This is a genomic window from Natronoarchaeum rubrum (assembly GCF_024494695.1).
In genome coordinates this window covers 1-221,558 of record NZ_JANHDP010000007.1, presented here as the reverse complement: position 1 = coordinate 221,558, position 221,558 = coordinate 1, and the positions used below count along the sequence as shown (strand labels likewise).

Here is a 221,558-nt window from a genome sequence, read left to right as displayed (position 1 = left end):
CCCACGTAACACGGTCGTATGTCCGGGTTTTCACGCCTCGTGATGTCGAGCATCCGCGCGCCTGTCCGAACTGTGATGACCTGACGCGTAGCGGATCAGAGGTTCGAGCGGCACGGTCGTCGAGCAGTTGATGGTCAGACTGAGTAGGCTGAGCACCTCTATAACCATATCCCACATCAAAGTGTGGTTCGCGTAGGATAGCCAAGGAATGGCTTTCAGCGTGTATTTATCTAGTTCTTTGAGATGGATCCGCTCTGATCCCATCCAGTGAGAGGATACCGCTGTTCAAGCGCACACCTACAGGTGCGCCTCCATCGTCTCCAGTTTGGTGACCATGGAGATACTGAACTCCAATATTCTTCGCTGCATTGTAGTCGGCATGATTCTCATATCCACATTCTATACACCGAAACGTCGACTGCGACCGATTCTGATCGTCCGTGTGACCACACGTAGAACAACGTTGTGAGGTATACGTTGGCGAAACCAGATCAACTGATATTCCGTAGGCCTCTGCTTTGTAGGTCACGTACTCGCGGAGTCGTCGAAATGCCCAGATATGGTGCCAACTTGCCTGTGAGAGACGGTCTCTGATATTGACCAGGTTCTCAAATACGATAACACGACATCCATACGTTCGAGCTTCGTTGACAAGCTCGTTGGCAAGCGTATGAAGATACTGGGCAAGGTGATTTGTCTCAGTACTACTGACTGATTTCATCGCCTGATTGGCCCATCGAGTACCACATTGTTGCAATGATTTACGTCGTCGTTCGTACTCACGACGCCAATGGTGAAGCTCAGCTCCTGACCAGAAGCTACCAGTCGAAGTCACAGCGAGATTGTTCACACCAAGATCGACACCGAGGACTGTTCTGTGCTCGGACGAACTCGGTTGTGAAGATGGCTTTTGCATCGTCGCATGAAGATACCAATCAGACCCCCGCTGATGCAGAGTGCTCGTTCTAAACTCAAAGTCAGAGTTCAACAGATAGCGTTGGTGGGGTGATTCTGGGTCATCAGGAAGAACGTACGCACACTCGATGCGCCCCTCAATCGTCGAGAGGGAGACACGGTCTCGGTAGAACGTCGCCGCGCGCTTATCATAGACGATACTATTCGAGTTGAACCTCGGCTTTGAGGTCCGCTGGGAATTGCTTTTACGAGCGACTCCAGAACGAACAGCTTCAATCCCACGTCCAATCGCTTTCTGGACGAGATTTGCGTGCAGGCCAGTATTCGATTTGAGGGAGTCGTACAGTTCCTGATTGGCCGCTTTGATGCTGGTCACACAGGAGCCAGAGTCGTCCCAGGCCCAGTCGCTTGTCTGATTTGCACAGTAACGAAACCGAGAGGCAGTCTCTTCGAGTACAGACACGGCACTAGCTGGGACACTGAGTTTGACTTTGACTGTACGTGTGACCGTCATCGCAGTCCAGTATCGGTCCGTTTTCGGTTATAAACCTCAGCACCCAGACGCCGAAGTCCCTGTGCCGACGCGTGCCCAGCTCGTGCTCGTCGCCGGCGCCGTGATCGCCGTCGGTCTCGCGCCGATCGCGCTGGCCTACGTACAACTCGGCGCCACGCCGGACGCCGGTATCGGAACGTCCGACCGGCCCGGCGAAGACGTCACCCGGGCGCTCGATCGGGCCGTCTTCGAAGCGGCGTCGGGTGTCCCCGGCAATCACTCGTGGAGCGATCGGGAGGCCGCCGTCGCGACGGTCGAGAATCGGCTCGGTCCGCGTCTGGCGACGTTGCGAACGTCGGGACTCCGCGAGGGCGTCGTCCACGAGATCGAGTACAACGAGACAGCCGCGCAGGCGTGGGCTGCAGAGGACTGTCCCGGCGGCCCGGACCGGCAGTTCGGCGACTGCGAGGCGATCGGCGGCGTCGTGGTGCAGGATCGGGGCGGGCGGACGCACGTGCTGGGCGTCGCCGTCGATCTGCGGGTGACGGCGGACCGCCGATCCGCGCGCTCGACGCGACGCATCCACGTCTGAGCGAGCTATCGTCACCGAGCCGTGACGCTCGCATCGGGTGTGCCCCGTGGCGCTATTCGTCGACCGGCCCGTCGAGCGCGAACGTCGCGGGATCGGTCGACCGGCACACCTCGCCGCTGGGATGCCGAGCGACGGCGACCGACCCCGCGTCGTGAGCACGCGCGAACCGACGGACCGGCGTCGCGTCGGCGAACGCGTCCGGGGCGTCGACGTTGATTCGATCCGTCATCCCGTCGGCCTGCAGACACACCCAGCCCGACAGCGCGAGCGCGACCTTCGGGTCCCGATCGTCCCGCTTGGGCGCGACCGCCGACCGGAGGCGCTCGTGCATGCCCGAGGGGACGACGTACGCCGTCCCGTCGGGCGCGACGGCGACCTGCCGGGCGTCGAGGTCGCCCTCGGCCGGCGGGAACGGGACGGACACGATCTCAGTCCAGACTGACGTTGATCGACTTGGTCTGGGTGTAGTGGTCGACTGCTTCCTGAGCGGTCTCGCGGCCGATGCCCGACTGCTTGTAGCCGCCGAAGGGCTGGCCGGCCGGGAAGTCGTTGTAGGTGTTGACCCAGATCTGGCCGGCCTCGATGTCCTTGGCGCACTGGTGGGCCTTCGTGAGGTCCTCGGTGAGGATGCCGGCGGCGAGGCCGTAGTCGACGTCGTTCGCGAGTTCGATCATCTCGTCGTAGTCGCTCCAGGTGAACACCTCCTGGACGGGGCCGAAGATCTCCTCCTGGACCGCCCGGTTGTCGTGGTCGATCTGGTCGATCAGCGTCGGGGCGACGAAACAGCCATCTTCGAGCGCCTCGTCGTCGGGCTGACTCCCGCCGGTGACGAACGCCGCGCCGGCTTCCTCGGCTTCTTCGATGTACCCCATCGTTCGCTCGACCTGCTCAGCGGTCACCTTGGGGCCGAGATCCGTCGATTCGAGCAGCGGATCGTCGACCGTCATCTCCTCGGCCGCCGCGGCGAGCTCGTCGAGGAACTCGTCTTTGATATCCTCGTGGACGAACAGCCGCGAGCCCGCACAGCAACACTCGCCGGTGTTGAAGAAGATCGCGGTGATGGTGGTCTGGACCGCCCGCTCCAGATCGGCGTCGGGGAAGACGACGAGGGGGCTCTTGCCGCCGAGTTCCAGCGTGATGTCGGTGATGTTGTCGGCCGCGCTCTTCATCACCTTACTTCCGATCTCGGTCGAGCCGGTGAAGGCGAGCTTCCGGATGTCGCCGTGATTCGAGAGAGGTTCGCCCGCGTCGGGGCCGAACCCGGTGACGACGTTGACGACGCCGTCGGGGATCACGTCGCCGGCCTCCTCCATCAGTTTGAGGATCGACAGCGGCGTCTCTTCGGCCGGCTTGAGGACGACCGCGTTGCCGGCCGCCAGCGCGGGACCGAGCTTCCAGGCGGCCATCAACAGCGGGAAGTTCCACGGGATGATCTGGCCGACGACGCCGTAGGGCTCCCGGATCGTCTGGAGGTGGCGGCTGTCGTCGGTGTCGACGGTCCGTCCCTCGTGGGCGCGGGCGATCCCCGCGAAGTACCGGAAGTGGTCGGCGACCAGCCCCATGTCGATGCGAGCTTCGGTGATCGGCTTCCCGTTGTCGAGCGATTCGAGTCGCGCGAACTCCTCTTTCTTGTCTTCGACGCGGTCCGCGATGGCGTCGAGCATCGCCTGTCGCTCGGCGTCGGAATACTCGCTGTAGGTCTCGTCGTAGGCCGTCCACGCCGCGTCGACTGCCCGGTCGATATCCTCGGCGTTGCCGGCCGCTACCGCCGCGAGCGTCTCGCCCGTCGTCGGATCGGTCGTCTCGAACGTCTCCCCCGAGGCGCTCTGGACCCACTCACCCCCGATATACAGCTCTCGCCGATCCGGCAGCACTTCGTTCGCAGCCTGCTCGTGTCGCTGGTTGATCGCCGATTTGCGCTCCGCCGGTGCCTGTGTATCGTCATCGACTGACATACGTTAGTTGCTAGTGTAGAATTAGTAATAAACACCGTGTGCGTCGGCTAGACCTCTGCGCTGGTCGAGGGTCGATCACAGCGCCAGACCCCGTCGCAGTCTGTGATTTTTGGCCCCGTCGCAGCTCAGTCGGCGGGGTAGCCGCCCTCCGCACCGTCGTCGACCACGTAGGCGTTGCCCTCGACGACGACGTGCTCGCGCGGGTCGTCGTAGAACGCCGGCACCGCGGTCGAGCCGCGGTGGAGCACGCTCGACCGGATCGCGTCGGCTTTCACCAGCAGGAAGCCGCCGAGGATCAGGCCGAACCCGGCGACCGTGAACGCGGTGATCTGCTCGTCCAGCAGCGCCCAGCCCGCGACGGCGGCGACGACCGGCGTCGCGTAGTTGACCAGACTCGTCTCGCTCGGCCCCACGGCGTCCATCAGCTGGAAGTAGACGAGGAAGCCGATCGCGCTGGCGAACGCGCCGAGGTAGACGAGCGCGAGCAGGCCCGAGTGAGTCCACTCGACGGCGGTGAGGGACTCGCCCGCGAGGCCCGCGCTGATCGCGTGGAGGACGCCGGCGCCGACAAGCAACATCCACGCCTGGATCGACGCCAGCGGGAGCGCGGGCGTGTAGCGTTCGGTCCAGACGGAGCCGATCGCGAAGCTGGCCGCCGAGGCGAGCAGCAGGCCGACGCCGACGAGCTGGTCGCCGAGCGAGCTGGGCGAGGGGTTCGCGACGACCAGCACGCCCAGAAAGCCGAGCACGATCCCGGCGACGCCGTGGATGCGCATTCGCTCGGCGGGCAGCGCGACGACCGCAAAGAGCGCGGTGAGCATCGGCGTCAGCGAGAGCAAGATCGCGCCCAGCGCGCTCGGGACGTACTGCTGGCCGACGAACAGCAGCGCGAAGTGGCCGCCGACCATCAGCGTGCCGCCGATCGCGATCAGTTCCAGATCCGCCCGCGTCCGCGGGAGCCAGCGGCGGCTGCTCGCCGCGACGTACCCCAGCAGGAGCAGGCTGGCGAGGTCGTGACGCAGAGCGGCGAACAGGATCGGCGGGAACGAATCGAGGCCGGCCTTGATCGCCACGAAGGAGGTCCCCCAGACGACGGTCAGCAGGCCGAACAGCGAGAGCGTAGTGCGCGTAGAGGGCATCGTAGAGAGTGACATCGGTAGGGGTCGGTCGCCCTTGAGGCTTCTCCGAATCGTGGGAACACGACCCGTTAGGAACCACGACGAACCGCAGGAGCGCAGTGATCGGTGGACTGGGCCGGCGTACTGATCGCCAGTCCGGGCCGGGGTATAACACTCGCTTCGTCGTAGTTCGCACGTGGCCAGCGACGGTCCGTTCCCGATCGAAGTCGCGGAGCTGACGAAGTACTACGGCGACGTGCGCGGCGTCGAGGACGTCACGTTCACCGTGGCGTCCGGCGAGATCTTCGGCTTTCTCGGGCCGAACGGCGCGGGGAAGTCGACGGCGATCCGCGTGCTACTGGGGCTGCTCAAGCCCACCGACGGCGAGGCACGCGTGCTGGGGCGGGACGTCACCGACCGAGCGGCGCTGCGCGAGGCCAAGCGGTCGGTGGGCTACCTCCCGAGCGACGTGCGCTTCTACGATCGCGTGACCGGGGCCGACGTGCTCGACTACTTCGGGCGGCTGCGCGGCGATCGGCGCCGGGCGGAACTCCTCGATCGCTTCCCCGTCCCGCTCGATCGCAACGTCCGCGCGTACTCCAGCGGGAACCGGCAGAAACTCGCCATCGTCGCGGCGTTCATGCACGATCCTGAGCTGGCGATCATGGACGAGCCGACCGCGGGGCTGGACCCGCTCGTTCAGAACGAGTTCTACGAGCTACTGGAGGAACGCCGCAAGCGCGGCCTGACGAGCTTCTTCTCCTCGCACGTCCTGAGCGAGGTGCGGCGCGTCTGCGACCGCGTCGGGATCATCCGGAAGGGCCACCTGATCGAACTCGACACCGTCGAGAACATCCTCGCGGAGGGCGGTACCGTCGTCACGGCCCGCCTCGCGGAGGAGCCACCGCCCGCCGCGCTGGAGTTCCCGGGCACGTCGAGCGTCGAGCGACGCGACGGGACCTACAGCCTCGTGCTCTCGCGCGAGTTCGACGCCCTGATCGATCGGCTCCACGAGTACACCGTGCTCGACCTGGAGGTTCGCGACGCCTCGATCGAGGACGTGTTCATGCACTTCTACGGGGAGGACGAAGACGCCGGACCCGACGAGGACGCCGAACCGTCCCAGAGGGAGTCTAGCCCCTGAGAGACGAGATCGTCGTCCGCTTCGACCAGTAGAGGTCGCATTTCCGATTCGGGGCTCGACTGCCGTCCGTCTGCCCCGAAACGGGTCGGTAGAGCTATGATTCCGTGCGAGACATGAACTCGGATGAGCAACGACGAGGGAAGCGACGAGATCGACGGGCAGATGATGGGAGTGGGTGTCGCGCTCGGTGCCGGCGTCGGCGCCGCCCTCGGGGTCGCGATGGACGATATCGCGCTGGGGCTCTCGATCGGGATGGGCGCCGGGATCGCGATCGGTGCGGCGCTGGCCAGCCGGTGAGCGGACGGGATCAGCGCCGCCGGAACCACCAGACCGTCGCGATCGCCAGCACGAGCGCGACCGCGACGAACGGTGCGACGGAATCCACGTCCGTCTCATCGTCGGCGTCGGCGACGTCGACCGGGACCGAAACGGGGTCCGCGCTCGCCCGATCTCCGGCGTCGGTCTCCCAGCCGACCGCGATCGACGCGCTCGCGGTGGTCTCGATCGCGTCCGAGGACGACTCCAGCGCGAACCGGACCGTCGCCGACGCGTCGGGTTCGAGCGTCCCGACGTAGGCGGTCGGCGACTCGCTGGTCAGCGGCGGGCCGGTCGCGAGCGTCGCGACGACGCCGGTCGCCGTCTCGTTGCCCTCGTTGGTGATCCGGACGCTGTAGACCCCCGACCCGTCGACGGGGATCTCGCTCTCGACGGGCGTCACGTCGAACGAAACCGCGTCGGTGACCGGGACGCCGAGCACGGCCGGCCCGCTCGGTCCGACAATCTCGGTCTCGTCGTCGTTGTCCCCGTCGTCGCCGTCATCATCGTCGTCGGTGTCGTTGCCGATCCCGTCGTCGTCATCGTCGTCGACGTCGACGGCGTACTGGACCGACGCGAACAGCGGATAGGTGCCCGGCTCGACGGCGGCTGCGCCGACGTCGAGGTCGACCGTCTCGGTCCTGCCGGGCTGGAGTTCCTCGACGTAGACCGATCGGGTCGCCTGCGGCGCGTCCAGCGATCCGAGAATCAGCGCGTCGCCGGGCGTCTGCAGCGTCACGACGAGATCCCTCACCCTACCGTCGCCGTCGTTTTCGACCTCCAGGGAGAGCGTCGTCGACGCCCCCGCGGGGACGGACTGGTTCTCGACGACGGCGACGGTGACGTTCTCGTCGGGCTCGGCGATCGGCGGCGGCCCGGCCGTCGTGGAGTCGTCCGCGGCCGGCGCTCCGGCGTCAGTCCCGGGCTGTGCGTCCGAGTCGTTCTGCGGTGGCGTGCCGTCCTGCTGGTCGGTCGTCGCTCCCGCCGTCGTGTCGTTGGTGGCGCTCTCGTTGTTCGGCGTGCCGTCCTGGAGCGCCGCGTTCGGGGCGTCGGACGGGAGTGCCGCGGCGGCTCCGGCGCCGACCCAGACCACCGCCGCGACCAGCAACAGCCCGGCGACGATCGAACGACGCCGGGGACCGGGTAGCCGGTCGGTCACGGTCGCTCCGCCCCGTTGTCGAGACGACTGGTAGCCACACGTCCAAATCCATGGCGCGATACAAATACGCACGACCCACGCTTACCACCGCGCTCCGCGTCACAGGCTGCTGAGGGGGACGCTCAATGTTCGAGATCACGTCTTTCGAGGCCGGCCGTCGACTTCGGGGATCGGTGCTGCTCGCGATCGCGTTGGTCGCCCTGATCGCACTGACCGTCGGGCTGTTCCCGTCGATCCAGGAGACGGGCGCCGACTTCGACGCCTATCTGGAGTCGCTCCCGCCGGAAGCGCGGCGCGCGTTCGTCGGCAACGTGACGACGCTGACGACCATCGAAGGGTATCTCGTCTCGCAGCTCTACCAGTTCGGCTGGGTGCTGTTGCTCGCGATCTACTACGCCTACGCCGCGGCGGGGACGGTCGCGGGCGAGGTCGAGCGCGGCACCGTCGGCCTGACGCTCTCGCTGCCCGTCTCGCGGACGCGCGTCGTCGTCGGCAAGTACCTCTCGCTCGTTCCGGGGCTGCTCGTCGTCAACGCGATCACGTTTCTCGCGGTCTACCTCGGCGTCGCGCTCGTCGGCGAATCGATCGACGTCGTCGACCTGCTGGCCGTCCACGTCGTCTCGATCCCCTACCTGCTCGCGTGTGCGGGCGTCGGGTTGCTGGCGTCGGTGGCGTTCGACGCGACGCGGCGCGCCCAGACCGCCGGCGCCGGCGCGGTGTTCGGACTGTTCTTGCTCGATACGTTCACGTTCGACACCGACTACGAGTGGCTCGGCGACGTGGCGTTCTCGCGGTACTTCGACCCCGGCGCCATCCTCGTCGACGGCGAAATCTCGGCGGCCGATCTCTCGGTGCTGCTCGTCGCCGTCGTCGTCCTCGTCGTCGCGAGCAGCGAGTACTTCGAACGTCGCGACCTCTCTGGGTGAGCCGAGCGGCGGGCGCCGCGGTCCGTTCGGCGTCGGGCCCACTCGGGTCAGGCGTCCGGACCGCCGTCGGCGACCGCGGCGTCGGGGAGCGTCGTCCGCGAGGCTCGTCGTCGACGGAAACGCCGGAAGAGCGACGCCGGAACGAGTCCGACCGCGAGGTTTCGGAGTCGCGCGCCGAGCGACGACTGGACCGTCCCGAGCCGACCGAGCCGGCGCGACTCGGCGCGGACGCCGTCCGCCCGCGGCTTGCGCTCGGCTTCGTAGGTCTCGAACGCGGCCGCCGGATCGCCGTGCCGGTCGACGGCGTCGGCCAGCGCGAGTCCATCCTCGATCGACTGGGCCGCGCCCTGCCCGGCGAACGGCAACATTCCGTGGGCCGCGTCGCCGGCGAGGACGACCGACCCGCGGGACCACCGGTCGAGCGCCGGCACGTCCTCGAGTTCGGTCGCGAAGACGTCGTCGGGATCGAGCGCGTCGACGACGGCGGGGATCGGTTCTGGGAACGTGCCGAATCGTTCCCGCAGCGCGGCGACGACCTCGCGCGAACCGTCCAGTTCCGCGGCCGTCGACTCGGAGACCGTCGCGAACCAGTAGAACCGGTCGTCGTCGAGCGGAGCGCCGCCGGTGTAGCTCCCCTCGCCCCACACTTCGAGGCCGCGGTCACGGTGCCGTTCGGGCAGATCGACGTCGACGACCGCGCGGTAGCAGACGCCGTCGAGCGATCGCGGCTCGACGTTCGGGACGACGGCGTCGCGCACGGCGGAGTGGATCCCGTCGGCGCCCACGACGACGTCCGGGCTGACCCGCGTCCCGTCCGCGAACCGGACGGTCGGCCGGTCGGCGTCGGTCACCGCAGTACACTCCATCCCGGTCCGGACGGTCGCGTCGAGTTCGTCGAGGAGGATCTTCTGGAGGTCGGCGCGGTGGATCGCGACGAAGCCGTGGCCGAACTCGGCGCGCTCGATTCGATTCAGGTCGAACCGCTTGAGCGCCCGGCCGTCCGGGGCTCGGATCGCGCTGTCGCCGAGCGGGACGCCGGTCTCCCTGACCCGATCGGCGACGCCAAGGCGCTCTAGCACGAGCAGCGCGTTCGTCTGCAAGAGGAGCCCGGCGCCGATCGGCCGGTACTCGGCGGCGGCCTCGTACACCGTCGGCTCCCGGCCCCGTCGTTCGAGCGCGATTGCCGCGGTGAGTCCGCAGATGCCGCCGCCGACGATCGCGACGTCGGTCGCCGCGTCGACCCGCCCGTTCGATCGGGTGCGTCTCATACCTGTTCGTTGGCGGCCGATCGGCAAGCGCCGACTGCAGCGCATCCACGCCTCTTTATGAGGACGGACCGAGCACCCCTCCGTATGCGATACCTTACCGCCCGCGTCGAGCCCGCCGCGGACGCGTTTCACCCGCTCGGGCGAGAGCTCTCGGCGGAGCCGTCGATCGAGCGGGAGGCGATCCACCACGTCGAGTTGCTCGACGACGAGACGGTGCTTCTGTTCGCCGAGGGCAGCGGCGACCGTGACCGGTACGAGGAGATCATGCGCGACTCCGAGTACGTCGCCGACTACCTCGTGTCGGGCGAGGAGCGCTGGACGGCCGTGAGCCAGTTCGAGCCGACGCCGCTGGCTCGCCGGACGCTCGAACTGCAGCGCGACGCCGAACTCGTCGTCGAGACGCCGATCCGCTTCGACGCCGACGGGGCGCTCCGCGTGACCTACCTCGGTAGCGACGCCGCGTTCCGCGAGCTCTACGAGACGGTCGGCGAGGACGCCGACGTCGCCTTCGAGGTGCTCGAAACGGGCGAGTACGACCCGAGCGAGGCGCCACTGACGAGGCTGCTGACGGTCCGCCAGCGGGAGGTTCTGGAGGTGGCGGTCGAGACGGGCTACTACCGGACGCCGCGGGAGGCGACGCTCGAAGACGTCGCCGAGCGGGTCGACGTCGCCCCGACGACCGCCGGGGAGCACCTCCGAAAGATCGAAGAGCGGGTGTTCGGCGCGCTCGTCGCCTGACGAGCGCATACGCTGGGGGAGAACAGTACGCGACGTAGCGTCGGACAAGCCGAAAGCGCACCGCATTGTGCATCGGTAGCTATCGACAAGGTTTAACAGCCGCCGCTCCGACGCACTCGTCCATGACCACGATCCGTGCGACCGTCCGCGGCATGGCCGACCGGGCGAACCCGGCGTTCGCGGTCGGCGCCGTCGCGATCCCGGTCGCCGCGTTCGCGTACGTCCTGCAGTTCGGCACGCTGATCCAGCACACGTTCGTCCACGTGATGGCCGGGATCCTCTGGACCGGCATCGACCTGTTCATGGCGCTCGTGCTCGGCCCGGTGCTGGGCGGGCTGGCCGTCGAGGAGCGCGCGAGCGTGTTCGAGCGATTCACCCCGAAGATGACGTTCCTGATGCCGTCGCTCGCGCTCGTGACGATCGGCGGCGGCGTGACGCTGGCGGTCCGCATCGCGTTCTACGAGAATCTCCAGCCGTGGATCGCGATCCTCACCGCGGCGTCGCTGCTCCCGGCGCTCGCGCTGATCGGTCGGCAGTTCGACGCCTTCGGCGACCGGCGCTGGCAGGCCGCGTTCGGGGTGGCGCTGGTCGGTAGCGGCACCTACCTCGCGGCGACGCTGCCCGAGTTCGCGATGACCGAACCCGCGATCGTCGTCGCCATCGCGATCGTGATCGTCCTCAGCGTGCTCGGCTTCGGCGTCTTGCTGCCCGGCGAGGTGCGAATGTACCGTCAGATGGTCTCGGCGAACCCCGATCCGGACGTGATCAGTTCGATCGGGATGCGAAACGCCCGGCTCAGCGGCGTTCAGGGCGCCTTTCAGCTCGCAATCGTCGTCGTGATGGTGTACCTGCGCTACGGCGGCTTCTGAATCGGACGCGCGAACGTATCAGAACCCCGTACGTCAGCGAAACGAGCCGTTCGTGCCTTTATGGGGAGGTTCGTGGTACGGCACGCATGAGCACGATCGCGGAGATCCGCATTCCCACCGACGAGTTCGTCCTCCGCGAAACCCTGGACGCCGTCCCCGACGCCGAGTTCGAGGTGATGCGGGTCGCCGCCCACGGCAGCAACGACGTGATCCCGTTCCTGACGGCGCGCGCGCCGGCACAGGACGAGTTGGAGAGCGCGCTCGACGACGACGGCTCGATCGCGAACGTCACACGGCTGGCCGACAGCGACGAGGAGTGGCTCTACCAGATGGAATGGGTCGAGGACATCCGCTTCATCCTGCACGTACTGACCGAGGAAGAGGGGACGATCCTCTCGGCGTACGGCAACGGCGACGGCTGGCATCTCCGGATCCTCTTTACCGACCGGGAATCGCTGTCGGCGACGTTCGAGTTTTGCGACCAGCAGGGGCTCTCGCTGGACATCGAGCGCATCTACGAACTCGAAGACGCCACCCGACGGGGGCAGTACGGACTGACCGCCGAACAGCTGGATACCCTGGAGACGGCCTACGATCGAGGGTTCTACGACATCCCGCGCGAGCAGCCGATGAACGCGCTGGCCGACGAGCTGGGTATCTCCCATCAGGCGCTCTCCGAGCGGCTTCGGCGAGGGCATCGAAACCTGATCGAGAACACGCTCGTGATCGGCGAGGCGGACGGGCCGACGGAGCGGTGAGACTCAGTCGGCGTCGTCCCGAGCGGTGAGCGTGTCGCCCGATCGTTCGTCCGCCCGGCCGTCGCCCGATTGTTCGTCCTCCCGGCCGACGTGCGACCGGTCGTCGTGGTTCGGCAGCTCGCTCGTCGCGTCGGCCGCATCCTGCTGTTCGTCCGACCGTTCGTCGCCGTCGACCAACTCGTCGGCCAGCCCCCACTCCCGGGCGCGCTGTTCGGCCTCCTCCCGTGCTTGCTCGCGGATGGCGTCGATCTTCTCGCCGTTCTCCAGAAACGTCGCGACGGGATCGTCCCGATCCTCGGCCGCACCGGGCGCGTCGGCGTCAGCGCCCGCGGCGTCGTCCAGACCGAGCGCGCGGGCCCGCTCCCGCGTCCGATCCGCGAGGTCCGGATCGCCGGCGACGCGCTCGGCGGGTATGCCCGGGGGAACCGTCAGTTCGGGCGTGTCGTGCAGGTCGGCCACGTCGGCGGCAGAAAGCTCGAACACGTCGACGCTGTAGGGGCCGGGCACGGCGATATCGGCCAGCGCCTCGACGCCGCCGCGGTCGGTTCCGGTGTGGTAGGCCAGCACCGGGACGCCGTCCTCGAACGTCAGGACGCCGCGCTCGTCGGCGTCAAGCAGCAGGGCGTCCTGCGGTTCCAGCAGCGCGTAGCCGGTGAGCCCGCGATCGAGCATCGTCGCCATCGCCGTGCCCGGGGTCGACACGACCCGCGAGCGGACCAGCTGCCCGCGGGGGAGCTTCATGGCCGTTCGGGGACGACGGCGCTGCGAAAGCGGTCGGCGACCGCGCCGGAGTCGCCGTCGTCGACGGTCAGTTCGTCGGCGGCCGCGCGAAACGCCGTCGCGGCGGGCGAGTCGGGGGCGTACGCGAGCAGCGGTTCGCCCGCGGCGCGGGCGTCGTCGGCGGCGGTCGATTCGGGGACCTGCCCGAGGATCGGCCCGTCGAAGTACTCCCGCGTCCGGTCGGCGACGGCGTCGACCCGCGATCGCTCGCGGACGCGGTTGAACACCACGCCCGCCGACCCCGTGCCGTAGGAGCGGGCGTACTCCTGGACCTTGAGCCCGTCGCTGAGCGCGGGGATCGTCGGCTGCAGCACCGCGATCGTCCGGTCGGCGAGCACGATCGGCAGGACGGCGCTCTTCGAGCCCAGCGCGGCCGGCGAGTCCAGCAACAACACGTCGGTGTCGGCCGCCAGCGTCGCGACGACCTCGCGGAGCCGTTCGGGATCGGCCGCCTCGAACCCCGCGAGGCTCGTCCCGCAGGGCACGACGCGCAGTCCGTGGCGTTCGTAGGTCGCCGCCGCGACCGGCACGTCGGCGTCCCCGACGAGCAGATCGTGTAGCGTCGTCTCGACGTCGGACAGGCCGGCGTGGAACAGGAGGTTCGCCATCCCCGTGTCCGTGTCGACGACCGTCACGTCGTGCTCCTCGGCCAGCGCCATTCCGAGCGCCAGCGTGGCGGTGGTCTTGCCCGTGCCGCCCTTGCCGCTCGCGACCGCGAACGCCTCGACCATTGCCGGAGGTGTTCTCCCACCGACCAATAAATTTTCGCATGTGAGTATGAATATAACCAAACAGACGACGCCGACCGCGGTATTCAAGTAGACTTGCACTAATCCGTCGACAGTGGCAGTCTCGTTCGATCTATTCGGGACGCTGGTCGCCGCCGAACGACCGGCGTCGCCGGCGCGCGCCGTGGCTCGCGAACTCGCAGAGCGCGGCGGCTCGGTGCCCGACGACTGGCCGGCCGCCTACGCGGAACCGCACGTCGACGCGCCGGAGGGCGCCGAAATCGCCCTGCCGGAGCACGTCCGCGCCGCACTGGCGAGTCGCGGCGTCGACGCCACCGAGGATGTCGTCGTCCGCGAGGCGGTCGTAGCGGCGTTCGACCGCCCGGTCCGGACGCGCTCGGGCGCGGTCGCAGCGGTCGACGCGGCGGCCGAGCGCGGCCCGGTCGGCGTGCTCTCGAACTGCAGCGTCCCGGGGCTGGTCGAGCGCGCCCTCGACCGCTCGGCCCTCGACCCGGCCGTGTTCGACGCCGTCGTCGCCAGCGTCGACTGCGGGTGGCGAAAGCCCGATCGGCGAGCGTTCGCGGCGATCGCCGACGAACTGGACGTCGGCGTCGAGGCGCTCGTCCACGTCGGCGACGATTCGCGAACCGACGGCGGGATCGAGCGGCTCGGCGGGACGGCGATCCCGCTCGACGACGTTCCGCTGTCGGCGGTGCCGGAGCGGCTCGACGCCGAGGCAGGGCGGCGTGACGCCGAGACTGAGCGGTCGGACCCCGAGGAGGGATCGCCGTGTCGCTGATCGCCGCCGGCGCGATCGCGCTCGCGGCCGCGCTGGACTGGCTCGTCCGCGAGCCGCCCGCGAGCCTGCATCCGGTCGCGCTGTTCGGCCGCCTGATCGAGCCGCTGGATCGGGACTGGACGCTCCCGCGGTCGGTGAGCTTCTGGATCGCACTGCTGTGTCCGCTCGCGGCCGGACTGGCAGTCGGCGGCGTCGTCGCGCTCGGCTCGCTCGTGCATCCCGTCGCCGGCGGCGTCCTGGCGGGGCTCGCGCTGTTCGCGACGACGAGCCTGCGGATGCTGCTCGACGAGGCCGCGGGCGTCGTCGCGGCGAGCGATACCGACGTCGAAGCCGCTCGCGAGCGGCTGCCCGCGCTGGCGGGACGGGATGCGACCGACCTCTCGGCGGGCCACCTGCGGAGCGCCGCGGTCGAGAGCGCAGCGGAGAACCTCGCGGACGGGCTGGTCGCCCCGCTGGGCGCGTTCGCCCTGCTCGCGCCGGAGTCGCTCGCCCTCGCCGCGGGCGCGGCGGCGTGGGTCAAGGCCGTCAACACGCTCGACTCGATGCTCGGCTACCCCTCGAAACCCCACGGCTGGCTCTCCGCGCGACTCGACGACGCCGTGATGTGGCTTCCCGCCCGCCTGAGCGCGCTGTTGCTGACGATCGTCGCGCGCTCGCCCGACCCGATGCTGGCCGCGCGCCGGTGGGCCGACGCGCCGCCCTCGCCGAACTCCGGCTGGCCGATGGGCACCGTCGCCAGCGCGCTGCAAGTCAAGTTAGAGAAGCCCGGCAGCTACACGCTCAACGGCGTCGCCTCGCTCCCGACGGTCGACGACGCCGAGCGCGCGATCTCGCTGGTCGGCTCCGCCGGGCTAGCGGCGTACGGCGTCGCGATCCTCTGGGAGGTGCTCGTCTGGGCATGAGCCGGTTCCCAGCGCTCTCGGGCGCCATCGGCTTTCTCACCCGGCTGCCGGCCGGCCGGGACGCCGACGCGTGGGACGCCTTCGCCGCGACGCCGGCGGCGTTTCTCCCGGTAGGTTACCTCGTCGGCGGCGTGGCCGCGCTCGCGCTGGCCGTCCCCGCGCCCGACCCGGCGAGGGCCTTCCTCTACGTCGTTGCGATCTACGGCGTGACCGGAATCAACCACGTCGACGGCGTCGCGGATCTGGGCGACGCCGCGGTCGTCCACGGCGACCCCGAGCGCCGCCGCGAGGTGCTGAAAGACACGACCGTCGGTGTCGGCGCCGTCCTCGCGGTCGCGCTGGTCGTCGCCGGCCTCGCGCTGGCGGCGCTCGCGCTCGCAGGGCTGTCCTGGTCGATCGCCGCCGGAATCGTCGTCGCCGCCGAGGTCGGCGCGAAGCTCGGGATGGCTGCGCTGGCCTGTCTGGGCGACGCGCCCCACGACGGACTGGGCTCGACGTTCACGGCCATCAACAGTCCTCGCTCGCTCGTCGTTCCCGCGCTGCTCACCGCGCCCGCCGTCGCGCTGACGTGGCCGAGTCCCGCCGCGACTGGAGCGCTCGCCGGGGCGCTCGTCGCGACTGCCGCCGTCCTGCGCTGGTCGAACCGCGCGCTCGGCGGGGTCGGCGGCGACGCGTTCGGCGCGACCAACGAACTCGGACGGCTGGCGGGGCTGTACGGCGGCCTGATCGCGTGGTCGATCCTCCCGGAGGTGCTCCCGTGGACGCTCTCGTGATGTGCGGCGGCGAGGGGCGCCGCCTCGCGGCGTCGGTCGATCGGGAGACGCCCGAGGACCGCATCGAGAAGCCGCTGTTCGAAGTCGGCGGACGGCCGATGATCGACCGGGTGCTGGCCGCGCTCGACGCCGGCGCGGTCGACGCCGTTCACGCCGCGGTGTCGCCCGCCGCACCCGAGACGCGCGAACATCTCGACGGCCGCGTCGATCTGATCGAGACGCCGGGCGAGGGGTACGTCGCGGATCTCGGGAGTGCGCTCGACGAGATCGGCGCGCCCGTTCTCACGGTCGCGGCCGACCTCCCGCTGCTGGGCGCCGACCTCGTCGACGCCGCGCTCGCGGCCCACGACGGCGGCGCGCTGACCGTCTGCGTCCCCGCGGAACTCAAGCGTCGGCTCGGCGTCGGCGTCGACGCGGCGTTCGATCCCGCGGAGTTGGACGCTGACGTGGCGGGAGCTAGTTCTCCACGCCCCGCCGAGTTCGCCCCGACCGGGCTCAACGTCGCGACCGACGACGAGACAACTTGCACTGACACCATGTTTCTGAGCTACGACGCGCGGCTGGCTGTGAACGTGAACCGGAAGCGAGACGCCGAAATCGCGGAGGCGCTGCTGTGAGGCTCGTCCTCGCGGCGGGATCGACCCGCACGGCCGGGATCGAGGGGATCAGCGCGGCCGGCGCGACGCGGGAGCTGATGGCCCACACGCCCGCGATCGACGCCGAGATCGTCGCCTACGGCCGGCCGATCACCGGCAACCACGTCCCCGTGAGCCCGACCGGCTGCCCGACGCCCGCGGTCCTGACGCGAGCGGTCCGCGAGGCAGTCGGCTTCGATCTCACGGTCGTCGACGCCGGGCTGGCCGCCGAGACTGGCGCGCCGACGGTCGGCGTCGACGCCCGACCGGGACGGGACGTCCGCGACCCGGTCGCGGTGCCGGACGCCGGCGAGACCGTCGATGCGGCCCGCAAGTTCGGGGGCGCGCTCCCCGACGACGAGCTGCTGATCGGCGAGACGATCCCCGGCGGCACGACGACGGCGCTCGGCGTCCTGACGGCGCTGGGCGAGTCGGTCGGCGTTTCCTCGTCGCTCGCAGAGAACCCCACCGATCTCAAGCGCCGGGTCGTCGACGACGCGCTGGCAGAGAGCGGCGTCGAGCCGGGCGACCTCGCGGGCGATCCAGTGGAGGCGATCCGACGCGTCGGCGATCCGGTGCTGGCGTCCGTCGCGGGGCTGGCGATCGGCGCCGCGGCGTCGGGCACGGCGGTCACGCTGGCCGGCGGCACCCAGCTCGTCGCCGCCGCCGCGCTGGTGCGCCACGCCGGGGTCGAGGTGCCGCTCTCGCTCGCGACGACGTCGTTCGTCGACGACGACCCGAACGTCGATCTGGACGCCGCCGCCCGGGAGTTCGACCTCGACCTCACCGTCACCGACCCCGGCTTCGACCGGTCGGACCACGTCGCGATGGCCCGGTACGTCGCCGGCGAAGCCAAGGAGGGCGTCGGAACGGGCGGTGCGCTGGCGCTCGCCGATCGATCCGACGCGTCGATGGCGGCGGTGCGCGACCGGATCGCGGCGGTGTACGATCGGCTGGACGTCGACGCGGCCGCGTCGGTGTCCGACGACGCCGAGGATTCGGCGTCCGGCGGCATCGGCGATTCGTCGTTCGGAGGTGACGGCGGTGGAGCCTGACGCCGTCCGACGCGGCGAGCGCGTCCACCACGGCGGGGAGCCGGACCCGAACGTGCTCGACTTCAGCGCGAACGTCAACACCCGGACGCCCGACGGCGTCGAGGCGGTCTACCGCGAGGCGCTTTCGCGCTCGCGCCGGTACCCCGACGACGAGTATCCCGATTTCCGCGCCGCCGCGGCCGAGTACGTCGACTGTGCTCCCGAACAGGTCATCCCGACGCCCGGCGGGCTGGCGGCGATCAGGCTCGCGATCGAGGTCACGCTGGAAGCGGGCGATCGTGCGCTCGTTCCGGCGCCGAGCTTCGCCGAGTACGCCCGCGAGGTGCGCCTGCAGGGCGCCGAGCCGGAGTTCGTCGCCCACGACCGGCTGCTCGATGCCGACCCCGCTGAGTACGATCTCGCGATCGTCTGCAATCCCAACAACCCGACGGGCGACGCGTACGACTCCGGCGCCCTCCACGAGTTCGCGGACGGCTGCGCGGCCGCCGGGACGCCGCTGCTGGTCGACGAAGCGTTTCTCGGCTTCACCGACCGCCCCTCGCTTGCGGGCCACGAGGGCGCGATCGTCGCCCGCTCGCTGACCAAGCTGTTCGGCCTGCCCGGGCTCCGCGCGGGGTTCGCGGTGGCGACCGGCGAGCGCCGCGACGACCTCGCGACGGCCCGGCGAGCCTGGAACCTTGGGACGCCCGCCGCCGCGGTCGGCGCGCACTGCCTGCGCGACGACGCGTTCGTCGCCGAGACGCGCGATCGCGTCGCCGCCGAGCGCGCCCGACTGGAGGAGGCGCTCGACGACCGGTTCGACGTCCACACGTCCGACGCGCCGTTCCTCCTGCTGGACTGCGGCGACCGGGACGTTGATACCCTGCTCGATCGCGCCCGCGACGCCGGCATCGCCCTGCGGGACGCCCGGACGTTCCGCGGGCTGGATTCTCATATTCGAGTGGCCGTCAAAGACGAAGCTGCCAACGACCGGCTGCTGGAGGTGCTCGCAGATGGCTGAGGACGGGTCGATCTCCGATCGGGACGCCGCGCCGACGCCGGAGATCGACGTGCGCGACGGCGTCCTCCGGCTTCGAGCGCCCGGCGCGACGTGGCTCTCGACGGGCTGGCGCGGCGGCCGCCGGGACGCCGACGCGGCGTACAATATCTCGGTGCCAACCGGCTGGGACCGGACCGACCTCGACGCCTACGTCGACGAGCGGCTGGACGCCGCGGCGTTCGACGCCGACGAACGGAGTTCGTCGAGCCCCGATTCGGCTTCGCCTCATCGGGACGCCGACGAGCGAGACTCGTCGAGCCCTGACTCGCAGACTCGTCAGGACGCCGCTGGACGGGAGTCCAGCGAGCCCTCGGTCGCTGGCGCTCCCGAGGACGCCGACGGCCCGGCGCTGCTGACCGGCGTCGCGATGGAGCACGCCCGGGCAGCGCGCCTCGACGCCGATCCGGACGCCGACGCGAACGCGTCGGTGCTGGCGGTCGCCACCGCCGGCGTCTCGAATCCGGCCGCGCTGTTTCCGGACGAGCGCGAGGACGCCGACGCGGCGTCGAGCCGAGCGAGCGACCGCTCCCCGGACGAGCACGGGCCGGGGACGGTCAACGTTCTGTTGTACGCCGACCGGACGCTGACCGAGGGCGCGCTCGCGAACCTCGTCGCGGTGGTCGCCGAGGCGAAGGCCGCCGCGCTGGTGCGCGAGGCGGGGTTCCCGGGGACCACGACCGACGCGGTGATCGTGGGCTGTCCGGCGGTTGCGGAACCCGGCAGCGGCGCGGACAGTGAGAACAGCGTCGCCCGCTTCTCCGGCAGCGGGACGCCGATCGGCGCCGCGGCGCGGGCCTGCGTCCGAGACGCAGTGCTCGCGAGCCTGCGATCGCGCTACGCCGACCGCGAGATTCCTGCGACCGTCGCCGACGCGGAGTACGGCGTCGCGACGACCCGTTCGGCCGAGGTGTTCGAGCCGGCGGCAGCGGCGTCGAGCGAGGCGAGTGCGACGACCGACCGATCTTTCGATACCCATGAGTGACGATCAGACCACCGACGACGGGAGCCGAGGCGAACAGAGCAACGGGAGCGCCGGCGACGCCGACGCCGAGCGCGGCCCTCAGGGTCGAGCGCTGGCAGCCGAGCCGATCGAACCGAGCGACCCTGAGGAGTTCGGGCTGGTGCAGGCCTGGTGGGGCGGCGGCAAGGGCAAGACGACCGCCGCGATGGGGATGGGGATGCGGGCGGCCGGTCACGGCTACCGCGTCCACATGCTCCAGTTCATGAAGGGCGGGACGAACACCGTCGAGGACGTCCGCGGGGAGTACAACGCCATCGAGCACGTTCCCGGCTTCACGTACGAGAACGCCGGCCACTACGGCTGGCACGGCTTCGGCGCCGCGAGCGACGACGAGGATCACGAAGCCGAAGCCGAGGCCGGGCTGGAGCGTGCTTGCGAGCTGATCGACGGCGAGGGGCTCGACGAGGACGACGACACTGACCACGATCGGCTCCACATGCTGATCCTCGACGAGGTGCTGTACGCCGCCGACCGCGGGCTGGTCGAGCCCGACGACGTGCTCGGGCTGATCGAGGACAAGCCCGACGACCTCGAACTCGTGCTGACGGGGAGCCACGAGGAGCCGACCTATCTGCTCGACGCTGCGGATCTCGTGACCGAAGTGCGCAAGCACAAGCACCCGATCGACGCGGGCCAGCCGGCCCGGAAGGGGATCGAGTTCTGAGATGACGCCGCCGTCGGACCCGGAATCCCCTCCCGATACGTCCACGCTGCTGGTCGGCGGCACCGCGAGCCACGTCGGCAAGAGCACCGTCGCGGCCGGCCTCTGCCGGTACTTCGCGGATCGGGGTCTCGACGTGGCACCGTTCAAGGGCCAGAACATGAGCAACAACGCTCGCGCGGTGCCGAAGGCCGAAGGGGCGTCTGACGAAGACGGGCGGGCGGACGCCTTCGGCGAGATCGGCGTCTCCCAGTACGTCCAGTCCCGCGCGGCCCGACGACCGGCCTCGACCGACTGCAACCCCGTTCTTCTGAAACCCCGCGGCGAGGGCGAGAGCCAGCTCGTCGTCGACGGCGAGGCGGTCGGCCACTTCGCCGCCGGGCGCTACTACGACGAGCACTGGGCGGACGCCCGCCGCGCTGCCAGGGACGCCCACCGCCGGCTGGCCGCGGACGCCGACATCGTGATCGCCGAGGGCGCCGGCGGGATGGGCGAGATAAATCTCCACGACCGGGATCTGGCGAACGTCGAGACGGCCCGGTTCGCCGACGCCGCGATCCTGCTCGTAACCGATATCGACCGCGGCGGCGCGTTCGCAAGCCTCGTCGGCACCCTCGAACTGTTGCCCGAGGACCTGCGCGAGCGCGTCGTCGGCGCCGTGATCACCAAGTTCCGCGGCGATCGCTCGCTCGTCGAGCCGGGCGTCGAGGCGTTCGCGGAGCGGACCGGCGTGCCGGTGTTCGGCGTCCTACCTTACGACGATCCCGGCCTGCCCGAGGAGGACAGCGTCTCGCTACCCGACGAAGACGGGCGAGCGGATCGGGGCGCCGGGGACGGCGTCGACGACGCCGACGCGGTGACGGTCGCCGTCCCGCGACTCCCGCGCGTCTCGAACGTCACGGACCTCGCGCCGCTCGAACGCGTTCCGGGCGTCCGGGTGTCCTACCGGCCGCTCGACGCCGACCTCGGGGACGCCGACGCGGCGGTCGTCCCGGGGACCAAGAACACGGTCGACGACCTGCTCGCGCTCCGCGAGGCGGGACTGGACGCCGAACTCCGGGCGTTCGATGGCCCGATCGTGGGGCTCTGCGGCGGCTACCAGCTGCTCGGCGAGCGGATCGTCGGCGCCGATATCGAGGGGACCGGGGATCGATCGGTCGTCGAGGGCGTCGGGCTGCTCCCCGTCGAAACCGAGTTCTCGCCCGAGAAGCGCGTCGAGTCGGTCGATCGGGAGCTGCGCGGGGTCGGCCCGCTGTCCGGTGCGACCGGGACGGTGTCGGGATACGAAATCCACGCCGGAGAGACGACGCCGCTCGACGCCGTCGACCGGCCGTTCGAGGGCCGCGGTGCGGCGGTCGGCGACGTGCTCGGGACCTACCTCCACGGGCTGTTCGAGAACCGCATCGCCCGCGAGGCGTTCGTCGACGCCGCGTTCGCCGTCGCTGGACGGGACCGGCCGTCAGCGCCCGACGACGACGGGAGCCCGAGGACGACCGCGGACCCGTACGCGAGCGCCGCCGCGCTGATCGACGAGCACGTCGACGCCTCGGCGCTCGTTCGTTCGATCGACGGACTCGCTGCAAACGACGCCGAATGCCGGAAGTTTTAGGAGGACCCGTACGCATCCAAGCGTGTGGTCGTGCGACGCGGCTGCGACCGCCGACGGCCACGCTCCGTGGTTCGCCAGTTTCCCCATCCCCGCGGCGAGCGTCCTCCCCGCTCGCCGCGATTTTCCGACGCTACGGCCGCGACAGCGGCAGCTGTCGGCTCCAGCCGCGTCGCTCCGACGGCAGCGTGCCGCGATCCGAGCGACAGCCGCCTAAAGAATTTGGAACAGATGTGATGGCCGACCCGGGTCACTCTACGAACACCAGATGACCGACACACGATCTACCGGCGGCATCCCCGAATCGGCCGACGAGTCCCCGTCCGACGACGATCACCGCGACTTGCTGGCTCGTCTGCAGGACGCCGAACGGACCGAAGGAGGACTCGACGAGCTGTTCGACGCGCTGTCGTCGCCGCGGCGGCGACACGTCGCGGCGTACGTCGACGAGCACGGACGCGCGTCGCTGGAGGAACTCGCGGAGCACGTCGCCGAGTGCGAGTCTCCCGATCGCCCCAGCATCAACAGCGTACAGCTGGCGCTGCACCACGCCGATGTCCCGCGGCTGGTCGACGCCGGACTGCTCGCGTACGGCGACGACAACCACCACGTCGAGCGGGGCGACCGCCTGACGGCGGTCGCATCGCTGGAGTGAGATCGGCGTCGAAACGAAAAAGCGGTCGAAACCGGGACGCCGCGCTCAGTTCGCGATGCGGGCGAACGCCAGCGTGCCGCTGATGTTCTCGATGTAGATCTGGACCACGTCGCCCTCGTTGGCGCCGGGGACGAAGATCGTGTACTTGCCCTTCTCGGCGACGCCGTCGCCCTTGCGGCCGGTGCCGGTGATCTTGACCTCGTAGGTCTTGCCCTCTTCGACGGCCTCGGCGCTCTGTTGCTGGGTGGCCTGACTGCGCTTCTGGACGGGTCGGAACGCGCCGCAGGCGTCACAGCGCAGCATCTGCGTCCGGTTCTCGGTGACGATCCGCGTGTCCGGCAGTCCACACTCCGTACAGAGGACGTACTCGTCGACGTACTTCGAGATCGCGGCGTCCAGCTCGCCGTTCGTGAAGTCGCCGTTGTACCGGCCGCGACCCTCCTCGAACGTGCCGCTGGTCCCGAGTTCTCGCTGGACGAATCGGTGGATGTGCTCGGGCTCTCGCGAGAGTTGGTCGGCGATCTCGGAGAGGTTCGTGAATCGTGTGAACGCGCCGTCCTTCTGGGCGGCGGCGTCCGGGAGCGAAAGACGCTCGTCGCTGCCCTCGATCTCCGGCATATCGTCGATCGCTCTCTGTAGATTTGATTCGTAGTCCATAACCGTGTCCAGGCGATCCGCACCTAAAGCGCGTTCGGAACGGTCGGTACCACGCCACGCGATGGCACACACAGCGGCGTCGTCGCCGTCGCGAATCGATATCTCAAACTTTTACTACGTGCTGAAAGAAGGGGGCCCATGGGTGTGAACTACGAGGATCTTCACGATCCGAACGCGGAGTACACGATGCGGGAACTCTCCTCGGAAACGATGGGCGTCACCAACGAGCGCGGCGGCGGCCGCGACGTCGAGATCACGGACGTCCAGACGACGATGGTCGACGGGAACTTCCCGTGGACGCTCGTCCGAATCTACACTGACGCGGGCATCGTCGGTACCGGCGAAGCCTACTGGGGCGCCGGCGTCCCCGAACTGATCGAGCGCATGAAGCCGTTCGTCATCGGAGAGAATCCGCTGGACATCGACCGGCTCTACGAGCACCTCGTTCAGAAGATGTCCGGCGAGGGGAGCGTCGAGGGCGTCACGATCACCGCCATCGCCGGCATCGAGGTCGCGCTCCACGACCTCGCCGGCAAGATTCTGGAAGTCCCCGCCTACCAGCTGCTGGGCGGCAAGTACCGCGACGAGATGCGCGTCTACTGTGATTGTCACACCGAGGAGGAGGCCGACCCCGAGGCCTGCGCCGAGGAAGCGCGCCGCGTCGTCGACGAACTGGGCTACGACGCCCTGAAGTTCGACCTCGACGTCCCTTCCGGGCTGGAGAAAGACCGCGCGAACCGCCACCTGCGCCCCGGCGAGATCCGCCACAAGGCCGAGATCGTCGAGAAAGTCACCGAGGAAGTCAAAGACGAGGCCGACGTGGCCTTCGACTGCCACTGGACGTTCTCGGGCGGCTCGGCAAAGCGCCTCGCGGACGCCATCGAGGACTACGACGTCTGGTGGCTCGAAGACCCCGTCCCGCCGGAGAACCTCGACGTGCAGGAGGAAGTCACCAAGTCCACGACGACGCCGATCACCGTCGGCGAGAACCGCTACCGCGTCACCGAGGAGCGACGCCTGATCGAGAATCAGGCCGTCGACATGATCGCGCCCGACATGCCCAAGGTCGGCGGCATGCGCGAGACGCGCAAGATCGCCGACGTCGCGAACCAGTACTACATCCCCGTCGCGATGCACAACGTCTCCTCGCCGATCGCGACGATGGCAAGCGCCCACGTCGGCGCGTCGATTCCGAACTCGCTCGCCGTCGAGTACCACTCCTACGAACTCGGCTGGTGGGAGGACCTCGTCGAGGAGGACGTCATCGAGAACGGTTACATCGAGATCCCCGAGGAGCCCGGTCTCGGCCTGACGCTCGACATGGACGCCGTCGAGGAGCACATGGTCGAGGGCGAAACCCTCTTCGACGAAGCCTGAAACCCTTCGGACTGGCAGCGTAGCGGTTCGGGTCGCTCGCGCCAGAAATTTTTTATCGGATAGCGAACACGTAGCGGTATGTCGCTCCTCTACGACCTCCTGACGAGCGTTTTCGTCGACCCGTTCGTGGAGTACTTCTTCCACGACCTGACGCTCGGACGGATCGTCGCGCGACTGGTCGCGAGCGTCGCGCTGCTGGCCGGAATGTATCTCGCACTTCTCCAGCCAGCCCCGCTGTCGTACGCCGGATGGGCGATCGTAGTTCCGGCGGGCATCTACACGGCCTACGACGCGCTGACGGTCAACCGCGACACGCGCAGTTAGCGCTCGGCACCGACGTAGGACACCTCGAAGCTGCGGGCGAGGCGAGAGACGACGAACAGTCCGGCGACCACGCCGAACGCCTCGAACAGGATCGCGAAGAGCTGTTTGCTCGCCTGGGGCGGACGCTGGCCGTTCTGGTAGACGCGGTAGTATCGACCGTTGTCGAGTTGGATCGGCGTCTGTGGAACCTCGAGTTCGTCGTGGACGGTCACCGATCCCTCGCGCGCGACTTCGGCGACGGTCTCCGAGACGCCGGAGTGCTCGCCCGTGGCGTCGAGCGAGACTCGCTCGAGAACGTCGGGTGCCGACGCCGGGTCGAGCGCGAGTTCGACTCTGTGTAACCCGCCGTGTGCGGTGGCGGACTCGTTGACGACGTACGTTGTTGCATAGACGGAGCCGTTTATCTGGACGTAGCGGTACTGTCCGGGCGTGATCTGGGGCGTGGCACCGGTCGTGTACCGCTCCGTCGGGACGGTTTCGTTCCCGACGAGCAACTCCTCGAAGGCGCACGCTCGGGGTTGTCGATACAGCGCGCTACTACAAGCAATCTCGTTGCTGACCGGACCGACCGGCTCTCGCGCCGCGTCGCCGGCGTAGGTGATGCCGTACCGGTCGTCGATGACGACGCCGCGCCGGTCGTACGTGTGCGTCTCGTCGCCGAAATCGTCCAGCGGGGCCCAGAGCGGCGTGGCGAGCAGGCCGATCGCGAGCAGCACGAGGAGGGCATCCCGACGCAGCGGCGTCAGGAGACTTCGAGAGGACACGCCAAGCAGTTCGACATCCAACAAGTAAATATTGCTGACTGTTGCCGTGCGAAACTCGCCGACACGCGAAATAATCGCGCAACCAAAGCTCGAAATTCCGCAGATACGTTTACTACGTCAGCGTCGCTCGGCTACGACCGGTCGACGCGTGCAGCGTCGATCCCGTGGGCATGTTCAGGGTACCGACGCGCCTGGCCGCCGGCACCTCCCCGGCGGCGCTGGCACGGGTTCGGTCGCGTCGACCGCTCGCCTGCGGACCCCTCTCTCCCCGGTCCCTGCGGCCATCTGACGTTCTCTCGATGCGGCTCCGGCCGTCGCGGTCGGCCGGAGCGGCGTCTCTCGCAGTCTGCTCTCGACCGTCCGGCTGCTCCCCCTCGCGGCCGACCGAAAACGCGTGCTCTCCGACCCCGCGCTGACGCCGATCCGGCCGCGACGTCACTCCTCGGCCGCCTCGTCCATCGCCTCCCGTACCTCGTCCGGCGGCTCCTCGTCGCCTTTTTCCCACTCGTCGCGCTGTTGTTCGTTCGGCATCTCCTGTTGGTCCTCTGGCGCCGCGCCCTCCGAGTCGCTCTCGTCCTCGTCGACCCGTTCGAGTTCCTGTTCGGCCTCTTTCTCCCGTTCCGCCTCGTACTCCCGTGCTCTGTCCTGATTGTCTTCTGCCATCGTGTCTCCCCCGGTTGGCACTCGTCGGGCCGCGCACTTGGGACGTGTCCCCAATCGTTTAGCCCCGATCAGGGAGCGAACGTTCCCGCGAGCTGCGTCCGGGCGAGCACCGACCCCTCCATCGCGGCGCCGAGTTCGCCCTTCGTGGCGCCGGGGGTCAGGCCGAGCTCCTCGTCGAGCGCGTACAGCTTGAACCGGTAGGTGTGCTCGCCGTCGGGCGGCGACGGGCCGCCGTAACCGACCTCGCCGAAGTCGTTGATCCCTTCGGCGGCGTCCGCGTCCCAGTCCTCGGGGATCGACTCGCGGCCGGGATCGAGATTCCAGACGAGCCAGTGGGTCCACACTTTCCCGGCGGGCGCCCTGGCGTCCGGGTCGTCGACGACCAGCGCGAGCGAGACGGTGGCCTCGGGAACCCCCGCAATCGACAGCGGCGGGTTGACGTCCCGTCCGTCCCGGCTGTACCGTTCCGGAATCGACTCGCCGTTCTCGAACGCCGGACTGGTCAGCGTCAGCTCTCCGGTCGGATCGGCGTCGCCGTGAGCCGGCGTGTCAGACATGATCACACCCAATTCGAACGTCGGGAGCGATAGACCAAAAGCCCGGCCCCGAGAGCGTCGGCGGCGTCGCCGCGCTCAGCACAGCGACTTCGGCTCGACGCCGAGCTCCGAGAGCGCGTCGACGTAGTCGTCGTAGGCCACCTGGATCACGTAGCCGGCGACCATCTCGGCGCGCTCCCAGTCCTCGTCGCCGTCGCACAGTTCGTCGAGGAGTTCAAGTCCGGCGTCGAGCGTCCCCCGCGTGTCGGTCTTGAGGTCGCGAAACAGGTCGGCACGGGCCTCGTCAGCCTCGTTGACGAAGAAGCTGATCACCTGCGTGTGCGCGCGGACGCTCACCATCGAGCGCCCGACCATCCCCGCCGCGACGCGCTCGATCGTCTCCTCGCGCCCGCGGAGATAGGCGTGCATCGGGCCGCCGTCGCCCGGATCGTACTCGCCCTCGATCTCGTCGGCGACGAGGTCGAGGTGGCGTCGCTCCTGGTCGGCGGCGTCGGCGAACGCCTCGCGAGCGGCGTCGTGCGACTCGTCGTCGGCCCACTCCGAGAACGTCGTCAGGGCCGAGCGCTCGCTGTCGGCGGCCGATTCGAGCACCGGCCGCTCGTCGAGGTCGCCGTCGGTCAGCGCGATCAAGAGCTTCGACGACCCGAGCCGGTCAAGCTGGCTGGCCTTCTCGGACTCGACGGACTCGCGGAACTCGGCTGCGTTCATGCTCCAACTGTCGGGCGCCCCGGAGTTCAAGCTTGCTGCGCGCGCAGCGACCACCGGACACCGCCCGGCGGTCGGCGCCGCCGACTGCGCTGACGAGGACGCCGCTGGGCGGGAATGACTTACCGGTCGCGGCCGTAGACTCGGATATGAGCGCAGACGACGCGATCTCGCCCGAGCAGCTCCACGAGCGCATCCGGGGCGGCGAATCGGTGAGCGTGCTGGACCTGCGGGACCGCGACGAGTTCGAGACCTGGCGGATCGACGGTCCCGGCGTCGACGCCGCCCAGATCCCGGAGATGCGGTTCGTCCAGGCCGAGATCAACGGCACTACGGCCGAGCTGGTCGAGGACCTCGGGGAGCCGATCGTCGCCGTCTGCGCGCGCGGCGCCGCCAGCGACGAGATCGCGGAACAGCTACGCGATGCCGGCGTCGACGCCGTCAACCTCGCCGAGGGAATGAACGGCTGGGCGCGCGTGTACGTCCGGGAAGCGTTCGGGGCGGACGCCGGAGACGCCGACGTGTACCAGTACCGGCGCCCCGCCAGCGGCTGCCTGAGCTACATGGTCGTGAGCGGCGGCGAGGCCGCGGTGATCGATCCGCTGCGGGCGTTTGCCGACCGGTACGTCGAGGACGCCCGCGACCTCGGCGCCGACCTCGTCGCGGCCGTCGACACGCACGTCCACGCCGACCACGTCAGCGGTGCCCGGGCGCTGGCCGACGCCGCGGACGCCGAAGTGTGGCTTCCGGCCGGCGCGAAGGAGCGGGGGCTGGCGTTCGACGCGACCCTGTACGACGACGGCGAACGAATCGCGGTCGGCGACGCCGCTCTCGAAGCGATCCACGCGCCGGGCCACACCAGCGAGCTGTGTGTCCTGCAGCTCGATGCGGTGCTGTTTTCGGGCGACGCGCTGTTCCTCGGCGGCGTCGGGCGACCCGACCTGGAAAGCGCGGCGCCGCGCGCCGCGGAAGGCCGAGCGGCAGCGCCGCGAGGCAAGGGCGCAGACGGTGCGCGCGGCCTCGCCGCCGATCTCTACGACACGCTCCACGAGCGCGTGCTCGGACTCCCCGAAACCACTCTGGTCGCGCCGGGCCACTACGGCGACGCCGACGAGGCGGGCGAGGACGGCACGTTCGCGGCGCGGCTCGGCGATCTGGCGGATCGGCTCGACGCGCTGTCGCTGGACCGCGAGGCGTTCGTCGAGTTCACGGTCGAAAACCTGCCGCCGCGGCCGGCCAACCACGAGCGGATCGTCGCGACGAATCTCGGGCGCGACGAACTGGCCGACGACGAGGCGTTCGAGGTCGAACTCGGCCCGAACAACTGCGCCGTGGCGGACGCCGACTGACGGCGCTACCTGTCGAAAATGAGAGACGGTGAGACCGGAGAGCGGCGGCCGCAGCGGTCGCGGCGGCGTCAGTCGTCCGCCGCAGCGGTCGCGTCGTGATCGCCCGCGGCTTCGACGTCGCCCTCGATACTCGGCGGGTACTTCCCGCGGTCGAGCTTGAGGTCCGACTGCGGGCGAGCCATGCAGGTCAGCGCGTAGTTTTCGGCTTCCTCCTCGGTGAGGCCGCGCGCGGCGGGCTGGGTGACCTCACCCTCCTCGATCTTCGCGGAGCAGGCGAGACACATCCCGACGCGGCAGGAGTACTCCTGGGCGATCCCCGCCTCGATGCAGCGGCTCAGGATGGTCTCCTTGTCGGACACCGTGATCTCCTCGCCGGTGCCGACGAACTCGACGGTGTAGTCGGTCATACTCCGTGGCTACGCAAGACCTCCCTAAAACTCTTTATCACCAATCTGTCCTGTCGAAATCAACGGAATTGCGCGGCGTCGTCGCAGCGATCACTCGGCGTCGATCCGGTGCGCTTCCAGCGCGTCCCGCCACTCCTCGGGCAGGGGCGTCGGGCGACCGTCCTCGTCGACGATCACCTGCGTCGTTCGGCCCGACGCCGCGGGCTCGCCGTTCGCGCGGATGTCGTAGGCGAGCGTGAGGCTCGTCTCACCGACGTCGACGACGCCGACGCCGACCTCCACGCTGTCGGGCAGCTGGATCGGGTGCTCGTAGTCGAGTTCGAGGTTGGCGATCACCGTGTCGATCCGGAGCTGGCCGACGACGTCCCGGAAGAACCGCATCCGTGCTTCCTCCATGTAGGTCACGTGAACCGCGTGGTTGACGTGCTCGTAGGTGTCGATGTCGCGGTAGCGCGGTTCGATCGTCGCGCTGTATCCGTACTCGGTCACGTCCGTTCGGACGCCGCTGTCGAACTAATGTCTTCCGCGCCGCGGCGGCGTCGGCGCCGCCCGCGCTGGAGGGGCGTCTGCACGACGGCCGCACTGAGGGACGTCTGCACGACGGCCGCGTCGGCGTCCGCGAAGAGGTGCGACGGGCGAACTCGGATTCCGGCATCAGCGCGGCGACAGAAAAAAGGTTTTCACGGTGGGGGGCCGACCAGATTGCATGACCACAACGCAGTACGACTTCGTCGTCGTCGGCGCCGGGACCGCCGGCTGTTACGCCGCGGCGACGGCCGCCCGCGCCGGCCACGACGCCGTCGTCGTCGAGCGCAAGGACGCCGAAGAGGCGGGTCACATCGCCTGCGGCGACGCGCTCAAGGGCGCCTCGGCGTTCCCCGACGCCATCCCCAAGTCGCAGATCGAATCCGCGTTCACTAACACCGGCGTCGACCACGGGCGCTTCGAGATTCCGCAGGAAGACACGGTTCTGGAGATCCCCGTGCCGGGCGAGCTCGCCGTCATCGACCGCTGGGAGTACGGCCGCCTGATCATCGAGGGCGCCGAGGACGCCGGCGCCGAGTTCCACTACGACACGGTCGTTCAGGACGTCAACCAGGACGACGACGGCCGCGTCACCGGCGTCGACGCGATCCGGAAGGGCGACCCCGTCACCTACGAGGCCGAGATCGTCGTCGACGCCGCCGGGGCGCTGTCGATCCTGCAGGACAAGGCCGATCTGGAAGGCGCGACGTTCGACACGAACGTCGACTACTCGCAGTTCTGCTCGGCGTACCGCGAGATCGTCCACGTCGACGAGCCCGTCGAGTGGGACGACGCGCTGGTGTTCAAGCCCACCGAGCGCGCCGCGGGCTACCTCTGGTACTTCCCGCGGACCGACACCGAAATCAACGCCGGACTCGGCTTCCAGATGACCGAGGAGCCGATGCAGCTCGTCGACGATCTGAAGGGCGACCTGCGCGAGCGCGAGGAGTTCGAGGGCGCCGAGGTCGAGGACAAGCTCGGCGCCGCGCTGCCCACCCGGCGCCCCTACGATTCCGCGGTGGCGCCCGGCTTCGTCGCCGTCGGCGACGCAGCGGGGCACGTCAACCCCACCACGGGCGGCGGCATCGCCGGTGCAGCATACGCGGGCCAGTACGCCGCCGAAACTGCGATCGACGCGCTCGCCAACGGCGGCCCCACCGAAGAAGCGCTCTGGGAGTACAACGAGCGCGTGATGGACCACTTCGGCGCCAGATACGCCGCGCTGGACGTGTACAACATCCTCTCGACGGCGGTCGACACCGACGAGATGATGGGGCTGCTTGCGGCGCTCCCAGGTGAAAAGATCGCCGAGTCGCTGTACGCCGGCTCGACGTCGGTCCCCCTCTCGCTGAAGCTCAAGACGGCGATCAAGAGCTTCGGCTACTGGGGCGACATCTACAACCTCTACCAGACGAAACAGCGCGCCGACGCCATCCTCGATCACTACGAGTCCTACCCCTCCAGCCCCGAGGGGTTCCCGGCCTGGCAGTCCCGCCGCGACGACCTGATGGACCGCGTCTACGAGACGACCGGCGCCGAGCCGAAGTACTGAGCGGCGGCGTCCGGCGACCGCGGCGTCCCCTACGGACGCGATACTTTTTGTGACGGGCGCGCCAACCGGCGTGCAGATGCATCGCAGCCCCACTCGTCGCCGACTGCTGGCCGCGGCGGGATCGGCCGGCACGCTGGCGCTCGCCGGCTGTTCGGGCGGCGCGGACGACGCCGACGGACCCGCGGAAAACGGGACCGCCCCTGCGAACGAGTCCGCGGACGACGCCGAAAACGCGATCGGCGACGGAAACGCAACTGACGCCGACGACGGCAACTCGACCGGGGCCGACGAGACGCCGACGATGCCCGAGCCCGTCGACTGGACTGGCGAGGAACGGGGCACGATCGTGGTCGGCCCGGACGGCGATCGGATCTTCGAGCCCGACGCGGTGCGGATCACACCCGGAACGCTCGTCAGGTGGCTCTGGGACTCCGACGGCCACAGCGTCACGCCGATCGACCAGCCCGCCGGTGCCGACTGGTCCGGCGACGCCGACGCCCGCGACGAGGGCCACGGCTACGAGTTCACCTTCGAGACGCCCGGAACCTACGAGTACGTGTGTGAGCCTCACGAAGGCGCCGGGATGCGAGGATACGTCGTCGTGACCGACGATCGGCAGTGAATCGTTGCGGTTTGACCTATCTCACGCCCGAGCGACCAGAACCGAGGTCGTCGTCGATTCGAGAACGTCCTCGGTCGTGCTACCGAACAGTTGTTCGGTGAGGGTCGAATCCTCGCTTTCCCCCACCACGATAAGGTCGATCTCGTTGTCGGCGCTGTACTGGTGGATTGCGTCTTCCGGAAACCCTTCGAGGACGGCCTGTTCGGTCGTGACACCGGCTTCGTCGGCCATCGTTTCGGCCTGATCGAGCGCCGCTTTCGCTTCCTCGTCGAGCGTTTCGGTGAGGTCGTCCGCGATCTCACCGGCACCGGCCGCGGACATCTCCGTCCCGACGTCGACGACGTGGAGGATATGCACCGTAGCCCCCACACTCGATGCGATCTCCGTTCCGTGGTCCAGCGCTGTCAGGCTCGCATCGGACCCGTCCGTAGGGATCAGGATGTCGTGGTACACGTCGATGTGCTACTCAATGAGCGGCAAAAAGCGTAGTTCGACCCGATGTGACAGATAGCCTCGAGTAGAGGATCGAACTCGGGGTGCCCGCCGGACGGAGTATCCGTGCTGACTGACGATGCCACAGTCCCGACTACCGCTGCGGATCGGACTCCGCGATCCGATCGACGGCGTCGGCCAGCACGTCGACGCCGATTCTCAGACTCGCCTCGTCGACGTCGAACGTCGCGGTGTGGTGGCCGCCCGGATGGTCCGTGCCGACGCCGACGTACGCCGCCAGCCCGCCGTTGTCCTGCACTTCGCGCATCAGGAACGTGGCGTCCTCGCTGCCGCCCAGCGGCGCCCGTTCGACGACGTGCTCGACGCCGGCGACGCCCGGGGCGACCGCGGCGACGGCGTCGACGAGCGCCTGATCGCTCTCGGCGCTGGGCGCGCTCGGTCCGACGTCGACGGTCGATTCGCAGTCGTGCATCGCGGCGGCGTTCTCGACCACCCCCTCCGCTTTCTCCAGCATGTAGTCCCGCAACTCGGAGGTCTCGCCGCGCACCTCGCCCTCGATGGTCGCGTGCTCCGCGATGATATTCGAAGCGCTGCCGCCCTCGATCCGGCCGGCGTTCACTCTGGTCCCGCCGTCGGCGTGGCGCGGGATGGCGTAGAGATTCTGGATGGCCGTCGCGAGCGCCTGGTTGGCGTTCCGGCCTTCGTTGGGGGCCGCTCCGGCGTGTGCCGACTCGCCGCGGAACTCGGCGGTCAGGTGCGAGACGGCGAGGAAGTCGTCGATCCCGGCGACGATCTCGCCGGTCGGATGATCGAGGCCGATGTGCATCGCCAGCAGGTAGTCGACGTCGTCGAGGTGGCCGCTCTTCGCCATCGCTCTGCCGCCGCCGATCACCTCCTCGGCGGGCTGGACGAACAGCTTGAACGTGCCCGAAAAGTCGCTGTCGGCGATCCGTTCGAGGACGCCGAGGCCGATCGTGGCGTGGGCGTCGTGGCCGCAGGCGTGCATCGCGTCGTGGATCGATCGGAACCCCTCAGCAGCCGGATGGTGGTCCTCGTCGTCGGCTTCCTCGCGAGGCAGAGCGTCGATATCGACCCGGAGGCCGATCGTCGGCCCCTCGCCGCGCTCCAGGACGGCGACGGCGCCGGTCGTCCCGCCGCGCAGCCGTTCGAGGATGGCGGGGTCGCTGCCTTCGCGCTCGGCCAGCGCGTCCTCGGCCTGCGCGTACCAGCGGTCGAGTTCGGCGTCGTCGGGCACTGCGCTGCGGTGCTCGGGCGCGATGGCGTCGGGGCCGACGTGGAGTTCGTCGACGCCGATCCGTTCGATCTCCTCGACGATGCGGGCCGTCGTGTAGAACTCGCACCACGCGGGCTCCGGGCGGCGGTGGAGGTCGCGTCGCAGTGCCACTAGCGGGTCGCTCTCGGCGCTCTGGCTCATATCGACGCCGTGGCGCGGCGCGTACTTAACAGCACCCCCGAGGGAGGAATGGGAGAGACGGGGAAGCGGGAGAGGAGTGTGGCGAGACGAGGAAGCGGGAGAGCAGAGTGGGGCGAGACGGGGAGAGAAGCGAGCGAGAGGAGTAGAAAGAAGGGGTGACGACGGCTTACGCGCCGGAGCCGACGGGGGTGATCTGCTCGACTTCGACCTCGACGTGGATCGGTTCGGGGAACTCGCGGGCCGCGAGCCGGCGCGCGAGGTCGTCGTGACCGACGATCTCGACTTCGCGGCTGTAGACGGTGTAGTCCCACGAGCCGAGGCGGCCGCCGCCGGTCGTGTCCTTCGACAGCGGCACCTGCATGCGCTGTGTGGTCTTGGAGTGCGGGCCTTTGAGTTCGGCGCCCTTTCGCTCGGCCGTGTCCTTGATGTCCTCGACTTCGCTGTCGAGTACGGCGCGGTCCCCGCTCTGGAGTCGGAGCTTCGTGACGAAGGTCATGGTGGACTACTCTTCGATGCTCCGGGACTAAAAATCCGCCTATCGCCCGCGAGACGCCTGAGAGCGGTTCGCACGGCGTCCGAACCTCCGGACGGCACGCGGATCGTTCGGGATCGTGACCGGGCGGGCCGCATCTTCGGCTGGACGCCGATCGGCCGGACCGGGACCCGTCCTGTCGGGGAGCTGTATTTTGTGCCGTCCTGTCACGGGGCTCCGGTGCCACCGGCGTCGACCGCCCGTGCGCCGCGGTGGCGCGGACCGCGACACACGATCGGTCGACCGGTCCGCCGTCCGATATTCACTTAACGGATGGCCGATTACGTACGGGCAATGACGGTTGAAGCGACGAGCGCGGGCGCGATCCTCTACCGGGACACGCGCGGCCGCCGGGAGTACCTCCTCCTCAAGAGTCGCCCCGGGGACTGGGAGTTCCCCAAGGGCGGCGTCGAGGGCGAAGAGGAACTCCAGCAGACGGCCATCCGAGAGGTCAAAGAGGAAGCGGGAATCTCCGATTTCCGGCTCCTCGACGGCTTCCGCAAGGACTACGACTACGTGTTCGAGGCGAACGGCGAGACGATCCACAAGACGGTCCACCTGTTCGTGGCCCGGTCGTTCGAGGCCAGCGCGGAGCTGTCCCACGAACACCGGGATCTGCAGTGGCGAGACTACGAACAGGCGATCAACACGATCACTCAGGACGGCCCCCGTGAGATCCTCGAGGACGCCCACGTGTTCCTCGACGAACGCGACGACGACGAGGACTGACGCCCCGCGCTCACCGCGTTGCCAGCCCCGGTACGGCGTCCGCCGGACGCGACCGGCGACCGTGTGCCGTTAGCTATCGCTCTCTTCGGAATCGAACTCCAGCGCCGCGGAGTTGATGCAGTAGCGCTTCCCCGTCGGCTCCGGGCCGTCCGAGAACACGTGGCCGAGGTGGCCGCCGCAGCGCGAGCAGATCACTTCCGTACGATCCATCCCGTGGCTGTCGTCGTGACGCGTCTCGACGCTATCTTCGTCGGCGACGTCGTAGAAGCTCGGCCAGCCGCTGTTCGAATTGAACTTGGTGTCCGAGTCGAACAGCACCTGTCCGCAGCCGGCACACTCGAAGCTGCCGTCGTCTTTGACCTCCAGCAGGTCGCCGCTGAACTTCGGCTCCGTGCCGGCTTCGCGCAGGATGCGGTACTCCTCGTCGTCGAGCCGCTCGCGCCACTCCTCGTCGTCCTCGGGCAGGTCATCTGCAGTCTCCTGTGACATTGTCGTGCCCGAGTTTGGGCGCGCGCGAGGAAAGTACTGTCGCTGGTCGGCGCGGTGCGCTCGGTCGCCGCGTAACGTGTTTAGCCCCGGTCACTTTTTTGCCCTCCGTTGACGGTTCTCGTGTGTCGAGCGCACCGACCCCGTCCGAGATCTTCGAAAGATCGGCCGAGGAAGGGAAGCGGCGCCTCGATCAGTCGATGCTGGAGCTGGTATCGACCAGCTTCATCGCGGGGTTCACGATCGTCTTTGGCTTCGCCGCGCTCGGCATCGTCGAGGCGATCGTCAAGCCGCAGTTCGGTGCCCTCGCGACGATCGCCGGCGCGCTCGCGTTCGGCATCGGCTTCACGTTCCTGATCGTCGGCCGTGCGGAACTGTTCAGCGAGAACTTCTTCGATCCGGCCGCGGCGGCGGTCGAGAACGACGATTCGTGGATGGTCGGAGCCCTCGTTCGCCTCTGGAGCGTCACCTTCGTGCTCAACCTCGCCGGCGGCGTCCCGTTCGTGTGGCTGCTGTCGGTCGAGGGCGCGCTGCCCCACGGAGCGCCGGAGGCGCTGACAGTCGTCGCCGAGGATATCGTCCACCGATCCGCGGCCGCCGAGTTCGTGAAGGCGTTCACCGGCGGCGCGCTCGTCACGCTGCTATCCTTTATGCTCGCGGCGGTCGACAGCACCGGGAGCCGCATCCTGATTGCGTACTTCGTCGGCTTTTTGCTGACGCTCGGACCGTTCAGCCACGTCATCGTCAGTATACTGCACGTCATGTTCGGCATCGCGTTCGGCGCACCGATCGGCCTCGCCGAGCTGGCCAGGACGACGGTCGTCGTCACCGCCGGGAACCTCGTCGGCGGGCTCGGGCTGGTGACGATGACCCACGTCACGCAGGCCATGGGCGCCCGCGAGGACGACGACTGACGTCGGGACCGAACTCGTTTTTGCCGCCCGTCGGGTACACCACGCGCATGGACAGGAGCGAGGCCCTCGACCGCGCCACCGAGATCGTCGACGCCGTCGAGACCGAGCGGATGCCGGTCCCCGTCAGGGAGGTGTGGGTGTACGGCGACGTGGCGCTCGGGTTAGATCCGATCGACCGACTGGACGTGTATCTCACCAAGGACGTGCTGTTCGGCGGCGAAGCGGATCGCGAACAGGAGTTCGTCGACTCCCACGGGATCGAGGGCGTCGGCAAGAGCGTGCGGGCAGACTGGGCCGACGAGCATCCGGAGTATCTCCGCGCGAACGCGAACGGCCACGCCGCGCCCGAGAAGTGCCTCGCGGCGCACCTGCTGGAGGACGACGAACCGATCCACCTGGAGGTCTGCAACGCCAGCTTCGAGGACAACGTCACTCGCCGGCTCGAAGGCGCGAAGGCTCGAAGCTCCTGGGAACAACTGCTCGATCCCCGGGCGGCCTGCCTCTGGGCCGAGGGGACCCGCAGCGACGAGGCGATGCGGAAGCTCCGCGAGAGCGAGCTACCGTTCCCGACGCTCTCGGAGTCGCTGGAGATGCTCGGCCTCGACGAAGGCGAAGCCGAAGACGCCGCGAAGGCGCTCCACGAGTGGCGCGCAGACCAGGAGGGCGCAACCGTCCGCGGCGACGTCGTCTGACTCGTCGAGGCTGTTCTCACCACCATCCGATGATCACCGCTCTCGTTCGGGCGATCGTCGGTTCCGGCGAGCGCGTTCCGCTCAGTTTCCGATCCCGAACATCCCGCCATCGTCGTCGTCCGCGTCGCCGTCGACAGCCTCGTCGCCGTCGTCGCTGTCCTCGTTCTCGCGCTGCTCGCGGACGTTGTCCATCGTCGCCTTGAACGCGGCTTCGATCTCGTCCTCATCGTCCTCGTCAGCGACAGCCCCGTCGTCCTCGCCAGCGGCGTTCTCGTGCTCGTGGTCGACTGCGTCGACCTCGTCGTCGAGCGCGTCGGTCTCGACGCCGTCACTCGGGTCGTCAGCAACGCCGGCCGTCGCCTCGCGTTCCCCGTTCTGCTCGTCGGTCACGTCGGCCGTCTCGGCATCCACCGGGGCGCCCATCGCACGGGCACCGTCGTCAGCAGTCCCGAAATCGGCGTCTTCGTCGTCGGTCGGCGCGTCTTCGTCGTCGTTCAGGGCGCTTCCGTCGTCGTCTGGGACGCCCTCGTCGCCATCGTCGTCCGACGAGTCCGCTGCCGACGAATCGCCGTCGGCCGAGTCCTCGTCCCACGAAAACTCGTTTCTCGACGTTCGTTCGGACGGCTGCGCTGCGGCGTCGTCGGCAGCGGACTCGCCGTCGTCCGCAGCCACCGTTTCGGCGGGCGTGCCGTCTGACGCCGCGGCGTCGGCTGGCTGCGCTCGCGGGTCGGCGTCGTCCTGTGCCTGCGAGGGCTGGTCCGGCGCGCGGGGTTCGCCAGTCGCTTCGGCGTCCTGCCGAGACGAAGTCGAGGCAGGGCTCGAAGCGCGTTGCGCTTCGGCGTCCCGACGAGGCGACGCCGAGTCGGGGTTCGCGGAACTCTGTTCCGCGGCGTCCTGCCGAGACGAAGTCGAGGCAGGGCTCGAAGCGCGTTGCGCTTCGGCGTCCCGACGAGGCGACGCCGAGTCGGGGTTCGCGGAACTCTGTTCCGCGGCGTCCTGCCGAGACGACGTCGAGGCAGGGCTCGAAGCGCGTTGCGCTTCGGCGTCCCGACGAGGCGACGCCGAGTCGGGGCTCGACGAGTTGTGCTCGTCGGCGTTCTGCTGAGCCTGCGAAGCGGGGCTCGAAGCGCGTTGCGCTTCGGTGTCCTGCTCGGCTGCTGTAGCGCTCGATCGCTCGTCCGTCCCACCGATGGGTTGCTCGTGAACGACCGGGTCGTCGCCCAAATCCCCGGCGGCGAGCCGGCTCGCGAGTTCCCAGTACACCATCGCCGCCGAGCTGTCGGGGTCGTGGCGGAGTAGCGAGGTTCCCGTCTCGGCGCTCTCGGCGACGGCGTCGTCCTCGGGAACCATCGCGAGCACGTCGGTACCGATGGCTTCGGCCGCGGCTTCGTGGTCGACCTCGGCCCCCTCGGAGATTGTGGTGAACACAGTTCCGAGCACGTCGGCGCCGTGGTAGCGCGTGACCGTCGCCGCGTCCGCAACCCCCGCGATAGCGTCGTCCTGGGGCGTTGCTGTGAGGAGTGCGCCGTCCGCGCGCTCCAGGGCGATCGCGGCGGGAGTGCCGCCCGCGGCGCCGAGATCGACGAGGACGTCGTCGAAGCGCTCGCGGACGCGGTCGGCGGCACGGACCAGCGCGTGCGAGCGCACGTCCGTCGGCGCGGGTGCCGCGTCGCCGCTCGGGAGCACCCGGAGGCCGTGGGCCGTCTCGACCAGCGCGTCGTCGAGATCGGCGTCGCCCCGCAGGACGTCCCGGAGCGTCAGGTCGGGCTCGCCCAGATCGAGCGCCGCGCCGACGCCCTCATCTTCGAAGTCCGCGTCGATCACGGCGACGCGGCGGGACTGCTCGGCCAGCGAGCTCCCGAGCGCGACGGCCGTCGTCGTCGCCCCGACGCCGTCCCGGCCCCCGACGATCGCGTAGACGTTTCCGGTCATCGCTGTTTGCATCTCGGGCGCCCGTAATAAATTGTGGTGCGCATCCTGGCGGTTCGTGCACCGTGGCGGGCGAGCATTTATCTGGGATCGGGAAGCAGACGAAGCTATGCCGTCGACGTCAACCCTCCCGCCCGCAGCGGAGCGGGGCGACGAAGTCGCGATCCTCTCGCCGTCGGCCGGGCTGGCAGCCGAGTACCCCCACGTGTACGAACTCGGCCTCGAACGCCTGCGCGACGTGTTCGACCTCGAACCGGTGGAGTTCCCGACCGCCCGGAAGTCCACGGAGTACCTGCAGGACCACCCCGAGGAGCGCGCCGAGGACGTGATGGACGCGTTCCGGGATTCCGATATTTCGGCGGTGATCGCCACGATCGGCGGGTTCGAGCAGGTGCGGATCCTCGATCACCTCGATCCCGCCGTGCTGCGCGAGCACCCGACTCGGTTTTTCGGGTCCAGCGACAACGCGAACCTCGCGGCGTATCTCTGGCGCGAGGGGATCGCCTCGTTCTACGGCGGCGATCTCATGACGACGTTCGCGATGCAGGGGTCGATGCACGAGTACGCGGTCGAGTACCTCGAACGCGCGCTGTTCGAGGACGCCCTCGGGGAACTACGCCCGGCCGAGGAGTTCACAGACGACGACCTCGACTGGGGCGATCCGGACACTCTGGATCGCCGCAGGGAGCACGAGCCCAACCCGGGCTGGGCGTGGCACGGCCCCGAGACGCGCGTTGAGGGCGTCACCTGGGGCGGCTCGTTCGAGATCGTCGACCTGCAGCTCTCGGTCGACCGGTTCCTGCCGGATCCCGCGCGACTGGACGGCGGCGTCCTGCTGCTAGAGACCTCCGAGGAGCTACCCGAACCGTGGTACCTTCGCCAGGCCCTGCTCGGACTGGGCGAGCGCGGACTGCTCGAACGGTTCGACGCCGTGCTCGTCGGCCGCATCAGGGCCCGATCGCCGACGGTCGAGCGCGACGCCGACGAGCGGGCGGCCTACCGCGAGCGCGTCCGCGAGGCGATGCTCGACGAGATCCGGCGGCACGCCCCGGACGCGCCGGTCGTGTTCGGCGTCGACTTCGGGCACACCGCGCCGACAGCGCCCGTCCCGATCGGCAGGGACGCCGTCGTCGACGCCGAACACGAGCGCATCGCGTTCGAGTAGCCGGAGAGGGGGCGATCGGCCGCGACGCTTCAGTCGTCGCCGTCGACCGCTCCGGCGGTGACGAAGAAGGGGACCGTCTCACGGCGCCGATACTCGCCGTCGGCCATCTGCCCGACGACCTCGCGGCCCATCTCGCGCCACTCGCTCCGGAGGTCGTCGTACTCCGCTTCGGTGAGGTCGCCGGCGAGCATCGTCGGCAGGTCGTCGGCGAGACCGTCGCCCGTCGCCTTGCGCTTGGCGGCGTCGACGTCCCGCTCGGAGTAGGGCGGTTCGACGACGCGCACGTGGTCGTACCGGCGCGTCGTCGGGTCGTCGATCCCGGCCCGCTCGAACGCCTCGCGGGTGCCGGCCGCGCCGAGCGTCACGTCCGTGCCGACGCCGCCGAGGTAGGCGCGGCGCGCCCGGTCGGCGAGCGCGGCTTCGGCGTCGACGCTGGACTCGACGGAGACGGCGCCGTTGTCGGGCTCGATCGCGGCGACGCGGTGGCGGGCCACGCGAGCGAACTCCCGAACTGCGGCGGCGGGATCGGGCAGGTTGATCAGCAGCGCCTGGCAGACAACCAGATCGAACGAGTCGTCGGCGAAGGGGAGCCGCGTCGCGTCGCCGGCCACCGTCGGGACGCGCTCGCGGGCCACAGCGAGCAGCGACGGGTCGGCGTCGACGCCGACCACCTCGCCGTCGGTCTCCTCGGCGAGCACCGCAGAGAGTTCACCGGTGCCACAGCCGACGTCGAGCACCGAGTCCCACCGGTCGAGTTCCAGCGGCGCCAGCGCCGCTCGGGAGTCGTCCCACATCCCCTCGCGGGTGTCGCTGAGGTAGTCGGCCGAGAACTCGCGCACGCAAGACGGTGGCACCGGCTGGCAGTTAAGCGGGGCGGTTCACGGCGTCCCGGGGAGACGCCGCCGGACGCCTCGTCGACGGTCGGGTGTCGATCAGCGCTCGCGCAAGTTCCGCTCGACGTACAGCGAGGCAGCCTCCAGCGTCCCCGCGCTGAGTTCGGTCGTGTGACGCCAGCGGTCGATCCCGTCGACCCCGTCGTGGCGGTAGAACGCCGCGCGGTCGCGACAGCCGCTCCCCGGCCAGGTCGTCTCGCCGATCAGGCCTTGCCCGCCGGCGTAGGATGTCGCCATCGGCGTCACCTCGGCGACGCCGTCGCCGACGCGGCGCACGGTTCCGAGGTTGTGCGAGCAGTCGTTTTCGATCACCGTCTCGGCGGCCGCGTCGTCGAGAAACGGGTGCAAGGCCTCGTGAATCGCCATGTTCTTCGTGACGCCGCGGCCGTCCCAGCGCTCGGTCGCGCCGACGTTGACGACCGCGTATGCGGCGTCCACGTCGCCGACGTAACCGGTCGCCAGGCCGTAGCCGACCTCGTAGTTGAGCGGTTCGGACCACAGCAGGAGGTGACAGACGTCACCGCCGCCGGCGCCGCGCTCGCGGATCGTCTCGCGGAACCCCTCGACCAGCGTCCGGGCGTCCGTGCCGCCCTGCAGGGCGACCCCGGCGCCTGCGTCGAGCTGCCAGTCGACCCGGTCGAGCCCGTCGCGTTCGGCCCCGGCGTAGGTCGCGACGGCGTCGAGGGCGTCGCCGACCGCGCCGTGGGCCGACAGCGTGGGGACCGACCAGCCGCTCCAGCGGTCCGCGGAGTGTTCCAGCCGGGGGTAGGTCCGGACCCGGAGCGTGGCGTCGGGCCCGGTGGTCGCGCCGGGCGTCTCGGGTGCGGTCGCGGCGCTGGGCCGGTGCTCGTCGGAAATCTTCCCCACGTCGCCGAGCGTCGGCCCGAGCGCGGCGGCGCCCAGCGCCGCCAGCATCTCCCGCCGTCCGACGAATCGGCCGTCGCCGTCCGACACACCGACCCGATTCGACGCCGGAGGGTATGAATATGCGGGGGCAAACGGCGGGAGTAGCCGCGCCGGAGATGGCGGTCGCCGGGTACGGTTGCCGTTCGGTCGGAGAAAGCGAGTCGTTCGATTACGCGTCGGTTCCGTGTCGGCTTCGCGTCGCTGCGATTACTCTCGAAGCTCGCGGACGCGCTCGACGTTCCACTCGAAGCCCTTCCCGTCCTCGGAGGGCGTCTCCAGCACGAGCGGCACGTCCGCCAGCTCCTCGTGGTTGATGATTCGTTCCATCCCCTCCTCCCCGATCAGGCCTTCGCCGATGTGGGCGTGCTCGTCCTTGTTCGTGCCACACTCGTGTTTGGAGTCGTTGAGGTGGATGCACTGCAGGTGGTCGAGTCCGACGACTTCGTCGAACTCGGCGACGGCGTCGTCGACGCCCTCGGCCGTCGAGAGGTCGTAGCCCGCCGCGAACGCGTGGGCGGTGTCGACGCAGACGTCGATGTCGAGGTCGGCGCGGTCGATCACGGCCGCGAGGTGCTCGAAGTCGCCGCCGAGCTTGGTGCCGCTGCCGGCGTCGCTCTCGACGAGCACGGTGACGCCGTCGGGCACGTCGAGTTCGTCGAGCGCGCTGGCGGCGTTGTCGAGGCCCTGCTCGACGCCGGCGCCAGTGTGGGCGCCCAGGTGGACGTTGACGTACTCGATGTCGAGCGCGTCGGCGGCGTCGACCTCGGCCTGCATGCTGGCGATCGACTTCTCGCGGAGGTCGTCTTTCGGCGTACAGAGGTTGACGAGGTACGAGGAGTGGATCACCCACGGCCCGTCGAGTTGTTCGAGCGTGCCGTCGCGGAACTGCTCGGCTTCCTCGTCGGCGATATCGGGATCCTGCCAGACCTGCGGCGAGGTCGTGAAGATCTGCCCGCAGTTGCCGCCGACGTCCAACTGTCGTTCGACGGCGTTGTCCACGCCGCCCGCGATCGATACGTGCGCGCCGACTCGGAGGTCGTTCATGTCGCCCCCCAGGCATCCGATCGGCAAAGTTACTTCGGAAGGCGTCGGTACGGCGCGGCGTCGGGACGCGGTCGACTACTCGACGGCGTCCGGAGCGGCCCGCCGGCGCGTCCAGTCGTCGGTCGCGTACTTTTGATCGGCGAGGTCGCGTGCGCGTTCGAGTTCGTCCTCGCTCCAGTCGCCTTCGTCGGCGTCGCACCAGTCGGCCAGCGCGCCCTCCAGCGCGCGCACCGCTTCCTCGCGCGAGATGTCGACGTGCTCGCGGATCGACGTGACGCGCTCGCGGAACGCCTCGGTCGTCGTTTCGGGATCGGCGAAGACGCCGAGATGATTCTCGGGAGCGAGATCGAACGACAGCGAGCCGTGCTGGATCACGGCGTCGCGCTGGCGGTACTGGGCGTTCCCGCTGATCTTCTTCCCACCGGCGAGAATATCGTGGGCCGGATGGATCGCTCGCAGGTAACAACAGGGTTGGTGGACGGCCGGCAGTTCCTCGTCGGCGAACGACGCCGGGACGCCCATGCGCTCGAAGGCGTCGAGTATCGGCTCGCAGAGCAGATCGTAGCTCTCCATCAGGTCGCCCGGCAGCTCGTCGGCCGGCGCGACGACGCTGTAGGAGATGTCGGCGCGCCGATCGTGGTAGATGCCGCCACCGCCGGTCTGGCGCCGCGTGACGCCGATCCCCTCGCGCTCGCAGTACTCCCAGTCGACCGTGTCGGGGTCCTGCCGGTAGCCCAGCGAGAGCGTCGAGGGCTCCCACGAGTACACCCGAACGGTTCGAACGCCCTCCTCGACGGCCGTTCGGGCGGCGACCTCGTCTAACGCCATCGTCGTCGGGCCGTCGCGGGCGCGCTCGGGGAGCAGGCGCCACTCGCGATCCGAAAGCGCGGTCATGGATTCGGCTACGCCGGCACTCGCAAAGTCGGTTGCGACCCGACGGCCGGCGTAGATCCCGACCGGTGGCGTCGTGCGGGTTCCGCGGACTTATGCGACGGTAGCCCCTCGTTCGCGCCAAGAAGATGAAACTCGGACGTTTCCGGCACCCGCAGTTTCGGTTTGCCGACGTCGCCCAGCAGATCGTCGGCGGGTTCCTGCTGGCCGGCCCGTTCGTCGTCACCGAGGAGGTCTGGGGGCTCGCGAGCAACATGAGCCACATTCAGGCGTTCCTGGTCGTCTGCGTCACCGCCGGGATCGGCTACGCGGCGCTGTACGAGGCCGACACCGGCCGCGATCCCGACGCCGAGCAGGAGGTCGTCGGCGTTCCGCTGCGATTCCTCTCGCTGATGCTCGTCTCCTTCGGCTCGGTGGCGCTGCTGGCGATGCTGGTGGACGCCCCGGATACGTTCGTCGAGACGTATCCGAACGGGAGCATGCTCAGGACGATCGAGGTGACGGCCAAGGCAGTCAGCATCGGTTCGGTGTTCTCGGTCGTCGGCGCCGCGACGGCGGACAGCCTGCTGTGAGAACGGCCGGCCGTCACACGACGCCGAAACCGAACTGCGCGTAGGGCCAGAAGAGGTGGACGCCGATCCCGACGACCAGCGCGGGGATCGTCGTGTAGATCGTCGCGACGACAGCCGCCTTCATGTCGATCGCCATCAGGGGGAACAGCGCGTCACCGTCCTGACTGACGGCGTTGGCCGTCAGCGCCGAGAATGGAATCTCGCCGTTGGCGTACACCGACGCGAACACGATCTGGGGCGCGCAGCCGGGGATCAGCCCGAGCGCGGCGCCCGCAATCGGCGCGAGCAGGCCGGCCGCGGCCGCGAGCGCGCCGATATCGATCGCGAAGAGCACCACGGAGTACTCGTAGAGGAGGTAGGCGACGATCACCCAGACGGTGACCATGCTGGTCTCCATCGCGGCGTGCTGGAACGTCTCGTAGGTGCTGCCGAAGGTATCGCGAGCCCGACCGGACGCCCCGTCACCGATCACTCCTCGCCCGACGAAGTACAGGTACGCCGACAGGGTCGTCCCGACCAGCCCGGCGACCGTGAACAGCCCGAAGAACGTGGGCCCGATCTCCATGGCAACCTCCGGAGCGCCCCGCCGGAGGTACTCGACGCCCGCGACGAGGCCGGCGGCCGCGACGATCCACCACGCGACGTGGACCGCGTGGCTGAGCGTGGCGAGCCACTCGCGGTCGGTGTCGGTGCTACTGTCGACGCTGCAACTCGCGTCGGCGCCGCCAGGCACGCTGGGAGCGCCGGTGGCGACGCCGGTCGTCGCGAACCCGCCGTCGGTCATCGGCCGGCCGATCCGTCCGACCGCGCGATCGACGCGGCCGACGCCCAACCCCCAGGCGTCGACGGCGTAGCCGAAGCCGACGCCGGCGACCAGCGCCAGCCCGTAGGCGTAGATCGCCGCCTCGGGCGCCAGCGCGAGGATGACGAACGCCGAGTCGCCCGCCGTCGCCGCCAGCGCCGCGACGACGGTGCCGAAGCTGACGCTGCCCCGGACGTACAGCGGCATCGCGACGATCGCGCCGCCACAGCCCGGCGTCAGGCCGAGCAGCCCGCCCGCCAGCGGCTGGAGCCGCTCGTTGTCTTCGAGATAGCGGACCAGTTTGCCGTCCGTCCGATACTGGACGTAGCTGAACAGCACGACCGTGATCGCGACGAACGCGCTGACCTGCACGAACCCGTCGCGGACGGAGTACACGAAGATCTCCGCCGCCTCGTCGACGCCGATCATCGGGACCACCGCCGACCCGTTCGACCGGGTGAAGTTCTTCTGCCTAATCCAATCTTTAGACGCATCTAATTCTAGCTCCGCGTCGGACGGCTTAGTAGTTTCGCACCGAGACAAACGACCGGTCAGGCGGTTCGATCCACGGAAAACAGCGCAAAGACCCCGATAGCGGCCGAATTCATCCACTGTTGTCGACGAAGAAAAAGACGCTCACGGGAACCGGGGACCGGGAGAGCGAGCGCCGTCAGGCGTCGTCGTCGCTCTCGCCGCGTCGGCGTCGCGCCGCGAGCGCGCCGCCGGCGGCGCCCGCGAGTCCCGCGCCGACGCCGAAGCCGGGCAGGCCGCTGTCCTCTTCGGATTCGTCGTCCGATCCGTCGGTCGAGTCATCGTTCGACCCGCCGTCGGAGTCACCGGCCGATCCATCGTCGGAACCGGAGCCGTCGCTCGAACCGCCGCTCTCGGAGCTATCGTCGCCGGTTCCGTCGTCACCGGTCCCGTCTTGGCCGTCGTCGTCGTCGCTCCCGCCGTCGCCGGAATCGCTGTCGTCGCCCGAATCGCCCTCCGAGTCATCGTCCGGCGCGCCGTCGGTCGCCGGGTCGAACACCCAGACGCCGTCGTTGGGGTAGGTGCGGTTGTACTGCGAGGCGTCCTCGCACAGCAGGACGCGGCCGTCGTCCATCACGAGCACGTTGTCGATGTTGATCGGCGCGTCGTCGATCACGGGCTCGGGATCGGAGGCGTCGGCGCCGACGACGACCGGCTCCAGCGTCGAGATGCCATAGTCGTCGTCGAGCTTCGCGCGGTAGACGACGCCGCCGTCGACGCGTTGCAGTCGGATGTCGCCCGCGTCGTCGCTCATGCCGGCGTTGAGTTCGGAGATCCCGAGATAGACGTAGTCGCCGGGCTCGGCGCCCTCGACGCTGTCGACGCCCTCGGCCTTCCGGAACTCGACGGTCGCGCCGATCTCCTTGGCGGCGGCGCGGGTTTCGAGGAACGGGACTTTGCGCAGGTCCTCGTCGACGCCGTCGGGGCCGTCTTTCTCGTACTGCTTGGCCCACGCGGCGATCTCCTCGTCGGTGACGTAGTCGCGGTTCCCGTCGCGGGCGACCGCCTCGTCGGCTTCCCGCAGCGCGGCGTCGAGATCGTCCTGCCAGTCGGTGTCGGCGTGGGTTTCGAGGTAATCCTCCTGGGTGATGCCGTCGTACGCCTCGATCCAGGTCTCGACCTCGCCGTTGCTTGCGTGACCCAGCTCGACCCACTCGATCTCCAGATCGACCGCGGCGGGCGGGCGCTCGTTGGCGGCTTTTTCGTTGGTCACCGTGGCGACGTGGAGCGTTCCCGCGACGTTCGCCGGGTCGTCGTAGCTCGGGAACGGCTCGTCGGCGACGAACTTGTAGATCCCCTTGTTCTCGCCGTCGGAGGTGAGATACACCGTCTTCTCGTCCTCCTGAAAGTCGGGCGCCTCGAACGCGGCTCGGCCCATGCACCAGTGTTTGACGGGCGTCGGATCGTCGACCGGGTCGCGGATCTCGACGATGTAGCCGTACCGGTAGGGGTTGGGGTAGCCCTCGCCGATCGGCGTGCGGTCGTTGCCGCCGTCGTCGGTCTGATCGACCGGGTCGGCGCCGAGGTAGTACGCCAGCAGTTCGACGCCGGTGAGCGCCCAGCTCCCCTGCAGGTACCACGAGTCGTCGCCGAAAATCTCGTCGACGGCGTCCTGCACGGTCGAGGGGTCCGGGCGGTTCCAGAACGCGGCAGCGCCGCGAAGCCCGACGCCGCTGTCCGCGTCGACGATGTCGCCGGTCGTCGCGGCGGGGGCGAGCCGCGGGTGGGCGTAGTTCTCCTCGGCGGACATCGGCGTGTCCCAGGGACTCAGGTCGCCGTAGCAGTTGATCCGCGTCCCGCCGAGTTCGCGGAACGCCTCGGCGTTGACGAGATTCGTGGTGTTCTCCAGATCGGCGCTCCACGAGCCGTTCTCATCGCGGCTGATCGGCATCCGCGTGATGCTGCCGGGGCTGGTCTCGACGTTCGTGAAGAGATACCCCTCCGACCCCTCGTCGTTCGTCGCGACGAACTGGTTCATGTCCGGGTTGTAGCCGAAGTTGCCGTACCGGGTGCCGGCGAACGTCGCGATGTCCTTCCCCTCGGGGGTCTGGGGATGCCCGAACTTCTCGGCGCCGCCGTTGATCGGGTCGCCCTCGCGAGCGAGGTGCTTGAACTCGCCGTCGGCGACGCGGACCTTGCTCTGCTCCTCGTCGGTCTGGGGTTTGGCCAGTTCCTCGAAATCGTCGCTGTCCCCGTCGAGGTCGAACTGGAACCCCTCGACGACGCCGACGCCGGCCTTCTGGAAGGGACCGGGATTGTCGCGGCTGGGGTGCTGGTTCGAGAAGATCAGTTCGTTCGTCCCGGTGACGAAGGGGCCGGTGAACTCCGCGCCGAAGGCGACGTGAGCGAACCGCTTGAGTTCGCCGTCGGACCACGGCGCGTCGGGCGTGTCGCTGTCGTCTTGCGCGCTGGCCAGTCCCATCGCGGAGGCGCCGAGCGCGGCGGCGACCGAGCTCGCCATCAGGTTGCGGCGGTTGAGTTGGACCATCCGGGTGGACCGTCTCGGGACCCTACGAAAGCGTTTTATAATATCTGTAAGTCTGTCTAAAATTATATCGAACTGATCGGTGACGGTCCGTCCCCGTCAGTACCGGTTCGTACGCGACGGCGCGCCCGCTCGGTGCCACGGCCTCTCGGCGACGCCGCCGCTGGGCTGGCAGTCGCGACGGCGGCGTCGACGCGGTCGCAAAAACGAACGTCGAGGGTTACTCCATCCCGCGCTCGCGGGCACGCTCTCGGATGGTCTCGGCGCGCTCGCCGACCCACGAGACGTAGCGCTCGGCCTTCGCGCGGTCGACGCCGAGGAACGACGCGACCCAGTTGACGTCGATGCCGGGCCGGGTCAGCAGGTACGCCGCGAGCGTGTCCTTGCCGCCCTGGAAGATCGCGGGCGGCACGCCGTGCTCGCCCGTCCCCTCCTCGCGGAACCCGTTGACGTCGAAGAACACGTCCGCGTACAGGCGCGCCGTCTCGAGGTCGTCGAACTGGACGTCGACGTGGGCCGGCGCTTCGAACCGGTAGCGCTGCTCGTCGTCCGGGCCGGCGCGCTCGACGATCCTGACGTTCAGGACGTAGCTCTCGACGGTCGTCTCCTCGGGATCGGTCGCACGCGCCGCGTCCGAGCGTGACATACGAGAGTCGAGCGCGGCGAGTAACTTGAGGGTCAGTAATTGTGGGTCGTACGGCTCCATACCGACCGGGAGCGGTCGATAGCCGTAGCGAATTCGGATCGGCGTCGCGGCCGATCCTTCGCGGGTCGGCGTCGCGACGGCGTCGTCGTTGCTCAGGTGCGGTCGGCGTCGGGACGGCGTCGATGCCGACGCTCACTCAGGCGCGCTTGGCGTCGACGACCTCGTAGCCGATGTTCTGGTCGCGAAGCTTGTCCGTGTGGGCCGACAGCTCCGCCGTCGAAGCGAGCAACAGCACGTCCAGCCCCTTCGTCGCGGCCTCCTGGACGGCCGGCGCGGTGCCAAAGCGGACGTCCGGATCGAGGTCGGCCGCGTCGGCAGCCGCGAGCGCCTCGGTGCCGGCGGTGGCGATCAGATCGTGGTCGTCGGCCAGATCGGCCACCGTTTCGGCGTCGACCGCGGAACTGCCGCCGTCCCGCACTCTGGGGACGGCGACGGCCGTCACCGTGCCGAGATCGTAGTCGACCACGCCCTCGAAGTTCGTCACGCCGACGTCCCGATCGGGCTCGGCGTCGGTCACCGCGACCGCGGTCGCGCTCCCGGTCCCGCCGGCCATCGCGCGCAGGACGCCGTCCTGCATCGTCAACGAGACGGTCTCGCCCTCCTCGATCTCGGTGGTGGCGATGGCGGTCTCGATCTCGACCTCGCCGATGACGTCCTCGGAGACGTGCTGGACGAACGAGCGCAACTCGTCGGTCTGTGAGATGAGCCAGTCGACGCCCTCCTTGGTGACCTCGTAGCGCCCGCGGCCCTGCTTGTCGACCTGGCCCTGCTCGATCAGGTCCTGCAGGTAGTCGCTGACGGCCTGGGACGTGACGCCGATGGCGTCGGCGATCTCCTGCTGGCTCACCGCCGGCTGGCGCTCCGCGATCTCGACCAGGATCTGATACCTGGTCGCGTTCCGCTTGCTCTGGAGAACGCCCGACCCGTCGGCGTCCCCCGCATCCCGTGACATGGTGGGCACTGCGGGACGACAGCACAAGTATGTTTGGAGTATCTCCGACAGAATTGCCTTGAGAGACGATCTACCGCCGTTTTAGAAATTCAGTTTGTCTTAATACAACCAAAATTGTTTTACGGCCTACTATCGTTGTACTGCGTGATGTCGCGCGTATCGCTGCCTCACGACGCGAAGGCCGGGCCGACTAAGCCGGAGGTCCGGGCCGTCCTGCTCGCCAAGCTCGACCTGGCGCCGTCCGACCACTTCGTCGAGGTGGGCTCCTGTACAGGAGCCGTCACCGTCGAAGCGTCGCGGCGCGCCGGTCGCGTCACCGCGCTCGAACGCAAGCCCGAGCGGCTGGCGACCACACGCAAGAACCTCGTCGCGAACGACGCCGAAGACGGCGTCGACCTCCGCGAAGCCGAGGCCCCCGAGGGGCTGCCCGAGGACGCCGACGCGCTGTTTCTCGGCGGCAGCCGCAACTACGAGGCGGTGCTCGACCACGCCGCCGAGACCGGCGTCGACCGGGTGGTAATGAACGTCTCCCGACTGGAGGTTGCCGGCGCGGCGACCGAGGCGTTCCGCGAGCGAGACCTGCTGGACGACGTCGTTCAGTTTCAGGTGAGCCGCGGCTACGAGCTCGCCGGCGCGACGAGCTTCGACGCGGACAACCCGGTGTACATGCTGGTCGGCGGGGTCGATGCGGCTGACACTGACGACGAACTCGCGGCCGACGGAGGGCGGCAATGACGCTGTACGGCGTCGGACTCGGCCCCGGCGAGGCCGACCTGGTCACCGTGCGCGGGCAGCGCGTCCTCGAAGACGCCGACGTGGTGTACTCGCCGGGCCGGCTGTCTCGATCGGTCGCGACCCAGCACGTCCCCGAAGAGCGCATCGGCGATCTGGAGTTCCCGATGACCCGCGACGAGGACGAGCTCCGCCGCGCGTGGAAAGATGCCGCCGCCGAGATCGCGCCGCGAGCGCGCGATGGCGACGCCGCGTTCGTCACGCTGGGCGACCCGAACGTCTACTCGACGTTCGGCCACCTCCGGCGGACGCTGGCGGCGTTCCACCCCGAGGTCGAGCTGACGGTCGTCCCCGGCGTCAGCGCCGTCACCGCGTTCGCGACGGCTCTGGGCGTCGAGATCACGGCAGGGGCGAATCTCGCGCTTCGGGAAGCCGCCGGCGGCGCCGCGCCGACAGGGCCGGACCGTCTGCTCCTGTTCAAGGTGACCGACGCGCCCGCGACCCACGAGGGGCTCGTCGAGGCGGGCTACGAGGTGACCTACGGCCGCCGGCTGTTCATGGAACAGGGCGAGACCGTCGTCACCGACGACCCGACCGAGCTCGACGAGCGAGACTACTACACGCTGGCCTACGCCGCGAATCCCGAGCGTCGCGTCGAGCAGGCCACCGACGCCTTCCTCGAAGCGGCCGACGACGCGGGCGTCGTCACCGACGGCGGTGCGCAGGATCTCGCCCGACAGGAGCGCTCCGAGGGCGCGCTCTGCGGCGACGACGCGGAGGTGCACCGATGAGCGACGAGACCGACCCGCAGGTCGCCATCGACGCCGCGGCCGGCGATCGCGACGATCGCGTCTACGAGTACAGCGCCGGCGACGAGCAGGACGGAATCCCTTTCGTCGGGGCCGGGCCGGGCGATCCGCGGCTGCTGACCGTCGCGGGGCGCGAACTGCTGGCCGACGCCGACCTGGTCGTTCACGCCGGCTCGCTGGTCAACAGCGAGCTGCTGGCGGAGTACTGCGCGGACGCCGAGACGGTCTCCTCGATCGGCAAGGACTTGGAGGAGCTGATTCCGCTGATGCGGGACGCCTACGAGGGCGGCGACGCCGTCGTCCGACTCCACAGCGGCGACCCGGCGATCTACGGCGCGGCGCTGGAACAGATGGACGCGCTGGAACACGAGGGGGTCCCGTCGTACATCGTCCCCGGCGTCACCTCGGCCTTCGCCGCGAGCGCGACGCTGCGGACTCAGCTGACGCTGAACGAGGTCGCCAACCACGTCGCGTTCACCCGCCCGCAGGGGAAGACCCTCGACGAGGACGAGGATCACATCTCCGAGTTCGTCGGGATGGGCGACGTGACGACCTGCATCTACCTGGGGACCCACGCCGTCGGCGACGCGATGGAGCGCCTGCTCGACGACGGTCACGATCCCGAGACGCCCGTGGCGGTCGTGTACCACGCCTCGTGGCCCGACGAGGACGTCATCGAGGGGACGATCGCGACGATCGGCGAGAAGGTCGAGGACGCCGGCTACCGGGCGTCGGCGATGGTCGTCGTCGGCGACGCGGTCGGCGGCGAGGACTACGAGCGATCCTTCCTCTACGGCGACTGGGCCGACCGGGGAAGCGATTCACAGGAGGCTGACGACTGAGATGTCATGGAGATCCTGCAATGAGCGACGAAGTTCACGAGAACGACCTGAAAGCCCCCGGTCGCTACGCTCCCGCGGACGCGCCTGCGCTCCTCGGCGACGCCTGCGGTGCTTGGCGGTCCGGGGTTCGCGTAGCGACCGGCCCCTTTCGTTCCACCCTACCGCGGGCCTCGTCCTCCCCAGCCGATTCGCTCGCTGTCGCTCGCTCATCCCTCGCACAGTGTCGTCGCGCCACAGAGGGCGCGACAGCGCGCGCCATTCGGGAACTGCATCGGACGCGAAACAGCGGACTGACTGATTCATGAGCACGGACACAAACGACGACACGACAACGAACGATTCCGACAGTTGCAACGTGCCCGACTCGGACGGCGAGGTGGCCGAGGAGATCGCCATCGTCGCCTTCGAGCGGAAGATCGAGACCGCCGAGGAGATCGTGGCGGGGATCGGCGACCGCTACGAGTCGATCGAGATCCTCGAATACCACGGCGACGTGTTCGAGGCCAACTGGGGCGAGTACGACTGCTTCGTCGGCCTGATGGCCAGCGGCATCGCGATGCGCAAGACCGCCCACCTGCTCGACGACAAGTGGGACGACCCCGCGATCGTCGTCGTCGACGAGGATCTGACGTGGGCGATCCCGATCACCGGCGGCCACCACGGCGCCAACCAGGTGGCCGGCGACCTCGCCGAACTCGGCGCGGTGCCGGCGACGACGACCGCCAGTGAGGCGGCGGGCAAGCAGGGCGTCGAGAGCAAGGCGAAGGCACTCGACACCCACGTCGTCAACGGCGACTCGACGGTGGCGACGAATCTCGCCGTTCTCAACGAGGAGCTCGGTCCCGTCGCGCGCCTCGACGGCCCCCGAGCAGTGCTCGTCGGCGACGACGTGACCGTCCTCAAGCGCAACAAAGAGGAGGGCGTCGTGCTCGGGACGGGCACCGTCTCGGGCGTCGACGCGGAGCAGGTCCTCGACGCCTGGGAAGCCGCCCTCCAAGCCCTCGGCCTGACGTTCGCAGATGTCGACTTCGCGGCCAGCGGCACCCGGAAGGACGGTGAGGAAGGGCTGTACGAAGCGGCGCAGGACGCCGATATCGGCCTCGTGTTCTTCGAGAAGGAAACCTTAGAGGAGTACGAAGGGCCCTCGTCCTCGCGCTCGAAGGAGCTGATCGGCTGGCCCGGCATCGCCGAGGCGAGCGCGATCGCCGGCGGGCGCGAGCACGACCTCGAACGCGAGAAGGAGCGGTTCGACGACGCGGTGACCGTCGCGGTGGGGCGATAAGCGTGCCCGGAACCGCGACCCCGACCGACGCCGACGACGCCGCGGCGTCCGGCACGCTCTACGTCGTCGGCATCGGCCCGGGACTGCCCCACGCGATGACCCAGCGCGCGAAAGACGTCGTCGAGACGGCCGACTGCGTCATCGCCTCGAACCTCTACCAGGAGTTCCTCCGTCGCGACGGAACGCTCCCGTCAGAAGATGCCGAAGTCGAGACAGCCACCGACGGCGGCACGGGCGCGACGGCGGACGCCGCAACTGAGGAAGGCACCGTCCTCGAACGCCCGGACGGCACGCGCCAGACGCTGGTCCGGTCCTCGATGGGCCGCCAGATCGAACTCGCGCGCGAGGCGTTCGAGCGCGTCCGCAACGGGCAGGACGTCGCCCACGTCTCCGGCGGCGATCCGAACGTGTACGGCAAGAGCGATCTGCTGTACCTGATGGCCGAGGAGGAGGGCGCCGAGGACGTGCCGATCGAGATCGTCCCCGGCGTCACCGCGGCGCTGGGCGGCGCGGCCAACCTCGGCGCGCCGCTGTCGAACGACTTCTGCACGATCTCGCTGTCGGACAAGTGGCGCGGCTGGGACGAAATCGAGGAGAAGCTGCGCGCGGCGGCGATCTCCGGGTTCGTCGTCGTGCTGTACAACTGCTGGCGCGACTACGAGCGCGCGATCGGCGTCCTGCGCGAGGAGCGAGCGGGCGACGTGCCGGTCGCGATCTTCAACGACGCCGGCCGGGGCGCCGCCGGGCGCAACCTGGAGGACGAGACGCACACGATCACGACGCTGGGTGACGCCGACGCGCACGACGAGAAGGTCGGCGGGATGGGCACGTCCATCCTCGTCGGCACGGCCGAGACCCACGTCTGGGAGAACGACCACGGAAAACACCTCGTCACCCCGCGCGGCGGGCGTGACGTCGACGACTTCTAACCTATGAGCACGGACGACACCACCGACGAGAGTACAGCAACCGAGAACGCGGAACGCGAGAGCGAGTGCGGCGCCGCGGACGCCGAGGCGACCGCTGGGACCGAACGCACGTGCGGCGCGGGCGAGGCGCGTAGCGCCTCGAAAGCGAGCGGCGAAGCCGCGAGCTCGGCGAGCGAGACGACGAGCGACGACTCCGAGTCGAAGTGCGGCGCGTCGGCCGGTTCGTCGTCGGCGTCGACCGGCAGCTCATCGTCAACCTGTGGCGCCTCGACGGACGAGACGACCGACGAGAAGGTCGGCTCGACGGTCGAGGACTTCGATGCCGATCCCGGCAGCCTCACCGCCGTCGGACTCGGCCCCGGCCAGCCCGAGGGGATGACCGCCCGCGCCCGCGAGGCGCTGCTCGACGCCGAACACGTCGTCGGCTACACGACCTACACCGAACTGCTGCCCGACGAGATCACCGCGGCGGCCGACGAGGTGTACGACACTCCGATGTGCGGCGAGGTCTCTCGAACGGAGGAAGCCATCGACCGCGCGCTGGCGGGCAACGACGTCGCGATCATCGGCAGCGGCGATCCGAACGTCTACGCGCTGGCGGGGCTCGCCCTGGAGATCGCCGAGTCGAAGGGCGCGACGGCGTCGATGCTCGACTTCGACGTCGTGCCGGGCGTTCCGGCCGCCCAGTCCTGCGCGGCGCGAATCGGCGCACCCCTCGTGAACGACACCGTCTCGATCTCGCTGTCGGACCACCTCACCGACATGCCGACGATCGAGTCGCGACTCCACGCCGCCGCCAAGGAGGGGTTCACCATCGCGGTCTACAACCCCTGGTCGCGCAAGCGCCGCGACAACTACGAGAAGTGCTGCGAGATCCTCTTAGAGCATCGTGCGCCGGACACCCCGGTGGGCGTCGTCCGCGGCGCCGGCCGCGAGGACGAGCGCGTCGAGATCGTCGAGCTCCGGGAACTCCCCGAACTGGGCGAAACCGATCTTGTCGACATGACGACGACGCTGCTCGTGGGCAACGAGGACACCTACGTCTGGGACGAGCGGATGGTGACGCCGCGGGGCTACGAGTCCAAGTATGACTACTGAGTACCGGATCAGTCTCGACCAAGACGCCTGCGAGGGGATCTTCGCCTGCCTCGTCCGCGACGAGCGGTTCGTCGAAGCAGACGACGGGCTGGCGTCGATCGAGGGCGCCGACGCGGTGGCCGAAGGGGGCGCCGCCGACCAGCCCCTCGTCGCCGCCTTCGACGACGAACGAATCGACGACGCGCGGCAGGCGGCCGCCGCCTGTCCGGTCGACGCCATCGAGGTGACCGAACTGTGAGCGACGCCGACCGCGAAACGGCGTCTGGCGGCGACGGCGAACCGACGCCGAATTCCTCGCCGGACCTGCTCGGCGCAAGCCCCGAGACCGCGTACTTTTGGGGCCGGGTCGCCGGCGACGGCGAGTTAGAGAGCGACTGCGTGACGGTAAGGGTCGGCGACGAGACCGCGGCCGACGCGCTGGCGACGATCGCCGGCGTCGACCGGCGGAATCGTAGCGTCGAAGCCCGCGAATCGGCCCACGACGCCTCGATCGTCCGGTTCGAGGAGGAGTACGAACTACAGGTGTTCGGCGCGCTCGCCGACCGGGCCGGCGCCGCGCTCGGGCTCCCGCTTGCCGGACAGCCCGGCGGCTACCGCTTCGACGCGCTGGCGGAGCACCGCGCCGCGCTGCTCCGCGGGCTGCTGGAAGCCTGCGGCACGATCTGCTTCCGCGAATCCTCGAACTCGGTCGGGATATCGTTCGTCCACGACGACGAGCGACTGCTGGAGACGATCCGAACCCTCCTGGCGGACGCCGAGCCCGACGTTCGAGGCGACGACCTCTCGGAGACCTCCTCCGGCGGGTACTGGTTCGGGCTGGCGGACGACGCCGACGCGGCCGGGTTCGCACGGTGGCTCTACGCCGGGACGGACGAAACCGGACTGTACTCGGCCGAACGACGACAGAAGCTCCGGCGAAGCGTCGAGCGAGCGACCGGCGGCGACGTGGGTGAGCTGTCGTGACGGCCGACGCCGCGAGCGCGCCGGCCGCGCTCGACGACGAGGCCGTGCTGCTGGTCGGGCACGGCTCCCGGCGCGAGAAGTCCAACGAGCAGGTCCGCGACCTGGCGGCCGATCTGGAGGGTCGGCTCGGCGTCCCGGTCGACGCCGGGTTTCTCGAACTTGCCGAGCCCTCGATCGCCGACGCCGTCGCCGCGCTCGCGCCGACGGTCGGTCGGATCACGGTCGTCCAGTTGTCGCTGTTCGCCGCGAGCCACGTCAAGAACGACGTCCCGCTCGTGATCCAGCGAGCCCGAGCGGCACACGACGATCTCACGATCCACAGCGGCGCCCATCTCGGCGTCCACCCGGCGATCGTCGATCTGCTCGACGACCGCGCCGCGGCGGTCGAGGCGTCGCTGGGCGTCGACCGCGCGGTCGACGACGTGGCGGTCGTGCTCTGTGCCCGCGGGTCCAGCGATCCCGACGCCAACGGCGACGCGCACAAACTCGCCAGACTGCTGTACGAGGGCCGCGCGTTCTCGCGCGTCGAAACTGCCTTCGTCGGCGTCACCGAGCCCCGTCTGTCGGACGCGCTCCACAGCGTCGCGAAGCGCCGCCCCGACGCCGTCGTCGTGCTACCCTACATGCTCGGCGACGGCGTCCTCACGCAGCGCGTCCAGGATCGAACTGCGGAGTTCGACGCCGAGTACCCCTACGTCGACGCGCTGGCGGGCGACCCGCTCGGGACCGACCCGCGTCTGCTCGACGTGCTGGGCGACCGCTGGCAGGCGGCCCGCACCGACAGCGTCGAGATGTCCTGCGACACCTGCAAGTACAAGGTCGAACTCGACGGGTACGAGGAGGACGTCGGCGGCGCCCGGGCGATGCTGCGCGCGCTCAACCATCAGGCCGCCCACGAGAACCGCGAGGACGTCGACGACGAGCCCCACGCCCACGGCGCACCCGATAAGCGCGTCTCGGTCTGCACGAACCAGACCTGCGCGGCCGACGGCGCGCCCGCTGTTCTCGAACGCCTGCGCCAAGAAGCCCGCGACTCCGACCAGTGCGACGTGCGCATCACGCGCTCGTCGTGTCTCGGCCGCTGCGGCGAGGGGCCGATGGTGACCGTCTCGCCCGACGGCGTCTGGTACGGCGGCGTCGACGCCGACGACGCCGAGCGCATCGTCGCCGACCACCTCGATCGGGACCGGATCGTCTCGGAGCTGGTCGATCAGACGCTATGACGGGAACGCTTTTGCCCCGCGGAGAACGACTCGGAAAAAATGGATCTGGAGTCGGAACCGAAGCGATCGCTCGTCGTCCTCCTCTACGGGTTCGTATTGTTCAGTACGAGTACGACGGTCGCGCCCGATCCGACCGGCGTGTTGTCGCTGCTGAACTTGGGGCCCGGACTGGCGGTGCTTGTGCACGCCTCCTGGCGGAACCGCCTGTGGGAGCTGGGGTACGCCATCTGCGGTTACGTCGCGACCGGGATCGGTCTGATCGGCGCGGCGATCGGTCTCGGCTACGCCGGCATCGACCTCGGCATTCCGACGGAGCTTGCGATGGCGGTGTTCCTCACCGCCGCGCTGATCGTGCTGTACGCGGCATCTCTCCGCTATTTCGATGCTGCTCAGCCCGCTGCAGCGTGAGGGACGACTCGCGACGACGAACACGCTCGAACCACTATTCGATACCATGACCTGTCACGAACTCGAAGCGCTACGACTCGGACTGATGAACGTCCTCGGTACCGAGGACCGAAGCGCCCGCGACCACGCGGAGCAAGAACTGGAGGGGGAGCTCTCGGGCCCGATCGAGGGACTGGCGAACGCCGAGACGCTCTCTGAGATCGAGCGACACCTCGACGCCGCGCTCGTCGACCTCGAAGAGAAGGTCGCGGGCGCCGACGAAGAATCGGCGGAGTACGACTACCTGCGCGGCCGCCTCGTCGCGGTGCGGGACGCCGAGCGCGCGGTCGGTCGGCTGACCGATCAGGGCGAAGACGTCCTCTCGGGGCTGGGCGACGCCCACGACGTTCTCCACGAGACGTTCCCGGCGGACGAGTAGCGGCCCCGAGGCGGAACGCGGCGAGAAATCGATCGACCGGCGAGAGCGGCGGCGTCCTCTCAGGCCGCGTCGACCAGTTCTTCTGCGAGCAGTTCCGGAACGTCCTCCGGCCGCACGTCCGCGTACCACTCGTCGCGGGGCTGGAACCCCACGGCGGCGCCGTCTTCGCTACAGAGTCCGAGACAGGACGTCTCGACGACGGCCGCTTCGGTCCAGAAGAGGTCCCGCTCGCGGAGCCAGTCGGTCGCCGCGTCGACGATGGCATCACCCCCGGCCTCGGCGCAGGCGGCGTGCTCGCCGTCCCGCGCGTTCGTGCAGACCAGAACCCACGTCAGACCCCGGTCGCGCTGGGCGTCGGTGCAGCGCCGCACCGCTCAGCTCCCCGCCGTGGTTCGACTGTCCTCGAATGCGTCGAGCGTCGCGTCGGGATCGGCACGACGCCGAAGATGGGCGAACGCCCCCGCCAGAAGCGCCCAGAGGCCGATCTGTCCGACGACGACCAGCCAGCGGAACGCTGTCGCGAGCGCCGCGGGCGGACCGCCCGCGGTGCCACTGGGAACCGCGAGCGACGCCAGCGCGCACAGCGCGAGCGGCGCCGCGGCGGCGGTTGCAGCGACGACCCTGCTCCGATCCGCTCGGACGCGCCGGTACGCGAGCACGGAGAGCGTGCACGCCGCGGCGCCGACCAGCATCGCGCCGGCGTAGATGGCCAGCCGCGTTCCGGTGTCGAGCGCGTGTTCCGCGCCCGGCGCGACCGGCGGCAGCGCAAGCCACGGGACGCCCGACACGGTCAGGAAGCCGGCCGCGGCGAGGAGGTACGGCTTCGCGGCGTCCGCGCCGGGGAGCGCCGGCTCCAGCAGGTAGAAGGCGACGCCGAATCCGGCGCCCAGCAGCAGGCCCCAGAGGACGCCGCCGCCGACGCTCGCGGCCGCCGTCGTCGCGGCCGAGACGGCCGGTTCGCCAGCGTGAGCGTGGCCGTGGTCGTGTCCCGCGCGCTCGACGTGGCTCACGAGGGGATTCACGACGAGCGCGAGGAGCGCGCCGTAGGTGCCCCCGGCGATCGCTCCGGCGCCGACGCCGCGGCGCAGCGAGTCCAGCAGCATCAGTGGCAGGTGATACCGGCGGCGTGCCGGAAGTTGTGCAGCGAGTCGTGCGCAAGCGGTTCCTGCAGGAACAGGAGCGCGAATCCGAGCGCGAGCGCCAGTCCCAGCGCCAGCGCGGCGCTCGTCGGCGTCACGTCGGTTCTCGCACGAGCGATTCGAGAGCGAACGGTGTCGGTCTGCGACATTGAAACTCTATTTGCTAATAATCAAACTAAGTTGTAAAACTTGCGTCGTCGGCCGACACGAGGTCAATGGTGGTTGTGCGCCCGCGCGACGACGTCCTCGACGCGCTCGGGCGTCAGCTCGTCCAGCGGGACGCGGTCGCCCCCGCAGATCCGGGCGACGTCGGCGGTCAGCGCCGAGCGGTCCGAGAGGTCGCCGGCGTCGACGACGACCGCGCGATCGCCGCGCTCGGCGAGACGGCGAGCAGCCTCGCGCGTCGCCGCGGTCGGGCTCTCCCCGACCGCGTTTGCGCGGCCATCGGTGACCAGGACGACGACGCCGACCGCGGGGTCGGCCCGCTCCAGCACGTCGACCGCGGCGTCGAGGCCGGCCGGCAGCGGCGTCCGGTCGGCGGTCGGCAGCTCCTTGAGGTGGCGGGCGGCCGCGCTCACTCTGTCGGTCGGCGGCAGCAACACGTCGGCGTCCTCGCCCGCGAACGCCACTACGGCGACCTCGTCGCGCTGCTCGTAGGCGTCCCGCAGGAGTTCCATCACGACGCCCTTGGCCGCTCGCATCGGCCCGCGCATCGACGCGCTGGCGTCCAGCGCGAACACCACCAGCGCCGACTCGCTCGCGCTGCGCACGGAGCGTCGGAGGTCGCGCGACTCGACCGCGTCGGCGCCGCGGGCCGCCGCCGCGCGCACGGACGCCGCGGCGTCGACGGCGTCCTCGGCCGAGGCGCGTTCGGTCCTGATCCGGGCGCCCTCGCCGCTCGCCGTCACGGCGCCGCGGCGCGGTCCGGCGCCACCGGCGCTCTGGTTCAATCGGTCGTCATCGGGCTCGGCTTCGGCGTCGACCGACGGCGCTCTCGCGTCGCCGATCCCGGCGCGTTCCTGACCGGGGAGCAGCGGCGTCGCGGTCTCGTCGGCGTCGTCCGGGTCGTTGTCGCCCGATCGGTCGCCGGACTTCTCGCTCGACTCGGCTCCGGCGTCGCCGCCGGCGCTCGACCCGCTTTCGTCGCTGTCCGATGAAGCGCCCACCTCGCTGCCGCCGCGGCCGCGGTCGTCGGAACCGGCCGGGCCGGGCTCGTCATCACCGTTCGCGCCGTCGTCCGAACGCTCGGGTTCGGCGTCGGCCGAATCGGCGCCCTCGTCCGGCGATTCTTCCGCATCCCCGGACTCGGCCGTCTCGTCGTCCGCGCCGTCTTCTCGGTCTGACTCGTCGCTTCCATCCTCGCCGGACCCGGCATCCGCTTCTCTCCCGTCCCCGTCTTCGGCGTCCTCGAAGTGGTCGTCGAGCACGTCCTCGGGATCCGGCGCGTCCTCGAACGGCCGGGACCGGAGTCGGTGCGGCAGAGAGAGTTCGGCGGCCCGGCGCACGTCGGATTCGAGGACGCGCGGGCGGTCGTCGAGCGCCGCCAGCGCCCGGGCCGCTCGCGCGGTCGCCACGTCGGCGCGGTGTCCCTCGACGCCGGCGTCCCGGCAGAGCTCGGCGATCCGGCGCTTGAACTCCGCGGGCAGGGCGACCTCGGGGAGCTGCTCGCGCGCGGCGAGCAGGCGGTCGCGGTGGCGACTCGTGGTCTCGTTCTCGTCTTCGTCGGCATCCTCGCCCAGCGCGCGGTCGATGATCGCCACCCGCTCGTCGAGGTCCTCGCTGCCGGTGACCGTCGCCTGCAGCGCGAACCGGTCGCGCAGCTGCGGCCGCAGATCGCCCTCCTCGGGGTTCATCGTGCCGATCAGGGTGAACTCGGCGGGGTGAGTGAGAGAAACGCCGTCGCGCTCGACGCGATTGACGCCGCTCGCGGCGGCGTCGAGCAGCACGTCGACGAGGTGGTCGTCGAGCAGGTTCACCTCGTCGACGTAGAGAATCCCGCGGTGAGCCCGCGCGAGCAGGCCGGGGTCGAACTCGGGATCGCCCTCCAACGCGTCGGCGACCGAGAGCGTCCCGACGACGCGCTCGCGCGTCGCCCCCAGCGGGAGCGTCACCAGCGGTACGGGGCGAGTTTCGACGGGCGGATCGTCGCGCTCGCGACAGTCGGCACACTGCGCGCCGGGCGCCGCCGGGTCGTCGTCGGGCGGACAGCCGAACGGGCAGTCCGCGACGGCGCGCTGGTCGGGCAGCAGATCGACCAGCCCCCGGACCGCTGTGGACTTGGCGGCCCCCTTCTCGCCCTGCACCAGCAGCCCGTCGAGTCCGTCGGCCGCGGCGACCGCCAGCAGCGCCTCCTTGAGCTCGTCCTGACCGACAATCTCGTCGAACCGGAGCCGGTCAGAGCTGCCCGGCGACAGCTTTTTGCCGCGCGATAAACCAACCATAGTTGTACTAACCACAACGGAGGTTTAACAACGTTATGCCACAGGTAGCCGTCTACACCGCGACCGAGAACGAACTGGGGGCCATCCAGCGCGCCGCGGGCGAGGTCGACGCCGACCTCGCGGTGCGCTCGGAGGGAGATCTGGACGAGCTGGAAGACGTCGACGCGTTCGTCGACGAGATCGTCGGGACCGAAGCAGAAAGCGCCGACGCCGCCGTGTTCTGGCTCCACGGCGCCGAAGACAGCATGCCGGGGTACGACCACGCCGTCGAGCGCGTGCGCAAGGCCGGCGTCCCGCTGGTCGTCAAGGCGACCGGCGACGCGTTCGCCGTCGAGGACACCAGCGTCGACGCCGACGCTCGGGCGACCGCCTGCGAGTATCTGGAGCGGGGGGGCGCGGCGAACGTGGCGAACCTCGTTCGGTACCTCGTCGACGCGTTCGGCGACGAAGACCGGGCGTACGACGACCCCGTCGCGCTGCCGACCGAAGGCGTCTACCACCCGGACCATCCGGGCGCCGGCTACGAGGAACTGCGGACGACGCTCGACGACGACAGCCCGACCGTCGGCGTCTGGTTCTACGAGTCTCACTGGACCCACGAGAACGTCCGGTACGTCGACGCGCTGGTGCGGGCGATCGAGGCGCAGGGCGCAGACGCCTTGCCGATCTTCTGCAATCCGGCAACCGATACGGAGGAACAGCAAGACGCCGAGTGGGTCACCGACGAGTGGCTGGTCGACGGCGAAGGCGAGCAGGCTGAACCGATCGTCGACGCCGTGCTCTCCTCGTTCATGTTCTCGCTGTCGATGGACGAGCGCGGCCGCTCGGCCGGCGACGAGGGGGACTCGGCCGAGGACGTGTTCCTCGACCGCCTTGGCGTGCCCGTGCTCCAGACGATCACGACGATGCGCTCCCGGTCGCGCTACGAGGCCTCGGACACGGGCGTGATGGGGTTCGAGCTCGCCCTCTCGGTCGCGCTGCCGGAGTTCGACGGCAACGTGATCACCCACCCGATCTCGGGCAAGGAGCGCACGGACGACGACAGCGGCATCGGCACCGTCCCGAAACAGCACTTCCCGATCGACGACCGGGTCGATCACGCCGTCCGGCTCGCAGTGAACTGGGCCGAACTGCGTCACACGCCCAACGAGGACAAGCGGGTCGCCGTCGTCCTGCACAACTACCCGCCGAGCGACGACGGCATCGGGACGGCGTTCGGGCTCGACAGTCCGGAAAGCACCGTCAATCTGCTGGAGGAACTCGGGAATCGAGGGTACGACCTGGACGGAAGGACGCCCAAGAGCGGCCAACAGCTCGTCGATACGCTTACCTCGCAGCTCACGCTGGACGACCGGTGGGTCGCGCCGGAGGACGTCCGCGAGCGGTCGGTCGACGTCGTCTCGCCCGACCAGTACGCGGACTGGTTCCAGGACACCGATGAGCGGAGCTCATCGAGCCCTGCCTCGGCTTCGCCTTGGCAGGACGCCGACGAACGGTTCCGCGAAAACGTGATCGAAGAGTGGGGCGACCCACCAGAACGGCCGTTCGCCATCCCGGGCGTCGAGTTCGGCAACGTGCTCGTGACGGTCCAGCCCCCGCGCGGGTTCGGGATGGACCCCTCCAAGGTGTACCACGACTCGAATCTCCAGCCGCCACACGACTACGTCGCCTTCTACGCGTGGCTCCGCGACGAGTTCGACGCCGACGGCGTGGTCCACCTCGGTACGCACGGCTCGCTCGAGTGGTTGCCGGGCAAGACGGTCGGCCTGAACGGCGAGAGCGCGCCCGACCAGCTGATCGGCGACCTGCCGAACATCTACCCCTACATCGTCAACAACCCCGGCGAGGGGACCCAAGCCAAGCGCCGATCGTACGCCGCGGTCGTCGACTACCTGACGCCGGTGATGGCCAACGCCGGGACGTACGACGAGATCGCCGAACTCGAAGAGCTCGCGAGCCAGTACCGCGAGGCCGGGATGGAGGACGCCCGATCGGACGACGGCGAGCACCTCGAAGAGCTCATTCGAGCGAAGGCCGACGACCTGGACCTCGCCGTCGAACTCGGGATCGAGGGCGAGATTTCGGAGAAAGCCGACGTGAGAGGCCCCGACGAAGGCGGCTCGACGCTCGCAGAGGGCGATGTAGCGGGTGACGCCATCGGCGATGATCTCTCGATCGAGGACCTCGTCGAGCGGATCCACGAGTACGTCACTGACGTGAAGACGACCCAGATCAGGCTGGGCCTGCACACGATGAGCGAACCGCCCGAGAGCGACAGGCTCGTCGAGTACCTCGTCGCGCTGACGCGCCTCGAAAATCCGGGCGCACCGAGCCTGCGCGAGAGCGTCGCGGGCGCGCTGGGCGTCGACTACGAGCGGATGCTCGACGCGCCGGGCGAGTACGACGAGGCCCTCGGGATGACCTACGCCGAGGCCGCCGACGAGGTCCACGAGACGAGCAAGAACCTCGTCGAGACGCTCGCCGAGCACGACTTCGACCTTCCGGCGTCGGAAGCCGAGGCCGGCCCCGACGACGAGGTCAATATGAACCTGCTCGTCGTCGATATCGACACGATCGGGGACGGTCGCGCGATGTCGGGCGCCCACGACGATCTGCGCGAGGCGCTGGCGTTCATCTGTGAGGAGGCCGCGCCGCGCGTGCGGGGCGCCGAAGACGAGATTCCCAGAACGGCGGACGCGCTGGCCGGCGAGTACGTCCCGCCGGGCGGGTCGGGCGCGCCGACTCGGGGCGGCGTCGACCTGCTGCCCACGGGACGAAACTTCTACACGCTCGATCCCCGGAAGGTGCCCGCCAAGAACGCCTGGACGGTTGGGAAAGAGGTCGCCGAGGGCGTCGCGGAGCGCCACCGGGACGCCGAGGGCGAGTATCCCGAGGAGATCGGCGTCGTCGCGTGGGGGACCCCAACGGTCCGCACCCGCGGCGAGACGATCGCCCAGGTGCTCGCGCTGCTGGGCGTCGAACCGCAGTGGACCGACGCCGGCCGCGTCGACGGCGTCGAGCCGATCCCGCTCGACGAACTCGGCAGACCGCGGATCGACGTCACGACGCGGGTCTCCGGGCTGTTTCGGGACGCCTTCCCCGCGGCGGCGGGCGTGATTCACGACGCCGTCGACGCCGTCGCGGAGCTCGACGAACCTCACGAGATGAACTACGTCAAGAAGCACGTCGAGGAGGACGCCGAGCAGCTGCTCGCGGAAGCCGATGGTGAGGCGGGCGACGCCGACGACGCCGAGGCGCTCGACGCCGAAGCCGCACGGAGCGCGGCCAAGCAGCGCGTGTTCACCACGCGCCCCGGCGGCTACGGCGCCGGGACGAACAAAGCGGTGGACGAAGGCAACTGGGACGACCGATCGGACCTCGCCGAGGTGTACGTCCAGTGGGGCGGCTACGCGATGGGCTCGCGCGGGACGGTCTCGGAGGCCCACGACGCTTTCGAGCGCCGCCTCGGCAACGTCGACGCCACCGTGAAGATCGAGGACACGATGGAGCAAGACGAGTTCGACTCATCGGACTGGTACGCGTTCCACGGCGGCTTTATCACCGCAGTCTCGGAGGTCTCGGGCGAGGAGCCGGCGTCGTACGTCGGCGACTCCTCGGACCCCGACAACGTCGACGTGTACACCAACGAGGAGAAAGTTCGCAAGGCGATGCGCGCTCGCGTGCTGAATCCCGAGTGGCTCGATTCGATGGAGGAACACGGCTACAAGGGCGCGGGCGACCTCTCCCAGACTGTCGACGTCGCGCTCGGCTGGGACGCCACGACGGGCGTCGTCTCGGACCGGCTGTGGGCGGATGTCGCCGAGAAGTTCGCGTTCGACGACGAGCGTCAAGACTGGATGCGCGAGGTCAACCCCTGGGCGCTGGACTCGATCACCGACACGCTGCTGGAGGCGATCGACCGCGGCCTCTGGGACGCCGACGCCGAAACCAGGGATCGGCTGCGCGATCTGAATCTCGACGTCGACGGGGATCTGGAGAGCCGAGCAACGCGAGGCTCTCCGAACGGGCGAGCGGGGAGCGAAGCGACCGCGGAAGACGACGAGGAGGTGACGAGCGATGACGACTGACGCCGAAGCCGACCCTAACGACGACCGCCGGGAGTACGCCGATCTCGGCGCCACGACCCAGAACGCGATGGAGATCGCCGAGACGAGCATGGAGATCGTGCGCCAGTTCGTCCCGGACGAGACGCTGGCCGATCGAGTCCGCCAGAAGTCGGTCCACTCGATGGGTGACATCGAGTTCCAGCACCTGCTGCGGTTCACGGGGGAAAACGAGGACGAGCCGGTCCAGGCGGGCGCCCGCGCCGTGCTCGCCGAGGCGACGATCGTCACCGACATCACGATGGCGAAGGCGGGCGTCACGTCGCGCGGCCACTCCTGCGAGAAGCGCAAGGCGATCGGATCGGGCGCCGAACTGGCGAAAGAGACCGGGATGACCCGCACCGCGGCGTCGATGCTCGAACTCGACAGGGAGGGCGCGTTCGAGAACGCGATCGTCACGGTCGGCAACGCGCCGACCGCGGCGCTGGCGCTGGCCGACTGCATCGAGCAGGGCACCCGGCCCGCCGTCGTCGTCGCGACGCCGGTCGGCTTCGTGAAGGCCGAGGAGAGTCGGAAGCGAATTCGGGAAGTCTGTACCGAGCGCGGCGTCCCCGCGATCACGAACGTCGGGAAGCGCGGCGGCAGCGGCCTCGCGGCGGCGCTGACCAACGAGCTGATCCACGTCGCGAGCGACGCCCGGGAGGGTAAACTCTCGATCGAGGCCGGGGCAGACTGATGGGTGAGGGCTACGACCTCGATTCGGGGCCCGATCCCGCCGAACGCGCCGCGGCGGCGCCCGAGCGAGACGCCGAAGGGCAGGCTGCCGATCCGGTGTACGCGGTCGGCATCGGTCCCGGGAACCCGGAGTATCTCACGCCGCGGGGCGAGCGCGCGATCCGCGAGGCCGACGTGGTCGTCGGCTTCGAGACGGTCGTCGAGTTCGTCGCCGACCGGACGGACGCCGATCTGCTGACGTGTGGCTACCGCGACGAGGCCGAAACCCTCGAACGATTCGCCGAGCGCGTCGCGGCCGGCGACGCCGGGACGGCCGTGCTGATGGGCGATCCGAACCACTCGGGCTACCAGTTCGTCGGCAAGGTCGAGCGCGCGATCGGCGCGGCTCGTCCCGTCCGCATGATCCCCGGCATCTCCTCGCTGCAGGTCGCCGCCAGTCGGGCGCGGACGCCGATGGAGCGGACCACGTTCGTCACGCTCCACCGGAGCGGCGACCTCTCGGAGGACCTCGCACGACTGCGCCGGGACGCCGGCGATCGCCACCTCTTGGTGCTCCCGCGACCGTACGACTGGATGCCCGGCGACCTTGCCGCGGACCTCCTCGACGCGGGCGCTTCGGCGTCGCTCGACGCGCTCGTGCTCGAACGGCTGACCCACGACGATGAGAAGATCACCTGGACGACGCTGGGCGAGCTAGCGACCCACGCCGGCGGTTCGGACGCCGAAGCGACGCCGTTCTCCGATCTCTCCGTGCTGGCGATTCGGGCGAACTGAGCGCGACCGGCCCCGGCGACCAAAACATATTTTGTGGCCGGCACCGAGCATTTTAGCAAAGGAACTTGGGTTAGTTAAACTCAACTTTACTAACCCGCCGGATACGACTCATGACATCCGAAACACTGCTGCTCGTCGGCCGCGATACGGGGTACAGCCGCGACGTCTTCGAGACGCACGCCGAACGACTCGCCGAGCGAACCGCGGTCGACGAGGTCGAGGTGGCGACCTACGAGAGCGAGCCGGTCCGCGAGTTGCGGGATCGACTGTGTGCGGTGTCCAGCGACCGGGTGTACGCCATCCCGCTCTGCGCCGCCCACGCTCACGAGACCATCGACGGCGTCCCGGCCGCGCTGTCGTACGTCCCCGGCGAGGTCCGCTACTGCGAACCGCTCGGTCGGAGTCCCGCGGTCACCGACGTTCTCTTGGAGCGCGGCGACGACCTGGTCGGCGCCGACGAGGACGCCACGCTCGTGCTGGTGGGCTTTGGCAGCAGCTCGAAGCCGTACCACCGCCAGACCGCCGAGTACCACGCCAGCCGCCTCCGCGAGCGGTCGGCGTACGGCGAGGTGCTGACGTGCTATCTCCTCCAGAATCCCGCCGTCGAGTGCGTCCGGTACAACGTCTCGACCCCGCAAGCCGTCGCTGTGCCGCTGTTCGCGACCCGGTGCGAGGCGACCGAGCGCCGCGTCCCCGAAGAACTCGAACTCGACCGCGGCGGCATCGAGTACGCCGAACCGCTCGGGGAGCATCCCCGGATCACCGACGCGCTGCACGCCGAACTCGAAAAGCAGCGCGCGCTGGCGGCCGGCGAGGATTCGGCAGGGGGGTCCTTCGAGGCGGAGCTGCTGCAAACGCGGCGTCCGGTCGCGACCGACGGGGAGGGACCGACGTGAGCCGGGCGATGGAGGGGATCGTTCTCGGGGGGACGCGATCGGGTGTCGGCAAGACCGTCGCGACACTCGCGGTCCTGCGCGCGCTCGACGACACCGGACGCGCGGTCCAGCCCGCGAAGGCCGGGCCGGACTTCATCGACCCGAGCCACCACGAGCGCGTCGCCGGTCGTCCCTCGCGCACGCTCGACCGCTGGCTGCAGGGCGAGGAGGGCCTGCGGCGGAACTACCGCCGCGGCGAGGGCGACGTCTGCGTCGTCGAGGGCGTCATGGGGTTGTACGACGGCGACGCCTCCAGCACGGCGATGGTCGCCGAGGCGCTCGATCTCCCGATCGTTCTCGTCGTCGACGCCAAGGCCGGCATGGAGAGCGTCGCCGCGACGGCGCTGGGGTTCCGGGAGTTCGCCGCCCGCACCGGGCGCGATGTCGACGTTGTCGGCGTGATCGCCCAGCGCGCCCACGGCGGCCGTCACGAGGCGGGGATCCGCGACGCCCTGCCCGAAGAACTGACGTACTTCGGCCGGATCCCGCCGACCGACGAGCTGGAAATCTCCGATCGCCACCTCGGGCTCCACATGGGCGATGAATCGCCGATCGAGGACGACGCGCTGGACGCCGCCGCCAAGCATCTTCGGGTGAACCGGCTGCTCGACCTCGCGCGGACGCCGCCAGTGCCGGACGCCGCGTCCGCAGCAGTCTCTCCGTCGGCGTCCGGACGCGAACGAACCGAAAAACGAGTCGCGGTCGCCCGCGACGACGCCTTCTGCTTCTACTACCCGGCGACGATCGAGCGGCTCCGAGAGCGCGCCGAGGTCGTCACGTTCGCGCCGACCGACGGCGACGAACTCCCGGACTGCGACGGCGTCTACCTCCCCGGCGGGTATCCGGAACTACGCGCTCCGGCGCTGGCCGAGAGTTCCGCGCTCGACCAGCTCGCCGACCGCAGCGCGGATGGGCTCCCGATCCTCGGGGAGTGCGGCGGTCTGATCGCACTGTCCGAATCGCTGACGACGACCGACGGCGAACGCCACGAGATGGTCGGCGCGCTCCCGGCGGACGTCACGATGCACGATCGATACCGGGCGCTGGATCACGTCGAACTGGAAGCGAAGACCGACGCGCTCACCGCTTCGGGCGGATCGACGGTGCGAGGTCACGAGTTCCACTACTCCAGCGCCGAGGTCGGGTCGGACGCGCGGTTCGCCTTCGACGTCGTCCGCGGCGACGGCATCGACGACGGGCGGGACGGTCTCACCGAGCACCGGACACTGGGGACGTACTGCCACGTCCACCCCGAGAGCGGCGCGTTCGACGCGTTCGTCGAGTCGCTCTGAGCCGGCGTCGCCGCGACGAGCGCTGCTTTTCGAACTGCAACACACCGAATCGGCAGCCTCGCGGCCACTCGACGCAGTTTCGATCGATACAGGCCTGACGCCGCAGTACGGATTCAATATAGCGTGATACAATTTATCTCGAATGCGAGCCGGAGCTTCTCACCAGCGATAACGGACGCCTATGGCCGTCTCAGCCGCGAACGAAGACTCAGCGGCAGCGAACGACGCGAACTCACGGCGACGCCGATGGTCCGGCGAGCCGAGGCGATGGCCGCAGTCCAGCCGTTCGAACGACGAAGCCAGAAAGTCGAGACTGCCCCGATGTCGACGGCTCCCGAGCGAACCGGACTGTACGACCGCACGCGCGGGGCTTTTACCGCCGCGCGCGCTACGGTGACGATATGGTGCAGAACGTCGCCGGGGTGTTGCCCGAGCTCGAGCCCGAGGACTTCCACCTCCTGTCGGGGATCGAGCAGGGAATGCGCTTCTCGGAGTGGGTCGCCAAGGAGAAGATCCCGAAGTTCTCCCGGCTGACGGCCGAGGAGGTCGACTACCGGATCGACCGATGTCTGGACAGAGACTTGATCGAGCGCAAGACGATCCAGTACGAGGGCTACACGCTGAAGTTCGAGGGGTACGACGCGCTGGCGCTCCACAGCTTCGCCGAACGGGACACGATTTCGGGTTTCGGGGCGTCGCTGGGCGTCGGCAAGGAGAGCGACGTCTACGAGGTCCAGTCCTACGAGCCGATGGCGCTGAAGTACCACCGCGAGGGGTACACCAACTTCCGCGAGGTGATGAAAGAGCGGGACTACACCTCGGATCGCGAGCACGTGTCGTGGCTCTACACCGCGCGGAAGGCCGCCGAGCGCGAGTTCGAGGCTCTGGAGGCGCTGTACCCCCAGGTGTCGGTGCCCCGTCCGATCGATCAGAACCGCCACGCCATCGTGATGGAGAAGATCGACGGCGTCGAGCTCTCGCGGACGAAACTGGAGGACGACCAGGTTCGGCCGGTGCTGGGACTGCTCCTCAGAGAGATGCGCGACGCGTACGCCGAGGGACGGGTTCACGCCGACATGAGCGAGTACAACGTGTTCGTCTCCGAGGAGGGGATCACGATCTTCGACTGGCCCCAGGCGATCCCGACCGACCACGAGAACGCCGAGGAGTTCTTGGAGCGAGACGTCGAGAACGTGGTCGGCTACTTCCGTCGGAAGTACCCCCAGCTCGTCGGTGGCGCCGACGCCGAAGCGCTGGCCGCAGCGCTCGCCGACGGATCGTACGACTCCGTCGACGAGTTCGTCGAGAAGTAGCCCGACAGCACGATAGCCGCTGTTTTTCACGCGAATCTGTGGGCGCACAGCCTGCTGTCTTGGGGCATCGACAAACCACATACCGCTATAGCAAATGAGGCTGTAGCCGCGACGCAGAGCGGTGAGTCGAGTCGCCGCCGTGTGCGAAAAACCGGCCGAGAGCGACCAAAGCGGCGAAATACCGCAGTTCCATCCTGTGCCAACCTGTTGTCCCAAAAGCATATATCGGCTCCGCGGGAGCATGTCCGTATGTCCCTCCTCGACCGACCCGCGAGCGCTCCGGTCGCCGGCAGGCCGGGCGGCATCGACCACACCCCGCGACCGTCGGAGGTGCGTGATCCGTGAATTCGATCGAGCACGTCGAGCCGGACGACGTCTTCGAGTGCCTCGCCGACGGAAACCGCCGCGCGGTCGTCGCGGAACTGCGGGATCGAGGCGACTCGTCACTTCGCGACCTTGCGAGGTGTCTCACCGATGCCGGCGACCGAACAGAGCGGATCCAACAGGAGCTTCACCACCGACACCTGCCGAAGCTGGCGGACGCGGGGCTCGTCGAGTACGATCCGAAGGAACGCGCGATCGCGCCGACCGAGCGGACTGCGGCGGCCGACATCGTCGCACGGACGGTAGAACAGTGTGGCGTCCTCTGTCCCGACGCCGAAGCGGCGTCGAGCGAACGCGCTCGTCTCGAGTGACCGGACGCCGAGTCGCTGATCGTTACTCTTCGAGCGCGTCCTCGGCGGACTGACCCTCGTAGACGACCTTTTCGAGCGCGTCGAGGATCGCGGTGGGGTCGTCGCGCTGCCAGACGTTCCGGCCGACCGCGAGTCCGCTCGCGCCGGCGTCCATCGCCGTCTCCACGGTCGAAAGGAACTCGTAGTCGCTGGTCTTCGAGCCGCCGCTGAGGACGACGTTCGTGTTGCCCGCGGCGTCGACGGCCCACTCCATGGCGTCGCCGCTGCGGGGATATTTCACCTTCACCAGATCGGCGCCGAGTTCGAGGCCGATCCGCGTCGCGTACGCGATCGTCTCGGGCTTGCGGTGCTCCTTGATCGCCTGCCCGCGGGGGTACGACCACATCGCGACCGGGAGCCCCTCCTCGCGGGCCTCCTCCTGGACCTCCTGGAAGTCCTCGAACATCTGCGGCTCGGTGTTCGTCCCGGGGTAGACGGTGTAGCCGATGGCGTCGGCGCCCATCTCGGCGGCGTACTCGACCGACCACGTCTGGGGCGAGTACGGTTCGCCCATCCAGAGGCTGCTGGAGCCGTTACACTTGGCCAGCAGGTTCACCTGATCGTCGTAGGAGGGGTAGTACTGCTCGGCCAGTCCCTTCTGGACCGCGAACGCCGTCACCGCGTCGTGGGTCGCCATGTCGAACACCGTCGTCGGATCGAGGCGGTCCTCGACGCCCGAAAAGGCCGCGGGGCCGTGTTCCAGCCCGTGGTCGTGTGCGAGGATGATCGACTTGCCGTCCCGGACGATCGGGGAATCGCTGGGTACGCTCATAGACAGTCATAACTAACGACAGCCGATCACTAAATACTACTGAACGTGATTGTTTCGTACCGTTTAGACGGTGGAATAGAGTTGTTCGTTCGAAGCCACAGCGTCGCGAGACGGATCGACGCCCGGCCCGATCAGGAGAACAGCTTCTTGAGGCGGGCGACGAGGCCGCCGTCCGACGAGGATCGATCGGCGGACCGCGATCCGGCATCTGCGGTCGGCTCGTCGTCGGCGTCGTCGGAGGTCCCGGCGGCGGTCGTCTCCGTGGCAGCCGACTCGTCGGCGTCAGCGTCCGACTCGTCCTCGGCGCCGGCCGCTGTGCTCTCGCTGGACGCCGCAGCGGCGTCGCCATCGGCACGCTCGATCGCCTCGTCGATCAGCCCGTCGGGGTCGTTGACGCCGTCCTTGACCGACCCCTTGACGACGACCTCGCCCTCGAAGCGGTCGGTCGGGACCGAGGTGTCGGCGGCGATGATCACGGCGTCGGCCTCGGCGATCGCGTCGGCCGGGATCTCGTTTTCGGTCCCCATGGCGCCCTGGACCTCGACGTGGATCTCGTGACCTCGCTCCTCTGCGGTGGTTTCGAGGTTCTCGGCGGCCATCTGGCTGTGTGCGATACCGGTCGGACAGGCGGTAACTGCTACAAACTTCATGATTCTTGGGTAATAATACGGCGGACGTCCTCTTTAGTGCTTGCCGCGAGCGCCCGATCCGCGACCTCGCGGGCGTCGGCAGTGTCTGTCTCCTCGATCTGAGCTTTGACGTCCGGAATCGTCACGGCGCTCATGCTCAGCTCGTCGAGGCCGAGCCCGACGAGCAGTTCGGTCAGCTCGGGATTGCCGGCCATTTCGCCGCACATCCCGATCCAGGCGTCGTTGTCGTGGGCGGCCTCGACGGCCCGGTCGATCGCCCGCAGCACGGGCGGGTGGCGCGGGTCGTGGAGGTGGGCCACGGCGTCGTTCTCGCGCGCGGCGGCCATCACGTACTGGGCGAGATCGTTCGTCCCGATGCTGAGGAAATCGACGCGTGCGGCGAACTCGTCTGCCATCAGCGCGGCCGCGGGCGTCTCGACCATGACGCCGAGTTCGGGCACCGCGTAGTCGACGCCCTCGTCGTCGAGATCGCTCGCTATCTCGTCGATGCGTTCGAGCGCGGCGTCGAGCTCCTCGACGGCCGCGACGAGCGGGAACATCACCGACAGCGTGCCCGCGCCCTCGGCAGCGGCCCGGAGCAGCGCGCGCAGTTGCGTCTCGAACAGGTCGCCGTCGTCGCCCAGCGACCGCCGGATGCCGCGGTTGCCCAGGAACGGGTTCTCCTCCTCGGGTAGATCGAGGTAGGGAACCGGCTTGTCGCCGCCGACGTCGAGCGTCCGGACGACGACCCGGCCGTCGGGGAAGGCGTCGAGCGCCTCGGCGTACGTCTCGACCTGCTCCTCTTCGTCCGGCGGCGACTCCCGATCGAGGAAGAGGAACTCGGTCCGGTAGAGGCCGACGCCGTCGGCGCCCTGTGCGTCGGCGCCCTCCAGTTCGGCGGAGGTGCCGAGGTTGGCTGCGACCTCGACCTCGCGGCCGTCCGCGGTTTCGACGCGGTCGGCCCTGACGTCGACCTCGCGCGACGCCGAAACGCGCTCGCGCGTCTCCTCGTCGGGATCGACGATCACGGCGTCGTGTTCGGCGTCGACCGCCACGTCGGCGCCGTCCTCGATCTCCGCGAGGGCGTCGCCGACGCCGACGACCGCCGGGATGCCCAGCGAGCGCGCGAAGATCGCCGCGTGGGACGTGCGCCCGCCGGTCATCGTCGCGAAGCCGGCGCAGGCGTCGGGGTCGAGCTGGGCGGTGTCGCTGGGGGTGAGCCGCTCGGCCAGCAGCACGGTGCCCTCGGGCAGTTCCGCGAGGTCGATCCGCTCGCCGCCCGAGAGGATTCTGAGCAGTCGGTCGCGGATGTCGCGCATGTCGTCGGCGCGCTCGGCCATCATCCCCTCCATCCCCTCGAACTGCTCGATGGCGGCGTCGAACGACCGGGCGACGCCGGCTTCGGCCGCGGCGCCGTCGTCGATCGCGTCCTCGACGCCGTCGGTGATCTGGGGGTCGTCGAGGAACTGCAGGTGGGCGTCGAACACGGCGGCCTCCTCCTCGCCGACGCGTTCGGCGGTGCGCTCGCGCTCGGCTTCGAGTTCCTCGCGTGCTGTCGCGCGCGCCTCGTCGAACCGCTCGCGTTCGGTTTCGGGGTCCGCGGCGTCGACGTCCTCCGGGTCGGGGTGATCACCGGGGCGGTACCAGCGCACCGTCCCGAGTCCCGACAGCGGGGTGACGCCGACGCCGTCCAGGGTCTGGCTCATCTGCTCACTCCTCCGGCGTGGTGAGGACGTCTTCGAGCGCCTCGATCGCGGCCTCCTCGTCGGGACCCTCAGCGGTGAGCACGACGTCCTCGCCGGATTTGACGCCGAGGCCGGTGACCGCGAGCATGCTCGCGGCGTTGACCGGCTCGTCGCCGTTCGCGGCGACGGTGATCTCGCTGTCGTACTCGTTGGCCGTCTCGACGAACTTCGAGGCCGGGCGGGCGTGCAGGCCGTCCTCGGGGACGACCGTGACGGTGCGCTCGATCATTGTTCGACCGCCTCCAGCACGATATCCTGGACGCGCTCCTTGGAGTCGGCGTCGTGGAGATCGTCGCGCGTCTCCTCGTGCATCAGCGATCGGGAGAGCGAGCTGAGCATCTGGAGGTGTTCCTCGCCGCCCTCCTCGGGGACAAGCAGCATGAAGATCAGCGTCGCCGGCTCGTCGTCCATCGCGTCGAAGTCGATCCCCTCGGGGACGCGCGTGAACGCGATCGTCGGCGAGTTGACCGCCGCGCTCTTGGCGTGGGGGATGCCGATGCCCATGCCGACGCCCGTGGTGGCTTCCTCCTCGCGTTCGAGCAGGTCGTCGAGCGCCTGCTCGCGGTCGGCGACGCGGTCGGCCTCGACCGCGAGGTCGAGCAGGAATTCGATGACGCCGCGCTTGTCCGCGGGCGCCCCGTCGAGGGCGATCAGATCCGTCGTGAGTGGTGTGTGTTCCGAGTCGGAGTTCATACGTGTATAGTGGGTTTGAGGTGGTAAATACGACCGTGGTAAGCGGTCGAGTCGATCAGGCCGTCGCGCCGGCCTCCGGTTCGTCGGCGGTCGCTTCTTCGTGGTCGGGCTTGAGCAGGATGACTGCGCCGGCAGCCACGAGCGTGCCGATCACGATCGCCGCGACGAAGCCGAGGATGTTGTCCGCGAGCGGGAGCACGAAGATGCCGCCGTGGGGTGCGGGCATCGCAACGTCCAGGGCCATCGCGGTGCCGCCGGCGACTGCGCTTCCTGCCATGATGCTCGGGATCACGCGGAGCGGGTCCGAGGCGGCGTACGGAATCGCTCCTTCAGTGATAAACGAGAGCCCCATCGGCACTGCGGCGACGGCGTTTTCTTTCATCTCGGGTGCGAACTTGTGCGGCGCGATGAAGTTCGCCAGTCCAAGGCCGAGCGGTGGCACCATGCCGCCGATCATCACGGCGGCCATCGGACCGGTGACGCCCGCGCCGATCAGCCCGACGGCGAACACGTACGCGACCTTGTTGACCGGACCGCCCATGTCGAACGCCATCATCCCGCCGAGAATCACGCCGAGCAACACGGCGTTTGCTCCCTGCATTCCGGTGAGCGTCTCGGTGAGCGCCGAGTCGACGAGTGCGATCGGAACTCCCAGCACGAAGATGACGACGGGGGCCAAAAATGCCGTGAGGACAACCGGGATGATGAGCACCGGCATCATCGGCTTGACGAACGAGGGCACCGACCAGCCCTTCATCCAGTCGGCGGCGTAGCCGACGACCAGCCCGACGGCGATCGCCCCGAGGAAGCCGGCGACGCCCCCCTCGGAGTTGATCCCCAGAGTTTGACCGGCCTGGTTGATGATCTGTGGCTGTTGGATCGCGTACGAAAGGATAAACCCCGGTGCGAGGCCCGGTTTGTCAGCGATCGCGTACGCGATGTACGCCCCGAGGACCGGCACCATGATCGTGAGGCCGAGTCCGCCGATTTCAACGAAGTACCACGCCAGCGAACCGGACGCGAACGCGTCCGCGGTTTCGACGTTGCTCGCGACGAGGCCGAAGCGCGATTCCACGAGGAACGCCAGCGCGGTGAAGATCCCGCCGATCGTGACGAACGGGATCATGAAGGAGACCCCGGTCATGAGGTCCTCCTTTACCGAAGTGACGTGTGAACGCATCCTGTTTTCTGCCTGGTCTTTGGTTGCCATTGTCGCTCTGGAAGCTAGTACTTCTACATATGCAAAAGTATTTTCGGACGTGATTGTTTTCTACCGTTTTTCCCCGGGAGCGGCGCGGTATCGCTCACGGGAGTGAACAACGATTCCCGAGAGCAGCGTTCGGAGCCGTTCTACGGCACGAGCGGTAATATTTTCGATGCCGTGTGACGGCATCTCGTATCATGGTCTGCAGAATCAATCATCCTCTCGCTCGTTATTGGCACATTACCCCGATATACTGCCAGTACAAACGCCTCGATCGCGATCCATCGTATATTCCAATCACGTACGATCGAAAGAGGTGATAAACAGTTAATGCGGTGGGTCCCAACGTGTCGAACGAACGGACGACTCATGCTACCGGAAGCACGCCAGCGAAAGATCGTCGAGCTCGTCTCCGAGCGGGACGGCTGTTCGGTCGAGGAGCTCGCCGCCGAGATGGACTGTTCGAAGGCGACGATCCGCCGGGACCTCAACGAACTCGCGGATCGCCAGCTGATCGAGCGCTCCCACGGCGGCGCCGTGCCGGCGACCTCGGTCGGCCAGGAGCAGACCTATCGCCAGAAGGAGGTCCAGAACCTCGACGGCAAGGTCGCAATCGCGGAACGCGCGGTCGAGGAGGTCCACGACAACCAGGTCGTGTTCTTCGACGCCGGCTCGACGACGATGCAGGTCGCGAAGCAACTGCCCGCCAACGACACCGTGCTGGCGGTCACGAACTCCCCGCTGCAGGCGATGGAACTCGACGACGACGGCACCGAGGTGAAGCTCACGGGCGGCTCGCTGCGCCGCCCGACGCGCGCACTGGTCGGCCCGAGCGCAGAGCGATTCATGGAGCGGATGACGTTCGACGTGCTATTTTTAGGGACGAACGCGATCGCCGCCGACGGCGGGCTGATGACGCCCAACGAAGACGAGGCGCGGATCAAGGAGCTGATGATCGAGAAGTCCCACCGGGTCGTGCTGGTCGCCGACGGGTCGAAGATCGGCGAACAGAGCTTCATCAGCTTCGCGGACCTCGCCGACGTCGACGTGTTCGTCACCGACGCCGACGTCCCGACCGACCTCGCCGAACAGTTCGAGACCGACGACGTCACCCTGGCGGAGGTACGATGATCGTTACCGTGACGTTCAACCCGGCAGTCGACCACACGATTCAGGTCGACGCCATGCCGGCGTCGGGCGAGGTCGCGCGCACCGACGAGGCGAAGTTCGACGCCGGCGGCAAGGGGATCAACGTCTCGCAGTACCTGACCGGACTCGGCGCCGACACCGTCGCGACGGGGCTGGTCGGCGACTTCCTCGGCGAGTACATCCGAACCGAACTCGACGAGGCGTCGATCCCGGCCGACCTCGTCGAGATCGAGGGACACACCCGACTGAACACGACGATCCTCTCCGACGACGGCGAGTTCAAGATCAACCACGACGGGCCGGGCGTCGACGCCGGCGTCGTCGACGACGCGATCGACGCCATCGCTCGGCACGACCCGGAGATGGTGCTCGTCGCCGGCAGCCTGCCGCCGGGGCTGGGTACGGACGCCATCGATCGGATCGCGCGCGCCGGCGAGTGGGACGCCGTCGTCGACGTCGGCGGCGCGACGCTGCAGGAACTCGACGCCGAGTACGCGCTGTGCAAGCCCAACAGGGAGGAACTCGCCGCCGCCACCGACAGGCCGGTCGAGACCGTCGAACACTGTCTGGCCGCCGCGGACGCGCTCCGCGATCGGGGATTCGACCGCGTCGTCGCCTCGCTGGGCGGCGACGGCGCTCTGCTGGCGAGTCCGGACGCGCTCGTCCACGCCGCCGCGCTGGACGTCGACGTCGCCGACACGGTCGGCGCGGGCGACGCGATGCTGGCGGGCGTGCTCTCGGAACTCGTCGACGAGGAGGACGAGCGGGCGGCGCTGCGCCGCGGCGTCGCCGTCGCCTCGCGCGTCGTCGCGAACGCCGGAACGACGGTCCCCTCGTTCGCGGACCTGGACGACGCCGTCGCCCGGGTCGAACTGACCGATCGCTCCTCGGTGCGCGAGTGATCGGGCGTCGATTCGCCCGGAACGACCGCTTACTTCTCGAGCCGCTCTTCTAGTTCCTCGATCATCGCCGGCGAGCCGAAAAAGGTCGGGAGCCGCTGGTGGAGCCCGTCGGGCTCGACGTCGAGGATGCGCTCGTGGCCGGTCGAAGCCGCGCCGCCGGCCGACTCGACGACGTAGGCCACCGGGTTCGACTCGTACTGCAGTCGGAGCACGCCGTCGGGCCGCGAGTGCTGGGCCGGGTAGCCGACGATGCCGCCCTTCGCCAGCAGGTGCTGGACGTCGGCGACCATCGCGCCGGTGTACCGGAGCTTCGTGCGGTGGTACAGGTCGTCCGCGAACGCGGTGACGGGGTCGAACCACTCGTCGGGCCCGCCGGCGAATCCCCAGATCGCGTTCTCGCCGGCCAGCGTGACGGGCGAGGAGTCGACGATCTCCCCGTCCGCGAGCACGTACTCGGTGGCCTCGCCGTCGACCGCGACGGTCAGCGTCGTCGTCGGGCCGAACACCAGCACCATCCCCGCGAGCAGGTCCTCGCCGGTGGCCGGCAGGTCGGCGTCGTACACCGCCAGGATCGCCCCGACGGTCGTGTTCGACGCCAGATTCGAGGAGCCATCGAGCGGGTCGGTCGCCAAACTGAGCCCGCCGCCGACGTCGACGATCTCCTCGCGTTCCTCGCTGGCGAACGCGCCGACGCCGTCGATCGGCGTCAGCGCCTCGTAGAGCAACTCGTCGAGTTTCCTGTCGGCGAGCGACTGCTCGTCGCCGCTCGGATTCGTCCCGCCCTTCGCGCCGCGGTGGTCGGCCAGCGCCGCCCGCAGTTCGGGCGCGACCGCGACGACGGCATCGACGACCTCCTCGACGACGTCGCTCATCGCGTCTCCGCGCCGCACAGTTCGAGTTCGGATCGCTGTTCGCTCATGGGAGAAGCAACTTCGCGCGCTCACAAACAGTTTGGGGACGTGACCGTTTGCGTTCGGACGCCGCGGGAATGCTGGTCGTTCCGACACGACCGATCGGGATCGCCACGAGCGCTCGGCGACTACAGCAACAGCGAGATGATCGCCAGCACGAGGAAGATCAGCACGAACACGCGAGCGATATCCATCGAGACGCCCGCGACCCCGCGAGCGCCGACCGCCGCCGCGATGATCGCCAGCACGAAAAACAGGATCGCCCACTGCAGGAACTCCCCCGTGAGCTGGGCCGGAAGCGCCGCCGCCGTCAGGTCGAGGCTCACGCGCGATCACCCCCGTTTCGGGGACGCTGCGGTGTCCACGAGTCGAACCCTCGCCGGGGCGGATCGCGTGTCAGCGACATACTGGCAGGTTCGCCGAGAGCGGACTTTGTAACAGTCCGGTTATCGCCGGAAGCCCGGGCTTACCCCCTCGACGCCGCCGTGCCGTGAGCGAAACAGCGCTGGGGCGGTCGAGGCGCCGCTGTAAGGCGGGCGGAACGCCGCTCCGAAGCGGAACGAGCGGCGTCGAACGTGGTGAGATCGGCCGTCCTCGGGCCGCACTTCGAAGCCCTTATGCGCCGAACCGGACAAGATTCGGCCACTCGCTGGACGACACGGGCACCAGCGGGCACCTGCCGTACGCGCGACAGGACGGGATGTGGCCGGACTGCCGGCTGAACCACGCAACGCCCGTGGTGATAATCCATGGCACGAAGTTTCTATTCGCACATCAAGGACGCCTGGAAGGATCCGGGCGACGGACAGCTCGCAGAACTGCAGTGGCAGCGCAAGCAGGAGTGGCGCGACCAGGGCGCCATCGAGCGCGTCGAGCGCCCCACCCGCCTGGACAAGGCCCGCGAACTGGGCTACAAGGCAAAGCAGGGCGTCGTCGTCGCCCGCGTCAGCGTCCGCAAGGGCTCGGCGCGCAAGGTCCGGCACAAGGCCGGCCGCAGAACGAAGCGCCAGGGGGTCAACCGCATCACGCGGCGCAAGAACCTCCAGCGCATCGCCGAGGAGCGCGCCAGCCGCAAGTACCGCAACCTGCGCGTGCTGAACAGCTACTGGGTCGGCGAGGACGGCAGCCAGAAGTGGCACGAAGTCATCCTCATCGATCCGAACCACCCCGCGATCGAGAACGACGACGAACTCAACTGGATCTGCGACGACACCCATCAGGGTCGCGCGTTCCGCGGCAAGACCAGCGCCGGTCAGCGCGGCCGAGGTCAGCAGAACCGCGGCAAGGGGACCGAGCACACCAAGCCCTCGATCAACGGCGATCGCAACCGCGGCAAGTAGACGCCGCTTTCGCTTTTCAGTATTTTTCTCCGACCGAGAGCCTCAGCGCCGCCGTGTGACAGTCGTCAGAACCGCACGTCAGGGCTCGGTCGCCGCTTCGGGCACGCGCCAGTCCACGTCGATCAGTCCGTCGGCGTCGCCGCGCAGCCCCTCCCGGCTCACCACCTCGAACGTCTCGTTGCGGGCGTCGGGCGTGAACGGCGCGGCGACCATCAGGCGCGCGACGTCGGCCCGCGGAATCGATCCCGCGACGGTGTCGCCGCCCCGTCCGACGAGTACGTCGCCGGTCGCCCGGTCGTCGGTCAGACGCCCCGGCCTGACGATCGTGTACGTCAGTCCCGACGCCCGGAGCGCGTTCTCCGAGGCGTCTTTCGCGGCGAGCGTCGCTCGGATCGCCAGCCGGAAGGGCAACGGCATCCCCGGCGCCGAGTTTCCGACGCCGATCGCGCTCTCGTAGACGAACCGATCGACGCCCTCGGCGACGGCGGCCGTCAGCAGGTTCGCCACGCCGGTGCGGTCGACGAGGTCGCCGCCCAGCAGGTGACGCGGGCTCGGTCCCGTTCCGACCGCACAGAACACGGCGTCACAATCCTCGACCGCCCGGACCGCGTCGGCCGGCTCCAGCAGATCGCCGACGACCACCTCGTCGGCGCCGCGGCGCTTCAGTTCGAGTTCCGTTTCGGCCGAGCGCGTCATCGCGCGCACGAGGACGCCCGCGTTGCGCAGTTGTGTGAGAATCTCGCGGCCGGTGCCGCCGCTCGCGCCCGCGACGAGCGCACGCTCGATCGGTGCTGACATACGCCGCGTACCACGGCCGCCGGAATAAGCGTGGGCACGTGAGAACGGTTGGTCGGCAAACAGGTTCAAGCGTGATGACGACCAACGCCAGCCATGGGCACGGACGAACTACCGCCGGAGACGCGGATGGGACGGGTGACCCTCCGGGTGAACGACGTCGACCGACAGGCCGGGTTCTACCGGCGCGTCGTCGGCGTCCCGACGATCGATCGCGGAGACGAGCGAGCGACGCTTCGCGCAGGCGAAACGACGCTTCTCGAACTGATCGAGACGCCCGACGCACCGGAGCGACCGCGGACGGCGACGGGGCTGTTCCACGTCGCGATTCGGGTACCGGACCGGGACGCGCTCGCCGATGCACTGGCGCGCGTTCGCTCGAAGGGCAGTCTGGAGGGGGCCGCCGACCACGACGCCAGCGAGGCGCTCTACCTGACCGACCCCGAGGGCAACGGGATCGAACTGTACTGCGACCGGCCGCGCGAGGTGTGGCCTCGCGTCGACGACGGGCGGGTCGACATCGGCACCGCGCCGCTGGATCTGGCGTCGCTGTCGGGAGGCGACCCGGACGCCGCGCTGCCCGCTGGGACCGACGTGGGCCACGTCCACCTCGAAGTGTCGACGCTCGCGCCGTCGCGCTCGTTCTACGTCGACGCGCTGGGCCTCGGCGTCTCGGGGACGTACGACGACGGTGCGGCGTTTCTCGCGGCCGGCGACTACCACCACCACCTCGCGATCAACACCTGGAACGGCCGGACCGAGCCCGCCGGCGAGCACCGCGGGCTGGTTCGGTTCGAGGTGGTCGTTCCCGACGCCGACGCGCTGATGGCGACGCAGCGGCGTCTGGAGCGCCACAGCGTCGTCGCCGAACGCTGCGGCGAGACGCTCCGCGTCGAGGACCCCGACGGAATCGGCATTCGCGTGGTCACGGCGTAGATTCGGCCGCGACGGTGCGATCGGAGCTGAGCGACCGAGTTTCGGGCGCTACGGGACGGGTGGGCGCGGGGCGCTCACGATCGCCTCCCCCTTTTCCGATTGGCGCCGCTATCGGGTCGTATGAGCCAACAGACGACCGAGCAGATCACGGTGTTCGCCGACTACGTCTGCCCGTTCTGTTATCTCGGGCGGGAGTCACTCGATCAGTACCAGGCCGAACGCGACGAGGAACTGGAGATCGACTGGCACCCCTTCGACCTGCGGTCGGGCAAGCGCGGGCCCGACGGCGAGATCGACCACTCCGTCGACGACGGGAAAGACGAGTCGTACTTCGAGCAGGCGAAAGAGAACGTCCGCCGGCTTCAGGACGAGTACGACGTCGAGATGGAGTTAGAGCTCTCCAGAGAGATCGACTCGCTGAACGCGCAGGTGGCGTCGTACCACGTCAAACAGCACTACGACTACGATCAGTGGCTCGACTTCGACGAAGCCATCTACGCCGCGCTGTGGCAGGAGGGTCAGGACATCGGCGACCCGGACGTGCTGGCCGACCTGGCCGCCGAGGTCGACCTCGACGCCACGGAGATCCGCGACGCGATCGACGACGACGGGCTGCGCGAGGAACTCACCCAGCAGTTCAGCGTCGCCCAGCAGCAGGGCGTCACGGGCGTGCCGACGTTCGCCTACGAGGGGTACGCGGCCCGCGGCGCCGTCCCGCCCGAGCAGCTTCGGCGGCTGGTCGAAGGCGAGTAGCGGCGTCGACGCGAGGACGCCGAGTCAGAGGAACGCCTGTCCGCTGAGGACGAACAGCGCGGTCGAGATCAGCGCGAAGAGGCTGGCGACGAATAGCTTGAGGGTGTGGGTGTCGAGCCTCGCCGCGACGTGTGGCGCAAGCTGGCCGCCGATGACCGTCGCCGGCACGGTGAACACGACCATGTTCCACGGCGTCGACGCGAGGTTCATCGTGCCGTGGCCGACCAGCCCGCCGCCGAACACGTGGGTGAGCGACGCGACGATCGCGGTGGTTGCGACGACGATGTGGTTCGTGCCGATGGCGACCCGGACCGGGATCGACGAGGTGAGCATCGAGACGATGCCGATCTCGCCGATGCCGAAGCCGGCGACGCCCTGGAACACGCCGCCGAAACCGTAGGTTCCGAAGCGACGCAGGTAGCCCGATCGGTCGTAGCGATACTCGTTGCCCTCCTTGTCGACGCGCGTCACGTTCCCGTCGTCGACCGAGACGCCCGCGACGCCGAGCTTGTCGGCGTCGTCGGGGAGTACGCCCTCCGTACCGCCGTCGGCCGCCGCGGCGGGGGTGTCGGCGTCCTCGGCGCCGGGCTCCTCGTGGTCCAGATCGAGTCGGAACAGGAGGTAGGCCGAGGCGGTGAGGACGCCGCCCAGCAGCAGCTGGAACACCGGTTCGGGCAGGAAGAACGACAGGAGCGCGCCGCCGATCACCAGCGGCAGCGCGCCGGCGACGATCGCGAGCGAGAGCCGGCGATCGACCAGCCCGTAGGAGATAAACGCCAGCGCGGAACTGGAGAGGCCGAACGACTCACTGATCAGGCCGACTTTCACCAGCGTCTGGGAGGAAAGCGGCTCCGCGAACAGCGGGAAGATGAAGATCAGGAACGGGACGAACAGCGCGGCGCCGCTGATGCCGACCGTGTTCACGATAGTCGCGCCCAGCAGGAAAAACGGGAACAGCCACCAGAACTCGAGCCAGTAGCTCGCGCCGGCGTCGGCGGGCGTCGGGGCTGCGAAGAACACGAGGCCGACGAAGGCGACGGGTGCGAGGAACACCAGCACGTGTTGATACCGCAGGAATGCGGCGACGATTCGGTCGAACGACGACGATGGGAGTGTCACGGCCAGTGGCCATCTCTGAACGGATCGATCGGAAAAAAGGCGGCGCTCTTACCTGATTGTAATCATCTTCGGGTCGGAATGCGGAGCCCCCGCCGATCGCGCCGCGTATCAGGCGTAGCCGTCCGGCGCGAGTTCGGGCTTGGACACGTCGCCGAGCCCCTGAACGACCTCCATCGCGGTGACCAGGTCGGACTGCGAGATCGTCCCGACAACGTCCTCTCCATCCACGACGACGACGCGGTCGGTGCGCGACTCGGCGAACAGCTGCAGGGCGTCGAACGCGTCGGCGTCGATGTCGACCGTCGGCGGGTCGGCGCGCATCACGTCGGACACGCGGCTGGCGTCGCGCTCGGCCGGCGGGACCGACCGAACCTCGTCGAACGTCACCAGCCCGACCAGGCGCCCGCCGTCGACGACGGGGTAGCCCGTCGAGCGCTCGGCGACGAGCCGTTCGAGCAACGTCTGAACCGATTCGTCGGCGTCGACCGCCTCGCCCCGGTCCGAGAGCAGGTCGCGGACGGTGATGCCCCGGAACAGGTCACGGAGCGCCGTGGTGCGGGACTCGGCCGTCGCCGCGACGTAGACGAACATCGCGATCAGCACGAGCATCGGCGCGAAGCTGAGGATGCCGAGGATCGCCATCACGATGGCGAACCCCCGGCCGACCGCCGCGGCGGTCTGGGTCGCCGCGACGTACGGACGCGACCGGGCGAGCAGCGCCCGGAGGATCCGGCCCCCGTCCATCGGAAAGGCGGGCACCATGTTGAAAATCGCCAGCGAGACGTTGGCGACCGCCAGCCAGCCGACGACGAAGATCGCCAGCGGCGCCGACGCGGGAACGATCTGGAGGGCGGCACCGAAGCCGAGGGCCAGCAGCAGGCTGGTGACCGGTCCGGCGACGGCGATCCAGAACTCCACGTTCCAGTCCTCGGGGAGCTCGTCCATGTGGGCCATCCCGCCGAAGATCCACAGCGTGATCGACGCGATGCCGACCTCGAAGTAGCGGGCGGTCCAGGAGTGACCGAGTTCGTGGATCAGCACGCTGACGAACAGGCCGACGGCCGCCGCGCTTCCGAGCACCAGCGGCGTCTGCCCGGCTTCGATGGCGGCGTCGTCGATCCCGTGCGGCGAGAGCGCCTCGATCACGCCGGCGTAAACGCCGATCTGGTCGGGACGACTGAGCAGCCACGCCAGCGCCGGCAGGAACACAAGCAGCGTGACGTTGACCCGGATCGGGATCCCGGTCACCGATCCGATCGTGTAGTTGCGCATGCTACGACGGTTGGCGCGGTCGGCGGTTATAGCTGCCCATGGTGGTCCGAACCCCCGGCGGTTCCGTCGTTGAGGGCGTCAACCGTGCTGACCCACGCCAAGTCAAATCCCGATCGCTCGCGGTCGAATTCTCGGGTTTCTGTCACCACGACTAAATACCGTGCGAGAATACCCTACTGCATGAGTGATCTGGGCAAGATCGATCGCGACTTTTTCGACGAGTACGTGTACCCGAACCTCGGCGCCGAGCGCGACGACGTGACGCTCGGCCCGCAACACGGCGTCGACTTCGGCGTGGTCGATCTCGGTGAACAGGTCGCCGCGATGGCGACCGATCCGGTGTTCGTGATGCCGTCGCTGGGCTTCGAGCGGGCGGCGTGGTTCGCGATCCACATCCTGCTGAGCGACGTCGCCGTCTCCGGACTGGCGCCGACGCACCTCAGCGTCGACCTGAACATGCCCGCCGAGATCACCGACGAGCAGTTCGCGACGCTGTGGGAGACGTTCGACCGCGAGGCCACCGAGTTCGGCGTCAGCATCGTCACGGGCCACACCGGCCGGTACGCCGGCTGCAACTACCCGATGATCGGCGGCGGGACGGCGATCTCGGTCGGCGACGCCGAGGACCTGGTACGCCCCAACGGCGCGCGACCCGGCGACAAGGTCATCGTCACGAAGGGGCCCGCGATCGAGGCGACCGGCCTCATGTCGATCCAGTTCGAGTCGCTCATGCGCGGTGATCTCGACGACGGCGTCATCGCAGACGCGAAAGACCGGTTCTACGACATGAGCCCGATCAGGGACGCGCTGACCGCCGCGGCGGCCGGTCCCGTCAGCGCGATGCACGACGCGACCGAGGGCGGCGTCCACGGCGGCCTCTTCGAGATGGCCCGCGCCGCGGGCGTCGGCATCGAGATCGAGCGTGACCGCGTGCCGGTCCAGCCCGGCGTGCTGGAGGCCTGCGAGTACTTCGGCATCGACCCGTGGATCTCGATCAGCGAGGGGACGCTGCTGGCCGCCGTCGCGCCGGCGGGCGTCGACGACGTGCTGGCGGCCCTGGAGTCCGAGGGGATTCCCGCCGCCGAAGTCGGCGAGGTCACCGACGGCTCCGGCCTCACCGTCGACCGCGAGCCCGTCGATCACCCCGGTCGCGATCCGTTCTGGGGCGCCTTCGAGGAGTACATGGGGAAACTGCAGGCCGAGGAGTGAGTCCGGGTCAGCGCTCGTAGCTGACGTCCCGATCGGGGGAGTCGGCGGCCTCGTTCGGGAGGGTGTCGCGCTCGCCGGGCGCCGATTCGCTTTCAGTTTCCAGAAGCCGCTCGACGCGCCGCTCGAACTCGGCTTCGGTAAGCTCGCCGCGCGCGTAGCGTTCGCGGAGGATCGCGAGCGGTTCGTTCTCGTCGTGCTCCTCGACGTCCTCGGCGAACAGGGCCGCCGCGACCTGATCGCCGAAGAACATCAGTAGCGGCGTCACGAGGAACCAGCCGACGATCATCACGATCCCGGCAAGCGCCTCGATCCCCAGCGCGCCCGCGAGCATCATCAGCGGCAGCGTGGCGACGCCCACGACGAGCCACAGCTCCTCGGCGACGAACTCCTCCGTCCAGAACTGTTCGAGCAGTCGATCGAGGGCGCCCATTTGTGTTCATAATCGCCTCACGTGGACTTTACTGCCACGGTCCCCGGATCGGCCCGTGAGCCGGAGGAAGTCGCCGCACCGACTCCATCACCAATTTGTATTCTCCGATAATACTAACGCGTATGAGACGACCTGCACCCGACGAGCGGCCCGTCGCGCTGACGATCGCCGGCAGCGACTCGGGCGGCGGCGCGGGGATCCAGGCCGACCTGAAGACGATGGAAGCCAACGGCGTCTTCGGGACGAGCGCGATCACCGCCGCGACCGCCCAGAACACGACCGGCGTGTACGGCTCGCACGTTCTTCCCATCGAAGAGATCGAGGCCCAGATCGACGCCGTCGTCGAGGACTTCGACGTCGGGGCGATCAAGACCGGAATGTTGGCGACCGCCCCGGTGATCGACCTCGTCGCGGAGAACGTGGCAGCGAACGACGCGCCGGCGGTCGTCGATCCGGTGATGGTCGCGACCTCTGGCGATCGATTGCTCGACGCCGACGCCGAGGACGCCTACGAGACGCTGATCGCCGAGAGCGCCGTCGTGACGCCGAACGCCGACGAGGCGGCAGTGCTGACCGGCAGGTCCCTCGAAACGATCGCGGACGCACGGACGGCCGGCGAGGCGCTCGTGGAACTGGGCGCCGACGCCGCGCTCGTCAAGGGCGGCCACCTCGACGCGGAGGGCGACGCCGTCGTCGACGTACTGGTCACCGCCGACGGCGCCGAGCGCTTCGAGCACCCGCGGATCGACACCGACGCGACCCACGGCTCGGGCTGCACGCTCTCCAGCGCGATCGCCGCCCGGCTGGCACGAGGCGAGCCGCTCCGGGACGCCGTCGCCGGCGGCGTTCGGTTCATGGAGCGGGCGGTCCGGTACCACTACGACGTCGGCGAGGGCCCGGGCGCCGTCAACCACGGCGCCGCCCGTCAGGAACTGGCCGACCGCGCCGAGACTTCCGAGGCGATCGAGTCAGTCCTCGACCGGCTCGCGGCCGCCGACGCGCGGGCGCTGGCGGGCGGCGGCGGACTCGAACTCGTCGGCGCGACGCCGTACGCGGAACGGCCTGCAGAAGTGGCCGCCATTGAGGGCGGCGTCGGCGCGGCGCAGTCCGGACTGCGGGCGAACCGCGGCGTCCGCTTCGACGTCGCGCCGCGACCGACCGACGTGTTGCTCGGCGCGCGCGAGGTCGATCCCGAGGTGCGGTTCGCGGCGACCGTTCGGACGGCGGGCGCCGACGCCGCGGTGAACTCTCTGGACTGGACGACGGCCAGGTACAGTTCGCCGGCAGACCGAGCGGAGGGCGGCGATCAGCTGCGCGACGCGGTCGAAGACGCACTGGCTGCGGCCGACGAGACGCCGTGCGCGCTCGTCGACGAGCGCGACCGTTCGGTCACCGTACTGTCTATCGATCACGACCGACTCGTCGATCGAACGCTCGCGCTGGCCGAGGAGATCGAGCGCCGCGACTGATCGCGGTCGACAACCGAACGTCGTCTAAAAAAGCGTCGCGAGCCGCGCCGTCAGTTTTCGTCGTCGTCGTCGCGGTTCTCGGGGTCGGACTGGACGAACGAGAACATGTCGTTGTCCGACTCGTCCTCCTCGTCGGCGTCCGCGGGTTCGTCGGTTTCGTCGGCCGACTCGTCGTCTTCGGCGTCGGTCGACTCGTCGCCGGCGTCCTCGGATGCGCCGATCGTTATCGAGTCAGATCCGTCGTCGCCGGATTCCTGATCGGCGAGCGGGTCCGGCGTGTCGTCGGCGGCGTCGTCCGCGAGCGGGTCGGGCGCCGCGTCGTCGGCTGCATCGTCCGCGAGCGGATCCGGCGCCGCGTCGTCAGCGGTGTCGTCCGCGAGCGGGTCGGGCGAGGTTTCGTCGGTCGTGTCGTCGGCGAGCGCGTCCTCGACCTGTTCGTCCGAGGTCGTCGTGTCGTCTGCGGAACTGCCGAGCGGCCCCTCGTCGTCGAACATCTCGTCGGGATCGACGCTGTCGTCGGCCGCAGCGGCCGCGGCGGCAGTCGAATCGGACTCGCTCGACGACTCGGCGTCGCTCGCGGGCGATCCGCCGAGTGCGGTCGCATCGGGCTGGTCCTCGTCGGGCGCGCTCGTGACCGCCTGTTCGTCCTGCTCCGTGCGGTTGAGCGTCGCGGGACCGGAGTCGCCGGCGTCGACCGGCGCTGCGTCGGCGTCGCTCGAACCGGCGTCCGCGGCGTCGGCGTCCGCCTTCAGCGCATCGGCGTCCAGCGTATCGTCGTCCTCGGCGTCACCGAGCGGATCGTCCTCGTCGGCCGGACCGCTCGGAGCGGCGTCGTGTGACGGCGACGCCGCGTCGGTTGTCGACGAGTCGCCGTCGTCCGCGTCGTTCGCGAGCGGGTCGTCGAAGCCGGTCGCTGTGTCGGCGGATTCGTCGGCAGCGTCAGTCGTCGGGCCGTCGTCGACCGGCAGGCCACCGGTATCGTCAGTCTGGTCGCGCACGTCCGCGGCGAGTTCTTCGGCCGACGGGAGCGCGCTATCCTGTTCGTCGGGGAGCTCCGAGGAGCCGGACTCGCGGTTGGCGTCGGTGTCGAACCGATCGAGCGCCTCGGAGAGCTGGGAGGCCTGGTTGGCCAGATCGGAGGCCGACCGGGAGACCTCGGTGAGTGCGGTGGTCTGTTCCTCGGCGGCGGCGGCGACGTTCTCGGCTTCGGCGGTGGTCTCCTCGCTGATCGTGGCGGCCTCGTCGACCATCGCGACGACCTGCTGGGTCGAGGCGGCCTGCTGTTCGGTCGCCGCGCTGATCTCCTGAACGCCGGTGTTGGTCTCCTGAGCGTAGCCGGCGATCTCTTCGAGCGCGTCGGCGGCCTCGCGCACCGAGTCGGTGTGCTGGGAGACCTCGTTGGAGGTCTTGCGGACCTCCTCGGCGGTGGTGTCGGTCTGGGCCTTGATCTGTTCGAGCCGATCCTCGATGTCCTCTGCGGCGTCTTTGGTGTCGGCGGCCAGTTCCTTGACCTCCTCGGCGACGACGGCGAACCCTTCGCCGGACTCGCCGGAGCGGGAGGCCTCGATGTTGGCGTTGAGCGCGAGCATGTTGGTCTGCTCGGCGACCTCGGTGATGAACTCCAGCAGGTCGTCGATCTGGGCGACTTCCTCCTGCAGCTGTTCGATCTCGGCGACGGCCTCCTCGCTCTCGGCCTCGATCGAGTTCATCCCCTCGATCGCCTGCTGGGCGGCCTCACGACCTTCCCGCCCGGTGTTCGCGGTCTGCTCGGCGATGTCGGCGACCTCGTTCGACGAGGAGGCGATCTCCTCGATCGTCGTCGAGAGGCCGGACATCTCCTGGCTGACCGACTGGAGCGAGTCGTTCTGGCGCTCGGCGCCGTCCGAAATCTCCTGAATCGACTCGGTCACCTGCTCGCTGGCCGAGCGCACCTCCTCGCTGGAGGCGGTCACTTGCTCGCTGGCGGTCGCGACCTCCGCGGCGAAGTTCTTGAGCTGCTCGGTGGTCGCCTCGATCTCGCCGAGCATCTCGTTGAACGTGCGACCGATCTGGGCCATGGACTCGTTCTCGCTCTCGGGGTCCATTCTGGCCGTGAGGTCGCCGTCCGCTGCCTCGTCCATGACCGTCTGGTAGTCGTCGGCCTTGGCTTCGAGGTGTTCGTTCATCTGCTCGGTCTCGGCGCGGGCCTGTTCGGCCTCCTCGCGGGCCTGCTGGGCCTCGCGAATCTGTTCGCGCAAGGCGTCGCGCATGTTCGCGAACCCGTCGTACAGCCGGCCGATGTTGTCGATGCGCTGGGTCTCGAAGTCGACGTCGAGGTTGCCCGACTCCATCTCCTCGGTCTTCGAGGTGAGCCGGTCGATCGCCACCGCGGTGTTCCGACCGAGCAAGGCGCCGAGGAGCCCGATCAGCAGTACGCCGCCGATCGTCGCGCCGACGCCGTACTGCCGGACCGAGGAGACGAATCCGAACGCCTCGCTCGTCGGCGTGTGGACCAACACGTACCAGTCCTTCCCGGACGTCCGGAGGTCGTCAGACGTCGCGGCGATGCCGACGATGTGGTTTTCCTCGAGGATGCCGGCCGTCGACTGAGACCGCAGCGAGACGGACTCCGAGTCGTCCTCGATATCCATCGCGGCCTGGAACGCATCGCTACTCGTCGGGTACGACTCCCCGACCAGGCTGCCGGCGTTCTGGTCGTGCATGACGACTTCCCCGTCAGCGTTGACGACGGTGCTGAAACTGCTGTCGTAGGAGGCGCTCGAAAGGAGCGTCTCGCCGACCAGATTCGCGTTGTACGACATCACGACGAGGAGGCCGTCCTGGTTCTGGACGGGTTTGACGAAGGAGATGATCTGATTGCCGTCAGAGCCGGTGTCGTACTGAGACTCGTAGGCGCCGGTGATGTTGACGCCTCTGGTGTCGAACTGGGGATCGTTGAGCCACGGGTAGTTATCCGGTGACAGCGTTTCGCCCCGGTGTACGCCGCTCGAGGAGTTGCGGACGTACCCCGTGTCACGCTCGACGACGTGAATCGAGGTCAGATACGTCGTTTGGCCCGTCTGTTGGCCCGTATAGTCGGTGAGGTAGGCGTTGACGTCGGCAGTACCGGAGGTCCCCGCGGAGAGGATATCCTGTCGCGAGAGAACGCTGATACTGTTGACCTTATCGTTTTGCCATTTGTAGACGTTGTCGGCGCCGGCCAGCGCCGTCGTCTCGTGGTCGCTACCGACGCTCTGTTCGATGTCTTCGGAGATCAGGGCGGTCGCCACGCCGCCGATGAGACCGATCGAGAGTCCGATTATGATCACGACGATGGCGAACTTCGCCGCGTAACTCCGGCGGATCCTATTAGGAACCAGCCGCTTTAGAGGATCGAGCATACAGCAACTGCAATCCCTGAAGTAATATAAATTCATGCATTGGTAAACGATCGAACAGTACACGGGAGGAAGATTCCGTAGAAGTATCCAAGTATAATGTGAGCTAATTATACGCGCAACAACGTGGTACGCCAGTGAAGCCGCCGTTCGAGCCGTATCGGGACGCCGACGAGTAGCGACCGATCCCTCGGGCCGAGCTGGTGCCGCCGGCGAGGGAGCGGCCGGTCGGATGCAGACGACCGGCCGCGTCCGGACGAGCGGGCGCCCCGCGGTCGGCGATCAGCAGGATTTTATTCGGACGGCGACGTGGACCGACCATGACCGAGGCCGAGGGGATCGTCGGCGAGTTCAAGTCGCTCAAGCGATCGAGCGACGCGGACCTGCTGGCGATGCAGGTCGGCGATTTCTACGAGTTTTTCGACGAGGACGCCGAAATCGTCGGCGAGGAGCTGGATCTGAAGACCTCCAAGAAGTCCTCCGGGGGAACGAAGTATCCGATGGCGGGCGTGCCGGTCGCAGAGCTGACGCCGTATCTCAAGGCGCTGGTCGAGCGCGGCTACCGCGTCGCCGTCGCGAATCAGCGCGAAACCGACTCGGGCCACGTCCGCGAGATCGAGCGCGTCGCGACGCCCGGAACGTTGCTGGAAACCAGCGACGCCGACGCGCGCTACGTCGCCGCGGTCGTCGACGGCGCCGGGACGCGGTCCCGCGACGACGACGCCTACGGGCTGGCCTTCGCGGACGTGACGACCGGGCGATTCTACGTCACCGGCGTCGACGGCGACGACCCGCGGGGGTCGGCGCTGACCGAACTGTACCGGTTCGATCCGGTCGAGGTGCTACCGGGGCCGTCCGTGCGCGAGGACGACGAGCTGGTCGGGACGATCCGCGACCGGACCGGCGCGACGCCGACGCTGTTCGACGCCGACGCGTTCGCGCCGGGCGCAGCCGAGCGAGCGCTCCGCGAGCAGTTCGGCGCCGAGACCGTCGACAGCGTCGGCGTCGAGTCCGACGCCGCGATCCGGGCGGCCGGCGCCGTCGTCGCGTACGTCGAGGAGACCGGAACCGGCGTGCTGGCGTCGATGACGCGCCTGCAGCGCTACCGCGACGCCGATCACGTCGAGCTCGACGCGACGACCCAGCGCAATCTCGAACTGACCGAGACGATGCAGGGCGACCGCTCGGGGTCGCTGTACGACACGATCGACCACACCGTCACCAGCCCGGGCGGGCGCCTGCTCAAGGAGTGGCTCCAGCGCCCGCGCCGCTCGCGGGACGTGCTGGAGCGGCGCCAGACGAGCGTCGACGCCCTGACGGCGGCGGCGCTGGCTCGCGAGGAACTCCGCGAGACGCTGGGCGACGCCTACGACCTCGAACGGCTGGCGAGCAAGGCGACCCACGGCAGCGCCGACGCCCGAGACCTGCTCGCCGTGGCTGACACGCTCGGTCTGCTGCCCGAACTGGAAGCCGCGATCGACGCCGCGCCCAAACTGGACGACTCGCCGCTGGCCGAGATCGTCGACACGCCCGACCGCGAGGCCGCCGCCGACCTGCGTGAACGGCTCGACGCCGCGCTGGCCGAGGACCCGCCCTCGACCGTTCGCGAGGGCGGGATGCTCACGCGCGGGTTCGACGAGGAGCTCGACGAGATCATCGAGCGTCACGAGGAGCTAGAGGAGTGGTTCGACACGCTGGCCGAGCGCGAGCGCCGCCAGCACGGGCTGGCCCACGTCAGCGTCGGCCGAAACAAGACCGACGGCTACTACATCCAGGTCGGCAAGTCGGCCGCCGACGGCGCGCCGGACCACTACGAGAACGTCAAGACGCTCAAAAACTCCGAGCGGTTCGTCACCGACGAGTTAGAGGAGAAAGAGCGGGAGATCATGCGCTTAGAGGAGCGACGCGGCGACCTGGAGTACGAGCTGTTCTGCGAGCTGCGCGACGCCGTCGCCGCGACCGCAGAGACGCTTCAGGACGTCGGGCGGGCGATCGCGAAGGTCGACGCGCTGGCGAGCCTGGCGGTCCACGCCGTCGGCAACGACTGGACCCGCCCCGAACTCGCCGAGCCCGGCGCCGACGTCGAGATCGAGCAGGGGCGCCACCCGGTCGTCGAGCAGACGACCGACTTCGTGCCCAACGACGCGAGCCTGACCGACGATCGCCGGTTCCTGATCGTCACCGGCCCGAACATGGCCGGGAAGTCGACGTACATGCGCCAGACCGCGCTGATCGTGCTGCTGGCCCAGATCGGCAGCTTCGTCCCCGCCCGCTCGGCGTCGGTCGGGCTGGTCGACGGCATCTACACGCGCGTGGGCGCGCTCGACGAACTCGCGCAGGGCCGCTCGACGTTCATGGTCGAGATGCAGGAGCTCTCGAAGATCCTCCACTCGGCGACCGACGAGTCGCTCGTCATCCTCGACGAGGTGGGCCGCGGGACGGCGACGTACGACGGCATCTCGATCGCCTGGGCCGCCACCGAGTATCTCGTCAACGAGATCGGCGCCCGGACGCTCTTTGCGACCCACTACCACGAACTGACCGCGCTGGGCGATCACTTCGACACGGTCGCGAACGTCCACATCGCGGCCGACGAGACCGACGGCAACGTCACCTTCCTCCGAACTGTCCGCGACGGGCCGACCGACCGGTCCTACGGCATCCACGTCGCCGACCTCGCGGGCGTGCCCGACCCGGTCGTCGACCGCTCGCAGGACGTGCTCGGCCGGCTGCGCGACGACAAGGCCATCGACATCCGGGGCAGCGGCGGGAGCGGCGGCGAGACGAAGCAGGTCGTCTTCGACGTCCAGAGCGGACAGATGAAGACGGCAACCGCCGATGGCGGAGCGGCGTCGGCGTCCGGCGGCGAGGCCGACGGAGCGCCGGCCGAGGACGGGGGCGACGACGACGGAGTGCCGTCCGAGAGCGGCAGCGAAGACGCCGCCGATATCGACGAGAGCGCCGCCGCGGTGCTCGACGAACTGGCCGACGTGGACATCAACGACACGCCGCCGGTCGAGCTGATGGCGAAAGTCCAGGAGTGGCAGGCCGAACTCGACGAGGAGTGATCCTGCCGGGGCAGCCCGGACCACATCCGCTCCGAACCGCGCGTTTTAGTGGGACGACCGCCCACGGTGGAGCATGAATCGAGCGACGCCGCAGCGCAGACGCCGCAGTGGGGTGAGCGCGCCGTGACCGACGCGTCCGAGTCGGGCGGCGCGGACACCGATGGGACGGCGACAGAGATCCGAAAACTCGACGAGCGCACGGTCCAGCGTATCGCGGCCGGCGAGGTCGTCGAGCGGCCCGCCTCCGCGGTCAAAGAGCTGGTCGAGAACAGCCTCGACGCCGACGCCTCGCGCATCGAGGTCGCTGTCGAGCGCGGCGGCGTCGAGTCGATCCGCGTGCGCGATGACGGCGTCGGAATGAGCGAGGCCGACGTCCGCGCCGCGGTGCGGGAACATACGACGAGCAAGATCGAGGACGTCGACGACCTCGAATCCGGCGTCGCGACGCTCGGGTTCCGGGGCGAGGCGCTCCACACCATCGGCGCTGTCTCGCGAACAGAGATCACGACGAAGCCCCGCGACGGCGACGGCGCCGGAACCGAGTTGACCTACGTCGGCGGCGATGTCGAGTCAGTCGAACCGGCGGGCTGTCCCGACGGCACGACGGTCGAGGTCACGGAACTGTTCTTCAACACGCCCGCGCGCAAGAAGTACCTCAAGACCGAGGCCACCGAGTTCGCCCACGTCAACCGGGTCGTGACCCAGTACGCGCTGGCCAACCCCGAGGTCGCCGTCTCGCTGGAGCACGACGGGCGCGAGGTGTTCGCAACCACCGGGCAGGGCGATCTGCAGTCGACGCTGCTCTCGGTCTATGGGAAAGACGTCGCCGCGTCGATGATCGGCGTCGACGCCGCACCCGACGTGGGGAGCGAGTTCCCCGAGGGGCCGCTGGAGGGGATCTCGGGCTACGTCAGCCACCCCGAGACGACCCGATCGAGCAGGGAGTACGTTTCGACGTTCGTCAACGGTCGGTACGTCCGCTCGCCCGCGGTGCGCGAGGCGATCCTCGAAGCGTACGGCGGCCAGCTCGCCAGCGATCGGTACCCGTTTGTCGTGCTCTTTCTGGAGGTGCCCGCCGAAACGGTCGACGTGAACGTCCACCCCCGCAAGATGGAGATCCGATGGGGCGACGAGGCGGGCGTGCGCCGACAGGTCCGGGCCGCAGTCGAGGACGCGCTGCTCGACCACGGGCTCGTACGCTCGTCGGCGCCCCGCGGACGGTCTGCGCCCGAGGAGGCGTCGATCGCGCCGGACGCCGACGAGCACAGCTCGTCGAGCCCTGCCTCGACTTCGTCTCGGCAGGACGCCGAGGACGAGCCGGCCGACGATGACGACGGGCCGACCGCGGACGACGAGTTCGACAGCGTCGATAGCGAAGGAAGCGCCGCGACCGACGCTCCCGCGGCGCCGGAGACGAGCGACTCGCCGACGGCCGGCGGAGACGCCGCATCGGCGTCCGGCGCGAGCGAGGAGTCGGCCGGGGTCGATACGGAGCCCGCGAGCGCTGCCGATCAGAGCACCGAATCGGCGAGCGGCGAATCGGCGTCCAGCACGACGGACGAGTCGACGTCGAGTCCCGACGACGTCGCCGGCCGCGACGCCGACGCAGCGTCCACCGAGCGCAGCGAGCCCCTCGAATCAGCCACCGGAACGCCGGACGCCGACGACGCCGCCGCGGCCGACGGCGATGCCACCGCGACCGACGCCGACACGACGTGGACGGTGGACGACGAGAAGTTCACCGGCCCCCACGACCAGCGGACGCTTGGCGGCGACGTGGTCGACGACGAACGCCGGTTCGACAGCCTCCCCCGGCTCCGCGTCATGGGGCAGCTACAGGACACCTACGTCGTCGCCGAGACCGACGAGGGACTGGCGTTGATCGACCAGCACGCCGCCGACGAGCGGGTCAACTACGAGCGCCTGAAAGCCGAGTTCGAGGGCGACACCACGGCGCAGGCGCTGGCGAACCCCGTGGAACTGGAGCTCACGGCGGGTGAAGCCGCGCTGTTCGACGAGTACCGCGAGGCGCTCGCGAAGCTCGGCTTCTACGCCGAGCGCGACGGCCGGCGGGCCTCGGTCTCGACGGTGCCCGCGGTGCTCGACGAGACGCTGGCGCCCGAGCGCCTGCGAGACGTGCTGACATCCTTCATCGAAGGAGAGGCCGACGACGGCGGGGAAGCCGCCGTCGAGTCGCTGGCCGACGAGTTCATCGCCGATCTGGCCTGTTATCCCTCGATCACGGGCAACACGTCGCTGCGCGAGGGGTCGGTGGTAGAGCTGCTGGACGAACTCGACGACTGCGAGAACCCGTGGGCCTGCCCGCACGGCCGCCCGGTCGTCATCGAGATCGACGCCGAGGAGTTGGACGATCGGTTCGAGCGGGACTACCCCGGCCACGGCGGCCGGCGGGACTGACAGGTGACGAAGCGGCGGCAAGACGGCCGCGGCGCAGACGCCGCGCCGGAGGTCTCGAAACGATGGAACTTATATCGCGGCCGTCCGATTGCCGAACCATGATTCCGAGTAGTTCGCGATCGGACGCCCCGACGGCGTTCGACGGCCGGGAGGGGAACCGATGAGCGACGACCTCGTCACCTTCGGCGAGACGATGCTGCGCCTGTCGCCGCCGAAGGGCGAGCGCCTCGAAACCGCCACCGACCTGGAGTTCCGGGCGGCCGGCGCCGAGAGCAACGTCGCGACCGCGGCCCAGCGCCTGGGCGCGAAGTCGACGTGGCTCTCGAAGCTGCCGAACTCGCCGCTGGGTCGGAAAGTCGTCTCCGACCTGCGCAAGCACGGCGTCAACGTCGACGTCGCCTGGACGAACGAGGGCCGACAGGGCACCTACTATCTGGAGCACGGCGGCAAGCCCCGCGGGACGAACGTGATCTACGACCGGGACGACGCCGCAGTTCAGTCGGCCCGCGCCGAGGATCTCAACCTCCAGCGCATCCGCGACGCCGGCGCGTTCCACACCACCGGGATCACGCCGGCGCTGTCGAACCAGCTCGCCGAGACGACGGCGAAGCTGCTGAAAGTCGCCAAGGACGCCGGCACGACGACGTCGTTCGACGTCAACTACCGGTCGAAGCTGTGGTCCCCCGAGGAGGCAAAGCAGACGCTGCTGCGATTGTTCCCGGCGGTCGACGTGCTGGTGTTCGCCTACAAGGACGCCCAGCGCATCCTCAACTGGGACGGCGAAGCCCGCCAGTTAGCCCACCATCTCACGTCCGAGTTCGACTTGCAGACCGCCATCGTCACGCACGGCGAGCGCGGTTCGCTGGCCTGTCACGACAACAAGGTCCACGAGCAAGGGATCTACGAGGCCGACACGTTCGACGCCATCGGCACCGGCGACGCCTTCGTCGGCGCCTTCCTCGCGCGCCGCCTCGCCGGCGACGGCGTCCCGCGGGCGATGGACTACGCGGCGGCGACGGCGTCGCTCAAGCGCACGATCGCCGGCGACGTCGCGACGATCACCCGGAAGGAGGTCGAGTCGGTGATGGACGAGGAGTTCGACGACGTGTCGCGGTAGCGTCGGACGCCGGCCGGACGTGTATCACTTTCTTCCAGATTGGTTGTCGCGCGAGCGATCGCACCGCCGAATCACCCCCAGAACGGCGGGTGAGAGAGCGTCTACCACTGGGCAGATCCGATCGTCGATAACCAACCCTGTCCACGATTTTCGGCCGAACGTCTAGAGCGTCGTATACGAAGCCAGAAAATATATCCGGTACTCTCGGCCACCGTCCGGAGGCATGAAACGGATAGTCGCAGCTACGATGGCAGTGTTGCTGGTGACGGCCGCGGCCGTCCCCGCCGCGACGGCGACGACGGGGACGACGGCCGCGACCGACGCCTCGAACCAGAGCGCCGAGGCGTTCGCCGGCGCGCACGTGAGCTTCCAGACGGACGGGTCGGCGATCACGAACTACTCGGTCGACGGCGCCACGATCGCCGAGAACGTGACCGTCGAGTCCCGAAGCACGTACGTGAGTCGCCTCGGACTCGGCGCCGACGTGCGCCTCTCGGCCGTGACGAATCTGGTCGGGGCCTCGACGTCGCTGAGCGCCGAGACGGAGACGAGCGCGACCGTCGCGACCGGCGGCTCGGCCGAGCTACGGGCACACGACAGTGACCACGGCCAGCTCGTCGTGGACGCCGGCGGCGAGTCCCAGTACGTCCAGGCGAACCTCACCGAGGGCGCCGAGACCGAACAGCACGGCGAGTCGCGCCTGACGGTCGAAACCGCCGACGGCAGCGAGGCGACGTTCATCGTCGCCGGCGACGGCGAGGTGACCGCCAACGAGGACGGCGACGTCGCCGCCTCGCTGTCCGAGGACGCACAGCTCGTCGTGCGGAGCTACGACGAGTCCCGAGACGAGAACGACGAGCAGATCGAACAGTACGTCGCCAACGGCACAGCGACCGCCGAGGCGTACGTGACCGAGCGGAGCGGCGAGATCGTCAACTCGACGATCGCGTACGGTCAGGAGACGACCGTCGAGGCGAGCCAGACCGCCGAAAGCGAGGTGACGTTCACCGTCGATCGCACCGAGAGCGAGGGCAAGATCCTCGTGACGAGCGTCAGCGAGGCGGCCGTCGGTAGCGTCGAAGACCTGAACGTCACGGTCGACGGCGAGGCCGCCGCCGAGGTCGAGAGCTACTCCGAACTGGAGGGCGCGATCGGCGAGGAACCGCGCTACATGGTCGTCAGCGAGGGCAGCGCCGACGCCGACGCGACGGTACTCGTCGGGATCGACCACTTCTCGGAGCGCGAAGTGACGATGAGCGGCGACGACAGCGGATCGGACGACGGACTGCCCGGCTTCGGCGTCCTCGCGGGCCTGACCGCGCTGCTGGGCGCGGCCGGCATCGCGCGACGCCGATAGTCGAGCGGCCGATCGCGGGTTCGTTCTTTGCGCGGACGACGGTCATCGCATCGTCGCTCGCCGAGACGCACCGGACGCACGACCGCAGTAACTTCTAAACGGATCGCCCCGCACTGTCCGCCATGACACACGTCGCTATCGTCGGCGCGTACGGGAGCGCCGGCGTCGCCGCCGCGCGGCAACTGGCCGACCGCGAGGAGATCGAGCTGACGCTGATCGACGACGGCGAGCCGGGCGGCGGCCTCTGCATCCTGCGGGGCTGTATGCCCTCGAAAGAGGTGCTGTCGGCCGGACAGCACCGCTTTCAGGCTCGTCACGACGACCGAGTCCGGGGGACGCCCGAGGTCGACCTCGAACGGGTGATCGACACCAAGGACCGCCACGTCGAGAGCTTCGCCGAGCACCGCCGATCGTCGGTCCACGAGTTGGCCGAGCGCGAGAACGTGGAGTTCGTCCGCGACACCGCGCGATTCGTCGACGACCGGCGTCTCGCCGTCGGGGACCGGACTATCGAGGCGGACTACGTCGTGATCGCGACCGGTTCGACAGTAAACGTGCCCGACCTCCCGGGAATCGCCGACGTCGATCCGACGACCAGCGCGGAGGTGCTCGACGCCGATTCGCTCCCCAACTCCGGCGTCGTGATGGGGCTGGGCTACGTCGGGCTGGAGCTGGTGCCGTATCTCGCGGAGGCCGCCGGGATGGACCTGACCGTGATCGAGCACGACGCCCGCCCGCTCGACGAAGCCGACGGCGAGTTCGGCGAGCGAATCCTCGATCTCTACCGCGAGCAGTTCGGCATCGAGGTGCTGACCCATACTCACGAGCGGTCCGTCGAACCGACGGGCGACGGCGGCGTCCGCCTGCACGTCGAGCGCGATCCGCCGGAGGGCGAAGCGAGCGAGCGCGCCGTCGAGGCCGAGGAGCTGTTTCTGTTCACCGGGCGGCGGCCCGCGCTCGAAAAGTTGAACCTGGAGACCACCTCGCTCGACCCGGGCCCCGGATGGGTCGACGCCACCATGCAAGCCGAGAGCGACCCCCGGACGTTCGTCGTCGGCGACGCCAACGGTCGCGAGCCGATCCTCCACGTCGCCAAGGAGCAGGGGATCACGGCGGCCCGGAACGTGCTCGCGCTCGAACGCGGTGACGAACCCGAGCGCTACGAGAACGTCCACCACCACGTGATCTTCTCGGGACTCGGCGTCTACCCCTACGCCCGCGTGGGCCACTCGGAGGACTCGGCGCGGGCGGCCGACCTCGACTACGTCGCGGTTCACCGCGAGGCGAGCAGCGACGGCGTGTTCAAGACCAAGGCGGTCCCGGAAGGCACGGCGACGCTGATCGCGGACGCCGACGACGGGACGGTGCTTGGCTATCAAGGACTGCACTACCACGCCGACGTGATGGCCAAGACGATGCAACTCGCCGTGGAGATGGAACTCGACGTCCGCGAGATCCCCGACCGCGCGTACCACCCGACGACGCCGGAGATCGTCGACGGTCTGCTGCGGGAAGCCGCGGACGCCGTTGCGGGGCCCGACGAGAGTTGAGGCTCCCATCGCGGCGTCCGGACGCCGGAGCGACCGCGCTAGTGCGCACCCCGGGCACGACCGCAGGGGGCTTTTGATGCGTGCCCGCATATAAAGGAGCGCATGACTGATCGAGAGGTTCTGTCGGAGTGTCCGCCGAGCGCCAAACTCGTGTACAAGGTGCTGGAACACGACGGAGAACTGACCCAGCAGCAACTCGCCGAAGCGACGATGCTGTCGCCCCGGACAGTCAGACACGCGCTGTCGGATCTCGACGAGGAAGGGCTGATCGACCAGCGCGTCTATCTCGCCGACGCTCGCCAGAAGATCTACTCCCTGCAGAACGTCGACGCCGAGGCCGACGTGGACGCCGCCGCGGTCTGACGCAGTCCCGACCCACCGAATCGCCGTCACTCCGAACTGTTCTCCCGCGTCCTTCGCCCACATAGCGCACCAAAGCCTAAGCGCCCGCTCGCGGACTGCTACGTATGGGGAGCGGGGAGCGAAGCGAAGACGGGGAGCGAGACGCACTGCGGCGTCGCGACGCCCTGAGACTGGCGGCGACGAGCGGCGCCGGAGCGCTCCTCGCGGGCTGTTTCGGCGAGGACGGGGGGAACGACGGGGACGGTGGGGGCAGCGGCCCCGGTGGAAGCAGCGATCCGGCCGACGACGGTGGCCCCCGCGAACTCGTCGTCGGCACCGCGGCCGAGTTTCCGCCGTTCGAGCAGGTGGCGGCGGCCTCGCTCGTCGGCTTCGACGTCGACCTCGCGACGGCAGCGATCGACGCCGCAGAGGGATACGAACTCGCCGAGTGGCGCTACGATGGACTGTTCTCGTCGCTGCCGGGCGCGCTCGCGGAGGGCGGCGTCGACGTGCTGGCGGCCGCGCTGTCGATCACCGAGCCGCGTCAGGAGGATCTCGCGTTCACCGAACCGTACTTCGCGACGCGCCAGGCGGTGCTCGTCGCCGACGGCGACTCGACGCCCGCGGCGATCGAGGACCTGGCCGGCGCGACGCTCGGCGCACAGACCGCGACGACCGGCGAGGCGCTGATCGAGACGGAACTCGTCGAGCCGGGGCTGGTCGAGCCGAGCGAGTACGCATCGTGGGACACCTATCCGGGGGCCGTCGCCGCTCTGGAGCAAGGGACGGTCGACGCCGTCGTCGTGGACGCGCCCGCCGCGCGGTCGTTCGCGGCGGACGGTCGGTCCTCGGTCGCGTTCCTCGCCGAGACCGTCGAGCGCTACGGCATCGGCGTCCGCGGCGACGACGAGACGCTCCGGGACGCGCTCGACGAGGGGTTGCGAGCCGTCCGCGAGAGCGGCCGATACGACGAGATCGCCGCCGAGTGGCTGGCGGGTAGCGACGGCGCTATCGACGGCGACGAGTCCGGAGAGTCGAACGAGAGCGAGAACGGATCCGGCGACGCCTGACGGTCCGTCGGTGTCTGACAGTCCGTCGGCGTCTGACAGTCCGTCGGCGTCTGCACCGGGCCCGACTACAGTACGGCGACGACGCCCGCGGCGACGCCGGCGGCGAGCACGCACAGACAGAGCGTCCCGAGCGCGTAGAGAGCGGCGCGGAGCCGGTCGCCGTCCTCCCACAGCCCGACGGACTGAACCGAAAACGACGAGTACGTCGTGAACGACCCGCAGGCGCCCGTCCCGACGAGGAGCGCGACCTCGTTGCCGACGCTGGCGAAGACGACCAATCCGAGCACGAAGCTCCCGGCGACGTTCACCGCGAGCGTCGAGAACGGAAACCGATCGTGCGCGAGCAACTGGCCGACCGCGTAGCGCAACACCGCGCCGATCGCACCGCCCGTCCCGACGAGGTGGGCCGGTTCCATCAGTCGCCCACCTCCGGTGCGGGCAGTAGCGCAGTTGTCGCCCAGCGAGCGGCTTCGCGACCGGCGAGAACGGCGCCGAAGCCGAGCGCGTAACTGCCGGCGACGTAGCCGAGCGCGGTCAGCGGCGCGGTCGTGATCGCGTCGACGACGAACGTGCTGTAGGTCGTGAACGAGGCGACGAACCCGGTCGCCATGAGGGTCCGGCTGGTTCCGGAGATCGTCCCGGCGAACCGATTCTCGTAGACGAGAAAGCCGAGCGCGAAACAGCCGAGTACGTTGACCGTCGCTGTCGCTACCAGCGAGTTGGCAACGAACAGCTCGACGGCGTACCGGAGGTTCGAACCGGCGAACCCGCCGATCCCGACGACCAGAACCGCTTCCAGATGTTCGAGAGGGTGTGTCCGTGGCATGGCTGAGAGCAGGAGTCATCAGCCGTGACGGCGGTTGGGGCGGGCGGACTCCATCGCCCGAACGACCCCGCGAGGGACGTTGCTCTCGATTGTTTCCGGTAGCTACCTTAACATTGTGATCGCAGCGATCGCTCGATGACGGACGCTTGCAGCGTGCCGATCGGTAGCGGCGTCGCTCGTAGGCTAGTTACGCTAAAATGCTGAAAGTAGTAAGCGAACCCGCGTCAGACCGCCTTAGAGGCGCTCGACGTTGGTCGCCCGGGGGCCCTTGGGGGCCTGTTCGATGTCGAACTCGATCTCGGTGCCTTCCTCGAGGTCCGGGCCGCCAACGTCTTCCATGTGGAAGAACACGTCGTCGTCCGCGTCGTCCGTCGAGATGAAACCGTAACCGCCTGTGTCGTTGAAGAAGTCGACTTCGCCTTTCGCCATTGCAATCTACCGGAGGCACACCACAGGGATAAGGCCTTCGTAACAGATTTTGCCGGGAGACGCGCTGGCACGGTGCGCGAAGTTGCGTTCGGGCGGACGCCGTAACTCAGTCCGAGGGACTCCACCGCGCGTCCGCAAGCGTGCGCTGGACGACGTCCTGCCCGACGGCTTCGGCCAGCGTCTCGAAGGCCGCCCGCTCCGAGCGATCGTCGGCGCCGGCGACCAGCCGCGAGACTATGAACTCCGGCGTCGACCGGCCGACAGTGCCGAAGCGGGGCTGGTAGTCGACGAGTAGTTCGAGGTCGGGCGAGAGCCCCTCGGCGAAGATGCCGTCAACCCGAGCGGTCTCGGGCAGCGGTTCGAGGTCGTCGGCGAGGTGCGTGACAAAGGCCCCGAGCGCAGCGCGCTCGACGGTCAGCGTGACCAAGCCGTGGAGCAGGTCGGCGGCGCTGCCGGGTTCGGTGATCGCCTCGAACTCGTCGACGAGCATCAGGGTGCGCTCGCCCGCCGAAACGGGCGGAACGATCGAGCGCAGCGTCGATTCGAGGACGCCGGCGTTGAAACTGGCGTGGCGGCGGTGGAACACGACGGCGTCGAACACCGACACCTCGACGCGCTCAGCCGGGACGGGCAGCCCCATCTGGGCGAGCAGGACGATCTGGCACAGCGTCTCCAGGAGCGTCGTCTTCCCGCCGCTGTTCGCGCCGGTGACGACCGCGACCCGGTCGTCGTCGGGCGGCGTCGGATTCTCGCGCCCGCCCGGACCGGCGGTCGGGTCGATCTCGCCGAGGTCGTGCTCGCCGACCGCGTACGTGACGGGCTGGACGCGCTCCTCGTCGCCGGCGAGCAAGGAGAGATTGCGCGCCGCGACCGCCGCGACGACGTCCCGCTCGCCCTCGACGTACGTCGGCCGGGCGAGGTCGTGGGCGTCGGCGAAGCGGGCCAGCGAGAGGTAGAAGGCGACGTCGTCGACCGCGGCGACCGCGGCGTCGACGTCCTCGCGCGCCTCGGCGACCGTCCCCCGGAGGTCGCTGGCGACCAGCTCCTCGCGCGTCGAGACGGCCTTGCGCAGGTCGTTCGAGAGTTCGCGCAGCGTCGTCCCGGCGAAGTCGGTCGCGTCGACGGCGTCGCCCGGCATCGCGTCCCGGACGCGGTCGACGGTGACGCCGGCCTCCGAGCGGACGTGTTCGAGGAAGGCGTCGCGGAACCCGTCGCCGTCCCGGACGCCGCCCTCGCGGAGCTGCTCGATGACGTCCAGCGCGTTCGCCTCCAGCCGGTCGGCCGCGGCCAACGACTCGCGCAGCTCGTCAAGTTCCTCGTCGACGCCCTCGGCGACGCGACCGCCCTGCAATCCACCGAGCGCCTCGGCGGCCTCGGCCACGGCGTCCCGATCGAGGGCTGCCAGCGGGGCGAAGGGCGAGTCGGTATCGCGGTCCGCGGACTCCACGACGCCGGCGTCCAGCAGCGCGAGCGCGGCCTCGACGGCCGGGCGTTCGCCGGCGCCGGCCTCGTCGTAGCGCTCGAACGCGTCGAGCACCCGCTCGCGCTCGGCGTCGTCCAGCGCGGTCCAGACCGCGCGGACCGCCTCGACGTCGTCGAGGCGTTCGTTCATCGGATCGGTGTCGAGCAGCGGCGTCATCACGCGGATCCGGTCGGCAGCCTGCCGGGTGACCGCGTGGGCCTGGATCAGGTCCAGCAGCTCGCGGTAGACGTCGCGGGCGTCGCCGGTCGCGAGCACGTCCATCCCCTCGCCGCCGCTGGCCCGCCGCAGGATGCGCGTCGCGCGGCCCCGCGAGAGCCCGGCGTCGGTCAAGGCGCGGACGTCGCCGCCCTCGATCGCCGCCACCGCGTCCTCGACGCCGATCGACTCCGTCAGCCGCTCTCTGGTCTTCGGACCGACGCCCCAGTACTCCTCCAGTCGCATACCGTGTGAGTCCCACCCGCGGGCTATCAGTGCTGTGGTCCGGTCGCGTCGACGTCCTGCCGAGCCGCGATCGATCGGATCCGAGAGCGCGCCGGACCCCCGCGTTTACGGAGTCCGCTGTGGTACTCGGCCGCGATGGCGGAGGGGAGCGAGGCCGGAACGGACTTCACCGACTGGCTCACGCTGTACGGCAGCCGGTACGCCGTCGCGGCGCTGGTGCTGATCGTCGTCGCGGCCGTCGTCGCAACGCTCGTCGTCACGAGCGTCGTTCCGCCCGCGAACGCCGACGCGATGCTCTACCTGTTCAGCGCGTTCGTCGGCGGTAACTTCACCCTGATCACGGTCGTGCTCTCGATCAACCAGCTGGTGCTGTCCCAGCAGCTGCAGGCGCCGAACGAGATCCGCTCGGAGATCGAAGCGACGATCGAGTACCGGCGGAACGTCGAGGGCGTGACCGGGGTCGACGTCCTGCCGGTCGTGCCGAGAGCGTTCCTCCGCCGGCTCCTCGAGAGTACGCGCCAGCACGCCCAGGCCCTGGGCGGGCTGGTCGCGAGGACCGGGCGTCCCGACCTCGAACGCGACGTCGACGAGGTGGTCGAAGCGGTCACGGCGAGCGCGGATCGCGCCGACGTGTTGCTCACGGGCGACGGCGGTGACGAGGAGATCGAGAGCGACCGGCGCGGCGCCGACGATCCATCGGGAATGGGTATCTTCGCGGTGCTGGCGGTGCTGCTGAGCACGAACTACGCGGCCCAGCTCCGGGACGCCGCGCGCATCCGCGCCGACCACGGCGACGCGCTTCGGGAGGCCGAATCGGTCGCGCTCGACGAACTGACCGACGCGCTCCGGGGGCTCGACGTCGCGCGCCAGTACTTCCGGACGATCTACGTTCAGGAAGAGCTCGCCCGTCTCTCGCGACTGTTGCTGTACGTCGGCATCCCAGCGATCGTCGCGGCCGCACTGTTGCTGCCCGTCTACCGGACACCCGGGGTCCCGACCGTCCCGCGGTGGACGCTCGGCCCGCTGTTCACGCTCGGGGTCGTCGTCTCGCTCGCGCCGATCGCGGTGCTGTTCGCGTTCGTCCTCCGGCTCACGGTGGTCTCCCAGCGGACCGTCGCCGTGACGCCGTTCACGACGCCGCGCCAGGAACATCCCGGCGAGTCCGGCCAGGAGGGGTCCGACGGCGACGATCAGGACGCGGACGACGAGAGCGACGAAGGTGCCGAGAGTTCGCCTGGCGAGTCCGACTCCCCGGACCGACCCGAAGTGCCGGGCGAGGAGTGATCGCCGCAGCGGCGCGACGCCGCCCGATCTACGCCTCGGCGGCGTACGTGCGGTCGACGAACTCGACGATGTTGTCGGACTCGGCCATCGTGACGCCGCGGTCTTCGTCGATCAGCACCGGGACGCCCCGCTGGCCCGATACGCGCTTTACCTCGTTGCGATCGGAGTGCATCGCGTCGACCCAGATCGTCTCGTAATCGACGCCGACCTCGTCGAGTCGGTCGGCGACTTTCTCGCAGAACGGGCAGCCGTCGAGCTGGTACAGCGTGACGCTCATACGCCTCGGTTGGGGCCAGCGCCACTAATCCTTCACGGAGCGGGCAGGGTATCGAGCCGGCGCGTCGGCGTCGAGAGTGAGTGTGACGGCACCGTGGCTCAGTCGAGCGTGTAGTGCTGCACGCGATCCAGCGCGTACCGCGCCGACCCGGCCGCGAGCGCGAGCCAGGTCACCAGTACGACCGCGGCGACGGCCCGGACGGCCGGTCCGGACGCCACGCCCAGCGTGTCGGCGACCGATCCCGGCGCGCTCGCGGATGCGAGCAGCCAGCAGACCGGAACGAACGGGACGACGAGCAGCGAGTAGATCGCGAACGCGGATTTGCTGGGAACGGTCGCCTCGCGGTTGTTCGCCACCTGCACGGAGCCGAATCGCGGGAACGTGATGCCGATCCCCGTCGCGAGCAGCGTCGCGCCGACGACGCCGACGGCCGTGATCGCCGCGAGCGCGACGGTCTCGACGGGCGCGAGCGGACCGAGCGCGCCGACGATCGCCACGAGTCCGACCCCGGGGACGAGCGCGAGCAGCGTGCCCGCGGCTGCCGATCCCACCACGACGTGGCGTCCGCCGCCGGGCGCGCTCAGGACGGCGGGCATCGTCGCGCCCTGATCGCCGAGCACGTTCAGCGTGAACGCCGAGCCGGCGGCCCAGACGGCGAAGCCGGCCAGCAGCCAGGGAGTGTACGACGGGATCGCGCCGGTCCGGTACACGTCCTGTGCCAGCGGAAACGCGCCGAACAGCGGGTAGGCCAGATACAGCAGCCGAACCGGCGCCCGACGCGCTCGGAGGACGACCGTCCGGACGACGGACCGAGTCGGGCGGCCGACCCCGTCCGGCAGGAGGTCGGCGAGGCGCTCGCTCGTCGAGGCGCCCGCGCTGGTTTCGGCGTCGGCGTCGGACTCGTCGTCGCCCTCGATCACGCCGTCGGCGAGCCAGTGGGCTTCGGCGACCCGCGCGCTCGCGAGGACCAGCACCGGAACGACGCCGATCGTGATCGCGAGGGACGCGAGGACTCGCAGCGGAGCCCCCGCGAGCGTCGGGACGTCGAGGAGCAGCAGATCGGCGACCCAGCCCGGCGGCATCGCGGCCATGAACGGGAACACGGCCGAGAGGACCGCGCCGAACGCGTCCGTGATCAGCAGGCCGAAGTACACGACCGACGCGAGGATCGTGATCGCCGTCTTGTTGCGCGCGAGGGGTTCGACCGTCAGCAGGGCGTGGCGGACCGCGATACCGACGAGAAAGCCCAGCGGGACGGCCCAGGCGAGGACGATCGCCCCGACGACCGGGAGCGCGAGAACGGGGGCGACGGCGTGGGCGCCGGTGGCGAAGCCGCCGACCAGCACCGTCATCGGGATCGCGAGCCACCCTACCAGCACGATCGTCTCGGCCAGCAACAGCCCGACGACGGCGTCGAACGCCGAGACGGTCGTCAACAGGCCGGCCGGCGCGTCGGGGTCGCCGCGGTAGTTGACGGTTCGGATGGCGACGAACGCCGCGATCCCGAACCACGCCAGGGACACGAGGCTGCGGAGCTGTTCGACCGAGATGAATCCTGGGACGTCGGCGCCGGTTCTGAGATCCGTTCCCAGTCCGTGGAGAATGCTGACGAACAGCAACACCGGGAACGTCATCATGAGTCCGACGAACCCCAGCACTGCAAGCTGGGTCTTCCGCTCGCGCATCTTGCGCCAGCCCCGTCGGAGTTCAGTCCGTGCGATCAGCCGGTGGCGCCGGAACGCGATCCCGTCGATCACGGGGAACCACCGCCCGTGCGCCGAATATGTAATATCACGAACCTCTCTACGTCGGTTGTTCGGTGACTCCGCTTTTGAAGTATGCGATTTCGACGCGAAACGTTGTGCCGACGCGACATTCTGTGCGCGACATCCGATTAGGAAAGTAAATTCGTGCGTACGGGAATTTATTTGTACGTGCGGTGTAGAACGGTACGATATGGAGCGGGACGAGCGATCGGGTGGCGACGCGTACGTCGAGGCGCGGATCCCGGAGGCGCTGTACGAGCGGCTCGAGGCGCTGTTCCGGGAGTACCGCGGCTACGACCCGTCGTCGGTTCAGGAGTGTCTGAGCGTCGTCGCCGATCTCGCCGAGCAACCCGACCGGGAACCCACCTCGCAGACGGGCACGGGGCGTCGCGTCGAGCACGACGCGGCCGGAAGCACGAACGACGCGCCGAACGCGGCGACCACAGAGCCCACAAAATCATCGACGAGCGCGAGCGGCGAGGAGCCGCCCGCGGAGATCGTCGACGCGATCGACGCCGTGTTCCCGACCGACTGGTCGGCGACCGAGGCCTCCGAGCGGTTGCTCCCGCGAGTCGTGCGGCGGTACGTCGCCGCGTCCGACGCCGACACGCGAGCCGAGCGCGAGAACGCGGCCCTGTCCGCGGTCGCCGCCCGCGAAGGGACGACGTCCGAAGAACTCCGGGAGACGCTCGTCGACGACATCTACGGCGGCTCCGCGTTACCCGGCGACCTGGCGACCGAGTTCCTCAGCGAGGGGTTGGAGAAGGTCGAACGCCGCATCGACGACGCCGAACGCGAGGCGCTCTCGCCGAGCGACCTCGTCGAGGGCGACGCCGACGCGGACGCCGCCGACACGGACGACGGCATCGGTGCGGGCGCACCGCTCGACGACGAGCGCGACGTCGCCACGGACGCGCACCTCGACGCCGATGCGGAGTCGGACGAGGGCGACGAGTCCGGGATCGGACTCGATCTCGGCCCCGGGAGCGGTGATCTTCCCCAAGAACTGGCCGACGAGATGGCCAGCGACGGCGGATCGGTGCAGGGCGTCGACGAGCGGGTCGGCAACCTCTTTACCGGAGCGAACGGGCTGACCGAGATCGGGCTGGACTCGATGATCTCGGGCGCCCGGGCCGACTGCGAGATCTGCGGCGCCACCCGGTCGGTCCAGTCGCTGGAGACGACGACCGAGGCCAGCGACGACCGGCGGGTCGACCTCGTCTGCTCGGACTGCCTGTAGCGGGGTTCAAAAGCAAGCCTCAAAACCCCCCGGCACACACATCACCCGCATGGATCCGGTCCAAGGGACGGCGGTCGTGCTCCACACGATCTTCGCCGGCGTCTGGGTGGGTAGCGTCGTATTTATGACCGCATCGGTGCTCCCGATGGCGAAAGACGGGTTGCTCGACCCCGAGGCCGTCGAGCGCGCGTCCGGACAGTTGACGACGATCACGCGGCTGAGTTCGCTGCTGTTGCTCGCGACGGGGAGTCTCATGGCGTCGAACATCTACACGGCCGATTCGCTGTTCGGCTCCGGTCGCGGCCACCTCGTGCTGACGATGGTCGCGCTCTGGCTGGTGCTGACCGGGCTGCTGGAGATGACGACCCGGCGGCTCGAAGATGGGCTGCAGGCCCAGCGCGTCCGTGCGCCGGCCGCCGAAACCGAGACCTGGTTCCGCGCGGCGTCGGTCATCGGCCTCGCGCTGCTGACGGTCGGCGGCGTGATCTCCTCGGGCGTCTTCGTCTGAGCGCGTCGTTCGGTCCAAAATAGCGAGCCCCGTCGCCTTTTAGTCGATACGTCGTACTCGTCTGCATGGTCGAGCAACCACTGGACCGAGAGACGCTGCTCGACATCATAGTCAACGCCGTCCCGTTCGCGATTCTCGTGATATTCATTCTGCTGTTCACGATCGTGACGCCGTGGGGGCCCCGCTTCGGCGAGGAGAACACGCTTCCGACGCTGATCATGTACGGGCACCTGCTGTTCACGACGCTCGTACTCGTCGTGGTGACCTACGTCAGCGCGAAGTATATCTCGCGCGACGAGCCCTGAGACGGACCGTCGCGACGGCGTCGACGCACCGCGAGCGGTCGACCGGAAATTGAATACAACAGGTGGTGTTAGTAATTCGCAACGGTTTTTCCGACGACGCGCGCACAGAGAGTCATGGCAGAGTACGGACCAGAGTCGAACGTCGTCGAGAGGACGCCGCGCTGGACCCGCGCGCAGGCGTCGGAGATCGAGCGCGGGCCCGACGATGTCGCGCCCGTCGTCTACCCGCCGGCCGAGCAGGACGCCCCCGAGATCCACGTCTGGGACACCTGGTTCCTGCGGAATCGCGACGGGTCGATCGCGGAGATCGACGGGCACCGCGTGATCTTCTCGCTGACGGCGCCGGCCGAGCTGTTGCCGGGCAAGCGCCACGACGTCGCGACGGTCCGCTACTTTTACTCGGCGGACGGCGAGACCTGGCACTGCGGCGGCCCGGTGTTCGAGGACGGGACCGCGTTCGGCTCGCGCCAGTGGGCCGGGTCGGCGCTCTACGATCGCGATGGAACGGTCTACGTGTACTACACCGCCGCCGGGGAGCGCGGCGAGGACGAACTGAGTTACGCCCAGCGAATCGCCGTGGGCGCGGGCGGCCGCGTCGAGACGACCGCGGACGGCATCGCGATCGAGGGATCGTTCGACCACGAGGTGCTGCTGGAACCCGACGGCACTCGCTACGAGCGGGAAGCGCAGTCCAGCGGGATGATCTACACCTTTCGAGACCCGTGGTTCTTCGAGGACCCCGAGACCGGCGAGACGTGCCTGTTGTTCGAGGCGAACACCCCCGTTCCGGAAGGCAGCGACGCCGGCGACGGTGATGCCCACCACCAGGAGTTCAACGGCAGCGTCGGCGTCGCCGTCTCCGAGAACGGCGACCCCACGGAGTGGGCGTTGGACGACCCGCTGCTCGACGGCGTCTGTACCAACCAGGAGCTCGAACGGCCCCACGTCGTCGTTCGCGACGGTCGGTACTACCTGTTCGTCTCGAGTCACGAGCACACCTTCGCGCCGGGGATCGAGGGGTACGACGCGCTGTACGGCTTCGTCGCCGACTCGCTCCGGGGGAGCTACGAACCGCTCAACGGCAGCGGGCTGGTCGTCACGAACCCCGCCGGCGCGCCGTTTCAGACCTACTCGTGGGTAGCCTATCCCCACCGCGAGGAGTTGCTGGTGAGCAGCTTCTTCAACTACTACGACCTTCGCGGGCTGTCGCTGGACGACGTCGCGGCGCTACCGCCCGCGGAGCAACAGCGGCGGTTCGGCGGGACGCTCGCCCCGACGCTCCGGCTCGCCCTCGAGGGGACGGAGACGCGCGTGCTCGGCGCGCTGGAACACGGCCACCTGCCGCTCCCCGATGAAGAACTGCCGCCGCTGCTCTCGGAGTACCGGAGCGACGAGGCCGGACGGGGCGAGTACCGAGCGCCCGAGGAGTAGCGGTCGGCGTCGCGGCGTCGAGCCGCCGAAGCGCCGGTCATCGCGGCGTCCGGCCGCCGAAGCGCCGGTCATCGCGGCGTCCGGCCGCCGAAGCGCCGGTCATCGCGGCGTCCGGCCGCCGAAGCGCCGGCCATCGCGGCGTCCGGCCGCCCCGCCGGAACAGCTACTCTTCTGCCGGCTCGGCGGCCGACGCCGCGCGTTCGTCGGGCCCCCACGCCGAGCCGAGTTCCCAGACGTCGAGCGATTCGACGGCGGCGGTGCCGCCGGTCGCGGCCACCGACAGCCGGTCGGCGTCCGCGGCGGTCGGGTAGATGCGCGTCGTCAGGCAGTGGCGCTCGTTGACGAACAGCTCCAGTACCGAGCCGTCGAGATAGGCGGTCAGTTCCAGCGGGCCGTCGACCGGCGAAACGGGCATGCGCTCGGGCGCCTTCGTCGACCGGGGGTCGGCGCTCGATTCGGTGCGGTCGACTTCGACGTGGCTGTCTCGCGTGTACCGGATCGGCGTCCGCTCGGCGCAGTCGGGGGATTCGCAGACGACGATCGAGAACTCGTCGGCGTCCTCCAGCCGGACCTCGGCGCGGAGTTCGATCGCCCGGCCCCGACCGAGTTCGCGTCGCTCGTCGGTCAACTCGACGCCGCCCTCGTGCAGCCGACGCTCGCGCAGGGCGGCGAGTTCCGCCGCCGGCCGCTGTCGGAGCCGTCCCGCATCGTCGAGATCGACGCGCCGCGGGAGCGAGAGCGCGCCGGCCCAGCCGGCGTCCCACTGTGCGCTCTCGTCTCTGGCCTCCCAGCACCAGCCCCAGGTGAGCCAGCGGCCGTCGTCGGTCCGCATCGACTGGGGCGCGTAGAAGTCGCCGTGGTCGAGCAGCCCGGACGTCTCGACGTCGAACTCCCCGTCGGCGTACTCGCCCAGATAGTACCGGACCTCCTCGTAGTTAGAGATGTGTAGCAGGCGCTTGGTGCCCAGATCCAGCAGTTCGGGGCACTCCCACATCGCACCGTCGCGCTCGGGATCGCCAGTGAGGATCGGCCCCTCGTAGCGCCAGTCAGTCAGGTCGTCGCCGGCGGTGTACAGCAGCGCCGTGCCGCCGCCGCCCTCGACGCCCGACCCGATCAGCTGGTGCCAGCGCCCGTCCTCGCGCCAGACGTTGTGGTCGCGGAACTCGGCGACCCAGTCGTCGGTCGAGCGCAGCGGCGGCTCCGTCGGCGGCTCGGGAATCACGGGGTTGGCCGCCGACTTTGTCCACTCTCGCAGGGACGGATCGGCGGCAGTCGCCAGACAGGGCAGTTGCTCGTCGCCGCGGCCGCCGGTGTAGAGGAGCGTCGCTTCGCCGTCCGAATCGAAGGCGCAACCGGACCAGCAGCCGTCCCGGTCCGGTCCGTCGGGCGACGGCGTCAGCGCGACGGGTTCGTCGCGCCAGTTGACCAGATCGTCGCTGACGGCGTGGCCCCAGTGGATCGTGTCGTGGTACGGCCCGCCGGGATTGTACTGGTAGAAGACGTGGAACTGGCCGTCCCAGTGGATCAGCCCGTTCGGATCGTTGAGCCAGTTCGCGGGCGGCGAGACGTGGTACTGCGGGCGGTTCGGATCGGCTGACAGTCGCGATCGCATCGTCGAGAGCGCGTCGGCATCTTTCGGTCGGCCGTCGACGAACGACCGGGCGTCCGCGGCCAGCGCCGAGAGCAGATTCTCGAGGAGTCGCGCGCGATTTCGCTCGCACTCCTCGGTCGTGTCGCCGGCGAAGGTGAGCGCCGTTCCGAGCCCGGCGACGCCGCCGTCGCCCGCCGTCCAGCCGATCAGCGACGGCTGGTGGGCGACGTCTTCCCGGTCACGGATCGTACTCGCGAGCACGTCGCCCCGCTCGGGAAGCACGTCGTCGTACCGGGCGTACGGTTGCGGGCCGCCGACCGACCGCGTCGGGACGCGCAACCCACTGAAGCCCTCGAACGCGGGGTGATCGTCGTACAGGGACTTGCAGAGCAGGCCGATGGTCGTTTCCGGGTGATCCGCTCCGGTCGCGTCCGGTCCGACGGGATCGACGCCCAGCGCGGGCACGGCTTCCTGAGCGCGCAGCGACAGCAGCAGGCCGCCACCCGCGTCGACGTACGCCCGGATCGAGTCGGCAGCCCGTTCGAGCGTCGGGTCGTCCGCGACCGACTCGTCGGCGTGCCACCAGAGGACGTCGCAGTCGTCGAGGTCGGCGTCGCCCGCCGCGATCGCCGAGAGTCGCTTCCGCTCGACGCCGGTGCCGGCATCGGTGAGCCAATCGAATGCGGCGCGCTGCTCCGGCGTCGGTTCGTCGGCGACGAGAACGCCAACAGTCTCCGGCAGATCCGTCATCTACACAGAATCCGTCGGTGATCACTATTAGGCGTGCCGGGAGCGGCCGAAGAGGACTCCGCATTTTTGAGAACCATAGCAATAATGAGAAAGAAAGCGCACCGGTAGAAACGCCATGTACGCAGGGCTAATCGACGGCGCCGGACGAATCGTGGCGACGAATGCGGAGGGTGACGGACACCGTTTGCGGATCGATGCGAACGGACTCGTCGATCCCTCCATCGGTGACAGCGTGAGCGTTAGCGGCGTCTGCCTCACCGCGGATCGCGTCGGCGACGGCTGGTTCGAGGCGTTTCTCTCGGCCGAGACGGTCGAGCGGACGTACCTCGCGGAGTTGTCGGTCGATACTCCCGTGAACCTGGAGTCGCCGCTCGCGCTCGGCGAATCGATCGACGGCCACCTCGTGGGCGGAACGGTCGCTGCGACGAGCGAGGTCGTCGCCGTCGAAGACGACGGAGCGGGCTGGACCTACGAGTTCGCGATCCCCGACGGCTTCGCGCCGTACCTCGCCGACAAGGGTTCTGTGGCGGTCGACGGCGCGAGCCTGACCGTGGCCGAGCTGCAGGCGGACCGCTTCGCCGTCGCGGTGATCCCGGAGACGTGCGAACTGACGACGCTCTCGGCGAAAGAACCCGGCGATCCGGTCCACCTCGAACCCGATCTCGTGGCGACGTACGTCGAACGGCAGATTTCGACGACCTGAGCTGGTCGCCGATCTACTTCTCGTCGACGTGGCGCACCGAGGAAGCGATGCCGCGGGTGCTCTCGGCCATCTCCGGACCGGACATGGTCGCGCGGCCGACGCCGAACGCCTTCGGCCCCTCGATGACGATCTCGTCGCCGACGCGGATCTCCTCGTCCGCGTCGACGATGCCCGGCGCGAGCACGTCGCCGTGGGGGACGAAGGCGTCGATCTCGACGCGCTTGGTCGGGGCGGGGCTCTCGACCCACCGGCGAGCACCTTCCAAGGTGAAGGCGAGGACGCCGTAGTTAGGCACCATCGCGGCGAGCTGCTCGCCGTCCGCGTCGTGGACGCGGAGCTTGGGGTAGCGACTCTCCATCGAGATGTCGTCGAACAGCTCGTCGCCGGCGCCGGGTCCGAACTGGTAGTCCGCGATCGCGCGAACGGTGTTGTGCTCGCGCTCGCGCTTCGAGAACTTGAGCTCGCCCTGCATCGTGCTGGCGAGGTTCGCGAGCGACTCGTCGTCGGTGGGGTGGTCCGCGACGGTGTACTCGAAGTCGAGCCCGAGCTCGGCTTCGACGCGCTCGCAGATGTCGCGGTACCCCTCCTCGGGGACGTGCGCGACGACCCTCGGATACTCGTTGCGCCGGAGGTACGCCTCCAGCACGTCCGCGACGAACTGCTTTTCGTCCTCGGACCAGCGGCCCGTCACCACCGAATCGTAGTGCTGGGCCGGGTACGTGGTCTCCAGCTCCTGGGGGACGACGCCGATCGGGCTGGTCATCGAGACGGTGTGGCCGCGGAACTGGACGGCGTCGTGGAACTGGCCGTGGCTCTGGGACTCGCTGTAGGGCTTCTGTGCCGAACACGGCACCAGCACGAGCGGGTTGTCGAACCGATTCCTGTAGCGCGTCGTGACGCGCTCGGCGAACCGCTGGATCTCGACGCGCCGGATCGTATCTTCGGTCGCGGAGACGAGTTCTGACCCACGGAGCACCGGCGTGCGCTGTTCGAGGTACGACCACTGCTGGTCGAACTGGCGAAACGCGGCGGTGCACCACTGCTCGTGCCGGGCCTGCCCCTCGATGTAGTCCCGGAGGCGGCCGGCGCGGATGCGCTCGCGGACCGTCCCGAGCTCGGCGCGCAGCGCGTTGACGTTGTGCTCGACGCAGTCCTCGCGGTCGAACTCCTCGATCGACTGCTGGCAGGCCGGGCAGGCGCAGGGCAGTTCTTGAAGGTCCGAGAGGAAGTGCTCGCCCTCGCTGGTGAGGTACTTGCCCTGCGTGCCCTTCACCACGGCGCGGTCGGCGTCGAGCAGGTCGACGCCGGCGTAGACGAGCGTGGCGACGTTGGCCGGCGTCGCGACGCCCGAGAGATAGAGGCCGCTGTCGGCCGGGATCGCCTCGCGCGTCTCGACGACGGCGTCGCGGAACGCCCGCCCGTGGCCGATCACGTTCTGCGTGCCGGAGAAGACGTAGGCGTCGGCGCCGTAATCGTCGGCCGTCTCGGCGTCGACGACGACCGCGCTGGGGTAGTCGACGTTCGGATAGTCGACCGCGAACGACTCTTTGACTTCCCCGGCGGTACCCGAGGGGAATCCGCGGTGGGGCAGAATCGTGAGTTCGCTCTCCGATCCCTCGGGGAGTTCTCGGTCTTCGGGCCACAGACTGCCGGCGTCCTCCACGACGTCGTCGACGAGCGCCGGCGTCGTCAGCGGCTCGTCGAGGCGGAGCTGGGCGATCCGCGCGGCGGCGTCCCGCTCCAGCACCTCGAAGTAGTCGGTCATACCTCACAGGTGCCGCGGCGACCGAATGAGGCTGTCGGTCCCCGTCGGCGGGCGCTCTACCGTCCGACGACCGATGCCGAGCGGCGTGGATGTGCCGGTTCGCCACGGCGTCGACGCTCGATGCCGCGGCGGCGTCGAGACCGGCCGGGAAGTAGCGAACAGGCGGCACTCGAACGGGAGTCCACGCTCCCTGGATCGGATGTCGCGGGGCGGCGTGCCGCGCAATCGCAAACTGCCCCGCGGCGTCGGTCAGGTCACGACGGGGATGGCCGCTCGATCGGTGATAAAGGTGTGGCGCAGGAAGTAGTGATTGGGCGTCCGGAACAGAGGCGGTCTACCGGGACTGCTCAGAGAGGTTCCAGAGCGTCACTCGCTCGGGAATCCGGTCGAGTGCGGACTCGTGCCAGCCGCGGTGCCCGACGGTGAACTCGACGTCCGGGTTCAACTCGGCGAGCCGGGCGACGCCGTCGGCCGCGCGTTCGAGCGCGCGCCGATCCCTGCGGTCGGGGACTTCGGCTGTGAGCGGGTACGTCTCGGAAAGTTCGCGGGGGAACGGGCCAAAGGGCGGGACGACGCGCCAGGACTCGTCGAAGCTGTCGGACTTGTTGCCCTCGGTCAACAGCACCTCGCCCTCGGGATCGAGCCGGTCGAGGCGCTTGTGGTGACGAACGACTTCGGGGCGATCAGCGCTCTCGGCAGAGAGGTAGAAGAAGGCGTTCTTCGAGGCCGGATCGGCGCGTTCGAGCTGTTCGGCGTGATCGCACAGCGCGCGGTAGCCGTCGAGCATCGCGGGATGGGCGCGGGCGCGAGCCTCGACCAGCTCCAGCAGGTCGCCGTCGCGGATCGCCTGCTTGATCCGGCGGATCTCCTGGAACGTGACGTGGAGGTTGTGGGCGGCGAGTTCCTCCTCCTGGGAGCGGTCGTCGAGCGCGCGCAGTTCGTCGGGCGAGAACTCCGTACAGACCGGACACGAGCAGGGGAGATAGTCGAGTTCGTCGAGGTGCTCGGTGCCGCTGACGGTGAGATATCGACCGTCGCGGGCGTACAGCGCGTAGGCGGCCGAGTCGAACAGGTCACAGCCCATCGCGACCGCGAGCGCGAACATCATCGGGTGGCCGGCACCAAAGAGGTGGACCGGCGCGTCCTCGCCCAGCCCGCGCTTGGCGGCGGCGACGGCGTCGACCATGTCGCCGTACCGGTAGTCGTTCATCAGCGGGACGACAGCGCCGACCGGGAACACGTCGAGGTCGGTCGCGTCGGCGTGCGCGGCGGCGTCCTCCCGGAGATCCGGGTACGTCGACCCCTGGACCGGCGCGTTGACCAGCATCTCGCCGGTGTCGATCGCTTCGGCTTCGGCGAGGCGCTCTTTCGTGGTCGCGAGTTCGTCTTCGGCGCGCTCTCGGTCGACGTCCGGCGGCGTCGGAATGTCGACTGGCGTCCCGATGTCCGAGCCGATCTCGTGTTGAAATCGGAGGATCTCGTCGGTCGTGACGTCGATCTCGCCGTACTCCGAGAGCTGGAAGGAGCCGGAGTCGGTCATGATCGCGCCGGGGAAGTCGAGCATCTCGTGAAGACCGCGATCGAGGGCCTCCTCGCGGAGCTCGTCGTTGCCGTGGATGATGTAGGAGTTGGTGATGAGAATCTCGGCGCCGAACTCCTCGTGGAGTCGCTTCGGAGAGATCGTCTGGAGATTGGGGTTGACGACCGGCAGCAGCACCGGCGTCTCGACGGTGACGTCGGCGCGGGGGACCGTCAGCCGGCCGATCCGGCCGGCCGCGTCGGCGTCCCGGAGCTCGAAGTGCTCTCGCATTACCGGAGCGTGGACCGGCGCGAGGGTAAGGATTCCGTTCCGGCGTCAGTCCTCGACGAGTTCGTAGTAGAGCACGCCCAGCGCGGTCCGGCCGTCCCGAACGTCGTCCGCAGCGACGGCCGCGCGGAGCTCCTCGAACGAGGTGGTGTCCGTCCGGATGCTCTCGTTGTGGTCGAGGTCCTGTGCAGCCGTGGGTCGGCAGTCGCGGGCGACGAAGAAGTGCAGCACCGAGTCGGCGATGCCGTTGGCCGGTTCGACGGTCGTCATCTGGCTCACCGATTCGGCCTCGTAACCGGTCTCCTCGCGGAGTTCGCGGCGGGCCGCCGCCGCCAGCGACTCGTCGTCGGGCTCGACGCCGCCGACGGGCAGGCCGCGGTTGATCCGATCGACGGCCTGACGCCACTCCTCGATGACGACGACCTCCTCGTCGGGCGTGAACGGGAGGATCACGACCGCGGGCGGCTCGGAGAGGTAGTCGTACTCGTCCTCGGTGCCGTCAGGGAAGCGGACATCGTCGGTCACGACGTCGAATCCGGGACAGGAGTAGGCGGTCTGCGAGTCGAGCGTCTCCCATCGGAGATCGTCTTCGGCCATCGAGCGAGCGTTTCGGCGCCACCTCGAAAAGCCTCACGACAGCCGGTCGGCCAGTCGTGGTGGAAATGGTCGAAATTCTTACCAGTTATTTACTCGCACATTTCCGACGTTCGACTGGTTCTGCCACGTATAGTCCACAGATTGATAATAGTAGATACACTTTTCCGGCTCGCCGCGTCAGTAAGGCGTAGTTACTTCCGACCCATGCAACGCAACGCGACCGAACCGAAAACGCAGGCGGGCACCGACAGGGGGAACGTATTCTGGGCGTACCACGACGAGGACGGCCCCGCGAAGCTGAGCACGACCGTCGCCCACGCCCTCGCGGACGTCCTCGGAGCGGACGCCTCCGTGATGCGAGAGGAACTCCACGACTGCGTCGACCTTCGCGGGCTCGACCTGCTGTTTCGCGATCGGACCGACGGGACGCCGCGTGCCGGCGGCTATCTGAGTTTCAGGCTCTACGACCACCGGGTGACGGTCTACGCCAGCGGCGACGTCGCCATCGAGCCGCCGACGCCGTCCCGAGAATCGCCGCCGGCCGTCTGAAGCCGTCTCCCCGTAAACTCTTCTTACTCGTCTTTCTGCCCGCCGACGAGCGGTCGCTGCCCCAGTCGTGACGCTCGGCCAGCGCCCGCGACCGGCGTTCCCCCCGCGTCCCAGCCAAGGAGTACTTTCGGAGCGGGAGGCGACAGCTACGGGCTCGAAACCGTCTGAACGGTCGCTTCCGACTATACTCGTGGCTCCACGCAGCTAACCAGCCGGACGGCCGTCGGCGTCGCAGCGCCAGCCGCCGACGGCCGACGATATTCACCATGACAGACTCGAACCGACAGCCACGACCCGAAGCGAACCGCCAGCACGACGAGTCGAACCGACGGCGAGACGAGCGGGGGAGCGAAAACGAGCTGGGCGACTACCGGACCGCGATGGACGTCCAGGAGACCACGATGGACCAGGGCCAGCAGGCGATACGCCAGACGGCGGAGCTGCAGCGATCGTTCGCACAGGCTGCGCTCCGCGGAATCGAGAGCCAGCAGGCCGCCCAGCGGCAGGCCTTCGAGTTCACGAAGGCGGCGATCGGCAGCTACGTCGACACGATGAACTCGATGCTCCCAGCCATGGAGGACGCCCAGCAGCAGTTCGTCGAGGAGGCAGCGAGCGCGGGCGCCGAGATGACCGACCAGTTCCAGCAGACGAGCCGCGAGATGGACCAACAGACCGAGCAGATCTCGCAGGAGATGCGCCAGCAGCGCCAGCAGGCGGGGCCTCGACAGCAAACCGGTCAGCGCAGCCAGCAGTCGCGAGAGAGGAACCAGATGGCCGGACGCCGCCCGCGCGAACAGACCGCTCGGACCCGAAGCCAGGGGGACAGCGGGACCCGAAGCCAAGGAGGCGGCGAGTTTCAGCGTGCGGACGCGCCGCACGAGCGCGGCATCCAGCCGCCGACGGGCGGGCAGCGTCGCAGCGGGTACCAGCCGTCACAGCAGTCCGGCACGCAGTCGGAAGCCACCGGTCGGCAGCGCGGACAGCCAGAGTCGCGACCGCCGGGGACGAAGGGGCAGTCCGGCGGACAGACAGATCGTCGACAGGGGGGCAGGTCGCCGGACCGCAGACAGTCAGGCCGCGGGGGCTCGGGCGGTCGGACCGGCCCGTCGGAGCAGCCCGGCCGCCGAAGCGATCCGAACAACCGGCAGCGTCAGGAGCCGCCCCAGACGCGGCCGCCGGGCGAGAGTTCCGAGCGGCGCGAAATCCCGATCGAATCCGCGAGCGGGTCGAGCCGCAGTTCGTCGTCGGAGCGCGGCGAGTACGGGAGCCGGGGACCCACGGGCATCGAGTCGAGCGAGGAGCCGACCGAGTAACGTGATGACTCTCAGCGACGCAGTCGGATCGGTCGTCCTCGACGCCGCCGGGGACCGCGTCGGCGTCGTCACCGACAGCGACGGCGACCGGCTGTTCGTCCGCCCGGAGCCGGGCGCCCTCGACGCGGTGGCGAGCAAGCTCGGCTGGATGGAGGGACAGCGCGACGCGTACCCGCTGGCGCCGGAGCACGTCGCCACCGCCGGCGGCGGGACCGTACGGCTCAGAGACTGACGACTCGTTTTTCGCTGTTGCGACGCGACGGTAGCTGTCGCTGGGGAGACTAAGAGGTCAGAAAGTAGGTCGGCGTGAATTTGAACTTGCCGGGACGGTCGCTCACGAGAACGCGGTTACGGCCACCCGAAGGCTATCGCTACGAAGAACGAAAGTGGGGGAAAAGTGGGCCGGCGCGAATTCGAACTGGGCAAGACGGTCGCGCTCACTTCGTTCGCGCGCTGCGACTTGCTGGCTCGAATTCGCTCGGGTGAACGACTTCCCGCATTCAGAGTTCCTCGCACACGCTACGCGGTGCTCGGGAAGATAGAATGCGGGAAAGGTAGTGGGCCGGCGCGAATTCGAATCGCGGTTACGGCCACCCGAAGGCCGAAGGATACCAAGCTACCCCACCGGCCCGCAATAGAACCAAAGCCGGGGTCATTTTTAACGGTTGCGGAACGGCGTCCGGCGATCAGTAGGTCTCGAACCCGTCGGTGTCGAGGTAGTTGTGCGCGACCGTGATCGCGTGGTCGGCGTGCAGGCGCTCGGGACCCAGCCGCACGCGCCGGTCGGCGGCATCGGCGAGCAGTTCGGCTTCGCCGTCGGTGAAGTCGTTGTGGTCCGAGAGCACGAAGATCGGATTCTCGGGCGGCTCGACCTCGACGACCGGATCGCCGTCCTCGTGGAGCTGGACGACGGTCCCCTCGACCGACTGCAGCAGCGGCTCGAAGCCGCGTCGGGTCAGCGAGACGCCGGGAGAGGTCTCGACCGGAACGTGACCGATCGCCTCCTCGCGCTCGTCGAGGGCGTTGCGGACGAGCGCGGCCGTCGAGCGCTCGTCGGGGTTGAGTCGTCTGAGGTCCGACCCCTCGAACGTGACGGTGAACTCGTCGCCCAAGACGAGGTGGGCGCGGACGTCCTCCCGAATCGCGTGCGAGAGGAAAAAGGCGGAGTTGACACACCGGCAGAGCACGTCGAGGCGGCCGGCACCGCCCGCGATGTCGTCGAGCGAGAAGTCGGGCTCCGTGGGGACGTCGTGCCCGAGCACGATGAACTGGCGCATGCGACCGACTCGGACGCCGGCGGGCATAGTGGCGTCGGATCGGTCGCGGCGACCGCACAGTGAGTGGTCGGCCGCGCGACGCCGCTGGGCGGGCGCCGATACAGCCCCCACACCGCAAGGCAATTGACCCCGCCGCGACTGTTCTCGGCCATGAACCTCACCGAGCGGGCCCGGGCGCTGCTGGAGTCGGGGCCGATCTGCGACGCCTGCCTCGGCCGGCCCTTTGCCGACCGGAGCTTCGGGCTGACGAACGCCCAGCGCGGGCGCGCCCTGCGGACGACCGTCGCGCTGGAAGATGACGACCCCTACGAGTCGACCGACCCCGAGGAGTGCTGGGTCTGTGAAGGCCACTGCGGCCGGTACGACGAGTGGGCCGAACACGTCGCCGAGGCCGCCGAGGGCGTCGCGTTCGACACCTATCAGGTCGGGACGCGCGTGCCGCCGCTGATCGAGGAAAACGACGTGTTGCTGCGCGAGGAGGCCGGCATGGACGAGGACGCCGGCGAGCTGTTCAAGTCGGCGTTCAACCGCGAGGTCGGCAAGCGCGTCGGCCGGCTGACCGACAGCGAGGTCGATTTCGACCGGCCCGACGTGCTGGCTCTGCTCAATCTCGAACGCGAGGGCGACGTCGAGTTCCAGGTCAACCCCGCGTTCGTCTACGGCCGGTACCGAAAGCTGGAGCGGGACATCCCCCAGACCGAGTGGCCCTGTCGGGAGTGTGGCGGCAGCGGGAAGCAACTGGCCCCCGACGGCGAGGAGGACTGCGATCACTGCGGCGGCAGCGGGTACCTCTACGACGACAGCGTCGAGGGGTACGTCGCGCCCCACGTCGAGGACGCGATGGACGGCGACGAAGCCGTCTTCCACGGCGCCGGCCGCGAGGACGTCGACGCGCTGATGTTGGGCACCGGCCGCCCGTTCGTCGCCGAGGTCAAGGAACCGCGACGCCGCGAGCCGGACGCCGAAGCGCTGGAAGCCGAGATCAACGACGCCGCCGACGGCGCCGTCGAGGTAGAGGGGCTGCGACTCGCAACCCACGAGATGGTCGAGCGCGTGAAGGAACACGACGCGAGCAAGACCTACCGGATGGACGTCGAGTTCGACGAGCCGGTCGCGGACGCCGCGCTCGCCGAGGCGCTCGACGAACTCGAGGGGACGACGGTCGACCAGCACACGCCCCAGCGCGTCGACCACCGGCGAGCCAGCCTGACCCGAACGCGCGACGTCTACGAGATCGAGGGCGATCTCGACGACGACCGCCACGGCACGCTCGAACTCCACGGCGAGGGCGGCCTGTACGTCAAGGAACTGGTCAGCGGCGACGACGGCCGGACCGATCCGAGTCTGGCGGGGTTGCTCGGCGTCGACGCCGAAGTGACGGCGCTGGACGTGATCGCAGTCGAGGGCGAGTCCGAGCCGTTCGAGGTCGCGGAGTTCTTCCGAAACGGCGAGGAGGAGTAGCGCCGACGTTCTTGGTCGGTCGAACCTACTCGTCGTCCTCGTCGACGATCTCGATGCCGCGGTTGTTCACCGCGCTGGGGTCGAGGCCGACCTCCTGAAGGAAGTCCTTGTACTCGCGCTCGCACTGCTCGGCGTCTTTCTGCTGGTCGGAGGCGTGATCGCACAGCGCCACCAGATCCTCCGGCACGTCGTTCGTGTAGACGATCCAGTGGTTGATCAGGTCCGACAGGCGGCGGATCGGGCTGGTGAAGTGGCCGTAGATCTCGAAGTTCAGCGCGTGGTGGCCGCCGAACGGGTCGTTCATGTACTTCGCGCGGGGCATCACCTTCATCACGGCCCACTGGATCTTGTCGAGCTGGCGCCCCGGCGCCTCCTCTAAGGTGGCGTTGACGGCCTTGCGCGGGTCGTCCCACGAGTCGGCGGGGATCGACACGCCGTCGAGTTCCTGAATCTCGCGGAGCGCCTCGTCCCACTCGTCGGGACTGGGCTGGGGGTGGACGCGGTACATCGCCTCGACGCCGCGGTCCCACATGAGCTTGTGCGTGACGGCCTTGTTGGCCTTGAGCATGCACTCCTCGATGATCGTGTGGGCGCGGTCGCGGGCGGGGTTGAGCACGAGCGAGCCCTCCTCCTTGCGCTGTTCGTGCATCCGGTCGGCGACCTCCCAGACGAGCTCGCACTTCTCGGCGAGGTCGACGTCCTGATCCTCCAGCAGGTCGTCGGCCGATTCCGGCTCGTCAAGCAGGTTCTCGGCCTCCGAGTAGGTGAGCCGCGCGTCGCTGCGGATCACCGACTTGTAGATCTCGATCTCGTCGTAGCCCAGCGTCTCCTTGTCGAGGTGCATCTCGACGGTGTGGGCGAGCCGGTCCTCGTTCGGGACGAGCGAGCAGACGGTCTCGGCGAGCACCGGCGGGAGCATGTGGATCGTGTACCCCGGCAGGTAGACGGTGTTGCCCCGCTCGACGGCCTCGTCCCACATCGCGGTGTCGGGGTTGACGTAGTGGGTCACGTCGGCGATGTGGACCCACAGCACGTACTCGTCGTCGCGCTCCTCGATCGAGATGGCGTCGTCGAAGTCCTGGGCGTCGATCGGGTCGACGGTCCAGGTCGTCATCTCCCGCAGATCGTCGCGCTCGTCGACCTCGTCGGCGATCTCCTGCTGGATTCCCTCGGTCCGGGCCTCGGCTTCGTCGAGGACCTCCTGGGGGAAGCCGTCGCGGATGCCGAGCTTCTCGAACAGTTCCTCGCGCTTGTTCTCCAGGTGCCGGGCCATCTCCTCGTCGATCTCGACCGGCCCCTGGCTCTCGGCCGTACCCGCTTCGGCCTGCGACTCGCTGGTCATGCCCGGTGGTAGGAGGGTTGGACGGATAGACGTATCGCAACGGTTGCGGAGCCGCACTCGACCGTCGTTCCCGTCGCAGGCGGCCGATCCGGTCGGTACGCTTATGCGCCCGCCCCGACCACTCGCGTCCGTGACAGCTATCGAACTCGACGGCGTCTCGAAGCGGTTCGGCTCCGTCACCGCTCTCCGGGATCTCGATATGACGGTCGAGCAGGGAGAGGTGTTCGGGTTTCTCGGGCCGAACGGCGCCGGGAAGTCCACGACGATCGACCTGCTGCTGGACTACCTGCGCCCGACCGAGGGACGCGTGACGGTGCTGGGCACCGACGTGCAGGCCGACCCGATCGCCGTTCGGGAGCGCACCGGCATCCTCCCCGAGGGGTTCTCCACGTTCGCGACGATGACCGGCCGTCAGCACCTCGAGTTCGCGATCGACGCGCGGGACGCCGACGCCGACCCCGACGCGATCCTCGACCGGGTCGGCCTCGACGGTGCCGGCGACCGACAGGCCAGCGGCTACTCGAAGGGGATGGCCCAGCGCCTCGCGCTCGGGATGGCGCTGATCGGCGAGCCCGACCTACTGATCCTCGACGAGCCCTCGACCGGGCTGGACCCCCACGGCGTCCGCCGGATGCGCGAGATCGTCCGCGAGGAGCGCGACCGCGGCGCCACCGTCTTCTTCTCCAGCCACATTCTCGGGCAGGTCGAAGCCGTCTGCGACCGCGTCGCTATTTTGCGGGACGGCGAGTTGCTCGCGGTCGACACGCTCGACGGCCTGCGCGAGGCCGCCGGCTTCGCCGGGCAGCTCTCGGTGACGCTCGATCGCGAGCCCGACGGCGCCGTCGACAGCGTCCGCGCGGTCGACGCCGTTTCCTCGGTCGCCGTCGACGGGCGGACGATCACGGTCGGCTGCCCCGACGGCGTCAAGGCCGACGTGATCGACGCCGCGCGCGAGCAGGGCGCCGCAGTCGAGAACGTCGAGACGGCCAACTCGTCGCTCGAAGATCTGTTCGTCGCGTACACGGAGGGCGAAGCATGAACTGGCCGCTGATGGTCCGGAAGGATCTGCGCGACGCCTACGATCAGTACCTGCTGCAGACGGGCGTCGGGATGTTCGCACTACTGTTTGGACTCGTCGCCTGGGCGTACACCCGGACGCCGGCAAATCCGGCGACGCTCGTCGAGGGGCCGCTGTTTCTCATCTCGTCCGTGCTGGTCCCCGCGTTCGCGGTGATGAGCGCCAACGAGACGATCGCGGCCAAGCGGTCCGACGGCCGGCTGCGGCTGGTGTTCGGACTGCCGATCTCGCGGCGGGACGTCGTCGTCGGGAGCTACCTCGGTCGTGCCGTCGTGTTCGCGTCGTCGCTGCTCGCCGGCGTCGTCGCGGCGGCGATCGTCGTTCAGATCCGGGGCGACACGCTGTTGACGTCGGCCCTGGCGAGCTACCTCGGCCTGACGCTGCTGCTTGGGCTGGCGTACCTCGGCATCGCCATTGCGCTCTCGGCGGCGATCCGCTCGACGAAGTGGGTAACCGTGCTCGTGTTTACCATCTTCCTCGTGTTCACGTTCGTCTGGCGATTCGTCCCGCAGGGCATCGTCTACCTCGCGAACGGGATGGAACTCCCGAGGACGATGCCCGATTGGGCTGGACTGGTTTCGGGCCTCTCGCCCAGCGTCGCCTACGAAAATCTGCTGCGGACGTACGCGTTCGCCGGTCCGGCACCCGAGACCTCGGCGTGGTTCCTCGAACCGTGGGTGAACGCCGTCGTGCTCGCCGGATGGATCGTTCTCGTGCCGCTGCTCGGCTACCGTCGGTTCGACGGCTCGGACCTGTAACAGGGCGTCCGGCAGCGGCGTCGCCCGGCGCCGGAGGCGTTCGACTCGACGCCGCCACGGCGTCGCCCACCGCGATCGCCCCTCCTGGCGTCGTCCGGTCGCCGTATCGTCGACTACTGCTCTTCGAGCGGGCCGTAGCGCTCCTCGACGAGCGCGCTGTACCACGAGAGGAACTCGTCGCGGGAGTGCTCGCCGGCGTCGACTTCCACGAGTAGTCCCTCTAACTCGTCGCGGGGCTGATGACAGAGTTCGCGGTCGCAGGCCTTACAGAGGTACTCGAACTCCTTGCCGTCGCGATCCCACCGGTCGCCGTACTTGTCGTACTCGCGGGCGTGATCGCGTCGGAGCGAGGTCCCACAGGCGATGCAGGTGACCGACTCGGCGTCGCGGGACCGTGATCCCCACATACGCTACCACACGGCTCGCGCCCACTTAGCGTTTTGTCGACGAGAACCGACACGACCGGCCCGTATCGATGCGGAACCCGCCGGCGAACGAGTGTGAACGGGACGATCGCGGCCTCGAAACGCAGTCAGTCGGGAGCGATCCGGAAAGCGACCGAAGGGAACACGAACGTTTACGCTGAGAACTGGGGCGATACCGGCATCCAACATCGACATCGTTGCCGGCGCCGCCGCGGCTGATCGCACCGGTCGGGTACGCGAGGCCGAACCAGGGTGAGTCACACACTACCACGAAGGCGCCGGGACGCTACGATGCGACTACGGCGTCGCGCCCCAGTGTTCGGTGTCGACCGACGCCGGTATCGGCCCGTTACCCCGGCACCGGACGGCTCTGCCGGAGCGCGGCGTTTATGCTGTCGGGCCTGTTCGGTCCGCACATGGACATCAAATCGCGCCACCACCTCCGGAGCGACGACGTTGCGGAGCTGGAGTCGGTGATCGAAGGACAGCTCGGCGTCGACGTCGGCGGCGACTCCTACGAACTGGTCGAGCTGGAGGGCTCGGAGTTCGATCTCGTGCTGGTCGACGGCGAGCCGCTCGTGCTGTACTACGAGGACGAACCGTTCCTGACCGTACAGGGCGCCAACGAGCGTCCCCCCGAGAGCCACGTCGTCACGGTTGACGCGGGCGCCGTGTCGTTCGTCAGCGACGGCGCCGACGTGATGCGGCCCGGCATCGTCGAGGCCGACGACGACGTCGCGGCCGGCGACCTGGTCGCGATCGCCGAGGAGTCCCACGGCAAGGTGCTGGGGATCGGACGCGCCAGGGTCGACGGATCGGAGATGGTCGGCGACGAGGGCAAGGTCGTCGACTCGGTCCACCACGTCGGCGACGACCTGTACGACTTCGTCGTCTGATCTGCGGTCCTACGCGTCGTCGGTTTCGCCGTTTGCGGCGTCTTCGTCTCCGTTTTCAGCGTCCCGACGAGCGTGCGAGTCGGGGCTCGAAGCGCTCCGCGCTTCGGCGTCGTCTTCTTGCCGAGCGATCGCGCTCCGGAACCCCTCGACCGCGAGGTCGTACGTCTCCCGCAGGTCCGCGACCGGGGTCTCGGTGGCGTCGACGCGCAGGTCGTCGTAGAAGCTCGTCATCTCGCGGTCCTCGGTCCGGGCGACGCGGACGGCCGCGCTCTGGACGGTCTGGTCCTCGCGGCGGTCGCCGCCGGCCTCGTGGCCCGCGGCGAGCGCGTCGATCAGGCGCTCGGCGAGCGGGGCCGAGCCCTCGGGATCGTCGATCACGTCGACGCGCTCGTCGTGGGCCGACGCCTCGTAGGCTTCCGCCGTCGCCTCGATCACCTCGGGCCCGGTCAGCAGGTTCCCGGCGACCGTGTAGCCGTCGCCGCTCGTGTGGCCGAACCAGTCCTTGCACTCCTCGCCCGAGAACGTGTACGCGCCGTCGGCGCCGACGCCGTGGAGCTGGCGCTCGGGCGCGCCGTCGTCGGCGTTGACGAGCGCGCCGAGGGCGTCCTCGATCGCGAGGCCGTCCGCGAGATACTCCACCCCCTTTCGCCCGAGCTCGACGTTCACGAAGCTCTGGGTCGCGACGGCGCCGTGCTCGTTGACGAACGGACAGAGCCGCCCCACGCCCGGCAGCCGCGTCGTGACGGCGACGCCGAAACGCGTCTGCACGATATCGCTCTCGTCGCGGTAGGTCTCGCGCGCGCAGATACTGAACGTCACGCGGTGCAGTGTCGACGCCAGCGATAAAAATCCGCGCTCCCCGGCAGCTCCGGTTGGTTCCCCGACTCGCCAGACGCCCGAAGTTGCCGTCTACTGGCGGGAAAGCAGCATCTACCGTTTGCGTATGACAACCTTACGTCGGTAACCGGGACGATTACTTCAAACGATTGTCTCGACGGCTGGGTCGAGATCGATGCCAGAACGAAACTTCCCGACGCGGTCGCTCGCGATCGCAGCCCTCGCGGTCCTCGCGCTGGGCGCGGTCGTCGCGGCGGCCGCGGCGACGCCGATCGCACAGCCGACGGACGACCCGAGCGCGCAGATCGCGGACGACCCGCGCGCGCCGTCGCTCGCCCAGGAGAACGCCACGGACGGCGAACCGATCGAAGACGAGTTCGTCGTCCCCGCACCGGAGGAGGGCGACGAGTACTTCGAGGCCGTCGCCGACGACCGCAGGTGGATCAGTTATCTCAACCCGCGCGACGAGTACCGGGACCCCTATCTCGGCGAGGGGTCGGGCAAGATCTGCGTCACGCTACTGAACCAGGACGGCGAGGTCGTCGCCGGCGAATCGGTACCGGACACCCGAGTCAGAATCCCCACCGGCGAGACCATCTCGTGGCACTCCGAGGCCGACCCGATCGAGGTCGAATTTCCGCTGACCGAGCACTACGAGCGCCCGCTCGACTCCGACCAGTTCGGCACCAGCCCCGACCTCCCGCAGGGTGACGGCTACATGGACAGCCACTGCATCGAGTTCCACGGCCCCGAGGAGACCGCGACGATCAGCTACGGCGAGGCCAGGGTCGAGGGCGAGCACGCCGACCGGATCGACGTGGTCGGCTACGTCCAGAAGACGAACACGTGGGACTCCGACGTCGATCCGATCGCCGCCGCCGAACCCTACGAGGACGCCGGCGGCTGGACGTACGAGCCCGACAACTCTCACGGGCAGGCCGTCGTCGTCCTCCAGCTCGATCCGCCCGCGGATTCCGGTGACGGCGGCGAATCGGACGAGAACGCCGACGAAGAAGGCGGATCGAACGACGGCGAGGATGGTACCGGCGGAACTGACGGCGAGGACGGGACCGGCGAGACTGACGGCGAAGACGATCCCGACGACGGAAATCAGTCCGACGGCGGAAACCAGACGGACGCCGACGGCAGCGGGAACGACGGCGACGGCGGGTCCGACTCGGCCGACGGAAGCGGTGAGAGTGACAGCGGCGACGGGAACGGCGGAGACGCCGACGCGCTGCCGGGCTTCGGCGTCGAACTCGCGCTCGCCGCGCTGTCGATTGCGGCGCTCGCGCGGACGCGGCGCTGACCGCCGGTCGTCGCTCGGTCGACGACGATCGCCGACCGATCGTTCGAACGCGGCGGCCGGAGACTACGTCCGGTCGCTCCCTCGGCAGCGGCGTCAGACTTCCGTCCGACGGACGGCGTCTCGTCGCCGAGTTGGGCCGGCGCGCGAGGGCAAGAACTATACTCGCTCCGCCGGTCGGGTTCCCACATGGGTCTCATGAGCACGATCCTCGGAGGCCGGGGTTCCCGGAGCACCGAGGACTACGTCGAACTCGACCTCGACGACTTCGAGTCGGTCGCGACCGAGGCCGCGATGCAGGTTCACGTCGCGGAGATCGCCGGACAGGCAGACGCCATCGACATCAAGGACGCCATCTACGACGGCGACATGGTGGTCGCGGACATCACGCGACTGCGAACCAGCGACAGCACGACCGAACACGTCATCGACGAGCTGCGCCAGGTCGCCAGCGAGGTCGACGGCGACATCGTCCAGAAGGGCGACGACCAGCTGATCGTGACGCCGACCGGCGTGAAGATCAGCCGCGAGAAGCTCGGCGACGGCGTCTGACAGCGAAGACGAGAAAAAGCCCGTTTTCTACCAGCGGCCGTCCTTGAAGTCGCCGCGGCCGCCCTCCGTGCGGTCGACCCCCATGATGCTTTCCTCCTGATCGACGCCGAAGCTCCCGCCGGACTCGGGGACGCGGACGGTCACCTCCTCGACCTCGGGGTACTTCTTGATGAGGTCGGCCTCGATGTTGCCCGCGGTGATGTCGGCGACGTCGCAGCCCGCACAGCCGCCGCCGAGCTCGACGACGACCTCGCCGGTCTCGGGGTCGGCCTTGCGGACGTTGCTGGTCCCGCCGTGCATCTTGATGATCGGCATCTGCTTTACGAGCCAGGTCTCGATCTCCTCGGCGAGCGTCTCCTCGCCCGCGTCGTCGGCAGCGTCCTCGGAGGCGTCTGTGCTCATTGCACGTACATAGGGGTTCGAGGGATGGAAAGCGTTCGGGTTTCGGGAACGATAATGGCAGATTCGGGCCGGCGAGGGCCAAACACTCCGCTCACCGGGCCAGCGCTCACTCCTCGCCGCCGTCACCGGAGCGCGCCCGGGCCAGCGCGCCGGCGCCGAGCCCGAGCGCAGCGGCGCCGACGCCGAAACCGGGCAGCGGCGAGTCGTCGCCAGAGCCGTTCGACCCGCCTTCGCCGGAGTTCTCGCCGACGCCGTCGGGGAGGTCGTCGTCGTCGACCGGCCCGTCGGGGAACGTGTAGAGCCGACCCTGCTCGGCCAGCTGGGGGCTCGTCTCCTCGGCGCTGCTGGCGACGACGCAGTCCCCGGACCGTGCGAGCTGGGCCGTCCAGAAGCTCGCTTCCTCGGGCTCGCGCCACCAGGCGATCCGCATCGGCGTCGACGGGTCGCTCAGGTCGTGGATCTGCACGCCCCCGAAGTACCACGACGAGTAGAGCCGTCCGTTCGCGATGTCGAAGTTGTGCGAGGTGGTGAACTGCCCCTCGCGGGTGTTGTCGTCGGCCCGCGGCGCATCGATGTGAGCGAGCTGTTCCGGGTTCGCGGGGTCGGAGATGTCGAACAGATCGATCCCGCCGGGGCCGCCGACGGTCTCCTCGTCGGTCTCGACCGCCCAGGCCTCCTTGCCGACGCCGAGCAGCGACCCGTCGTCGCTGAACTCGCAGTAGTGGGCGTTGCCCTCGGGGATCATCGCCTCGGTCGACGCCTGCATGGTGTCGAGCTGGCTCAGATCGTCGAGGTCGTAGTCGCCGACGCGCGCGACGTAGCTGGGATTCGCGGGATCGGAGACGTCGACCAGCCACGTCCCGATGTCCCAGTAGGCCAGCGCGGCCAGCCCGTCGCGGACCTGCACGTCGTGGAGCGGCCGCAGCGACCCGACGACGCTCGCCCACCGGTCGTCGTACTGCAGCGGCGACCAGCGGCCGACCTGCGACAGTTCGGCGCCGTCGGCGTCGAGAATCACGAGCGGATTCGAACCGCCGTCGTTGCCGGTGAGATAGACGCGGCCGTCGACGAACTCGGCGTTGTGGATCGGAAACGAGGTCGGGTAGAAGGTGAGCAGTTCGGGCTCGGCCGGATCGCTCACGTCGTACAGCAGGACGCCGTTGGTCGCGTTGACGCTGGGATTCGCCGGTCCGACGACGATCAGCCGGTCGCCGTCGAGGCGGCAGTCCCAGAGCTGTCCGACGGCCTCGTCCGAGCGATCCGCGAGCGGCTCCCGAATCTCGGCGAGGAGCTGCGGGTCGGCGGTGTCCGAGACGTCGACGGTCGCGAACCCGTCGCCGGCGGCCACGTACGCCACCTCGCCGTCCGGCCCGACGACGGCCTCCTTGGCGTCGTCGATATCGACGCTTCCGAACGGCAGGAAGTGGCTCTCGGGGTGGCCCGCCGCGTTGCCGACAGTCGTGAGCGCGAGCGCGCCGGCGCCCGCTCGAAGAACGTCGCGTCGTCGCATGCCCGGTGCTCCGGGTGTCAGAGAGTTAAACCGTCCGGTCGCGGCGGCGCGGCGTGAACGCGCCGCGATGCGGCCCCTCGGCTATCGTACTCGCGACCGGTCGCCCGTTCCGTCGGTCATCGCGCTCGCGAGCGCCCCCTTCACCACGACGTCGTCGCCGAGGTTCGTCAGCTGGACGTCCGGCAGGTTCGTGAAGACCATCTCGGGGAGCTTCTCGCGGATCGGATCGAGCACGAGTTCCTCGTTGTTGAGCGCGACCGCGCCGCCGACGTAGACGACGATCGGCGCGTACGAGTGAATGATGTTGGCGATCCCCATCGCGTTCCAGTGGGCGGTCTGGTCGATGACGTGGTCGGCCAGCGCGTCCTCGCCGGCGTACTCGAACACGTCGGCGGCCGAGAAGTCGGGATCCTCGATCGGCATCGCGGTGTCGACCGGGTCGTTCTCGTAGATCATCTCGGCGTAGCGCGGGATGTTGTTGCCCGAGCAGTACGCCTCCCAGTGGCCGTCGCTGCCACAGCCGCAGGTGAGCTGGCCGTGGGGATCGAGCATCATGTGGCCGACTTCGCCGGCGTTGCCGTCCCATCCCGAGAGGACGTTGCCGTCGGTGCAGACGCCGGCGCCGATGCCGCTGGAGATCGTCAGGTAGACCATGTCGTCGGGGTTGCGATCGCTGTGGAAGCGCTCGCCGATCACGCCCGCGATCGTGTCGTTGTGCAGGTGGACCTCGTCGCTGTCGATCAGTTTCGAGACCGGACCGGTCAGGGGGATCCGATCGATGGTATCCGGCAGGTTCGCCGGATCGATCACCGCGCCTTCAGCGAGATCCAGCGGCCCGATCGAGCCGATGCCCGCCGCGACGATCGAGGACGGCTCGATCCCCGCCTCCTCGCAGGCGGTCCGCAGCGACTCCAGGACGGCCTCGGTGACCGCGATCCCCGTCGGGCCGCGAGGCGTCCCCCGCTTGTGCGCGCCGATGATCGTCCCCGCGTCGTCGGCGACGACCGCTCTGACGTTGGTCGCACCGAGGTCGACCCCCGCGTAGTTCACCATGTACGTGGGAAACGAGCGCGGCCGCACTTAATTGCATAGTTTTCCTCGGGCGCCACGCCCTCGGGCGATTGCCGTGACGGCAGAGACGAACGGACCGCGGTGGCCGACGATGACCGGGCAACGGCGTCCGGCGATGACCGGGCAACGGCGTCCGGCGATGACCGAGCAACGGTGTCCGGCGACGAGCGAGCAACGGCGTCCGGCGACGAGCGAGATGGCGCCGACGCTGTCGAGCGCGGCGAGACGAAAAAGCGAGACGGTGTCGGCGTTACTCCTCGCGGACGAACGTGACCGGGCACGGCGCGGACAGCATCACCTTCTGTGCGGTGCTGCCGAAGACCGCCTTGCCGGTCGGCGAACGCTTGCGGCCACCGACGATCACGCGGTCGACGCCGATCTCCTCGGCGAGGTCGACGATCGTGTCGCCGTGTTCGCCGACGGCGCCCCGCACCTCGAACTCGACGTCGTAGGCGTCCAGCGAGTCGGCGAGCGTCCGGATCGTCGCGTGGCGCTGGGCGACCTCGTCGGGCGAGACCTCGGTGCGCTCGGTGTCGAACTCCAGTCGGTCGAGCACGTCGTCGTACTCCTCCTCGGTGAACACGTGGGCCAGCACTACTGTCGCGTTCGAGGGGGCTGCGACCTCGACGGTGGCTTCCGCGATCTCCTCGGCTCTGTCAGCGTCGCCGGGACCGACGGCAACGAGGATCGTGTTGAGCGTCATACGACGGCCTTCTCAATCGACCTTATTAAGGATACTGACCGGTCGAACGATTTTCGGCGTCGCCGGGCCCCGCGGAGCGGCGTCGGGACCGCGACGCGCTCGGGACCGCCGACGTTCATTACATCCCGGGCCGACCACCCGATATGATCGACACGGACCTCTCCGGTCGCGCCGCGCTCGTCACCGGCAGCTCCCGCGGGGTCGGCCGCGAACTACTCCTGGCGGCCGCCGAGCGCGGCGCCAGCGTCGCGGTCCACTACAACACGAGCGAGGATGCCGCCCACGAGGTCGCCGCGGAGGCCGTCGACCGGGGCGCCCCGGCGTCGACCGTCGTTCGCGGCGACGTCACCGATCCCGACGCCGTCGACGAACTGTTCGACGCCGTCGAGGACGAGCTCGGGACGGTCGACGTGCTCGTCAACAACGTGGGCAATTTCGCGCCCGTCCACTGGGAGGAGATGGACGCCGAACGGTGGCAGGACGTGTTTGCGACCAACGTCCACGCCACGTATCTCTGCTCGCGCCGGGCGCTCCCCGGGATGCGCGAGCGGGAGTTCGGTCGGATCGTCAACATCGGCTACGCGTCCAGCGAGAAGGGCATGATCAACCCGAAGAACGCGCCCTACTTCATGGCGAAGGCCGGCGTCCTGATGTTCACGCGGATGCTCGCCGCCGACACGCAGGACGACGGCATCACCGTCAACGCCGTCTCGCCGTACGTCGTCGAGAACTCCGACGAGTTCCCCGAGGATCTCCCCCGCGGGCGCCCCGCCTCGTTCGAGGACCTGATTCAGGCGGTCATGTTCTTCCTCGACGACGACAGCGGCTACGTCAGCGGCGAAAACATCGAAGTCGACGGCGGGTGGCTACCGGAATCAGTTTGACGTGAAGGGATGCTACTCCGTGTCAGCGCGACGCCACCTTCGAAACCTCTTTCACACTCACTGACTGACTAGTCAGTCAAGAATGAGCGACGCTTCCAGCGGGGAGTCGGACCCCCGCGAAGAGATCATGGACGCGACCTACAGCGCGCTCGGCGAGCACGGCTACGCGGATCTGACGATGCAGGATATCGCGGACGCGCTCGGCAAGAGTACGTCGTTGCTGCACTACCATTTCGACACGAAAGAGGAGCTGCTGGTCGCCTTCATCGACCACATCATGGCGGAGTTCCGGGAGGAACACGGCCCGAACGAGGACCTTCCGCCCGAGGAGCGGCTCCGGGAGTTCCTGGACATGTGGGTGTTCGAGCCCGACGAGGACGAGCGCGCCGCGCTGCATCTCGCGCTGCTGGAGTTCCGCTCGCGCGGGCCGTTCAACGAGGCCTACCGCGAACAGCTGGTTCGCAGCGACGAGCTGCTTCGGGGCACCGTCGAGGATATTCTGCGGGACGGCATCGAGACGGGGGTGTTCGAGCCGGTCGATCCCGAGTCGACCGCCCGGATGATCGTCGCGACGCTCGACGGCGCGCGGACGCGCCAGATCACGCTCGACGATGCCGAGTACACGCCGACGATCCGCAACGAGCTCGCGGCGAAGATCGTTGACCCGCTGCTGGCCGACGCGAGCGACGATACCGGTGAGGAAGTCGAGGAGGACGACGAACCGTGAGCGAGCGTGAGGATCGGTCGGTCGACGTCGTCGACGGCGAGCTATTCAAGCCGCTGGTGGTGCTCTCGGCGCCGATCGTGATGACCATGCTGTTGCAGGTCGGCTACAACCTCGCGGACACCTACTGGGTCGGCCGTCTCGGATCGGAGGCCGTCGCCGCGCTGTCGTACTCGTGGTCGATCGTGTTCCTGATGGTCAGCGTCGGCGGCGGCTTCACCGTCGCGGGCACCGTGCTGGTCGCCCAGAACAAGGGCGCCGGCCAGTCCGGTCGGTCGCACCACGTCGCCGGCCAGACGATCGCCTTTGTCACGCTGCTGTCGCTCGCGTTCTCGTTGCTGGGGTTCGTCCTGACACCGACGCTGCTGCGGCTGATCGGCGCCGATCCGAGCGGCGCCGCCTTCCAGTACGCCGTCGACTACACGCGCGTCGTGTTCGCCGGGCTGCAGTTCATGTTCTGGTTTTTCATCTTCAACGCGCTGATGCGCGGGTGGGGCGACACCAGGACGCCGCTGTACCTGATGTTCGGCAGCGTCGTGCTCAACGTCGTGATCGACCCGATCTTCATCCTCGGGTTCGACGGCAACCCGCTGTTCGCCGCCCTCGGGCTGGAGGGACTGGAGGCGTCGCTGTACGCAGCGACGGGATTCGAGGGCTGGTCGGTGATGGGCGCCGGCGTCGCGACCGTACTCTCGCGGGGGCTGGCGGCGATCGTCGGCCTCTACATGCTGTTTAGCGGCTGGGCCGGCCTCCAGCCGACGTTCGCGGACCTGCGGCTCAAGCGCGACACCGTCCGCAAGATCGTCGACATCGGGCTGCCGACCGCCGGCGAGCAGAGCTTTCGCTCGCTCGGGATCACGGCGCTGACCGCCATCGTCGCGATCGCCGGCACGGACGCCGTGGCGGCCTACGGCATCGTCCAGCGGCTGGCCTCGCTGGTCTTCCTCCCAGCGATCGGGCTAGCGCGGGGCACCGAGACGGTCGTCGGCCAGAATCTCGGCGCCCAGCAGGTCGAGCGCGCCAAGCGAGCGGTGATCATGAGCGCGACGATGATCACCGTCGTGTTCCTCGGCGTCGGCGCCGTCGCGTACACCTTCGCGGAGCCGATCACCGGCGTGTTCGTCACCGGCGAGGGCGCGGCCGACGTGATCGACGTCGGGTCGGCCTATCTGGTGATCTGCGCGCCCGCCTTCGCCTTCCTCGGGGTGTTTCAGGTGGTGCTCGGCGGGTTCCGGGGCAGCGGCAGCACGCGCACCGCCATGCTGCTGTCGATCCAGGAACTGTGGATCTACCGCATCCCGCTGGCGTACCTCCTGCTGGTCTACACCGATCTGGGCGTCGTCGGCGTCTGGTACGCGATGGCGTTTTCCTACGTCGCCAGCGCGCTCACCACGGGCGGGTGGTTCCTGCGGGGCACCTGGACGGACAACGAGGTCGACGAGGAGCGCGCGGCGGCGGCGACCGCCGACTGAGCGGCGGCGTCACGACGCCGGGGTGTGGTTGCCGTCCCGACGCCGCGGCGTCCTGACGAGCCTGCGAGTCAGGGCTCGAAGCGCCTCGCGCTTCGGCGTCCTGCCGAGGCGGAGCCGAGGCAGGGCTCGATGAGTTTTGCTCATCAGCGTCCTCGCGAGACGAAGTGGAGCGAGGGCTCGGAGGACGCGCCGCGTCCTCCAGCGTCCGCGCCAACGCCGTGGAGCTGGCGCTCGATCTAGAGTTTCTGCAAGTAGCGTCAGTCCTCGGCGAGCAGCGTCGACACGCGAGCGTTCTCCTTGATCCGGATGCCGGCGCCGCCGACCGAGAGCGGCACGCGCGGTAGCTCCGCGACGTGCAGGGTCGGATGGCTGGCGCCGCGCTCGCGCAGGGCGTCCCTGATCTGGAGCGGCACGCGCTGGTCGCCGGTCAGCGACTCGTTGTACTCGATCAGGTACTGGCCGGCGTCGAGGTGCCACCACTGGTAGTCATCCTCCTCGTCGCGCCACGTGCGCTCGTGCGGTTCGAGATCGGCCGACTCCAGTTCGCCGCCCCCGAAGTCGACGCGGCCGGGCGCCGCGACCTCGTAGATCTCGGCGACCGTCAGGTCGAGTCCGGCGTCGGTGCGCTGGGTCTTCTCGTGGACGATTCCCTCGACGCGGCTCGCGAGCTCGTCGGTCGTCGGCATCGAGCGGGCAGTCGGCCGCGGGCGGCAAAAGGCTGTGGTCGTTAAGTGCCCGACGGACGAACCTCCGCAGGTGAGGAAGGTTCTGATCGACGCCGATCCGGGGACCGACGACGCGGTCGCGATGGCGGCGCTGCTGGCCGCCGAGAACGTCGACGTGGTCGGCGTGACGACCGTCGCGGGCAACTCGACGCTGGACAACACCACGGCCAACGCCCGCTCGATTCTGGGGCTGTTCGACCGGGACGACGTGCCCGTCGCGAGCGGTTGCGAGCGGCCGCTGGCCCACTCGCTGTCGACCGGGGAGTCGATCCACGGCCCCGGCGGACTGCGGGGCGACGTGCCGGCGCCGACGGGCTCCACGCTCGACGCCCACGCCAGCGAGTTCATCCGCGAGCAGGTCGACGAGCACGGCACCGACCTGACGATCGCCGCCCTCGGTCCGCTGACCAACGTCGCGGTCGCGATGGCCGTCGAGCCGGACCTGCCCGATCGTATCGGGAGCCTGATCGCGATGGGCGGCGCGGTCCACGCGGGCGGCAACGTCACGCCGGCCGCGGAGTACAACGCGTACGCCGACCCCGCGGCGGCGAGCCGGGTCGTCCAGGACGCCGCGCCGAACCTGGTTCCGTTGGATGTCACCGACCGAGCGACGATCCCCGAGTCGACCGTGGGTGAACTGCGGAGCGGCGGCGGGCCGCTCTCGACGGTCGCAGCGTGGTGTGACTACCCCGAACAGCTCCGCGAGGACGACGGCCACGCGATCCACGACGCCGCGGTGGCGGCCCACCTGATCGGCGACGTGTTGACGTTCGAGCCGCGCGCGCTGTCGGTCGTCGACGGACACGGTCCCTGTCGCGGCGCGACGATCGCCGACACCCGCGCCGACTCGAACGCCGCGCCGACGGCCAGCGTCGCGACCGAGATCGACGCCGAGGCGTTCCGCGAGACGATCCTCGAAGCGCTGCTGTCGCTAGCCTGATCCGGCGTCGAGACGGTTACGCGAGCGACGATTGCCAGCACTTTTTGTCGGATCGCACGGAACGCTCACGCATGACGATCGACGACGTACAGCGGCTGGGAATCCACGAATCGGTCGACGCGGTGTTCCCGCCGGACCGACTCGAAGCGGCGCTCTCGGAGCTCGACGCCGAGGTCGAACTGGTCGGCGACGACTCCGATCGGGTCGCGGCCTGCGACGGGCTGGTCACGTTCGCCCACCGGGACTACTTCGTCGGCGCGGTCGAGTGGATCCACACGATTCAGGCCGGTTACGACCGATTCCCGCTGGACACGTTCGATGCCGAGGGGATCGCGCTCACCAACAGCACCGGCATCCACGGCGAGAGCGTCGGCGAGACCGTGACGGGCTACATGCTCGCGCTGGCTCGGCGGCTCCATGCCTTCATCGGAAACCAGCGCGAGCGCGAGTGGGACCGTCCCGAGTGGGACGAAGCGTTCACGATCGCCGGCGAGACGCTCTGCGTCGTCGGTCTCGGCACGCTCGGCCGGGGCATCGCCGAGCGCGCCGACGCGCTCGGAATGGCGGTCTCGGGCGTCAAGCGCACGCCCGAACCGGTGCCGGGCGTCGAGCACGTGTACGCGAACGACGAGCTCCGCGAGGCGATCGATGGAGCGAAATTCGTCGCGCTGACGGTACCCCTGACCGAGGAAACCCGCGATCTCGTCGGCGAGGCCGAACTCGCGGCGATGGCCGACGACGCGTACCTGATCAACGTCGCTCGGGGCGGCGTCGTCGACCAGGACGCGCTCGTCGACGCGCTGGAGCGCGGCGAGATCGCCGGCGCCGCGCTCGACGTGTTCGAGGACGAACCCCTGCCCGAGGACTCGCCGCTCTGGGACATGGACGACGTGATCGTCACGCCCCACGCCGCGGCGGCGACGCGGGACTACTTCCGGGATATCGCCGAACTGGTGCGCGAGAACGTCGACCGGATCGGCGCCGGCGAGGAACTGCACAACCGCGTGGTGTGACCGTGCGACGCGTCGTATGAACGCCTGCCGACGACGCAAGTGTCCACAGCGTTTAACGGAGTGGATCGGCAACCATCGGGTATGGACGAAGCGCTCGAAGTGGTCGACGTCGTCGCCGACTCGGGCTTCGAGGGACTGATCAGCTGGGCGCTCCGGATCGCCGGGCTGCTCGCGATCCTGGCGGGCCTGGGCCTGTGGCTCGGGACCGAAATGGGGCTGCTCGTGATCCCGGCGCTGTTGATCCTCGGCGGGCTGGTGCTGCTGGTCGCACCGAGCGTGCTGCTCGCGCTGGCGGAGTTCGCGTGACGACGAGACGACGGAACGACGTTCCGACGGAGTGGACGTCCTACGCCTCAACCCACGCCTGATACTCGTAGGACGACGCACTCAGGGATTCAGAAAAGTCGATGTCGAACGACAGTTCGTAGGAGTTTGAGCCGTCCGGCGAGACGGTGACCGAGCGCGATTCGGTGTACGTATCGCCCCCCTCGATGTCGACCTCGCCGTACAGCGTCGCGGATGCCGAATCCGAGGACGTGTTCGACACCTGCACGCTGAGATCGACGTTGCCGGCGAGCGTCGTCGAGGACTGAACGTCAGTGACTTCGAGGCCGCCCCCGAGCCCGCCGCCGGGCGAGTCAGAACAGCCGGCGAGCGGTACCGCGAGTCCAGCCGTCGCGACGCGGACGAATCGTCTTCGATGCATACCCGACGAACGGTCGGATAAGATGTTAAAATCTTCTAATGTTTTCCGACGGGGGCGCCGCCGTCGGTCGGAACTCTTTTCGAAGAGCGGTAGCTACAGAGTCAATCAATTCACAGAAGGCGGCTCGGGTGAAGGCGTCGTCACAAGGGGCTCGGTGGGGGTAACCTTCGTCACTGCCGCCCGTCGGCGGTAGGCGGCGGTGCGGTTTCACTGTTGCGTCTGCGCGTCTCGATCGCGTCGACTGGAACTCGCCCGCCGAATCAGTCCCGCCACGCCGTCAGCGCGCCGTGCTCCTCGGCGATCGCCGCGACGTCCTCGGCGCCCAGACGCCCGCGCTCGGTGACCACGGCGTCGACCAGATCGCCCGGCGTCACGTCGAACGTCGGGTTCAGCACGTCCAGCTCGGCGTCGCCGTCGTAGATCGCCGTCGCGTCGCCGGTTTCGAGGTTGACCGTCTCGCGGCGGGTGATCTTGTCGCTCGCGGCGACGGCGTAGACGGGGATCCCCTCGCGAGCGGCGGCCAGTGCCGCGGTCCGGGTCCCGGTCTTGTTGACGACCCGACCGTCGGGCAACACGGCGTCGGCGCCGACGACGACCGCGTCGACATCCTCAGTCGCGAGTGCGTGGGCGACCGCGGCGTCGGCCAGCACGGTCACCGGCGCGTCGAGGGCGGCCGCGAGTTCCTCGGCGACGCTGATCCCCTCGCGAGCCGGCCGCGACTCGGCGACGTGAACGGACCGCGGCGACGCCGATCGGAGGGCGTCGAGGACCGTCCCCGAGCGCGAGAGCGTGAGGACGCCCGCGTCGTCGAGCAGGTCGGCGGCCGCCGCGGCGGCGTCGGCGTCCGCTCGGAGCGCGCGATCGATCCCGGCGTCGGCCGCGGCTTCGACGGCGCCCGCGACACCCTCGGCCGCGTCGTCGGTGCCGTCCTCACCGATGACATCGTCACCGTCGACGGCGACCGCCAGCACCCTGTTCACGCGATTCTCCAAGACGGCCATGCTCGGCCGCGCGCTCAGCACGCGATCGCCCAGATCGGTGAGTTCGTCCAGATCCGGGTCGTCCTCCGAGACCTGCAGCGCCGCGCGGTCCCGCAGCACCTCCAGGGCTCGCACGGAGAGGTACGCCGCCCCGTGCTCGCCGTCGGCGGCGATCGAGCGGACGGTCGGCGCGACGCGCTGGTAGCGGTACCAGTCGCTCGGCGACGCCGATTCGTGGAGCAGCGCGGTCGGGGCGATCCACTCGGCGTCGTCGGCCGTCGCCGCGGCGTCGCCGGCGACGTCGAACAGCACCGGGGCGTAGGTGTCCTCGCCGTCCCGAATCTGAGAGCCGGTTCGAACGTGATCGAGGGCGCCGAGGTCAAGGCCGAGCGCCGACGCGGCTCGTCGGGCCGCGGCGGCCGGGTCGGCTGCGGCGTCGTTCGATTCTCCGTCGGCGTCCGGCCGGTCGTTTGCGGCGTCCGCCGAAGCTTCCAGCGGTGCGGACGGGAGGCGAGGAGCGCCGTCCTCGCGGCGGACGAGCACCGCACTCCCCCGCCGGAGGACGGCCGCGGCGTAGTCTGTCATGCGTCCGAGAACGGACGCCTCCGGGGAACCTCTTTCGGGATCCGTCACGAACGGGGAGGCATGACGACGGTAGCCATCGTCAGCGATACGCACGTCCCCTCGCGAGCCGGCGCGGTGCCCGAGTGGGTACGCGAGGCGGTCGCGAGCGCCGACCGGGTGATCCACGCCGGCGACTTCGACTCGCGGGACGCCTACGAGGCCGTCCGCGATATGGCCGGTGGTGACCTCGTCGCGGTCCGGGGCAACATGGACCCGCTGGCCCTCGATCTCCCCGAAACGGCCAGCCTGACGGTCGAGAGCGTCGAGTTCGTCGTCACCCACGGCGACGGTCACACCGGCAGCTACCGCGACAGGGTACTGCAGACCGTCCGACGGGAGGCCGACGATCCTGATTCGACGGTGGGCGTCTCGGGACACACCCACGAACTGCACGACGAGGTCGTCGACGGGATTCGACTGTTGAACCCCGGCAGCGCGACGGGCGCCGCGCCGGCGGCGTCGGCGTCGATGCTCGTCGCGGAGGTCGCGGGCGGCGAGCTATCCGTCGCCGTTCGCGAGGGGTAACAATCGGCGGAGAGAAGCGCGGTTCGACACGTTCGGCGCGTGAATTAAAGTGGGCGGCGCGACTACGTCGTCGGTATGCCCGGCCCGGTGTTCGCCAGCGGCGCGACGGTCGAACTGCGGACGATCGAACCCGAGGACGCCGAGTTCCTCCAGCGAACCGTGAACGATCCGCGCGTCCGCACCGGTCTCGCCGCCTACGAGCCGACGAACGGGCCGGCCGAGAGCGAGTGGATCGAGTCGCTCGACGAGGGCGACGGCGCCGATTTTCTGATCTGCGCCGACGGCGAACCCGTCGGAACGATCGGGCTCAAGCCGCCGAACGAGGTCTGGGGCGCCGCCGAGATCGGCTACATGATCGCGCCCGACGAGTGGGGCGAGGGGTACGCCACCGACGCCGTCGAGACGATCTGTCGCTACGCCTTCGACGAGCGACGATTGAACAAGGTCTATGCTACGGTCTACGAGACGAACCCCGCGTCGCGGCGGGTCCTCGAAAAGGCCGGGTTCACCGAGGAAGGCGTCCACCGCGACGAAGGATTCGCGGAGGGCGAGCACGTCGACGTCCATCGGTACGGCCTCCTGGTCGACGAGTGGGAGCGGTGAGGCGCTGGCCGAGGGTCGAAATCCGCGACGCCGGATGCACTTTCCACCATCCGCGCGCTTTTTAACGGCCACCACCGAGAGAGAGGCATGGAAGCGTTCGCGGTTCCGGACGTGCCCGAGATCCGAGCGGGCGACGACCTCGCGACGATCGTCGAGGAGCGCGTCGATCTGCGTCCCGACGACGTCGTGGTCGTCGCCAGCACGGTCGTCTCGAAGGCCGAAGGCCGGACCGCAGATCTGGATGCGTTTCCGGCCGGGCCCCGGGCCGTCGAGATCGCCGACCGACTGGAGTCGGCCACGGGCGACGAGAAGGACCCGCGATTCGCCCAGGCCGTCCTGGAGGAGAGCACCGAGCTGCTGATGGACGCGCCGTTTCTCCTGACCGAGACGCGCTTCGGGCACGTCAACGTGAACGCGGGCATCGACCGCTCGAACGTGCCCGACGCCGATCTGCTCTTGCTACCCGAGCGGCCGATCGAGAGCGCCGCACGGATCCGCGAGGGGCTCGCATCCGAGGCGCCCGTCGTCGTCACCGACACCTGCGGCCGGCCGTTCCGCCACGGCCAGCGCGGCGTCGCGATCGGCTGGGCGGGGATGCCCGCGAGCCGCGACTGGCGCGGCGAGGCCGACCGCGACGGTCACGAGCTGGAAGTCACGGTCCAGAGCGTCGTCGACGAGCTCGCGGCCGCGGCGAACCTGATCGCCGGCGAGGGCGACGGCGGGACGCCAATCGTCGTGATCCGGAACTGGTCGTTCGGCGACCACGACGGCAGCGACGAGCTGTTCAGATCGGTCGAGAGCGACTTCGTCCGGCAAGCGCTGCGCGAGTGGAACTACGAGGACTGAGGGCGGCGGACGAGGACGACGAAATCCTACGAGAACTACCAATGCACGGCATCGAACTCACCCCCGAGCACCCGGTCGCAGAGATCGTCGAGTACGCCGAGCGCGCCGAATCCGAAGGGTTCGACGCGATCTTCGCGGCGAGCCACTACTTCAATCGCGACCCGTTCGTGACGCTCGATCGGATCGCCGCCGCCACCGACGAGATCGCCGTCGGCCCCGCGGCGGCCAACCCTTACGACACCCACCCGGTGACGCTGGCCTCGCGGATGGCCACCTTACAGGAGGTCAGCGACGGGCGAGGGATCTTCGGCGTCGGGCCGGGCGACAAGTCGACGCTGTCGAGCCTCGGCGTCGAGCAGGAGCGGCCGCTCCGCCGAGTGCTGGAGTCGTTCAAGATCGCTCAGGACCTCTGGGCGGGCGAGCGCGTCTCGATCGACGGCACGTTCGAGACCAGCGACGCCGGACTGGAGTACGACGTCGAGGGCGAGATCCCGGTGTACGTCGGCGCGCAAGGGCCCCACATGCTGCGCATGAGCGCCAAGCACGCCGACGGCGTCCTCGTGAACGCGTCGCATCCCGACGACTTCACGTGGGCGAGCGATCGGATCGCGGAAGGGTTAGAGGAGCGCCCGGACGACCGGGGCGAGTTCGACGTGGCGGCCTACGCCAGCGTCAGCGTCGCCGAGGACGCCGACGCGGCCCGGGAGATCGCGCGCCAGCCCGTCGCCTTCATCGCGGCCGGCGCGGCGCCGCCGGTGCTCGAACGGCACGGGCTGGACGCCGCCGCCGCCGAGGAGATCGGCGACGCCATCGAGCGGGGCGACTTCGGCGCCGCGTTCGAGGCGGTCACGCCGGCGATGATCGACGCGCTCTCGGTCGCCGGGACGCCCGACGACGTCGCCGAGCGAATCGAGGACATTCTGGAGCACGCCGACAGCTTCGTCGCGGGGACGCCGCTCGGCCCCGATCTAGAGAAATCGATCAGTCTCGTCGCGGCGGCGATCGACCGGGCGACTCGGGAATGACGAAGTCGACGAGCGAGCCCAGAACGAGGTAGCCGAACACGGCGAAAGCGACGACGAACAGCAACTGCCCGAGCACGACCAGGATCGCCGAGAGCGGGTCGACCGTCGCGGCGTCGATGAAGTAGGAGACGGCGTCGGTCAGGTCCGAGATCGGATTCACCTGTGCGATCAGTCCGGTGGTGGTTGCCATGCGTCGTGGTTTGGAGTTGTGGTACTTGTGTGCTTTCGTCTGGGCGCGACGATCGGACGGAGCTGGCGTTGCAGCACTACTCCGCGATCTGACGGACCATGATGATCGCGTCCTCGCCGTCGTCGTAGTAGCGGGGCACCCGCCGCAGCGGCTCGAACTCGAAGGCGTCGTACAGCGAGCGGGCGCTCTCGTTGCCGACCCGGACCTCCAGTTTCACCGACCGCGCCGACTCGCCCCGCAGCACCGCCAGCGACCGGTCGAGCAGCGTCGAGCCGACGCCCTCGCCGCGCCGGTCGGGGTGGACCGCCAGGTCCTTGACGTGACCCAGCGGCCGGCCGTGATTCGGCACCAGATCGGCGACGACGAAGCCCAGCACCGACGCCGCGTCGATCGTCTCGCTGGCGGGGTCCTCGTCGTCGCCGGCTCCGGTCCCCTTCTCGTCGACGGCGACCAGGAACGCCGGCGACGTGAGGTGGCGCTCGAACGCCGCCATCGGCCACGGGCTCGGGAACGACGCCCGCTCGATGCGGTGCACCGCCAGCAGGTCCGCGCGCTCGGCGTCGCGCACCCGGACGGCGTCGGTCGACTCCTCCGGCGTAACAGTCACGCGCGTAGCTACGGGGCCGGAGCCTAATAGCTACTCGGCCGTCCGCGGGCGCGTCCGAAACCGGTCGCTGGCGTCGCGCCAGCGAGTCTTAGAAGAACTTCTTCAGATCGTCCCGCTTCGCGTCCTCCAGATGGCCGCGCACGGCGTCCTCCAGCGGCTCGATCGACCCTCGCTTCGCCGTGATCGGCGCGATCGTGTCCTGCCACTGCTTCCACGGCGGATACAGCCCGAGCCGGTCGCAGATGTCGCTCAAGCGCTCGTCCTCGTCGTCGACCTTGTCCATCTTGTTGACCGCGACCACGGTCGGGACGCCGACGTCGCGCAGGAAGTGAAACATCTCGACGTCGTGGGGGATCTCGTCCTCGCCGGAGTGGCGGTCGATGATGTCGACCGCCGACTTGCCGTCGAGCACGAGGATTCCCGCCAAGATGTTGTCGGCGTTGTTCTCGACGTACCGGACGATGTCGGTCTTGATCTGCTCGCGGACGTCGTCGGGGACGCCGGACATGAAGCCGAAGCCGGGGAGGTCGGTGATCATGAAGTCGTCGCCGGACCAGTCGTAGTGGTTCGGCGAGCGGGTCACGCCCGGCTTGCCGCCCGTCTCGAAGCTGTGGCCCGTCAGCTCCCGCATGATCGTCGACTTCCCGACGTTGGAGCGCCCGACCAGAATCACCTCGTCGGAGCAGTTCGGGCGGTTTTCGAACATACCGCGGCGTTGGCGCGCACCGGGGAAAAGGGTCGCGTTCGCGCCCGAACCGTTCCGGCCACCGGGCGTGCTCTCCGCGAGCCGGCTTCGGGCTGCCGCCGGAACGGAAAAGACTAACCGATGACACGAATACCGCGGCGTATGCGCCGCCGCACCCTCCTCACCGTCGCAGCGACGACCGGCCTCGCCGGCAGCGCCGGTTGCCTCGAAACCCTCGACCTCCGGACGAGCGGGACCGTCGTCACCAAGCAGGTCTGGGGCCGCGTCGATCCCGATCGATCGGACGCCGAAGGGGCCGTCGCGACGTGGTCGCTCGACGACGGCGAACTGTCCGCGAGGCTCCCCGAAGAGGACGCTCCGTTGCCGACCGAACTCCCGATCGAAATCGACGACGAGGCCGCGGCGTACCTCGACGAGAATCACGGTCCCTACGAACTCATCGTCAACATCTGCGAATCGCCGGGCTCGTCCGACGGCGACTGCTCCGGGCCGACGGTCTCCCGGGAGACGTTCGACGAACTGCGACTCGGCGAGCGGGCGTCGATTTCGACGCTCTGATCGCCCAGCGTTGTGCGCCCGACGCCGCTACGCGAGCCCGATATCGTAGCTCTGGTCGCGCGCGACGACCGTCTCCGGCTCGAACCGGATGAAACACCAGCGATCGCTCCAGGGCGGCAAGAACCGGTCGTCCCAGCTCTCGGGGTCGGGACCGAGATAGCGCTGCAACAGTCGGTTCGCCCGATCGAGGGCGAACGGCTCGACCGACGCCTGCCCGCGGAAGCCGACGTGGCGCACGACGCCCGACCCCGGCAGGAACTCGACGACCGCCAGCGCGGCCTCCGGCGTCGCCTCGACGCGGCTGACGTAGGTCTTCTCGCGGTCGGCCATGATCCAGACCGTCCCGTCCTCCCAGAGATACCACAGCGGCGATACCCGGGGCAGGCCGTCGTCAACGGAGGCCAAGAAGCAAAACAGCGGCCGCTCCAGCAGGCTCTCGATCGAAACGTCCATCGTGTTCTCGACGACGCGCATGGGGCCCGATTCGAACGCTCGCCCGAAGAATCTACCGCGCCGAGACGGCGTCCCTTTCGTCGGCGACTGGACGCCGCCACCCGGTTCGGACCCCGGATCTATTTGAGCGTCGGGGTCTTCCGGCCCAACGTGCGACTCGTCCAGCTGACGATTCCCGCCGGCAAGCGCGAGACGATTCTCGCCGCGCTCGACGACGAGGAGATCGACTACGTCGTCACCGACGAGACGAGCGGCCGGGAGTTCACCGGCGTCGTCTACTTCCCGCTGCCGGCCAACGCCGTCGAGCCGGTGCTGGACAGGCTGCAGGAGGAGGGTATCTCCGACGACGCGTACACGGTGGTCGTCGACGCCGAGACCGTCATCTCTCGGAAGTTCGACCGACTGGAAGAGAAGTACGCTACCGACGACGTCGAGGAGGACCGGATCTCCCGCCAGGAGCTCAGGACGGAAGCCGACGAGATGACGCCGACGTTCTGGATCTACGTGACGATGACGCTGATCAGCGCCTTCGTCGCGACGGCGGGGCTGTTGCTGGACTCGCCGGCGGTCGTCGTCGGCTCGATGGTGATCGCGCCGCTGATCGGGCCGGCGCTGGGCGCCAGCGTCGGGACGGTCGTCAACGACGAGGAGATGGTCCGCGAGGGGCTGGTCTATCAGGCGCTGGGGGTCGGACTGGCAATCGCCGGCTCGGCCGTGCTGGCGTGGGTTCTGAAGACCGCCCATCTGGTACCGCCGGGGCTGACGCTGACCAGCATCGGCGAGATCAACGAGCGGCTCGCACCGGACCTGCTCAGCTTGATTATCGCGCTGGGCGCCGGCGTCGCCGGCGTGTTGAGCCTCTCGACGGGCGTCTCGACCGCGCTGGTCGGCGTGATGATCGCCGCGGCGCTGATCCCGCCCGCCGCCGCGGCCGGCATCGCGCTCGCGTGGGGGCTGCCGCTGGCCGGTCTCGGATCGACCGTGCTCGTGCTGGTCAACATCACGTCGGTCAACTTCGCCGGGCTGGTGACGCTGTGGTACATGGGCTACCGGCCGGACCAGTGGTTCGAGGAGGCGGCCGCCCAGCGCGAACTCCTCCGCAACGCCGCCCTGTTCGCGGTCGCGATGATCGTCCTGTCGAGCTTTCTGGTCGGCACCTCGGTCACCGCGTTCCAGACGGCGACGTTCGAAACCGAGGTCCAGAACGACCTCGACGAGCTACTGGACGACCCCGCCCACGAGGAGTACCAGTTGCTCTCGACCGAAGTTCGGATGACCGAGGACTTCCCGTTCCGCCACCACGAGCGGGTGATCGTCACCGTCGGACGAACGGACGAAGCCGCCTCGCGGTCGGCGGTGACCGACGAAATCTACGCCGTCGTCGACGAGCACTCCGAGCGCGAGGTCGCGGTGCAGGTCCGGTACATCGACGTCGACGAACGCGGAGCGACCGGGGAGTTCGACCCGCGACTGGCGGGCGAACGCGACGCCGCGATCGGACAGGGTTCGTACTCCGGAACGGTCGCGTAGACCGGTCGCTTGCCGGTTCGGAGACAGTACTCTGCTCGCAGAAAGGTTGCAGTCGTTCGCGCGCCTACCGCTCGAACGGCAGCTCCTGCTCCCAGTCGATCGCCTCGACGGCGGCGTCGACGACCGACTCGACATTCTCGCCGGTCTCGACGCTCATGTAGTGGTCCGCCTCGACGTCGGTCGAGAGATCCGACTTGTTACACACCGTCATGACCGGCGCGTCGCCGAACTGCTCTGCGATGGCGTCGCGTAGTTCGAGCTGAACGTCGACCGGGTAGCCGCAGTTCATGCTGGCGTCGAGCAACACGAGCACGCAGTCCGCGAGGTGTTCCAGCGCCGAGACCGCTTGCGACTCGATCTCGTTGCGTTCCTCCGGCGGCCGATCCAGCAGGCCGGGCGTGTCGACGATCTGGTAGCGCACGCGGTCGCGCTCGAAGTGGCCGACGCCGATCCCCTTCGTCGTGAACGGGTACTCGGCGGTCTCGTTGCGCGCTCGCGTGATGCCGTTGACGAAACTGGACTTGCCGACGTTGGGGTAGCCTGCGACGACGATCGCCGGCTCGTCGGGGTTGATTTCGGGCAGGTCCCGCAGGTCGTTGCGCGCCTCGTTGATCAGCAGCAGGTTCTCGGAGACGTCCTCGACGACGTCGGCCATCCGGGCGAACGCCTGCTTGCGGTGCTTGCGCGCCAGGTCCACGTCGGCCTTGCGCATCTTCGCCATGGCGTCCTCGCCGATCTGGCGGGTCTGGCGGCTGGCCCACGTTACTTCCGAAAGGCTCTGGCGCAGCGCGTCGACCCCGCCGGCGTCGACGCCGTAGTCGCTGGCGTCGACGATGGCGTCCGCGAGCTCGCGGTAGAACGGATCCACGTCGTCGAAATCCGGCCACTCCGTGACGACGTTCTGGAGGTTGTCCGAGAGGATGTTCGTCGCCGTTTGGGTCATCGACTCCTGGGCCTCCCGGCCCTGCTTCGACCGGCCCGAGCGCGCCGCCCGCGAGAACGCTTTGTCGATCAGCTCCTCCGACGTGGGCGTCGTCGGAAGATCCTCGAAAATCATAGCGACCCCTAGCGGCGCTGGCTATAAAAGGGCGTCTTTCGGCGCTCGTGCGCCGCGAACGCGCCGGGCGCCCGTCGACGGGCAGGGCGACCACCCGCGCTTTTCCCTCGCTCCGTGGAGAAACTACCACGTGGTGGGAGCGTCTGCCGGTCGGACCAGAGCCGGTCGCATCGCCGTTCAGGTGTCCGCCGCGTTCGCGTCGGCCGGCGATCCGTTCGCCCGGACGGCGCGCACGTCGTGCGAGGTGGTAGCGTGAACGTCGCGCTGTTCGCCCTCGGCGTCGCGCTGATCGTCGCCGCCACGGTCGATCTCCTCTGGACCGCGCTGTGGGTCGACGGCGGCGCCGGCCCGATCTCGGCCCGGCTGTCGACGGCGACGTGGCGCGGTCTCAAAGCGGTCGGCAGCGATCACCCTCGCATTCTGAGTCTCGCGGGGCCGCTCATCCTCGTGTTCACGCTGTTCGCGTGGATCGGGCTCCTCTGGGCGGGCTGGACGGTGCTGTTCGGCGCCAGCGAGACGGCGCTACTCAGCACGCGGCACGGAGGATTCCCCAACTGGGTCGGACGCGGTTACTACGTCGCGTACACGATGTTCACCGACGGGAACGGCGATTATTCGCCCCACGGCGAGCTCTGGCAGATCGCGTCCGGGCTGACGACCGCCAGCGGGATGTTGTTCGCGACGCTGGCGGTCTCGTACATCCTCTCGGTGCTCGGCGCCGTCGCCGACAAGCGGTCGTTCGCCAGCAGCGTCCACGGGCTCGGCGAACGAAGCGAGGCGTTCGTCCGGACGGGCTGGGACGGCGACGATCTCGATCGGCTCGACCTGCCGCTGAACGAACTCGCTTCCGACATCGGTCGCCTCGCCGAGCAGCACAAGTCCTACCCGGTCCTCCACTACTACCACAGCGAGGGCGGGACCGACGCCTCGACCGTGGCCGTCGCCGTCTTCGACGACGCGCTGACGCTGCTGCGCTTTGGCGTCCCCGAGGAGCACCGCCCGAACGAGGCGCTCGTTCAGGCCGCCCGATCGAGCACGGACGACTACCTCAAGACGCTCGACGAGGCGTTCATCGACCCCGTCGACCGGACGCCCCGATCGCCCGAACTCGACCGACTCCGCGACGCCGGCGTCCCGACCGTCTCCGACGAGGCGTTCGCGGAGTCGCTCGACGACATCGACGAGCGCCGGCGACGACTGCTCGCGCTGGTCGAGGCCGACGCCTGGTACTGGCCGCCGCTGGACGCCGACTAAGCACCGTGGGCCAACGGTTTTTGCCCGGTTCGACCTTGCTCCACCTATGGGTTCGTCAGCGGGCGATGGGTCGGGAGCGTCGTCCGAGGACTTCTTCGGCGTCCAGCGGAAGTCCCGCAGCCGGGCCGTCCAGTGGGTGCTGATCGACGGCGACCGGCTCGTGCTCACGGCCTGCGGCGCGGTGCTCGTGTACCTGTTTTTGATCGGGCTGCACGCCGCCGACGCGATCTCCTTTACGAACGCCAACTCGGTCACTCGGATGGCCAGCGGGATGATCGCCGGGACGTTCTCGCTGGTCACGCTGGTCGTCTCGGTCAACCAGCTGATCCTCTCCCAGGAGTTCTCGCCCGCCGGCGAGTTCCGCGATCGGTTCTCCGGCGTCCGAACGTTCCGTCAGGACGTCGCGGACATGACCGGCGTACCGGCGACGCCGGCCGAACCGACGCGCATGCTCGAACTGATCGTCGCCGCGATCCAGGACCGCGCCGATACGCTCGCCGACGCGGTCGCCGACCACGAGAACGAGGAGTATCGCTCCCTGGTCACTCGCTACGCGGACAGCGTCGCGGCCGGCGCCGAGCGAGCGGACGAACGTCTCAACCGAGTCGACGTGTCCGCGTACGACGCGCTCTCGGCAGCGGTCGAGTACAAGGAAGGGGTGCAGCTTTACGGCGCCAGACACCTGCAAAACGACGCCGCGGAGCTGTCCGAGCGGGAGGCCGCGGCGTTCGACGAGCTGGTCGAGGCGTTACAGCTGTTCGGCACCGCGCAGGCGCACTTCAAGACGATCTACCTCCAGCGCGAGCTCACCCGGTTCTCGCAGTTGACGGTCTATCTCGGCCTCCCGGCGATCCTGGCCGCCTCGCTCATCCCGCTCATCTACGGCGATCTCGGCGGGTTGGCGATCGACGCCGCCTATCTACCGTACGTGACCTCGCTGCTCGCGACGATCGTCTTCGTCCCGCTGTTGCTGCTCGGGGCCTACATCCTCCGGACTGCGACGCTGACCAGACGAACGGCCGAGATCGGCCCGATGGTGCCCCAGAAAGATCCCGACGAAGGGCCATTCGAGGTCAGCTACGACGGCGAGCGTTCCGACTGACGCGCTCACTCGTCGGCGGCGTCGTCGTCGGCCTCGTCGCCCACCGTACTGTCGGCGCGTTCCGCTCCATCGTCCCGCTCCGCGTCGTCGTCGCGCTCGCCGCCGCCCGCCCCTTCGTCGGCGTCACTCGGCGCCGAATCCGCGTCGACGTCGCCCGCCGACGCCCCGCCTGCGTCCGATTCCGCTTCGGCGTCCGGCTCCGCCTCGGCGACGGCGTCCGGCACTGGTCGCCCGGTGCGCTCTCTCGCGAAGCAATCGAGCGTGATCTTCGCGCCGCCGAGGACGACGGGGCCGACGAACAGCCCCACGGCGCCGAACACGACCAGCCCGCCGAAGATGCCGACGACGACGATCGCCGAGTTGAACGCGCTGGTGCGGCCGATCAGCGCCGGCCGGAGATACGAGTCGGAGAAGGTGACGAGCAGCCCGTAGACCGCCAGCACCGCCCCGCTGGTCGGGCTGCCCGTGACTGCCAGAAACACCGCGGCCGGGATCCAGACGCCGAAGGCGCCGACCAGCGGAAGCAGCGTCAGCACGAACGTGGCGACGGTGAGAAAGACGACCGCGGGGACGCCGAGGACCGCCAGCCCGACGCCGAGCATCACCGCCTGGATCGCGGCGACGGCGACGTTCCCGACGACGGACGCCCACATGAGCTCGTCGAGCCCGGCGCGAAGTTCGTCGAGGATCTCGTCGTCGATCGGCAGGACCCACTGGATCCACGCCACGAGTCCCTCGCCGTCGCGAAGCAGCGCAAAGAGGACGAACAGCGTGACGGTGATTCCGATGAACATGCCCGGCAGCGTCCCGACGAGGCCGAGCGCCCCCATCGTGACCTGCCGGAGCGCCGACGCGATCCGGCCCTGGTTGGACTCGTACAGGTCGACGAGGTCGACGGGGTAGCCGCCCGATTCGATCACGGCTTCGATCGCCGCGACGTCGAGCTGTCCCTGCCTGATCGCGTCGACGAGCTCGATCGATTGCTCGACGGCGATCGAGAGAACGTAGACGAGCGGGAGCAACACGACCAGCAGGGTGGCGATCACCACCGCGATCGCCGCGAACGTCGGGTTGACGTGCCGTTCGAGGCGCTGCTGGACGGGCAGCAGGATGTACGCGAGCACGACGCCGAACAGGACGTACTGGAGGTACGGCAGGAGGACGAACAGCGCGAGGAGACTGCTCAGCAGCGCGAACGCCGTCAGTCCTGGCTGCTCGACGATCCAGTCCGGAGGGTCGGGGCTGTCCGGCATGGACGGAGATGCGTCCGTCCGTCACATTAGTCTAGTGAAACGACGTGTCGGCCGCGGCGCCGACCGGGTTCCAGACACCGTTTTCAGCCCGGAACTCGTACCGACTCGCATGACGAACTGGCGCGCGGCGGTCGTCGGATTTCTCGTGATCACCGTGCTGGGCGCGGTCGGCATCGTCGTGCCCGGCCTCGGACAGCTCACGGCCGGCCTGGTCGGCGGCTTCGTCGCCGGCTACATGGCCGGCGGGAGCCTCTCGTCGGGCGCGTGGCACGGACTGGTCGCCGGAAGCCTCGGCGGCATCGTCGCCGCCGTCGTGCTGTGGTTCGGGCTGACCGTCCTCGGCTTCGTCGGCGGGCCGGTCGGCGCCGCGATCGGGTCGCTGGGCGGGCTGGTGCTCGCACTCGCCGTCATCGCGTTCTCGATGATCGTCGCGCTCGAAAGCGCAGTCGCGGGCGCGATCGGCGCGGCGGTCGCGGGAGACGGCGAGCAGCGGCGCCGATCCGCGACGCGGTGACAGTACGGGGTGCTTTGTCAGCGACGGGTGGGAATCGAGTTCGCGGAGTCGCTGACCACCTGTCGACTCACACTCGGACGATGTTCGTCTCGCTCCCCAAAGACTCGCTCCGCTCGTCTTTCGACGTTCGCGATCACTCCGTGATCGCTCACCGACGCTCGGCCAGCTCGGCTCGCAGATCGGCCAGATCCATGTCCTTCATCGCTAGCAGCACGAGCAGGTGGTAGACGATGTCGGCGCCCTCGTGGGCCAGCTCCTCGCGGTCGTCGTCCTTCGCGGCCAGCACGAGCTCGGTCGTCTCCTCGCCGAGCTTCTCCAGAACGGCGTTCTCGCCTTTCTCGTGGGTGAACAGCGACGCCGTGTACGAATCCTCGGGGAGCGTCTCCTTGCGGTCCTCGATGACGGCGAACAGCTCGTCGAGCACGTCAGCGCCGGGGTCGGCGGCATCGACGCCAGCCTCGTCGGCGGCGTCAGCGGTCGAACCAGCGGCGGCGTCTTCGCCGGTGTCGTCGGTCATGTCCGAACCGACGCGTCGACCGATAAAAAGGCGGCCGGTCTCGGTTCAGGCCAGCTCCGCGACGTCCTGAATCTCGTCGAGGTCGGCGAACTCGGCGGCGGGCTGGGCGCCGTCCGCGAACACCGACGGATCGACTTCGATGTCCGCGTTCGTTCGGGCAGCCAGCGCCAGCGAGTCGCTCGGGCGGGCGTCGATCACGGTCTCGCCGCGGGGCGTGTCGACGTGGAGGTCGGCGATGTACGTGCCGTCCTCGACGTCGTCGACGACGATCCGGGTGACCCGTCCGCCGAGCTCCTCGACCACGTCCAGCAGGAGGTCGTGGGTCAGCGGCCGGCCGATGTCCTCGGCGTCGACGCCGCGGGCGATGCTCGCGGCCTCCTCGAACCCGATGAAGATCGGCAGAACGTCGCTCTCCGCTTCGACCGCGAGGACGACGACGGCGACCGGCCCCTGCTCGGTGCCGGCGACCCGGACGGCGTCGATGGTCGCGTTCATACCTACAGCGAGGACCCCCAGGGAGAAAAGTCCACGCTCCCGGGGAATCCTCGGCGACGCGGCGTCTGGCTGCGGCGTCGGGCTCCTACCGCGTCGTGGTGGCGTCCGTCTCCGGCGTCGCGGCGGGCGCCTCGAACAGCGCGAGCCGGTGGAGTCGATCGTCGGGGACCAGTTCGGGGTGAAAGGAGAGCCCGACGACCGGGCCGTCCCGCACCGCGACCGGCCGGCCTTCGACGGACGCCAGCACCTCGACATCGTCGCCGACCTCGGCGATGGCGGGCGCCCGGATGAACACCGCCGGGAACGGCTCGTCGAGCCCCTCGACAGAGAGCGGCGCCTCGAAGCTGTCCTTCTGGCGGCCGAAGGCGTTGCGCTCGACGGCGGCGTCGAGCACGTCCAGCGTCGCCACGCGGTCGTCCCGCGCATCGGCCGACGCGACGATCAGCCCCGCGCAGGTCGCCAGCACGGGCTTGCCGGCCGCGACGTGGGCGCTGATCTCCTCGTCGATCCCCTCCCGCGCGAGCAGCCGGGAGATCGTCGTCGACTCGCCGCCGGGCAGCACCAGGAGATCGCAGTCGGGCACGACGCCCGCTTCCCGGACTTCGCGGACCTCGACCGACTCGCCGGCCGCGGCCGCCGTGCGCTCGATCGCCCCAGCGTGCTCGCTGACGTCGCCCTGAACGGCGACGACGCCTGCAGTGCGTGTCATCTACCCGTCGTAGGGATCCGGCGCGCAAAAACCCCGCGCCGTCGGGCATCGTCTCGTCGGCCGCCACGCGGGCGCTCGGCGATGCCGCTGGTCGATCGGGCGCACGAAAGAACTCGGTCGGTGACTGTGAGCGCAGGCGTCTCCGGGGCCGCTCCCCGAGCGCCTCAGATCGTGATGCCGTAGAGGACGACCGACAGAGCCTGCACCGCGATGCCCAGCAGGATCGCGAAGACGAAGACGGACTTGGGATCCATCTTGATCGCGTTTCGATCCTCGTTGTCGAAGTACCGGACCAGTCCCGCACTGGACATCAGGCCGCCGGAGTTTTGACCGCTGCTCATGATCGTCCCTCCGGTACCCGAGGCACTAAACCTTTCGACCGGGGCGGCCACCGCAGAGCGATCGCGCCAGCGCTTTCGGACCGACCGATGGGGCCGTTCTCGGCGGTTTCGCACGCGACGTGCCAGAGTGGGAAACCCTTATGCGCGACCGACGGGAAAAGCAGTTGATAGCAGCATGACTGTAACGCTGAAGGACTTCTACGCTGACTGGTGCGGGCCGTGCAAGACGCAGGATCCGATCCTCGAGGAGATCGAGGACGACCGCGGGGACAGCTTCGAGGTCGAGAAGATCAACGTCGACGAGGAACAAGACGTCGCCAACGAGTACCAGGTACGCTCGCTGCCGACGCTGATCGTCGAGAACGACGACGGCATCGTCGAGCGCTTCGTCGGCGTCACGCAGCGCGACGACATCGAGAGCGCGCTCGATCAGGCCGGCGCCTGAATCGGACGACGGAGCTTCGATTTTCTCCGGCCGTCACGTCGTCAGCGGCCGCGCCGTCGATCGACGCCGTAGCGCGGCGTCGCGACGCCGCTCAGTGGAACTTGACGCCGACGTCGTGCATCCCGTCGTTGTAGCGGGCGATGTTGATGACCAGCGGCGTCACGCTCTCGACCTCGGCGGCGTTCTCGATCGGTCCGGCGTCTAACGCGCGGATGCCGTCGATCGCCTCCGCGAGCGCGGCGACGGTCTCCTTGGCGTCGGCGTCGTCGCCGACGACCAGCGTGTCGATGTCGAACTCCACGTCGAGATTCGCCAGTCGATCCGCCGAGAGGTTGTGGAACGCGCCGATCACCGGCACGTCCTCGGGGGCGGCCTCGGCGGCGACCGCGGTGACGCTGCCGGCGCCGGGTTTGTGGTAGTGGAGGCCGCCCTCGTCGCTTTTCATGCCGACGGCCGGCGAGACGAGGATCGTCTCGTCGTCGAGCCGATCGGCGATCGAGTCGACCGTGTCGGAGACGTGGTACGGCGGCACCGCCAGCACGACCACGTCCGCGCGGTCGGCCGCCATCGCGTTCTCGAACCCGTTGATCCCCGTCTCGACGCCGCGGCTGTCGAGTTCCGTCTCGTACTCCTCGGCCTTGGTCCGTGCCTTCTCGGGGTCCCGCGACCCGATGATGATCTCGTGGTTCGTGTCGTAGGCCCACCGCAGCGCGAGCCCCTGACCGATGTCGCCGGTGCCGCCGAGTAGCGCGATTCGCATACTCGTGAGTTGGCCGAGCGCACAAAAAGGGTTGCGTGACCGGCAACGGCGGTCCCGCTCCGGACCGCCGCCGCTACTCCGGCACCTCGATCCAGCTCGCGCGCTCGAAGTACCACAGCTGCGCGCCGACCGCCGCCGCGGGCGCCGCTGCGAGCGCCCACTGGGGGAGCCGGTCGGGTGCGAGAACGTAGGCCGTCGTCAGGACGACGACCATCGTGCCGATCCGGAGAACGAACTGGCCGCCCTGTCCCAGTTCGATCGGCGTCCCGTCTGGATTCTCGAACCGGACGAACGCGAGCCACCAGCAGGCGGGCGCAGCGGCGAGCTGTATCGCCGCGGCGGCGTACGCCCAGTGAGCCACATCGAGAATGCGGGCGGCGGCTACGCCAAACGGCACCGAGGCCGCGACGGCGACACAGAGCGCGGCGACGAATCGCCGGTCGCGAGGATCCCGTATCATCAGTCGGCGTACTCGGGGTCGCCCCCGGGGAGTCGCTCGGCGACCCACGCGAACGCCCGCGTCGACAGCGGCGCGACGACGACCACGAGGACGACGAACCGAAGCCAGCCCGGAACGGCGTCGGGGACCAGCCTGCTCGCCGCGTACAGCCCCGCGGCACCGACCGCACCGAACAGCACCGCGTTCCCGAGATCGGAGAGGTCCATCGGCGCGACGTCGTAGCGCTCGAAGCCGCCGTAGGTCAGTTTCCACGCGACCGGCACCAGCGCGATCCAGACGCCGACCGCGCCGAGCGCCCAGCGATCGACGCCTGCGTGCTCCTGAGCGAGCGCGGCGACGAGGACGGCCACCATCGCAGCGAAGCCAAGCGTCGCGACGAACTGGCGGTCGCGCGGATCCAGCATATTTCGGGCTACGCTTCAGCCCGACAAAACTGTTGTTACTCCAACCACTCCGGCAACGCGTTCACGGACTCCAGCACCGCGGCGGCCCCGGCGTCCTCGTACTTCCGACGGCCGTCGTCACCCGTGAGCCCGCCGGTCAGGACGCCGACGCCGCGATACTCGCGGTCGGGGTCGGCCTCGGCGGCGTTGACCGCGGTCCGGACGTCGTCGAGCGTGTCGCCGACGAACGCGACCGACCGGGCGTCGACCCGATCGGCCAGCGTCGTCAGCGCCTTCGGATGGGGTTTGCCCTCCTCCCAGTCGTCCATCGTGAAGCGGCGGTCTTCGGGAACGTCGAGGCCCGCGCGGTCGAGCGCGATCTCGGCCTCCGCGGCGGGGCGGCCGGTGACGACGCCGACGTCGTACTTCGCGACCAGCTTCTCCCGCGTCGCGTCGTCGAGCAACACCGGCTCGTCGTGGATGTATCCCCGCGTCTCGGAGTCGGGCTCGCCGCCTTCGAGTTCGCGATACAGCTCGCTTCCCAGGTAGAGTTGCTGAAACACGTCACGGAGGCGCTCGGGGTCCCAGCGCCCCTCGACGTGGGCCCAGGCGTCGGCGTCGAGCCGCTCGCGCGCTTCGGCTTCAGCGGCGTCGAGGCCGCCGCCGCGCTCGGCGATCGCGTCGGTGAACGCCGCGAGGTCGCCGTCGTACCCCTCGCGGTCGGCCAGCACGTACAGCGCCGCGGCGTACGTGAGCTCCCAGTCGTTGTTGAACCCGCCGGCGTCCTTGAACCGCTGGATATCGGCTCTGGAGATCGTCTCACCGTACACCGCCGCGACCGACTCGACGATCGCCCGCCGGTAGGAGTCCGCAACGTCGACCAGCACGCCGTCGATGTCGAGCACGACCGCGTCCGCATCGGGGCCGCCGTTCGGGTCGTCGTTCATGTCGGGCGGGACGCGCGGCGGGGGTAAGGACGTGTCGGATTGATCGCTTTCGGGCGGGCATTCTAGATTCAGAGGACTCGACGGCGCGCGCCACCGCAACCGCACGGCCCGGTGCGCCTCCGTGGCGCACCGACGGGGGAGGGCCGGGCCGCGCGTGGTCGCAACGCGACCCTCGCAAGCGGTTGCGGTTTCCTGATGTCCTGCCGAGCGAAGCGAGTCTTCCGGTGGACTGAAACGGCGTCCTCGCGAGCGGGCCGCGGGCTTTCGAGATGACGGCAACCACTCCAGTCAGCGCACTTCCAAGAACCAAACCAGATCCCATCCCGACCACGCCCAAACGAGCCCCACGATCCTCGTGAACCAATCGCCCGCAAGCATCCGATACCCCTCCCGGCCACGGCGGGATATTTATGCTCGGCGCGATATTATACGGTCGCATGCTCGTTGACATCGTGCCGGTGGGGGACCTGCCCGCGGAGGTCAAGCGGAAGGCGTCCGCCGGCCTCCGGACGGTGTACGACTGTGAGGTCACCGTCCACGACTCCCAGCCGATCCCCAGCGGCGCGTTCGATGCCAACCGGAACCAGTACCGCGCCGAGGACTTCATCGAGCTGGCCAGCCGCGTCGGGGCGGGCGAGAAGAACATCGCGGTCACGGCCAAGGACCTGTTCTACCGCAAGCGCAACTACGTGTTCGGGCTCGCCTACCTCGACGGCAACGGGAGCGTCGTCTCGACGTATCGCCTGCAGACCTCCAGCGACGGCGGCTTCTCCGAGCGCGACGCCGACGAGATCTTCGGCGATCGGGTCCGCAAGGAGATCGTCCACGAGATCGGCCACACGCTCGGGCTCGAACACTGCGACAACAACCGCTGCGTGATGAACTTCTCGCCGACGGTGCGGGAGGTCGACGTCAAAGAGGAGAATCTCTGTGGCAGCTGCCAGCGGCAGGTGCTCTAGTCGTCGACGGCGTCGGCCATCCGAGCGGAGTAGTCCCAGCTGAACGCCCGCCGCGGCTCGATCGCGATCCGCACCTCCTCGCGGTCCTCGTCGAGCAACCGATCCGCGAGCGACGAGTCCGTCCCGCCGAGATACCGTTCCAGTAGCGTCGTCAGGAGTTCCTTGCCGCCGTCGTCTTCGACTCGCGCGACGCCGTTGCCGCGTACGCCGCGGTACGGCGGCTCGTTGGTCGACACCTCGAAGGCGATCTCGTCGTCGGCGCGCAGGTACTCGACCACGTCGGCGTCGGCCGCGGTCGCACACCACAGCCGGCCGTCGCGATACTCGAACCACAGCGAGAGCATCCAGAGCCGGCCGGCGGGCGTGTGGCACGACAGGCGGACGGGGACCGCGGTCTCGCGCAGGAACGACGCGACGCGCTCGCGCGACCAGGTGCCGGTGCAGGCGAACTCGTTGCGCTGGGACACTGTGATCGTCTCAGTCGAGGGGCGCCAGGATCTTGTAGCTTCGCGAGACGCCCCGGGCCGTCCCGCGTCCGCCGCCTCGGCGTCCGGCCGTCACGTACCCGCCGGCTTTAGGGCGTCGGGCCGAGACTGCCGACCCGTGACAGCGCTCCGACTCCTCACTTACAACGTGCGCTACGACACGCCCGAGGACGGCGACCGCGCCTGGGACCACCGCCGGGACGCCGTCGCGGACGTGGTGCGATCGTACGACCCTGACATCGTCGGATTTCAGGAACCACTGGCCCACCAGCTGGCCGACCTGCGCGAGCGCCTCCCCCAGTACCGGATCGTCGGCCGGGGCCGGGCCGCGTCGCCCGACGAGGGCGAGCACGTTCCGGTCGGCGTCCGAACCGATCGGTTCGAGATCGTCGACCGGGAGACGGTCTGGCTCTCGCCGACGCCAGACGAGCCCGGCAGCGTCGGCTGGGACGCCGACCTCCCTCGGATCGCCACCTGCGTTCGGCTGCGCGGCGAGCGCGCGGACGCCGCGCTCGTCCACTGCAACGTCCACCTCGACCACCGGGGCGAGCGCGCCCGACTGGAAAGCGCGGCCCTCCTCCGGCGTCGCCTCGAATCGTTCGCCGACGGCGATCCCGTGATCCTGTCGGGCGATTTCAACTGCGAGGCCGACGCCCCGCCGATCCGCCGACTCGTCGACGCCGACGCTCCCGGAGTGCAGTTCAGCGACGCTCGCGCCGTCGCGGCCGAACCGGTCGCTGGTCCCGGGACGACCCGGAACGACTACGACTCGCTCCTCGACGGGCTGGAGATCGATCACGTCCTCGTCACGTCAGACGTCGGCGTCGAACGCGTCGAGACCTGTGCCGACCGCGACGATGGCGGCCGATTTCCCTCGGACCACCTGCCCGTCGTCGCGGAGCTGACGCTACCCGAGTGACCGCTGTCCGCGAAAACCCCGAAATCTCGCGCTACCAGTCCTTGCAGTCCGCACAGACGAACGTTCCGTCGTCCCGCCAGCGCCGCCGCGTCGGCTCGCCGCAGTCGGCGCAGGCGACGCCGTCGTCGCTCCACTCGTAGGTGACGGTCGCAGCGGCGTCGACGCCGTCGCTCGCTGCTGTCGGATCTTCGTTCGCCTGACTGTCGGCGTCCGGCTCGCCGCCGCTGGACGCCGCTTCGTCGTCGGCATCGCTCTCTCCCTCGAAGAAGTCGGCCAGCGAGCTGTCGTCGGGCACGCTATCGGGGTTGGACGCGCACCTACAAGTCCGTTTCGCGAGCGCTCGTCGGGATTGTGCTCCCCGATCAGGCGGCCACCGCGTACGTCTCGCCCTCGTGTTCGATCAGGTCGCGGCGCTGGAGCGTATCGAGGATGCTAAACAGCGTGATCTTCTTCAGATCGAGCGTCTCCTGCAGGTCCGCCAGGGCGGCGTCCTCAGCGACCGACAGGTAGAGGTACACCAATTTTGCTCTGGGGGAGTCGAGTTCGTCAGGAAGCGCGTCGACCGTAGTCTCCGAACGGGTGTCGCCAACGCTCATTCGTACGCGTAGCTTCAGGAACGTCGTATAAGAAACTATGTTGAACGGAATTTGTATTCATCAGTTTCGCAGTATGTGATAAAATGCATTGGCCGATGGTACCAAGCCGAAAACTGCGGTGCGCCGACGCCACGTCTACGATGCGATCCCGTCGAGAGGCAATCGTCGAGATAGTAAATGATCTTCGGTCCGTGGCAACTTCGGTTTCGTTTTCGGTGTCCGTCGCGGCGCTAGGGTTCGGACTCTAAGCAGTGTCCAGCAGCGACTGGACGAACTCCTCGTACCCCTCGGGGATCTGGTCCCGAATCGCCGACGGGGCGGTTTCGCCATCGACGTTGACCGCGTACGTGCGGCCGGCAACGTCGCCGTACACGCCGTGAAAATCGTAGACGAACCCGTAGACCGAGATGTCGTCGGGCAGGTCGGCGTGGTCGAGCAGGAACGAGACCTGGCGCTCGACGTTGTACTCGACGAGCTGGTCGATCACCGCGGCGGGCTCGGCGTCGGCGTCGATCCGGTCGCTCCCGAGGCCGTCCTCGACGATGGGGAGCAGTTGTTCGACGCGCTTGCGGACGCCGGGCTGGTCGACTTCCTCCCCCTCGCTTGCCCACCGGTAGGCGGCCGTCACGGCGCCACAGCGGGTGTGTCCGACGACGGCGACGACTTTCGTTCCGGTGTAGTGAATCGGGAACATCAGGTTCCCGTCGACGACGGCTTCGCCCTCGTACTCGTCGCCGGTCTGGTTGCCGATGTTGCTCGACGTGAAGAGATACCCCGGCTCGCGGACGTCGAACATACCTCCCTGCGAGACTCGCGAGTCCGAACAGCACACGGAGACGATCACCGGCTCCTGTCTGGTCTGCACGGCGTCGAAGTGACCGGCCGGCAGCGAATCGGTGTGATCGCGGTTGCGATCCAACAGCTCCCGAACGATCTGATGCACCATGTTCGTACATACCACATCCACGGGATAAATCACCCGTCCCGAGACGCTGCCGTCCCCCAGGCATTTCCCCGACTCCGTCGTCATCGACACGCGATGGCGAAACTCGATCTCCGATCGGAGCGCGCCGACGCGACGCCCGACCGATCGACGACGCTGGCCGACGACGTCGTGCAGGGCGCGATCGGCGGCGCGTTCGCGACGGTCGTGCTGACGGCCTACCGACTGCCCGTCGCTCGCTCGCTGCCCCCGACCGCGGCGTTCTGGGAACGCTACGCGGGCGACGGTGACGCCGAAGATTACCCCGGGATCGGTTTGGTGTTGCACCTACTCTACGGCGCCGGCGGCGGCGCCGTCTTCGGGGCAATCTACCGCGCGTTCGGCGTCGCCGAGTTGCCGGAGCACGGCCGCGAGACCGCCGGAATGGTCCTCGCGACGGCGTACGGGCTCGCGCTGTCGGCGTTCGGCAGCCGGATCGTCCTCGGGCGACTGCTGAAGATGGATCTCGATCCCGACGAGTCGCTCGTGTTCCACGTCGGTCACCTCGTGTACGCGCTCGCGCTCGGGACCTGGGTGGGGTCCCGGGTCGGCGAGCGCGAGTAGGCGTCTGCGGCGTCGTGCGCGTCAGCGCGCGGCGCTGTGGCTGGTGGACGACGATTCGTCTCGACAGAACGCTGCGCGGCGCCGCCGCTACGAAGTGGTGATGATAGTAGGAAGTTTACTCGGCGTTTACAGCCGGGTGAGGTTCGTCGCGCGCGGGCCCTTGTCGGCCTCTTCGATGTCGAACTCCACTTCCTGTCCCTCCTCGAGGTCCGGACCGCCGACGTCCTCCATGTGGAAGAAAACGTCCTCGTCCGCGTCCTCAGTATCGATGAAACCGTAACCGCCCGTGTCGTTGAAGAAGTCAACCGTTCCAGTTGCCATTGCTTTTCGAGAAAGCGCCACCACACGGATAACCTTTCCGGAGTCGATCCGCGCGTGTCAGCCGTTCGCGCGCCCGCTACCGTCGGATGGATCGGTACGCGACGATGGCGAACAGGTACGAGCACGTAAACAGTCCGAAGCCGACGCCGAACCCGACGAGTTCGCGCCTGTTCGGGTCGATCGCGCCGCTGGCGATCCCGGCGGCGACGCCGCAGACGAACACCGCGGCGGCGAAGGCGCCGACGCCGACGTAGAACGCCGCGTCGGACTCGACGAACCGTGGCACGAGCGTAGATTCGCGGAGATACGTCAAAACGCTGTCGTCGGTCGAGGGTGCTCGGATTTGAACTCGATGCGAGACTCGCTCCACTCGTCTCGCGTAGTTCAAATCCGACCGCTCGTAAGATTGCTGCTGCTCTCGGAGTTGCTCGCAGCAGCAATATGGGACCGCTCGGATTTGAACCGAGGTGGCGAGCACCCAAGGCTCGAAGGATACCAAGCTACCCCACGGTCCCGTACCCACACTTCGCCCGAGTGCGGGTAAAGCGTTTCGCTCCCCGCGAAGGCGTGCGAACGCTTAACATCGGCGACGAGAAACGTCGGTTCGATGCCGATCTCGAACTCGCCGAAGCACGTCGATTTCGACGGTCGGAAATCGCCCGAGGGCGATTTCCGAGCACATCAAAACTCGTAGAGTTTTGAGGACGCGGAGGCGGCAATCTCTGCAGCCCGCGAGGCGACCGACGATCGAGTCCTCGTCGGCGCCGAGTACACCGTCGACGAGTACCAGATACTGTACGCCCGCGACGATGTCCTCGAGGAGTACGGCGGTCAGGACGGCATCGAAGCTGTCGGCGACCGCCTCCACGCGTACATGCACGTCGACTTCACCGAGCGCGAACTGTACAACGACCTCTACCCCCACGCGACCGACACCAGGGCGTTTACCACGCACACCGATTACTCGACGGTCGTTCGCGTTCTTGATGGCACGCAAGGGCTCTACGTCTCTCTCGAATCGGGCGTCGCCATCGCTCCGCTCATCGATGACCTCTCGGCAATCATCCGCGACTAGAGCCAGAAGAACCAGATACCGACCGTCGTGACGATCGCCAGGAGCAACTGGAGCGGGCCGCCGACGCGCACGTAGTCCGAGAAGCGATAGCCGCCGGGCCCGTAGACGAACAGGTTCGTCTGGTAGCCCACGGGCGTCATGAACGCCGTGCTCGCGGCGAAGGTGACCGCGAGCACGAACGCGAACGGGTCGGCGCCGATGCGCGTCGCCGCCTCGACGGCCACCGGGATCATCAACACGACGCTGGCGTTGTTGCTGACCACGTTCGTCAACAGTGCCGTGACGACGTAGAATAGCGCGAGCACGCCGATCGGCGGCAGCAGCTCTGCGCTGGCGACGACGCCGTCGGCGATCAGGTTCGCCGTCCCCGTCTGCTCCATCGCGATTCCGAGCGGGATCACGCCCGCGAGCAGGAAGATCACATCCCACTGGACCGCGTCGTACAGCTCGGGCGGCTTCAGGCAGCCGGTGACGACCATCGCGAGCGCGCCCGTCAGCGCCGAGACGACGATCGGCATCACGTCGAGCGCCGCCAGCGCGACGACACCGATCACGATCCCGACGGCGATCGGTACCTTCTCGCGGCGGTACTGGGCGCGCTCGACGCGCTGGGCGACGATGAAATCCCGGTTCCGGTTCAGCCGGCCGAGGCTGTCCTCGGTCGCCTGGACCAGCAGCGTGTCGCCGACGCGCAGCGACACTCGATCGAGCCGCGAGCGCATCAGCTCGGGACCGCGGCGCAGCGCGAGCACGGTCGCGTCGTAGCGCTCGCGGAACCGGCTCGTCGCCAGCGTCTCGCCGATCAGCGACGATCGGGGCGCGACGACGACCTCCACGAGCCCCTGGTTCTGCTCGGTCGTCGCCAGTTCGGCGTCCGAAACCTCGATCTCGGGTAGCAGGTCCAGTCCCTCGCCCTCGCTGACGTCGATCAGCGACTCGCGGTCGGTCCGGACGACGAACACGTCGCCGCCGCGGATCATCTTCTGACCCAGCGGCTCGCCGAACGTTCGGTTCTCACGGATCAACTGGACGACGTCGATGTCCTGCTCCATCGACGCCAGCGCCTCGCGGACCGTCTGTCCGACCAGCGGCGACTCCTCGCGCACGACGACCTCGGTGAGATACTCCGAGAGTTCGAAGTCGCTGGTGAGGTCTTCCTCGGCCTTGATGCGTTCGGGCGTGAGCCACCAGCCCACCGTGAACAGGTAGGCGGTGCCGACCAAGGCGACGATCACGCCGAGCTGGGTGAACTCGAACATCGAGAACGGCTCGCCGATCAGCCGCGCCGAGAGATCCGACGCGAGGATGTTCGTCGACGTGCCGATCAGCGTCAGCGTGCCGCCGAACATCGAGGCGTACGAGAGCGGCAAGAGGAGTTTCGAGGGCGAGGTGCCCCCCTTCTTCGCCAGATCGGACACCATCGGCATCAGGATCGCGACCGCGGCGGTGTTGTTGATAAAGCCCGAAATCGGGCCGACGATGCCGATCGTCGCGCCGAGCTGTCGGCGCTCGCTGTTCCCCGTAAACGCCGAGACGCGCTCGCCGAGCGTCTCGACGATCCCGGTGCGCTCGACGCCGGCGCTCAGGACGAACATCGCCAGCACCGTCACCGTCGCGACGCTTGCGAACCCGGAGATCCCCTCCTCAGGCGATACGAGCGCGAACGAGTCTGCAAGCAGGCCGACGCTCGCGGCCGCCTCCGTGAGCGGCTCGGCGAGCAGCAGCGACACCATGATGCCGATCGCCGTCACGTCGACGGGCGCGGCCTCCGTGGCGAAGAGTATCAGCGCGGCCAGCACGATCGCCAGCACGGCGAGGATCTCCGGTGAGACTGGCACACCCTGTCGCTGGAGGTGATCGCAGAAAAGTGTGCGGACTTCGAGCTGTCGCCGACGTGACCGATCTCACCCGAAGTCGAAATCGAGGTCGTCGATGTCCGTGTCGTCGTCCACCCCCGCGATGGCGTCGCTCCCGCCGCCGTCGTCGGAGTCGTCCGCGTCGTCCGCGTCGGCATCTTCGGCGCCGGCGCCCGCGCTGTCAAGATCCTCATCAGCGGCGTCGTGCTCCTCGGCGTCGGCATCCCCGCTACGGCGGCGCGTCTCCTCGACGGCGTCGTCCGTGGCGCTCGGGTCGGCGTCCACCTCGTCGGCGTCGTCGCCGATGTCGGGGATCCGGGCGGCGATGTCGTCGTCGCTGGCCTGTCGGCTCGCACCCCGGTTCTCGGTCCCGCCGTCGGCGACCTCGTACTCCTCGCCGTGCTCGTCGAGGCGAGCGGCGATCTCGTCGTCCGAGGCCTGCGAGGAGCCGCTGGTCGCCGGGATGCCGTCGCTGAGACGCGGTCCTTCGTCCTCGGCATCGGCGTCGTCCTCGGCGGCGTCGAGCCCCGATTCGTCGATCAGGTCCTCGGCGGTCGCCGGATCGACGACGTCGTCGAACAACGAGCTGAACGTCGAAACGGTCTGTCCGTCGACCCGATCGGGATCGAGGTGGAAGTGTGCGACCGTGTCGACCGACGCGAGCCGTTCGAGCAGGGTGTGGAGGAACTGGAACACGACTTTCGGGTCGCGCCGTTCGAGCAGCTCGGTGATCGAGTCGAAGCAGAGCACCATCAGGTGGCCGCTCTCGGACCACGACTCGCAAAATCGGCTGACGCTGGTCCCGATCGCCTTCAGATCGCCCGGATCTTCGACGATGTCGGTCGCGACCGGCTCTGTGAAATCGGGTGGCGCGTGGTCGGCCGACCGCAGCACGTCGCCGATGGTGACGTGACCGTGCTTGGCCGACTGTCGCCCGCTCGTTCCGGTGTCGAGTCGCGCCCGGTCGGTGACGTCCTCGGAAAACGTGACCGACAGCTCGCCCCGGTTCTCAGCGCGCCCCACGTCGAGCAGGGCGTCGCAACACCGGTCGGCGTTGCGTCCCGCCCCGCCGAGCACGAGCACATTCGCTCCGTCGGAGACGTCGATCGATTCGTCGCTCATGTGTATCTGACGCTGTGCGACCGCATCGACCCGCGGCACGCCGACCCGATCGGGTCAACCGCCTGTGGGTACGTGTGGCTCGTCGAACAATACTGTTCCGGCCCGCGGTCGGCCAAAAATGTCGATCGGAAGAACCGCGACTGTCCGCTCTTTGAGAGGGTCCTGCGCTCGACGGACGAGCTAGGCGACGTTGAAGCCCCGATCTCGGAGGAACTCCTCGACGCGTCCGGAGTGGTTGCCCTGGAGTTCGATCTGGCCCTCCTCGACGGTCCCGCCGCACGCGAATTTCGACTTGAGGTCCGACGACAGACTGTCGAGGTCCACGTCGCTCGGATCGAACCCTTCGATGATCGTTACTTCCTTGCCGTACCTGCGCTCGTCAATGCGGATCTGGATCTGCTGAGATTCCTTGGCGACGTCTTCACAGACGCAAAGCTCCTCGGGCAGCCCGCACGTCGAGCAGACTTCCGACATTACACCCGGGTGTACGAATGGCCCCTATTAAACACTGTCGGGACCCTCGCGGTCGTTTTCCCGGTTTCGAGAGGGCGACGCGCCAGTCCGGGATCACCGGTTCGACCCGGAGAACCGGCTCTCGTCGGCGACGAGCGCGTCGACAAGGTCGACCGCCTCGGCGGCCTCCTCGTCGGTCACCTCACCGCCGTACCGCGCCCGCTCGTAGAGGCGTCGGACTCGCTCGACGCGCTCGTCGTCCCGGTCGCCGGCCACCCGATCGAGATACTCGCGGGGCGTCTCGCCGGGCGAGCGCGGTCCGTCCGCGCCCGCGAACAGCAACTCCAGCCGCTCGAACGCCCGCTCGACGTCCTCGCGGGGGCTCCGTCCGCGTCCCTGCCAGCGAACGGCGACGGCGCGGCCGAATCGGGCGGCGTGACCCGTTCGGCGGGCCAGCGCGGCGGCACCGAACAGGGCGATCAGGCCGATGCCGATCGTCCTGTACGACGGTAGTCGCGTCGTCAGGCCGCCTTCGTCGTCCTCGCCGTCGTCGCCGTACGTCGGATTGGAGTCGTTCGACAGGTTCCCGGTCCCGTTCTCGGTCGCGTTCTCCGGGTCGGTTTCGTTGTCGGGCGATTCGTCGATCGACGGCGTCGTCTCGGACTCCTCGTCCTCGAACTGTGTGGGATCGCCGTCGCGGCTCTCGTCGGTGTCGACGTTCGGATTGCCCGCCGACCGCGCGGTCTGCACGCGGTTCTCGCGGGCCTGCTGACGGCCGTCCGACGGCGTCGGGTCGAACGTCACCCACCCTTCGCCCGGGAAGTACACCTCGACCCAGGCGTGGGCGTTGAGCCCGCGAACGACGTAGCGGTCCTCGCCGACCTGCTGGCCGGTCGAATACCCCGAGGCCATCCGCGCCGGGATCCCCGCCTCGCGCAGCATCACGGCCATGGTCGACGCGAAGTGAACGCAGTAACCGGCGTCCATCTCGAAGAGGAAGTCGTCGATGGCGTTGCCCTCCGGTCGGTCCGCGTCGAGCGAGTACTCCTTCTCGCTCTCGAGGTAGCGCTCGATCGCGACCGCCGCGTCGTAGGGCGTCTCGGCGTCGGCCGTGACCTCGTTGGCCAGCTCGCCGACCCGATCGGGCTGACCGGCAGGCACCTGGAGGAAGTCGGACTGAACCCATCCCGGATAGCTGTCGCCCGCCTGTCGAAGCTCCTCGGTCGACGCGTCGGGCCGGAGGCTGGTGACGCGGTAGGCGTCGCCCGGCTGGAACGTGTCCTCGTAGATGAGCGTCCCGTACGGGGTGGCGTACGTTCCGTCCGCGACGTCGCCGCTCAGCTCCGATGGCCTGGTGACCGCGGGCATCGCGGACGTCGCGCTCTCGACCTCGTAGACCTGCTCGATCGACTCGGTCGGTCCGGGCGGCGTCGTCACGTCACCGTTCCATCGCTCGACGCCGACGTCGGTGTACCAGCCCCTGCCCGAAAACTGATCGAAGACGGCGGTGCGCCAGTAGCCCGGCTCCTCGCTCTCGACGGTGAACCGGACTTCCGGCGACAGCGAGACGCTGCCCCCGATCTGGAGCCCGCCCGACGACTGCACGACGGCCCCTTCGATGGTATCGCCGCCGCTGCCACCGCTGGCGCCGCCCGGTCCCTGCAGCGACGTGGGGTTGCCGCCGCCGGCGGGGACGACCGACACCGTCAGCGACAGCACGGCCATCGCCGCGAACGCCGCCGCGAGGGCGTCGGCCTGATCGATCGGCGCGCCGCGGCGTTCGAGATCGCCGAACCCGACCGCACCAGCCGCGCCGAGCACGCCGGCGAGCGTCACGAGCGTCCCGGCGTCGCCCGTCAGCACGAACACCAGCAACGTCGCCCCGCCGATCGCCGCGCTGGCGACGTAGCGCCGGCGGACGGCGAGATACCACGAGAGGAACGCCGGCGCCGGCACCGATCCGACCGCCCAGGCCCCCGCGTTGGACAACCTGACCACCGACACCCCGGTCAGCAGCGCCACGGCGTCGGACACCAGCACGCCCCAGGCGTTGATCACGACGCCGAGCGTCGCCGGCGTCGACTGGAGGTACCAGACGTGCCCGACCACAGTGAGGACGAGCGTCGCCCCGATCGCGGTGCGCTCGCGGACGTACGTCGCGACGACGGTCGCGACCAGCACCGCGGCGACGGCGACGGGGATCACGGCCGTGTTCCCGACGACGCCGGCCAACGGGATCGCGGGCGCGGGATCGCCGACGAATCCGGCGATCCGATCGAGTACGCTGACGTACGACGCCGTCAGGACGAGCGTGCAGGCGAGCGCCGCGCCGCGGAACGCTCGGCGTCCACTCGTCCGGCGTGCGTCCGACGCCGCTCGCCGCATCGCCGTCGGAGCGCTCACGCGACCACCCCGTCAGTTCCGTCGCGACGCCCCTCTCGCGGCGACGCCGTTCCCGCCGCTGTGCCCTCTGCCGGACGTTCGCGGCGCACGCGTTCGCCGCGCTCGGTCGCGACGAGACGATCGAACGGGACGGCGTTCTCGCCGTCGGTCACGACCGCGTCGCCGCCGGCCGACCGCACGAGGAGGTCGGCGCTCTCGGCCGCGGCGTCCGACAGCGTTTCCGGTCCCAGTCGAGCCATCGCCGCGAGCACGGCGTCGCGCTGGTGGCGTCCGGCGCCGGGATCGAGCCGCTCGTCGGGCGTGACCAGTCCAACCTCGACGCCGGCGTCGAGCAGGTGCAACGCGACGCTGGCGGCGGCCTCGGCGCTTCCGTCATCGTGCTCGCCGGGCGAGACGCCGACGGTCAGCGCGCCCCGATCTGCAGCCTCGACGTACTGCTTGACGAGCAGCTCGTCGTCCGGGCGCTTCGCGCTCGATTTCCAGTGGACCGTCCGGCGCGAGTCGCCGCGCTCGTACTCGCGCAACCCGTCGAACTCGTCGGTGCCCGGGAACGGCCTGTCGGACGGAAGCCCCGCCAGCGCGTCCGCCGGCGGATCGAGCCGGTACGTCCGCGGGTAGGCCAGCACCGCGTCGATGTCGTTGTAGTAAAACGTCGTTCGTGCCAGGCCGAGCAGTCCCTCGACGGTGAGTTCGGCGGGCCCGAGGCTGCGCTCGCCGCGCTCCCAGAGTCGGGCGTCGTAGCTGATCGGCTCGCCGCCGACGGTCGTCGTCCTCGGCAGCCCCTCGGCGGTGATCCCGTCGCCGAGCCGGTCGTCGACGGTCGCGGCGAACGGCCGGTCCGCGGGCACGTCCAGCTCGACGGGCAGCTCCTCGTCGACGACGCCGGTCGCCGGCGCTCGCCGCTCGACGTCCGGGCGGTCCCGCAGGTAGACCTGCAGGAGCGCGGCCGCGAGCCCGACCAGCGCGGGCGCGACGACGGCGTTGATCGACCGGGCGCCGTTCGCGCGCGCCAGCAGGAGCAGCGCGACGGCGAGCGCGGCGACGGCCCAGCCGCGGCGTGTGAGCATCATCGGTCAGGGGACCGGCACGGAGTCGAGGGCGTCTCGGACGACCTCGCGTCCCGAGCGGCCGGCCTCGCCCGTCTGAACCCGGTGGGCAAGTACCGCCGGCGCCTCGCGCTTGAGGTCGTCGGGGACGACGTACCCTCGGCCCTCGAATGCCGCACGGGCCTGTCCAGCCCGCATCAGCGCGACGGTCGCACGGGGGCTCGCGCCGAGGTCGGCGTGGTCGCGGGTGTACCCCGACAGCGCGGTGGCGTACTCGCGCACCGGTCGCTCGACGGTGACCGACGAGACGGCCTCCCGCGCGCGAGTCAGATCCTCCGCGGCGGCGACCGGCGACAGCGACTCGATGGGGTGATCGCCGACGATCCGATCCAGCAGTTCGGTCTCGTCGTCGGCGTCGGGGTAGCCCAGTTCGAGTTTCTTCATGAATCGATCGACCTCGGCGATCGGGAGTTCGTACGTCCGTCCCGGCTCGACCGCGTTCTGGGTGGCGATCACCGTGTACGGTCGGGGAACGTCGCGGGTCGTGCCGTCGACGGTGATCTGCTCCTCGGCCATGGCTTCCAGCAGCGCGCTCTGGGTCTTCGGCGGCGCGCGGTTGATCTCGTCGCCGAGCACGACGTTCGCGAACAGCGGCCCCGGTCGGAACTCGAACTCGCCGGTGCGCTGGTCGAACACGTTGGCGCCGGTGATATCGGAGGGCAGGAGATCGGGCGTGAACTGGACGCGCTTGAACGAGCTGTCGAACGAGCGCGCGATCGACCGGGCGAGCATCGTCTTGCCGACGCCGGGGACGTCCTCCAGCAGGACGTGTCCCCGACCGAGCATGGCGACGACGACGTGCTCGATCACGTCGTCCTGCCCGACGATCACTGTCCCGACGTTGTCGACGACGGCGTCGGCCAGCGACCCGACTTCGTCGATCGGCGGATCGGACTGGCCGGCCGGCTCTGTGCCTTCGAGCACGTCAGATGGGTTGGCGTCCGTCATAGTTACGGTGCGCCCCGACCGTCGTGCGGTGCCGGGGTGGCTTACCACTTGTTGGGCTGCAAGCAGGGAAAATCTTTGTGTCGACTCGCGCTCGTCGGAACTATCGACCGCGACGACGCAGTGGTCGCCGAGTCTCACGCGCGACTACTGGATCGGTCGGCCGAAGTATCGGCCCGCACTGTCACCGATCCCCGACAGAATCGGCGGTAAGGCGGCGTTACCGTCGGTAAGGAGATCTGAACGAGATCGCGCGAGCGCGGAGGGCCGGCGGGGACCGGCGTAGAGAGGGTCGCGCGCGGAGTAGAACGGTAGGGCGTCAGCGGGTCCGGCGGTCAGCGACAGTCCGCGACGTCACAGAGCGCCGAGGCGTCGGCGACGATGAACGCGTCCTCGCGGAGGTTGTCCTCGTCGGCCGGCAGGAACAGCCGCTGGTTCCGGCCGCCCGTCTCGACGGAGAGGACGTCCCACTCGCTCGATTCGTACCCGAGATCGGCCTCGGGATCGGGGTCCATGCGCAGCCGCTCCCAGTCCTCGTGTTCCTCCGCGCTCATGACTGGTTCCCGACGGGGGCGCGCGCGGCGGGTGTCGCCTTCTCGGCTTGCTCGCTCTCGACGACGTTCTCGGTCTCGACGGCGATCTCGTGGTTCCCGTCGCCGGTGAGGTGGATCGTGTCGAGCAGGTAGTCGCCGTCGTGGTCGTTAGCGACCGGCGAGTCGGAGTTCGTGAGGATCCGCGTGTTCTTGATCACGGCCTCACCGCCCGAGAACTGGTCGGAGAGGTCGATCGGCTGGGAGTGGTCGATCGAGTGGTAGATGTCGCAGCTGTCGACGACCATGTTCTCGCCGGGCTGGCGGATCCGCAGGTTGCGCTGGTTCCAGACGCCGTCGTTCGGCGGCGACTCGGCGTCGTGGACCATCGCGACGTTCCGGACGACGCTGTCGTCGGTGCCGATCCGGACGTTGCTGATGTTGTTGTTCCTGTAGAGGCCGCCCTCGACGACGACTTTCCCGTTTTCGGCGTCGTCGAAGTCGGCGCCGGGACCGGACGCGTACAGGCCGTTGTCCGAGAAGTTCTGCACCCAGCAGTCGACGATCCGGATGGTTCCGGCGTGCTCGGCGCCGACGTAGATGCCGACCCCGTCCGCACCGTCCTGGACGCCGTCGGGCAGCCAGATCTTGTCGAGCACCATCGTCGCGTCCTCGCCGCGCGCTTCGGCGCGGAGCTTGGCCTCCTCGCCGCCTGTCGCGCCGCGGATCTGTAGATTCTCCAGGCGTACCTCGCCGGCCTGCGCGCGGACGGCGTTGTACCGGTGCTCGCCCTCGGGGAAGTTCAGCTCGACCGCGCCGGGCTTGCCGTCGCCGATCAGCGCCGCGTTCTCGTAGTCGCCGTCGAGGCCCTCGCCGGACCACTCGTAGCTACCTGCGGGGACGTGTACCTCCGTGCCGCTCTGGAAGTGCTCTGCCAGGTAGTCGTCGATCGCGTCGCCGTCCTGCAGCCCCTCCTCGCCGAGGTCGACCGTGTCGGTCTGCGCCGCGGCCGAACCGCCGAGTAGGCCCGTCGTACCCGCAACCAGGCCCGCAGCGCCTGCGAACTTGGCGAAGGTGCGTCGGTTAAGCTTGGACATCGTCGCGGTATCGTCGGTCTGGCGTTCTGCCATACACGGGTAGGATCGAGGTATACATAAAGCGATTTTCGCGGCTTTACCATCCGAAGCTGCGTCTATAGCGATTCTTGGTTGCGTGTTGTTGCACCTGCCGGACGCGTCGGCGTCGGCTTCGACCTCAGGTACTTGCGTGATCTGCGGGGTGCGCTCGCCGCCGCGAAAGAGCGACCTACGCGCTCTCACGATCGGTCTACTCCCAGTAAGCTCGTCAGAGCGTCTGTTAAGCCCGTTTCGCCGGGTCGAAACGCTGCGGTTACCCCGGCGGGGTAGGGAATACGAGACCGTTACCGCGGGCCGCGCGGGCATCGCCCGGGGTCGTCGAGGCCGCAGCCCGGCGAGCGCAGCTCGACGCCGGAGCGCGGTCTGGATCGGCCCGAAGCTGGCGGATCACACGTCGCGTCGTCCGACGCCACAGCACGGTTCGCGCACGCGACGCCGCGGCGTCGTCGACGCCGGACTTCGGACGATTCTCTTAGTCACACGCGCGAGCGAGCATCGCGGGGGCGCTCGATGCGCTGCGTTGGCCGCGGACGCCTGCACCGGCACGATACCTGTGGCACGTACGTCGTCGCGTCTGCGGTGCAGAGGTAGTCGCGTCTGCAGTGCGTAGGTGGTCACGTCATCGGGCGGCGCGCAACGCCGGCGACAGTTCGCCACGGATCCGACGCTGCCGTAGCAAAACCCGAATTAAGGTCATCTTACCGGCCGATACCACCAGTCGGCGCCTCGGAACCGTGTCCTCTCGTGAGGGCAGCCGGGTGCCTCGCGAGGAAAGCTAATCCTACCCCCGAACGCTCGGGAACGCTGACGGTCGTCTCGATCGTTGCCGGTGACCCCCTCTGTACGGTACCAGTTTCCGCTTCGGCGTCCCACGATAGCGGTCGGTGCAGGCGTCTCGCGATAGCGGTCGCGCAGCGGCGTCTCCCCGCGCTGGACGCCGCTGTGGAGTCTGCGCGCCGCTACGGGGCCTGCGCGCCGCTACGAATCGGCATCGTTACGAACCGGAAAAAACGGAGCGCCGCGTCGGGCCGCCTCAGACCGAGTAGTAGTACTCGCCGTCTTTCTTCTGCTGGCGATCCAGCTGGCTGTCGGGCTTGTTGATGCGCGGGCGGCCGACGCGCTCGTCGCGCCGGAACGTGATATCCAGATTCGAGAGGAAGTCGTTCATGCCCGAGCGCATCTCCTGGGGCTGGCCGGCGTGGCCGTGCTCGGCGGGCTCGCCGTCGAACACCATCAGACGGTCGGCCAGCAGGTCCATCATGTACATGTCGTGGTCGATCACGAGCACCGTGGCGTTTTGCTGCTCGGCGTAGCGCCGGATCGCGCTGGTCGCCTGCACGCGCTGTTCGACGTCGAGGTGCGCCGAGGGCTCGTCGAGCAGGAACAGGTCGGCCGACTCCGAGAGCGTCGCCGCGATGGCGACGCGTTGGCGCTCGCCGCCCGAGAGGTCGGTGAGGTTCTGCTCCATGATCCGTTCGAGCTGCAGGGGCTCGGCGATTTCGGTGTTCCAGTACGACGAGCCGAACTGGTCGGTGATCGACGACAGGAACGCGTCGACCCGCATCGGCTGGTCGATGTCGATGTACTGGGGCTTGTAGGCGATGTCGAGCTCGAAGTCGAGGTCCCCCTCGTCGGGTTCGAGCGCGCCCGCGAGCAGCTTCGCGAACGTCGACTTCCCGATCCCGTTCGGGCCGACGATCCCCAGCACCTCGTTGCGCCGGATCTCGCCGCCCTCGACGTCGAGCGAGAACTCGCCCTCGCCGTAGCTCTTCGAGACGTCGGGGTACTCTACGAGCGTGTCGGCCGTGCTCACCGGTCGGGGGGCGTGTTCCTCGAACTCGATCGGGTTCGGCCGGATCCGCATGTTCTCGTTCTCGAGGTAGCCCGAGAGGTACTCGTTGATCCCGTTGCGCACCGACTTCGGGTCGGTGACGACGCCGTACGCGCCGGGGCTCCCGTAGGCGACGTGAAGCGTGTCCGCGAGCAGGTCCAAAATTGCGAGGTCGTGCTCGACGACCAGCATCGAGCGGTCGCCCTCCTCGGCGAGCTCGCGGATCAGGCGAGCGACGGTCATCCGCTGGCCGATGTCGAGGTAGGGCGTGATCTCGTCGAGGAAGTAGAAGTCGGCGTCCCGCGCGAGACACGCCGCGATGGCGACGCGCTGGAGCTCGCCGCCCGAGAGGTTGTCGATGTCCTGATCCATCACCGGGCGGATCTCCATGCGATCGACGAGGTAGTCCAGCTCGCCGCGCTCGTCGGTCCGTTCGAGCAGCTGGCGCGTGTTGCCGTCGAACTGGCCGGGGATCTCGTCGACGTACTGCGGTTTGCGCGCGACGCTGACGTCGCCGTCGCGCACGGCGGCGATGTAGTCCTGCAGTTCGGTGCCCCGGAACTCGTCGAGCACTTCGTCCCAGTCCGGCGGCTCCGCGTGCTGCCCGAGGTTCGGCGCCATCTCGCCGGCCAGAATTCGGACGGCGGTCGTCTTCCCGATCCCGTTCGGTCCGAGGATGCCGGTCACCTGCCCCTCTTCGGGGACCGGCAGCCCGTACAGCGAGAACGCGTTCTCGCCGTAGCGGTGTGAGGGGTCGTTCTCGAGTTCCTGGGGCAGGTTGATGATCTCGATCGCGTCGAAGGGGCACTTCTCGACGCAGATGCCGCAGGTCTCGCCCAGACAGATCTCCTCGGAGATGCGCACCTGCTCGGGCTGGCCTTCCTCGGCCTCCTCGCCCCGGAGCGTGATGCACTCCTTGCCGGTGCGGTTCGGCGGGCAGTAGTTCTTGCACTCGTAGTTGCACCGGTCGGGCTGGCACCGCTCCAGGTCGACGACGGCGATACTGTCGCTCGCCATGTTAGAAGGTGACGCCGGTCATCAGGATGATTCCCCACGTGATGAACCACAGCGAGAACGTCATGAACGCGACGAACAGGTAGTCCTTGACGCCCCCGAAGTCGTCGTAGCCCATGACGCTGAACAGCGGGTACTGTACGACGATGGCCGCGAGCACGACCAGCTGGGCTTGCTGGTTCTTCGCGGCCTCGACCGCGCTCACGTCGCCGGTGACGTACGCCGACGCGATGGCGGCGCCGACGCCCGCGAGCGCGGTGATCGTCGTGATGGTGACCGACCGGAGGTGTGACTCCCTCCCATCGGCTGTTTCGGTCGACATACGGTGTGCTCGGAGACCTGCCGTAAAAAGCCGTTCGCTTGGGCCTCAGGAATCGCGTCCGGAGAGCGACAGTACGGGTCTGGGACTCGGCGTCGATGGCTCCGGCTGTGTCGCTTCGCCGCTCGACCGCCCCGAAGATCTGAGACGGACGCCGCCGTCCGGCGCGGTTCGTCGGTCCGATCGGCCGAACTGTTCGGCGGGGAGAACTCGTCGTATCAATCTTTATGCTGCTGGGACCTTTCGATTCGTAACGATGGCTGGCACTGACGGGGAGGACATCGAAGACCTTCCGCCGAGCGCGAAGCTGGTGTTCAAAGTACTCGAGTACGACGGGCCGCTGACCCAGAAACAGATCGTCGAGGAGTCGATGCTGTCGGCCCGAACCGTCCGCTACGCGCTGGAGCGCCTGGAGGAGATCGGTATCGTCGACGAGGACGTCTACTTCGCCGACGCCCGCCAGAGCCTCTACGAGCTCGACGAGGAGGCCATGGCGGCAGCCGACGGCTGCGCCGAGCCGGGGACCTGCGCCGAGTGACGGCGTCTCGCCGATCTTTCTGATTCGTCTCGCCGCGCCGTCCGTTCGACGGCGTCGTCACTGAACAGGGGGAAACGACGGGAGCGCCGCGGCGGTGTGCGGGGGACACGCCGCCGCGGAGAGATGGGGGAGAGCGGTGTGCGGGCGCGCGAGTCGGGAGGATGGGATGAAAGGCCAGTGCGCGCCCGTCGGATGACAGGCGCGGAGGCGACTTAAACACCCGTCAGACGGGCGTACGACGCCCGGCGGACCCGATCGGCTCCGGTCCGCTTTTGTGATGTCCACGCCTCCGTAGGACTATGACTTGGGCGGAGCTGTTCGACCGAGCCGAGCGCTGGGACGTCGACGAGGACGCCGTGAGCGACGCGCTGGCGCGCCACCGCGAGGCGGATGCGGATGAGTGATACACCGAGGACGAGCGACGCGCCCGATCCCGCACGGATCGTCGCAGGTGCCGACGTGCTCGCCGCCGACGCGCTCGTCGGCGGGCCCGCCCGCGCGGCGCTCGATCACGTCCGCTCGCACTCGTGGATCGACCTCGTCGCCAGCGACCACCTGCTGGACGACGCCGAAGCGGTGATCGCCGACCTCGCCGATGCCGAGTTCGCCACCGACTGGCGCGACCGAATCGAGCGCGAGCGCGTGCCGGTCGAGCATCCGCCGGGCGACCAGCCCGCGCTGGCCAGCGCCTACCGCGGCGACGCCGCGCACGTACTGTCGTTCGACGAGGAACTCGGCAGCGTCGAGACCGCGGCCCGCCTCCAGGGACGGATCGCGATGAGCGTCCGGCATCCGAAGGCGTTCGACGCCGTGTTCGATCCGGCGAGTCTCTACGACGCCGTCGTCGGGGGCGAGTACCCGGGGCCGGACCGGGATCCCCGCGAGTAAACCGCTGGCCGAACCTTCTTTTCTATCTGCGCCCTGCGATGCGTGTGTCCAGCAGCGACGATCCGCCGGATGTCTGTCCGGAGTGTGGCGCCGTCGACGCCTACGAGAAGCGGTACGCGACGGGCGGAGGGTGGCGCTCGGAGTTTCGCTGTCGGGAGTGCCACCGCGTCTGCTCGCCCTCCGATAGTTGATCGGGTGTTACCGTAGAACTACTCCCGTTCGGCCAGCCAGTCGGCGAACTTTTCGAGGGCTCGCCCGCGGTGGGAGATCGCGTTCTTTTCGTCCGTGCTCATCTCGGCGAACGTCTCGCCGTCGTACTCGAAGATCGGATCGTAGCCGAACCCGCTGTCGCCCCGCGGCGCGACGATCCGCCCGCGGACCGACCCCTCGAACGTCGCGAGGTCCTCGCCGTCGTAGTAGGCCATCACGGTTCGGAACGCAGCTTTGCGGTTCTCCTCGGACTCCGTGAGCTTCCAGACGCGCTCGATGCCGAGCGTGTCGTCGACGTACGCCGAGTACGGTCCGGGGAACCCCGCAAGAGCCTCGACGAACAGTCCGGTGTCATCCACGAGTACCCCTCCGTTGGCACCCAGTTCCTCGTACGCCTCGCGGGCGCCCCGCCGGACGATCGTTTCGAGGTCGTCGCTCTGGACTTCGGCGTAGTCGTAGTCGACCTGCTCGACATCGGCCGGCAGGTACTCGCGGGCTTCGCGGACTTTCCCTTCGTTGCCGGTGACGAAACGGATCATACCCGGCGGTGGACGCCGGCGGCGAAAATAGCCGTCGATCAGTCGTCGTCGACGACGACCTCGACGGGTTCGTCCTTCGCGTCGTCGTCCTCGCTCCCGCCCTGTTCGTGCCAGAGGAGCGCGCCGGCGACGGCCAGCACGATCCACGAGCGCCAGTTCGCGAGGTTCAGGGTGTAGCCGACGCCGAACGGCTTCTCGACGAGCATCCCCTCGCCGGGCTCCCAGTACGACGAGAGCATGCGCCGGAAGTTCGGTCGCTCGAAGTTGTACGGTACGCCGAGGATCTCGCCGGAGGTCGGCTTGTCGGCCATGCGAGGAGTTAGGGCACAGAAGTTTAAAACGGTTAGTGGTAGCGGCCGGGCGACCGAACGACGGCGACGCGGTCGGACGCGCCGTCACTCGCCGACGAGGTACGTCTCGAACGTCCGGACGGCGCGCCGATAGCTCAGTCCGGCGAGCGCACCGGCGACGAGCAGCGTCCCCGCGGCGCCCGCGACGGCGGCGGGACCCGCCGGCACCCCAGAGCTCCCGGGGCCGGCGAGGTACAGCCCCGCGAGCACCGGCGCTCCGACGGCGCCGATCGCTCCGGAGTACGCGACGACGGCGTAGACGTGGGGCACCGTCACGCCGGCGTTCTCGGCGGGGCGGATCGCGTCGAACTCCGGGAGTACCGTTCCGACGCCGATCGCGATCGCCGGCAGCAAGATCGACAGCGCCGCGCCGAACAACCCCGCGCTCGCCGCGACGGCGATCGATCCGGACGCCGCCGCTGCGACGCCGGCGGTCAGGGTCGCGACGAGGAGGCCGCCGGGCAGCGCCGCCGAGACGAGATACCCCCGGACGACGTGCCGGGCGCTCCCCGGCGTCGTCAGCGTCGCCGGGAGCCCGCGCCCCTCGTTGCCCAGCGGGTTCAGCGTCGCCCCGGCGCCGACGGCGCCGGCGCCGTAGACGGCCACCAGCGCCGGCAGCGCGCTCGGGACGGCGCGGGCGAACTCGTAGCCCACCGAGAGCAACACCACGAGCGGGAGAAACACGTACAGCAGCGCCTGCGGTCTGCGGCGCACCCGAAGCCAGAGTGCCCGGGTCACGGCGCGCGTCGGCCGGGAGCAGGTCGCTGCGAGCGGTTTGTCGAGCGTCCCGAGCAGTCCCGCCGGTTCGGCTCCGGCGTCGGACTCGGGCGCTTTCGGCGGGTCGGCGAGCCACGCCAGTCCGGCCAACCGCGTCGCGACGGCCCAGAGCCCCGCGAGCGCCAGCGGCGTCCCGACCAGTGCGGCGGCCGCGAGCCGAGGCTCGCCGCCGCCGATCGACGCCAGCGCGACGTCGGCGTGCCACGCGATCGGCCACTCGGCCAGCAGCGCGCCGGCCTGCCGGCTCCCGACGAACAGCCCGAAGTACAGCATGACCAGCGGCGACCCGACGAGCAGCCGGTGCTCGCGGACGAACGCCGAGCGCCGGAGCGCGACCAGCGCCGCGAGCCCGGCGACGTAGCCGCAGGCGGTCGCCGTCGCGACGAGCCCGGCGGCCGCGACGACGAGGCCGAGGGCGCCGAGCGGACGCCCGGAGCCGAGCGCGAACGCGGCGGCGCCCCCGACGATCGCCAGCGAGAGGAATCGCCCGGCCTTGATCGTCTTGGCCAGCGCGTCGCCGACGACGATCGTCCCGACCGGCAGCGTCGTGAGCAGCCCGTCGTCGCGCTCGCGCCAGCCCTGTCCCTTCGTCGTCCAGAGCATCGTCACCAGCGCGACGAGCACGAACGCGATGCCGGCGAACCCCCGCACCGCGGCGACGGCGGCGTCCTGACCGGTCGCCACTGTCCCGGTCGCGGCCCCCGCGCCGCCGGACGCCACGGCCGCGGCGTAGTAGTACGCGCCGGGGTCGGGGTAGGTCCATCCCTCGGCGCCGGGCACTCGCCCGACGACGACAAGCGCGGCGACGGCGACGAGAAACAGCTCCGAAAACGCGCGCCAGGAGTGCTCGCGCTGGCGGCGGTAGTGGCGCACCGTCTCGACGCGCGCGATCCGCGCCGCGTCGCGGAGTCGAGGGATCGCGCTCTGGCCCGTGTCGAGCCGGCCGCTCATACCGTGGTCGTAGACTCCTCGTCGAGCCGCTCGGCGCCGTGGTCGTGCGTGATGTCGAGGAACGCGTCTTCGAGACTGCGCTCCTCGCCGGCCTCGGCGCGGTTTTTGAGCCCGTCGGGCGTCCCTTCAGCGACCAGCCGACCGTCGTGGAGCACGCCGACGGTGTCGGCGAGTTCGTCGACGACGGGGAGGATGTGCGTCGAGAGGAAGACGGTCATCTCCTGTTCGGCGAGCTCGGCGATGGTGTTGCGCATCGTCCGCGCGGCGCGGGGGTCGAGCCCGCTGGTCGGCTCGTCGAGAAAGACCACGTCGGGCTCGTGGAGCACCGCCTGGATGACGCCGACCTTCTGGCGCATCCCCTTCGAGTAGGCGTCGATGCGCTTGTCGGCGTCCCCTGCGAGGTCGAACCGGTCGAGCATCGAATCGATGCGCTCGTCGGCCTCGTCCTCGGGGATGTCCCGCAGCCCGGCGATGTACTCCAGCTGCTCGCGTCCGGTCAGCTCGTCGTACAGCGGCGGCTCCTCGGGGAGGTAGCCGATGTGTGGCGTCACGTCGTCGCGGTCCTCGATCGACTGGCCGGCGACGCTCGCGGTGCCCGAGGTCGGCTTGGTCAGCGTCGTCAGCATCCGCATCGTCGTCGTCTTTCCGGCGCCGTTCGGCCCGAGAAAGCCGTAGACGCTCCCCCGCGTGATCGACAGCGTCAGATCTTCGACGGCGACGGCGTCGCCGTAGCGTTTCGTCAGCGCCCGCGTCTCGATGGCGAGGTCGGTCACGATACCGGCGACTTGTTGACCAAGCATAAAATGTCTGCCGCTGTCCGTGAAAGCGAGCGTCGGCGTCGACGCCGCGGCGTCGGTGTCGGTCGACGCTTCGGCGTCACGACGCCGCTGCGAGTCCGGTCGTGAGAAAGCGCAGTTAGCCGGTCTCAGGGACGCCGGAACTCGATCGCCGTACCCTGTCGCGACCACCGTTTGTCTCGGCCGCTCGCTCGCTTCGCTCGCTCACGGCCTCGCAAAAGCTGGGCCAAAAAGTGACTGCCGAGTCGCTTCAGGGACGCCGGAACTCGATCGCCGCACCCTGCCCGAAGCCGACGCAGAGCGTCGCCAGCCCGCGGTCGGCGTCGCGTTCGATCATCTCGTGGACCAGCGTCACCGGCAGGCGCGCGCCGCTGGCGCCCAGCGGGTGGCCCAGCGCGATGGCGCCGCCGTTGACGTTGTAGCGCTCGTCGTCGACGCCGAGTTCGCGCTGGGCGTAGACGGTCTGGCTGGCGAACGCCTCGTTGAGTTCGACCAGATCGTAGTCGTCGATGTCGCGGCCGGTGCGCTCCAACAGCCCCTCGGTCGCGGGGACCGGACCGATGCCCATCACGGTGGGGTCGACGCCGGCGACGTTGTTCGACCCGATCTCGGCGAGCACCTCCAGATCGTGGTCCTCGGCGAACGCCTTGCTCGTGACGAGCGTCGCGGCGGCGCCGTCGCTGACCTGCGAGGCGTTGCCGGGCGTCACCGTGCCCTCGGACTTGAACACGGTCGGGAGCTGGGAGAGCTTCTCGACGGAGGTGTCCGGGCGAATCCCCTCGTCCTCGTCGACGACGCCGTCCTCGGTCTCGATCGGGACGATCTGGTCGTCGAAGCGACCCTCCTCGGTCGCGGCGGCCGCGCGCTGGTGGCTCCGGAGCGCGTACTCGTCCTGAGCCTCGCGGGAAACCTCGTACTCGTCGGCGACCTTCTCGGCTGTCATCCCCATCTGGAGTTCGCCGACGTTGTACAGGTCGTTCAGACGCGGGTGGACGTTGTGGGTGTTCTCGCCCATCTTCACGCGGCTCATCGACTCGACGCCGCCCGCGATGACGGCGTCGCGCTGCCCGGCGCGGACGGCGTCGGACGCCGAGATCACGGCCTGCATCGAGGAGGCACACCAGCGATTGATAGTCGTTGCCGGGACCGACTCGCCCAGCTCCGAGAGGAGCGCGATGACGCGGGCGAGGTTGTTCCCCTGCTCGCCGCGCTGCTGGGCGCAGCCCCACATCAGATCGTCGATGTCGTCGCCGGCCAGCCCGGTCTCGGCCAGGATCTCGTCGATCAGCGGGACCGAGAGGTCTTCGCTGCGTACGTCGGCGAACGCGCCGTCTTCTTTGCCCTGTGGCGTTCGGTAAGCCGCTGCGATGACGGGTGTCGTGTCGTCGCTCATACTACCCAAATCGTCTTTCGTGAACGTAAAGATGGGTAGAACTCGGCGCGGTCACCCCGAGAGTTTACGAGCGGTCGCTGTCGACCGGAAATGTTACCAATTTACGATCATGAAACGGCCGTATGAGCCACTCGATTCGCCGTGCGCTACTGGCAGTGAGCCTGAGTTCGCTGCTGCCGGCCGTCGCGGTCGCACAAGGCCCCGGCGACATCCCGACCGATCCGTCCCCAACCGGCGTGGAGTTCTCGCCGGGGTTCGTCCTCGGACAGCTAGTCGTCGGCGCGATCGTCGCCGCGCTGCTGATCCACCTCGCGCCGCAGTTCACGCGATCGACCGTCGGATACGTCCACCACGACACCGCCGCGACCGGCGTCGTCGGGTTCGCCGCGCTCGTCGGGACGTTCGTCGTGTCGTTCATCCTGGTGCTCACCATGATCGGCGCGCTGGTCGGCATCCCGCTGTTGATCGGGCTGATCCTCCTGTTGATCCCCGCCTCGATCGTCGTCCAGATCGCCCTCGGCGTCGCGCTGTACCGGGCAACCGCGAGCGACGGTCGTGGCGACCTCGACTCGAAAACGCTCTGGATCGGCTACGCGATCGGGTTCGTCGTGCTGACGATCGCCGGCCAGATTCCGGTCGTCAGCGTCCTTGCCAGTCTCGCCGTCGTTTCCCTCGGACTCGGCGCGCTCGTCCAGCACTGGCGCGAGGGGCCCCACGGCGGCGAGGGGACGAGCGACAACGGCGGGGCGGTACAGGAGCGGTGGAACGACTCGCAGGACGGCGGCAGTTGGGAGACGACTAGCGACGACGGCTGGGGGGCCGACCGCGATGGCGGCCGCGACGGGAGCGGCGAGCCACGCGGCAACGATGACGAGTTCGGTCGTCGCGACGACGAGAGCGACGAGTCGTCCCGGCGCGACGACTCGGGCGAGTTCTGGTAACGAGCCCGTCGCGGAGCTCTCGAAGTCTCGCGGCGTCCCGCCGACCGTCACCGCCCCTTCGACGGCCTTAAGAGTCGTCCGAACTAACCTATCGGGGAATGAGCAACGCGGCGATGGACGTCGTCGAGTTTCTGTTGACGACGCGGATCTTCACGGACGAGCGGGACCTCGACGCCAACGACCTCCCCCCGCGGTTCCGGCGGGTGTTCTGGAGCGACGGCGAGATCGAGCGGCCGCTGTCAGCCACGAACAGCACCGCCAGAGCGGGGACCGGAATCGACCAGCCCTGGGAGGCCGTCGCCGACCTGATGTTCACCGAGCGCGACGAGTTCTCCGGCTCGATCTCGATCAATCAGCCCGAGATGGCCGAGGAGTGGTTCCTCGAACGCGTCGACGACGAGCGCCTCCGGACGAACCCGACGCTCGCCTACCGCTTCGGCGAGGAGCGCGACGTCGACTACGAACGCGCCCGCGAGGCCAACCGGCCGATCCAGGCCGACCGGGTGTGGATCGACAGCCTGCTCGAGGAGTACTTCGACGACGAGGACGAAGAGGAGATGCTCGATCTGGTCGACATCCGCGCGCCCGAGGAGATCGAGATGACGCTCGACGATCTGGTGTTGACGACCGACCAGGAAAACGAGATCCACAAGATCGTCAAGGCGATCGAGCACCGCGACTACCTCGCCCAGATCGGTCTGCGCGAGATCGGCAAGCTACTGTTTGTCGGGCCGCCGGGCACTGGTAAAACGTCGGTCGCCCGCGGACTGGCCCACTCGCTCGATCTTCCCTTCGTCGAGGTCAAGCTATCGATGATCACCAGCCAGTACCTCGGCGAGACGGCCAAGAACGTCGAGAAGGTGTTCGAGGTGGCAAAGCGACTCTCGCCGTGTATCCTCTTCATGGACGAGTTCGACTTCGTCGCCAAGACCCGGGCCTCGGACGAGCACGCCGCGATCAAGCGCGCGGTCAACACGCTGTTGAAATCGATCGACGACGTCAGCCTCATCCAGGACGACGTGTTGCTGATCGGCGCGACCAACCACCCCGACCAGTTAGACGCCGCGGCGTGGCGCCGCTTCGACGAGATCGTCAACTTCCCGAAGCCCGACTCCGGGATGCGCGCGGACATCCTGCGCGTGATCACGCGCGCGATGGACATCGACGAGTTCGATCCCGAGGCGATCGCCGAGATCACCGAGGGGCTGACCGGCAGCGACCTCCGGATGGTGCTCCGCGAGGCCGTCCTCGACGCGCTGACCGAGGAGCGGACGACGCTGACTCAGGCCGACCTGGTCGACGCCGTCGAGGACTTCGAGGAGCGGGACAACCTCAAGAACATGGACATGATGGACGGCGACCACGACGCGCTGGTCGCCGGCGGCGACATCGGCGCCGACGGCGGCGAGGGCGGCCACGACCACGCCCACGAGCACTGACGCCGAGCGCCCCTCGCCGCTTCACCGCCGACGCGTCGCGGCTGACGCGAACCGAACGCGAGCGCTGACGCCGAACACCACGACCACGCTATGGAGATCACACTACTCGGGACGGGCGACACGACGGGGACGCCGACGGTCGGCTGCGACTGCGAAACCTGCGAGCGCAGCCGCGATCTCGGCGTCGAGCGGACGCGATTCTCGGTCCACGTCCGGAACGAGCGCACCGGCGAGTCGCTACTGATCGACGCCTCGCCGGACTTCCGGTACCAGTTCCTCCGCGAGGGCGTCGATCTCCCCGACGCCGTCCTGGTCTCGCACGTGCACTTCGACCACCTCGACGGGCTCGGCAACGCCTATCGCCTGCTCGACGGCGTCCCGGTGTACGCCGCCGACGAGACCGATCCCCAGACCGGCGAGAGCGTCGTCGAGACGATCGAGCGCAAGTACAGCTATCTCGACGCCGTCGATCCCCGCCCCGCGACGCCGTTCGAGACGATCAGAACGTGCGGGCTCGACGTGACGCTCGTGCCGGTCGACCATCCGCCGCTGGTCTGCTACGGCGTCGTGATCGAGGACCCCGAGACGGGTGCGACGCTCTCACTGTCGGGCGACACGAGCTACGACATCCCCGAACGCTCACGCGACGCGCTGGCCGATCCGGACCTCTTTCTCGCCGACGCCATCGTCCCGGCCAGCCTCTGCGAGCACCACCCGATCGGCGGCGCCGACCACGACGACGACGGCGTCCCGCGAACCTTCGGCACCAAGCACATGACCCGCGAGGGCGCGCTGGATCTGGCCGACGAGCTCGACGCCGACGAGACGCGACTGGTCCACCTCGCGCACTTCTATCCGGTCGAGGAAGCGTTTGAGGAGCCGCTGGCGGTCGACGGCGAGCGCTACGAACTCTGAACTACCCGAACCGATCCAGTCCCGATTGCCGGCGCTGTTTCACCTCGGGATCGGCGTCCCACGGCGACGACGCCGCGCGCGCCGCGGCGAGGTCGGCGTCGGGCGGCTCGGCCGACTCGTAGCCGCCGCACTCCGGCCCGCACTCGCTTGCGGGATCCACGAGCCGCCCCTTCCACGCGCAGTACGGTAGCCCGGCGACGCCCTCGCGCTCGGCGGCGTCGGCGGCGCCGCAGCCGGGCAGTTCGTAGGTGCGCCACCCTTTCCCGTAGGCGCGTTCGGCGACCCGCCGCCGCGCTCGCGCCTTCTCGGCCGCAGTCGCCGGATAGATTTCCGTTCGGCCGGGGAGTTCGTCGTGAAGTTCGATCCCCGGTCCCTCGGTGTCCAGCGGCGTCGGCTCGCGGAGCACGTCGATCCGGTCCTCGGGGTCGGCCTCGGCGTCGACGCGCCAGACGCCGATCTCCTCGGGGATCCGGTTCAGGTGGGCGCCGGTGACGTGGCTCTCGGTCGCCAGGATCGCCTCGTCGGCCAGCGCGAGGCTGACGTCCTTCCGAAGCTGGGTTTCGAGGTCGCCCGGCGTCCCGAGATCGGGCTTGTTCTCGATGCCGACGATCCGGTCGAACCAGTCGTCGGGGTAGCGCGCGACCTGCCGGACGTACTCGCGGCCGCCGCGGCGCTCGCGCTCGAAGAAGCCCGCCTCGACGGCCCGTTCGACGACGTGGCGCTTGCGCTCCGGGGGCCCCTCGATGACTCGTCCGCGGGGCTGGAACCGGCCCGCCCCGGCGTCGCACTCGATCGCCGCGTCGGGAATCGCGGCGGCGGTGATCGCCGCCCGCTCGTCGAACGCCGGCCCCTGCTCGACGCAGACGACGTCGACGATTCGCTTGCCCGGCCGGTCGACGCCAGCGCCGAGCTGGCGGCTCACGACGTCCTCGGTCGTCGCTTCGAGGTGAGCGCACAGCGACAGCTCGAACGCGAACTCGCGCACGGTCGTCCGTAGGTGCGGATGGACAAAAGTCGACCGACGGGCGAGTTCTTCTGGCAGGTTTACAGCAGCGTCACGACCGAGACGATCGCGCCCATCGCGACGACGTAGTACAACACCGGAAACAGGTTGAGACGGACGACCCGTCCCTCCTGTCCGACGAGCCCGACCGTCGCCAGCGCGGCGATGACGTTGTGGATCGCCAGCACGTTGCCGATGGCGGCGCCGACCATCTGGGCCGCCAGGATGTGGTGAGTCGGCAGGCCGAGCTGGACGGCGACGTCGTACTGGAGCTGGCTGAAGGTGAGATTCGAGACGGTGATCGAGCCGGTGATGAACGTCCCGAGGACGCCGACGACCGTCGCGACGGCCGGGTATACGTCGCCGACGACCGACGCCGTCGCGTCGGCGAGCACGATCATCATGCTGTCGCCGCCGGGGGCGTTCGGCGCCGTCCCGGACTCGGTCATGATCCCGACCATCGCGATGACGAACACGAGCGCGACCGCGGGCGAGACGAGTTTCTGGCCCGCCTCGCGCCACGCGCTCTCGACCTGCCCGCGGTCCATCCCGAACAGCGGAATCGCCGCCAGCGCGCTCAGGGCCAGCCAGGTGCCCGGAACGTACGCCCACCGCACCTCGCCGCCGATATCGGTGCCGAGGATGGCGTCCCAGGCGGGCGCCAGCGCCGAGAGTTCGGTGAGCGCGACGCCGATCGGCGTGAAGTCTCGCGTCGCGATCAACAGCACGACGAGGATGACGTACGGCGTCCAGGCGCGGGCGAGCGACATCGACGCCGTCGGGGCGTCGCCGGAGGTGCCGGCGGCGTCAGTGGTGTCGGCGGCGTCGGGGGAGCTATCGACGGCATCGCCGGCGTCCGGACCGCTCAAGCTGCCGGCGCTGCCGGGGTCGATCTCCCCGATCCAGTGCTCCGGCCACTGCTCTTGCGCCCGGAACGACCACTCCTCGTCGGGGTGCAAGTAGCCGGCGCGCAACACGGCGACGACGACGGCGGCGCCTACCATCGCGCCGACGATCGACGGTAGCTCCGGCCCGACGAACAGCGCGGTCAGGGCGAAGGGGACGACGAACGCGATCCCGGCGAACAGACACAGCGGGACGACCTCAAGGATCGCCGGCAGCGACCGCTCTTCGGGATCGCCGAAGAAGTGTACGACCATCCCGACGGCCACCAGCGGCATGAAGACGCCGACGGCGACCTGGTACAGCGCCGCCGAACCGGCGGCCTGGAGCGTGACGTCGACCGCCTCGGCGCTCGATAGCGACTCCAGGGCCCCGAGGGGCTCCTCGACGCCCGGCCGGACCGGGACGCCGACGGCGCCGAACGTCGTCGCGATCGCGTGGCCGACGAGCGCGGCGACGACCGCGGCCAGCGGCGGAAATCCGAGCGCGAGCAGCAGCGGCGCCACCACGGCAGCGGGCGTCCCGAACCCGGCGACGCCCTCGAGGAACGTCGCCAGAAAGAACCCGACCAGAACGACCTGGACCCGTCGGTCCTCGCTGATCGCGACGAACCCGGCATTGATCCGATCGACCGCGCCGGCGCGCATCAGCGTGTACAGCAGCGCGAGCGCGCCGAACACGATCCAGAGGATCTCGACGGCGGTCAGCACGCCCGAGATGCTCGCCGCCAACACCCACTCGATCGGCATGTTCCAGGCCACGACCCCGACGATCGCCGCCGTCGCCCACGCGATCGGCATCGCCCTCGTCGCCGGCCACAGCGCCCCCACGAGCAGGGCAGCGACGACCGCGAGGGGGGCGAGCGCGGCGAATGCCAGCAGCGGGTCAACCACGGTGATCCCCTCCGACAGCCTCCCGGATGGCGGTGCCGCCAGTTCCGACGAGCGCGCCGCTTCGACCGACCGGCGTTTCCATTCGGCACATACGCGGGAATTTATCGGCAGCCGCCATCAAGTCACACCGTATTCTCGAAATCTAATAATCGGCGGCGGTCGACGGACCGCGCCGCGACTGTTCCGCGGCGGCGTTTGGCCGCGCCGGGGCGAGCGTCGTCACACCGCGGCGCGTCGAGAACAGTAGGTTTATCAGTCGTTCGGGGCGAAAAACTACCAAGATTACTCCCCATATGTCAGACGATCACCGACAACCGGAGGTGAACATCGGACTGGTCGGCCACGTCGATCACGGCAAGACCACGCTCGTGCAGGCCCTGTCCGGCGAGTGGACCGACCAGCACTCCGAAGAGATGAAGCGGGGTATCTCTATCCGTCTCGGCTACGCGGACGCGACGTTCCGCGACTGTCCGGACCTGGAGGAACCCGAGCGTTACACCGTCGACGAAGAGTGCGCCGACGGCTCCCCCAGCGAACCGCTCCGAACCGTGTCGTTCGTCGACGCGCCGGGCCACGAGACGCTGATGGCGACGATGCTCTCGGGCGCGGCGATCATGGACGGCGCGGTGCTGGTGATCAGCGCCAGCGAGCCCGTTCCCCAGGCTCAGACCGAAGAGCACCTGATGGCGCTGGATATCATCGGCATCGACAACATCGTCGTGGTCCAGAACAAGGTCGACCTCGTCGACGCCGACCGGGCCCGCGAGAGCTACGAGGAGATCCAGGAGTTCGTCTCGGGCACCGTCGCCGAGGACGCCCCGATCGTTCCGATCAGCGCCCAGCAGGAGGTCAACATGGACGTGCTGATCCAGGCGATCGAGGAGGAGATCCCGACGCCGGATCGCGATCCCGACGCCGACGCTCGGATGCACGTCGCGCGGAGCTTCGACATCAACCGCCCGGGAACGACCTGGGAGGGCCTCACCGGCGGCGTCCTGGGCGGCAGTCTCGCGCAGGGCGAACTGAACGACGGCGAGGAGATCGAGGTCCGCCCCGGCCGCGAGGTCGAAGAGGGCGGCCAGTCGGAGTACCGCCCGATCACGACCGAGATCCGCTCGCTGCAGGCCGGCGGCGAGAACGTCGACACGGTCACGCCGGGCGGGCTGCTCGGCGTCGGCACCGGACTCGACCCCAGTCTCACCAAGGGAGACGCGCTCGCGGGCCAGCTCGCGGGGCCGCCCGGGACGCTCCCGCCGACGTGGAACTCCTTCGAGATGGAGGTCGACCTGCTCGACCGGATCGTCGGGCAGGACAGCGGCGAGGTCGACGAGATCTCGACGGGCGAGCCGCTGATGCTGACGATCGGCACCGCGACGACGGTCGGATCGGTCACGAGCGCCCGCGACGACGAGTGCGAGGTCGCGCTCAAGCGCCCCGTCTGCGCCGCCGAGGGCGCGAAGATCGCGATCAACCGCCGGGTCGGCGCGCGCTGGCGGCTGATCGGCATCGGCACGCTACAGGGATAGGATGGTCTCGACCGTCGTCGTCGACACGAACGCCTTGATGATGCCTGTCGAACTCGACGTCCGGCTGTTCGACGAGCTCGATCGGCTCCTCGACGGACACGAGCCGACCGCCCCGCAGGCGGTCGCCGAGGAGCTCCGCAAGCTGTCCGAGAAGGGCGGCGAGGAGGGCATCGCGGCGAGCGTGGGCCACGATCTGGCGACGGATCGCTGCCTGCTCGTCGACACGGAGGCGTCGTACGCCGACGACGCGGTCGTCGAACTCGCCCGCGAGGGCGTCGCCGACTACGTCGTTACGAACGACCAGCCCCTGCAGGAGCGGGCGCTCGACGCGGGCGTCGCAGTAATTGGTTTAAGGGGCAAGAACAAACTCGCAGTTACTCAACCATAGCAATGTACAAACGGGTCAGACTGAAGGACACGGTCGAGGTACCGCCGCGCGAGCTCGCGAACGTCACGCCGGAGCTCGTCAAGAAGCTACTCCAGGACAAACTCGAAGGGCGCATGGACGAGGACGTCGGGTCCGTCGTCAGCGTCGTCAACGTCCACGACATCGGACAGGGCGCCGTCCTGCCCAACCGGCCGGGCGTCTACTACGAGGCCGAGTTCGACGCCGTCACGTTCGACCCCCAGATGCAGGAGGTCGTCGACGGGACGGTCGTCGAGACCGTGGAGTTCGGCGCGTTCGTCGGGATCGGCCCCGTCGACGGCCTGCTCCACGTCTCCCAGATCTCCAACGAGTATCTGGCGTTCGACTCGGAGAACCAGCGGCTGGCCTCGAACGAGTCCGACCGCGCGCTGGGCACCGACGACGCCGTCCGCGCCCGCATCGTCACCAAGAGCATCGACGAGCGCAACCCGCGGGATTCGAAGATCGGCCTGACGGCCAAACAGCCCGGGCTCGGCAAGCACGGCTGGCTCGAGGAGGACCGCCGGGAGCGCCAGGCGCAAGCCGGTGAGAGCTAAATGGCCGAGGATCGCCTCGTCTGTCGCGAGTGCCACCGGGTGAACGATCCGGACGACCAGACCTGCGTCGCCTGCGGGTCGAGCAGCCTCACCGAGGACTGGGCGGGCTACGTCATTGTCGCCCATCCCGAGGAGAGTCGGGTCGCCGACGAGATGGAAGTGACCGAAGCCGGCGCGTACGCGCTGAAAGTCCGGTAACGCAGCGTGGCCCCCGAGGACGGAGCGCGCCGCGACGACGCCGACACGGCCCGTTCCGACAGCGACGCGTCGATCGTCGTCCGGCTTCCCGACGAGCTCCGAGCGGCGTTCAAAGAGCCGCTGGGACCCGTCTACACCGATGCTGAGGAACTACTGAGCGAGGCCGGCGAGCCGCTGATCGCCGTCGGCGACATCGTCACCTACCACTTCGAGCGAGCCGACCGCCGACCGGACGTCGCACTGATCGACGGCCGGACGAAGCGCCACGCCGTCGACGACGAGGTGCGCGACGCCGTCGACGCCGGCGCGGACCGGATCGACGCCACCAATCCGGCGGGCGTGCTGACCGACGACCTGCTGACGGCGCTGCGCGACGCCGTCGCGCGGGACGATCCGACCACGATCGTCGTCGACGGCGAGGAGGATCTCGCGACGCTCCCCGCGGTGCTGGCCGCGCCCGAGGGCGCGACGGTCGTCTACGGCCAGCCCGACCAGGGGATGGTCGCGGTCGACGTGACCGCCGAGACCCGGGCGGAGTTCCGCGACCTTTTGGAGCGCATGGACGGCAACCACGAGCGACTGTGGGCGCTGCTGGACGCGGAAGCGTAAAACGCTCCCAGACCTCGCTCGCTAGCGCTCGCGATGACGCCGATGAGCAAAACTCATCGAGCCCTGACTCGCTTTGCTCATCAGGACGCCGAAGCGCAGGGCGCTTCGAGCCCTGACTCGCTTCGCTCGTCAGGACCTCGACACGAGGTGAGAGCGGAGCCGCGTTCGTCACCGACGGTAGCTCGGTCGGGGGTACCGCTCGGGAATCGTGAACACTCTTAACGACGGGGTGCAATTGGGCGCCTATGGGATTTGACGAGATGGACGTCGACACCATCTGGATGGACGGCGAGTTCCAGGACTGGGACGACGCCCAGGTGCACGTCCTCACGCACGGTCTCCACTACGGTACCGGCATCTTCGAGGGGGTCCGCTGTTACGACACCGCGGATGGCCCGGCGGTCTTTCGGTGGGACGCCCACCTCGATCGATTCTACGAGTCGGCCAAGCCCTACGAGATGGACATCGAGCACGACCGCGAGGAGCTCACCGAGGCGACGATGGAGCTCATCCGCCGGCAGGATCTGGAGTCGTGTTACATCCGCCCGATCGCGTTCTACGGCTACAACAGCCTCGGCGTCAGTCCGAAAGACTGCCCGACGCGGGTCGCGATCGCCTGCTGGCCGTGGGGCGCGTACCTCGGCGAGGATGCTCTGGAGAACGGCGTCGAAGTGATGGTCTCCTCGTGGCGCAAGCACTCCTCGAGCCAGATCCCGACCAACGCCAAGACGACGGGCCTGTACGTCAACAGCATGCTCGCCGGCGAGGAGGCCCGGCGCAACGGCTACACCGAGGCCATCGTGCTCGACAAGGAGGGGTACGTCGCGGAGGGCCCCGGCGAGAACATCTTCATGGTCAACGACGGCGAGCTCTACACCCCGGCGCTCTCCCAGTCGATCCTCGACGGCATCACGCGCCAGAGCGTCATCGAGGTCGCCCGCGATCTGGGTTACACCGTCCACGACGAGGCGACGATCTCGCGCGGCCAGCTCCACACCGCCGACGAGCTGTTCTTCACCGGCACCGCGGCAGAAGTGACGCCAATTCGGCAGGTCGACAACGTCGAGGTCGGCGCGGGCACGCGCGGCCCGGTCACCGAGGAGATCCAGCAGCGCTTCTTCGATCTCGTCGAGGACCCCGGCGACGAGTACGCCGACTGGTTCACCTACGTATAAATCGTCGTCGCGGCGCTGTAGTACCCGTTTTCCGAACGATCGCCCCGCGAGCGACGCTTACTCGTCGGCGTCGATGCGCCCGCTCGAATCGCTCGAGCGTCGCCCGCCGTCGCCCGCGTCGAGCTTCGCCTCGTCGGCTTCGTGGACGTCGATCGGGACGCCGTGGAGGCCGCTGCTCCCGGTGTTTTTCGCGTCGCCGAAGCCGGCGCTCAGGAGTCGGGTCAGCGCGTCCTCGACGCGCTCGTCGATCTCTTGGACGTCCTCGGGCTCGACTTCGATCACGAACCCCGTGGTGATGTTCGGCGCCGTCGGCATGAACAGCAGCTCGCGGCCGTCGTCGGTGCGCTTGCCGGTCTTGAACGCCGTCATGCGGACGCCGTCCCACACTTCGACCTTGACGGGCGTCTGGAGCGCCTCGGTGCCCCCGAGCGCGGTTTCGGCCGCCATCTTCGAGGCGTTGTACACGACCCGCAGCCCGGGCAAGCGATTGATCAGGTCGTCGATCTTGTCCTCGACGACGTTGCCGAGCGCCGTGCGCATCAGGTAGCCCACCGCGAACACGACGGTCAGGAACACGACGATCGTCACGAACACGCGGATGGCGTTGACGGCGCTCGCTCCCATCCCCCCGAATCCGAGATCAGCCAGCAACTCTTGGTTGATGGCGCCGACCAGCGGCGCCCCCGCGATGAAGTTAAAGAGCCACACCAGCACCCAGAGCGTGACGATGATGGGGACGAGAACGACGAGGCCGCTCGCGAAGTCCCGCTTCCACGTTGCCATTGGCGCCCCCTTCGTAACCCTGCCTAATCAGCGCTGTTATTGTTGGGCGCGTGACGACACGTCGGAGCGCAGAGCGCGACACGGACGCTCCGGCGAACGAGCGACGCCCGTGTCACACGCCGAGCGCGGCTCGCATCGCAAAGAGCGCGTTCTCACGGCGCTCGGCGGCCCGACGGTAGAAGTACGACAGCCACCGGTCGCCGTAGGGGACGTACTGATAGACGGTGTGGTCGGCCGCCAGGTCGAACTGGGCCGATTCGCGGACGCCCATCAGCATCTGAATCTCGAAGTCGGTGCCGTGCTCGGCAGCCAGCGCACTGGCGTGCTCGATCATCGCGGGGTCGTGGCTCCCGACGCCGACGCCGCGATTTCGGTTCGCGAAGGCGTAGCGCAGCAGCTCGCGGTACTCCTCGTCCACCCGCGACTTCCGCGTGTAGGCGATGTCCTCGGGTTCGTCGTAGGCGCCTTTCACCAGTCGGAACTTCCCGGGAACGTCGATCAGGCGCGCGAGGTCCTTCCGCGTGCGCTTGAGGTTGGCCTGCAGGCAGACGCCGACGCACCACTCGTGTTCGCGGGCCAGATCCTCGAAGGCGTCGAGCGTCGCGTCGGTCGTCTCGTGGTCCTCCATGTCGATCCAGACGAACGCGTCGCGCTCGGCGGCCGTCTCGGCGACGGCGTCGAGATTCGATCGAAACGTCGACTCGTCGACGTCCAGTCCCAGCTGCGAGGGCTTGATCGAGACGCACGCCTCGACGCCGGCGTCGTCGAGGTCCTCGATCACGCGGACGTACGCGTCGCGGTCCTCGGCGGCGGGTCCCGGTCGCTCGTAGTGCTCGCCCAGCAGATTCAGGATCGTCCCGACGCCGCGGCCGTCCAGTTCCAGCGCGCGCTCGATCGCCTCCGGCGCGGTCTCGCCGGCGACGAAGTTGTCGGCGATCGGTGGGATCATGCCCGTGGTTTCGGGGCGACGGCTTGTAACGTTTGCTTGCCCGCCGATCGGCGCGGCCGCGGCGTCGGCCTCGCGCCGTCCGGACGCCGCGCCCCAGTCGGAATCGGGAGCGTTTATATCGCGGGGCCGACTGGTCCCGGGCATGAGCGTCATCGAAACGGTAGTCGTCGCCGTCTGGGCGATGCTGCCGGCGTACGTCCCGAACAACGCGGCGGTGCTCGCGGGCGGCGGCCGACCGATCGACGGCGGTCGGACCTGGGGCGGCCGTCGGGTGCTCGGCGACGGCAAGACCTGGCGGGGCACCGCCGTCGGCACGCTGGTCGGCGTCGCGCTCGCGGCGGTTTTGAACGCGCTGGCGCCCGGCGCCGAAGACGCGCTGAGCGTTGCCGTCCCGACGTTCCCGGCGGCCGCGATGGTTTCGCTGGCCTTCGGCGCGATGCTGGGCGACATCCTGGCATCGTTCCTCAAGCGTCGGACGGGCCGCGAGCGCGGCGCGGCGTTCCCCGGCGTCGACCAGCTCGACTTCGTCGTCGTCTCGCTGGGACTGACTGCGATCGTCGCGTTCGACTGGTTCACGGACGTGTTCACGCTGCAGGTGCTCGCCGTCGTCGTCGTGCTGACGCCGGCGCTGCACCTGTTGACCAACGGCATCGCGTACGCGCTCGGGCTCAAGGACGAGCCCTGGTGACCGGCGTCGCCGCGCGCTCGACGCACAGCTTCTCCGTGCCCACGGCGATTAATAACTCGGCGACCCTACCACCGGACATGCCGAACGTCAACCTCGACGACGAGACGATCGAGCGCCTCGACGCTCTCCGAGTCGAAGACGAGTCCTACGACGAGATCGTCACCGAACTCATCAACATCTACGAGGCCGAGGAGATGACGCTGCAGTACGGCGGCGATCACGCTCCCTGACGGGCAGCAGCGCCGATCGCGGCCGCGCCTCACGCTGTCGGTCGTAGCGTTCGGAGCAAAATTCTTGTTCAAGTGGTACGTAATGGAAGGTGTATGACTCGCTCGGCGACGCAACCGAACCCGGCCAAGCCGAATCTCGAGATGAACCTGATCGGCCTGCTACTCGCCGCAGGAACACTGTTCCTGCTGCTCCCGCTGTTGCCGTTTCTCGCGGCGTTCTGGGTGGTCGACAAGCTGCGCGGCGGCGAGTAGTCCGAACCACAGACAGCAGCGCGCCCGACGTATTCGGACGCGAAACGGGTTGCCAGCGGTCGACGAACCCGCACGCGTACCGGCCGAGTCAGCTACTCCTGCTGAATCACCATCACTTTCACTCGCCGAACGCCGTCGAAGTCCCTGAGTCGGTAGGTCAGGTCGCGGACGCGCTCGGCCGGCCCGCGACAGAACAGCGATTCGAGACACCACTCGCCCTGATGGGTGTGGCTCGTGTTCAAAATCACCTCCTGGTAGTCGTGCTGAATCCCGTGGAGTTCCCGAATCACGTCGTGATGGCGGTAGTCGAAGCCGATCAACGCGACGACTTCGCCGGTCGTCGCGTCGAGGCGAGAGTGGGCTTCGATGTACTCCAGCATCGCCTCGCGGACGGCTCGGGATCGGGACTCAAGATCCTGCTCCTGCCAGACCGCGTCGAACTCCTCGACGACCTCGTCGGGGATGTTGAAACTCGTTCGCATGGACGTTCCTGTTATGATGATTCCCCCGATTCGGTATTAAAAACCCATAACTCGGCCGTTCACAGATACCCCGTATCGAATGTTTCATTTCGAGGAACTCGGGCTCGTCGTCGGGGCGGTCGCGCTCGGCGCGGTCCACGGGATCGAGCCGGGCCACGGATGGCCGGTCGCCGCCTCGTACGCGCTCGATCAGGCGAACAAGTGGTTCTACGGGTTCACTGCGAGTCTCATCATCGGTATCGGACACCTGATCAGCAGCATCGCGATGGTCGGCGTGTTCTTCTACGCGAAGTCGTACTTCGATCTCACGCAGGTTAACGAACCGATCACGATGCTCGGCGGCGTCCAGATCGGCGGCCCGGTCAGTCTCGTCGCCGGCGTGTTGCTGATCGCGCTCGGCGTGCGCGAATACACGCACGGACACTCGCACAGCCACGGCGAGGACGCTCACGGGCACTCGCACGATCGCGGCGAAAACGGTCACGAGCACACTCACGGACACGACGAAGACGCCCACGGACACGACGAAGACGCCCACGGACACGACGAAGACGCCCACGGACATTCCCACGATCACGGCGAGACGTCCGGTGACGGTGGCGGGCACTCGCACGGGAACTTCGACGCCGCCGCCGATCGAGGGCTCTTCGGGATCGCCTGGTTCGCGTTCGTCCTCGGGTTCGCGCACGAGGAGGAGTTCGAGATCATCGCGCTGTGTGCCGGGTCGGCGTACTGCCTCGAACTGATGCTGGCGTACGCGTTGACCGTGATTACCGGGATCGTCGCCCTGACGATGCTGTTGATCGCCGGCTACCAGCACTCCGAGGAGCGGGTCGAGCGGTACACGCCGTATCTCCCCGCGTTCTCCGCCGCCGTGCTCTGCATCATGGGAGTCGGATTCATCGCCGGGATCTTCTGAGACGACGAGGGGGGCGGTGGATTCACCAAAGCAGCATCGAGGGCGCCTCCGGGGCGTACTTCAGCGTGATGTACAGGAGCCCGAACTGCAGGGCGTTGTACGCACCGTGGGCCATCGCCGGCACGAACAGGCTGTCCGTGCGCTCGTAGGCGTACCCCCACGTCACGCTGATGGCGAACAGCACGCTCAGCGTCGGCAGCCCTTCGAGGCCGCTGTAGTTGGGCAGGTGGATCAGGACGAAGAAAGCGCTGGACGCTGCGATGCCACCCCGCACGCCGACGCGGTCGACGAACGCGTTCTGGATGACGCCGCGGAACAGCAGCTCCTCGCCGGGACCGATCAGGAGAAAGGACAGGGGGATCAGCGCGAGCAGGATGTCGGGGTTCCCCGAGGCCGTGTCGGCGATCGAGTGCCCCTCGCCGCTGAGGCCGAGCATCGAGAGGATCTGGCTCCCCACGATCAGTATCGCGAACGAGGCGACGAAGATCCCGACCACCCACTTGACGTCGTTCAGTGTCGGCGTCCGCGCGCGGAGGTAGTCGAAGCCGAGATCCCTGTACCGGAGATACGCCATCGAGGCGACGCCGAAGCCGATCCCCTGTAGCAACACGAGCTGCAGGACGATGAGCACCGTCGTGTTCTGGTCGGCGCCGAAGCGCATCCCGAACCCGGCCGTCAGCACCGACATCGAGAGAATCAGTCCGATCATTCCGACGACGACGCCGAGCAGCAACACTCCGGCCGAAATGGCAGTCGTCGACACCAACCCTTTGAGCGTCAGCGTACCGCCGGTGGCCCCGTCCGGTGCGCCGGTCGGTTCCGGACGCCCGCCGTCCGAGGACGGGTCGTCGCGCCAGGCATCCTCGCCGTCATCCCAGTCGCTGCCGTCGCCGTCAGCCCAGCTGTCGCGCTCGCTCCGGTCGTCCGGATCCCTGTCAGCCATTGTCGTCGAAGCTTGGTGCCACTAACGGGTAAAAACGTCGGAGCCACCGGGGTCGGTCGTTCAGAGCATCCCCGGCGAGGCGGGCTGGCCGTCGGCGGCGCCACGACCGCCGGCGTCGGAGAGTTCCTGCACGCAGTTCCGGCAGTAGCGGTACTCGTGGTCGTTCTCGGTCCCGCAGTGCTCGCAGACGACGGTCGCCGCTTCGGCCTCGTGATCGTCGGCGTCGTCGCTCGGCGTCGACGCGGTCGACCGGTAGAGGTAGTACAGTACCACGCCGTGGACGAGGACGAACGCCGCCGCGTAGCCGTAGGCCCAGAGCGGGAGATCCGCGAGCGGTGGCATGGTTCGTACTAAAAGTTAGCCGATTTTCGCACTTAACCGTTCGCCCGCGGGGTCCGGCGGGAAACTCGCAGACCGAACGTTACTAACCGTCGCGCGACCGATTCCGTTCCATGCCGACGATCGAGCGCGAGGGGGTATCGCTGTACTACGAGTCCGACGGCGACGGCGAGACCGTCGCGTTCGTCGAGGATCTGGGCTACGGCGCCTGGCTGTGGGGCTGGCAGTACGACGCGCTGGCCGGCCCGTTCGAGACGGTCGTCTCGGATCTGCGCGGAACCGGCCGGTCGGACGCCACTGCGGGGCCCTACACCGTCCCGCAGCTCGCCGCCGATCTGGAGGCGGTGCTGTCGGAGTGCGACGTTCGAACCGTGCATCTCGTGGGCGCCGGGCTGGGCGGGATGGTCGCGCTGGAGCACGCCCGGCGCTACGGCCGCGCGAAGACGCTGACGCTGCTCGGCGCGAGCGCCGGCGGGCCGGACGCCGACCTGCCGGCCGATCCCAGGGAAGCGATGTTCGCGCCGCCGGACGACGAGGCGGCGCTCCGGTCGTCGCTGGAACCGGCTCTTTCTGCCGACTTCCGGGATGCCCACCCGGAGGCGCTCGACCGGATCGCCGCGTGGCGTGCCGAGGACGACGCCGAACGCGAGGCCTGGGAAGCCCAGGAGGAGGCGTTCGCGAGCTACGAGTTCGAGGCCCCGCTGTACGAGCTCACGCTGCCGACGCTGGTCCTCCACGGCGGCGAGGACCGGGTCGTTCCGCCGTCGAACGCCGAGACGCTCGCCGAGGGGCTTCCCAACGCCGAACTGGAGATGGCGCCCGACGCGGGCCACCTCGTCGGAATCGAGTACTCCGCGGCGGTCAACGACCGGCTGCTGGGCTTTCTAGAGGAGCACGGCGACGTCGACCTGTAGGTCGGTCGTCGGCGTCGCGCCGGCGGCGGCAGCGCGTCGGGGCGGCCGGCAGTCAGCGGTCGGTCACAGCCACTCCTCGGGTCCCCGCCGGCGCAGCGGCGTCCCGACGCCGACGATCCGGTCGACATCTAACCGCCGCTTCGCCGGTCGGACCGCGCCGAACGGGTCGCACCGAACGCGCCGGTCACAGGTGGTGGCACCATTCGCGGGCGGCGAAACCCCTTTTGTCTGCGGGGCGCTTGCTCGACATACCGATGAGTCGACCGCGCATCGCCGTGCTCAACGCAGCCCACGACGACGCCAACACCCCCCGAAACTTCCGGCGGGAGCTCGACGCCGACCTGGCGGAGTTCGACGCCAACGCGCCCGAACTCCCCGAATCGGTCGAGGGCTTCGACGGCGTCGTCGTCACAGGTTCCCGGTCGTCGGTGTACTGGGACGAACAGTGGATCGAACCCACCGCGGCGTGGGTTCGCGAGGCCGTCGACGCCGGCCTCCCCTGTCTGGGCGTCTGTTGGGGCCACCAGCTGCTGGCCCACGCGCTGGGCGGCGAGGTCGCGGCGATGGGCGAGTACGAGATCGGCTACCGGGAGATCGAACACGGCGGCGACTCCCGACTGTTCGAGGGAGTCGACGAGCGATTCACCGCCTTCACGACCCACTCCGACGAGGTCGCCGCGGTCCCGCCCGGCGCCGACGTGCTCGCCGAGAACGACTACTCGATCCACGCGTTCCGCAAGGACCGCGTGTTCGGCGTCCAGTTCCACCCCGAGTACGACACCGAGACCGCCCGCGACGTGACGCTCGGCAAGGACCTGCCCGACGAGCGCATCCAGCGCGTGCTCGACGGCATCACCGAGGAGAACTACGCGAACGCCTGCGAGGCCAAGACCGTCTTCGAGAACTGGCTCGCGTTCGTCGAGGACGTTCGGGAGTCCGCGGACGCTTCCGGCGTCGCGGAGGACGACGCTGAACTCGACGCCGACTCGGCAGACGCCGCCGGCGCAGACTGACCGCTCTCAGTTTTTTGCGACGACGTTCGACGACCGATCGCGGTTCCGTCCGCTCAGAACGTGTTGTTCGTTACCAAGATACAATGGCTAAGTGAGCCGCCGGAGTAGCTTCGCACGCGATGCAGGTCCAGCAACGACCCGAGTTCGAGACCGAGGACCGCAAGCAAATCTACGAGTACGTCGAGCGCAACGGCGTCGTCGAGCGCGGCGAACTGGACGACGCGTTCGCGATGGACGCCGACCGGATCGAGCTGGAGCTGTCGGATCTGATCGACGAGGGGTTCCTCGACGAGCGCGAGGGCATCTACCGGATCGCGATCGACGTCGGCGAGCCGACGACCCACGAGGCCGACGGCGTCGAGTTTACCGTCCGTCCGGCGAAGCAGGGCGATCTTCAGGGACTCATCCGCGTCATGCGGACGGTCTCCGAGGAGGGCGCGTACCTGACCGCCGAGTCCGTGATGGATCTGCTCGACCACGAGGAGGTCGTGTTCCGGCACAACGACGTCGAGTCGCGGATGTTCTTCGTCGCGACGGTCGACGATGATGTGGTGGGCTGGGTCCACCTCGATTCGCCAAACTTCGCGAAGCTGCGCCACACCGCCGAGCTGACGATGGGCGTCCTCGAGGAGTACCGGGGTCACGGCATCGGTAGCCACCTGATGGAGCGGGGCCTCGACTGGGCGGCCTCGAACGGCTACGAGAAGGTCTACCAGAGTCTGCCCGCGACGAATCAGGACGCCGTACGATTCCTGGAGGATCACCGCTGGGAGACCGAAGCCATCCGCCGAGCGCACTTCAAGATCGACGACGAGTACGTCGCCGAGCAGCAGATGGCGGTGATGCTCGAAGACCCGCGACTGGGGTGAGCGCTCAGCGGTCGTATTTTTCACGCTGCTCTCCCATTATCCGGTATGCTCGACTACGTGGGGCTGGAGGCCGATCTCGACGAGGAAGAGCGGATGATCCGCGATACCGCCCGCGAGTTCGTCGCCGACCGCGTGAAGCCCGACATCGGCGATCACTTCGAGAACGGAACGTTCCCCGAGGAGCTGATCGGCGAGATGGGCGATCTGGGCTTTTACGCACCGAACCTGGAGGGGTACGGCTCGCCGAACGTCAGCGAGACGGCCTACGGGCTGCTGATGCAAGAGCTGGAGGCCGGCGACTCGGGGATCCGGTCGATGGCGAGCGTTCAGGGCGCGCTGGTGATGTATCCGATTCGAGCCTTTGGCTCCGAAGACCAGAAGGAGCGCTGGCTGCCCGACCTCGGGTCGGGCGACGCCGTGGGCTGTTTCGGACTGACCGAGCCCGAGCACGGCTCCGACCCGGCGAGCATGGAGACGACCGCCGAGCGCGCCGACGGCTCGGCCGGGCGCGGCGCGCACGACGCGGACGGCTACGTCCTGAACGGCGCCAAGACCTGGATCACGAACGCGCCGATCGCCGACCTCGCGCTGGTCTGGGCCCGCGACGTCTCGGATCCCGACCGGCCGATCCGCGGCTTCCTCGTCGAGACCGAGCGCGAGGGCGTGCGCACAAACGAGATCGACGGCAAGCTCTCGATGCGCGCCTCGGCGACCGGCGAGGTCGCGCTCGACGACGCCTTCGTCCCCGCGGCGAACGTCCTGCCGGGCGTCTCGGGGATGAAGGGCCCGCTGTCGTGTCTCACGCAGGCCCGGTACGGCATCGCCTGGGGCGCGGTCGGCGCCGCGCGCGACTGCTTCGAGGCGGCTCGCGAGTACGCCACCGACCGCGAGCAGTTCGGCAAGCCGATCGGCGGCTTCCAGCTGCAACAGGAGAAGCTCGCCGAGATGGCGACCCGGATCACCACGGCGCAGCTACTGGCCCACCGCCTCGCCGACCTGAAAGAACGCGACGAGCTGCGCCCCCAGCAGGTCTCGATGGCCAAGCGCAACAACGTCAGGATGGCCCGCGAGCAGGCCGGCGTCGCCCGCGAGATGCTCGGCGGCAACGGCATCACGACGGACTACCCGCCGATGCGCCACCGCGCGAACATGGAGACCGTCTACACCTACGAGGGCACACACGACATCCACTCGCTGATCCTCGGGGAGGATCTCACGGGCATCGCCGCCTTCGAGTGACGCCCACGGCGTCACGAGCAACGTGGCAATGCCCGTGAGCAATCGGGATTGCGGCCTTCGAGCAGCTCCGGATCTCCGGCAGGACCGGGCTGCGCGCGGCTGTGATCACCGCTTCGCTGCGCCGCAGTCGCAGTTACGGGATTTACTGGCCGAAAAGAAATTTTATACTTCAGGGGCAAGAATGTCAGCACAGTGACCTCCAACGGACGCCGTTCGTTTCGACTGCGAATCGTGGGCGTCCTCGCGCTGCTGGTGGCGCTCAACGGGCTGTTCGTCGCCGCGCTCGTCTGGGCGTACGGCACGGTGATCCCCGGCGTCGTCGCGGGAGCGCTTCTCGTGCTGCTCGGCGAGTCGCCCTCGATCGACTTCCTCGATCTCGCGGTGTCGCCGCTCGCGCTGGTCGCCCTGACCGCGGCGTTTCTCGTCGCGCAGGCCTGGTACGGCTACACACGACTGCTCTCGGACGTCTGGGAAGGAACCGCCTCGCCCGAGGACGCGCCCGATCTCCACGCCGCCGTGACGCGGCTGGCCGCCCAGGCCGACGTGTCGGCGCCGTCGATCGCCGTCGTCGACGCCGAACATCCCAACTGCTTCACGGTGGGGCGGGCCGGAAACGCGACGATCGTCGTCACGCGCCCGCTGCTCGCCGCGCTCGACGCCGACGAGTTAGACGCCGTGCTGGCCCACGAGATCGCCCATATCAAGAATCGCGACGTGACGCTGATGACGCTCGCGAGCCTCTTCATCGCGATCGCCGAGCGGGCGTACCGGGCGACCAGCCTGCTCCGGCGCGCGCAGTGGTTCGATCGCGAGGGGATGAGCCGCCGCGCGAGTCTCGCGCTCGACTGGCTCCTCCCGGTCGTGATCGTCTCCTACCTGTTCGTCGCGCCGATCCTCTGGCTGTTCCCGCCGCTGGCCCGGGTGGCCAACGAGACGCTGTCCCGACAGCGGGAGTTCGCGGCCGACGACGCCGCCGCGGCGATCACCGGCCGGCCGCTCGCGCTGGCGAGCGCGCTGACGACGCTGTACGAGTACGAGCCGCCCCAGCCCGACGAGGATCTCCGGCGCTCGGCCGAGGGGCTGCGCGCGCTGTGTTTCGTCCCCTTCGGCGGCGTCCGGGACGTCGAACGCGGGCCGGCGGAGACCGCGGACGGTCCGGACGCCGACGCCGCGCCGGAAGCGGACGGCGAGCCCGAGCGTGACGCCGCCGACGCCGAGTCGGACAGCGGCGGCCCGGCGACGGCCGCGCGAGCCCGGCGGATCGACGACTGGCTCGCCGACCGGTCGTCGGCGCCGGGCAGCACGGCGGGCACCCACCCGCCGGTCGGACAGCGCGTCGAACGGCTCGTCGAACGCTCGGCGGTCGACCCATGACGGACGAGTCGTCGTCCGACGGGCGCGTCGGGCCGGACTTGACCCGCGCGGCGGTCGTGGCGTGTTGTATCCTCGGGCTGGTGCTCGTCGCCGGCTTTCTCCCAGCGGTCGATCAGGTCGACGACGCAGACACCGCGGGCATCGGCACCGACGAACGGGCCGAGGACCCGGCCGACGACGGGGCTGGCGACGGTAGCGGCGAGGATGACGATCCGGCGTCCCGCGAGATCAGCGTGGCCGGCACGACACCGGGCCAGGAGATGCGCGTTACGGTGCGATCCGACGGCGATCCCGTATCTGACGCGGCGATAACCGTCGACGGAGACCAAGTCGGTTCGACCGGCGATACCGGCGCTCTCGAGGTGTTTGCCCCGTACGAATCGTCGGTGAACGTGTCGGCGTCGGCCAGCGGCTGGACCGAGAGCGAGCGCGTCGCGCTGTCGACCGACGTCGACGTGACGCGGCGCGGCGTCGACGCCGAGGCGGGAACGCTGACGATCGCGGCGACGATCGACGACGAGTCGCTTCCGGGGGCGAGCGTGACAGTCGACGGCGAACAGGTCGCCGAGACCGGTGACAACGGCGTCGCGAAGGTCCCGCTACCAGCCGACGACGCCACAGTTGACGTTCGCCGCGGCGCAGCCGAGGGCGCGGCATCGATCGACACTGACGACGTGGGGCTGGCCGTCGAGGGCGCGTGGTTCGTGCCGAAGCTTCCGCTCGGTCCCGCGACGGCGCGGGTGGATATGGACGGCGTCCCGGTTCGGAACGCGCCCGTGACGGTCGACGGCGAGCGGGTGGGAACGACTGACGACGGGAAAACGCGGTTCCGGCTGCCGGCCGCCGATTCGGCGACCATCGGGACCGAGGTTCGCGGCGAGAGTGCATCGAGCGAGCTCGACGGGCTCGTGTTCGGGCTCGCGTGGAGCGTGCTGGGCGCTCTGAGCCTCCTGATCGGGATCGTCATTATGTATCTCCGAGCGTTCGATCTGCAGACCCGGCGCCAGCACCGGCTGAGGATCGGCAGCAAGCTCTCGCTCGACGGGCTCTGGCCGAGCGGGGTACTATCCGGGGTCGGCGCGGCCGTCACCGGGATCCCCGCGGCGATCGGGCGCACGGCCGGCGCCGTCGCGTCGCTGTTCGGCCGGCTCGGCGGCGGCGTCGGCTGGCTGTCCCAGTTCACCGGGGCGCTGCGCCTGCCGCGGTTCGCGCTGCCGAGCCTGCCGTCGCTGAGCGGGTTGTCGGCGCTGTCGCTGCTCCCGAGCCTGGATCGCGGATCGCGATCGATCGACGGCGACGATGACGACGGTGAGCCCGCCGACCGAGACGAGACGGCCCGGACGATCCCCGACGAACCAGCCATCGAAGCGGAGGACGACTCGGCGCCGACGCCGACCGTTCGTCGCGCGTGGCACCGGCTGGTCGACCGGCTCGGCGTCGCGCGCCGTGAAACCCGGACGCCCGGCCAGATCGCGCGACGGGCGATCGACGCCGGCTACCCCGACGACGCCGTCGACCGGCTGACGGGGGCGTTCCGCGACGTCGAGTACGGCGGCCGGTCCGAGAGCGACGACCGGGTGCAGGCAGCCTACGACGCGCTCGACCGAATCCGATCGGAGGAGGACGACGAGTCATGAGGTGGGGGCTTTCCGTGCCGCGGCTCCCGTCGATCTCCCGGCGAGCGGCCGCCGTGGCGGTCGGCGGCTGCTTCGCGGCGCTCGTCGCAGTCCCGCTGGCGCTCGATCGGTCGCTGCTGGCGACCGACCCCCAGGTCGCCCGCGCGCTGGTCGGCGTCTTCGGATCGCTGCTCGCGCTGGTCGTCGTCGCGCTGGTCGGCCACGGGCTGCTCTCGGGCGGGCTCGGCGCCGACGCCGGGGTCGGGCCGCTGGTGGACGCGCCGCCCGAGCGCGGCGGCGCGGACGAGGACGCGCAGGTGGGCGCCGCGCTCCGCGACGGCGTCGACCGCGCGGCGCATCTGCAGGACGAAGGCGTCTCGTCCAAGGCGCAGGACGCCGTCTGGAAGGAGCTGCGGACCGCGGCGGCGCTCGCGGAGGAGCACGCGACCGGCGCGTCGACCGAGGCGGCCCGCGAGCGCGTCGCCGAGGGGCGGTGGACCGACGACGCCGTCGTCGCGACGTTTCTCGCGGCGCCGGAGGCCGAGGTACGCTACCCGGCTCGCCACGTACTCTACGAGTGGCTGACTCCCGGCGGCGCGTTCGAGCAGCGTGCCGAGCGCGCCGGCGAGGCCATCCGCGAGCGCTACGACGCCGAGGGCGACGCCGCGGTGCCCGACCCCGAGCGCCTGCCGCCGGTTCGGCCGGTCGCACCCGGCGAGGCGCCGGACGCCGCGACCGCGGTGCTCGGCCCGGAACTCGTCGACGCCGCCGAGGCCGCGGCGTCCGACGGAACCGTCGCGCTCCCGACGACCGACGAGGCGACTCTCCGCGAGGGCCTCCGAGCGGCCGCGGTGGCTGCGGTCGACGCCGATTCCGAGCCGGAAACGGACGCCCGAGCGACGGTCCGGAACGGCGGCTGGACCGACGACCAGGTCGCGGCCGCGTTTCTCGCGGACGCCGCGGCGGCCGTCGACCGATCGCCGCTCGATCTCTTCCACGGGGCGATCGATCCCAGCGGCGCGCTCGACCGCCGCGTCGGGCGAACCGCGAGCGCGGTGCTCGATCGCTGCGAATCCGTCTCGGTCGAGCCAGAAGACGAGAGCGGCGATCGGACGGACGACGAGTCGGACGCGGATGTGGAGGACCGTTCGCCCGACGCCGTCAGCGCCGCTCCCGACTACGGGGACGCCGACTCCGGCGACGGCGCCACCGCTGCGAGCGACGCCGGCAACTCGGAGGTGGCGTTTCGCTGGTCGTCCGACGACGACAGCGAACCGACCGTTCAGGACGTATCCGTGGGGAAACGACGATGACACGACACCAGACCGCGACGACGGCATCGACCGACGAGAGCGCCCGGCGCGTCGACCGGGAGCGGACGCATCGAGACGCCCTCTCGGCGTCGGGACGAGCGACGCGGACCGAAGACGGTCGATCGGCCGACTCCGACCGCCCCGCCCGTTCGGCGTTCGACTCGACGGTCGAGCACGTCCCCCGGCTCTCGGGCGCCGTCTGGATCGGGCTGGGGCTCGCCGCGGTCGGAATCGCGACGCGGACGCCCGTGCTGGTCGTCGGCGCGACGATTCCGCTGTGGTATCTCGCGTACGCCGCCGTCGCCGGGATGGGCGAGGTAGAGGTCGCCGTCGCTCGCGAGTGTCCCCGGGTCGTCACCGAGGCCGGCGAGCGCGTTTCGGTGGAGCTGGTCGTGGAGAACGTCGGGTCGGATCCGATCTCGGATCTGCGCGTCGTCGACGGCGTCCCCGAGGAACTGTCGGTCGTCGAGGGATCTCCCCGAGCCTGCCTCGCGCTCGGTCCGGGCGAGCGCGCGACCGTGGAGTACGAGATCGAGACGCGACGCGGCGGCCACCGCTTCGAGGCGCCGACGCTCCGGGCCCGCAATCTCGTCGGCACTGTCGTCGAGACCGGCGAGGTCGACGCCGCGGGCACCGAGGAGATCGTCTGCGAACTCCCCGTCGAGGCGGTCCCGCTCGACGGCCGGACCTCCCATCGCGCGGGCCGGGTGACCGCAGACGAGGGCGGCAGCGGGGTCGAGTTCCGGTCGGTCCGCGAGTACCAGCGCGGCGACCCGATCCGGTCGATCGACTGGCGTCGCTACGCGCGCAGCGGCGACCTGACGACCGTCGAGTACCGCGCCGAGCGGGCCGCCACGGTCGGAATCGTCGTCGACGCCCGGCCGGAGACGTACGTCGCGCCCGGACCGGACGCCACGACGGCCGCCGCGACGACCGCCTACGCCGCCGAACGGACGCTCGAACGCCTCGCGGACGCCGGGGCGCCGACCTGCCTGCTGCCGGCGACCCGAAAGGTAGAAGCGCCGATCGGACCGGGGACCGACACCGAGACGATCCAGCGCGCTCGCGGCCGGCTGGAGGAGCTCCGGAGCGGCGAGCCGACCGGGGCGGTCCGCGCCTCGATCTACAGCGGCGCGTGGTCCGTCGAACCGGCCGACGTCGCCGACGCCGCGCTCGACCGGCTGCCCGACGGCGCGACGGTGCTGGTGTTCTCGCCGGCACTCGACGAGTTCCCCGCGAACCTCTGTCGCGGGCTCGCGCGCCGAGGGTTCGACGTGACGCTCGTCAGCCCGGACGTCACCGACGGCGACGACCCGATCGTCGGCGTCCGCCGCGTCCAGCGGGCCGACCGGCTCGACTCGCTGCAGAGCGAGCGGGTCGGCGTCGTCGATTGGGACCGCGACCTGCCGCTGGGGTCCGCGCTCGGCGCTGCGCTGGCCGGAGGTGACGGACTGTGAGCGTCGATCCGTCACCGACCGAGACGCCGCGGCCGGTCGCGCTCGCGACGGCTGCAGTCGCCGCCGTCGGCGTCGCGACGCTCGCGCTGACGGCCACCTCCGCGGCGCCGGCGCTGGGCGCGCTCAGCGGCGGGCTGCTCGCGCTGGGACTGACCGCCTTCGAGGGCGAGCGGACGCCGACGCGACAGGTCGCCCGCGGCGTCGCGCTGGTGACCGCGTCGATCGCGATCGGGGCGCTGGTTCCCATCGCCGGGCAGGCCCCGGGCGCCGCGGACGTCTCGGTGTCGCTGGCGGCGCTGCTGTGGCTGGCGGCGCTGGGCGGCGTCGGGGCGGGACGCGGGAGCCTGTCGTCGGAGGGGCTCGCCGGCGGCGGCGTCTCGGCGTTCGCCGCGTTCCTGTCCTTCGGGGTGCTAGTACCCGTCTTCGGCGGGTCGATCCTCGCGCTCGCCGGCGTCGTGGCCGTGCTCGACTGGAACGCCGGCAGCCCGGCCGTCGGTACGGTGCTGGCGCTGTACGGCGTCGCCGCGCTTGCCACCGGCGCCGCCCTCGGATCGACGCCGACGACGGCGGACGAGCGGCGGCCGATCAACCGACAGCTCCGGCAACGATCGGCCGGCGCGAAGCGGCTCGGCCGCCGGCTGCTCGGGGTCGCTGGTATCGCCGCGATCGTCGGCGTGCTGGGCGGCTACGAGTTGCTGTACGCGATCGCGACACCGATCTGGCGGGCGCTAACGATCGTGACCGGCAGCCCGCTCGTCCGGCTCGTCCCGATCGTCGTTGTAGGGCTGGCTGCGCTGGCGTTCGTCGCCCGCGCCGGCATCTCGTGGGCGTGGGACGAGGACGGCGCCGACGCGATCCGGATCACGGTCCTGCTGAGCATCGTCGCCGCGGTCGCGCTGGTCGGGGTCGTCGCGGGCGCGACGGCCGCGCTCGTTCGGCTCCCGGGCGTCGGACACGCGGTCGTCCATCCATCGGCGCTGAACAGCTGGTCCGCCGTGTTCGGCGGGGTCGGCGGCGTTCTCGTCGGCACCGCGCTCGTACTGCTCGGCCTCCGCGGCGTCGCGAGGGCGAGCGGCCGGCGCGACGCCCTCGGCCCGTACGTCTGTGCCGGCGGCTTGCTCGCGGCGTCGGTCGTCGTCGCGCTGCGCGGGAGCGGCGTCGTGGCGCCGCTGGTCGCCGTCGGCGCCGCGGCGATCGTCTGGGACGTCGGCCGGATGGGAGCGACGATGGGCGCCGAGCTGGGTACCGACGCCGCCGTCGAGCGCTCGGCGCTGGTCAGGGCGGGCGGGAGCGTCGCGGTCGGGACGCTCGCGACCGTCGTCGCGGTCGCGCTGGCGGTCGGCCTCCGACGGCTCGGGCCGCTGGTCGAGCGAGCCGTCGCCGGCCCGGTCGTGCTCGCGGTCGGCTTCGGCGCCGCGCTGGTCGTCGCGCTGGCGCTGTACGCCCGTAAGCGAGGGTCCGCGCCGCTGTAAGAACGCAGGGGAGAGCTACGAGAACGCGGGGGCGACCTACGAAGCGTCCGGCGCCGTCATCGCCGGCACCTCGACTCGGTCCAGCACGTCGCGGACGACGTCTCTCCTGGAGGTCTCTCGGACCGAGGTCTCGGCCGTCAGCACGAGCCGGTGGGCCAGCACGGGCTCGGCGACCGCGAGCACGTCGTCGGGAACGACGTACTCGCGGCCCTCGATGGCGGCGCGGGCGCGGCTGGCCTCGAACAGCCGCTGGACGCCGCGCGGCGAGACGCCGACGTCGACGCGCCGATCCGCCCGCGTTTCCCGGCAGACCGCGACGACGTAGTCCCGGAGTTCGTCCTCGACGGCGACCTGCTCGGGGATCCGGCGCAGCTCGCGCACGGCGTCCGCGTCGATCACGGACTCAACCGCCGGCGCCTGGGCGGTGCGGTCGGCCCGCCGGTCGATCAGTTCGCGTTCGCCGGCGGCGTCGGGGTACCCGATCGAGGTTTTGATCATGAAGCGGTCGCGCTGGGCCTCGGGTAGCTCGAACGTCCCTTCCTGCTCGACGGGGTTCTGGGTCGCGATCACGAGGAACGGCTCGGGCAGCTCGTGGGTCGTCCCGTCGACGGTGACCTGACCTTCCTCCATGGCTTCGAGCAGTGCAGCCTGAGTCTTGGGCGGCGAGCGGTTGATCTCGTCGGCCAGCACGACGTTCGCGAAGATCGGCCCCTCGTTGAACTCGAAGCTACCCGCGTTCTCGTCGAACACGTACGAGCCCGTCACGTCGGCGGGCAGCAGGTCCGGCGTGAACTGGAGGCGATTGAACTCCAGGCCCAGCGCGGTCGCGAGGCTCCGCGCGGTCAGGGTCTTCCCGGTACCCGGAACGTCCTCCAGCAGAACGTGGCCCCGCCCGAGCACGCCCGTCAGCAGCGTCTCCATCAGGCGGCGGTCGGCGACGACGGCGCCGAGCACCTCGTCGATCACTCGCTCGGCGACATCTTCCGATCGTGATACTGACATGATCGCGGCTTGGCCGTCCATCGGCATAAATTTCGTCATCGCGACGCGGAAGCGATGCCGACGTCGCGGCGGCGCCGCGCGGTGTCCGATGCGACGGAACGCCTCGTCGCCGATCCGGGCGCGATCCGCAACCGACCGGTAATCACCGAGTAGCAACCGGTTAACACCCTTATGCGCTCGGTCACCGTACCGGCCGCCGTGGCGGACTCGAACCGGCTCGTCGTCATCGCGCTGGCCGCGGTCGTCCTGAGCGTGGTCGCGATCGGCGCAGGCGGGGTGGCCTTCACCGACGACACCCGCGCGCAGTACCACCCCGATCGGAACGTCCAGCTGGTCGAGACGGGCAACGACACCGCGCTGTGGCCCTACACCAGTCGGACGCGGGCGTTCCCGTCGAAGACGCTGTCGATCAACGTCGTCGTCTACGGCGACGCCGCCGACGTCCGCCACGCGCTGGTCGCCCGGACCAACGCCGACTGGAACCGGACCGCGAGCGCGCAGTCCGATCGGGACCCGACCGCCGCGCCGCCGGGGCCGAACGGGACGGCGATCGCGTGGGAGAGCGCCCGCGGCGCGACCCGGTACACGTACGTCGCCAACGTCGCTCGCGAGGACGGGACGCCCGCGGGCTACTGGATGGCCGAATCGGGCCAGTTCCACGACGGCGACTACCTGGGCTCGCGGTACCACGTCCGGCTGTACGAGCCGATCGACGACGAGGAGCGCTGGGTGGCGATGCAGGCCCACCAGGAGCACTGGGACTGGTTCGGGCTGCGTCACAGCGTCGACAGCAACGAGCGCGCCCAGCAGTACGTCGAAACCGATTTCATGGGCCAGCCGTTCGTCGAGTCGGTCACTCGCGAGTACTACGCCACGTCCGACCCGCTGGACACGGACGGCTGGGTGACCGAGATCGACCTGCGCGGCGGCGCCGTCCGGCTCCCGAACGCCACCGGAGCGGGGGCGACCGCCGCGGGCAACGCGACGGCCGACGCCGCGCTCGGGACCGCCGCCGTCCCGCTCGCCGCGCTGCCGGGCATCGGCGTCGCGCAGGCCCGGGGATTGCTCGCGGCCGCGGCGCTCGCGGCCGGCCTCGTCGGCGCGCTGGCGTCGAGCGCGCCAGTGTCGCTGGACCGCGTCTCGCGAACCGTCGAGCGCTCGCGGGCGCGGCTCGTCACCGTCGCGGCCGACATCGACCTTCGATACCTCGTGCTGTTCGGGGCGACGCTGTCGGCGCTGCTGTTCGTCCGCGCCTCCGGCATCTACCTCGAACGCCTGCTCCCGGGCTCGCCGAAGCTCGTCGTCGCGCTGTGTTATCCGCTCGTGCCGGTCGGGCTGCCGCTGGTCGCGTACCTCCCGGCGCGCGGTCTCGACGAGTTCCGCAGCTTCGTGGTCGCCTCGACCGGCGTCGCGCTCGGGATCACGGTCGACTACGCGCTGCTTGGCGTCGCCGTACTGCCCGTCGAGACGCTGGTCCACCGCCTCGGCGTCGTGCTGGCCGTCGGGCTACTGGCCGCGGGCGCCGCGGAGAAAGGACGGTCGCTGCGACTCGGCGCCTTGCTGTGGGTCGCCGTCGTGGTCGCGCCGCTGGTCCGCTGGTTTTAGTCGGACCAGTTGGGCGAGTTCTTGGACTGGTTGCGACGCCGAACGAGGAACTTCTCGGTGCGGTCGACGATGCGATCGGCAGCGTACACCGCGACGGCGCCGAGCACGATGCCCGCGACGACGTCGGTGAGCCAGTGGATGCCCAGGTACATCGTCGCGATCATCACGCTGACCGCGAGCGTCGTTGCGATCGGCGTCCACTTGGGGAACTCCTCGCGGCTCATCATCGCCAGGAGCATCGCCGTCAGCGACATGGAGGTGTGCAGCGACGGGAACACGTTCGAGCTGTAGTTGATCATCGACGTGAGCGTCATCACCGACGGGAACTCGGTGTACAGGAGCGGAGCGGCGTCCTGCGGGATCGAGTTGCGCGGCCCGTAGGCGACAAAGAGCGTATAACAGATCACGCCGGAGCCGTAGTTGATCGCGTACGCAGTCAGCAGCACCTTCAGGTATCGCAGGCGGTCGGTGAAAAAGTACGCCAGGATCGGGAACACCAGCAACACGACGTAGCCGAACACGTAGATGGCCGAGAAATAAAGCACTGCACTCGCCGGGAACAGCTGCTGTACCCAGGCGACGAACTCGCCCTCGATCTCGATGATCGTCCCGGTGATCTTGAGGCCGACGTACCGCGAGGTCTGCAGGCTGTACTGCAACAACCCCTTGTTAACCAGCAGTACGGCAACGAGGGCGCCGAGGTAAGGCAGCACTTCCCGAAAACGGCGCCTCCGCTCGGCGGGGGAGCGGAGCGTCTCCGAGAGACGCGTCCGCCCCACGCAGGCCAGCAGAAGGGCGCCGACGGCCGTCCCGGCCACCAGGGCGACGATGACCAGAATCTGCAATAGATCCATCAGATACATACCGCTACTGTCTCGAACGTAAAGAATCTATATGTTCTGTCAAACGTCCACAACGAGGGCGTCAGCGCTCGTCATCGGTGATTCGCCGAGAATCAGTCGAAGGCACGAGGGCAGCTACGAGCGACGCGAGCCGGTCACTCCCGGTGGTCGACGTCGATCTGCTCCCGGAGGTCGTCGAAGGCGTCGGACTCCGCGAGCTCCTCGAGACGCTCCTGAAAGTGCATCTCGCAGAGGCCCACCTTGATACCGTCGGACTCGGCGGCGACGGTGGCGTCGTCGTCGCAGTAATGACACTGCATACCCCCACTAGCTGCCCGAACAGTTTGAACGCTACGGCTTCGGACGCGTGGGGCACACGATCGCCCGCGGCGCGCTCACGGCCGGCGTCACGGCGCGCTCGCCCCCTCGACGGCCGCCGCGATCGGCCGGTACTCCTCCGCCGAGAGCCCCGCTCGGCCCAGTCGGTCGTCGTGAGCGTCGCTACCGCCGGTCGCGATCAGATCGTGCTCGCGGATCGCCCGCTCGACCGGGGCGGGATCGACGGGCTCTCCGTACGGGTAGTTCCGCTCGACGGCGTCGAGGTCGCTCGTCAGGTCGAGCGCCGCCTCCGAGTCGTCGTACCGCAGCGGGTGGGCCAGCCCGACGAGCCCGCAGGCGTCGTCGAGCACTCGCCGCCCCCGCTCGAACGACGGGATCGACCGAGCGACGTAGCACGGACAGTCCGACCCGATCAGCTCGTCGAAGGCGTCCTGGTAGTCGTGGGAGAGCTCGGGGCTGTCGCCGATCGCCCGCGCGACGTGGGGCCGTCCGACGCCCTCGTGGATCTCGACGTCGAGTTCGACGCCGGTGTGGTCCTCGACCGACTCGACGACCGCTCTCCCGCGCTCGATGCGATCGCGTTGGAGCCGCTCGACTTCGGCGTCGAGCGCTGCGGTCGCCCGGGCGCCGTAGCCCAACAGATCGACGCGCTGCCCGCTCGGCGCCTCGACGCGCAACTCGATGCCCCGGATCACGGTGACGCCGTCGCACGTCGTCACCGGCCGATCGAGGTCGGGATGAAGCCGGTCGTGGTCGGTGATCGCGACGACCGCGACGCCGGCCTCGCGCGCGGCCTCGGGCAGTCGTTCAGGCGTCAGCTCGCCGTCCGAGGCCGTCGTGTGGACGTGCAGGTCCGCGTACGTCATGCTCGATATCGGCGTCCGGCGCGGCAAAGTCGTTGCGTACGGCGGGCATCTCGAAGCAGTGAGTTCGGGCGGGTTCGAACCGGAGGAAGACGTGCTCACTACGTTGCGCGCGCCTTCCAGGGTTCGAACCCGCCACTCGTCCAGTAGTTTGCTCCTCACGTCCGTTCGTCGCAAAATGATGGGTTCGGGCGGGTTCGAACCGCCGATCTCGGCCTTGTAAAGGCCACGTCATAACCAGCTAGACTACGAACCCGACGTTCCCACCCAGACGATCCGACGAAATAACGCTTTCTCTCTCGGTCGGTAGCCTTACGTCGAAACGCCCCCAGAATACGCTGTATGGCGGACACCCGCGCGACCGTGGCGATCGGCAGCCTGACCGCCCTCCTGCTCGTCGGCGTGCTCGCGGTTCAGGCGGGACTCGTCCCGACGCCGTGGGCCGATCAGTACGGCGAGGCGACGGTGACGATCAGCGACGAGAGCGGCGAGCGACTCGCCGTCGTCCAAACTGAGGTCGCGGACACGCCCCACGAGCGTCGCACGGGGCTGAGCGAGCACGACTCGCTCGACGAAGGGCACGGAATGCTGTTCGTCCACGACAGCGAGGGCCGGCACACGTATATAATGCCGAATATGTCATTCGGCATTGACATCGTGTTCATCGGGAGCGACAACCGAATCAACGAGATCCACGAGGCTCGAAAACCCGGCCCGAACGAGGACGGCGGGTCCATGGAGTACCCGGGTCGAGGGGAATACGTCCTCGAAGTGCCGAAGGGGTTCATGGCCGACAACAACGTCACCGAGGGCGACCGGATCGAGATCGAGTACCACGACGAGTAGCCGATCCGAGAGCGCCTTTTCGCGTCAGGCGACTTCTATCGCGACCTCGTTCCGGCGCATGAACGGCGGCGTCCAGGGGTCGTCGTAGCGCAGCAAGAACGGCTCGCCGACCGTCTCCACGCCGTACTCGTCGAGCGCGTCGAGCAGGTCGCGCTCGATCCGATCGACCCGTCCCGACGTCGCGTACCACGAGAACGAGCGCACCGCCAGCACGCGCTCGGCCTCGCTGGTCACCGTCACGTCGTCGTCGGTCGGCGTCGGCGGCGTCTCGACGCCGTACTCGGGCGGGAGGTAGAACCCCATCGTCATGCTGCCCTCCTCCTCCACGGATCGAACCGGCGCGGTCATCGGGATCTCCGCCGACCCCGTTCGAACCGGCGCCGTCATCTCGATCTCGGTCGTCGTCTCGTTGGCGCCCGTGATGTAGTCGTACAGACGCCGAAACGCGGTCATCTGGTCGTCGGCAGTCGTCTCGGCGACCGCGATCGGCGGGTACCGGCGGAGTTCGACGCCGTCGAGCCGCTTGACGGTCGTCGCGGGCACGGGGTCGGCGCTCCGTCTCGCGTACAGCCCCCACGCCGTCCACGCCGCCAGCGCGCCGCCGCCGACTGCTGCGATCGACTTCGGTGAGAGTTCCATGTCAACCAGTACCAGTCGACGGGTGATAAGTCTCGTCGCCGATCGGATGCTCGCGAGGAGCGAGCGATCGTAACGCCTACGCGCCCGCTGACTCCAGAGGAAGACATGAGCGACCACGTCGACGCGCTCGCCGAACGGGAGGGGTGGCGCGCCGAAGACTTCGCCGCGCGCGTTCACTACCAGGGCGCGGGCGACGCGTACAGCATCGAGTTCTACGACCCCAGCGAGTGCGTGCTCTACTGGAAAGTCAAAGAGGACGGCGAGACGGCCGTTCCGGTCAGTCGTGACGCCGTTCCCGGGCCGCTCCGGGAGCGCATCCGGGAGGATCTGACGGCCGCGGGGATCGACGCCGAGGTCGAGCGACGCCAGCTCTGATCGCCGCTGCGTGACGCCGCCCCTGCTTCGGCGTCCCGCCGCCCCTGCTTCGGCGTCCCGCCGCCCCCGTTTCGGCGTCCCGGAGAACCGGCACCGTTCGGGTGCTCGCAAACCCTTTTGGACGGCTGTCCGGGTCGTGTTCAGATAAGCTGATTCCATGCAAATGCGAACGATCTGAGCCACTGATCAGCAGTTTCTGCTTTGGCGTGGCTAAAGCTATTACTAAACGAAGAGGTTCGTCGTTTTAGTTCTCGAAAGG

236 protein-coding genes, 3 tRNA genes, 1 pseudogene and 1 riboswitch (1 of these 241 running past the window's edge) are annotated in these 221,558 nt (G+C 69.1%); of the genes and pseudogenes, 123 read left to right on the top strand and 117 right to left on the bottom strand.

All coding sequences use genetic code 11. The features are described from left to right. Positions 1–131, top strand: the 3' portion of a protein-coding gene (locus NO931_RS20940) for a DUF7563 family protein (RefSeq protein ID WP_445668788.1). It extends 25 nt beyond the left edge of the window; only the last 131 of its 156 coding nucleotides appear in the window; its start codon lies beyond the left edge, outside the window; it ends in the stop codon at positions 129–131. Positions 132–226: 95 nt separating this feature from the next. On the opposite strand, the gene NO931_RS17915 is transcribed toward NO931_RS20940, so the two are convergent. Further along, on the bottom strand, positions 227–1,429 hold the full coding sequence (locus NO931_RS17915) for an RNA-guided endonuclease InsQ/TnpB family protein (RefSeq protein WP_256393729.1): 1,203 nt from the start codon (positions 1,427–1,429) through the stop codon (positions 227–229). Between the two features lie 61 nt (positions 1,430–1,490). Here NO931_RS17915 and NO931_RS17910 point away from each other — a divergent pair, with 61 nt between their 5' ends. Then, a complete protein-coding gene (locus NO931_RS17910; RefSeq protein ID WP_256393728.1) occupies positions 1,491–2,000 on the top strand; it encodes a DUF7261 family protein in 510 nt (169 codons plus the stop codon). Positions 2,001–2,052: 52 nt separating this feature from the next. Here the strand turns inward: NO931_RS17910 and NO931_RS17905 are convergent, their stop codons facing one another. The 3 genes from NO931_RS17905 to NO931_RS17895 all read right to left on the bottom strand — a co-directional run bounded on the left by NO931_RS17905 (position 2,053) and on the right by NO931_RS17895 (position 5,109). Next, entirely contained in the window at positions 2,053–2,424 is a 372-nt protein-coding gene (locus NO931_RS17905; protein ID WP_256393727.1) for a hypothetical protein, read from the bottom strand. Positions 2,425–2,428: 4 nt separating this feature from the next. Next, complete coding sequence (locus NO931_RS17900) at positions 2,429–3,955, bottom strand: aldehyde dehydrogenase family protein (RefSeq protein WP_256393726.1); 1,527 nt, start codon at positions 3,953–3,955, stop codon at positions 2,429–2,431. 125 nt (positions 3,956–4,080) lie between these two features. Further along, a complete protein-coding gene (locus NO931_RS17895) occupies positions 4,081–5,109 on the bottom strand; it encodes a DMT family transporter (protein ID WP_256393725.1) in 1,029 nt (342 codons plus the stop codon). Positions 5,110–5,269: 160 nt separating this feature from the next. Here NO931_RS17895 and NO931_RS17890 point away from each other — a divergent pair, with 160 nt between their 5' ends. After that, the gene (locus NO931_RS17890; protein WP_256393724.1) at positions 5,270–6,217 is read left to right on the top strand and encodes an ABC transporter ATP-binding protein; all 948 of its coding nucleotides are present in this window, start codon (positions 5,270–5,272) and stop codon (positions 6,215–6,217) included. A 123-nt stretch (positions 6,218–6,340) separates the two neighbouring features. Beyond that, a complete protein-coding gene (locus NO931_RS17885; protein ID WP_256393723.1) occupies positions 6,341–6,514 on the top strand; it encodes a glycine zipper domain-containing protein in 174 nt (57 codons plus the stop codon). A 10-nt stretch (positions 6,515–6,524) separates the two neighbouring features. On the opposite strand, the gene NO931_RS17880 is transcribed toward NO931_RS17885, so the two are convergent. Beyond that, positions 6,525–7,691 (bottom strand): COG1361 S-layer family protein, encoded by a 1,167-nt coding sequence (locus NO931_RS17880; RefSeq protein WP_256393722.1) that lies wholly within the window; start codon positions 7,689–7,691, stop codon positions 6,525–6,527. Between the two features lie 125 nt (positions 7,692–7,816). Here NO931_RS17880 and NO931_RS17875 point away from each other — a divergent pair, with 125 nt between their 5' ends. After that, the gene (locus NO931_RS17875) at positions 7,817–8,617 is read left to right on the top strand and encodes an ABC transporter permease (protein WP_256393721.1); all 801 of its coding nucleotides are present in this window, start codon (positions 7,817–7,819) and stop codon (positions 8,615–8,617) included. A 47-nt stretch (positions 8,618–8,664) separates the two neighbouring features. On the opposite strand, the gene NO931_RS17870 is transcribed toward NO931_RS17875, so the two are convergent. After that, entirely contained in the window at positions 8,665–9,885 is a 1,221-nt protein-coding gene (locus NO931_RS17870; protein WP_256393720.1) for an FAD-dependent monooxygenase, read from the bottom strand. Between the two features lie 84 nt (positions 9,886–9,969). On the opposite strand from NO931_RS17870, the gene NO931_RS17865 reads away from it, so the two are divergent. The 3 genes from NO931_RS17865 to NO931_RS17855 all read left to right on the top strand — a co-directional run bounded on the left by NO931_RS17865 (position 9,970) and on the right by NO931_RS17855 (position 12,250). Beyond that, positions 9,970–10,623 carry a helix-turn-helix domain-containing protein gene (locus tag NO931_RS17865; protein WP_256393719.1) on the top strand — a complete coding sequence of 218 codons (654 nt, stop codon included), beginning with the start codon at positions 9,970–9,972 and terminating at the stop codon, positions 10,621–10,623. 152 nt (positions 10,624–10,775) lie between these two features. Next, entirely contained in the window at positions 10,776–11,492 is a 717-nt protein-coding gene (locus NO931_RS17860; RefSeq protein WP_375142083.1) for a hypothetical protein, read from the top strand. Positions 11,493–11,578: 86 nt separating this feature from the next. Then, positions 11,579–12,250, top strand: a complete 672-nt coding sequence (locus NO931_RS17855) for a helix-turn-helix domain-containing protein (protein WP_256393717.1) — start codon at positions 11,579–11,581, stop codon at positions 12,248–12,250. Between the two features lie 3 nt (positions 12,251–12,253). Here NO931_RS17855 and NO931_RS17850 read toward each other — a convergent pair whose 3' ends face one another. Together NO931_RS17850 and NO931_RS17845 are read right to left on the bottom strand one after the other, a co-directional pair. Next, complete coding sequence (locus tag NO931_RS17850) at positions 12,254–12,991, bottom strand: DUF8054 family protein (RefSeq protein WP_310737330.1); 738 nt, start codon at positions 12,989–12,991, stop codon at positions 12,254–12,256. Further along, on the bottom strand, positions 12,988–13,761 hold the full coding sequence (locus tag NO931_RS17845; protein ID WP_256393716.1) for a nucleotide-binding protein: 774 nt from the start codon (positions 13,759–13,761) through the stop codon (positions 12,988–12,990). The genes NO931_RS17850 and NO931_RS17845 overlap by 4 nt, the downstream gene beginning before the upstream one ends. Positions 13,762–13,873: 112 nt before the next feature. Between NO931_RS17845 and NO931_RS17840 the strand changes: the two genes are divergently transcribed. The 10 genes from NO931_RS17840 to NO931_RS17795 all read left to right on the top strand — a co-directional run bounded on the left by NO931_RS17840 (position 13,874) and on the right by NO931_RS17795 (position 22,904). After that, a complete protein-coding gene (locus NO931_RS17840; RefSeq protein WP_256393715.1) occupies positions 13,874–14,557 on the top strand; it encodes an HAD family hydrolase in 684 nt (227 codons plus the stop codon). Then, positions 14,554–15,459: an adenosylcobinamide-phosphate synthase CbiB gene (gene cbiB, locus NO931_RS17835; RefSeq protein WP_259371627.1), complete on the top strand. Its 906-nt coding sequence runs from the start codon at positions 14,554–14,556 to the stop codon at positions 15,457–15,459. The genes NO931_RS17840 and cbiB overlap by 4 nt, the downstream gene beginning before the upstream one ends. After that, on the top strand, positions 15,456–16,232 hold the full coding sequence (cobS, locus tag NO931_RS17830) for an adenosylcobinamide-GDP ribazoletransferase (protein ID WP_256393713.1): 777 nt from the start codon (positions 15,456–15,458) through the stop codon (positions 16,230–16,232). The genes cbiB and cobS overlap by 4 nt, the downstream gene beginning before the upstream one ends. Continuing rightward, positions 16,232–16,849: an NTP transferase domain-containing protein gene (locus NO931_RS17825; RefSeq protein ID WP_256393765.1), complete on the top strand. Its 618-nt coding sequence runs from the start codon at positions 16,232–16,234 to the stop codon at positions 16,847–16,849. The genes cobS and NO931_RS17825 overlap by 1 nt, the downstream gene beginning before the upstream one ends. Next, positions 16,846–17,922 (top strand): nicotinate-nucleotide--dimethylbenzimidazole phosphoribosyltransferase, encoded by a 1,077-nt coding sequence (locus NO931_RS17820; protein ID WP_256393712.1) that lies wholly within the window; start codon positions 16,846–16,848, stop codon positions 17,920–17,922. Before NO931_RS17825 ends, NO931_RS17820 begins: the two co-directional genes overlap by 4 nt. Then, positions 17,912–18,922, top strand: coding sequence for a threonine-phosphate decarboxylase CobD (gene cobD, locus NO931_RS17815; RefSeq protein WP_256393711.1), 1,011 nt, complete (start codon positions 17,912–17,914; stop codon positions 18,920–18,922). The genes NO931_RS17820 and cobD overlap by 11 nt, the downstream gene beginning before the upstream one ends. Then, positions 18,915–19,943, top strand: a complete 1,029-nt coding sequence (locus NO931_RS17810) for an adenosylcobinamide amidohydrolase (RefSeq protein WP_256393710.1) — start codon at positions 18,915–18,917, stop codon at positions 19,941–19,943. The genes cobD and NO931_RS17810 overlap by 8 nt, the downstream gene beginning before the upstream one ends. Next, positions 19,936–20,646 carry a cob(I)yrinic acid a,c-diamide adenosyltransferase gene (locus NO931_RS17805; RefSeq protein WP_256393709.1) on the top strand — a complete coding sequence of 237 codons (711 nt, stop codon included), beginning with the start codon at positions 19,936–19,938 and terminating at the stop codon, positions 20,644–20,646. Before NO931_RS17810 ends, NO931_RS17805 begins: the two co-directional genes overlap by 8 nt. A gap of 1 nt (position 20,647) precedes the next feature. Beyond that, on the top strand, positions 20,648–22,252 hold the full coding sequence (locus NO931_RS17800; protein ID WP_256393708.1) for a cobyric acid synthase: 1,605 nt from the start codon (positions 20,648–20,650) through the stop codon (positions 22,250–22,252). Between the two features lie 265 nt (positions 22,253–22,517). Then, entirely contained in the window at positions 22,518–22,904 is a 387-nt protein-coding gene (locus tag NO931_RS17795; protein ID WP_256393707.1) for a DUF7344 domain-containing protein, read from the top strand. A gap of 45 nt (positions 22,905–22,949) precedes the next feature. Here NO931_RS17795 and NO931_RS17790 read toward each other — a convergent pair whose 3' ends face one another. Continuing rightward, positions 22,950–23,561: a translation initiation factor IF-2 subunit beta gene (locus NO931_RS17790; RefSeq protein ID WP_256393706.1), complete on the bottom strand. Its 612-nt coding sequence runs from the start codon at positions 23,559–23,561 to the stop codon at positions 22,950–22,952. Positions 23,562–23,699: 138 nt separating this feature from the next. Between NO931_RS17790 and NO931_RS17785 the strand changes: the two genes are divergently transcribed. Beyond that, positions 23,700–24,938, top strand: coding sequence for a mandelate racemase/muconate lactonizing enzyme family protein (locus tag NO931_RS17785; protein WP_256393705.1), 1,239 nt, complete (start codon positions 23,700–23,702; stop codon positions 24,936–24,938). A gap of 78 nt (positions 24,939–25,016) precedes the next feature. Continuing rightward, a complete protein-coding gene (locus NO931_RS17780; RefSeq protein WP_256393704.1) occupies positions 25,017–25,262 on the top strand; it encodes a hypothetical protein in 246 nt (81 codons plus the stop codon). Here NO931_RS17780 and NO931_RS17775 read toward each other — a convergent pair. The 4 genes from NO931_RS17775 to NO931_RS17760 form a co-directional block, all read right to left on the bottom strand. Beyond that, a complete protein-coding gene (locus NO931_RS17775; RefSeq protein ID WP_256393703.1) occupies positions 25,259–26,026 on the bottom strand; it encodes a hypothetical protein in 768 nt (255 codons plus the stop codon). The two genes, NO931_RS17780 and NO931_RS17775, sit on opposite strands and share 4 nt — an antisense overlap. A gap of 435 nt (positions 26,027–26,461) precedes the next feature. Beyond that, positions 26,462–26,689, bottom strand: coding sequence for a hypothetical protein (locus NO931_RS17770; protein ID WP_256393702.1), 228 nt, complete (start codon positions 26,687–26,689; stop codon positions 26,462–26,464). Between the two features lie 68 nt (positions 26,690–26,757). Then, on the bottom strand, positions 26,758–27,246 hold the full coding sequence (locus NO931_RS17765; RefSeq protein ID WP_256393701.1) for a YbhB/YbcL family Raf kinase inhibitor-like protein: 489 nt from the start codon (positions 27,244–27,246) through the stop codon (positions 26,758–26,760). 75 nt (positions 27,247–27,321) lie between these two features. Next, positions 27,322–27,954 carry a rubrerythrin family protein gene (locus NO931_RS17760; RefSeq protein ID WP_256393700.1) on the bottom strand — a complete coding sequence of 211 codons (633 nt, stop codon included), beginning with the start codon at positions 27,952–27,954 and terminating at the stop codon, positions 27,322–27,324. Positions 27,955–28,100: 146 nt separating this feature from the next. Here NO931_RS17760 and NO931_RS17755 point away from each other — a divergent pair, with 146 nt between their 5' ends. After that, positions 28,101–29,300 (top strand): MBL fold metallo-hydrolase, encoded by a 1,200-nt coding sequence (locus NO931_RS17755; RefSeq protein ID WP_256393699.1) that lies wholly within the window; start codon positions 28,101–28,103, stop codon positions 29,298–29,300. A gap of 68 nt (positions 29,301–29,368) precedes the next feature. Here NO931_RS17755 and NO931_RS17750 read toward each other — a convergent pair whose 3' ends face one another. Both NO931_RS17750 and NO931_RS17745 read right to left on the bottom strand, forming a co-directional pair. Further along, positions 29,369–29,707 carry a 2Fe-2S iron-sulfur cluster-binding protein gene (locus tag NO931_RS17750; protein WP_256393698.1) on the bottom strand — a complete coding sequence of 113 codons (339 nt, stop codon included), beginning with the start codon at positions 29,705–29,707 and terminating at the stop codon, positions 29,369–29,371. Positions 29,708–29,797: 90 nt separating this feature from the next. Further along, positions 29,798–30,196 (bottom strand): acyl-CoA thioesterase, encoded by a 399-nt coding sequence (locus NO931_RS17745; RefSeq protein WP_256393697.1) that lies wholly within the window; start codon positions 30,194–30,196, stop codon positions 29,798–29,800. A 217-nt stretch (positions 30,197–30,413) separates the two neighbouring features. On the opposite strand from NO931_RS17745, the gene NO931_RS17740 reads away from it, so the two are divergent. Continuing rightward, positions 30,414–31,784, top strand: a complete 1,371-nt coding sequence (locus NO931_RS17740; protein ID WP_256393696.1) for a geranylgeranyl reductase family protein — start codon at positions 30,414–30,416, stop codon at positions 31,782–31,784. A 76-nt stretch (positions 31,785–31,860) separates the two neighbouring features. Then, on the top strand, positions 31,861–32,406 hold the full coding sequence (locus tag NO931_RS17735) for a plastocyanin/azurin family copper-binding protein (protein ID WP_256393695.1): 546 nt from the start codon (positions 31,861–31,863) through the stop codon (positions 32,404–32,406). A gap of 21 nt (positions 32,407–32,427) precedes the next feature. On the opposite strand, the gene NO931_RS17730 is transcribed toward NO931_RS17735, so the two are convergent. The 3 genes from NO931_RS17730 to NO931_RS17720 form a co-directional block, all read right to left on the bottom strand. Continuing rightward, positions 32,428–32,859, bottom strand: a complete 432-nt coding sequence (locus NO931_RS17730) for a universal stress protein (protein WP_256393694.1) — start codon at positions 32,857–32,859, stop codon at positions 32,428–32,430. 133 nt (positions 32,860–32,992) lie between these two features. Beyond that, the gene (locus tag NO931_RS17725) at positions 32,993–34,294 is read right to left on the bottom strand and encodes an amidohydrolase (protein WP_256393693.1); all 1,302 of its coding nucleotides are present in this window, start codon (positions 34,292–34,294) and stop codon (positions 32,993–32,995) included. A 166-nt stretch (positions 34,295–34,460) separates the two neighbouring features. Then, positions 34,461–34,790 carry an uS10/mL48 family ribosomal protein gene (locus NO931_RS17720; protein ID WP_256393692.1) on the bottom strand — a complete coding sequence of 110 codons (330 nt, stop codon included), beginning with the start codon at positions 34,788–34,790 and terminating at the stop codon, positions 34,461–34,463. A gap of 330 nt (positions 34,791–35,120) precedes the next feature. Between NO931_RS17720 and NO931_RS17715 the strand changes: the two genes are divergently transcribed. Next, positions 35,121–35,555 (top strand): bis(5'-nucleosyl)-tetraphosphatase, encoded by a 435-nt coding sequence (locus NO931_RS17715; RefSeq protein WP_256393691.1) that lies wholly within the window; start codon positions 35,121–35,123, stop codon positions 35,553–35,555. Between the two features lie 69 nt (positions 35,556–35,624). Here NO931_RS17715 and msrB read toward each other — a convergent pair whose 3' ends face one another. Beyond that, positions 35,625–36,044 carry a peptide-methionine (R)-S-oxide reductase MsrB gene (gene msrB, locus NO931_RS17710; RefSeq protein ID WP_256393690.1) on the bottom strand — a complete coding sequence of 140 codons (420 nt, stop codon included), beginning with the start codon at positions 36,042–36,044 and terminating at the stop codon, positions 35,625–35,627. A gap of 122 nt (positions 36,045–36,166) precedes the next feature. Between msrB and NO931_RS17705 the strand changes: the two genes are divergently transcribed. Then, positions 36,167–36,955: a formate/nitrite transporter family protein gene (locus NO931_RS17705; protein WP_256393689.1), complete on the top strand. Its 789-nt coding sequence runs from the start codon at positions 36,167–36,169 to the stop codon at positions 36,953–36,955. Positions 36,956–37,002: 47 nt separating this feature from the next. Next, a complete protein-coding gene (locus NO931_RS17700) occupies positions 37,003–37,647 on the top strand; it encodes a DUF7095 family protein (RefSeq protein WP_256393688.1) in 645 nt (214 codons plus the stop codon). Positions 37,648–37,728: 81 nt separating this feature from the next. Here the strand turns inward: NO931_RS17700 and NO931_RS17695 are convergent, their stop codons facing one another. Beyond that, complete coding sequence (locus tag NO931_RS17695; protein WP_256393687.1) at positions 37,729–39,579, bottom strand: nucleotide-binding protein; 1,851 nt, start codon at positions 39,577–39,579, stop codon at positions 37,729–37,731. A gap of 106 nt (positions 39,580–39,685) precedes the next feature. On the opposite strand from NO931_RS17695, the gene NO931_RS17690 reads away from it, so the two are divergent. After that, positions 39,686–40,741, top strand: a complete 1,056-nt coding sequence (locus tag NO931_RS17690) for a S66 family peptidase (protein ID WP_256393686.1) — start codon at positions 39,686–39,688, stop codon at positions 40,739–40,741. A 29-nt stretch (positions 40,742–40,770) separates the two neighbouring features. On the opposite strand, the gene NO931_RS17685 is transcribed toward NO931_RS17690, so the two are convergent. From NO931_RS17685 to NO931_RS17670, 4 genes are all read right to left on the bottom strand, one after another. Continuing rightward, positions 40,771–41,580 carry a class I SAM-dependent methyltransferase gene (locus NO931_RS17685; RefSeq protein ID WP_256393685.1) on the bottom strand — a complete coding sequence of 270 codons (810 nt, stop codon included), beginning with the start codon at positions 41,578–41,580 and terminating at the stop codon, positions 40,771–40,773. 93 nt (positions 41,581–41,673) lie between these two features. Then, positions 41,674–42,588: a hypothetical protein gene (locus NO931_RS17680; protein WP_256393684.1), complete on the bottom strand. Its 915-nt coding sequence runs from the start codon at positions 42,586–42,588 to the stop codon at positions 41,674–41,676. A 159-nt stretch (positions 42,589–42,747) separates the two neighbouring features. Next, the gene (locus NO931_RS17675; RefSeq protein ID WP_256393683.1) at positions 42,748–43,584 is read right to left on the bottom strand and encodes a deoxyribonuclease IV; all 837 of its coding nucleotides are present in this window, start codon (positions 43,582–43,584) and stop codon (positions 42,748–42,750) included. Positions 43,585–43,659: 75 nt separating this feature from the next. Continuing rightward, a complete protein-coding gene (locus tag NO931_RS17670) occupies positions 43,660–44,478 on the bottom strand; it encodes a lipoate--protein ligase family protein (RefSeq protein WP_256393682.1) in 819 nt (272 codons plus the stop codon). 125 nt (positions 44,479–44,603) lie between these two features. Here NO931_RS17670 and NO931_RS17665 point away from each other — a divergent pair, with 125 nt between their 5' ends. Continuing rightward, positions 44,604–45,047 carry a DUF2391 family protein gene (locus NO931_RS17665; protein ID WP_256393681.1) on the top strand — a complete coding sequence of 148 codons (444 nt, stop codon included), beginning with the start codon at positions 44,604–44,606 and terminating at the stop codon, positions 45,045–45,047. 13 nt (positions 45,048–45,060) lie between these two features. Here the strand turns inward: NO931_RS17665 and NO931_RS17660 are convergent, their stop codons facing one another. The 4 genes from NO931_RS17660 to NO931_RS17645 all read right to left on the bottom strand — a co-directional run bounded on the left by NO931_RS17660 (position 45,061) and on the right by NO931_RS17645 (position 50,523). Further along, a complete protein-coding gene (locus NO931_RS17660) occupies positions 45,061–46,278 on the bottom strand; it encodes a putative manganese transporter (RefSeq protein WP_256393680.1) in 1,218 nt (405 codons plus the stop codon). 241 nt (positions 46,279–46,519) lie between these two features. Then, positions 46,520–48,868 (bottom strand): alkaline phosphatase PhoX, encoded by a 2,349-nt coding sequence (locus tag NO931_RS17655; RefSeq protein ID WP_256393679.1) that lies wholly within the window; start codon positions 48,866–48,868, stop codon positions 46,520–46,522. A gap of 217 nt (positions 48,869–49,085) precedes the next feature. After that, entirely contained in the window at positions 49,086–49,511 is a 426-nt protein-coding gene (locus NO931_RS17650; protein WP_256393678.1) for a hypothetical protein, read from the bottom strand. A 196-nt stretch (positions 49,512–49,707) separates the two neighbouring features. Further along, positions 49,708–50,523, bottom strand: coding sequence for a DUF7839 domain-containing protein (locus NO931_RS17645; protein ID WP_256393677.1), 816 nt, complete (start codon positions 50,521–50,523; stop codon positions 49,708–49,710). A gap of 147 nt (positions 50,524–50,670) precedes the next feature. Between NO931_RS17645 and cbiT the strand changes: the two genes are divergently transcribed. From cbiT to NO931_RS17590, 11 genes are all read left to right on the top strand, one after another. Next, positions 50,671–51,258, top strand: a complete 588-nt coding sequence (cbiT, locus tag NO931_RS17640; RefSeq protein WP_256393676.1) for a precorrin-6Y C5,15-methyltransferase (decarboxylating) subunit CbiT — start codon at positions 50,671–50,673, stop codon at positions 51,256–51,258. Further along, entirely contained in the window at positions 51,255–52,046 is a 792-nt protein-coding gene (locus NO931_RS17635) for a cobalt-factor II C(20)-methyltransferase (protein ID WP_256393675.1), read from the top strand. Before cbiT ends, NO931_RS17635 begins: the two co-directional genes overlap by 4 nt. Next, the gene (locus NO931_RS17630) at positions 52,043–52,906 is read left to right on the top strand and encodes a cobalt-precorrin-4/precorrin-4 C(11)-methyltransferase (protein WP_256393674.1); all 864 of its coding nucleotides are present in this window, start codon (positions 52,043–52,045) and stop codon (positions 52,904–52,906) included. Before NO931_RS17635 ends, NO931_RS17630 begins: the two co-directional genes overlap by 4 nt. Before the next feature lie 301 nt (positions 52,907–53,207). Continuing rightward, the gene (gene cbiG / locus NO931_RS17625; protein WP_256393673.1) at positions 53,208–54,188 is read left to right on the top strand and encodes a cobalt-precorrin 5A hydrolase; all 981 of its coding nucleotides are present in this window, start codon (positions 53,208–53,210) and stop codon (positions 54,186–54,188) included. Positions 54,189–54,190: 2 nt separating this feature from the next. Beyond that, positions 54,191–55,117 (top strand): precorrin-3B C(17)-methyltransferase, encoded by a 927-nt coding sequence (locus NO931_RS17620; protein WP_256393672.1) that lies wholly within the window; start codon positions 54,191–54,193, stop codon positions 55,115–55,117. A gap of 3 nt (positions 55,118–55,120) precedes the next feature. After that, positions 55,121–56,215, top strand: a complete 1,095-nt coding sequence (gene cobJ, locus NO931_RS17615) for a precorrin-3B C(17)-methyltransferase (protein ID WP_256393671.1) — start codon at positions 55,121–55,123, stop codon at positions 56,213–56,215. Beyond that, the gene (locus NO931_RS17610; RefSeq protein WP_256393670.1) at positions 56,205–56,453 is read left to right on the top strand and encodes a ferredoxin; all 249 of its coding nucleotides are present in this window, start codon (positions 56,205–56,207) and stop codon (positions 56,451–56,453) included. The genes cobJ and NO931_RS17610 overlap by 11 nt, the downstream gene beginning before the upstream one ends. Continuing rightward, complete coding sequence (locus NO931_RS17605) at positions 56,450–57,178, top strand: cobalamin biosynthesis protein (RefSeq protein WP_375142082.1); 729 nt, start codon at positions 56,450–56,452, stop codon at positions 57,176–57,178. Before NO931_RS17610 ends, NO931_RS17605 begins: the two co-directional genes overlap by 4 nt. Then, on the top strand, positions 57,175–58,401 hold the full coding sequence (locus NO931_RS17600) for a CbiX/SirB N-terminal domain-containing protein (RefSeq protein WP_256393669.1): 1,227 nt from the start codon (positions 57,175–57,177) through the stop codon (positions 58,399–58,401). Before NO931_RS17605 ends, NO931_RS17600 begins: the two co-directional genes overlap by 4 nt. 39 nt (positions 58,402–58,440) lie before the next feature. Further along, positions 58,441–58,809: a hypothetical protein gene (locus NO931_RS17595; protein WP_256393668.1), complete on the top strand. Its 369-nt coding sequence runs from the start codon at positions 58,441–58,443 to the stop codon at positions 58,807–58,809. A 46-nt stretch (positions 58,810–58,855) separates the two neighbouring features. Then, positions 58,856–59,227 (top strand): DUF3209 family protein, encoded by a 372-nt coding sequence (locus NO931_RS17590; RefSeq protein ID WP_256393667.1) that lies wholly within the window; start codon positions 58,856–58,858, stop codon positions 59,225–59,227. Between the two features lie 59 nt (positions 59,228–59,286). On the opposite strand, the gene NO931_RS17585 is transcribed toward NO931_RS17590, so the two are convergent. The 4 genes from NO931_RS17585 to NO931_RS17570 all read right to left on the bottom strand — a co-directional run bounded on the left by NO931_RS17585 (position 59,287) and on the right by NO931_RS17570 (position 62,807). Then, a complete protein-coding gene (locus NO931_RS17585; RefSeq protein ID WP_256393666.1) occupies positions 59,287–59,598 on the bottom strand; it encodes a (2Fe-2S) ferredoxin domain-containing protein in 312 nt (103 codons plus the stop codon). A gap of 3 nt (positions 59,599–59,601) precedes the next feature. Beyond that, complete coding sequence (locus NO931_RS17580) at positions 59,602–60,330, bottom strand: CbtA family protein (protein ID WP_256393665.1); 729 nt, start codon at positions 60,328–60,330, stop codon at positions 59,602–59,604. Continuing rightward, on the bottom strand, positions 60,330–60,515 hold the full coding sequence (locus NO931_RS17575; RefSeq protein WP_256393664.1) for a CbtB domain-containing protein: 186 nt from the start codon (positions 60,513–60,515) through the stop codon (positions 60,330–60,332). Before NO931_RS17575 ends, NO931_RS17580 begins: the two co-directional genes overlap by 1 nt. A gap of 63 nt (positions 60,516–60,578) precedes the next feature. After that, a complete protein-coding gene (locus tag NO931_RS17570; protein ID WP_256393663.1) occupies positions 60,579–62,807 on the bottom strand; it encodes an ATP-binding protein in 2,229 nt (742 codons plus the stop codon). A 35-nt stretch (positions 62,808–62,842) separates the two neighbouring features. Here NO931_RS17570 and NO931_RS17565 point away from each other — a divergent pair, with 35 nt between their 5' ends. The 7 genes from NO931_RS17565 (at position 62,843) to NO931_RS17535 (ending at position 72,615) form a co-directional block, all read left to right on the top strand. Next, positions 62,843–66,895, top strand: a complete 4,053-nt coding sequence (locus NO931_RS17565) for a cobaltochelatase subunit CobN (RefSeq protein ID WP_256393662.1) — start codon at positions 62,843–62,845, stop codon at positions 66,893–66,895. After that, on the top strand, positions 66,885–67,607 hold the full coding sequence (locus NO931_RS17560; protein ID WP_256393661.1) for a precorrin-8X methylmutase: 723 nt from the start codon (positions 66,885–66,887) through the stop codon (positions 67,605–67,607). The genes NO931_RS17565 and NO931_RS17560 overlap by 11 nt, the downstream gene beginning before the upstream one ends. Next, positions 67,607–68,380 (top strand): cobalt-precorrin-7 (C(5))-methyltransferase, encoded by a 774-nt coding sequence (locus NO931_RS17555; protein ID WP_256393660.1) that lies wholly within the window; start codon positions 67,607–67,609, stop codon positions 68,378–68,380. The genes NO931_RS17560 and NO931_RS17555 overlap by 1 nt, the downstream gene beginning before the upstream one ends. Before the next feature lie 110 nt (positions 68,381–68,490). Then, positions 68,491–69,276, top strand: a complete 786-nt coding sequence (locus NO931_RS17550; protein WP_256393659.1) for a CbiX/SirB N-terminal domain-containing protein — start codon at positions 68,491–68,493, stop codon at positions 69,274–69,276. An 8-nt stretch (positions 69,277–69,284) separates the two neighbouring features. Further along, positions 69,285–70,607, top strand: coding sequence for a cobyrinic acid a,c-diamide synthase (locus tag NO931_RS17545; RefSeq protein WP_256393763.1), 1,323 nt, complete (start codon positions 69,285–69,287; stop codon positions 70,605–70,607). 401 nt (positions 70,608–71,008) lie between these two features. Beyond that, entirely contained in the window at positions 71,009–71,920 is a 912-nt protein-coding gene (locus NO931_RS17540; RefSeq protein WP_256393658.1) for a serine/threonine-protein kinase RIO2, read from the top strand. A gap of 341 nt (positions 71,921–72,261) precedes the next feature. Next, on the top strand, positions 72,262–72,615 hold the full coding sequence (locus NO931_RS17535; RefSeq protein WP_256393657.1) for a winged helix-turn-helix domain-containing protein: 354 nt from the start codon (positions 72,262–72,264) through the stop codon (positions 72,613–72,615). Positions 72,616–72,637: 22 nt separating this feature from the next. Here the strand turns inward: NO931_RS17535 and NO931_RS17530 are convergent, their stop codons facing one another. The 6 genes from NO931_RS17530 to NO931_RS17505 form a co-directional block, all read right to left on the bottom strand. Continuing rightward, entirely contained in the window at positions 72,638–73,426 is a 789-nt protein-coding gene (locus NO931_RS17530) for a class I fructose-bisphosphate aldolase (protein WP_256393656.1), read from the bottom strand. Positions 73,427–73,557: 131 nt separating this feature from the next. Next, the gene (locus tag NO931_RS17525) at positions 73,558–74,076 is read right to left on the bottom strand and encodes a PTS fructose transporter subunit IIB (RefSeq protein ID WP_256393655.1); all 519 of its coding nucleotides are present in this window, start codon (positions 74,074–74,076) and stop codon (positions 73,558–73,560) included. Further along, positions 74,073–75,761: a phosphoenolpyruvate--protein phosphotransferase gene (gene ptsP / locus NO931_RS17520; RefSeq protein ID WP_256393654.1), complete on the bottom strand. Its 1,689-nt coding sequence runs from the start codon at positions 75,759–75,761 to the stop codon at positions 74,073–74,075. Before ptsP ends, NO931_RS17525 begins: the two co-directional genes overlap by 4 nt. A 4-nt stretch (positions 75,762–75,765) precedes the next feature. Then, positions 75,766–76,026: a phosphocarrier protein HPr gene (ptsH1, locus tag NO931_RS17515; RefSeq protein ID WP_256393762.1), complete on the bottom strand. Its 261-nt coding sequence runs from the start codon at positions 76,024–76,026 to the stop codon at positions 75,766–75,768. Then, complete coding sequence (locus NO931_RS17510) at positions 76,026–76,493, bottom strand: PTS sugar transporter subunit IIA (RefSeq protein ID WP_256393653.1); 468 nt, start codon at positions 76,491–76,493, stop codon at positions 76,026–76,028. Before NO931_RS17510 ends, ptsH1 begins: the two co-directional genes overlap by 1 nt. Positions 76,494–76,548: 55 nt before the next feature. Then, a complete protein-coding gene (locus NO931_RS17505) occupies positions 76,549–77,703 on the bottom strand; it encodes a PTS fructose transporter subunit IIC (protein ID WP_256393652.1) in 1,155 nt (384 codons plus the stop codon). Positions 77,704–78,066: 363 nt separating this feature from the next. Between NO931_RS17505 and glpR the strand changes: the two genes are divergently transcribed. Next, positions 78,067–78,828 carry an HTH-type transcriptional regulator GlpR gene (gene glpR / locus NO931_RS17500; RefSeq protein WP_256393651.1) on the top strand — a complete coding sequence of 254 codons (762 nt, stop codon included), beginning with the start codon at positions 78,067–78,069 and terminating at the stop codon, positions 78,826–78,828. After that, positions 78,825–79,748, top strand: coding sequence for a 1-phosphofructokinase (pfkB, locus tag NO931_RS17495; RefSeq protein ID WP_256393650.1), 924 nt, complete (start codon positions 78,825–78,827; stop codon positions 79,746–79,748). Before glpR ends, pfkB begins: the two co-directional genes overlap by 4 nt. Positions 79,749–79,777: 29 nt before the next feature. On the opposite strand, the gene NO931_RS17490 is transcribed toward pfkB, so the two are convergent. Together NO931_RS17490 and NO931_RS17485 are read right to left on the bottom strand one after the other, a co-directional pair. After that, the gene (locus NO931_RS17490; RefSeq protein ID WP_256393649.1) at positions 79,778–80,620 is read right to left on the bottom strand and encodes a class 1 fructose-bisphosphatase; all 843 of its coding nucleotides are present in this window, start codon (positions 80,618–80,620) and stop codon (positions 79,778–79,780) included. 167 nt (positions 80,621–80,787) lie between these two features. Next, positions 80,788–80,973 carry a DUF1328 family protein gene (locus NO931_RS17485; protein ID WP_259371622.1) on the bottom strand — a complete coding sequence of 62 codons (186 nt, stop codon included), beginning with the start codon at positions 80,971–80,973 and terminating at the stop codon, positions 80,788–80,790. A gap of 435 nt (positions 80,974–81,408) precedes the next feature. On the opposite strand from NO931_RS17485, the gene NO931_RS17480 reads away from it, so the two are divergent. Further along, complete coding sequence (locus NO931_RS17480; protein ID WP_256393647.1) at positions 81,409–81,999, top strand: 50S ribosomal protein L15e; 591 nt, start codon at positions 81,409–81,411, stop codon at positions 81,997–81,999. Between the two features lie 78 nt (positions 82,000–82,077). Here NO931_RS17480 and NO931_RS17475 read toward each other — a convergent pair whose 3' ends face one another. Continuing rightward, a complete protein-coding gene (locus NO931_RS17475) occupies positions 82,078–82,797 on the bottom strand; it encodes an SDR family oxidoreductase (protein ID WP_256393646.1) in 720 nt (239 codons plus the stop codon). Between the two features lie 93 nt (positions 82,798–82,890). Here NO931_RS17475 and NO931_RS17470 point away from each other — a divergent pair, with 93 nt between their 5' ends. Next, positions 82,891–83,730: a VOC family protein gene (locus NO931_RS17470; RefSeq protein WP_256393645.1), complete on the top strand. Its 840-nt coding sequence runs from the start codon at positions 82,891–82,893 to the stop codon at positions 83,728–83,730. Between the two features lie 120 nt (positions 83,731–83,850). Next, positions 83,851–84,483, top strand: coding sequence for a DsbA family oxidoreductase (locus NO931_RS17465; RefSeq protein WP_256393644.1), 633 nt, complete (start codon positions 83,851–83,853; stop codon positions 84,481–84,483). 24 nt (positions 84,484–84,507) lie between these two features. Here the strand turns inward: NO931_RS17465 and NO931_RS17460 are convergent, their stop codons facing one another. Both NO931_RS17460 and NO931_RS17455 read right to left on the bottom strand, forming a co-directional pair. Further along, entirely contained in the window at positions 84,508–85,602 is a 1,095-nt protein-coding gene (locus tag NO931_RS17460) for a sulfite exporter TauE/SafE family protein (RefSeq protein WP_256393643.1), read from the bottom strand. Between the two features lie 108 nt (positions 85,603–85,710). Next, complete coding sequence (locus NO931_RS17455) at positions 85,711–86,874, bottom strand: site-2 protease family protein (protein WP_256393642.1); 1,164 nt, start codon at positions 86,872–86,874, stop codon at positions 85,711–85,713. Between the two features lie 180 nt (positions 86,875–87,054). Between NO931_RS17455 and NO931_RS17450 the strand changes: the two genes are divergently transcribed. Beyond that, a complete protein-coding gene (locus NO931_RS17450; protein ID WP_256393641.1) occupies positions 87,055–88,083 on the top strand; it encodes an AIR synthase family protein in 1,029 nt (342 codons plus the stop codon). 7 nt (positions 88,084–88,090) lie between these two features. Here NO931_RS17450 and NO931_RS17445 read toward each other — a convergent pair whose 3' ends face one another. Then, on the bottom strand, positions 88,091–88,513 hold the full coding sequence (locus tag NO931_RS17445) for an SHOCT domain-containing protein (protein ID WP_256393640.1): 423 nt from the start codon (positions 88,511–88,513) through the stop codon (positions 88,091–88,093). 122 nt (positions 88,514–88,635) lie between these two features. Here NO931_RS17445 and thiD point away from each other — a divergent pair, with 122 nt between their 5' ends. Beyond that, complete coding sequence (gene thiD, locus NO931_RS17440) at positions 88,636–89,982, top strand: bifunctional hydroxymethylpyrimidine kinase/phosphomethylpyrimidine kinase (protein ID WP_256393639.1); 1,347 nt, start codon at positions 88,636–88,638, stop codon at positions 89,980–89,982. A 50-nt stretch (positions 89,983–90,032) separates the two neighbouring features. On the opposite strand, the gene NO931_RS17435 is transcribed toward thiD, so the two are convergent. Further along, the gene (locus NO931_RS17435; protein ID WP_256393638.1) at positions 90,033–93,362 is read right to left on the bottom strand and encodes a methyl-accepting chemotaxis protein; all 3,330 of its coding nucleotides are present in this window, start codon (positions 93,360–93,362) and stop codon (positions 90,033–90,035) included. Positions 93,363–93,679: 317 nt separating this feature from the next. Here NO931_RS17435 and mutS point away from each other — a divergent pair, with 317 nt between their 5' ends. From mutS to NO931_RS17400, 7 genes are all read left to right on the top strand, one after another. Further along, positions 93,680–96,427: a DNA mismatch repair protein MutS gene (gene mutS, locus NO931_RS17430; protein ID WP_256393637.1), complete on the top strand. Its 2,748-nt coding sequence runs from the start codon at positions 93,680–93,682 to the stop codon at positions 96,425–96,427. Positions 96,428–96,550: 123 nt separating this feature from the next. Next, positions 96,551–98,845 (top strand): DNA mismatch repair endonuclease MutL, encoded by a 2,295-nt coding sequence (gene mutL, locus NO931_RS17425; RefSeq protein WP_256393761.1) that lies wholly within the window; start codon positions 96,551–96,553, stop codon positions 98,843–98,845. A gap of 160 nt (positions 98,846–99,005) precedes the next feature. Continuing rightward, a complete protein-coding gene (kdgK1, locus tag NO931_RS17420; RefSeq protein ID WP_256393636.1) occupies positions 99,006–99,962 on the top strand; it encodes a bifunctional 2-dehydro-3-deoxygluconokinase/2-dehydro-3-deoxygalactonokinase in 957 nt (318 codons plus the stop codon). 223 nt (positions 99,963–100,185) lie between these two features. After that, on the top strand, positions 100,186–101,319 hold the full coding sequence (locus NO931_RS17415) for a PGF-CTERM sorting domain-containing protein (protein WP_256393635.1): 1,134 nt from the start codon (positions 100,186–100,188) through the stop codon (positions 101,317–101,319). A gap of 122 nt (positions 101,320–101,441) precedes the next feature. After that, complete coding sequence (locus NO931_RS17410; protein ID WP_256393634.1) at positions 101,442–102,869, top strand: dihydrolipoyl dehydrogenase family protein; 1,428 nt, start codon at positions 101,442–101,444, stop codon at positions 102,867–102,869. A gap of 102 nt (positions 102,870–102,971) precedes the next feature. Beyond that, entirely contained in the window at positions 102,972–103,232 is a 261-nt protein-coding gene (locus tag NO931_RS17405) for a helix-turn-helix transcriptional regulator (protein ID WP_256393633.1), read from the top strand. A gap of 104 nt (positions 103,233–103,336) precedes the next feature. Continuing rightward, positions 103,337–104,281 (top strand): transporter substrate-binding domain-containing protein, encoded by a 945-nt coding sequence (locus tag NO931_RS17400; RefSeq protein WP_256393632.1) that lies wholly within the window; start codon positions 103,337–103,339, stop codon positions 104,279–104,281. Positions 104,282–104,346: 65 nt separating this feature from the next. On the opposite strand, the gene crcB is transcribed toward NO931_RS17400, so the two are convergent. The 4 genes from crcB to NO931_RS17380 all read right to left on the bottom strand — a co-directional run bounded on the left by crcB (position 104,347) and on the right by NO931_RS17380 (position 107,460). Continuing rightward, positions 104,347–104,697, bottom strand: a complete 351-nt coding sequence (gene crcB, locus NO931_RS17395) for a fluoride efflux transporter CrcB (RefSeq protein WP_256393631.1) — start codon at positions 104,695–104,697, stop codon at positions 104,347–104,349. Next, positions 104,697–105,107: a fluoride efflux transporter FluC gene (locus NO931_RS17390; protein WP_256393630.1), complete on the bottom strand. Its 411-nt coding sequence runs from the start codon at positions 105,105–105,107 to the stop codon at positions 104,697–104,699. Before NO931_RS17390 ends, crcB begins: the two co-directional genes overlap by 1 nt. 2 nt (positions 105,108–105,109) lie before the next feature. Beyond that, positions 105,110–105,174: riboswitch (Fluoride riboswitch) on the bottom strand. Positions 105,175–105,341: 167 nt separating this feature from the next. Further along, the gene (locus tag NO931_RS17385; protein WP_097008697.1) at positions 105,342–105,536 is read right to left on the bottom strand and encodes a cold-shock protein; all 195 of its coding nucleotides are present in this window, start codon (positions 105,534–105,536) and stop codon (positions 105,342–105,344) included. 106 nt (positions 105,537–105,642) lie between these two features. Further along, positions 105,643–107,460 (bottom strand): MutS-related protein, encoded by a 1,818-nt coding sequence (locus tag NO931_RS17380; protein ID WP_256393629.1) that lies wholly within the window; start codon positions 107,458–107,460, stop codon positions 105,643–105,645. Between the two features lie 135 nt (positions 107,461–107,595). On the opposite strand from NO931_RS17380, the gene NO931_RS17375 reads away from it, so the two are divergent. Further along, positions 107,596–108,744 carry a DUF7972 family membrane protein gene (locus tag NO931_RS17375; RefSeq protein WP_256393628.1) on the top strand — a complete coding sequence of 383 codons (1,149 nt, stop codon included), beginning with the start codon at positions 107,596–107,598 and terminating at the stop codon, positions 108,742–108,744. A gap of 28 nt (positions 108,745–108,772) precedes the next feature. On the opposite strand, the gene NO931_RS17370 is transcribed toward NO931_RS17375, so the two are convergent. Next, complete coding sequence (locus NO931_RS17370) at positions 108,773–109,021, bottom strand: glutaredoxin family protein (protein WP_256393627.1); 249 nt, start codon at positions 109,019–109,021, stop codon at positions 108,773–108,775. Between the two features lie 98 nt (positions 109,022–109,119). Further along, positions 109,120–110,778 (bottom strand): hypothetical protein, encoded by a 1,659-nt coding sequence (locus NO931_RS17365; protein WP_256393626.1) that lies wholly within the window; start codon positions 110,776–110,778, stop codon positions 109,120–109,122. Positions 110,779–110,977: 199 nt separating this feature from the next. Here NO931_RS17365 and NO931_RS17360 point away from each other — a divergent pair, with 199 nt between their 5' ends. The 4 genes from NO931_RS17360 (at position 110,978) to NO931_RS17345 (ending at position 114,271) form a co-directional block, all read left to right on the top strand. Continuing rightward, complete coding sequence (locus NO931_RS17360) at positions 110,978–112,027, top strand: hypothetical protein (protein WP_256393625.1); 1,050 nt, start codon at positions 110,978–110,980, stop codon at positions 112,025–112,027. A 49-nt stretch (positions 112,028–112,076) separates the two neighbouring features. Then, complete coding sequence (locus tag NO931_RS17355; RefSeq protein WP_256393624.1) at positions 112,077–112,535, top strand: CopD family protein; 459 nt, start codon at positions 112,077–112,079, stop codon at positions 112,533–112,535. A 65-nt stretch (positions 112,536–112,600) separates the two neighbouring features. Beyond that, positions 112,601–112,840 (top strand): DUF6684 family protein, encoded by a 240-nt coding sequence (locus tag NO931_RS17350; RefSeq protein ID WP_256393623.1) that lies wholly within the window; start codon positions 112,601–112,603, stop codon positions 112,838–112,840. A 114-nt stretch (positions 112,841–112,954) separates the two neighbouring features. Beyond that, positions 112,955–114,271 carry a glycoside hydrolase family 68 protein gene (locus NO931_RS17345; protein ID WP_256393622.1) on the top strand — a complete coding sequence of 439 codons (1,317 nt, stop codon included), beginning with the start codon at positions 112,955–112,957 and terminating at the stop codon, positions 114,269–114,271. A gap of 163 nt (positions 114,272–114,434) precedes the next feature. Here the strand turns inward: NO931_RS17345 and NO931_RS17340 are convergent, their stop codons facing one another. Further along, positions 114,435–116,612, bottom strand: coding sequence for a GH32 C-terminal domain-containing protein (locus NO931_RS17340; protein WP_256393621.1), 2,178 nt, complete (start codon positions 116,610–116,612; stop codon positions 114,435–114,437). 115 nt (positions 116,613–116,727) lie between these two features. Here NO931_RS17340 and NO931_RS17335 point away from each other — a divergent pair, with 115 nt between their 5' ends. Then, complete coding sequence (locus NO931_RS17335) at positions 116,728–117,315, top strand: riboflavin synthase (RefSeq protein ID WP_256393620.1); 588 nt, start codon at positions 116,728–116,730, stop codon at positions 117,313–117,315. Between the two features lie 13 nt (positions 117,316–117,328). Here NO931_RS17335 and arcS read toward each other — a convergent pair whose 3' ends face one another. The 3 genes from arcS to NO931_RS17320 all read right to left on the bottom strand — a co-directional run bounded on the left by arcS (position 117,329) and on the right by NO931_RS17320 (position 121,484). Next, a complete protein-coding gene (gene arcS, locus NO931_RS17330) occupies positions 117,329–119,080 on the bottom strand; it encodes an archaeosine synthase subunit alpha (RefSeq protein ID WP_256393619.1) in 1,752 nt (583 codons plus the stop codon). Positions 119,081–119,414: 334 nt separating this feature from the next. Beyond that, positions 119,415–120,890, bottom strand: a complete 1,476-nt coding sequence (gene tgtA, locus NO931_RS17325) for a tRNA guanosine(15) transglycosylase TgtA (RefSeq protein WP_256393618.1) — start codon at positions 120,888–120,890, stop codon at positions 119,415–119,417. A 45-nt stretch (positions 120,891–120,935) separates the two neighbouring features. Next, a complete protein-coding gene (locus tag NO931_RS17320) occupies positions 120,936–121,484 on the bottom strand; it encodes an NUDIX hydrolase (protein WP_256393617.1) in 549 nt (182 codons plus the stop codon). Positions 121,485–121,688: 204 nt separating this feature from the next. Here NO931_RS17320 and NO931_RS17315 point away from each other — a divergent pair, with 204 nt between their 5' ends. From NO931_RS17315 to NO931_RS17305, 3 genes are all read left to right on the top strand, one after another. Beyond that, entirely contained in the window at positions 121,689–122,033 is a 345-nt protein-coding gene (locus tag NO931_RS17315; RefSeq protein WP_256393616.1) for a HalOD1 output domain-containing protein, read from the top strand. Between the two features lie 266 nt (positions 122,034–122,299). Next, entirely contained in the window at positions 122,300–123,346 is a 1,047-nt protein-coding gene (locus NO931_RS17310; RefSeq protein ID WP_256393615.1) for a hypothetical protein, read from the top strand. Positions 123,347–123,350: 4 nt separating this feature from the next. Beyond that, positions 123,351–123,578, top strand: a complete 228-nt coding sequence (locus NO931_RS17305; protein ID WP_256393614.1) for a DUF8593 domain-containing protein — start codon at positions 123,351–123,353, stop codon at positions 123,576–123,578. Positions 123,579–123,904: 326 nt separating this feature from the next. Here NO931_RS17305 and NO931_RS17300 read toward each other — a convergent pair. Continuing rightward, positions 123,905–123,977: transfer RNA gene (locus NO931_RS17300), tRNA-Pro, on the bottom strand. Positions 123,978–124,032: 55 nt separating this feature from the next. Beyond that, positions 124,033–124,623, bottom strand: coding sequence for a tRNA (pseudouridine(54)-N(1))-methyltransferase TrmY (gene trmY, locus NO931_RS17295; protein ID WP_256393613.1), 591 nt, complete (start codon positions 124,621–124,623; stop codon positions 124,033–124,035). Between the two features lie 150 nt (positions 124,624–124,773). Between trmY and NO931_RS17290 the strand changes: the two genes are divergently transcribed. Next, entirely contained in the window at positions 124,774–126,084 is a 1,311-nt protein-coding gene (locus NO931_RS17290; RefSeq protein WP_256393612.1) for a tRNA pseudouridine(54/55) synthase Pus10, read from the top strand. Positions 126,085–126,109: 25 nt separating this feature from the next. Here the strand turns inward: NO931_RS17290 and NO931_RS17285 are convergent, their stop codons facing one another. Beyond that, the gene (locus NO931_RS17285; protein WP_256393611.1) at positions 126,110–127,426 is read right to left on the bottom strand and encodes an RNB domain-containing ribonuclease; all 1,317 of its coding nucleotides are present in this window, start codon (positions 127,424–127,426) and stop codon (positions 126,110–126,112) included. Between the two features lie 130 nt (positions 127,427–127,556). On the opposite strand from NO931_RS17285, the gene NO931_RS17280 reads away from it, so the two are divergent. Together NO931_RS17280 and NO931_RS17275 are read left to right on the top strand one after the other, a co-directional pair. After that, on the top strand, positions 127,557–128,465 hold the full coding sequence (locus NO931_RS17280; protein ID WP_256393610.1) for an ABC transporter ATP-binding protein: 909 nt from the start codon (positions 127,557–127,559) through the stop codon (positions 128,463–128,465). Then, positions 128,462–129,262, top strand: a complete 801-nt coding sequence (locus NO931_RS17275; RefSeq protein ID WP_256393609.1) for an ABC transporter permease subunit — start codon at positions 128,462–128,464, stop codon at positions 129,260–129,262. The genes NO931_RS17280 and NO931_RS17275 overlap by 4 nt, the downstream gene beginning before the upstream one ends. Positions 129,263–129,375: 113 nt before the next feature. Here the strand turns inward: NO931_RS17275 and NO931_RS17270 are convergent, their stop codons facing one another. Beyond that, a complete protein-coding gene (locus NO931_RS17270; protein WP_256393608.1) occupies positions 129,376–129,669 on the bottom strand; it encodes a DUF7562 family protein in 294 nt (97 codons plus the stop codon). A 434-nt stretch (positions 129,670–130,103) separates the two neighbouring features. Between NO931_RS17270 and NO931_RS17265 the strand changes: the two genes are divergently transcribed. Then, positions 130,104–130,583 carry an RNA-binding protein gene (locus NO931_RS17265; protein WP_256393607.1) on the top strand — a complete coding sequence of 160 codons (480 nt, stop codon included), beginning with the start codon at positions 130,104–130,106 and terminating at the stop codon, positions 130,581–130,583. A 9-nt stretch (positions 130,584–130,592) separates the two neighbouring features. On the opposite strand, the gene NO931_RS17260 is transcribed toward NO931_RS17265, so the two are convergent. After that, on the bottom strand, positions 130,593–131,402 hold the full coding sequence (locus tag NO931_RS17260; protein ID WP_256393606.1) for a DUF1028 domain-containing protein: 810 nt from the start codon (positions 131,400–131,402) through the stop codon (positions 130,593–130,595). A gap of 193 nt (positions 131,403–131,595) precedes the next feature. Here NO931_RS17260 and NO931_RS17255 point away from each other — a divergent pair, with 193 nt between their 5' ends. Beyond that, the gene (locus tag NO931_RS17255; RefSeq protein ID WP_256393605.1) at positions 131,596–132,729 is read left to right on the top strand and encodes a hypothetical protein; all 1,134 of its coding nucleotides are present in this window, start codon (positions 131,596–131,598) and stop codon (positions 132,727–132,729) included. A 186-nt stretch (positions 132,730–132,915) separates the two neighbouring features. Beyond that, positions 132,916–133,278: a cell division protein SepF gene (locus NO931_RS17250; RefSeq protein ID WP_256393604.1), complete on the top strand. Its 363-nt coding sequence runs from the start codon at positions 132,916–132,918 to the stop codon at positions 133,276–133,278. Positions 133,279–133,305: 27 nt separating this feature from the next. Here NO931_RS17250 and NO931_RS17245 read toward each other — a convergent pair whose 3' ends face one another. From NO931_RS17245 to NO931_RS17230, 4 genes are all read right to left on the bottom strand, one after another. Beyond that, the gene (locus tag NO931_RS17245) at positions 133,306–133,680 is read right to left on the bottom strand and encodes a NifU family protein (protein WP_256393603.1); all 375 of its coding nucleotides are present in this window, start codon (positions 133,678–133,680) and stop codon (positions 133,306–133,308) included. 106 nt (positions 133,681–133,786) lie between these two features. Next, positions 133,787–135,190 carry an LVIVD repeat-containing protein gene (locus NO931_RS17240; protein ID WP_256393602.1) on the bottom strand — a complete coding sequence of 468 codons (1,404 nt, stop codon included), beginning with the start codon at positions 135,188–135,190 and terminating at the stop codon, positions 133,787–133,789. Positions 135,191–135,271: 81 nt separating this feature from the next. Beyond that, positions 135,272–136,243 (bottom strand): ROK family protein, encoded by a 972-nt coding sequence (locus tag NO931_RS17235; RefSeq protein WP_256393601.1) that lies wholly within the window; start codon positions 136,241–136,243, stop codon positions 135,272–135,274. A 268-nt stretch (positions 136,244–136,511) separates the two neighbouring features. Beyond that, on the bottom strand, positions 136,512–136,964 hold the full coding sequence (locus NO931_RS17230) for a universal stress protein (protein ID WP_256393600.1): 453 nt from the start codon (positions 136,962–136,964) through the stop codon (positions 136,512–136,514). 143 nt (positions 136,965–137,107) lie between these two features. On the opposite strand from NO931_RS17230, the gene NO931_RS17225 reads away from it, so the two are divergent. The 3 genes from NO931_RS17225 to NO931_RS17215 all read left to right on the top strand — a co-directional run bounded on the left by NO931_RS17225 (position 137,108) and on the right by NO931_RS17215 (position 140,044). Then, positions 137,108–137,848, top strand: coding sequence for an SDR family NAD(P)-dependent oxidoreductase (locus NO931_RS17225; RefSeq protein WP_256393599.1), 741 nt, complete (start codon positions 137,108–137,110; stop codon positions 137,846–137,848). An 82-nt stretch (positions 137,849–137,930) separates the two neighbouring features. Then, the gene (locus NO931_RS17220) at positions 137,931–138,575 is read left to right on the top strand and encodes a TetR/AcrR family transcriptional regulator (protein ID WP_256393598.1); all 645 of its coding nucleotides are present in this window, start codon (positions 137,931–137,933) and stop codon (positions 138,573–138,575) included. Beyond that, positions 138,572–140,044, top strand: a complete 1,473-nt coding sequence (locus tag NO931_RS17215) for an MATE family efflux transporter (protein ID WP_256393597.1) — start codon at positions 138,572–138,574, stop codon at positions 140,042–140,044. The genes NO931_RS17220 and NO931_RS17215 overlap by 4 nt, the downstream gene beginning before the upstream one ends. Before the next feature lie 257 nt (positions 140,045–140,301). On the opposite strand, the gene NO931_RS17210 is transcribed toward NO931_RS17215, so the two are convergent. Further along, positions 140,302–140,730: a dCTP deaminase/dUTPase family protein gene (locus NO931_RS17210; protein ID WP_256393596.1), complete on the bottom strand. Its 429-nt coding sequence runs from the start codon at positions 140,728–140,730 to the stop codon at positions 140,302–140,304. A 70-nt stretch (positions 140,731–140,800) separates the two neighbouring features. Here NO931_RS17210 and NO931_RS17205 point away from each other — a divergent pair, with 70 nt between their 5' ends. From NO931_RS17205 to NO931_RS17195, 3 genes are all read left to right on the top strand, one after another. After that, positions 140,801–141,709: a nucleoside hydrolase gene (locus tag NO931_RS17205; protein WP_256393595.1), complete on the top strand. Its 909-nt coding sequence runs from the start codon at positions 140,801–140,803 to the stop codon at positions 141,707–141,709. Between the two features lie 71 nt (positions 141,710–141,780). After that, on the top strand, positions 141,781–142,722 hold the full coding sequence (gene ddh / locus NO931_RS17200) for a D-2-hydroxyacid dehydrogenase (protein WP_256393594.1): 942 nt from the start codon (positions 141,781–141,783) through the stop codon (positions 142,720–142,722). A gap of 81 nt (positions 142,723–142,803) precedes the next feature. Continuing rightward, a complete protein-coding gene (locus tag NO931_RS17195) occupies positions 142,804–143,028 on the top strand; it encodes a hypothetical protein (protein WP_256393593.1) in 225 nt (74 codons plus the stop codon). Between the two features lie 40 nt (positions 143,029–143,068). Here NO931_RS17195 and NO931_RS17190 read toward each other — a convergent pair whose 3' ends face one another. Then, positions 143,069–143,428 (bottom strand): hypothetical protein, encoded by a 360-nt coding sequence (locus NO931_RS17190; protein ID WP_256393592.1) that lies wholly within the window; start codon positions 143,426–143,428, stop codon positions 143,069–143,071. Positions 143,429–143,688: 260 nt separating this feature from the next. Beyond that, complete coding sequence (locus tag NO931_RS17185; protein ID WP_256393591.1) at positions 143,689–144,993, bottom strand: eIF2B alpha/beta/delta subunit family protein; 1,305 nt, start codon at positions 144,991–144,993, stop codon at positions 143,689–143,691. Between the two features lie 60 nt (positions 144,994–145,053). On the opposite strand from NO931_RS17185, the gene NO931_RS17180 reads away from it, so the two are divergent. The 4 genes from NO931_RS17180 to NO931_RS17165 all read left to right on the top strand — a co-directional run bounded on the left by NO931_RS17180 (position 145,054) and on the right by NO931_RS17165 (position 148,031). Next, complete coding sequence (locus NO931_RS17180; RefSeq protein WP_256393590.1) at positions 145,054–145,557, top strand: metallophosphoesterase family protein; 504 nt, start codon at positions 145,054–145,056, stop codon at positions 145,555–145,557. A 75-nt stretch (positions 145,558–145,632) separates the two neighbouring features. Further along, positions 145,633–146,160 (top strand): GNAT family N-acetyltransferase, encoded by a 528-nt coding sequence (locus NO931_RS17175; protein ID WP_256393589.1) that lies wholly within the window; start codon positions 145,633–145,635, stop codon positions 146,158–146,160. An 87-nt stretch (positions 146,161–146,247) separates the two neighbouring features. Further along, positions 146,248–147,006, top strand: coding sequence for a coenzyme F420-0:L-glutamate ligase (locus tag NO931_RS17170; RefSeq protein ID WP_256393588.1), 759 nt, complete (start codon positions 146,248–146,250; stop codon positions 147,004–147,006). A gap of 41 nt (positions 147,007–147,047) precedes the next feature. Further along, a complete protein-coding gene (locus tag NO931_RS17165) occupies positions 147,048–148,031 on the top strand; it encodes a 5,10-methylenetetrahydromethanopterin reductase (RefSeq protein WP_256393587.1) in 984 nt (327 codons plus the stop codon). On the opposite strand, the gene NO931_RS17160 is transcribed toward NO931_RS17165, so the two are convergent. From NO931_RS17160 to engB, 3 genes are all read right to left on the bottom strand, one after another. Beyond that, positions 147,988–148,221, bottom strand: coding sequence for a DUF8024 family protein (locus tag NO931_RS17160; RefSeq protein ID WP_256393586.1), 234 nt, complete (start codon positions 148,219–148,221; stop codon positions 147,988–147,990). The two genes, NO931_RS17165 and NO931_RS17160, sit on opposite strands and share 44 nt — an antisense overlap. 76 nt (positions 148,222–148,297) lie before the next feature. Beyond that, complete coding sequence (locus NO931_RS17155; RefSeq protein WP_256393585.1) at positions 148,298–148,828, bottom strand: GNAT family N-acetyltransferase; 531 nt, start codon at positions 148,826–148,828, stop codon at positions 148,298–148,300. A gap of 88 nt (positions 148,829–148,916) precedes the next feature. Next, positions 148,917–149,534 (bottom strand): GTP-binding protein EngB, encoded by a 618-nt coding sequence (gene engB, locus NO931_RS17150; protein WP_256393584.1) that lies wholly within the window; start codon positions 149,532–149,534, stop codon positions 148,917–148,919. Between the two features lie 141 nt (positions 149,535–149,675). Here engB and NO931_RS17145 point away from each other — a divergent pair, with 141 nt between their 5' ends. Next, positions 149,676–150,092 (top strand): hypothetical protein, encoded by a 417-nt coding sequence (locus NO931_RS17145; protein ID WP_256393583.1) that lies wholly within the window; start codon positions 149,676–149,678, stop codon positions 150,090–150,092. Between the two features lie 27 nt (positions 150,093–150,119). Here NO931_RS17145 and NO931_RS17140 read toward each other — a convergent pair whose 3' ends face one another. Continuing rightward, complete coding sequence (locus NO931_RS17140; protein WP_256393582.1) at positions 150,120–150,566, bottom strand: pyridoxamine 5'-phosphate oxidase family protein; 447 nt, start codon at positions 150,564–150,566, stop codon at positions 150,120–150,122. 129 nt (positions 150,567–150,695) lie between these two features. On the opposite strand from NO931_RS17140, the gene NO931_RS17135 reads away from it, so the two are divergent. Beyond that, positions 150,696–152,075 (top strand): TIGR00341 family protein, encoded by a 1,380-nt coding sequence (locus NO931_RS17135; RefSeq protein WP_256393581.1) that lies wholly within the window; start codon positions 150,696–150,698, stop codon positions 152,073–152,075. A 64-nt stretch (positions 152,076–152,139) separates the two neighbouring features. Here the strand turns inward: NO931_RS17135 and NO931_RS17130 are convergent, their stop codons facing one another. Beyond that, positions 152,140–153,132, bottom strand: a complete 993-nt coding sequence (locus NO931_RS17130; protein ID WP_256393580.1) for an NOG1 family protein — start codon at positions 153,130–153,132, stop codon at positions 152,140–152,142. Positions 153,133–153,384: 252 nt separating this feature from the next. Here NO931_RS17130 and NO931_RS17125 point away from each other — a divergent pair, with 252 nt between their 5' ends. Then, a complete protein-coding gene (locus NO931_RS17125) occupies positions 153,385–154,386 on the top strand; it encodes a two pore domain potassium channel family protein (protein WP_256393579.1) in 1,002 nt (333 codons plus the stop codon). Between the two features lie 46 nt (positions 154,387–154,432). Beyond that, positions 154,433–155,488, top strand: a complete 1,056-nt coding sequence (locus NO931_RS17120) for a DUF7972 family membrane protein (RefSeq protein ID WP_256393578.1) — start codon at positions 154,433–154,435, stop codon at positions 155,486–155,488. A gap of 5 nt (positions 155,489–155,493) precedes the next feature. Here NO931_RS17120 and NO931_RS17115 read toward each other — a convergent pair whose 3' ends face one another. Beyond that, complete coding sequence (locus NO931_RS17115; protein WP_256393577.1) at positions 155,494–156,741, bottom strand: AI-2E family transporter; 1,248 nt, start codon at positions 156,739–156,741, stop codon at positions 155,494–155,496. Positions 156,742–156,850: 109 nt separating this feature from the next. Here NO931_RS17115 and NO931_RS17110 point away from each other — a divergent pair, with 109 nt between their 5' ends. Then, on the top strand, positions 156,851–157,255 hold the full coding sequence (locus NO931_RS17110; RefSeq protein ID WP_256393576.1) for a DUF5518 domain-containing protein: 405 nt from the start codon (positions 156,851–156,853) through the stop codon (positions 157,253–157,255). Between the two features lie 148 nt (positions 157,256–157,403). Here NO931_RS17110 and hisE read toward each other — a convergent pair whose 3' ends face one another. The 4 genes from hisE to NO931_RS17090 form a co-directional block, all read right to left on the bottom strand. Beyond that, positions 157,404–157,772 carry a phosphoribosyl-ATP diphosphatase gene (gene hisE, locus NO931_RS17105; protein ID WP_375142081.1) on the bottom strand — a complete coding sequence of 123 codons (369 nt, stop codon included), beginning with the start codon at positions 157,770–157,772 and terminating at the stop codon, positions 157,404–157,406. Positions 157,773–157,817: 45 nt separating this feature from the next. Next, positions 157,818–158,267, bottom strand: coding sequence for a bifunctional nuclease family protein (locus NO931_RS17100; RefSeq protein WP_256393575.1), 450 nt, complete (start codon positions 158,265–158,267; stop codon positions 157,818–157,820). Positions 158,268–158,352: 85 nt separating this feature from the next. After that, positions 158,353–158,976, bottom strand: a complete 624-nt coding sequence (gene pdxT, locus NO931_RS17095) for a pyridoxal 5'-phosphate synthase glutaminase subunit PdxT (RefSeq protein ID WP_256393574.1) — start codon at positions 158,974–158,976, stop codon at positions 158,353–158,355. Positions 158,977–159,140: 164 nt separating this feature from the next. Then, a complete protein-coding gene (locus NO931_RS17090) occupies positions 159,141–159,317 on the bottom strand; it encodes a preprotein translocase subunit Sec61beta (protein WP_256393573.1) in 177 nt (58 codons plus the stop codon). Between NO931_RS17090 and NO931_RS17085 the strand changes: the two genes are divergently transcribed. Continuing rightward, positions 159,316–159,762, top strand: a complete 447-nt coding sequence (locus tag NO931_RS17085; protein ID WP_256393572.1) for a thioredoxin family protein — start codon at positions 159,316–159,318, stop codon at positions 159,760–159,762. The genes NO931_RS17090 and NO931_RS17085 overlap by 2 nt on opposite strands. 91 nt (positions 159,763–159,853) lie before the next feature. Here the strand turns inward: NO931_RS17085 and npdG are convergent, their stop codons facing one another. From npdG to NO931_RS17065, 4 genes are all read right to left on the bottom strand, one after another. After that, positions 159,854–160,522 (bottom strand): NADPH-dependent F420 reductase, encoded by a 669-nt coding sequence (npdG, locus tag NO931_RS17080; protein WP_256393571.1) that lies wholly within the window; start codon positions 160,520–160,522, stop codon positions 159,854–159,856. Between the two features lie 73 nt (positions 160,523–160,595). Beyond that, the gene (locus NO931_RS17075; protein ID WP_256393570.1) at positions 160,596–160,982 is read right to left on the bottom strand and encodes a hypothetical protein; all 387 of its coding nucleotides are present in this window, start codon (positions 160,980–160,982) and stop codon (positions 160,596–160,598) included. After that, positions 160,982–161,386 carry a hypothetical protein gene (locus tag NO931_RS17070; protein ID WP_256393569.1) on the bottom strand — a complete coding sequence of 135 codons (405 nt, stop codon included), beginning with the start codon at positions 161,384–161,386 and terminating at the stop codon, positions 160,982–160,984. The genes NO931_RS17075 and NO931_RS17070 overlap by 1 nt, the downstream gene beginning before the upstream one ends. Before the next feature lie 35 nt (positions 161,387–161,421). Next, positions 161,422–162,312, bottom strand: coding sequence for a TIGR01548 family HAD-type hydrolase (locus NO931_RS17065; protein ID WP_256393568.1), 891 nt, complete (start codon positions 162,310–162,312; stop codon positions 161,422–161,424). A gap of 437 nt (positions 162,313–162,749) precedes the next feature. Between NO931_RS17065 and NO931_RS17060 the strand changes: the two genes are divergently transcribed. After that, a complete protein-coding gene (locus NO931_RS17060; RefSeq protein ID WP_256393567.1) occupies positions 162,750–163,271 on the top strand; it encodes an archaemetzincin family Zn-dependent metalloprotease in 522 nt (173 codons plus the stop codon). Here the strand turns inward: NO931_RS17060 and NO931_RS17055 are convergent. Then, positions 163,268–163,738, bottom strand: coding sequence for a pyridoxamine 5'-phosphate oxidase family protein (locus NO931_RS17055; RefSeq protein ID WP_256393566.1), 471 nt, complete (start codon positions 163,736–163,738; stop codon positions 163,268–163,270). The two genes, NO931_RS17060 and NO931_RS17055, sit on opposite strands and share 4 nt — an antisense overlap. A 136-nt stretch (positions 163,739–163,874) precedes the next feature. On the opposite strand from NO931_RS17055, the gene NO931_RS17050 reads away from it, so the two are divergent. Further along, the gene (locus NO931_RS17050; RefSeq protein ID WP_256393565.1) at positions 163,875–164,675 is read left to right on the top strand and encodes an endonuclease/exonuclease/phosphatase family protein; all 801 of its coding nucleotides are present in this window, start codon (positions 163,875–163,877) and stop codon (positions 164,673–164,675) included. A 31-nt stretch (positions 164,676–164,706) separates the two neighbouring features. On the opposite strand, the gene NO931_RS17045 is transcribed toward NO931_RS17050, so the two are convergent. The 3 genes from NO931_RS17045 to NO931_RS17035 form a co-directional block, all read right to left on the bottom strand. Next, entirely contained in the window at positions 164,707–164,970 is a 264-nt protein-coding gene (locus NO931_RS17045; RefSeq protein ID WP_256393564.1) for a DUF7573 domain-containing protein, read from the bottom strand. Between the two features lie 67 nt (positions 164,971–165,037). After that, positions 165,038–165,271: a TrmB family transcriptional regulator gene (locus tag NO931_RS17040; protein WP_256393563.1), complete on the bottom strand. Its 234-nt coding sequence runs from the start codon at positions 165,269–165,271 to the stop codon at positions 165,038–165,040. A gap of 244 nt (positions 165,272–165,515) precedes the next feature. Further along, positions 165,516–166,217 (bottom strand): carbonic anhydrase, encoded by a 702-nt coding sequence (locus NO931_RS17035; RefSeq protein WP_256393562.1) that lies wholly within the window; start codon positions 166,215–166,217, stop codon positions 165,516–165,518. Positions 166,218–166,310: 93 nt separating this feature from the next. Here NO931_RS17035 and NO931_RS17030 point away from each other — a divergent pair, with 93 nt between their 5' ends. Beyond that, entirely contained in the window at positions 166,311–166,817 is a 507-nt protein-coding gene (locus NO931_RS17030; RefSeq protein WP_256393561.1) for a hypothetical protein, read from the top strand. 126 nt (positions 166,818–166,943) lie between these two features. Here the strand turns inward: NO931_RS17030 and NO931_RS17025 are convergent, their stop codons facing one another. The 3 genes from NO931_RS17025 to NO931_RS17015 form a co-directional block, all read right to left on the bottom strand. Further along, a complete protein-coding gene (locus NO931_RS17025) occupies positions 166,944–167,138 on the bottom strand; it encodes a cold-shock protein (protein WP_015408520.1) in 195 nt (64 codons plus the stop codon). A gap of 76 nt (positions 167,139–167,214) precedes the next feature. Next, the gene (locus NO931_RS17020) at positions 167,215–167,424 is read right to left on the bottom strand and encodes a hypothetical protein (RefSeq protein WP_256393560.1); all 210 of its coding nucleotides are present in this window, start codon (positions 167,422–167,424) and stop codon (positions 167,215–167,217) included. A 156-nt stretch (positions 167,425–167,580) separates the two neighbouring features. After that, a tRNA-Pro gene (locus tag NO931_RS17015) sits at positions 167,581–167,653 on the bottom strand. A gap of 203 nt (positions 167,654–167,856) precedes the next feature. On the opposite strand from NO931_RS17015, the gene NO931_RS20995 reads away from it, so the two are divergent. After that, a complete protein-coding gene (locus NO931_RS20995; protein WP_510629986.1) occupies positions 167,857–168,213 on the top strand; it encodes a DUF7522 family protein in 357 nt (118 codons plus the stop codon). On the opposite strand, the gene NO931_RS17005 is transcribed toward NO931_RS20995, so the two are convergent. From NO931_RS17005 to NO931_RS16960, 10 genes are all read right to left on the bottom strand, one after another. After that, positions 168,210–170,033: an SLC13 family permease gene (locus NO931_RS17005; protein WP_256393759.1), complete on the bottom strand. Its 1,824-nt coding sequence runs from the start codon at positions 170,031–170,033 to the stop codon at positions 168,210–168,212. The two genes, NO931_RS20995 and NO931_RS17005, sit on opposite strands and share 4 nt — an antisense overlap. A gap of 84 nt (positions 170,034–170,117) precedes the next feature. Continuing rightward, positions 170,118–171,191, bottom strand: coding sequence for a DUF7504 family protein (locus NO931_RS17000; RefSeq protein WP_256393558.1), 1,074 nt, complete (start codon positions 171,189–171,191; stop codon positions 170,118–170,120). A gap of 180 nt (positions 171,192–171,371) precedes the next feature. Next, positions 171,372–171,665 (bottom strand): stress response translation initiation inhibitor YciH, encoded by a 294-nt coding sequence (gene yciH, locus NO931_RS16995; protein WP_256393557.1) that lies wholly within the window; start codon positions 171,663–171,665, stop codon positions 171,372–171,374. Between the two features lie 93 nt (positions 171,666–171,758). Continuing rightward, a complete protein-coding gene (locus NO931_RS16990; RefSeq protein WP_256393556.1) occupies positions 171,759–174,047 on the bottom strand; it encodes a transglutaminase TgpA family protein in 2,289 nt (762 codons plus the stop codon). Next, positions 174,044–175,117 (bottom strand): DUF58 domain-containing protein, encoded by a 1,074-nt coding sequence (locus NO931_RS16985; RefSeq protein ID WP_256393555.1) that lies wholly within the window; start codon positions 175,115–175,117, stop codon positions 174,044–174,046. The genes NO931_RS16990 and NO931_RS16985 overlap by 4 nt, the downstream gene beginning before the upstream one ends. A gap of 3 nt (positions 175,118–175,120) precedes the next feature. Continuing rightward, a complete protein-coding gene (locus NO931_RS16980) occupies positions 175,121–176,101 on the bottom strand; it encodes an AAA family ATPase (protein WP_256393554.1) in 981 nt (326 codons plus the stop codon). 332 nt (positions 176,102–176,433) lie between these two features. Continuing rightward, entirely contained in the window at positions 176,434–176,652 is a 219-nt protein-coding gene (locus tag NO931_RS16975; RefSeq protein ID WP_256393553.1) for a hypothetical protein, read from the bottom strand. Further along, entirely contained in the window at positions 176,649–177,758 is a 1,110-nt protein-coding gene (locus NO931_RS16970; RefSeq protein WP_256393552.1) for a hypothetical protein, read from the bottom strand. The genes NO931_RS16975 and NO931_RS16970 overlap by 4 nt, the downstream gene beginning before the upstream one ends. 1,039 nt (positions 177,759–178,797) lie before the next feature. Continuing rightward, complete coding sequence (locus NO931_RS16965; RefSeq protein ID WP_256393551.1) at positions 178,798–180,612, bottom strand: ribosome biogenesis/translation initiation ATPase RLI; 1,815 nt, start codon at positions 180,610–180,612, stop codon at positions 178,798–178,800. Position 180,613: 1 nt separating this feature from the next. Next, complete coding sequence (locus tag NO931_RS16960; RefSeq protein WP_256393550.1) at positions 180,614–180,931, bottom strand: EMC6-like membrane protein; 318 nt, start codon at positions 180,929–180,931, stop codon at positions 180,614–180,616. A 253-nt stretch (positions 180,932–181,184) separates the two neighbouring features. On the opposite strand from NO931_RS16960, the gene NO931_RS16955 reads away from it, so the two are divergent. The 3 genes from NO931_RS16955 (at position 181,185) to NO931_RS16945 (ending at position 182,545) form a co-directional block, all read left to right on the top strand. After that, positions 181,185–181,466, top strand: a complete 282-nt coding sequence (locus NO931_RS16955) for a winged helix-turn-helix domain-containing protein (RefSeq protein ID WP_256393549.1) — start codon at positions 181,185–181,187, stop codon at positions 181,464–181,466. A 396-nt stretch (positions 181,467–181,862) separates the two neighbouring features. Beyond that, positions 181,863–182,354 carry a DUF7384 family protein gene (locus NO931_RS16950; protein ID WP_256393548.1) on the top strand — a complete coding sequence of 164 codons (492 nt, stop codon included), beginning with the start codon at positions 181,863–181,865 and terminating at the stop codon, positions 182,352–182,354. A gap of 44 nt (positions 182,355–182,398) precedes the next feature. Continuing rightward, positions 182,399–182,545, top strand: coding sequence for a hypothetical protein (locus tag NO931_RS16945; RefSeq protein ID WP_256393547.1), 147 nt, complete (start codon positions 182,399–182,401; stop codon positions 182,543–182,545). 18 nt (positions 182,546–182,563) lie between these two features. Here NO931_RS16945 and NO931_RS16940 read toward each other — a convergent pair whose 3' ends face one another. The 5 genes from NO931_RS16940 to NO931_RS16920 all read right to left on the bottom strand — a co-directional run bounded on the left by NO931_RS16940 (position 182,564) and on the right by NO931_RS16920 (position 187,371). Beyond that, positions 182,564–183,103 carry an XTP/dITP diphosphatase gene (locus NO931_RS16940; protein ID WP_256393546.1) on the bottom strand — a complete coding sequence of 180 codons (540 nt, stop codon included), beginning with the start codon at positions 183,101–183,103 and terminating at the stop codon, positions 182,564–182,566. 38 nt (positions 183,104–183,141) lie between these two features. Continuing rightward, positions 183,142–183,414 (bottom strand): DUF5808 domain-containing protein, encoded by a 273-nt coding sequence (locus NO931_RS16935; RefSeq protein WP_256393545.1) that lies wholly within the window; start codon positions 183,412–183,414, stop codon positions 183,142–183,144. Positions 183,415–183,498: 84 nt separating this feature from the next. Continuing rightward, on the bottom strand, positions 183,499–185,181 hold the full coding sequence (locus NO931_RS16930; protein ID WP_256393544.1) for a hypothetical protein: 1,683 nt from the start codon (positions 185,179–185,181) through the stop codon (positions 183,499–183,501). Continuing rightward, positions 185,178–185,954: an ABC transporter ATP-binding protein gene (locus NO931_RS16925; RefSeq protein ID WP_375142080.1), complete on the bottom strand. Its 777-nt coding sequence runs from the start codon at positions 185,952–185,954 to the stop codon at positions 185,178–185,180. Before NO931_RS16925 ends, NO931_RS16930 begins: the two co-directional genes overlap by 4 nt. Positions 185,955–186,228: 274 nt before the next feature. After that, the gene (locus NO931_RS16920; protein ID WP_256393542.1) at positions 186,229–187,371 is read right to left on the bottom strand and encodes a thiolase family protein; all 1,143 of its coding nucleotides are present in this window, start codon (positions 187,369–187,371) and stop codon (positions 186,229–186,231) included. 122 nt (positions 187,372–187,493) lie between these two features. On the opposite strand from NO931_RS16920, the gene NO931_RS16915 reads away from it, so the two are divergent. The 3 genes from NO931_RS16915 to NO931_RS16905 all read left to right on the top strand — a co-directional run bounded on the left by NO931_RS16915 (position 187,494) and on the right by NO931_RS16905 (position 190,666). Continuing rightward, positions 187,494–188,312, top strand: a complete 819-nt coding sequence (locus NO931_RS16915) for a DUF8173 domain-containing protein (RefSeq protein ID WP_256393541.1) — start codon at positions 187,494–187,496, stop codon at positions 188,310–188,312. 98 nt (positions 188,313–188,410) lie between these two features. After that, positions 188,411–189,751: an ATP-binding protein gene (locus NO931_RS16910; protein ID WP_256393540.1), complete on the top strand. Its 1,341-nt coding sequence runs from the start codon at positions 188,411–188,413 to the stop codon at positions 189,749–189,751. Between the two features lie 90 nt (positions 189,752–189,841). After that, on the top strand, positions 189,842–190,666 hold the full coding sequence (locus NO931_RS16905) for an MBL fold metallo-hydrolase (protein WP_256393539.1): 825 nt from the start codon (positions 189,842–189,844) through the stop codon (positions 190,664–190,666). 1 nt (position 190,667) lies between these two features. Here the strand turns inward: NO931_RS16905 and NO931_RS16900 are convergent, their stop codons facing one another. Together NO931_RS16900 and NO931_RS16895 are read right to left on the bottom strand one after the other, a co-directional pair. Continuing rightward, positions 190,668–191,651 carry a DUF5787 family protein gene (locus NO931_RS16900; protein WP_256393538.1) on the bottom strand — a complete coding sequence of 328 codons (984 nt, stop codon included), beginning with the start codon at positions 191,649–191,651 and terminating at the stop codon, positions 190,668–190,670. Positions 191,652–191,710: 59 nt separating this feature from the next. Continuing rightward, positions 191,711–193,465, bottom strand: coding sequence for an L-lactate permease (locus NO931_RS16895; RefSeq protein WP_256393537.1), 1,755 nt, complete (start codon positions 193,463–193,465; stop codon positions 191,711–191,713). Positions 193,466–193,758: 293 nt separating this feature from the next. Between NO931_RS16895 and NO931_RS16890 the strand changes: the two genes are divergently transcribed. The 6 genes from NO931_RS16890 to NO931_RS16865 all read left to right on the top strand — a co-directional run bounded on the left by NO931_RS16890 (position 193,759) and on the right by NO931_RS16865 (position 197,936). Next, the gene (locus NO931_RS16890) at positions 193,759–194,991 is read left to right on the top strand and encodes a translation initiation factor IF-2 subunit gamma (protein WP_256393536.1); all 1,233 of its coding nucleotides are present in this window, start codon (positions 193,759–193,761) and stop codon (positions 194,989–194,991) included. Position 194,992: 1 nt separating this feature from the next. Continuing rightward, positions 194,993–195,379 (top strand): type II toxin-antitoxin system VapC family toxin, encoded by a 387-nt coding sequence (locus NO931_RS16885; protein WP_256393535.1) that lies wholly within the window; start codon positions 194,993–194,995, stop codon positions 195,377–195,379. Between the two features lie 2 nt (positions 195,380–195,381). Continuing rightward, the gene (locus NO931_RS16880; RefSeq protein ID WP_256393534.1) at positions 195,382–195,954 is read left to right on the top strand and encodes a DNA-directed RNA polymerase; all 573 of its coding nucleotides are present in this window, start codon (positions 195,382–195,384) and stop codon (positions 195,952–195,954) included. After that, positions 195,955–196,152: a transcription elongation factor subunit Spt4 gene (spt4, locus tag NO931_RS16875; protein WP_256393533.1), complete on the top strand. Its 198-nt coding sequence runs from the start codon at positions 195,955–195,957 to the stop codon at positions 196,150–196,152. A gap of 6 nt (positions 196,153–196,158) precedes the next feature. Next, positions 196,159–196,761, top strand: coding sequence for a GTP-dependent dephospho-CoA kinase family protein (locus NO931_RS16870; RefSeq protein ID WP_256393532.1), 603 nt, complete (start codon positions 196,159–196,161; stop codon positions 196,759–196,761). 245 nt (positions 196,762–197,006) lie between these two features. Continuing rightward, complete coding sequence (locus NO931_RS16865) at positions 197,007–197,936, top strand: branched-chain amino acid transaminase (RefSeq protein WP_256393531.1); 930 nt, start codon at positions 197,007–197,009, stop codon at positions 197,934–197,936. Between the two features lie 57 nt (positions 197,937–197,993). Here NO931_RS16865 and NO931_RS16860 read toward each other — a convergent pair whose 3' ends face one another. Together NO931_RS16860 and NO931_RS16855 are read right to left on the bottom strand one after the other, a co-directional pair. Continuing rightward, on the bottom strand, positions 197,994–198,719 hold the full coding sequence (locus NO931_RS16860) for a DUF502 domain-containing protein (protein ID WP_256393530.1): 726 nt from the start codon (positions 198,717–198,719) through the stop codon (positions 197,994–197,996). A 112-nt stretch (positions 198,720–198,831) separates the two neighbouring features. Then, positions 198,832–199,668, bottom strand: a complete 837-nt coding sequence (locus NO931_RS16855; RefSeq protein WP_256393529.1) for a proline dehydrogenase family protein — start codon at positions 199,666–199,668, stop codon at positions 198,832–198,834. Between the two features lie 142 nt (positions 199,669–199,810). Between NO931_RS16855 and NO931_RS16850 the strand changes: the two genes are divergently transcribed. The 3 genes from NO931_RS16850 (at position 199,811) to NO931_RS16840 (ending at position 200,838) form a co-directional block, all read left to right on the top strand. Continuing rightward, on the top strand, positions 199,811–200,356 hold the full coding sequence (locus NO931_RS16850; protein WP_256393528.1) for a CDP-2,3-bis-(O-geranylgeranyl)-sn-glycerol synthase: 546 nt from the start codon (positions 199,811–199,813) through the stop codon (positions 200,354–200,356). A 77-nt stretch (positions 200,357–200,433) separates the two neighbouring features. Then, positions 200,434–200,586, top strand: a complete 153-nt coding sequence (locus tag NO931_RS16845; RefSeq protein WP_256393527.1) for a DUF7557 family protein — start codon at positions 200,434–200,436, stop codon at positions 200,584–200,586. Positions 200,587–200,679: 93 nt separating this feature from the next. Beyond that, positions 200,680–200,838: a DUF7535 family protein gene (locus tag NO931_RS16840; protein WP_256393526.1), complete on the top strand. Its 159-nt coding sequence runs from the start codon at positions 200,680–200,682 to the stop codon at positions 200,836–200,838. Between the two features lie 92 nt (positions 200,839–200,930). Here NO931_RS16840 and NO931_RS16835 read toward each other — a convergent pair whose 3' ends face one another. Then, complete coding sequence (locus NO931_RS16835; RefSeq protein WP_256393525.1) at positions 200,931–201,320, bottom strand: CopG family ribbon-helix-helix protein; 390 nt, start codon at positions 201,318–201,320, stop codon at positions 200,931–200,933. 79 nt (positions 201,321–201,399) lie between these two features. Between NO931_RS16835 and NO931_RS16830 the strand changes: the two genes are divergently transcribed. After that, entirely contained in the window at positions 201,400–202,239 is an 840-nt protein-coding gene (locus tag NO931_RS16830; protein WP_256393524.1) for a sulfite exporter TauE/SafE family protein, read from the top strand. A gap of 22 nt (positions 202,240–202,261) precedes the next feature. Here the strand turns inward: NO931_RS16830 and NO931_RS16825 are convergent, their stop codons facing one another. After that, positions 202,262–203,182: a CPBP family intramembrane glutamic endopeptidase gene (locus NO931_RS16825; RefSeq protein ID WP_256393523.1), complete on the bottom strand. Its 921-nt coding sequence runs from the start codon at positions 203,180–203,182 to the stop codon at positions 202,262–202,264. Positions 203,183–203,242: 60 nt separating this feature from the next. Beyond that, a complete protein-coding gene (locus NO931_RS16820) occupies positions 203,243–203,524 on the bottom strand; it encodes a DUF7577 domain-containing protein (protein ID WP_256393522.1) in 282 nt (93 codons plus the stop codon). Positions 203,525–203,634: 110 nt separating this feature from the next. Between NO931_RS16820 and NO931_RS16815 the strand changes: the two genes are divergently transcribed. From NO931_RS16815 to NO931_RS16775, 9 genes are all read left to right on the top strand, one after another. Next, entirely contained in the window at positions 203,635–204,435 is an 801-nt protein-coding gene (locus tag NO931_RS16815; RefSeq protein ID WP_256393521.1) for an alpha/beta fold hydrolase, read from the top strand. Between the two features lie 254 nt (positions 204,436–204,689). After that, a complete protein-coding gene (locus tag NO931_RS16810; protein ID WP_256393520.1) occupies positions 204,690–205,448 on the top strand; it encodes a type 1 glutamine amidotransferase in 759 nt (252 codons plus the stop codon). Between the two features lie 119 nt (positions 205,449–205,567). Next, positions 205,568–206,317 (top strand): GNAT family N-acetyltransferase, encoded by a 750-nt coding sequence (locus NO931_RS16805; RefSeq protein WP_256393519.1) that lies wholly within the window; start codon positions 205,568–205,570, stop codon positions 206,315–206,317. A gap of 45 nt (positions 206,318–206,362) precedes the next feature. Continuing rightward, positions 206,363–207,556 (top strand): acyl-CoA dehydrogenase family protein, encoded by a 1,194-nt coding sequence (locus NO931_RS16800; RefSeq protein WP_256393518.1) that lies wholly within the window; start codon positions 206,363–206,365, stop codon positions 207,554–207,556. Positions 207,557–207,748: 192 nt separating this feature from the next. Continuing rightward, positions 207,749–208,930 carry a M48 family metalloprotease gene (locus NO931_RS16795; protein WP_256393517.1) on the top strand — a complete coding sequence of 394 codons (1,182 nt, stop codon included), beginning with the start codon at positions 207,749–207,751 and terminating at the stop codon, positions 208,928–208,930. Further along, positions 208,927–210,567 carry a DUF4129 domain-containing protein gene (locus tag NO931_RS16790; protein ID WP_256393516.1) on the top strand — a complete coding sequence of 547 codons (1,641 nt, stop codon included), beginning with the start codon at positions 208,927–208,929 and terminating at the stop codon, positions 210,565–210,567. The genes NO931_RS16795 and NO931_RS16790 overlap by 4 nt, the downstream gene beginning before the upstream one ends. Continuing rightward, a complete protein-coding gene (locus NO931_RS16785; protein ID WP_256393515.1) occupies positions 210,564–211,859 on the top strand; it encodes a DUF7269 family protein in 1,296 nt (431 codons plus the stop codon). Before NO931_RS16790 ends, NO931_RS16785 begins: the two co-directional genes overlap by 4 nt. After that, a complete protein-coding gene (locus NO931_RS16780; protein ID WP_256393514.1) occupies positions 211,856–213,316 on the top strand; it encodes a DUF58 domain-containing protein in 1,461 nt (486 codons plus the stop codon). Before NO931_RS16785 ends, NO931_RS16780 begins: the two co-directional genes overlap by 4 nt. Then, entirely contained in the window at positions 213,313–214,788 is a 1,476-nt protein-coding gene (locus NO931_RS16775) for a DUF7519 family protein (protein ID WP_256393513.1), read from the top strand. Before NO931_RS16780 ends, NO931_RS16775 begins: the two co-directional genes overlap by 4 nt. Before the next feature lie 36 nt (positions 214,789–214,824). On the opposite strand, the gene NO931_RS16770 is transcribed toward NO931_RS16775, so the two are convergent. Beyond that, positions 214,825–215,790: an AAA family ATPase gene (locus NO931_RS16770; RefSeq protein ID WP_256393512.1), complete on the bottom strand. Its 966-nt coding sequence runs from the start codon at positions 215,788–215,790 to the stop codon at positions 214,825–214,827. Positions 215,791–215,988: 198 nt separating this feature from the next. Between NO931_RS16770 and NO931_RS16765 the strand changes: the two genes are divergently transcribed. Continuing rightward, complete coding sequence (locus NO931_RS16765; RefSeq protein ID WP_256393511.1) at positions 215,989–217,395, top strand: hypothetical protein; 1,407 nt, start codon at positions 215,989–215,991, stop codon at positions 217,393–217,395. Here the strand turns inward: NO931_RS16765 and NO931_RS16760 are convergent. From NO931_RS16760 to NO931_RS16745, 4 genes are all read right to left on the bottom strand, one after another. Then, on the bottom strand, positions 217,392–218,249 hold the full coding sequence (locus NO931_RS16760) for a phosphatase PAP2 family protein (RefSeq protein ID WP_256393510.1): 858 nt from the start codon (positions 218,247–218,249) through the stop codon (positions 217,392–217,394). The genes NO931_RS16765 and NO931_RS16760 overlap by 4 nt on opposite strands. Before the next feature lie 143 nt (positions 218,250–218,392). After that, positions 218,393–218,557 carry a DUF6757 family protein gene (locus NO931_RS16755; RefSeq protein WP_256393509.1) on the bottom strand — a complete coding sequence of 55 codons (165 nt, stop codon included), beginning with the start codon at positions 218,555–218,557 and terminating at the stop codon, positions 218,393–218,395. Positions 218,558–218,644: 87 nt separating this feature from the next. After that, positions 218,645–219,442, bottom strand: a complete 798-nt coding sequence (locus tag NO931_RS16750; protein ID WP_256393508.1) for a PHP domain-containing protein — start codon at positions 219,440–219,442, stop codon at positions 218,645–218,647. Between the two features lie 179 nt (positions 219,443–219,621). Then, positions 219,622–219,695: transfer RNA gene (locus NO931_RS16745), tRNA-Val, on the bottom strand. 86 nt (positions 219,696–219,781) lie between these two features. On the opposite strand from NO931_RS16745, the gene NO931_RS16740 reads away from it, so the two are divergent. Then, positions 219,782–220,285, top strand: a complete 504-nt coding sequence (locus tag NO931_RS16740; RefSeq protein ID WP_256393507.1) for a DUF192 domain-containing protein — start codon at positions 219,782–219,784, stop codon at positions 220,283–220,285. A gap of 24 nt (positions 220,286–220,309) precedes the next feature. Here the strand turns inward: NO931_RS16740 and NO931_RS16735 are convergent, their stop codons facing one another. Then, positions 220,310–220,924, bottom strand: coding sequence for an SOUL family heme-binding protein (locus tag NO931_RS16735; RefSeq protein WP_256393506.1), 615 nt, complete (start codon positions 220,922–220,924; stop codon positions 220,310–220,312). Between the two features lie 105 nt (positions 220,925–221,029). Between NO931_RS16735 and NO931_RS16730 the strand changes: the two genes are divergently transcribed. Further along, the gene (locus NO931_RS16730; RefSeq protein ID WP_256393505.1) at positions 221,030–221,299 is read left to right on the top strand and encodes a DUF7538 family protein; all 270 of its coding nucleotides are present in this window, start codon (positions 221,030–221,032) and stop codon (positions 221,297–221,299) included. Between the two features lie 140 nt (positions 221,300–221,439). On the opposite strand, the pseudogene NO931_RS16725 reads toward NO931_RS16730, so the two are convergent. Beyond that, positions 221,440–221,558: pseudogene (locus NO931_RS16725) on the bottom strand (IS6 family transposase); the annotation flags it as partial.

Excerpts from the sequence above, each read along its gene's own strand:
- NO931_RS17165 (WP_256393587.1), top strand. The coding sequence starts at position 147,048 with ATGCACGGCATCGAACTCACCCCCGAGCACCCGGTCGCAGAGATCGTC.
- NO931_RS17550 (WP_256393659.1), top strand. The coding sequence starts at position 68,491 with ATGACATCCGAAACACTGCTGCTCGTCGGCCGCGATACGGGGTACAGC.
- NO931_RS17565 (WP_256393662.1), top strand. The coding sequence starts at position 62,843 with ATGCCACAGGTAGCCGTCTACACCGCGACCGAGAACGAACTGGGGGCC.
- NO931_RS17670 (WP_256393682.1), bottom strand. The coding sequence starts at position 44,478 with ATGACCGCGCTTTCGGATCGCGAGTGGCGCCTGCTCCCCGAGCGCGCC.
- NO931_RS17860 (WP_375142083.1), top strand. The coding sequence starts at position 10,776 with ATGGCCGACCGGGCGAACCCGGCGTTCGCGGTCGGCGCCGTCGCGATC.
- NO931_RS17735 (WP_256393695.1), top strand. The coding sequence starts at position 31,861 with ATGCATCGCAGCCCCACTCGTCGCCGACTGCTGGCCGCGGCGGGATCG.
- NO931_RS17545 (WP_256393763.1), top strand. The coding sequence starts at position 69,285 with ATGGAGGGGATCGTTCTCGGGGGGACGCGATCGGGTGTCGGCAAGACC.
- NO931_RS16855 (WP_256393529.1), bottom strand. The coding sequence starts at position 199,668 with ATGATCCCACCGATCGCCGACAACTTCGTCGCCGGCGAGACCGCGCCG.
- NO931_RS17490 (WP_256393649.1), bottom strand. The coding sequence starts at position 80,620 with ATGAGCGACGTCGTCGAGGAGGTCGTCGATGCCGTCGTCGCGGTCGCG.
- NO931_RS16920 (WP_256393542.1), bottom strand. The coding sequence starts at position 187,371 with ATGAGCGACGACACGACACCCGTCATCGCAGCGGCTTACCGAACGCCA.
- NO931_RS17285 (WP_256393611.1), bottom strand. The coding sequence starts at position 127,426 with ATGACCAGCGAGTCGCAGGCCGAAGCGGGTACGGCCGAGAGCCAGGGG.
- NO931_RS17780 (WP_256393704.1), top strand. The coding sequence starts at position 25,017 with ATGTCGCTCCTCTACGACCTCCTGACGAGCGTTTTCGTCGACCCGTTC.
- NO931_RS16915 (WP_256393541.1), top strand. The coding sequence starts at position 187,494 with ATGAGCCACTCGATTCGCCGTGCGCTACTGGCAGTGAGCCTGAGTTCG.
- NO931_RS17035 (WP_256393562.1), bottom strand. The coding sequence starts at position 166,217 with ATGGTGCATCAGATCGTTCGGGAGCTGTTGGATCGCAACCGCGATCAC.
- NO931_RS17895 (WP_256393725.1), bottom strand. The coding sequence starts at position 5,109 with ATGTCACTCTCTACGATGCCCTCTACGCGCACTACGCTCTCGCTGTTC.
- NO931_RS17800 (WP_256393708.1), top strand. The coding sequence starts at position 20,648 with ATGACGCCGCCGTCGGACCCGGAATCCCCTCCCGATACGTCCACGCTG.
- NO931_RS17335 (WP_256393620.1), top strand. The coding sequence starts at position 116,728 with ATGTACGCAGGGCTAATCGACGGCGCCGGACGAATCGTGGCGACGAAT.
- NO931_RS17885 (WP_256393723.1), top strand. The coding sequence starts at position 6,341 with ATGAGCAACGACGAGGGAAGCGACGAGATCGACGGGCAGATGATGGGA.
- NO931_RS17790 (WP_256393706.1), bottom strand. The coding sequence starts at position 23,561 with ATGGACTACGAATCAAATCTACAGAGAGCGATCGACGATATGCCGGAG.
- NO931_RS16735 (WP_256393506.1), bottom strand. The coding sequence starts at position 220,924 with ATGGAACTCTCACCGAAGTCGATCGCAGCAGTCGGCGGCGGCGCGCTG.
- NO931_RS17360 (WP_256393625.1), top strand. The coding sequence starts at position 110,978 with ATGGAGCGGGACGAGCGATCGGGTGGCGACGCGTACGTCGAGGCGCGG.
- NO931_RS16975 (WP_256393553.1), bottom strand. The coding sequence starts at position 176,652 with ATGAGCGCGGAGGAACACGAGGACTGGGAGCGGCTGCGCATGGACCCC.
- NO931_RS17290 (WP_256393612.1), top strand. The coding sequence starts at position 124,774 with ATGAACCTCACCGAGCGGGCCCGGGCGCTGCTGGAGTCGGGGCCGATC.
- NO931_RS17760 (WP_256393700.1), bottom strand. The coding sequence starts at position 27,954 with ATGAACGCAGCCGAGTTCCGCGAGTCCGTCGAGTCCGAGAAGGCCAGC.
- NO931_RS17375 (WP_256393628.1), top strand. The coding sequence starts at position 107,596 with ATGGCGGAGGGGAGCGAGGCCGGAACGGACTTCACCGACTGGCTCACG.
- NO931_RS17560 (WP_256393661.1), top strand. The coding sequence starts at position 66,885 with ATGACGACTGACGCCGAAGCCGACCCTAACGACGACCGCCGGGAGTAC.
- NO931_RS17660 (WP_256393680.1), bottom strand. The coding sequence starts at position 46,278 with ATGATCGGCGTCGACGAGGCGGCGGAGATCTTCGTGTACTCCGTCCGC.
- NO931_RS17250 (WP_256393604.1), top strand. The coding sequence starts at position 132,916 with ATGGGTCTCATGAGCACGATCCTCGGAGGCCGGGGTTCCCGGAGCACC.
- NO931_RS17120 (WP_256393578.1), top strand. The coding sequence starts at position 154,433 with ATGGGTTCGTCAGCGGGCGATGGGTCGGGAGCGTCGTCCGAGGACTTC.
- NO931_RS17225 (WP_256393599.1), top strand. The coding sequence starts at position 137,108 with ATGATCGACACGGACCTCTCCGGTCGCGCCGCGCTCGTCACCGGCAGC.
- NO931_RS17755 (WP_256393699.1), top strand. The coding sequence starts at position 28,101 with ATGAGCGCAGACGACGCGATCTCGCCCGAGCAGCTCCACGAGCGCATC.
- NO931_RS17805 (WP_256393709.1), top strand. The coding sequence starts at position 19,936 with ATGAGTGACGATCAGACCACCGACGACGGGAGCCGAGGCGAACAGAGC.
- NO931_RS17725 (WP_256393693.1), bottom strand. The coding sequence starts at position 34,294 with ATGAGCCAGAGCGCCGAGAGCGACCCGCTAGTGGCACTGCGACGCGAC.
- ptsP (WP_256393654.1), bottom strand. The coding sequence starts at position 75,761 with ATGAGCCAGACCCTGGACGGCGTCGGCGTCACCCCGCTGTCGGGACTC.
- NO931_RS17765 (WP_256393701.1), bottom strand. The coding sequence starts at position 27,246 with ATGTCTGACACGCCGGCTCACGGCGACGCCGATCCGACCGGAGAGCTG.
- NO931_RS17915 (WP_256393729.1), bottom strand. The coding sequence starts at position 1,429 with ATGACGGTCACACGTACAGTCAAAGTCAAACTCAGTGTCCCAGCTAGT.
- NO931_RS17350 (WP_256393623.1), top strand. The coding sequence starts at position 112,601 with ATGGTCGAGCAACCACTGGACCGAGAGACGCTGCTCGACATCATAGTC.
- NO931_RS17370 (WP_256393627.1), bottom strand. The coding sequence starts at position 109,021 with ATGAGCGTCACGCTGTACCAGCTCGACGGCTGCCCGTTCTGCGAGAAA.
- pfkB (WP_256393650.1), top strand. The coding sequence starts at position 78,825 with ATGATCGTTACCGTGACGTTCAACCCGGCAGTCGACCACACGATTCAG.
- NO931_RS17405 (WP_256393633.1), top strand. The coding sequence starts at position 102,972 with ATGACTGATCGAGAGGTTCTGTCGGAGTGTCCGCCGAGCGCCAAACTC.
- NO931_RS17445 (WP_256393640.1), bottom strand. The coding sequence starts at position 88,513 with ATGGGCGCCCTCGATCGACTGCTCGAACAGTTCTGGACGGAGGAGTTC.
- NO931_RS16935 (WP_256393545.1), bottom strand. The coding sequence starts at position 183,414 with ATGGCCGACAAGCCGACCTCCGGCGAGATCCTCGGCGTACCGTACAAC.
- npdG (WP_256393571.1), bottom strand. The coding sequence starts at position 160,522 with ATGCGAATCGCGCTACTCGGCGGCACCGGCGACATCGGTCAGGGGCTC.
- NO931_RS17000 (WP_256393558.1), bottom strand. The coding sequence starts at position 171,191 with ATGAGCGACGAATCGATCGACGTCTCCGACGGAGCGAATGTGCTCGTG.
- glpR (WP_256393651.1), top strand. The coding sequence starts at position 78,067 with ATGCTACCGGAAGCACGCCAGCGAAAGATCGTCGAGCTCGTCTCCGAG.
- NO931_RS17865 (WP_256393719.1), top strand. The coding sequence starts at position 9,970 with ATGCGATACCTTACCGCCCGCGTCGAGCCCGCCGCGGACGCGTTTCAC.
- NO931_RS17270 (WP_256393608.1), bottom strand. The coding sequence starts at position 129,669 with ATGTGGGGATCACGGTCCCGCGACGCCGAGTCGGTCACCTGCATCGCC.
- kdgK1 (WP_256393636.1), top strand. The coding sequence starts at position 99,006 with ATGAGCGACGACCTCGTCACCTTCGGCGAGACGATGCTGCGCCTGTCG.
- NO931_RS17255 (WP_256393605.1), top strand. The coding sequence starts at position 131,596 with ATGCCAGAACGAAACTTCCCGACGCGGTCGCTCGCGATCGCAGCCCTC.
- NO931_RS16880 (WP_256393534.1), top strand. The coding sequence starts at position 195,382 with ATGTACAAACGGGTCAGACTGAAGGACACGGTCGAGGTACCGCCGCGC.
- NO931_RS17540 (WP_256393658.1), top strand. The coding sequence starts at position 71,009 with ATGGTGCAGAACGTCGCCGGGGTGTTGCCCGAGCTCGAGCCCGAGGAC.
- NO931_RS16910 (WP_256393540.1), top strand. The coding sequence starts at position 188,411 with ATGAGCAACGCGGCGATGGACGTCGTCGAGTTTCTGTTGACGACGCGG.
- NO931_RS17855 (WP_256393717.1), top strand. The coding sequence starts at position 11,579 with ATGAGCACGATCGCGGAGATCCGCATTCCCACCGACGAGTTCGTCCTC.
- NO931_RS16930 (WP_256393544.1), bottom strand. The coding sequence starts at position 185,181 with ATGAGCGGCCGGCTCGACACGGGCCAGAGCGCGATCCCTCGACTCCGC.
- cbiT (WP_256393676.1), top strand. The coding sequence starts at position 50,671 with ATGTCGCGCGTATCGCTGCCTCACGACGCGAAGGCCGGGCCGACTAAG.
- NO931_RS17675 (WP_256393683.1), bottom strand. The coding sequence starts at position 43,584 with ATGAACGACCTCCGAGTCGGCGCGCACGTATCGATCGCGGGCGGCGTG.
- NO931_RS17415 (WP_256393635.1), top strand. The coding sequence starts at position 100,186 with ATGAAACGGATAGTCGCAGCTACGATGGCAGTGTTGCTGGTGACGGCC.
- NO931_RS17040 (WP_256393563.1), bottom strand. The coding sequence starts at position 165,271 with ATGAGCGTTGGCGACACCCGTTCGGAGACTACGGTCGACGCGCTTCCT.
- NO931_RS17175 (WP_256393589.1), top strand. The coding sequence starts at position 145,633 with ATGCCCGGCCCGGTGTTCGCCAGCGGCGCGACGGTCGAACTGCGGACG.
- NO931_RS17700 (WP_256393688.1), top strand. The coding sequence starts at position 37,003 with ATGGACAGGAGCGAGGCCCTCGACCGCGCCACCGAGATCGTCGACGCC.
- NO931_RS16755 (WP_256393509.1), bottom strand. The coding sequence starts at position 218,557 with ATGCAGTGTCATTACTGCGACGACGACGCCACCGTCGCCGCCGAGTCC.
- NO931_RS16825 (WP_256393523.1), bottom strand. The coding sequence starts at position 203,182 with ATGGCTGACAGGGATCCGGACGACCGGAGCGAGCGCGACAGCTGGGCT.
- msrB (WP_256393690.1), bottom strand. The coding sequence starts at position 36,044 with ATGTCACAGGAGACTGCAGATGACCTGCCCGAGGACGACGAGGAGTGG.
- cbiG (WP_256393673.1), top strand. The coding sequence starts at position 53,208 with ATGAGCACGGACACAAACGACGACACGACAACGAACGATTCCGACAGT.
- NO931_RS17450 (WP_256393641.1), top strand. The coding sequence starts at position 87,055 with ATGAGTGATCTGGGCAAGATCGATCGCGACTTTTTCGACGAGTACGTG.
- NO931_RS17385 (WP_097008697.1), bottom strand. The coding sequence starts at position 105,536 with ATGGCGAAAGGCGAAGTCGACTTCTTCAACGACACAGGCGGTTACGGT.
- NO931_RS16850 (WP_256393528.1), top strand. The coding sequence starts at position 199,811 with ATGAGCGTCATCGAAACGGTAGTCGTCGCCGTCTGGGCGATGCTGCCG.
- NO931_RS17085 (WP_256393572.1), top strand. The coding sequence starts at position 159,316 with ATGATCGTCCCTCCGGTACCCGAGGCACTAAACCTTTCGACCGGGGCG.
- NO931_RS16970 (WP_256393552.1), bottom strand. The coding sequence starts at position 177,758 with ATGGCAGAACGCCAGACCGACGATACCGCGACGATGTCCAAGCTTAAC.
- NO931_RS17510 (WP_256393653.1), bottom strand. The coding sequence starts at position 76,493 with ATGAACTCCGACTCGGAACACACACCACTCACGACGGATCTGATCGCC.
- NO931_RS17505 (WP_256393652.1), bottom strand. The coding sequence starts at position 77,703 with ATGGCAACCAAAGACCAGGCAGAAAACAGGATGCGTTCACACGTCACT.
- NO931_RS17030 (WP_256393561.1), top strand. The coding sequence starts at position 166,311 with ATGGCGAAACTCGATCTCCGATCGGAGCGCGCCGACGCGACGCCCGAC.
- NO931_RS17235 (WP_256393601.1), bottom strand. The coding sequence starts at position 136,243 with ATGGTGAACTACGCGGGGGTCGACCTCGGTGCGACCAACGTCAGAGCG.
- NO931_RS17655 (WP_256393679.1), bottom strand. The coding sequence starts at position 48,868 with ATGGTCCAACTCAACCGCCGCAACCTGATGGCGAGCTCGGTCGCCGCC.
- NO931_RS17070 (WP_256393569.1), bottom strand. The coding sequence starts at position 161,386 with ATGCTGGATCCGCGCGACCGCCAGTTCGTCGCGACGCTTGGCTTCGCT.
- NO931_RS16815 (WP_256393521.1), top strand. The coding sequence starts at position 203,635 with ATGCCGACGATCGAGCGCGAGGGGGTATCGCTGTACTACGAGTCCGAC.
- NO931_RS17845 (WP_256393716.1), bottom strand. The coding sequence starts at position 13,761 with ATGGTCGAGGCGTTCGCGGTCGCGAGCGGCAAGGGCGGCACGGGCAAG.
- NO931_RS17180 (WP_256393590.1), top strand. The coding sequence starts at position 145,054 with ATGACGACGGTAGCCATCGTCAGCGATACGCACGTCCCCTCGCGAGCC.
- NO931_RS17740 (WP_256393696.1), top strand. The coding sequence starts at position 30,414 with ATGACCACAACGCAGTACGACTTCGTCGTCGTCGGCGCCGGGACCGCC.
- NO931_RS17575 (WP_256393664.1), bottom strand. The coding sequence starts at position 60,515 with ATGTCGCAGACCGACACCGTTCGCTCTCGAATCGCTCGTGCGAGAACC.
- hisE (WP_375142081.1), bottom strand. The coding sequence starts at position 157,772 with ATGACCGACGACACCGGCGAAGACGCCGCCGCTGGTTCGACCGCTGAC.
- NO931_RS16885 (WP_256393535.1), top strand. The coding sequence starts at position 194,993 with ATGGTCTCGACCGTCGTCGTCGACACGAACGCCTTGATGATGCCTGTC.
- NO931_RS17060 (WP_256393567.1), top strand. The coding sequence starts at position 162,750 with ATGCTCGTTGACATCGTGCCGGTGGGGGACCTGCCCGCGGAGGTCAAG.
- NO931_RS17315 (WP_256393616.1), top strand. The coding sequence starts at position 121,689 with ATGCAACGCAACGCGACCGAACCGAAAACGCAGGCGGGCACCGACAGG.
- NO931_RS17810 (WP_256393710.1), top strand. The coding sequence starts at position 18,915 with ATGGCTGAGGACGGGTCGATCTCCGATCGGGACGCCGCGCCGACGCCG.
- NO931_RS16840 (WP_256393526.1), top strand. The coding sequence starts at position 200,680 with ATGACTCGCTCGGCGACGCAACCGAACCCGGCCAAGCCGAATCTCGAG.
- NO931_RS17275 (WP_256393609.1), top strand. The coding sequence starts at position 128,462 with ATGAACTGGCCGCTGATGGTCCGGAAGGATCTGCGCGACGCCTACGAT.
- NO931_RS17750 (WP_256393698.1), bottom strand. The coding sequence starts at position 29,707 with ATGACCGACTACACCGTCGAGTTCGTCGGCACCGGCGAGGAGATCACG.
- NO931_RS17075 (WP_256393570.1), bottom strand. The coding sequence starts at position 160,982 with ATGATACGGGATCCTCGCGACCGGCGATTCGTCGCCGCGCTCTGTGTC.
- arcS (WP_256393619.1), bottom strand. The coding sequence starts at position 119,080 with ATGACCGACTACTTCGAGGTGCTGGAGCGGGACGCCGCCGCGCGGATC.
- NO931_RS17630 (WP_256393674.1), top strand. The coding sequence starts at position 52,043 with ATGAGCGACGAGACCGACCCGCAGGTCGCCATCGACGCCGCGGCCGGC.
- NO931_RS17025 (WP_015408520.1), bottom strand. The coding sequence starts at position 167,138 with ATGGCAACTGGAACGGTTGACTTCTTCAACGACACGGGCGGTTACGGT.
- NO931_RS17110 (WP_256393576.1), top strand. The coding sequence starts at position 156,851 with ATGACGAACTGGCGCGCGGCGGTCGTCGGATTTCTCGTGATCACCGTG.
- NO931_RS17115 (WP_256393577.1), bottom strand. The coding sequence starts at position 156,741 with ATGCCGGACAGCCCCGACCCTCCGGACTGGATCGTCGAGCAGCCAGGA.
- NO931_RS17720 (WP_256393692.1), bottom strand. The coding sequence starts at position 34,790 with ATGACCTTCGTCACGAAGCTCCGACTCCAGAGCGGGGACCGCGCCGTA.
- NO931_RS17210 (WP_256393596.1), bottom strand. The coding sequence starts at position 140,730 with ATGCCGACGACCGACGAGCTCGCGAGCCGCGTCGAGGGAATCGTCCAC.
- NO931_RS16770 (WP_256393512.1), bottom strand. The coding sequence starts at position 215,790 with ATGTCAGTATCACGATCGGAAGATGTCGCCGAGCGAGTGATCGACGAG.
- NO931_RS17665 (WP_256393681.1), top strand. The coding sequence starts at position 44,604 with ATGAAACTCGGACGTTTCCGGCACCCGCAGTTTCGGTTTGCCGACGTC.
- NO931_RS16845 (WP_256393527.1), top strand. The coding sequence starts at position 200,434 with ATGCCGAACGTCAACCTCGACGACGAGACGATCGAGCGCCTCGACGCT.
- NO931_RS16835 (WP_256393525.1), bottom strand. The coding sequence starts at position 201,320 with ATGCGAACGAGTTTCAACATCCCCGACGAGGTCGTCGAGGAGTTCGAC.
- NO931_RS17090 (WP_256393573.1), bottom strand. The coding sequence starts at position 159,317 with ATGAGCAGCGGTCAAAACTCCGGCGGCCTGATGTCCAGTGCGGGACTG.
- NO931_RS16985 (WP_256393555.1), bottom strand. The coding sequence starts at position 175,117 with ATGATGCTCACACGCCGCGGCTGGGCCGTCGCCGCGCTCGCCGTCGCG.
- NO931_RS17480 (WP_256393647.1), top strand. The coding sequence starts at position 81,409 with ATGGCACGAAGTTTCTATTCGCACATCAAGGACGCCTGGAAGGATCCG.
- NO931_RS17825 (WP_256393765.1), top strand. The coding sequence starts at position 16,232 with ATGTGCGGCGGCGAGGGGCGCCGCCTCGCGGCGTCGGTCGATCGGGAG.
- NO931_RS16760 (WP_256393510.1), bottom strand. The coding sequence starts at position 218,249 with ATGGATCTATTGCAGATTCTGGTCATCGTCGCCCTGGTGGCCGGGACG.
- NO931_RS16865 (WP_256393531.1), top strand. The coding sequence starts at position 197,007 with ATGGGATTTGACGAGATGGACGTCGACACCATCTGGATGGACGGCGAG.
- NO931_RS16820 (WP_256393522.1), bottom strand. The coding sequence starts at position 203,524 with ATGCCACCGCTCGCGGATCTCCCGCTCTGGGCCTACGGCTACGCGGCG.
- NO931_RS16750 (WP_256393508.1), bottom strand. The coding sequence starts at position 219,442 with ATGACGTACGCGGACCTGCACGTCCACACGACGGCCTCGGACGGCGAG.
- yciH (WP_256393557.1), bottom strand. The coding sequence starts at position 171,665 with ATGTCGGAAGTCTGCTCGACGTGCGGGCTGCCCGAGGAGCTTTGCGTC.
- NO931_RS17590 (WP_256393667.1), top strand. The coding sequence starts at position 58,856 with ATGACCTGTCACGAACTCGAAGCGCTACGACTCGGACTGATGAACGTC.
- NO931_RS16890 (WP_256393536.1), top strand. The coding sequence starts at position 193,759 with ATGTCAGACGATCACCGACAACCGGAGGTGAACATCGGACTGGTCGGC.
- NO931_RS17245 (WP_256393603.1), bottom strand. The coding sequence starts at position 133,680 with ATGAGCACAGACGCCTCCGAGGACGCTGCCGACGACGCGGGCGAGGAG.
- NO931_RS17345 (WP_256393622.1), top strand. The coding sequence starts at position 112,955 with ATGGCAGAGTACGGACCAGAGTCGAACGTCGTCGAGAGGACGCCGCGC.
- NO931_RS17870 (WP_256393720.1), bottom strand. The coding sequence starts at position 9,885 with ATGAGACGCACCCGATCGAACGGGCGGGTCGACGCGGCGACCGACGTC.
- NO931_RS16940 (WP_256393546.1), bottom strand. The coding sequence starts at position 183,103 with ATGATCCGTTTCGTCACCGGCAACGAAGGGAAAGTCCGCGAAGCCCGC.
- NO931_RS16730 (WP_256393505.1), top strand. The coding sequence starts at position 221,030 with ATGAGCGACCACGTCGACGCGCTCGCCGAACGGGAGGGGTGGCGCGCC.
- NO931_RS17595 (WP_256393668.1), top strand. The coding sequence starts at position 58,441 with ATGGATCTGGAGTCGGAACCGAAGCGATCGCTCGTCGTCCTCCTCTAC.
- NO931_RS17190 (WP_256393592.1), bottom strand. The coding sequence starts at position 143,428 with ATGCATCGAAGACGATTCGTCCGCGTCGCGACGGCTGGACTCGCGGTA.
- NO931_RS17875 (WP_256393721.1), top strand. The coding sequence starts at position 7,817 with ATGTTCGAGATCACGTCTTTCGAGGCCGGCCGTCGACTTCGGGGATCG.
- NO931_RS17795 (WP_256393707.1), top strand. The coding sequence starts at position 22,518 with ATGACCGACACACGATCTACCGGCGGCATCCCCGAATCGGCCGACGAG.
- NO931_RS17140 (WP_256393582.1), bottom strand. The coding sequence starts at position 150,566 with ATGCGCGTCGTCGAGAACACGATGGACGTTTCGATCGAGAGCCTGCTG.
- NO931_RS17525 (WP_256393655.1), bottom strand. The coding sequence starts at position 74,076 with ATGAAGTTTGTAGCAGTTACCGCCTGTCCGACCGGTATCGCACACAGC.
- NO931_RS17305 (WP_256393614.1), top strand. The coding sequence starts at position 123,351 with ATGACTCTCAGCGACGCAGTCGGATCGGTCGTCCTCGACGCCGCCGGG.
- NO931_RS17610 (WP_256393670.1), top strand. The coding sequence starts at position 56,205 with ATGACTACTGAGTACCGGATCAGTCTCGACCAAGACGCCTGCGAGGGG.
- mutS (WP_256393637.1), top strand. The coding sequence starts at position 93,680 with ATGACCGAGGCCGAGGGGATCGTCGGCGAGTTCAAGTCGCTCAAGCGA.
- NO931_RS17455 (WP_256393642.1), bottom strand. The coding sequence starts at position 86,874 with ATGCGCAACTACACGATCGGATCGGTGACCGGGATCCCGATCCGGGTC.
- NO931_RS17635 (WP_256393675.1), top strand. The coding sequence starts at position 51,255 with ATGACGCTGTACGGCGTCGGACTCGGCCCCGGCGAGGCCGACCTGGTC.
- NO931_RS16800 (WP_256393518.1), top strand. The coding sequence starts at position 206,363 with ATGCTCGACTACGTGGGGCTGGAGGCCGATCTCGACGAGGAAGAGCGG.
- NO931_RS17065 (WP_256393568.1), bottom strand. The coding sequence starts at position 162,312 with ATGAACGACGACCCGAACGGCGGCCCCGATGCGGACGCGGTCGTGCTC.
- tgtA (WP_256393618.1), bottom strand. The coding sequence starts at position 120,890 with ATGCGAGAGCACTTCGAGCTCCGGGACGCCGACGCGGCCGGCCGGATC.
- trmY (WP_256393613.1), bottom strand. The coding sequence starts at position 124,623 with ATGCGCCAGTTCATCGTGCTCGGGCACGACGTCCCCACGGAGCCCGAC.
- NO931_RS17465 (WP_256393644.1), top strand. The coding sequence starts at position 83,851 with ATGAGCCAACAGACGACCGAGCAGATCACGGTGTTCGCCGACTACGTC.
- NO931_RS16805 (WP_256393519.1), top strand. The coding sequence starts at position 205,568 with ATGCAGGTCCAGCAACGACCCGAGTTCGAGACCGAGGACCGCAAGCAA.
- NO931_RS16790 (WP_256393516.1), top strand. The coding sequence starts at position 208,927 with ATGACGGACGAGTCGTCGTCCGACGGGCGCGTCGGGCCGGACTTGACC.
- ddh (WP_256393594.1), top strand. The coding sequence starts at position 141,781 with ATGACGATCGACGACGTACAGCGGCTGGGAATCCACGAATCGGTCGAC.
- NO931_RS17185 (WP_256393591.1), bottom strand. The coding sequence starts at position 144,993 with ATGACAGACTACGCCGCGGCCGTCCTCCGGCGGGGGAGTGCGGTGCTC.
- pdxT (WP_256393574.1), bottom strand. The coding sequence starts at position 158,976 with ATGACACGCACTGCAGGCGTCGTCGCCGTTCAGGGCGACGTCAGCGAG.
- cobS (WP_256393713.1), top strand. The coding sequence starts at position 15,456 with ATGAGCCGGTTCCCAGCGCTCTCGGGCGCCATCGGCTTTCTCACCCGG.
- NO931_RS16950 (WP_256393548.1), top strand. The coding sequence starts at position 181,863 with ATGAGTGATACACCGAGGACGAGCGACGCGCCCGATCCCGCACGGATC.
- NO931_RS16980 (WP_256393554.1), bottom strand. The coding sequence starts at position 176,101 with ATGACGGACGCCAACCCATCTGACGTGCTCGAAGGCACAGAGCCGGCC.
- engB (WP_256393584.1), bottom strand. The coding sequence starts at position 149,534 with ATGTTCGAAAACCGCCCGAACTGCTCCGACGAGGTGATTCTGGTCGGG.
- NO931_RS16955 (WP_256393549.1), top strand. The coding sequence starts at position 181,185 with ATGGCTGGCACTGACGGGGAGGACATCGAAGACCTTCCGCCGAGCGCG.
- NO931_RS17145 (WP_256393583.1), top strand. The coding sequence starts at position 149,676 with ATGCGCCGCCGCACCCTCCTCACCGTCGCAGCGACGACCGGCCTCGCC.
- NO931_RS17220 (WP_256393598.1), top strand. The coding sequence starts at position 137,931 with ATGAGCGACGCTTCCAGCGGGGAGTCGGACCCCCGCGAAGAGATCATG.
- NO931_RS17530 (WP_256393656.1), bottom strand. The coding sequence starts at position 73,426 with ATGAGCGTACCCAGCGATTCCCCGATCGTCCGGGACGGCAAGTCGATC.
- NO931_RS17435 (WP_256393638.1), bottom strand. The coding sequence starts at position 93,362 with ATGCTCGATCCTCTAAAGCGGCTGGTTCCTAATAGGATCCGCCGGAGT.
- NO931_RS17650 (WP_256393678.1), bottom strand. The coding sequence starts at position 49,511 with ATGTCACGCTCGGACGCGGCGCGTGCGACCGATCCCGAGGAGACGACC.
- NO931_RS16785 (WP_256393515.1), top strand. The coding sequence starts at position 210,564 with ATGAGGTGGGGGCTTTCCGTGCCGCGGCTCCCGTCGATCTCCCGGCGA.
- NO931_RS17100 (WP_256393575.1), bottom strand. The coding sequence starts at position 158,267 with ATGAACGCGACCATCGACGCCGTCCGGGTCGCCGGCACCGAGCAGGGG.
- NO931_RS17785 (WP_256393705.1), top strand. The coding sequence starts at position 23,700 with ATGGGTGTGAACTACGAGGATCTTCACGATCCGAACGCGGAGTACACG.
- NO931_RS17400 (WP_256393632.1), top strand. The coding sequence starts at position 103,337 with ATGGGGAGCGGGGAGCGAAGCGAAGACGGGGAGCGAGACGCACTGCGG.
- spt4 (WP_256393533.1), top strand. The coding sequence starts at position 195,955 with ATGGCCGAGGATCGCCTCGTCTGTCGCGAGTGCCACCGGGTGAACGAT.
- NO931_RS17230 (WP_256393600.1), bottom strand. The coding sequence starts at position 136,964 with ATGACGCTCAACACGATCCTCGTTGCCGTCGGTCCCGGCGACGCTGAC.
- NO931_RS17645 (WP_256393677.1), bottom strand. The coding sequence starts at position 50,523 with ATGTCACGGGATGCGGGGGACGCCGACGGGTCGGGCGTTCTCCAGAGC.
- NO931_RS17570 (WP_256393663.1), bottom strand. The coding sequence starts at position 62,807 with ATGGTTGGTTTATCGCGCGGCAAAAAGCTGTCGCCGGGCAGCTCTGAC.
- NO931_RS16780 (WP_256393514.1), top strand. The coding sequence starts at position 211,856 with ATGACACGACACCAGACCGCGACGACGGCATCGACCGACGAGAGCGCC.
- NO931_RS17320 (WP_256393617.1), bottom strand. The coding sequence starts at position 121,484 with ATGGCCGAAGACGATCTCCGATGGGAGACGCTCGACTCGCAGACCGCC.
- NO931_RS17770 (WP_256393702.1), bottom strand. The coding sequence starts at position 26,689 with ATGGCAGAAGACAATCAGGACAGAGCACGGGAGTACGAGGCGGAACGG.
- NO931_RS17470 (WP_256393645.1), top strand. The coding sequence starts at position 82,891 with ATGGGCACGGACGAACTACCGCCGGAGACGCGGATGGGACGGGTGACC.
- NO931_RS17900 (WP_256393726.1), bottom strand. The coding sequence starts at position 3,955 with ATGTCAGTCGATGACGATACACAGGCACCGGCGGAGCGCAAATCGGCG.
- NO931_RS16960 (WP_256393550.1), bottom strand. The coding sequence starts at position 180,931 with ATGTCGACCGAAACAGCCGATGGGAGGGAGTCACACCTCCGGTCGGTC.
- NO931_RS17170 (WP_256393588.1), top strand. The coding sequence starts at position 146,248 with ATGGAAGCGTTCGCGGTTCCGGACGTGCCCGAGATCCGAGCGGGCGAC.
- NO931_RS17690 (WP_256393686.1), top strand. The coding sequence starts at position 39,686 with ATGCCGTCGACGTCAACCCTCCCGCCCGCAGCGGAGCGGGGCGACGAA.
- NO931_RS17195 (WP_256393593.1), top strand. The coding sequence starts at position 142,804 with ATGGACGAAGCGCTCGAAGTGGTCGACGTCGTCGCCGACTCGGGCTTC.
- NO931_RS17555 (WP_256393660.1), top strand. The coding sequence starts at position 67,607 with ATGGGTGAGGGCTACGACCTCGATTCGGGGCCCGATCCCGCCGAACGC.
- NO931_RS17580 (WP_256393665.1), bottom strand. The coding sequence starts at position 60,330 with ATGCTGCTGGACTCGCTGCGCCGCGGCGTCGGCGCCGGAGCGATCGCC.
- NO931_RS17390 (WP_256393630.1), bottom strand. The coding sequence starts at position 105,107 with ATGCCACGGACACACCCTCTCGAACATCTGGAAGCGGTTCTGGTCGTC.
- NO931_RS16905 (WP_256393539.1), top strand. The coding sequence starts at position 189,842 with ATGGAGATCACACTACTCGGGACGGGCGACACGACGGGGACGCCGACG.
- NO931_RS17475 (WP_256393646.1), bottom strand. The coding sequence starts at position 82,797 with ATGTCAGCACCGATCGAGCGTGCGCTCGTCGCGGGCGCGAGCGGCGGC.
- NO931_RS17715 (WP_256393691.1), top strand. The coding sequence starts at position 35,121 with ATGACGGTTGAAGCGACGAGCGCGGGCGCGATCCTCTACCGGGACACG.
- NO931_RS17130 (WP_256393580.1), bottom strand. The coding sequence starts at position 153,132 with ATGATTTTCGAGGATCTTCCGACGACGCCCACGTCGGAGGAGCTGATC.
- NO931_RS17310 (WP_256393615.1), top strand. The coding sequence starts at position 122,300 with ATGACAGACTCGAACCGACAGCCACGACCCGAAGCGAACCGCCAGCAC.
- NO931_RS17355 (WP_256393624.1), top strand. The coding sequence starts at position 112,077 with ATGGATCCGGTCCAAGGGACGGCGGTCGTGCTCCACACGATCTTCGCC.
- NO931_RS17265 (WP_256393607.1), top strand. The coding sequence starts at position 130,104 with ATGGACATCAAATCGCGCCACCACCTCCGGAGCGACGACGTTGCGGAG.
- NO931_RS16740 (WP_256393507.1), top strand. The coding sequence starts at position 219,782 with ATGGCGGACACCCGCGCGACCGTGGCGATCGGCAGCCTGACCGCCCTC.
- NO931_RS17240 (WP_256393602.1), bottom strand. The coding sequence starts at position 135,190 with ATGCGACGACGCGACGTTCTTCGAGCGGGCGCCGGCGCGCTCGCGCTC.
- thiD (WP_256393639.1), top strand. The coding sequence starts at position 88,636 with ATGAGACGACCTGCACCCGACGAGCGGCCCGTCGCGCTGACGATCGCC.
- NO931_RS17850 (WP_310737330.1), bottom strand. The coding sequence starts at position 12,991 with ATGAAGCTCCCCCGCGGGCAGCTGGTCCGCTCGCGGGTCGTGTCGACC.
- NO931_RS16810 (WP_256393520.1), top strand. The coding sequence starts at position 204,690 with ATGAGTCGACCGCGCATCGCCGTGCTCAACGCAGCCCACGACGACGCC.
- NO931_RS17695 (WP_256393687.1), bottom strand. The coding sequence starts at position 39,579 with ATGACCGGAAACGTCTACGCGATCGTCGGGGGCCGGGACGGCGTCGGG.
- NO931_RS16830 (WP_256393524.1), top strand. The coding sequence starts at position 201,400 with ATGTTTCATTTCGAGGAACTCGGGCTCGTCGTCGGGGCGGTCGCGCTC.
- crcB (WP_256393631.1), bottom strand. The coding sequence starts at position 104,697 with ATGGAACCGGCCCACCTCGTCGGGACGGGCGGTGCGATCGGCGCGGTG.
- NO931_RS17410 (WP_256393634.1), top strand. The coding sequence starts at position 101,442 with ATGACACACGTCGCTATCGTCGGCGCGTACGGGAGCGCCGGCGTCGCC.
- NO931_RS16965 (WP_256393551.1), bottom strand. The coding sequence starts at position 180,612 with ATGGCGAGCGACAGTATCGCCGTCGTCGACCTGGAGCGGTGCCAGCCC.
- NO931_RS17160 (WP_256393586.1), bottom strand. The coding sequence starts at position 148,221 with ATGGCAACCACCACCGGACTGATCGCACAGGTGAATCCGATCTCGGAC.
- cobJ (WP_256393671.1), top strand. The coding sequence starts at position 55,121 with ATGAGCACGGACGACACCACCGACGAGAGTACAGCAACCGAGAACGCG.
- NO931_RS16860 (WP_256393530.1), bottom strand. The coding sequence starts at position 198,719 with ATGGCAACGTGGAAGCGGGACTTCGCGAGCGGCCTCGTCGTTCTCGTC.
- NO931_RS17380 (WP_256393629.1), bottom strand. The coding sequence starts at position 107,460 with ATGCGACTGGAGGAGTACTGGGGCGTCGGTCCGAAGACCAGAGAGCGG.
- NO931_RS17340 (WP_256393621.1), bottom strand. The coding sequence starts at position 116,612 with ATGACGGATCTGCCGGAGACTGTTGGCGTTCTCGTCGCCGACGAACCG.